This window comes from Kitasatospora mediocidica KCTC 9733 (assembly GCF_000744225.1).
Classification (GTDB): domain Bacteria; phylum Actinomycetota; class Actinomycetes; order Streptomycetales; family Streptomycetaceae; genus Kitasatospora; species Kitasatospora mediocidica.
In genome coordinates this window covers 573,300-803,985 of record NZ_JQLN01000005.1, presented here as the reverse complement: position 1 = coordinate 803,985, position 230,686 = coordinate 573,300, and the positions used below count along the sequence as shown (strand labels likewise).

Below are 230,686 nucleotides of genomic sequence, written 5' to 3'. Positions count from 1 at the left end.
CGCTGGGCCTGGCCGCCGTGCAGACTCCGGCCGGCAGTCCGTTGCCCGGCAAGGTGCTGGCCGACCTGGGGCCGGTCGGCCACACCGTCTCACTCGTGCTGCTGGTGCTGGGCGGCGCGGCCGTTGCGGTCCGGCTGGTGCTGCGTCCGCCGACCTCGGCCGTGGCGGCCGCCGACCTGCTGGCCGCCGGGCTCACGGTGGCCTTCATGCTCGCCCCGGCGGGCCGTTTCGGGTACCTCGCGCTGCCCGCGGTGCTGGCGATCTGGCCCCGGCTGGCCGCCCGGAGTTGGACCGGCCGCCGCGCGCCGACGGACCCCCAGGCATCGGACGAGAGCGTGGGGGTCGCCGTCTCGTCCTGAGTGATGATGGGTTAAGAAGTCTTGAGCCCGACCCCAGCAGCGACGAGGAGCCCAGCATGGCCGAGCAGCAGTCCTCCGGTGGCAGGCGCCCGGGTCGGCGCCGCTTCCTCGGACTGGCCGGGGCGGCCGCCGCGGGCGCGGGCCTGGCGGCCTGCGGACCGGGCGCGCGGACACCCTCCTCGGCGGCGGCCGACAAGAACGTCTCCGGCCCGGGCGACGCCTCGCCGTCGGCGAGCCCGACCGGCGAGGCGGCCCGCCCGGGCAACCCCGACTGGCGGATCACCAACGCGGGCCCCGACCGGGCGATCGAGGGCTGGGCCGACCGGGTGAGCGTGCTGCCGGGCGAGGGCGTCGCCCTGCACGTCTCCACCACCGCGCCCGGCTTCACCGTCTCCGCCTACCGCATGGGCTGGTACGGCGGCGCGCGCGCCCGCCTGGTCTGGAAGTCCGGCGCGCTGCCGGGTAGCAGGCAGCCGGCCGGGACGGTCGACAAGAAGACCCGGATGGTCTCCACCAGCTGGCCCAAGTCCACCACCGTCGACACCACGGGCTGGCCCGAGGGCAGTTACCTGTTCCGGCTGGACGCGGACGGCAACGCCGGGCAGCGCTACATCCCGCTCACCGTCCGCTCGGCCAGTACCGCCGGGAAGACCGTCATCGTCAACGCGGTCGCCACCTGGCAGGCGTACAACACCTGGGGCGGCTACAACCTCTACAACGGGCCGAGCGGCGGCTACCCGACCCGCTCGCTGGTGACCTCCTTCGACCGTCCGTACGAGGAGTACAGCGGCGCCGGGCTCTTCATGGTCTACGAGACCCCGCTGATCGCCCTGGCCGAGCGGCTCGGCCTGCCCCTCGCCTACACCACCAACATCGACCTGGCCGGCGACCCGAAGCTGCTGAGCGGCGCCGCCGCCGTGATCTCGCTCGGCCACGACGAGTACTGGTCGCCCGAGCAGCGTGCGAACGTCACCGCCGCCCGCGACGCCGGTACCAACCTCGCCATCCTCGGCGCCAACTGCTGCTTCCGGCGGGTCCGCTACGAGGCCTCGCCGATCGGTCCGGACCGGACGGTGGTCTGCTACAAGACCTCCTACAAGGACGACCCCGGCTTCACGGCCGGCCACCCGCCGACCAACGACTTCCGGGTCGCCCCGGGCGCCGACCCGGAGAGCTCGCTGCTCGGCGTGATCTACGACGGCTACCCCGTCGACGCGCCGTACGTGGTGACCAACCCCGGTCACTGGCTCTTCGAGGGCAGCGGCGTGCAGGCCGGTGACAGCTTCCCGCACCTGGTGGGCGTCGAGTACGACCGGGTGAACACCGGCTGGCCCACGCCCAAGCCGATCGAGATCCTGGCGCACTCCCCGGTCACCTGCGAGGGCCGCAAGAGCTTCAGCGACAGCGTGTACTACACCACCCCCAGCGGCTCCGGCGTCTTCGCCAGCGGGACCATGCGCTGGGTGGAGGCGCTGGACGCGACCGGCGACGGCTCGTCCGGCGACGACCACGCGATGGACGCCAAGGCCGGCGCGCTCACCCAGAAGGTCACCGAGACCCTGCTGCGGACCTTCGCCGCCGGGCCGGCCGGCAAGACCCACCCGGCCCAGGACAACATCGCCGCCGTCTACGGGAAGCAGTGACGGCGGCGGTCCCGCAGGGCGTCAGCCCTTGTTGCCGATCTTGAGCACCTCGGCCGCCGCCGGCGCCGCCGCGTCGGCGCCGAAGCCGCCGCCGATCACCTCGACGGAGACCGCCAGGTTGTCGCGGAACGCGGTGAACCAGCTGTTGGTGGGCTTGCCGGTGACCTCGGCGGTGCCGGTCTTGGCGCCGATGTCGCCGCTCAGCCCGGCCATCGCCTTGGCCGCGGTGCCGTCCAGGCTCGCCTGGGTGGTGCCGGCCATCAGGGTTCGCAGCTTGGTCAGCACGTCCGGGCTGAGCTGACGGGCGGCGGCGACCTGCGGGAGCCCGGGGACCAGGATCGGCTGCTTGAAGGTGCCGTTCTGCACGGTCGCCGCGACCGAGGCCATCGCCAGCGGGTTCATCAGCACGTTGCCCTGGCCGATGTACTCGACGGCCGTCTCGTCCTTGCTCTGGCCGGCCGGCGGGACCACGCCGTCGGCGCTGGGGAAGCCGGTCTTCCAGGCCGGGCCGATGCCGAAGACGTCCTGCGCGGTGGCGGCCAGGGTGCCGGACTTGAGGGACGTGGTCGCCTGCTTGATGAAGGCGGTGTTGCAGGAGATCGCGAAGTCGTGGGCGAAGGTGAAGTCCAGGTGGTCGCCGTCGAAGTCGTTCTTGATCGTCTGGCCGGTGGTCACGGTGGCCGGGCAGGGCATCGTGGCGTTCGGGTCCAGCCCGGCTTCCAGCAGGGCCGTGGCGGTGATCACCTTCATCGTCGAGCCCGGGGCGTTCTTGCCCTGGAAGGCGGTGTTGAAGCCGGTGGCGGGGGCGTTGGCGACGGCCAGCACGTTTCCGGTGCTCGGCTCGATGGCGACCGCCCCGGCCGGGGTGCCCTTGGCGTACTGCGCCTTGACGGCCTGTTCGGCCGCGGACTGCAGGGTGGCGTCGATGGTCAGCTTGAACGGCTTGCCGGGCTTCGGGGCGGCGATGGTGAAGAGCGGCTGGGGCGCCTTCTTGCCGCTGTCGTCGGTGATCACCACGCCGGTGCCGGCGTCGGCCGGGTCACCGACCGAGGTGCCCTGCTGGTACTTCGCCAGGATCTGGGAGAGCGAGGGGAAGGCCGCCAGGGACTTGCCGTTGCGGTCGACCACGCTGGTCGGCGGGGAGAAGACCGGCTGGGTGGTGATGGTCTCGCCCGGGCCCAGCTGCGGGTTGATCACCGTCGGCGCCCAGTGCACGGCGGCCGTGCCGTCGCTCATCTTCACCAGGCCCAGGTAGCCGGTGTACTGCCAGACGTTGGTGGTGTTGGCGAACTCGGCCTTGGAGCGGTAGCTCAGCAGCACCTGGTTGGCCGGGGCGGCCGAGGCGGCGGCGCTGGGGGAGGCGGCGGCGGAGGCGCTCGCGGGCGCCGCGGGGGAGGCGGAGGAGGACGGCGCGGCGGTGGCCGAGGCGAACGCGGCGGGCGTCGCGGGGCCGCCGGCGACCAGGGTCAGCGCGCTCGGCTTGACCTTGTCCTGGAAGGCGGTCAGCGCGGTCAGCGCGTTCTGCGGGTCGTCCGTGAGCTGGGAGGCGCCGGCCAGGTCGCCCTTGGCCCAGTCGGCCAGGAAGGCGGCCGCGCCGGAGGCTGCGAGGTCCGCGGAGGGTGCCTCGGCGACCACCGTGCGGGCCTTGGGGCCCTTGGCGGCGCTCTTGGAGTCCGTGCCGACCAGGCTGTACGCCCCGTACCCGCCGGCTCCGACCATCGCAACCAGTACGGAACTGACGATGGCGGTCTTGGCGCCGTTGCGCATGGTGGTGGTCCCCCTGGGTTGCCGGTCGGTCGAGCGTCAGACCAGCGTAAACGGGCGATTCCGCGCACCCGTCGAAGGGCACGCACTCGTGACAGAGCTGGTACACGTCCGATAGGGGGCCGACGTCAGATCCAGGTGGTGAACCACATCCGGTTGTTCCAGTCCTGCCAGGGGATGGTCTGGCCGGTGTAGAGGGGGAAGAAGTAGAGGAAGTTCCACATCACCGCGAGCACCAGGGCCCCGGCGGCCACGCCGCCCGCCGTGCGCCGTTCCCGGGTCGCCGTGGCGGGCCCGATCATCGCCCCGATCAGCATGGTCACGGCCAGCACCAGGAACGGCACGAAGGCGACCGCGTAGAAGAGGAAGATGGTCCGCTGCTGGTACTCGAACCAGGGCAGGTAGCCGGCGCCGAGCCCGCAGAGCACCGCGCCCGCCCGCCAGTCACGCCGCAGCGCCCACCGGTAGAGGCAGTAGAGCAGCGCGACGAGGCCGGCCCACCAGAGGATCGGGGTGCCGATCGCCAGCACCTCCGCGGCGCACTGGTTGGCCTTGCAGCCGCTGATCCCGAGCTTGGGCGACTCGTAGTAGAAGGAGACCGGCCGGCCGAGCAGCAGCCAACTCCACGGGTTGGACTGGTAGATGTGCGGGCTGTGCAGGTTGATATTGAAGTCGTACATCTGGCCGTGGTAGTGCCAGAGCGAGCGCAGCGCGGCCGGTACCCAGGTCATGTCCACCTGGAACGGCATCTTGACCTTGCCGAGCACCGGCAGCGAGACGAACTCCGGTGAGAGCCCGGCCCGGTGAGCCGCCCAGTCCCTGCCGTAGCCGCCCTTGCCGGGCACGTCGCTGCTGGCCAGCCAGCCGGCCCAGGAGGAGATGTAGACGACCACCGAGGCGACCACGATCGAGGCGAAGGCCGGCAGGCCGTCGCGCAGGGTCGCCGTCCAGTGCGGGCGCCGGGCGCCGGCCAGCCGCCGGGCCCCCGCGTCCCAGAAGACGGTCAGCAGGCCGAAGAAGGCCGCCACGTACATCCCGCTCCACTTGGTGGAGCAGGCCAGGCCCACGCAGACCCCGGCGGCCAGCCGGTACGGCCGCCAGCCGAGCCGCATCCGGTGGGCGCGCAGGGCGTCGGGGCCGTCCGGGAGCAAGCGGGCGATCTTCGCCCGGGTGTGGTCGCGGTCGATCAGCAGGAAGCCGAAAGCGGCCAGGATCCAGAACATGACGATCAGGTCGAGCAGCGAGGTCCTGCTCATCACGAAGTGCAGGCCGTCCACCGAGAGCAGCAGTCCGGCCACGCAGCCGAGCAGCGTGGAGCGGAACAGCCGACGGCCGATCCGGGCGATCATCAGGATCGACAGGGTCCCGAGGACGGCGACCATGAACCGCCAGCCGAACGGGTGCAGCCCGAAGAACTGCTCACCCAGCCCGATGATCCACTTGCCGACCGGCGGATGGACGATGAAGGACGGGTCGCTCTGGTACGGGATCGGCTGATGCGGCGTCAGCAGCTGGGAGTTGGCGGTCTCGGGCCAGTTGGTCTCGTAGCCGCCCTGCCAGAGCGCGTAGGCGTCCTTGGCGTAGTACGTCTCGTCGAAGATGATCGCGTGGGGGCTGCCCAGGTTGGTGAAGCGCAGCACGCCGCCGAACAGCGCCACCGCCAGCGGGCCCAGCCAGCCCGCCCAGCGGCAGAGCCAGTTCCACAGCCCGGCGGGCAGCCGCACGCCGAACCGGGCCAGCAGCAGCGAGGGCGCCACGACAGCGGGCGTCACCCCCGGGCCGTCCGGCATCGCGGGCACCAGCCGCTCGGCGAACGAGGCCCGCTCGGGGGCGCGGTAGCCGACGCCGGCCAGTCGCCCGGCCCAGCCCGGGCGCACGGGCCCGTCGGCCGCCTGCGCCGCCGGTCCTCCGGCGGGCTCTGACACGCCGTCCGGTCGCGGCACCGGCACGCCGGATGCCGCCGTGGTCGGATTGGTCTCCACCACCGCTGTCTCTGCTGCCGTCTCGCCGCTCACCCGCACATCGTAGGGGCGGGTCCTGAAAGCAGAAGCCCGCCCCGGGAAGCTGCCCGGTTCGCCACCTTTCTCCTGGCGGGTCCCGGCATCGCGTCGCCGGGCGAGCCCGGCAGCGCGCCGCGCGCCCGGCGGGAATGCCAGGACTCGCCCCGGCCCCTGCGAGGATGTCCGGGTGACAGGTGTACTGGTGTTGGCAGGAACTCCCATCGGCGACGTCTCGGACGCCCCGCCCCGACTGATCGCCGAGCTCGGCTCGGCGGACGTGATCGCGGCCGAGGACACCCGACGGCTGCGCCGACTCACCCAGGCGCTCGGGGTCACCCCCAGCGGCCGGGTGCTCTCCTACTTCGAGGGCAACGAGGTCGGCCGCACCCCCGAACTGGTCGAGGCGCTCACCGGCGGAGCCCGGGTGCTGCTGGTGACGGACGCCGGGATGCCCTCGGTCTCCGACCCCGGCTACCGGCTGGTGGCGGCCGCCGTCGCCGCCGACATCAAGGTCACCGCGGTGCCCGGCCCGTCGGCGGTGCTCACCGCGCTGGCCCTGTCCGGGCTGCCGGTGGACCGCTTCACCTTCGAGGGCTTCCTGCCGCGCAAGGCCGGCGACCGCGCCCGGCAACTCGCCGAGGTCGCCGCCGAGCCGCGCACCATGGTCTTCTTCGAGGCCCCGCACCGGATCGCCGAGGCGCTCGGCGCGATGGCCGAGGCGTTCGGCGCCGACCGCCCCGCCGCCGTCTGCCGGGAGCTGACCAAGACCTACGAGGAGATCAAGCGCGGCCCGATCGGCGAGCTGGCGGTCTGGGCCGCCGACGGTGTGCGCGGCGAGATCACCGTGGTGGTGGCCGGCGCCCCGCCGGCCGCTCCGCAGGAGCTGGGCCCCGCCGAGCTGGCCCGCCGGGTCGCGGTGCGGGAGGAGGCGGGGGAGAGCCGCAAGGAGGCCATCGCGGCGGTCGCGGCGGACCTGGGGCTGCCCAAGCGCGAGGTCTTCGACGCGGTGGTGGCGGCGAAGACCGGTCCGGCCAAGGGTGGTCCTGCGAAGAGCGCCGGCTGAGACGGTGCCTCCGGCGAGGGACGCGCGTACGGTGGGAGGGAGACGCCGCCCCGCGTACGCCGGTGCCGACCCGCAGCGACGTGCGCCGCGCGGCCCTGCGACAAGGTAAAGCGAAGCCCCCGTAAACCCCTGCTGAGCTGCGGTTTCGAGGGGTCTTCGTACAGGAATCCCCAACACCGGGCCAAGTCTCGGCAAGCCGGGCATCGCCGGACACCGCCTGGGCATTCCATCGGATGGAAAGACCCGCACCGGACGAACGTCCGGCGGGCGCTGGGAGACCGCGATGAGCGAGACAATCGGTAGCCCTCTGGGCGGCAGCCCGCTGACCGGCGTCAAGCCGGCCACGGATCCGGACCGTGCCCCCCGTCCTGGACCCGGCCCGACCGCCGCCAGGCCGACCATGGCCGCCATGGCCGAACGGTCGCGACCGGGGGTCGAGATGGTCCAGGAGGCCTACTCCTTCGCCTGTCTCAGCTGTGGCTACGGCTGGGAGCAGGCGTACGACATCGAGCACCACCGGGCGAGCGACGGCCACACGGTGATCCAGTACCACGCCAACGGCGTCCGGGTGCCCTCGCCGCTGCTCCAGCCGACCTGCCCGGGCTGTGGCGGTCACACCGTGCGGATCATGCGGGCCGGCCGGGTCGCCTCGGTCGCGGACTCCTCGCACCACGCCCCCGGCTACGCCTCCCACGGCGAACCGGCCGCACTCACCGACCAGGCACCGCCCGCGATGCGCGGGCACTGGTACCAGTTCTGGCTGCCCAAGCCGTAGCGCTCCCCGTCGCCGCCCTCGCACCGCGGTCGCGGTCCGAGGGCGGCGACGGGACGTTTAGGCTGGGTGACCATGGCTGCCAAGGACGTCGACCGCACCACCCCGCCCCCGCTGCCCGCACCGCTCGCGGTGGCGGTGGCCGACTCGCACACCCACCTGGACATGCAGTCCGGCACACCGGCCGAGAGCCTGGCCAAGGCGGCCTCGGTGGGTGTCGACACCGTCGTCCAGGTCGGCTGTGACCTGCCCAGCTCGCGCTGGGCCGCCGAGCTGGCCGCCGAGTACGAGCAGGTGCACGCGGCCGTCGCGCTGCACCCCAACGAGGCGCCGCGGCTGGTGCTGGGCGACGGCGACGGCTGGTCCGGTCAGCGCCGCACCCCCGGCGGGTCGTCGGCGCTGGACGAGGCGCTGGCCGAGATCGACCGGCTCGCCGCGCTGCCGCAGGTCCGCGCGGTCGGTGAGACCGGCCTCGACTACTTCCGCACCGGCCCGGAGGGCGTGGACATCCAGAAGGAGTCCTTCCGCCGGCACATCGAGATCGCCAAGCGGCACGGCAAGGCCCTGGTGATCCACGACCGGGACGCCCACGAGGACGTCATCGCGCTGCTGCTGGCCGAGGGCGCCCCCGAGCGCACCGTCTTCCACTGCTACTCCGGCGACGCCGAGATGGCCAAGACCTGCGCCGAGCACGGCTGGTACCTCTCCTTCGCCGGGCCGGTCACCTTCAAGGCCAACCAGCCGCTGCGCGACGCGCTGGCCGTCACCCCGCTCGACCGGGTGCTGGTCGAGACCGACGCGCCGTTCCTCACCCCGCACCCCTACCGCGGCCGCCCCAACGCCCCGTACCTGATCCCGGTCACCCTGCGTGCGATGGCGCTGTCGCTGGGACTGGGCGAGGACGAGCTCGCCACCGCCGTCGCCGCCAACACCGCGCGCGCCTTCGGCTACGGGCAGGTCTGATCGCCCCGCGCCCGTATCCTTACCCGGTGAGCACCACCGATCCCGCCCCCGCAGCCGACACCGTCCTCCTCGGCGCCTCCGACATCCGGGAGCTGGCCGCGGCCCTCGGGGTCCGGCCGACCAAGCAGCGCGGTCAGAACTTCGTGATCGACGGCAACACGGTCCGTCGTATCGTCCGCGCCGCCGAGGTGACCGCCGAGGACGCCGTGGTCGAGGTCGGCCCCGGGCTCGGCTCGCTGACCCTGGCGCTGCTGGACGTCGCCGCGCATGTCACCGCCGTGGAGATCGACGCGCTGCTCGCCCAGCACCTGCCGACCACCATCGCCTCCCGGCTGCCAGCGCGCGCCAAGGACTTCGACCTGGTCCTGAGCGACGCCATGGAGGTGACCGAGCTGCCCGGCCCCGCGCCGACCGCGCTGGTCGCCAACCTGCCCTACAACGTCGCCGTCCCGGTGCTGCTGCACATGCTGGCGACCTTCCCCACCATCGAGCGCTCGCTGGTGATGGTGCAGTCCGAGGTGGCCGACCGCCTCGCCGCCAAGCCGGGCAACAAGGTCTACGGCGTGCCGTCGGTCAAGGCCAACTGGTACGCGGAGGTCAAGCGCGCCGGGGCGATCGGCCGCAACGTCTTCTGGCCCGCACCGAACGTCGACTCGGGCCTGGTGTCGCTGGTCCGCCGCGATCCGCCGGTCACCACGGCCACCCGGCGCGAGGTCTTCGCCGTCGTGGACGCCGCCTTCGCCCAGCGCCGCAAGACGCTGCGCGCGGCGCTGTCCGGCTGGGCCGGTTCGCCGGCCGCCGCCGAGCAGGCCCTCGCGGACGCCGGGATCGACCACAAGCTGCGCGGCGAGATGCTCACCGTGGAGCAGTTCGCCGCGATCGCCGAACACAAGCCGAAGGCGCCGGTGCTGTGAGTACTCCTCGTCCGGCGGTCACGGTCCGGGTTCCCGCCAAGGTCAACGTGCAGCTCGCGGTCGGCGGCCGCCGGGCGGACGGGTTCCACGAGCTCGCCAACGTCTTCTTCGCGGTCGCCCTGGGTGATGTGGTGACCGCCGCGCCCGGGCCGTCCGGCAGCGGTGTGACGCTGACCTGCGCCGGTCCGGACGCCGCCCTCGTCCCGCTGGACGACAGCAACCTCGCCGCCCGGGCCGCTCACCTGCTGGCCGCCCACCACGGCATCGCGGCCGACGTCCGGCTGCACATCGCCAAGGAGATCCCGGTGGCCGGCGGGATGGCCGGCGGCAGTGCCGACGGCGCCGCCGCGCTGGTGGCCTGCGACGCGCTCTGGGGACTCGGCACGCCGCGGGCGGTGCTGCTGGAGATCGCGGCGGAACTCGGCTCGGACGTGCCGTTCGCGCTGGTCGGCGGCGTCGCCCTGGGCCGCGGCCGGGGCGAGCTGCTCACTCCCGTACCGGTCGCCGGGACCTTCCACTGGGTCTTCGCCGTCGCCGACGGCGGCCTCTCCACGCCCGCCGTCTTCCACGAGTGCGACCGCCTGCGCGACGAGGCCGGGACGGGCTCCGCCGACACCGACGTCCCCGCGCCCGAGGCGGACCCGGCGCTGCTGGCCGCGCTGGCCACCGGCGACGCCGTCGCGCTGGCCGCCGCGCTCGGCAACGACCTGCAGGCTGCCGCGCTCTCGCTGCGCCCGGCGCTGGCGGCCACCCTGCGGGTCGGCGCCGATGCCGGGGCGCTGGGGGTGCTGGTCTCCGGGTCCGGGCCGACCTGCGCGTTCCTGGCCAAGGACGCGGAGGCCGCCGAGGCCGTCGCGAGCGCGCTGCGGGCCTCCGGGACCTGCCGGGCCGCGCACAGCACCTACGGGCCGGTCGCCGGCGCGGGGGTTCTGGCGGAGGTGCCGGCGGAGGGCTGAGGAGCCCGGGGTGCGGGTGCGGAGGGCTGGTGCGGGTGCGGAGGGCTGTGCGGGCGGGGAGTTCATCGGCGCCGACTACTCTTGAGAGATCCAGTCCACCGATCCCAGGAGCGCAGCGCACGTGGCCGTGAACCTCGCCACCATCGAATCCGTGACGAAGGTCTACGGCACCCGGGCCCTTCTCGACGGGGTCACCCTCGGCGTCAGCGAAGGCGACCGGATCGGCGTCGTCGGCCGCAACGGCGACGGCAAGACCACCCTGATCCGGATGCTCGCCCTGCTGGAGGAGCCCGACGGCGGTCGGATCACCCACTCCGGCGGCATGCAGCTCGCCGTCCTCACCCAGCACGACTCGCTCGACCCCAAGGCCACCATCCGGCACGAGGTGATCGCCGACCGCGCCGACCACCAGTGGTTGGGCGACGCCCGGATCCGCGACATCATCCAGGGCCTGTTCGGAGGCCTCGACCTGCCCGGCTTCGCCGAGGGCCTGGACACCGTGATCGGCCCGCTCTCCGGCGGTGAGCGCCGCCGGATCGCGCTGGCCAAGCTGCTGCTCGGTGAGCACGACCTGATCGTCCTGGACGAGCCCACCAACCACCTCGACGTCGAGGGCATCGCCTGGCTGGCCCAGCACTTGCAGAACCGCCGCTCCGCGCTCGTCTGCGTCACCCACGACCGGTGGTTCCTGGACCAGGTCTGCACCCGGATGTGGGACGTCCAGCGCGGCGAGGTCCGCGAGTACGAGGGCGGCTACTCCGACTACGTCTTCGCCCGGGCCGAGCGCTCGCGGATCGAGGCGACCGAGGAGAGCAAGCGGCAGAACCTGGCGCGCAAGGAGCTCGCCTGGCTGCGCCGCGGCGCCCCCGCCCGTACCGCGAAGCCGCGCTACCGGATCGAGGCGGCCAATGCGCTGATCGCCGACGTCCCCGAGCCGCGCGACAAGAGCGAGCTGATGAAGTTCGCCAACGCCCGGCTCGGCCGCACGGTCTTCGAGCTGGAGGACGTCACCGTCAAGGCCGGCCCCAAGCTCCTGCTGGAGCAGCTGACCTGGAACCTCGGCCCCGGTGACCGGATCGGCCTGCTGGGTGTCAACGGCGCCGGCAAGACCTCGCTGCTGCGGGCCATGCAGGCCGCGTACAACTCGCAGGGCGATGTGCAGCCCGCGTCCGGCGTGATCAAGGTCGGCAAGACCGTGCGGCTCGCCTACCTCTCCCAGGAGATCGCCGAACTCGACCCCTCCGTCCGGGTGTTGCAGGCCGTCGAGCAGGTCCGCGGCCGGGTCGATCTCGGCAAGGGCCGGGAGATGAGTGCCGGTCAGCTCTGCGAGCAGTTCGGCTTCACCAAGGAGAAGCAGTGGACGCCGGTCGGCGACCTCTCCGGTGGTGAGCGCCGCCGACTCCAGCTGCTGCGCCTGCTGATGGACGAGCCGAACGTGCTCTTCCTCGACGAGCCCACCAACGACCTGGACATCGAGACCCTCAACCAGCTGGAAGACCTGCTCGACGGCTGGCCCGGCTCGATGATCGTGATCAGCCACGACCGGTTCTTCATCGAGCGGACCACCGACACCGTGCAGGCGCTGCTCGGCGACGGCCGGATGCGGATGCTGCCGAAGGGCGTCGACGAGTACCTGGAGCGCCGCGCGAAGATCGCCGCCGCTGCCGCGCCGGCCTCTCCCGTGGCTGCCGCCAAGCCGGTCGGGGACACCCGGGCGGCGAAGAAGGAGCTCCAGCGGATCGAGCGTCAGATCGTCAAGATCGACCAGCAGGAGCGCAAGCTGCACGACCAACTCGCGGAGCACGCCTCGGACTTCGCCAAGGTCGCGGAGCTGGACGGCAAGCTGCGCAAGGTCAAGGAGGAGAAGGAGGAGCTGGAGCTCGCCTGGATGGAGCTGGCCGAGGACGTCTGAGCGGGACCGCTCGCGTTTGCCGGGCTTACTCCGTGAGGAGTTGCTCCAATTCGGTGGCCGCCTGGGCGAGTGCGCTGCGGGCGGGGTCGTGCGGTCCGGTCGGCCGCTGGGTGTGGCCGGCCGGCGGACGGTGTGCGCGGGCGGCCGTGACCAGCCGTTCCAGAGCGGCCAACACCCGCTCCACCTCGGCCGGTTCGGCCTCCCGGCCGCCGTACCGCAGCTGTGCGGAGTAAGCCGCCACCGCGCCGCTGAGCCGTTCCAGCGCGGTGGTGGCCGGGAGCCACGCCTCCGCCTGGCGCCCGGCCGGGGGCGGCTCGGTGAGCCCCTGCTGCACCTCCTGGCGGGCGTCCGCCAGCGAGCGGTAGGCGGTCCGGCGGAGCCAGATCTGGGCCTGCTGCTGGTCCTGTCGCTGGTGTTGCTGGCGGACCACCGAACCCAGGTAGGCGCGCACCGCGGTGGCCGCCGCCACGATCCGTGGCTCGATCCGGTGCGGCGGCCGCTCGGGCCAGAGCAGGTACCCGAAGACCAGCACGATCACGCTGGCCAGCACGGTGTCCAGCACCCTTGGCCAGAACTCCGCCGCCCCGCTCTGCCCGCCCAACTGCACCAGGATCAGGGCCATCGGGGTCATCACCGCGGTGGTCAGCCCGTAGTGCGCGGCCGCCACGTACGGCAGCAGCGCCACGCAGAGCGCGGCGATCGTGGCCAGCAGCCACTTGTCGGTGCTGAGCGAGAGCACGGCGGCCGTCAGCGCCACACCGAGGAGCGTGCCGAGCGCACGGCTGACGGCGCGCAGGAAGACCGAGCCGAGATCCGGCTTGAGGACGAAGGCGACCGTCATCGGCACCCAGTAACTCCGGTTCAGCGGCAGCCCCGCGGTGACCGCCTCGGCGACCGCGATGCAGAGCGCCACCCGCAGTCCGTAGCGCACCGACCCGTGGGACAGCAGCCGGGCGCGCAGCCGCCACGGGTCCGGCGGGGGCGCGGAGGCGGTCCGGACGGCGGCGGTGGGGTGCGCCGGACGTCCGGCGACCGCGTCGGCGGCGGTGCGCAGGGCGGCGTCCAGTGCGCGCAGCGCCGGGGTGGCGGGCTGCCAGTCGGGGACCTGTGGGGGACCCGCCGCCGTTCCGTCCAAGGCGCGGGCCAGGGTGCCCGGGACCGCCGCGACCTGCGGCGGCACCGGGCGCTGGGCCCAGAGCAGTCCGCTGGCCGTCTCGGTGGCGGCGAGTGCCGCCTCGTACGCCCGGCGCAGCCGCTGGACCTGCGGCGACTCGGGGCGCGCGGTCGGTCGGGCGTGCGGCAGCAGGTCCTGCATCTGGTTCAGCCGCGCCGTCAGCACCCGTCGGGCGGCGGGCCCCGCGCGGTGCCCAGCGCGAGCAGCAGGTCGCCGAGCGCGTCGTAGACCGTCGCCAGTGCCCGGTTGCGCGGATCCGCCTGCGGCCGCCGCCAGCGGTACGGCAGGCCCAGGACGACCACCAGGGCGGCGCCCGCCAGCATCATCGGCCCGGCCACCCACCACGGGTCGGCGAGGTGCATCCCGCCGCCCAGCGAGGCCGACACGAGGAGCAGCATGCCGGCCGCCGACCCGCGCGGCCCGGTCGCGCTGAGCGCGCCGGAGACGAAGCCCACCACGATCAGTGCCAGGGCCGCCCACAGCGTGCCGACCTGGTACCGCTGCAGGGCCCCGCCGATCACCATGCCGACGCTGGAGGCCGCCAGCGCGCCGCCGATCCTGACCCGTCGGAGCCGGCCCGGTTCCACCCGGTCGTTCAGGGTCGCGTGCATCGCACCGAGCCCCGCGAACACCCCCAGTCCGAGCTGCCCGGTCGCCAGCCCCGCGAAGAGCGGCACCCCCATCCCGAGCGCCGCCCGGAGCATGAGCGTCCCCGGCAGTCCGGGACGGGCGGGCTTGGCTGCCCTGGCCCACCAGGCGGGGGTGGGGGTGGTGGTGGGGGTGCTGGTGGGGGTGGTGGTGGATGGAGGGGGTGAGGGTACGGGTTCCGGATCGGCGGGTGTGCTCGCCACGTCGGTCGGTCCTGTCGGGTGCGGTGGGGCGCTACGGGGCTCCCCCAACCTGTCACACCTGCCAGGGAATCCCCTCACCCCTGGGGGTGCGTGACAAGTCCGTACCGATAACGCGCTTACGCAGCAAGGCCCCTGCCGTTCCGACAGGGATGGTCGCTAAGATGGCCATGGCGGTTCCTGCCCGGCCTCCGGGCCGGTCGGGCAGCTGTCCGCAGTGCGAGTACGCGGGACTTCGTAGGCTTCGTAGGTGATGACGTGTGACGGCACGGGGGTGAGAGCCGCCTGTGCACGGGGGAGGTGTATTGCCGTGGAGATGATGATTGCCGATGCCGGTGGTCCCGTCGCAAGCGTGGCGTATTACCGGGCCGAGGCGGCGAAGAACGCCCAAGCCCTGAGCGTCGAGGTCGAGACGCTGACCGTGTTCAAGGGGAAGGTCGACGCGATGCTGCAGACCTTGGACGGGTCCGAGGCGTCCCATCCCAAGATCTCCCAGCAGCAGTTGACGGCCGCGCATCTCGGCACCGGCTTTGGCGAGTCGACGGCGCTGCTGGGCGCCTACGACATCGTCCACGCCAACCTGGAGACGCTGTCGCAGACGCTCGCCAACCAGATCGAGGCGATGAGCATCGCCATCGACATCTCGAACAAGGGCTACCAGAACGTCGACGACGCGCACCGCGTGGCGCTCTGGAAGATCCAGGCGCAGACCGACGCCCAGTACAAGACCCCGATCGGCCCGAGCCGCCTGGTGGCTCCCGTGAGCACGGACGTGACCACGACCGACACCTCGGTGACCACCGACGCCACCCCGGCCTCGACCACCACGAGCACGAGCACGGCTACGAGTACGAGCGGCAGCACGAGCGGGACCGGGACCGGCGTCGGATGAGTGCGCAGGTGTACGTAATCGACACGGGGAGCGGATGATGGCCCAGGAACCGGAGAACGACTTCTCGGGTTGCACCAACTTCGAAGCCATGAGCCACGAGCAGCTCCTGGCCATGGTGCAGAACGCCCAGCCCACGGTGATGACCGGGCGCGGCGCGGCGCTCACCGAGGCTGCCGCGACGCTGAAGTCGCTCAGCGATGAACTGCACTCCCACGTGGGGAACCTGGACTGGACCGGGCCGGCCAGCGACGCCTTCAAGACCTGGGCGAGCCAGGTCTCCACATCGACCCTTCTGCTCAGCGACTACGCGGCCACGGCGGGGACCAACATCACGGCCGCCGGGAACACCCTGGCAGGGGTCAAGGGGAGCGGGGGGATCCCGCCGCTGCCGACCGCCGACATCCAGACGGTCAACAAGCGGAACTCGCAGGACAACCTCCTCATGCCGGACAGCATGCAGGTCGCCAACCCCAACTGGGTCACCTCCTTCCAGGCGTCGGCCGCGCAGACGCGCATCGATAACGCGCACCAGGAGGCCATCCACCAGATGATCATCCTGGGGCAGTCGTACGACCAGTCGACGACGCTGATCAACGCGGCGACGCCGCCGTTGTTCCCGCCGACGCCGGTTTCGGTGATGGGGCCGCAGCCGAAGGGGCTCGGTAACGAGCAGGGCGTTTCGTTCGGAGGCTCGGGATCCGGCGACACCTCCAGCCGCACCGGCTCTGGTGGTAGCAGCAGCAGGGTGGCGCCGAGCTCTCCCGGAAAGACCGGTGTGCCGCCTGGCTCCCCGCCTCCGCCCAGCCGTGTCGACCCTGTCGTCCCCGAGCCAGTGCCTGTTCGAACGGGCCCCGGCCCGGTGACCCCGAACCCCGTCACGCCGCATCCGGTTGTGACTGTGCCGACCCCGCCGGTTGTTGTATCGCCCCCGAGCACGGGGATCGACAGTGGTCCGTCGACTCCGACGCTCCCGCCGGTGACCGGCCCGACCGGCGGTGGTCCTACGCCTGTTGGCCCTGGTGGCGGTCCTGGAGGTGGCGGTCCCTTCGGCGGCTACCCCGGCGGTGGATACCCGGGTGGGGGTCTACCCGCTAGCGGGCCGGCGGGCGGCGGCTTCACAGGTGGTGGTATCACCGGCAAGAGCACTTACGGCTCTGGCGGTTACACCGGTGGCGGTGCGTCCGGCCGGCCGATCGGCGGCACGGTTGCCGGTGAGGACGGTATCTCCGGGGGCGTCAGCCGTCCCGGGGCTACGACCGGACGCAGTCAGCTCGGCGCCAACGCATTTGGAGCCGACGAGGCCGCCGGCGGTGGTCGCGCGGGTGGCGGCGCTGCCGGTGGCGGTATGGGTGGGGGTGGCATGGGCGGCCATGCGCCTGGCGGCGCTGGTGGTCTGGGCGGGCGGGGCGCGGGCGGCGGTAGTGGCCGTGGTCGCGGCCTGACGTCCACTGCCGGCGGCGAGGTCGGCGGAAGTCGAAGCCCCGAGGCCGGCGGTGAGTTCACCCCCGGCGGTACCGGCCTGCGGGCTCGGGCCGGGGCTGATCCCGAGGGCGGCGAGGGCACTGCGGGCCAGCGCGGCTTCATGCCTGGTGGGACTCATGGCGCCAACAAGAAGAGCAAGGACCGGCGGAACCGTGCGGCCTACCTCCTTGAGGACGAGGAGACATGGACGGGTGGAACGCCGGAGAGCAATCCGAACGTGATTGAGTAAGCCCGGACTCTCTGCCCGGTCGCTGGGTGTCTCTCGGCGGCCGGGCAGACCTGTTCCAGTCCGAAGTCCGGTTCGGACAGCCCAGTGACGAGGAGAATGTTATGCGGCGAAACGGCACGCCAACCCTGGGGTTGCGGCATGCCGCAGCGTCGCTGGCAGTGGCTGCAGCCATGGTTGGCGGACTCAGTTGGCCCGCTCTAGCAGCAGACACACCTCGGGCGTCCGAGTGGCATTTGGATGCGTTGCACATGCCTGAGGTATGGCAGACGAGCACGGGCAAGGGCATCACCGTGGCGGTCATCGACAGCGGGGTCAGGGCAGATCTTCCTGACCTGGTTGGCCAGGTGCTGCCAGGAAAGGACTTTAGCGGTCTTCCCGGAGGCCCGACCACGGACACGGACGGCCACGGGACAGCTATGGCCAGTATGATCGCTGGATCTGGCAAGAGCTTCAACGGGCAGGGAGCCTACGGTCTTGCGCCAGGGGCAAAGATTCTCCCGTTGAAGGTGAACTCCACGGCGGATGCTCCAAGTCCGGAAACGCTGAAGCAAGTGGATGAAGCCATCGACTACGCAGTCGATCAGGGCGTCAAGGTAATAAGCATCTCACTGGGGGTTCGCTCCGCGGACATCAGTAGCGGAGATATCTCCGCCCTGCAGACTGCGGTCAATTACGCTATCGGCAAGGGGAGCCTTATCGTTGCCGGTGCCGGAAACAGCGCCCAGGAGGGCAATCCGGTTATGTACCCCGGAGCTGCTTCCGGGGTGGCTGCAATTGCTGGATTCGACCACAGTGGGGTAGTGACTCCCGAGTCGGAGTCAGGTCCTCAAATTGCTTTGACCGCTCCCGGGCTGGACATCTACAGTGCCTGCATCGACCCGACGGGTTACTGCAAGGGCCACGGAACTTCCGACGCCACCGCGCTCACCGCTGCCGCAGCTGCGATCGTGTGGTCAGTTCACCCGACCTGGACCGGAAACCAGGTCCTGCGCGTCCTGATCAACACGGCCAACAAGCCCAACGACGGCAGCAACCGCAACAACTTCGTCGGCTTCGGCTCCATCAGCCCCCGGACCGCCCTCAACACGCCCGGTGACCCCGGTCCCGCCGACGTGAACCCGCTCGTCGCCGCAGGCGTGGGCATCGCGGCCTCGGGTGCTCCTTCGGCTCCGACGTCCGCGTCCGCGTCCGGGGCCGGGTCCGCGAACAGTGCGCCCGCTTCGACGCCGGCTACCGTCCCGGCGTCCGGTGGCGGTGCCGCGAGTAGTTCGCCCACTCCGGCCGCATCCGCCGGCTCGTCCTCCGGGTCCAGCAGTTTGCCGCTCGTCGCAGGTGGGGTGGTTGCGGGGCTGGCGCTGCTCGGTGGCGTGTTCTTCCTCCTCCGCCGCAAGCGCCGTTCCCAGGCGCAGGCGCAAGCACCGGCGCAGCCCGCGCCCGGTGCGCCAGGGTACCCGCTGCCCCCGCAGGCGCCGTACGGTCAGCCGGGCTACGGGCAGTCGCCGTACGCTCAGCAGCCGCCGCCCCCCGGGTACCAGCCGCCGCCGGCGCCGCCGGTCAACCCGTACAAGTCGTAGGGCCGGTGCCTGGCCCCGGGCGCAGGCCCTCCGCATAGCCGGATCTGCGAACACGTGACCGAGCGTGTGCGGATCAGCTACATTGGGTGTCTTCCCGCGGGGCCCCGGCACGGGACTGCCACGTCGGTGAAGGGTCCGGGGGGACTGGGCCGCGAAGGCGACAGTGGGGGGACGCGTGCCGATTTCCGACGGGGGCGGTGGCTTCGAGGTGAGCCCGGACGAGTTGGAGGGGGCCGGGCACAGTGCGCAGGGGATAGCCGAGCAGATACCCGACCAGACCGGGAGCGTTCTCGCGCCGAGCGATCGGGCGTCGGGCGGTCTGGCCGGGTGGGCCACGGGCGGTGCGCTGCACGACTGCACGTACGACTGGAAGAAGCTGCTCGACGGGCTCGCCGCTGCCATGGACGGCTACGGCGCGAAGATGGTCCAGATGGCGCAGGGGTACCGGCAGAGCGACCAGGGTGCCGCCGCCAACCTGCAGTCCCTGCAGACGTCGAGCAGGCCGGCGGCGTACCAGGCGCGGGCGGGCGCTGCCGATCCGTTCGGGACGGTGCTCGCCGACGGGTCGCCCGGGTCCGCGCCGGTGCGTTCCCGCAGGCAGGTGGCGTAGCGGTGGACATCGCGACCCTGATGAACGCCGACACCAACGGTCTGGCGAGTGCTCAGGCGGCTTACGAGCAGCTGACCGCCGAGTTCGGCCAGCACGTCGGCGCCTGGCGGAGCACGGTGACGGACCGCTTGGACGACACGCGGTGGTCGGGCGCCACTGCCGTCCAGGTGCGGGCCGATCTCGCGGCGTTCACCGGCAAGATGCAGGCCGCTCACGACGAGCTGAGCCTCGTCGGCGGGACGTTGAGTGATGCGGCCAGGTCGTTCGCGCTGGCTCAGGCGCAGTTGGTGCAGGCGCTCGACGACGCCGCCGCCGCGCACCTCACCGTCAAGCCGGACGGAAGCATCACCTGGGACAACGACCCCAGCTCCGCGACCTACGCGGGTGCGTCCGCCCGCGCCAGGGCGACCGACGTCAGCACCCGGATCGCCGCCGCCCTCACCGAGGCGGACCAGGCCGACCAGTTGATCTCCGCGCGGCTGAAGCACTTCACGGACAACGCGACCAGCGGTACCGGTCTCGACAGCGCGACTGCGGGTGCTGACCAGCGGACCGAGGCGGCCCGCGAGAACATCCCCGCGCAGGGATCCACGCCGGCGCAGGTCAAGGCCTGGTGGGCGGGGCTCACCCCGGCCGAGCAGCAGGACCTGATCAACAACCACCCGGACCAGGTCGGCAACCTGGACGGGGTCCCCTCGCCGGCCCGCGACCAGGCCAACCGGCTGGGTCTGAGCCGGATCCGGACGGACCTCCAGGGGCAGATCGCCCAACTCGGCCCGGAGCCGCCACGGTTCGACGGGGTGGTCACGGACGGGTTCCCGGTGGAGACCATGGCGCACATGGAGTGGCGGGAGAAGCACGACGAGCTGCAGGGGCAGCTGGACGGTTTCAACAGCATCCAGGACCGGCTCGACATGGACGACCAACGGGTGGCCGCCGATCCGAGTCATCATCCCAAGGACTATCTGCTCGGCATCGGGACACAGGGGCAGGGCCGGGCGATCCTCGCCTTCGGCAACCCGGACACGGCGACCGACGTGAGCACGTACGTGCCCGGGATGACCACCACCCTGAGTTCGCTCGGTATGGATTCGATCAACGACCCCGGTGCGAACGAGGCCAACAACGCATTGAACCTCTACAACGCCGCGAACGAGGCGGAACTGGGCAACGGTTCGGCCGCCTCGGTCGTCTGGCTCGGCTATGACGCGCCTCCCGGACCGCCCTCCGTCGCCTCGCCGGACCGGGGCCAGGTCGGTGCTCCGGCCTACGCGAACTTCCTGACGGGTCTGCGGGCCACCAACACGGGCGCGCAGCCGCAGCACATCACCTCGATCGGCCACAGCTACGGCTCGTTTCTGGTCGGCCAGGCGACCATGTTGTCGACCCATCAGCCCAACGCCTACACCCCGCCGGACGACGTGGTCCTGATCGGCAGCCCCGGCACCGGGGCCGGCACTGCTGCTGACCTCGGCCTTCCAGGCCATGTCTGGGTCGGTGAGGCGGCGTTCGACCCGATTACCTACGCACCGGGCTGCAGCCCCAATTCGCGGTGGTTCGGCACGGATCCGGCCAGTAGCTCCTTCGGTGCGCATCGCTTCTCCGTGGCGGACGGGAGTCCCGTGCACTGGCTCCGGACACACACCGAATATCTGACGCCCCAGAACGGTGGTCCTTCGCTGGGCAATATCGCCAACATCGTCGTCGGTAGCCCCGACAAGGTGCGACCGGAGGCGGATCGATGGTGACTCGGAGCGCCAGGACGGAGACCTCGCGCGGCCGGGCCCTTCTGGTGTGTGCCACGGTCCTCGCGCTGCTGATGGTCGCCGCCTGGTGGTTCCTGGGGGACCACAAGCCCGGAATCGCGCCCGAGAAAGCCCGTCAGGAACTCGATGCCGCCGCTGACGGAACTTTCGGCTCGCTCAGTCCGGCGATCAAACCAGCGTTTTTCGGCTATGGATCCGAGCCTGATTACAGCAACTTCCATATCACCTACAAGCGCACCGGCCGGGCTACGTTCACGCGCGAGCAGGGGGTCCTGACGCCTATCGCCCAGGGGAAACTTGAGGGCTTCCGTGGAATGGTCAAGGACTACTGGGCAAAGAGTGGTTACGCACCCGTCCACGAGAAGTTCCTCGACGCCCCTGCCGGTCGCACGCGGGAATGGACGACAACTGCTCCTGGTGGTGTTTCGGTGAGGCTTGACATGGACGAATTCAGTCCATTTCAGATAAAAATGCTGGTCGCCGTCGGTGAAGTGAACTACAGCGGATCAGGGGATCCGTTCGAACCATTGACCTCGTCAGGCCCTCCGGCCCTGGCTGGTCCAGAGCCCTCCTGGTATCAGGGGCCCTGGCCGAATCCGGCGAATGCCGACCCCTACTGGTCGCACTGAATCCCTTCCGGGGGCGTGTACGAACTCTTTGCGCGCCCCCGTCACCCAAGTGGCGGTTTGTTGGGCCAGGGGGTGGGCGGCAGGGTCGGGGTATGGCGATTGACGTGGGGCCGGAGGGTGTGCGGCAGGCGGGGCTGGGGAGGGTGGCGGCTGCTGCCTTCGTCGGGACAGCGATCGAGTTCTACGACTTCTTTCTGTACGGGATGGCCGCCGCGCTGGTCTTCGGGCGGGAGTTCTTCCCTGCGCTCGGGGCGGCCAACGCGCTGCTGGCGGCGCTATCCGTGTACGCGGTGGCGTTCGCCGCCAGGCCCGTGGGGGCGGTGCTGTTCGGGCACTTCGGTGACCGGGTGGGGCGCAAGGCGGTGCTGGTGGCGTCGCTGTTGATGATGGGGCTCTCGACGGCGGCGGTGGGGGTGCTGCCGGGGTATGCGCACTGGGGGATCTGGTCGCCGGTCGCGCTGGTGGTGCTGCGGTTCTGCCAGGGGCTCGGGCTGGGCGGCGAGTGGGGTGGTGCCGCCCTGCTGTTGGCGGAGTACGCCCCGCCCGGGAGGCGCGGGCGGTATGCGGGGTTCCTGCAGCTGGGGCCGAGCGCCGGGTCGGTGCTGGCCACCGGGGTCTTCCTGGCGCTGTCCGCGGGGCTCAGCGAGGGCGCGTTCACGTCCTGGGGGTGGCGGGTGCCGTTCCTGGGGTCGTTGCTGCTGGTTGTGGTGGGCCTCTTCGTCCGGCTGCGGATCGCCGAGACGCCGGTGTTCGCCGCCTGTGCCGCGCAGCCGGAGGAGCGGCCGGAGGAGCGGCCGGAGGAGCGGCCGGAGGGGCGGCCGGAGGGGCGGCCGGAGGGGCGGCCGGAGGGGCGGGCGGTGGTGCCGGCGCTGGAGGTGTTGCGCGGGCACTGGCGGCCGGTGCTGCTCGGGGCGGGTGCGCTGTCGTTCGGCTATGCGCTCTTCTACCTCAGCAACACCTACGCGCTCGCCTACACCACGGGGGAGTTGGGCGTGGACCGGACGCTGATGCTCTCGCTCCAGCTGCTCGCCGCGCCGGGCGGGGCCCTGGCGGTCTGGTTCTCGGCGGGCGGGTCGGACCGCTGGGGGCGCCGGCGCACGGTGCTGGTGGGCACCGTGCTGGCGGCGGGGTGGTCGCTGACGGTGTTCCCGTTGCTGGAGAGTCTGCGCGCCTCGCTGATGCTGCTGGCGCTGGTCGGGTCGTCCGCGCTGCTGGGCGTGCTGCTCGGTCCGATGGGGGCGTTCCTGCCGGAGCTGTTCCCCACCCGGGTGCGGTACACCGGGGCCGCGCTGACCTACAACCTCGGGGGTGTGGTGGGCGGCGCGACCGCGCCGCTGCTGGCGACCAGGATCACCGCGACGTACGGCACGGCGACGCCGGTGGGGTGGTACCTGGCGGTGTTGGGAGTCGCCTCGGCCGCCTGCCTGTGCGCGCTGCCGGAGACCTGTGGCCGTGATCTGGCGGTGGATCGGCCGGTTGGTTCCGGGCGCCGCGCCAGCCCGGTCGAGAGCGGTGGCCCGGTCGGGAGCGGAGGTCCGGCGACGTCGTAGCCGCGCGGGCCCGAGGGGGAGCGGCGCAGCTCGCGCGGGCCGCCGCGCGGGCCGCCGCACGGGGAGGCGCGGGCGGGTTCGGGGGGCGTGCGCCGGGCGGCTGACATCGATTTCCCAATCCGGCCGATGACCATGTAATGTCTTCCTCGTTCGGCCAGTTCGCCCCTATAGCTCAGTCGGTAGAGCGTCTCCATGGTAAGGAGAAGGTCTGCGGTTCGATTCCGCATGGGGGCTCCACGGGAAGAGACCCTCGCCATCACGGCGAGGGTCTCTTTTTGTTATCCCCCAGCCGGGCGCAGAGGTAGCGGGGCAGGGGACTGATGCGCTGTGATGGTGCGTCAACACTGCTGTGGTGTAGGGCTGGTACGCGGCGTGCGGTCCGCGGCGCGCGGCGAGGTGCCGCGCCGGGTACGGGGGAGGACGCCGTGGGCGTGCGGCTCGTGGTGGTCGACGATCACCGGTTGCTGGCTGAGGCGCTGGCCGCCGCGCTGCAGGTGCGCGGCCACCGGGTGCTGGCGGTGGGCAGCCCGGCGGCTGCCGCGGCCGACCTGGTGGTGCAGCGGCGCCCGGAGGTCTGCCTGTTGGGCGTGGCCCGCCCCGGCGCCGCCGGGGTCTTCGCGCCGGTGCGCAGGCTGCGGCAGGAGCGACCCGAGGTCGCCGTCGTGGTGCTCGGGCCGGTGGACGATCTGCGCGGGGTGGCGAACGCCTTCGCGGCCGGGGCGGCCGGCTACGTCCGCAGCGACGAGCGCATCGAGGTGGTGGACCGGGCGATCGGCCGGGCGCGGGCCGGCGAGGCGGCGGTCGCGGTGGAGGTCCTGCAGGCCGCCTTCGAGCGGCTGCTGCACCCGGTGCGCGAGCCCGACGACGAGGCGCTGCGCCTGCTCGGCGCGCTCACCCGCCGCGAGGTCCAGGTGCTGGCCCGGATCGCCGACGGCCAGGACACCCAGGAGATCGCGACCGGAATGGGCATAGCGCCCAGCACGGCCCGGACGCACGTGCAGCGGGTGCTGATGAAGCTCGGTGCGCGGACCAGGCTGGAGGCGGCCGCAGTGGCGGCCCGGACCGGCCTGCTGGCCCGGCTGGCGCGCGAGTAGAGGGCTTCTCTCCCAGGAGGCCCAGGGGCCGGCCGGGGCCGGGTCCCAGCGGGGCGGAGAAGGCCGGCGAAGGGGGCGCCAGGCTGCCCCGACAGGCCACGAAGGGCGGGTGCGCACGCGCATCCGCCCTTTTTGCTGCCTATTTTCCTGCTCCCGAGCGTGCCAAACTGTTGACTGCTGGTGAGTAATGTTCGATTATGTCGGAAGCTGCCCCGGCGAACAGCAACGGCGGACAGTGGACGGTTTCACCGGAGGCGGAGACTGTGCGGAAGACCACGACCAAGCTGGCGGACGGTCGCGAGCTGATCTACTACGACCGTGACGAGGCGGTCCTGCGGGACGCGCCGGACCGGCGTCCGTTGGAGCCGGCCGCGAGCCTGGCCGAGATCCGCCGTGACCCGGTGCTCGGCGACTGGGTCACGGTGGCGGCGCACCGGCAGGGGCGGATCTACCACCCCCCTGCGGACGAGTGCCCGCTCTGCCCCTCGCGTGACGGTCGGCTCAGCGAGATCCCGGCCGCCGACTACGACGTGGTGGTCTTCGAGAACCGCTTCCCGTCGCTGGCCACCGACGCGGCCGCCCACGTCCCGGGCCTGGACGAGCCGCTGCACCTGGGCCGGCCGGGGGTGGGCCGCTGCGAGGTGGTCTGCTACACCTCCGAGCACGACGCCTCGTTCGCCGGCCTGAGCGAGGCCAAGGCCCGCTTGGTGCTGGACGCCTGGACGGACCGGACGGCCGAGTTGTCGGCCCTGCCGGACGTCCGGCAGGTCTTCTGCTTCGAGAACCGTGGCGTCGAGATCGGGGTGACGCTGGCACACCCGCACGGTCAGATCTACGCCTTCCCGTTCGTCACCCCGCGCACCGGCAAGATGATCGAGCAGGCGGACCGGCACCGCGCCGAGACCGGCCGCAACCTCTTCGAGGACCTGTTGATCGCCGAGCTGGCCGATCCCGTGCGGGTGGTGGCGGCCGGCGAGTACTGGACGGCGTTCGTCCCGTACGCCGCGCGCTGGCCCTACGAGGTGCACCTCTACCCGAACCGCCGGGTGGCCGACCTGACCGAGCTCACCGAGCCCGAGCGCGCCGAGTTCCCGGGGCTCTATCTCGACCTGTTGGGCCGCTTCGACCGCCTGTTCGGTGAGGAGGCTCCGCCGACCCCGTACATCGCGGCGTGGCACCAGGCTCCCCACCCGGGCGGGGCTGAGCTGGCACTGCATCTGGAGCTGTTCTCGATCCGTCGTACCGTAGGCAAGCTGAAGTTCCTCGCCGGGGTCGAATCCGGCATGGACGCGTTCGTCAACGATGTGTCGCCCGAAGCGGCGGCGCAGCGCCTGCGGGAGGTTGCACCATGAGCAAGTACCTGGTCACCGGCGGTGCCGGCTATGTCGGCAGTGTCGTCGCCGCCCACCTGTTGGAGGCGGGACACCAGGTCACCGTGCTGGACGACCTGAGCACGGGTTTCCGTGAGGGCGTCCCGGCGGGCGCCGAGTTCGTCCGCGGCCGGATCCAGGACGCGGCCGACGTGCTGGACGCCTCCTTCGACGGGGTGCTGCACTTCGCGGCCTCCTCGCAGGTCGGCGAGTCGGTCGCCGACCCGGAGAAGTACTGGCGCAACAACGTGGCCGGCTCGCTGGAGCTGATCACCGCGATGCGCAAGGCCGGCGTGCGCAAGCTGGTGTTCTCCTCCACCGCCGCCGTGTATGGCGAGCCGGAGTCGGTGCCGATCGCGGAGACCGCGCGCACCTCCCCGACCAACACCTACGGCGCCACCAAGCTGGCCGTCGACCACCTGATCACCAGCGAGGCCGTCGCGCACGGCCTGGCCGCGGTCAGCCTGCGCTACTTCAACGTGGCCGGCGCGTACGGCACTTACGGCGAGCGGCACGACCCCGAGTCGCACCTGATCCCGCTGGTCTTCCAGGCCGCGCTCGGGCAGCGTCCGCACATCTCCGTCTTCGGGGACGACTACCCGACCCCGGACGGCACCTGCATCCGCGACTACATCCACGTCGCCGACCTGGCCGACGCCCACCTGCTGGCGCTGGACGCCGCCAAGTCCGGCGAGCACCTGATCTGCAACCTGGGCAACGGCAGCGGCTTCTCGGTCCACGAGGTGATCGAGTCGGTCAAGCGGGTGACTGGCCGGGAGATCCCGGTGGTCCTCGCCGAGCGCCGGCCGGGTGACCCGGCGGTGCTGGTCGCCTCCGCGGACCGCGCCCACCAGGCGCTGGGCTGGACGCCCAAGCGCCCCGACCTGGACGCCATCGTCGCGGACGCCTGGGCGTTCGCCACGAGGGACAAGTAACCGGCGGCCAGCCAACTGGCGGCCAAGTAGCCACCGGCCGGGCCGAGTACGGCCCGGCGACATTGAAGAGGGCCACGTGACAACGGAGTTCGAGAAGGTCTTCGGCGCCGCCCCCACCGGGGTGTGGGCGGCGCCGGGTCGGGTCAACCTGATCGGTGAACACACCGACTACAACGACGGGTTCGTCCTCCCGATCGCACTCCGACAGGTGGTGCTGGCAACCGCCCGTCGCCGTGACGACGGGCGGTTGCGGCTGTACAGCGCGCAGGGCGACGGGCGGGTCACCGACGTCCTGGTGGCCGATCTGAAGCCCGGCGCGGTGGCCGGCTGGGCGGCCTACCCGGCCGCCGGGGTCTGGGCGTTGAACGAGTCGGGCCACCAGGTGGGCGGCGCCGACCTGTACTTCGACAGTGACGTGCCGAGCGGCGGCGGCCTCTCGTCCTCCGCCGCGCTGGAGTGCTCGGTCCTGGCCGCCTACCGTGACCTGTACGAACTCGACCTGGACCAGCGGCAGTCGGCGCTGATCGCGCAGCGCGGCGAGAACGACTTCGTCGGCGTCCCGTGCGGCTCGATGGACCAGATGGCCTCGGCCTGCTGCACCGAGGGCGCGGCGCTCTTCCTGGACACCAGGGACCTCGCGCAGCGCCAGGTGCCGTTCGACCTGGCGGCGCGCGGGCTGCGGCTGCTGGTGATCGACACCCGGGTCAAGCACGACCTCGGGGACGGCGCCTACGCCGCGCTGCGGGCCGGCTGCGAACGGGCCGCCGCCCTGCTCGACCTGCCCGCCCTGCGCGAGCTGACGGCCGACCGGCTGCCCGAGGCGCTGGACCGGCTCCCGGCCGAACTCGGCCCGCTGGTCCGGCACGTGGTGACCGAGAACGCCCGCGTCCTGCAGGCGGTGGCACTGCTGGACGCAGAGGACTTCGCGGCGCTCGGTCCGGTGCTGACGGCCGGCCACGCCTCGCTGCGCGACGACTACGGGGTCTCCTGCCCGGAGACCGACCTCGCCGTCGCGGTGGCCGTCGAGGCGGGCGCGCTCGGGGCGCGGATGACCGGTGGCGGCTTCGGCGGCTCGATCATCGCGCTGGTCCCGGAAGAGCGGACGTCCCCCGTGGCGGCGGCGGTGGAGGCCGCCTTCGCGGCCGCCGGCTACCTCGCACCGCGCAGCTTCACCGCGACCGCCTGCGCCGGGTCGCGCCGGGTGGGCTGACCCGCCGCCCCGGCCACCGGTCTGGTCCAACTTGGGCAAACCCCCGCCCCGCCGCTCTCCCGGCCCGTAGGCTGAGCCGGGTAGCGGTGGGGGCCCGCGCCGGAGCAGGGGGGACACCGCATGGGACGGATCCGCGTCCTGGTGGTCGACGACCACCGCATCTTCGCCGAGGCGCTCGCCACGGCGCTCTCCGCCGAGTCGGAGATCGACGTCGGAGCGGCCGGGAGCGTGTCCGCCGCCGAGTCGGCCCTGGAGCGCGCGGTCGCCGAGGGCCGCCCGTTCGACGTCCTGCTGGTCGACGCGGACCTCGGGTCCGGCGGCCCGGCCGCCGGTCCGGCGCGACGTCCCCGTCCGGCGGTGGAGGCCGAGGCCGCACCGGCCGCGCTGCGCCGCACCGCCGGCGTGGTCCCCGCGCCGCGCCGCCCCGGCAACCTGCTCGCGGCGCAACGGGCAGTCGCACCACCTTCGGTGACGAACCCTCAGGCCGCGCCGGCCCAGTCGGCCCGGCCGCCGTCCAAACCGTCCGCCGAACCGCGCGAGCCGGACGGCATCGCCCTGATCGGCCGTGCCTGTCACAGCTACCCCGGGCTGCGCGCCGTGGTGCTGGCGGTCGAGGATGATCCGCGCCGGGCCGTCCGCGCGCTGTACGCGGGGGCGGCGGGCTGGGTGGCCAAGGAGAGCTCGCTGACCCGGCTGCTGGCCGTGCTGCGCGGCGTGCTGCGCGGTGAGACCCATCTGCCGCCCGCGCTCCTCACCGGCGTGGTACGGGAGTTGACCACCGCCCGGCGGGACCGGACGGAGAGCGAGCGGCTGATCGAGACGCTCACCCCGCGCGAGAAACAGGTGCTGCGCTGCATGGTCGCCGGGTTGGGGCGGCAGGCGGTGGCCGAGCGGCTCTACCTGTCCCCGCACACCGTGCGGACCCACATGCAGAACGTCCTCGGGAAGCTGGGGGTGCACTCCACGCTGGCCGCCGTGGCGCTGGCCCGCCGGGCCGGCATCGGTCCGGCGGAGCCGGTGCCCGCACCCGCGGTGCCGGGTGGCTCGCCCCAGGAGCCGGCCGCCGACTGAGCGGGCGGTACGGCGCCCGGCAGGCGGGCCGTCAGCCCGGGATGTTGTCGAACGGTGCGACCAGCTGCCGCAGCAGCCCCGCGAGCTCGTTCTGCTGGCCGCCGGTGAGCTGGGAGAGCAGTTCCCGCTCGTGCGCGAGCAGCCCGGCCAGCGCCTGGTCGGCGCGTTCCTGCCCGGTCTCGGTGAGGCGGACCAGCACCCCGCGCCGGTCGTCCGGGTCGGGAAGCCGCTGGACGAGGTCCTTGCCGGCCAGGCGGTCGATCCGGTTGGTCATCGTGCCGGAGGTGACCAGCGTCTGGGTGAGCAGCTGCCCGGGGGAGAGCTGGTAGGGCTCACCGGCCCGCCGAAGGGCCGTCAGGACGTCGAACTCCCAGGGCTCCAGACCGTGCTCGGCGAAGGCGGTGCGGCGGGCCCGGTCCAGGTGGCGGGCGAGCCGGCTGACCCGGCTGAGCACCTGGAGCGGTTGCACGTCGAGGTCGGGGCGCTCGCGGCGCCATGCTGCGACCAGGCGGTCGACCTCATCCTCCATGTCGATCAGTGTATCGGTGGTTCTGTCGATATGAAGCCTCTTGACATCGAGAAAACTCTCGGAGAACGGATGACCGAATATCAGTTCTGCCGGTCGCCGACCAGCTTCGGATGCCGTTCCATGCCCTCCAGGCCGTGCCAGGCCAGGTTCACCAGGTGCGCCGCCACCTCGGACTTCTGCGGCTTGCGCACCTCCAGCCACCACTGGCCGGTCAGCGCCACCATGCCGACCAGCATCTGCGAGTACATCGGGGCGAGGCGCGCGTCGAAGCCCCTGGCCTTGAACTCCAGGCCGAGGATGTCCTCGACCTGGGTGGCGATGTCGCTGATCAGCGAGGCGAAGGTGCCGGTGGCCTGGGCGACCGGGCTGTCCCGGACGAGGATCTTGAAACCGTCGGTCGAGGTGTCGATGTAGTCCATCAGCGCGAAGGCGGCCTGCTCCAGCAGCTCGCGGGAGTGTCCGCCGGTGAGCGCGCCCGTCACCATGTCGAGCAGCAGCTGCATCTCGCGGTCGACCACCACCGCGTAGAGGCCCTCCTTGCCGCCGAAGTGCTCGTAGACCACCGGCTTGGAGACCCCGGCCCGTTCGGCGATCTCCTCCACCGAGGTGCCGTCGTAGCCCCGCTCGGCGAAGACCGAGCGTCCGATGTCCAGCAGCTGTTCGCGGCGCTGCTTGCCCGTCATCCGGACCCGGCCGGTGCGGCCGCGGGCCGGGGCGGCGGCCCCGGACGGGGAGGCGGGACCCGAGCCGGTCCGAGCGGCGCCGCTCGAACCCGTCCCGCCGGCCGAGGGCGGGCGATGGCCGTCTGCGGTGTCTCCGTTGCTCCCGTTCACCCCTCCATCATGCTGTAGTCGCCGGGTCATGCGGTGCGGCGGGCGTCGATGCGCTCGGCGTCGGGCCAGCGGACGTCCCGCGCCCAGCCGGCCTGCTCGAACCAGCGGATCAGCCGGGCCGAGGAGTCGACCTGCCCGCGCAGCACGCCGTGCCGGGCCGAGGTCGGGTCCGCGTGGTGCAGGTTGTGCCAGGACTCGCCGCAGGAGAGCACGGCCAGCCACCACACGTTGCCGGAGCGGTCACGCGACTTGAACGGGCGCGCGCCCACCGCGTGGCAGATCGAGTTGATCGACCAGGTCACGTGGTGCAGCAGCGAGACCCGCACCAGCGAGCCCCAGAAGAAGGCGGTCAGCGCACCGTGCCAGCTCATCCCGATCAGCCCGCCCACCAGCGGCGGCAGCAGCATCGAGATCGTCGTCCAGAGCCAGAAGAGCCGGGAGACGGCCCGGATGTCGGGGTCCTTCACCAGATCGGGTGCGTAGATGTGCTGCGGGGTCTGCTCCTCGTCGAAGAGCCACCCCATGTGCGCCCACCACAGGCCCTTGAGCAACGCGGGCAGCGTCTCGCCGTAGCGCCAGGGCGAGTGCGGGTCGCCGTCCTTGTCGGAGAACTTGTGGTGCCTGCGGTGGTCGGCCACCCAGCGCACCACCGGGCCCTCGATGGCCAGGCTGCCGGCCACCGCCATCGTGATCTTCAGCGCACGGTTGGTCTTGAAGGAGCGGTGCGTGAAGAAGCGGTGGAAGCCGACCGTGATGCCGTGGCAGGTGGCGAAGTACATGACCGTCGCGATCGCGACGTCGGTCCAGCCCAGCCCCCAGCCCCAGGCCACCGGGACGGCGGCGAGCAGGGCGACGAACGGCAGGGCGATGAAGAGGCCGAGGGCGATCCGCTCGGCGCGCCCCTGCTTCTCCCCGCCACGGGTGGCGGAGATCTGCGAGGCGGGGACAGGTGTGGCGTCGGGGCGCGCTTCACTGGCCTGCATGGTCATAAGGGTCCCTTGAGGGAGGAAACTGGACAGAGCGGACGGCCCTACGTCTGCGTAACCTACGGCATCGTAGGTTCAGTGCGACCCCCATGGGAAGTGCGACGCGGCCGCGTCGGCCGTCGGCGCACGCCTGGCGGCGCCGTCGGGTGAACAGCCGGAGGCCGTCGTGGGACCGGTGCGGGTCCTGTACCGGGCGCGGGAGTCAATACCCAGCCGGGGTGCGTCTCCGGTATGGTCTGAGCAGCTGTCCGCCGTGGGGTAATCGGCAGCCCGCAGGCCTTTGAAGCCTTGCAGTGTTGGTTCGAATCCAACCGGCGGAGCGTGTCACGTGGGGCCGGGGTCGTCAGGCCCCGGCTTTCCTCGCCCGGGCCCGTCCGGACGATCCCCCCCCGGAGCGACTTGGTGTCATCGCCCAGGTCGGTCACGGTTATTCTCTGAACTGGTCCGAGTGCGGGCGTGCGGAGCTGCGCACCGGACTTTCCCCGCCCTCCGGCCACCCCTCCCAAGGAGCCTCCCGCGTGAGTGCCAACTCCCCCGCCGCCGTTGTCGTACTCGCCGCCGGCGAGGGCTCCCGGATGAAGTCGAAGGCGCTGCCCAAGGTGCTGCACCCGGTCTGCGGGCGAAGCCTGCTGGGCCACGTGGTGAGCGCCGCCCAGGAGCTGGCGCCGCGTCGTCTGGTGGTCGTGGTCGGCCACCAGCGCGCGCTGGTGGAGGAGCACCTGGCGCAGTCGTACCCGGGCGTGCTGGCCGCCGTGCAGCGGGACCAGAACGGCACCGGCAGCGCCGCGCGCTCCGCGCTGGACGCGCTGGCCGCCGACGGGACGGCGCTGGACGGCACCGTCATCGTCACCACCGGGGACACCCCGCTGCTCACCGGTGCCACCCTGCGCGCGCTGGCCGAGCGGCACGCCGTCGAGGGCAACGGCGTCACCGTGCTGACCGCCGAGGTGCCGGACCCGACCGGTTACGGCCGGATCCTGCGCGACGCCGTCGGCGGCGCGGTCACCGCGATCGTCGAGCACAAGGACGCCGACGACGCCCAGCGCGCGATCACCGAGATCAACTCCGGCGTCTACGCCTTCGAGGGCAAGCTGCTGGCCGAGGCGCTGGGCCGGCTCGGCACCGACAACGCCCAGGGCGAGGAGTACCTCACCGACACCCTGGCGATCCTGCGCACCTCGGGCCACCGGGTCGGCGCCGTGGTCGCCGAGGACTTCCGCGACATCCTGGGCATCAACGACCGGGTCCAGCTGGCCGAGGCCCGCCGGCTGCTGAACGCCCGCCTGGTCGAGCGCGCGATGCGCGAGGGCGTCACCGTGGTGGACCCGGCGACCACCTGGTTCGACGTCGAGGTGACCTACCGGCCCGACGCGGTGGTGCTGCCGAACACCCAGCTGCACGGCGCCACCCATCTGGGCGAGGGCTGCGAGGTGGGCCCGAACTGCACGCTGACCGACACCGTGGTGGGCGCCGGCGCCCATGTGAGCAACACCACGGCCGACCGGGCGGAGATCGCCGAGGGCGCCACCGTCGGCCCGTACGCGTACCTGCGCGGCGGTGTGCGGGTGGGCGCCAAGGCCAAGGTCGGGACGTTCGTCGAGATCAAGAAGTCGCAGATCGGCGCCGGCGCCAAGGTGCCGCACCTGTCCTACCTGGGCGACGCCGAGGTCGGCGAGGGCGCGAACATCGGCGCCGCGACGGTGACGGCCAACTGGGACGGTGTGAACAAGAACCGCACGGTGATCGGTGCGCACGCCCGGATCGGCGTGGACAACATGCTGGTGGCACCAGTCACGGTGGGTGACGGTGCTTACACCGCCGGGGGCTCGGTGATCAGCCAGGACGTGCCCGCCGGCGCACTCGGCGTGAGCCGCGCGCCGCAGCGCAACATCGAGGGCTGGGTGGCGCGCAAGCGCCCCGGTACGGTGTCGGCGCAGGCCGCGGCCGATGCGCTCGGTGGGGCTGCGGAGGCCTGAGCCGACGGCCGGGGCACCCGAGCAGCGGTCCCGGGACGGACGCTTTCCGAGCGGGCGCGTAACCTGGAGTACATACGTGCGCCGTGGGGCTGTGGCCCGGACGAGGCGTACCCCCATTCCCTGTCGACCACCGACCCGGGCGGCCTCGCTGCCCGGGTGCGGCGCGCCGGGACCGTGCGGCAGTAATACGAGGAGACGGTGCAGTGAGCGGGATCACGACGTCGGGTGAGAAGAAACTGAAGCTCTTCTCCGGCCGTGCCCACCCCGAGCTGGCGAAGGAGGTTGCGGAGGCGCTGGGTACCGAACTGGTCCCGACCAAGGCTCTGGACTTCGCCAACGGCGAGATCTACGTCCGCTTCCTGGACTCCGCCCGTGGTGCGGACTGTTTCGTGATGCAGAGCCACACGGCTCCCATCAACCAGTGGATCATGGAACAGCTGATCATGATCGATGCTCTGAAGCGGGCCTCCGCGCGGAGCATCACGGCGATCCTGCCGTTCTACGGCTACGCCCGGCAGGACAAGAAGCACCTGGGCCGTGAGCCGATCTCGGCCCGCCTGATCGCCGACCTGCTGGCCAGCGCCGGCGCCGACCGGATCATGGCGGTGGACCTGCACACCGCGCAGATCCAGGGCTTCTTCTCCGGGCCGGTGGACCACCTGTTCGCACTGCCGATGCTCTGCGACTACGTGGGCGGCAAGGTCGACCGCTCCAAGCTGACCATCGTCTCGCCGGACGCCGGCCGGGTGAAGGTTGCCGACCAGTGGTGCGACCGGCTGGACGCCCCGCTGGCGATCATCCACAAGCGCCGGGACATGAGCCAGGCCAACACCATCCTCTCCGCCGAGGTGGTCGGTGACGTCAAGGGCCGGGTCTGCGTCCTGGTCGACGACATGATCGACACGGCCGGCACGATCTGCGCCGCCGCCGACGCGCTCTTCGAGAACGGCGCCGCGGACGTCATCGTGGCCGCCACCCACGGTGTGCTCTCCGGGCCCGCCGCGGACCGGCTGAAGAACTCCCGGGTCAGCGAGTTCGTCTTCACCAACACGCTGCCGACCCCCGCCGAGCTCCAGCTCGACAAGGTCACCACGCTCTCCATCGCCCCGTCGATCGCCGCCGCGATCCGCGAGGTCTTCGAAGAGGGTTCGGTCACCAGCCTCTTCGAGGGCGTGCACTGATCGCCTGACCCGTCGTCAGGTCGGCCCCGTTCCACGCCCTCTGCGGGGGGTGCGGAGCGGGGCCGATTTCACGGTTGACGACTGGTGCGGTTAGACTCGTGAGACTGCTCGGCGAGGGAAGCCGTGCGCCCATTCGGGTGCCCGCCTCCGTGATCGACGCGCTGCCGCGGCCGGTACGACCGGTTGTCGGCAGAGTCGTCCCGCCGCCGAGCGGACCCCCCAACATTCTTGAGGGTGTGGTCCCGGCGGCTTCTGGCTTTCCGGGCCTCGTATGACCACCGTACGAGTGCTGCACCCCCGCGTCAGTCCCACGAGGAGTGCAGTCGTGTCCGAGATCCGCCTTGCCGCCGAGCCCCGCAACGAGTTCGGCAAGGGTGCCGCCCGTCGTGCGCGTCGCGCCGGCTTCGTTCCCGGTGTCGTCTACGGTCACGGCCACGCTCCGGTTCACCTGAACCTGCCGAGCCACGCCCTGATGATGGCGCTCAAGACCCCGAACGCCCTGCTGGTCGTCCCGATCGAGGGCAAGGACGAGTTCGTCCTGCCGAAGGCCGTCCAGCGTGAGGCCATCAAGCGCTCGATCGAGCACGTCGACCTGCTGCTGGTGAAGCGCGGCGAGACCGTCTCGGTCGAGATCCCGGTGCTGACCGAGGGCGAGCTGGCCCCGGGCGGCAACCTGGTCGAGCACGTCCTGAACAACCTCCCGGTCGAGGCCGAGGCCACCCACCTGCCCGAGTCCGTCACGGTCTCGATCCAGGGCCTGGAGGCCGGTGCCTCCATCCTCGCCGGTGACATCGAGCTCCCCAAGGGCACCAAGCTGGGTGTCGAGGCCGACACCGTCGTGCTGCAGGTCATCGGCGCCCAGGCCTCGCAGGCCGACGCGGACGCCGAGGCCGCCGACGAGGCCGCGAGCGCCTGAGTCCCGGTGTGACCTGCCGCTGCCCCGGCTCCCCCCTCGTGGTGGGAGCCGGGGCAGCGGCACGTCCGGAATGATGTCGGTGAGCCGCAGGAGGAGGACACATGAGTGACGACGCGTACACAGGGCCCTGGCTGATCGCCGGTCTGGGAAACCCGGGGGAGGGCTACGCCCGCAACCGGCACAACATCGGGTTCATGGTCGTCGACCTGTTGGCCCAGCGGATCGGCGCGAAGTTCAAGGCGCACAAGAGCCGGGCCCAGATCGCCGAGGGCCGGCTGGCCGGGCAGCGGGTGGTGCTGGCCAAGCCGATGACCTTCATGAACCTCTCGGGCGGTCCGGTGACCGGGCTGCGCGACTTCTACAAGGCGCCCACCAGTGCGATCGTGGCGGTCCACGACGAGCTGGACATCGACTACGCGACCCTGCGGCTCAAGCTCGGCGGCGGCGACAACGGCCACAACGGCCTGAAGTCGATCACCAAGTCGCTCGGCCCCGGCTACTACCGGGTGCGCTGCGGCGTGGGGCGTCCGCCGGGGCGGATGGAGGTCGCGGACTTCGTCCTCAAGGACTTCTCCTCGACCGAGCGCAAGGAGCTCGACTGGTTCGTCGACCGGTCGGCCGACGCGGTGGAAGCGCTGCTGACGGAGGGTCTGGAACGGGCCCAGGGCACCTACAACACCTGACCCTCCGGGGCCCGTGTGACAGGTGTGACAACAGTCGTACAACTCTTCCCCGCAGCCCCTGATTCGGAGGCCGGCGGTCCGTGCCGATCGGGTACGGTCGAGCCGGACTTTGGGAGATGGGGGCGCTGGTGGGCGCAGGGCAGTTGCGGTGGCGTACGGCCTGGGCGGCCGGCGGTTGGTTGTTGACGATCAGTGGGACCCTGCTGGCGGGAGCGTCGCTCGCGGCCGCCGACCCGGTACCCTCCCCGAGCCCCTCGGTCACCGGCGTGGCCGGCCAGCCCTCGGCCACGGCCGCCGGGCCGCCGCCGTCGGCTCCGGCGCGGCAGAGCAACGCGCCGGCCGGCCCGGCCGGTGGCGCCTCGTCGCCGGCGACCCCGCCGCCGTCCGCCTCGGCCACCGCCTCGCCGTCCTGCCCGCCGCAGCCGACGGCCTCGCCCACTGAGGCGGCCTCGCCCTCGCACTCCGGCGAGCCGCAGGCGACACCGACCGCGTCCGCCGAGCCCGGCTCCGACGACTGCCCCGCGACGCCGACGCCCTCGCCGTCCGCCTCGGCCAGCACCACCCGGGTCGCGATGACGGGGACGGGCGGCTCGCGCGGCGTCGGCCGCGGCCACCAGGCGGCCCCCGAGGTGAGCACGGTCAGCGCACAGCTGGGTGACGCCCCGCAGCCCTCGCCCTCGGCCACCTCGGCCGGCGGCCCGACCGCCACCGTCCTGGCCGACAGCTTCATCGGCAACCTGGGCGACGACACGGGCCTGTTCGCGGTAGGCGGCGGCCTGCTGGTCGCCGGCGGCGGCGGCGCACTCTGGCTCAAGCGCCGCTTCCGGGGCAAGCCCGCCGAGGACTGACGCGCCCGCGCCCGCACGTACGACGGTGGCGGCCCACCCCGGGGAGGGGTGGGCCGCCACCGTCGTACCGCCGTCCGGTCAGCCGGTGTTGCGCAGGCCGGCGGCGATGCCGTTGACGGTCAGCAGCAGGGCCCGGGCGCGCAGCGGGTCCTCCGGCAGGCCCGCCGCGACGTCCTCGCGCTGACGGCGGAGCAGGGCGACCTGGAGGTAGGAGATCGGGTCCAGATAGGCGTCGCGGACCGTGAAGGTCTGCTTCAACACGTCGTTCGACTCCAGCAGTTCGCTCTCACCGGTGAGACGCAGGACCTCCTTCAGGGTGAGGTCGTGCTCGGCGGTGATCTGGTCGAACACGTGCTGGAGCTCGGCCGGGACCAGGGTCTCGACGTAGTGCCGGGCGATCCGCAGGTCGGTCTTGGCCAGCGTCATCGCGACGTTGGACAGGAAGTTCTGGAAGAAGTGCCAGTTGCCGTGCATCTCGTCCAGCACGTCGCCCAGCCCCGCCTCACGGGCGGCGGCGAGGCCTGAGCCGACGCCGAACCAGCCGGGGACGATCTGCCGCGACTGGGTCCAGCCGAAGACCCACGGGATGGCCCGCAGGCCGTCCAGGCCCGCGCCGGAGTCCGGGCGGCGGGACGGGCGCGAGCCCAGGTGCAGCGAGGCGAGCTGGTCGACCGGGGTGGCCGCGAAGAAGTACTTCGGCAGGTCCTCCTGCTCGACCAGCGCGCGGTAGGCGGTGTGCGCCGCTTCCGAGACCTGGTCCATCGCGGCGTCCCAGCGGGCCAGCTCCTCGGGGGCCTGGCGCGGCGAGGTGTGCAGCGCGGAGGCGGCCAGCGTGGCGGAGAGGGTCAGCTCCAGGTTCTCCCGGGCGAGCGAGGGGAGCAGGTACTTGTCGGAGATCACCTCGCCCTGCTCGGTCACCTTGATCTCGCCCTCCAGGGTGCCCCAGGGCTGGGCGAGGATCGCCTCGTGCGAGGGGCCGCCGCCGCGGCCGACGGTGCCGCCCCGGCCGTGGAAGAGCCGCAGCCGGATGCCGTAGCGGTGGGCGACGTCGCGCAGCCGGCGCTGGGCGCGGTGGATCTCCCACTGGGAGGTGGTGATGCCGCCGAACTTGGAGGAGTCCGAGTACCCGAGCATGACCTCCTGGATGTCCCCGCGCAGCGAGACCAGCAGGCGGTACGACGGGTCGGAGAGCATCTCGTCGAGGATCCGGTCGGCCTGCTGGAGCTCGTCGGTGGTCTCCAGCAGCGGCACGATGCCAATGGTGGCGATCCCGGCGTGCAGGTCGATCAGGCCGGCCTCACGGGCCAGCACGGTGGCGGCGAAGACGTCGTCGGCGCCCTGGCACATCGAGATGATGTAGCTCTCGACGATCTCGTCGCCGAACCGCTCGAAGCCCTCGCGGATCGTGTTGAAGACGCCCAGCGTCTTGGTGCCGGCCGCGTCCAGCGGGGCCGGGGTGGGCGCCAGCGGGCGGCGCGAGCGCAGCTCCTTGGCGAGGAGCTTCTGCCGGTACTCGCGCGGCATGTCGGCGTAGCGCCAGGCCTCCTCGCCGAGCCGGTCGAAGAGCTGGCCGAGCGCGTGGTGGTGCGCCTCGGCGTGCTCGCGGACGTCCATGGTCGCCAGCTGGAGGCCGAACGCCTCGACCGTGCGGATCGCCCGGGCGAGCCGGCCGTCGGCGATCAGCTCGCCGCGGTGGCCGCGCAGCGAGTCCTGGATCAGCTTGAGGTCGGAGATCAGCCCGCGGGTGCCCAGGTAGTCGCGGCCGGGGATGTGCGGGGTGCCGTTGGCCAGGCGCTCGCGGGTGTTCTCCAGCTTGAGCCGGACGCAGGTGGCCTTCAGGCGGTAGGGCTCCTCGGCGTTCATCCGCTTGTAGCGCGGGCTGAGCTCGGGGAGCAGCTTGAGGTCGGCGTCCAGCGACTCGAGCAGCTCGGCGGAGGCGCCGGCGAGGCGGACCGAGGTGGAGAGCGAGTTGCGCAGGTCGTCCACGGCCGCCAGGGCGTCCTTGATGCCGTACTCGTGCTGGAGGTTCAGCACGTCCCAGGTGACCTGCGGGGTGACGTTGGGATTGCCGTCCCGGTCGCCGCCGATCCAGCTGCCGAAGGTCAGCGGGCGGACGCCGTCGGGCAGCGTGAGACCGACCCGGGCCAGCTCCTCGTGCAGCTCCTCCAGCACCTCGGGGACGGCCTCGCGGTAGAGCTCGTCCAGGTAGTAGACGGCGTTGCGGGCCTCGTCGGTGGGCTCGGGACGGGCGATCCGCAGCTCGTCGGTCTGCCAGAGCAGGTCGATCACCTCGGCGAGCCGGCGGTCGGCGGAGCGCTTGGCGGAGCTGTGCCGGACCGGGTCGTGGGTGGACAGCCCGGAGGCGACGTGCTCGCGGTGGATGCGCTCCAGCAACTCGCCGATCCGGCGGAGCTTGTTGAGCACGCTGCGGCGGGCCGCCTCGGTGGGGTGCGCGGTGAAGACCGGACGGACCGCCAGATTGGCCAGGGTGTCCGCGAGGTGCTTGGGGTCCGCCTCGGCGAGCTGGTCGGCGGTCTGCGCCAGGAGCGAGCCCTCGCGGGCCCGGCGGGTGGCGAACTCGCGGCCGCGGTGCACCTGTTCGGTGACGTTGGCGAGGTGGAAGTAGGTGGAGAAGGCGCGGACGAGCTTGGCCGCGGTCTCCAGGTCGATCTCCGCGAGCAGCCGCGCGGCGGCCTCGCCGTCCGTGCGCGTCAGCTGACGTACCTGTTCGACCAGGTCGAGGAGCTCCTGGCCCTCCTGGCGTACCAGCGTCTCGCCGAGCAGGTCGCCGAGTCTGCGGATGTCGGCGCGCAGGGCGGCATTGTCGGCGGCCGGATCGGCACTCGGGTGGTCGGCCGGGGTGGGGACCTGAGCGGTCACGGCTGGCTCCCTGGGGTGGTGGGGTTCGGCAACGACGGACCGCGCTGTCCGACGGGACCAATATAGGTCGCACAGTGGTCTGGACCGTGGCAGTGGCCGGATGGCGGACAGAAGTCGGACGGGGGCCGGCTGCCGCCCGTCGGAAGAACTCGGTGGGGCGGGAGGGACGGCTCGCTTAGGCTGTCCCCTATGAGCATGTCGCCTGGGGAGGGCGCGTCGGCCCGCGGCTTGTGGTGGTGGGAGCAGCGGCGAAGCGCGCTCCTCGACGGATTTCTGGCCGCCCTGGCCGCGCTGGAGTGCGCGTTGGGCGGCTACTCGTTTTTCGGCGACCGGCTGCACCTGGGTGCCGCGGCGGTCGTGCCGGCCACCGTGATCGGTGCGCTGGGCGGTGCGTCGCTGCTGGTCAGGCGGCGCTGGCCGGCCGTGCCGGTGCTGGTGTCGATGGTGCTGGTGCCCGGGCTGTTCGGGATCATCCTGCTGGTGGTCTCGCTCTACACGCTGGCGGCCACCTGGACCTGGCCGTCCCGGCGCGGGCGGGTGCTGGTGCTCTCCTCGGTGGTCTTCGTGGAGACGCTCGGGATGGTGCTCTTCTCGCTGCTCACCATCGAGCCGAAACCGGGCGAGCCGCTGCCGGCGACCTGGGTCTTCGTGCTGATCGCGGTGCTGGTCTCGGTCGGTCTGACCGTGCCCCCGGTGGTCACCGGTCTCTACATCGGTGCCCGGCGCAGGCTGGTGGAGTCGCTGAAGGACCGCGCGCACGGCCTGGAGGCGGAGCTCGACCTGCTCGCGGAGCAGGCCCGCGAGCGCGCCCGCCGGGCCCGGCTGGAGGAGCGCACCCGGATCGCCCGGGAGATGCACGACGTGGTGGCGCACCGGGTGAGCCTGATGGTGGTGCACGCCGGCGCGCTGGAGCGGATCGTCGCCAAGGACCCGGAGAAGGCCGCGCAGAGCGCCAAGCTGATGGCCGACACCGGGCGGCAGGCGCTCAACGAGCTGCGCGAGATCCTCGGGGTGCTGCGGATGAACGAGGGCCCGGCGGTCGAGGCGCCGTCCGTCCTCGCCGAGCTGCCGCGGCTGGTGGACCAGTCGAAGGCGGCCGGGATGACGGTCACGCTCACCGTCAGCGGCTCCCGCCGGCCGTACAACGGCGAGGCCGAGCAGACCGCGTACCGGGTGGTCCAGGAGGGGCTGACCAACGCGCACAAGCACGCCGGTGGTGCCCGGGTCTCGGTGCTGCTGGCGTACCTGCCCAACGGTGTGCGGGTGGCGGTGCTGAACGACTGCCCGGGCGGCGGGGAGCAGGTGAAGCTGCCCAGCGGCGGCAACGGGCTGGTCGGGATGCGCGAACGGGTGCTCGCGCTGGGCGGCAGCTTCCTGGCCGGGCCCGAGCAGGACGGCGGCTACCGGGTCGAGGCGCTGCTGCCGTCCCGGCTGGCGGTCTCCACCGACCGGCTGGTCTGACCGGCCGGCCCGACCGGCGGATTGACCGCCCGTCAGACCGGATCGGCGACGGTGCGCAGGCGTTCGGGCAGGGTGCCGAGCACCAGAGTGCTGACCGCCTGGTCGATGTCCGCGCCGAGGAACCACTCGCCGGTGTGGTCCAGGCTGAAGACCCGGCCCGCCTCGTCGATGGCGAGCAGCGCCTGTCCGTAGAGCTCCTCGCCGAGCGGGGCGACCCTGCTGTCCAGCGCCCGGCCCAGGTCGGCCAGCGTGCGTGGCTGGTACAGCCCGCAGAGCGGGTCGAGCAGGAACGGCGTGCGGGCCACCTGGCGGCCGGCCCCGGTCAGGTCGAAGGAGAGCCCGCCGAACTCGGCCCAGGCCTCGATCGCCGAGGGGAAGACCGTGTGCTGGACGCCCGCCGGGGAGCCGTGCGCGACCAGCTGGTCGGCCCACTCCTCGGCCCGGCGGATCTCCCAGCGGCCGGGATGCCAGCCGGCCTGCTTGAGCGCGGCCGCCACGTCGGCGGAGAACCGCGGCTGGGAGCGCGGGGGAGCGGTGGTGGCGGTCGGGTTCAGGACGTACTCCGGGCTCGGGGAACGGGACACGAGCGGGCGCGCTCGGCGCTCGGTCGTTCGGCGCTGGTCGGTCGTCGGGTGAGGGTCGGTCGTTCGGCGCCGGTCAGGAGCGCTGGGCGACCGTGACGCTCTGCACGGTGAGGTGGTCGAGCAGCGGCACGCAGGAGCGGCACGGCGGTGCGTGCGTCCCGTGGGTCGGGTCGTCCTCCTCGCGGATCCGTACGGTCGTCAACTTGGCGCCCTTGAGGGCCTTGCGGGCGTCGTGCAGGGACAGCGGCTTCTTGGCGGCGCGCTTGGAGCGCCCGGCGTCCAGCGCCGTCAGGTACTTCGACAGCAGGACGGCCTCCGGGCAGCGGCCGGTGAAGCGCTCGCGCTGGGCGACCGGCAGCCGGTCCAGGAACTCGCCGATCAGCGGGTGCAGCTCGGGCTGCTCGTCGGCCTTGCGGCCGGCCAGCGTCTGGACGTCCCCGCCGCGCAGCGAGAGGGCGGCGGCCACCGCCGGCAGCAGGCTGTCCCGGTGGTGGCGCAGCAGCGGCGCGGCCAGCGGTGTGACCAGCGGCGTGGACGACGGGACCGGGGTGCCGGTCGGGACGGCCGGGGGCGGGGTCGGCTGACGGATGTCCACGGCTGCTCCTTCGGTCTCTGGGTTCGGGTCCTGGTCGGACTCCGGACGGGTCCGGGGCCAGCCTGCCAAACGACTCGGACAATGGGCGACCCGGGGTACCCGGGGGTGTACAGCAGGATTGCCGACTCCACACCTCGTACACAACTCCGGCCGACGGTTCGTCACTTCGCCATCCGAACGGGTGGCCGAAAGGGTGGCCGAACGGTGCTGGGCGGGACGCCGTCCGGGGCGCGCCGCCGGGCCGGATCCCGGTACCCGGTCAACCTCCGGGTGGGGGGACCACCGGCGGGCCCGACCACATACCCTGGTGCTAGCAATTCCGCTTCAGCCAGTGGGGGCTCCCAGATGACGACAGGTCGGCCCGGCGCCGCTGCCGCGCCCAACGCGGCCTACGCGGGCCAGGTGGTGCAGTTTCCCGACCCGGTGCGCGCGGCGATGTATCCGGAGGGCGTGCGGGTGGACGCACAGGGCCACCCGGACTTCGGCCCCTACGCCCGCGCCGCCGCCGAGGTCGCCGACCCGCCCGAGGGCTTCGGCGTGGACGAGCTGCGGCTCACCGACTACGTCTCGGCCAACGCCGCGCTGTTCAGTCACGGCCATGAGCTCTGGGCCGACCTGGAGTCCGCGGTGGCCACCCCGCCGGGGTGGACCTGGCACCACGCGGTCGGCGGCGCGGCCCCCGGCTGGCGCCGGATGGAGCTGGTGCCGGTCGAGGTCAAGGCACTGCTGCGGCACCACGGTGGCCTGGCCCGTTCCAGCGCCGACCACGCCCGGCGCGGCACCCGTCCGCTGCAGGACCGGCGGGCGGTGCACTTCTCGCTCTCCAAGGAGGGCGCTGAACCGGTCAGCGTCGGCGAGGAGCTGTTGCAGGCTGCGGAGGAGCGGCTCGGCTACCGGCTGCCCGGGCCGTACCGCGCCTTCCTCAAGCTGGCCGGCGGTCGCGGCCCGGTCGGCGTGGCGCTGGACACCGAGCTCGGACTGCTGCTCGACCAGCCGTTCCTGACGCTCAGCGAGGAGTACGGGGTCGACGACCTCGTCTACGCCAACAAGTGCCTGCGCGACCACCTGACCAAGGACTACCTCGGCATCGCGTACGCGCAGGGCGGCATCGTCGCGCTCAAGGTGCGCGGGGCGGACCTGGGCTCGGTCTGGTTCTGCCTCTACGACGACGCCCGGGACACCGGCGAGGCCGAGGAGCCGGCGGACCGGGTGCAGCGGTTGCTGCTGCGCTGCGGGAACGACTTCGACGACTTCCTGCTCCGGCTGGCCGGCAGCCCGCCGGAGCTGGAGACGGTGGCGGAGCTGATGGTCGAGGGCGGGTTCGCCCGTGCGGTGCCGGTGCCGTGACGGATTCGACGTGACGGGCATACAGGACGAGGACGGCTCAACGGTGGAGGCAGGCCGGGCATGGTGACGTACGCGCAGGCACAGGACCTGGCGACCGACTGGATCAACGGCGGGGTGCCGCCGTTCCAGCAGCGTGAGGTCCGGGTGCAGGAGTTCGACCTGGGGTTCGTCTGCTGGGCCGAGGACCGGGCCGGCGGACCGTCCTCGGACGGCGGGGCGGCCAAGCTGGTGATCGCCCGGGAGACCGGGGCCAGTACGCTCTGGCCGGCGCTGCCGGTCGACGAGGTGGTCGAGCGCTTCCAGGAGACGTACGGGCGGCCGGTCGAGGTGAAGCCGGCGCCGATGCCGGCCGAGGCGACCTCGTTCCTGCTCAGCCCGCCGCAGTGGCTCCAGGATGCGGGCGCCGCGGCGATCGCCGCCGAGGCGGCCCGGCTGGGCGAGCCCGCCGCCGGGCCGGCGCCCGTCGCGCCCGCTGCCGAGCCCGCGGTGCTCACCGCGCCGCCGGCCTCCGACCGCCCGGCCGGTGACCTGCCGACCATGCTCGCGCCGCCGCCCTCGGACTGGGAGCCGGCGGCCGCCTCCTGGCCGCCGCCCGGGCCGCAGGGCCCGCCGCCCGGGACGCCGGTGCCCCGGCGCCCGCGAACTGGCCGCCGCAGGAGCAGCCGCCCCTGGCGCCCGCGGTGGCCCCCGAGGGCGCCACGGTGGCGCTCCCCGAGGGCTACCACCTGTCCGACGAGTTCGCCGCGCCCACCCCGCCGCCCGCCCCGGCCGGCGGCTACGCGCCGACGATGCTGGCGCCGCCGGACGGCGTGCCCGGCCTGATGGGCCTGCCCGGCGCCCCGGACGCCCCGGTTCCGCCCGCCCCGGCGCCCGCCTCGACCCCGTCCATCGACTACGCGCCGACCATGCTGGCGCAGCCCGACGGCGTCCCGGGCCTGATGGGCCTGCCCGGCGCCCCGGCGACGCCGCCGGCGCCCGGGGTGGGCCTGGGCCGCAGCGCGGGCAGTGCCCCGCCGCCCCCGCCGCCGGCCGGTCTGCGTGGCGCGCCGGGCCAGCCCCCAGCGCCCCGGTCGGTGGCGGCCGTGGCGGCTCGGTCGCTCCGCCGCCCCCGCCCGGCGGACTGCTGCACGCGGGCAACAGCGCCGAGAACGCCCCGCAGCACGGCGTGGGCCTGGGCCGCAGCGCGGGCAGCGTCCCGCCGCCCCCGCCGCCGGCGGGTCTGCGCGGCCCGGCCGCGGCGCCGGCCGCGCCCGCCCCGGGCCAGGGCGCGGCGGACCTCGCCGACGCCGCGACCAGCCGGGCCGTGATCTCCCGCTCGGCCGCGCCGCAGAGCGCGCCGCCGGCCGCCGCCGGGGTCGCGCAGGCCGCGACCCAGCTCGCGTCCGCCGTCCCGCAGGGCCCGGGCCTGCCCGGCGCGGCCGCGCCGGTGCCCGGGCTGCCGCCGCAGGGCGCGCCCGTCCCGCCCGGGGTGCCGACCGTCGGCCCCGGCTACCTCGCGGTGCTCAGCTACCGCGCGCCGGACGGTTCCGAGCAGAAGGTGATGCAGCGCAGCGAGCCCGGCACCCCGCACCCGGAGTGGAAGATCCTCCAGGAGCTGCGCCGGCTGGGCGTGCCGCCCGAGCAGGTGTTGGAGCTGCACACCGAGCTGGAGTGCTGCGACCTGCCCGGCGGCTACTGCGAGCGCCTGGTCCGGGCCTCCTGGCCGAACGTCCGGGTGACCCACACGGCGCCGTACGGCCGGGAGCAGCACGCCCGGCAGGCCGGCATGGCCCAGCTGCTGAACCACCTGGACGAGCTGCACCAGCTGGCGGCCGGGCCGCAGCGCCCGCGCCCGGTCCGGGTGCCGCTGCCGCCGGCGGGTGCCGTCGCGCAGCTGCCGCCCGTCCCGCCGCAGCAGCTCGGCGCCGAGCTGGCGCAGTTCTTCGGGCCGGGCGTGTTCCGCTACGAGCAGCGCGCGGTGTCGCGCCAGGGCGTGCCGGAGGTGGTCGCTCAGACGCTGATCTGGGCGGGTCTGCCGGTCAGCTTCGGTCCGTTCTTCTGGGCGCAGGCCCAGGAGGGCCGGCCGATCCCGACGCTGGCCGAGCTGGCGGCCGAGCGCGGCCTGCCGGCGGGTCCGGACGCGGGCGGCTATCTCGTCCTCGGCAACGACTACGGCCGGCAGCTCTGTGTGCAGTACGGCACAGCCGCGGTGGTCGCGGTGGAACTCGACGGAACCGGGGAGCAGCCCCGCTTCGTCAACAGTGGTGTGCCGGAGTTCGTCCGGTCGCTCGCCCTGCTCGGTCGGATGTGGCCGCTGCGCTACGGACTGACCCCGGATCAGGCCGGGCGTTGGACCACCGACTTCCAGGCCGAGCTGGCCGCGATCGATCCGGCTGCCCTCCAGGGACCGGACACCTGGTGGGCGGTCCTCCTGGAGCAGTTCTGGGATGGCCTGCTGTAGCCGATGCCGACAATCCGGCGGCGCCGCGTCCGTCGACGCGGCGCCGCCGGGGGCGTCGGGCGGTGTCGCTTCCTTGGGCTTTCCAGATGATCTGCGCAAAATAGGTCAAGAGGACCATTCCGGGGAACGTCCGCGAGCCGTGTCCACGCGACCCGCACCGCCCGAGTCAGCCGCCCAGCCACTGAGGGGAAACACAGCCCATGAGCGACGCCGTCCCGTCGTACGGCTTCACCGCTGCCCGGCGCGGGTACGCGCCCGAGCAGGTCGACCACGCCCTGTTGTCCCTGACCGCACAGCGTGACGAGGCATGGCAGCGGCTGAGCACGCTGGGCGCGCACATCCGCGCGCTGGAGACCCAGCTCGCCGAGACCGTGCAGAGCGCCGCCGACGCGCCCGCCCCCGACTACGGGATCCTCAGCGAGCAGGCCCTCGCCCTGATGGCGATCGCCGAGAACGAGGCGCAGGCCGTCCGGGACAAGGTGGAGCGCTTCGCCGAGGACACCCGTGACAGCGTGTACGAGGCCGGGCAGGCGCTCGGCAAGGCCGCCACCGAGTACGCCGAGGCCACCCGCGCCGAGGCCGACCTGGCCGCCCGGCGCACCGAGGAGCGCACCCGCGCCGAGGCCGAGAAGCTGCGCGGCGAGGCCGACCGCGACGCCCGCGCGGTGCGCGACGCCGCCACCGGCGAGGCCGCCAAGACCCGGGTGGAGGCCGCCGAGGCCGGTGAGCGCGCCGAGGTGCGCCTTGCCGAGCTGCGCCGGGAGGCCGACGAGCGGTTCTCGGTGGAGGAGGCGGCGGCCGTCGCCGAGGAGACCAAGATCTCGACGGCTGCCGAGCGCCGGTTGCGCGAGGCCGAGCAGCACCGCGAGACCGTGCTGGGCCTGATCAAGCAGACCGACACCGACGCGCAGGCCAAGGCCGACCAGCTGCTGGACCAGGCCCGCCGCGAGGTCGAACGGATCAACGCGGAGATCGCCCGGGAGCGGGTCGAGTTCGAGAAGCGCCAGGAGACGGTGCAGACCCACCTGGACCACATCAAGGGAACGCTGGCCTCGCTCACCGGCAAGGCCGTCGGGATGATCGAGCCGGGTGTCGACGCCCCCGCCGCCGCGCCGAAGGTGTCCACCGACAAGGCCCCGGCCACCCCGGTGCCGGTCTCCTCGGAGGCCGACACCGGTGAGCTCCCGGTGCCGGGCAATCCGCAGGACGCCCCGACCACCGTGCTGCGCCTGCCGGCCGCTCTCCTGGAGGCGGCCGCCCAGGACGCCGAGGTGCAGGACGCCCGTCCGGCCGACCCGCGGACCGCGCTGCTCACCCCCGGCCCGGTGACCGCCGCCGCGCCGCCCGCCCCGCAGGTTCCGCCGCGCCCGGTGGCCCCGCCGCCCGCGCCGCCGCAGGACGCCCCGCGCGCGACGGCTCCCGAAGAGGCGACCACGATCATCCCGAAGATCGTGATCATCGACGACGGCACCGAGCTGGACAGCCTGCCCAACACGGTCGGCCGCCGCCGCACCTGAGTCCTGCCAGTAGCACGACGGCCGCCCCGGTCATCCGGTGGCGGCCGTTGCGCGTGGAGCGGGAGCTGTTCCGACCGGAGTGGGCACGGTCGCAGCGAGATGAAAAGGGGGCGCAGGACTCGTGGCGCCCTCCGCAAAAGGGCGCCACGACTCCCGACGCTTGGGCGGGCGCCCCCACCCAGGGTCGCCCGGCCTCGCACCCCGACCCCCATCGGAGCGCGATCGGCACACCAGTCCATCCCCCACGGTTGGAGCGGCGTGCACAAGAACCATGGTGCGCGCCGTCCATGGACGGGCAGTGACAGGAGTGTGTCCACTTCTTGACGATCGATCTTCCAGCTGCCGGCCACGACAGCGGCGCCGACGTGGCTGGCCGCGTGCGGGTCGGTCGCTCGGCGTACGCTGGGACCTTGACCCGGCCCCTCGCACCGCGTGCCGGGTCCATCACGCTGCCCGGCCGCCGCACGACCACCGGTGCCGGCGGCTCCGCCTGGAAGCAACGGGACGAAGAAGACTCCATGAGCCTGACCGGACTGCTCGATGTCGTCGCACGGGACGCCGCCCTCGCCGAGGCGATCGAGGCGGCGGCGACCGGCCACCGTCCGCACCTCGACCTGGTCGGGCCGCCCGCGGCCCGGCCGTTCGTCATCGCCGCGCTGGCCCGTTCGCTGGCGGCCGTCGGCGCCGAGCGCGGCCGCCCGGTGCTGGCCGTGACCGCCACCGGGCGGGAGGCCGAGGACCTGGCCGCCTCGCTGCGCTCGCTGCTGCCGCCGGACGCCGTCGCGGAGTACCCCGCCTGGGAGACGCTGCCGCACGAGCGCCTCTCGCCGCGCTCCGACACGGTGGGCCGCCGGCTCGCGGTGCTGCGCCGGATCGTCCACCCGCGGGCGGACGACCCGGCGGCGGGGCCGGTCCAGGTGATCGTGGCGCCGGTCCGCTCGGTGCTCCAGCCGCAGGTCAAGGGGCTCGCCGAGCTGGAGCCGGTGGCGTTGCAGCGCGGCGAGACGCACGATCTGGAGTCGGTCGCCCGGCGGCTCGCGGCAGCCGCCTACTCGCGGGTCGAACTGGTCGAGAAGCGCGGCGAGTTCGCGGTGCGCGGCGGCATCCTGGACGTCTTCCCGCCGACCGAGGAGCACCCGCTGCGGGTGGAGTTCTGGGGCGACGACGTCGAGGAGATCCGCTACTTCAAGGTGGCCGACCAGCGCTCGCTGGAGATCGCCCAGCACGGGCTGTGGGCGCCGCCCTGTCGTGAGCTGCTGCTGACCGACGAGGTCAGGGCACGGGCCGCCGAACTGGCCGCCGAGCACCCGGAGCTGGCCGAGATCCTGGACAAGATCGCCCAGGGCATCGCGGTCGAGGGCATGGAGTCGCTCGCCCCGGTGCTGGTGGACGACATGGAACTGCTGATGGACGTGCTGCCGTCCGGCAGCGTCGCGGTGGTCTGCGACCCCGAGCGGGTCCGCACCCGGGCCGCCGACCTGGTGGCGACCAGCCAGGAGTTCCTGCACGCCTCCTGGGTGGCGGCGGCCGCCGGCGGCGACCGTCCGATCGACGTCGAGCAGATCGACGTCTCGGCCGCCTCGCTGCGCTCGCTCGCCGACGTCCGCGAGCACGCGCAGGGCATCGGGCTGCCCTGGTGGTCGGTGAGCCCGTTCGCCACCAGTGACTCCGAGCTGACGCCGATCCTGGAGTTCGACGCCCACACGCTCACCCTGGGCATGCGCGCCGTCGAGGCCTACCGCGGTGACACCGCGCGGGCGATCGCGGACGCCAAGGAGCGGCTGGCCGCCGACTGGCGGGTCGTCATGGTGACGGAGGGCCAGGGTCCGGCCTCCCGGCTGGCCGAGGTGCTCGGCAACGAGGGCATCCCGGCCCGGCTGGTCACCGACCTGACCGAGCCGCCGACCCGGGACGTGGTCTACGTCTCCTGCGGATCGATCGAGCACGGCTTCGTCGACGAGACGAACCTGCTGACCGTGATCACCGAGACCGATCTCTCCGGCCAGAAGTCCTCCACCAAGGACATGCGCCGGATGCCCTCGCGGCGCCGCAACGCGATCGACCCGCTCGCGCTGGCGGCCGGCGACTTCGTCGTCCACGAGGCGCACGGTGTGGGCCGGTATGTGGAGATGGTGCAGCGCACCGTGCAGGGCGCCACCCGCGAGTACCTGGTGCTGGAGTACGCCCCCGCGAAGAAGGGGCACCCCGGCGACCGGCTCTTCGTGCCGACCGACCAGCTGGACCAGGTGACCAAGTACGTCGGCGGCGAGGCCCCGACGCTGCACCGGCTCGGCGGCGCGGACTGGGCGAAGACCAAGCAGCGCGCCAAGAAGGCGGTGCGCGAGATCGCCGCCGACCTGATCAAGCTCTACTCGGCCCGGATGGCCGCCCCCGGCCACACCTTCGGCGCCGACACCCCGTGGCAGCGCGAGCTGGAGGACGCCTTCCCGTACGCGGAGACTCCGGACCAGCTGACCACCATCGCCGAGGTCAAGGCGGACATGGAGAAGTCGGTCCCGATGGACCGGCTGATCTGCGGCGACGTCGGCTACGGCAAGACCGAGATCGCGGTGCGGGCGGCCTTCAAGGCGGTCCAGGACGGCAAGCAGGTGGCCGTCCTGGTGCCCACCACGCTGCTCGTGCAGCAGCACTTCTCGACCTTCGCCGAGCGGTACGCCAACTTCCCCGTGGTGGTGAAGGCGCTGTCCCGGTTCCAGAGCGACAGCGAGGCCAAGGCCGTCCTGGAGGGGCTGCGGGACGGCTCGGTGGACGTGGTGATCGGCACCCACCGGCTCTTCTCGTCGGAGACCAGGTTCAAGGACCTGGGCCTGGTCATCGTCGACGAGGAGCAGCGCTTCGGCGTCGAGCACAAGGAGCAGCTGAAGAAGCTGCGGGCCAACGTGGACGTGCTGACGATGTCCGCGACCCCGATCCCGCGCACCCTGGAGATGGCCGTCACCGGCATCCGGGAGATGTCCACCATCACCACCCCGCCGGAGGAGCGGCACCCGGTGCTGACCTTCGTCGGCCCGTACGACGAGAAGCAGATCTCGGCCGCGATCCGGCGTGAACTCCTGCGCGAGGGGCAGGTGTTCTACATCCACAACCGGGTCGAGTCGATCGACCGGGCGGCCGCCAAGCTCAAGGAGCTGGTCCCCGAGGCCCGGATCGCCACCGCGCACGGGCAGATGGGCGAGACGCTGTTGGAGAAGGTGGTGGTCGACTTCTGGGAGAAGGAGTTCGACGTCCTGGTCTCCACCACGATCGTCGAGTCGGGCATCGACATCTCCAACGCCAACACGCTCATCGTCGAGCGTGGCGACACCTTCGGCCTCTCCCAACTGCACCAGCTGCGCGGCCGGGTGGGCCGTGGCCGGGAGCGCGGCTACGCCTACATGCTCTACCCGCCGGAGAAGCCGCTCACCGAGACCGCCCACGAGCGGCTGGCCACCATCGCCCAGCACACCGAGATGGGTGCGGGCATGTACGTCGCGATGAAGGACCTGGAGATCCGCGGAGCGGGCAACCTGCTCGGCGGCGAGCAGTCCGGGCACATCGCCGGGGTCGGCTTCGACCTCTACATGCGGATGGTCGGCGAGGCGGTGGCCGAGTTCCGCGAGTCGCTCTCCGGCGACGGGCTGCCGGAGGAGGAGCCGCTGGAGGTCAAGATCGAGCTCCCGGTCGATGCCCACGTGCCGCACGACTACGCGCCGGGGGAGCGGCTGCGGCTGCAGGCCTACCGCTCGATCGCGGCGGTGAACTCGGAGACGGACATCGAGCAGGTCCGGGCCGAACTGGCGGACCGCTACGGCAAGTTGCCCGACCCGGTGGAGAACCTGCTGATGGTCGCCGCGCTGCGGCTGTTCGCTCGCCGCTGCGGGGTCTCGGACATCACCCTGCAGGGCGCCAACGTCCGCTTCGGGCCGGTGGACCTGCGCGAGTCGCAGCAGCTGCGGCTGAACCGGCTGTACCCGCGCAGCCAGGTGAAGGGCAACACCCAGCAGGTGCTGGTGCCCCGCCCGTCGACCGCGCGGATCGGCGGCAAGCCGGTGGTCGGGCGCGAACTCCTCGCCTGGTGCGGGACGTTCCTGGGCACGATGTTCGAGGAGCTGGCCGGCAGCGCGAAGAAGTAGGACCTGTCGGTGGTCCCGGGTGGGGAGTCCCCGGGACCACCGGTCAGGCGAGCGTCCACTGACCGGTCTGGTTGGCGAAGCCGCTGTCGAGGGTGAACTGCACCTTCTCGAGCTTGGTGTCCTTCGGGACCTCGAAGGTGATGAAGCCGAGCGCGCTGTCCCCGGTGGCGATGTTGGCGGGGACGGCGAAGCTCTGGCCGGCCGTGGTGTCGGCGACCACCGAGTTGTAGGACTGGCCCTGGCCGTCCAGGACGGTGGTGCCGTTCTCCGGGGCGTCGCTGTAGGCCGTGCTGCCGGTGTTCTTGATCCGGAACTGGACGGCGATCCAGCGCTTTCCGTCGGCCGGCTTGGAGTAGTCGTCCGAGCTCTGGGCGTTGTCGACCACCTTGACCACCGTGACGTCGGCCGACGAGCCGGCGTCCTGGCCCTTGAGTGCGATGGTGTCGCCGATCTTGGCGACGGTCGGGGTCTTGGCGGTCCCCCCGGCCGGCTTCGCGCTGCCCGGCGCGCCCGCCGCGGCCGACTGCTTGGGCTGGGTGGAGACCGAACTGGTGGCGGTCGGGCCGCAGGCCGTGGTGGCCAGGGCGATCAGCACGGCCGAGGCCAGCAGGGTTGCGGAGGTGCGGCGGCGGGTGGCGGTGATGCGCATGGCGGGATCCCTTGCTCTCTGGCGCTTCCCGGGGCGGCGGCTGCCGCCCGGTGCGATGGGTTCATCACATCAGCAGCTGTGAACGCTGTCAACAGGAAAATGCGAAACACGTCTGTTCACGTGTGAACGCCGATCGATAGGCGCCTGGCTATGCTGTGCGGTCACAGGCCGTTCACAGGAGGAGCCGTCCATGTCGGAGAGTCCCGAGGTGACCGCCGTCGAGATCGCCAGGCTCGCCGGAGTCGGGCGGGCGGCGGTCAGCAACTGGCGCCGCCGCCACCCCGACTTCCCGCAACCGGTCGGCGGCACCGAGGCCAGCCCGACCTTCCCGCTCGACCGGGTCGAGTCCTGGCTGCGCGGGCAGGGCAAGATCGTCGAACTCCCGCTGCTGGAAAGGGTCTGGCAGCAGCTGGAGGCGCTGCGCGACCCGGCCGGCCACCCGGCCGCGCTGCTGCTGCCCGCCGGCGCCTTCCTGCTCCTGCTGCACCGCGCGCCCGAGCGCTGGAACGCGCTGGAGCGCGAACCCGACACCCGGCTCGCGCTCGCGCTGCCGCAGGCCCTGGCCGAGCTGTCCACCGCGACCCTGGGCCCGCCGGGCACCGCCCTGCTCGCCCTGCCCACGCTCTACGGCAGCACCCAGCTGGAGCTGGCCCGGCTGCTCGCCCGGCTGGCCGCCGAGCACGGCGCCGCCGCCGGCTACGAGCAGCTGCTCACCCGTTACGCCGAGGCCAACTCCCGCCAGGTCAGCCCGACTCCACCGGACGCCGCCGCACTGCTGGCCGCTCTCGCCGCCGCCGAGCCGCACCTGCACGGCGAGCTGCGCAGCGTCCTGGACCCCGCCTGCGGCCTGGGCGCGCTGCTGCTGGCGCTGCCGACCGACGTGGTCCGCCACGGCCAGGAGCTGGACCCCGTGCCGGCCGCGGCCGCCCTGCTCCGGCTGGCCCTGCACACCCCCGCGGCCACCCCCGGGCCGCTCCCGCTGCATCTGGCCCCCGGCGACAGCCTGCGCGCCGACGCCCACCCCGGGCTGCTCGCCGACGCCGTACTCTGCCAGCCCCCGTACAACGAACGCGACTGGGGCCACGACGAGTTGCGCTACGACTCGCGCTGGCTCCTGGACCAGGTGCCGCCGCGCGCCGAGTCCGAACTCGCCTGGCTGCTGCACTGCCTGGCGCACACCCGCCCCGGCGGCCTGACCGCCCTGCTGCTGCCGCCCACGGTGGCCTCCCGGCGGGCCGGGCGACGGCTGCGCGCCGAGCTGCTGCGCTCGGGCGCGCTGCGCGCGGTGGTCGCGCTGCCGGCCGGCGTCGCGCCCCCGTACGGCGTGCCGCTGCACCTGTGGCTGCTGCGCCGCCCCGACCCGCAGGAGCCGACAGCGGTCCCGCGCCGCCTGCTGCTGCTCGACGCCACCGCCACCCAGCCCGCCGCCGCCGCGACCGGCGGCCGGGACCGGATCGGCTGGCCCGAACTGCGCCGGACCGTCCTGGAGACCTGGCACGCCTTCGACGGCGCCGCCCGCACGGGCGGCCCGGCTCCGGCCGACCGGCCCGGCGTGCACCGGGTGCTGGACGTCATCGACCTGCTGGACGACGAGACCGACCTCTCCCCGGCCCGCCACCTGCCGCCGGCCGCCCCGATCGGCGGCGCGGGCGCGCTGGAGCACCTGCACGGACGGCTGGCCGAGGTGCTGGCCGGACTGGCCGGACTGGACGAGGCGCTGCCCCCGGTCGTCGAGCCCGCCGAGCGGACCGCCGCTCCGATGATCACTATCGGCGAACTGGTCCGGGCCGGGGCGCTGGAGGTGCACTCCTCGGGCCAGGGCCCGGCGGTCACCCGGTCGGCCGCCGACGGCGGTCCGGGCGCGGCGGTGCTGACCGAGCAGGACCTGACGGCCGGTCACGCCCCCACGCAGCTGACGGACGCGTCGGCCGACCTCGTGCTGACCCGCCCCGGAGACGTGCTGACCCCCGCCCTGGGCGCTGGGGCAGCCGTGGTGGTCCGGGCCGGCGACCCGGCCGACGGCGTCGCGCTCGGCCGTCAGCTGCACCTGCTGCGACCCGACCCCGCCGTGCTGGACGCCGAGTTCGTGGCGGGCCGGCTGCGCTCGACGGCCGGTAGCCGCCGCGCCAGCAGCCACGCCTCCACGACCGCGCGGCTGGACGTGCGCCGGGTGCAGCTGCCCCGCCTGCCGATCGAGCGCCAGCGGGAGCTGGGAGAGGCGTTCCGGCGGGTCGCCGCGTTCGAGACGGAGCTGCGCCGGGCCGGCGAACTGGGCCGCCGACTGGCCCAGGGACTGACCGACGGCCTGGCCGAGGGGGATCTGACGCCGCGTTGACCCGGGTGGGGCGGGCCCGGTGGTGATCATCACGGTCCGGTCGCTTTTCATCCGAACGGACCCCGGCCGGCGGTACGGTCGTCACGTCCCATCACCACCCGCACGGGAGCACGCACCCATGGCAGGCCACTACCCGAGCCAGTTCGGGCCGCCGTCCCCTCCACCGCGGGTGCCGGGACCGTTCGGCGTCCCGGCCAAGGTGCTGCTCGCCCTGCTCCCGGTACTGACGGCCGGACTGCTCGGCTTCGTCCCCGCGCTGCTGCTCGCCCGGCGGCGCAGGCGCGGGGTGGACGTCGCGGGCGCGGTGGTCTTCGGGTGCCTCCTCGGGCTGATGGTGGTCTGCGGGGGGCTCGCGGGCGACAAGCGGCAGGTGGTGGCCAACGGGATCGGCATGGCCACGATGGTCGTGCTGATCTTCGTGCCACCGGTGCACTTCCTGCTGATGGACCGTCGGGCGGTCTGGGGTGTGCCGGTCGCACCGCAACCGGCGTACCCGCAGCCCTATGCGCAGGCGTACCCGCAGGCGTACCCGCAGTCGTACGCGCCGCAGCCGCCGCACCCGGCGCCGGGGTATCCGAGCCCGCAGCCGTCGCACCAGCCGCAGCCGTCGACGCAGGCGCCGGTGGACGAGCTCCAGCAACTCGGTGAGCTGCTGCGCCGGCAGGCCGAGGGCGGCGGCGGGCGATGACCGGCGCCCGGGTGATCGACGGGCGCTACCGGCTGGCCGAGAAGATCGGCCACGGCGGGATGGGCCAGGTCTGGGCCGGCTACGACGAACGGCTCGACCGCCGGGTCGCCGTCAAACTGCTGCGCACCGACCTGCTCGTCGCCGCCGAGGCCGGCGCCCACGCCAGGGCCTCCGTCGGCGCTACCGCGGACGGCCGGGAGGGCCGCGACGACCTGCGCCGCCGCTTCCTGCGCGAGTGCCGGATCACCGCCGCGATGGACCACCCGGGCCTGGTCACCGTCTTCGACGCGGGCGAGGACGCCGGGGAGCTCTACCTGGTCATGCAACGGGTCCCCGGGATCAGCCTCGGCGACCTGATCGCCGAGGAGAGCCCGTTCCCGATCGACTGGGCGGTCGCGGTGGCGGCCCAGATCTGCGCCGCGCTCTCGGTGGTGCACGCCGTCCCGGTGGTCCACCGCGACCTCAAGCCCAGCAATGTGATGGTCCGCCAGGACGGCCGGGTGGTGGTCCTGGACCTCGGCATCGCGACCGCGCTGGACCGCGAGCACACCCGGCTGACGATGACCGGCGTGCCGATCGGCAGCCCGTCCTACATGGCCCCCGAGCAGGCGCTCTCCGGCGTCGTCGACCCGCGCAGCGACCTCTACGCGCTCGGCTGCCTGCTGCACGAGATGCTCGCGGGCGAGGAGCCGTTCCGGGCCCCCACCGCGCTCGGCGTGCTGCGCCGCCAGGTGGACGAACCGCCGGTGCCGCTGCGGCAGTTGCGGGCCGAGGTGCCGGCCGTGCTGGAGGCGCTGGTGCTCGACCTGTTGGCCAAGCGGCCCGCCGACCGGCCCGCCGACGCCCAGGAGGTGCACCGGCGGCTGCTGCCGATGCTGCCCTCGCCGAGCGGCTCGGTCGCACCGCGTCCGGGCCCGCTGCCCGACCCGACGGCGCCCTACCGCCACCCGCACCACCCGCTGGCCGCCGACCGGCCTGCGCCGCCCCCGTACGCCGCCGTCCCCGCCCCGGCCGCCCCGGCCGCGCCGCCGAGCGTGCCGTCGGGTGCGTACCCCGCCGCGTCGCCCGCCGCGCCGTCCTTCCCGCTGACGCCCACCCCGCCGCCCGGGACCGCGCCGACCACCGACCTGGCGGCGGCCTGCGGCGCGGTCTCCGACCTGCTCGCGGCGCACCGCTACGCCGAGGTGATCGACCTGGCCGCCCGGCTGCTCCCGGTGGCCCGGGCCGAGCACGGCGACCGGGCCCCGCTGGTCCGCACGCTGCGCACCATCTACGCCCGCACCCTGCTCCAGGAGCGCCAGTACCGCGCCGCCCTGCCGGAGTACCAGCTGCTCGCCACAGTGGCCGCGGCCGACGGCGGCCCGCACGACCCGCAGGCGCTGGACCACCGGCGCAAGGCCGCCGGCTGCCTGGAGCAGCTCGGCCGCGGCCAGGAGGCGCTGGCCGAGTACCGCGCGCTGCTGGCCGGCCACACGGCCCGGCTGGAGGCGGGCCTGGACACCGACCCGGAGCGCTGCTTCGACCTGCGCGAGCGGATCGGACTGCTGCTGGCCGGCGCGGGCGACACCGAGGGCGCCTGGGAGTGGTTGCTGGCGCTGCTCTTCGACCGCGAGCCCCGGCTCGGCCCGCGCCACCCGGACGTCAGCCGGCTGCGGCAGCACCTGGACCAGCTCCAGCACCACCGCCGGACCGGCCCGCAGCCCCTGGACCCGCGCACCGGCAGCTGGCCGACGTACGGCCCGGCGCCCGGGAATCCCTACCGCACCGGCCGTTGACCCGCACCCACCCAGACCCGTACGGGTGACCCGTTCGGTCCTGGGTCTGGGCAACGACCCGTCAGCCTCCCTATCCTCAACTCCGTCAGGAGATACCCAGAGCAACGAGTCGTCACAGCGTTTGCGCCCCGGGAGGCCCCGCGTGATCCGCAGCAGCTCCGTCCTCCGTCGTACCGTCCCCGCCGTCGGCGCCCTGGTGGCGGCCGTCGTCCTCAGCGCCTGTGGGGTGTCGCATCCGGGCGCGGCGGCGGTGGTCGGGCAGGACAAGATCACCGTCTCCGCGGTGCAGGCCCGGATGGCCGCGGTCCGCAGCGAGGGCGCGGCGCAGTCCTCCGGCCAGCCGGCCGCCTCGTACCAGGAGCCGGCCGACCTGGCCCAGGCCACCGTCGCGCAGATGGTGATGAGCGCGGTGGTGGCGCACGCGCTCGCGACGAACGGCCTGTCGGTCTCCGACACCGAGATCGCCCGGACCCGCCAGGCGGAGGCCCAGGAGCTGGGCGGGGAGCCCGCCCTGGAGCAGATGCTGCTGGTCAAGCAGGCGGTGCCGACCGGGCAGATCGACGCGTTCTACCGGGAGTGGCTCGGCCTGCAGAAGCTGGCCGGGCTCAGTGGCCAGCAGATCGGCAGCCCCCAGGCCGCCACGGCGGTGCGCCAGTTGCTGGCGCAGTCCGCCACCGACCTCAAGGTCAGCGTCAACCCCCGCTACGGCAGCTGGGACGACCAGCAGGGCGTGCTGAACGGCCCCAGCGCCGCCTGGCTCCCGCCGGCCGCCCCGGCCGCCTGACCCGGCCGTCCTGCACTGGCCGACGCCCGCCCCGGCCGCCGTACGGTCCGTGAACCGCGCGGTAGGTGCTGCCCCCGGGGCGGTAGGTTCGATGCGTGGACACCTCCGGACTCACTCTGCTCACCACCACCCACCGCGTCGCCCCCGGCCTGCTGAGCTGGCCCGCCTGGGAGGCGCTGCGCGGCGCTCCGCTGGTGCTCGCCGCCGACCCCGGGCATCCGCAACTGCCCGCGCTGGAAAGGGCTGGGGTGCGGGTCGAGCTGGTCGAGCGCGGCACCGCCCCCGCGCTGGCCAGGCTGCTGGTCGAGCGCTCGCCGCTGGTCTGGCTGGGCAGCCCGGACGGTGACCCGGGGCTGACCGACGCGCTGGCCCGGCTCGCGGTGGAGCAGGCCGGCAGCGTCCCCGAGATCGAGCTGCTGCCCGGCTCCTACGACCTGCCGGGCGCCCGGCTGCTTGACCTGGTGGCGGTGATGGACCGGCTGCGCTCGCCCGGCGGCTGCCCGTGGGACGCCGAGCAGACGCACGCCTCACTGGTGAAGTACCTGGTGGAGGAGGCGTTCGAGCTGGTCGAGGCGATCGAGGAGGGCGACCGGGACACGCTGCGCGAGGAGCTCGGCGACGTGCTGCTCCAGGTGTTCTTCCACGCCCGGATCGCCGAGGAGCACCCGGAGGACCCGTTCACCATCGACGAGGTGGCCGGGGACATCGTGGAGAAGCTGATGTACCGCCACCCGCACGTCTTCGGCGACTCGGACGCGGACACCACCGCCGAGGTGGAGGCCAACTGGGAGACCCTCAAGGCGGCCGAGAAGCAGGACCGGGACTCGGTGCTGGACGGCGTCCCGGCCGGGCTGCCCGCCCTGGCGTACGCGGCCAAGCTGGTCTCGCGGGTGCGCCGGGCGGGCTTCGACGCCGTACCGGACGCCCCGTACGCGCTGCCCGCCGAGCTGGACGAGGCCGCCGCGGGCCGGCTGCTGCTGGCCGTCGTGCAGCGCGCGCACGACGCGGGGGTGGACCCGGACGCGGCGCTGCGCGCGGCCGCCCGCGGCTACCGCGATGCCGTCCGCGCGGCGGAGGGGCACCCGGCCTAGGAGGCCTTGCGCTCCACCACGGCCTGCGAGGACGCCTGCCGCTGCTGCGGGAGGACCTCGGCGATCGCCTGGCTGAGCGGGTCGAGCAGCTCGGCGAGCCGGTGCAGCTGGCCGGGCAGCTCGGCGAGGGCGACGATCCGCTCGCCGTCCGGGCCGGCCACGCAGAACAGGTCGATCGGCCCGAGGTGCTTCTCGGCGGTGTCCACCAGCGCGGCGATGTCGCTGGGCTGGTGGATGTCGCTGCTGACGCCGATCACCGGGCAACCGGGACGGTCCAGGGCGGTCGCCAGGTCCTCGGCCACCCCCGGGTGGGGATCGGCGACCAGCAGTCCGGCGGCGCCCGCGGCGACGAACCGGCGGGCCGGTCCCGTCCCGTCGCCGCCGGTCAGTACCGCGATGACCACCACTGCCCCGGCTACCCGCATGGCCCGCTCCTCCCTTGGACGCCACCGCACGGCGTCCGCGTATCGGAGGATCGTAGGCTGCCGCGACCCTCCGCAACAGGGATTACCCGTCAGGTGACCAGACTCACTCCTCGCGCGGACCGGATACGGTCGGGACATGCCGGACGAGCCCCAGACGACACACCAGCAGCCCCCCAGGCCCGACCTCTTCACCTGGGAGTTCGCCACCGATCCCTACCCGGCGTACGCCTGGTTGCGTGAGCACTCCCCGGTGCACCGCACCACGCTCCCGAGCGGGGTCGACGCCTGGTTGGTGACGCGGTACGCCGACGCACGCCAGGCGCTCGCGGACGGCCGGCTCTCCAAGAACCCCTCGCACCACAGCGGGCAGGCGCACCGCACCGGACGGGTGGGGGACCTGGCGGAGCTGATCCACCGCAAGCGGGCGGACCTGGGCGACGACCTGATCTCGGGTCTGATCCGGGCCGGCGAAAGGTCAGCCCTCGCTCGCAGCCCGAGCGAGGGCTGACCGTGATCATCAAGGTGATTCTGGCGTGAACTCGACCGGGAGTTCCCGCAGGCCACGCATGATCAGACCGCCGCGCCAGCGCAGCTCTGCCGGGTCCGCAGCGAGCTGGAGATCCGGCAGTCGGGTGAGCAGGCTGGCGAGCGCCACACGGCCCTCCAGACGGGCCAGCGGGGCGCCGATGCAGTAGTGGATCCCGTGGCCGAAACCGAGGTGCGGATTGTCGGCGCGCGCGAGGTCCAGGGTGTCCGGCTGACCGAACCTGGCCGGGTCGCGGTCGGCAGCGGCGAGGACGACGAGGACTGGGTCGCCCGCCGAAACAGCCTGGCCGCCGATTTCGAGCGGCTGGGTGGCGTAGCGCCAGGTGGCCAGCTCCACCGGCCCGTCGTAGCGCAGCAGTTCCTCGATCCCCGTATCGAGCAGTCGGGAATCTCCGTCCACAACGGCAGCTTGAAGGAGTGCTCGCTGGGGCGGATTCTGAAATAGCGCCAGCGCGCCATTGCCGATCAGATTAATGGTCGTCTCAAACCCTGCGAACAAAAGTACGAAGCACATCGCAACGGCCTCGTTCTCGGTGAGGTGCTCGCCGTGGTCACTGGCCCGGATCAGACCGGAGATCAGGTCGTCGCCGAGGTCCGCCCGCTTGCGATGAATGAGGTCTGCCAGGTACGCACGGATGCGCTTGACGGCTCGGCCCACCCCTCCGCGCGGGCCGCCGCCGTGGCGGATCATCATGCCGGCCCAGTCCCGGAAGTCCTCCTGGTCCTCTTTTGGAACGCCGAGGAGGTCGCAGATCGCGTAAATCGGCAAGGGGAAGGCGAACTCGTGGATCAGGTCCGCCGAACCGCGTGCGGAGAACTCCGAGAGCAGACGGTTCGCGATGCTCTGCACCTGGGGTTCAAACTCTGCAACTCGGGCCGGTGTGAACGCCTTGGAGACCAGCCGGCGCAGCCGGGTGTGGTCCGGCGGGTCGATGTTCAGCAGATGCGTCATCAGATTGGCGCTGCGCTCGCCCGGAATTCCGGTCTTCCCCTTGGCGTGCGCCGACTCGTCGTGGTGCACCGGGTTCTTCGAGAGCCGGCCGTCGGCGAGCGCCTGGCGTGCGTCGGCGTAACGCGTCACGAGCCAGGCTTCGACGCCGCTCGGTAGCTGGGCCTTGTACACAGGTGCATGCTCACGCAGCCACGCGTACGCCGGGTAGGGGTTGGAGGCGAACCCCCAGGTGAAGAGCTCAGGCCGATCAGACATACCTCGACGGTATCCCGCCGCCGATGTTCGGAGGCCATCAGCCCTCTGATACGCCGCGCCACCACGGTGTGAGGACGTGCCAGGTTGCCGGAGATCCTGTTCGGCCATTTCCCTATACCCGGCCGACCTGACGATCCGACAGATATACTTGCCCCGAACATGGATGACCCCGACGGTGCTGCGAACGCCCCGGGGTCCGTCCACTCAGGCAAGGAGTGACATGGCTAATTCGACCCTGCCTGGACAGCGTGTCGCAAGCCGGGTTGCGGCGCGCCAGAAGGCTGCACTGCCGGTTCGGATCGCCATCTACCTCCGCGTCTCCACCAGGAATCAGGTCGAAGGTTCCGGCCTGGATCAGCAGGAGAAGGATGCGAGGGCGTGGATCGAATTCTGGTTCCGCGACGTTCCTTTCGAGATCGTCGGAGTCTTCGTCGATGACGGAATCTCCGGGAAGATCGACAACCGTCGCGACCAGGTGAAGCTCAAGGCGGCGAATGCCGCAGGCAACGTCGACCTCGTCATATCCCAGAAGCTCGACCGGTTCGGGCGCACCATGCGCGACATCCAGCGCTGGGTGTGGGAGATGAACGACCAGGGGCTGCGGGTCGTCACGGCGGACGGGCGAATCGACTCGCAGAACGAGATGTTCGAGCTGGTGCTGGCGCTGCTGGCCTACATGGCGCAGCTGGAGCACGAGCTGATCTTCTCTCGGACCTTCAACGGGCGTGAGGCGAAGATCGACGCGGGCGGCTGGGCGGCCGGACCGCCGCCGTTCGGTTTCATGCTGGAGGGGATGGGCACGAAGGAGGGCTCCCGGACCGTCCTGTCCGAGGACGAGTGCCGGGTGCTGGCGATGGGCGCCGAGTGCATGATCGACCAGGGCATGAACTACTCCGAGACCGTCGATCTCCTCAACGAGAAGGAGATGTTCACCCGCAGCGGACGGCCGTGGACGGTGGGCAACTGGATCAAGCGCATCAGTCACGAGGCGATCCTGGAGTGTTGTGTCACCTACCGGAAGAACAACGGATGGAAGAACGGCACGAAGCAGGACGAGGACGGCAACGCTCTCTACGGAGAGGCCAAGCGCATTCCGATGCCGGAGGTCTTCACACCTGAGCGCCGTGAAGCGTTGAACGAAGTGATCGCCAAGCTCTCCTTCGAGTCGCGTCGCGCGAACTCGGAGTATCCGCTGTCCGGCCGTATCGACGGCCACTGCGGAAACGTCTACATCGGTGGCGGCGTCCGTGGCGAGGACACCCGTGTCTACCGGTGCAAGGGCGTCGATGACGGTTGCGACGACGTGTACCTCGATGCGACCGACACCGAGACGGCGGTGTGGGCGCAGCTGACGACTCTCCTGAACGATCCGAAGCGGATCGAGATGCTCGCCAAGGAGTGGGTGGAGTCCCTTCCCGGGACGAGGGAGAAGCACGACGAGCGTGTGATGACGCTGCGCGCTCAGGTGGAGGCGAAGGAGGACGAGATCGCCGACGTCCTCCTCATGTGTCACAAGAACAGGCTCCCGGACCGGGTGCGAGAGAAGTCCCTCGCCAAGCCCAACAGGGAGCTGATGGCTCTCCAGGCATCCCTTCAGGAGGCCGAGGCATGGCTGGAGGACTACGAGGCGACGCAGCAGGAGGCGAAGGAGATGGAGCAGTTCATCTCTTCGGCACGCCTGCGGGTGGGGGATCTGACTCTGGCGGAGAAGTCGGAGCTGTTCGCGATGTTCGATGTCCGGGTGTCAGCCGGGAACCACCGGTTCAAGAAGCGGTCGGGTAGGCCGTGCCCGGTGACGGAGTGGCACAAGGCGACGCGGCACCTGGTGCCGGCCGACATCGACGAGGACGACTGGGTGATGGTGAAGGAGATCCTCTCGGGCTACGTGGCGAAGTCGTCGTTCACGAAGACGACGATCGACCTGCGGCTGGCCTTCAACGGTATGTTCCACCGCCTGCGTACCGGGACGCCGTGGAACGAGATGACGGATGCGTTCGGCAACCCGCAGCGGATCCGTGAGCGGCAGCTGACCCTCTTCCAGCGTGGCGCATGGAAGGCGATCGTGGAGGTGCTGAACCAGCGCGGCGGCGGGACGCCGGTGTACGTGGCTCCGACGATTCCTCCGCTGAAGATCACGGGGCGCGTGGCGCGGTCCCTCTGGGCGGTGGTCGGTGAGGAGGGGCTGGTGGAGGCCCCGGAGGTGCCCCCGAGCGTCCGGCCGGAGGACGGCCCGCATCCTGTGCTCACCGCCGGTTTCGAGACGACGGTCAACCTGATCGGCAACGGCATGTACGCGCTGCTGCGCCACCCCGAGCAGCGGGCGCTGCTGCAGGAGTCGCTGGGCCGCGGCGAGAGCGGGCTGTTGGCCACGGCGGTCGAGGAACTGCTGCGCTACGACGGCCCGGTGGAGCTGGCCACCTGGCGGTTCGCGGTGGCGCCGCTGCGGATCGGCGGGGTGGACATCCCGGTCGGCGATCCGGTGCTGGTGGTGCTGGCGGCGGCCGACCGCGACCCGGCCCGGTTCGCCGCCGAGAACACCCTCGACCTGGCCCGGGCCGACAACCCGCACCTCGGTTTCGGCCACGGCATCCACTACTGCATCGGCGCCCCGCTGGCCCGGTTGGAGGGTCAGGCGGCGCTTGCCAGTCTGCTCACCCGGCTGCCGGACATCCAGCTCTCACCGAGTGTCGGGGAATTGCGCTGGCGCGGCGGTCTGATCATGCGTGGCCTGCGGGAACTCCCGGTCGAGTTCACTCCTGAAGGAGCGTCGGCAACCGGCTGAGGAATGCTGACGGCGTGTCGAATCGGCCGCCCGGGGGACGTCATGAAAGCCCATCAACTCGGACAAACAGGCCCAGTTGGTAGGCGATCCATGACGGACCGTAATTCTTGTGTGATGTACGCGATATGAGCTTGTGATTGGTGTTGCTATCTGCCTACCCTCCGTGGAGTTCGCAGCTGCGAACCCCAGGCGCGGAACGCCGAATCCTGCCCGCCGCGCACCGGGACGCCGAGTCAACCCTGGGCAGGGGCGGGGGACCCAGGTTTATCTGCCGTTCCCCACGGCTTGGGGTGAAGCCGCGCCCAGCGCGGCCGGGCCACCTCCCGGTCCGAACCCGACAGCTCACCTCGCAGGCGTGCGGAGAGGGACACCTTCATGCTGTTTGCAGGCACCGGCCGTCATCGTCGTCGCACCCAGACCGAGAAGGCCATCGCCGTCGCCGGCGTGGCCGGCGTCGGACTGGCGCTGCCGCTCCTGACCGCCACCGGCGCGCACGCCGCCTCCGCCTCCACCTGGGACAAGGTGGCCGACTGCGAGAGCACCGGCAACTGGTCCATCAACACCGGGAACGGCTTCTACGGCGGGCTGCAGTTCACCTCCTCCACCTGGAAGGCGTACGGCGGCACGCAGTACGCGGCCCAGGCCAACCAGGCCACCCGGGCGCAGCAGATCTCCGTCGCCGAGCAGGTGCTGGCCTCCCAGGGCCCGGGCGCCTGGCCGGTCTGCTCGGTCAAAGCCGGGCTGACCTCCGGTGGCGCGCCCGCGTCGGTCGACACCGGCAGCTCCGACGCGGACGCGGCGGCCAAGCCGAGCGCGCCGGGCAAGCCCAGCAAGCAGGGCAAGCCGGCGAAGCCGCAGGCGCAGTCGCAGAGTCAGCAGCAGTCCGCCACCCCGGGCTTCCCGGGCCGGGTCGGCTGGGACCCGGCCGGCCACGTGTACTGGTACCAGAACAACGGCGGTTGGTACTGGACCAGCCACCAGAGCGTCTACAACCAGTACGCCGCGCACACCGCCCCCGCCGCTCCGGTCGGCCCCGCCGCCGCCCCGGCGGCCGCGACCACCGGCGGCCAGGCCTACACCGTCCGCACCGGCGACACGCTCTCCACGATCGCCCAGGCCCAGCACGTCGCGGGCGGCTGGCGGTCGGTCTACGACGGCAACCACGCCACCGTCGGCGGGAACCCGGACCTGATCCTCCCCGGCCAGGTCCTGCACTTCGGCTGACGCACTGCCATCGCGGGCGGGGTGCCCCGGACACTGCTCCGGGCACCCCGCCCGCGATCGGCCCCGGCGCCCGGTCGAAGGTGAACTACCGGCGAGTACGCCGCCACGTGCTGAGACGCGGCCGAGGTCCGGGTGGCCCCGACCTCGGGTGCGGTTAGGCTCTGGTCGTAACGATCCCGTTTCCCACGTCCGCAGGACCGCTTCCGCCATAGGAGATGCCTCGTGCCGTCCATTGATGTCGTCGTAGCCCGCGAGATCCTCGACTCCCGTGGCAACCCCACGGTCGAGGTCGAGGTCGGCCTCGACGACGGCAGCACCGGCCGTGCCGCCGTTCCGTCGGGCGCCTCCACCGGCGCCTTCGAGGCGCTGGAGCTTCGCGACGGTGACAAGAGCCGCTACTTCGGCAAGGGCGTCGAGAAGGCCGTCCTCGCCGTCATCGAGCAGATCGGCCCGGAGCTGATCGGCTACGACGCGACCGAGCAGCGCCTGATCGACCAGGCGATGCTGGACCTGGACGCGACCCCGGACAAGTCCTCGCTGGGCGCCAACGCGATCCTGGGCGTCTCGCTCGCCGTCGCGCACGCCGCCTCCGAGGCCAGCGACCTGCCGCTGTTCCGCTACCTGGGCGGCCCGAACGCGCACGTGCTGCCCGTTCCGATGATGAACATCCTCAACGGTGGGTCGCACGCCGACTCCAACGTCGACATCCAGGAGTTCATGATCGCCCCGATCGGCGCGGAGTCCTTCTCCGAGGCCGTCCGCTGCGGCGCCGAGGTCTACCACACGCTCAAGGGCGTGCTGAAGGACCGCGGCCTCTCCACCGGCCTGGGCGACGAGGGCGGCTTCGCCCCGAGCCTGGACAGCAACCGCGAGGCGCTCGACCTCATCGTCGAGGCCATCAAGAAGGCCGGCTACACCCCGGGCAAGGACGTCGCGCTCGCGCTGGACGTCGCCGCCTCCGAGTTCTACAAGGACGGCGCCTACCAGTTCGAGGGCAAGGCGCTCTCCTCGGCCGAGCTGATCGCGTACTACGCCGACCTGGTCGCCTCGTACCCGCTGGTCTCCATCGAGGACCCGCTGGACGAGCAGGACTGGGACGGCTGGAAGGCCATGACGGACGAGCTGGGCGACAAGGTCCAGCTGGTCGGTGACGACCTGTTCGTCACCAACCCGGTCCGCCTGGCCCGGGGCATCGAGACCGGCACCGCCAACGCGCTGCTGGTGAAGGTGAACCAGATCGGCTCGCTGACCGAGACCCTGGACGCCGTCGAGCTGGCCCAGCGCAACGGTTTCCGCTGCATGATGTCGCACCGCTCCGGCGAGACCGAGGACGTCACCATCGCCGACCTCGCCGTCGCCACCAACTGCGGCCAGATCAAGGCCGGTGCGCCCGCCCGCACCGACCGCACCGCCAAGTACAACCAGCTGCTGCGCATCGAGGAGATCCTCGACGACGCCGCCGAGTACGCGGGCCGCGCGGCCTTCCCGCGCTTCCGCCACGAGGGCTGACCCCCTCGCGCGCACGCCTGACCGGTGCCCCGGCCTCCACCCCGTAGGGTGGAGGCCGGGGCACCGGCGCACTGCGGCGGACCACGGCCCCGCTCAGCTCGGCCGACCGGAGGGGAACCGACACGATGGCAGGCTGGAAGTTCCCGGGTCTGACCGTACGGCCGCGCTTCACCAGCCGGGCCACCGTGCTCGTCCTGGTGCTCTGCTCGCTGGTGGCGATCCTCGCCTACCCGACCCGTCAGTTCCTCTCCCAGCGCTCCGACATCGCCGACCAGCGGGTCAAGGCCGAACAGGTCCGGCAGCAGGTGGAGCAGCTGACCAGGGAGCGGGCCCGCTGGCAGGACCCCAGCTACGTCAAGGCGCAGGCCCGCGAGCGGCTGCACTACGCGCTCCCCGGCGAGACGCCGTTCGTCTCGGTCGACCCGGCTCCCTCGGCCGCCGGCAAGCCGCTCGCGGCGCCCGGTGGTTCGCAGCCCGCCAAGGCGGCCAAGCCCTGGTACTCGGTCGTCTGGGACTCCGTCGACGCGGCCGACACCGCGGCCCCCGTCGCCGGTCCCGCCCCTGCCTCCGCCCCCGCTCCTGCCCCCGCCCCCGCTCCCTGAGAAGACAGCACCCCGATGACCACTGACCCCACCCCGCCGGTCGCCGACCGCGACCTCGCCGCCGTCGCGGCCCAGCTCGGCCGCGTCCCGCGCGGCACCCGGGCCGTCGCCCACCGCTGCCCCTGCGGCAACCCGGACGTCGTGGAGACCGCGCCCCGGCTGCCCGACGGCACCCCGTTCCCGACCCTCTACTACCTGACCTGCCCCAAGGCCGCCTCGCTGATCGGCACCCTGGAGGCGGACGGGGTGATGAAGGACCAGACGGCCCGGCTCGCCGAGGATCCCGAACTGGCCGCCGGCTACCAGCGGGCGCACGAGGACTACATCGCCCGCCGGGACGCCATCGAGGTGCTGGAGGGCTTCCCCTCGGCCGGTGGGATGCCGGATCGGGTGAAGTGCCTGCACGTGCTGGTCGGCCACTCGCTGGCCGCCGGACCCGGCGTCAACCCGCTGGGTGACGAGGCGCTGGAGATGCTGCCGCAGTGGTGGCGCAAGGGGCCGTGCGTGAGTGAGGAGGAGGTCGCCGCCAGCGCCGAGGTGCTGGAGCGGCAGCGGGAGAAGGTCGTGGACCACGACGCCGTGATCGCCGCCAAGCAGCGCAAGGCGGACGAGCGGGCCGCCAAGCGACAGGCCGAGCAGGCCGAGCAGAGCGAGCAGGCCGCGCAGGCGGCGCAGACCCCTCAGGAGGACGAGAAGTGACGAGCACCCGGGTGGCCGCGGTCGACTGCGGCACCAACTCGATCCGTCTGCTGATCGCCGACCTGGACCCGGCCACCGGTGCCATCACGGACCTGGACCGGCGGATGCTGATCGTCCGCCTCGGCCAGGACGTCGACCGCACCGGCCGGCTGGCCCCCGAGGCGCTGGAGCGCACCTTCGCGGCCTGCCGCGAGTACGCCGCGGTCATCGCCGGGCACGGGATCGGCCCGGAGCGGATCCGCTTCGTCGCCACCAGTGCCTCCCGGGACGCCGAGAACAGCGCGGAGTTCACCCGGGGCGTCAAGGAGATCCTGGGCGTCGAGCCCGAGGTGGTGAGCGGCGACGAGGAGGCCCGGCTCTCCTTCACCGGCGCCACCAAGGAGCTGACCGGCGAGGCCTTCGCCGCGCCTTACCTGGTCTTCGACCTGGGCGGCGGCTCGACCGAGTTCGTGCTGGGCACCGACGAGGTGCGGGCCGCCCGCTCGGTGGACATCGGCTGCGTCCGGCTGACGGAACGGCACTTCGCCGGGACCGAGATCCCCACGCTCGGTCAGATCTCGGCCGCCAAGGCCGACATCAAGGCGGCGCTCAACCAGGCCGCCGAGGTGGTCCCGCTGACCGAGGCGGCCACGCTGGTCGGCCTGGCCGGCACGGCGACCACGGTGGCCGCCATCGCGCTGGAGCTGCCCGCGTACGACTCCGAGGCGGTCCACCACGCCCGGATCAGCCTGGCGCAGGTCCGCGAGGTCACCGGCCGGCTGCTGAGCTCCACGCACGCCGAGCGCGCGGCGATCCCGGTGATGCACCCCGGACGGGTCGACGTGATCGCGGCGGGCGCCCTGGTGCTGCTCTCGATCATGGAGCGGACCGGCGCCGCCGAGCTGGTCGTCAGCGAGCACGACATCCTCGACGGCATTGCCTGGAGTACAGCCGTCTGAGGCTCCAAGCCCCTTACCTGATCGGCCCCGAGAGGCGTTCCACGTCCTCGGGGCCGACTGCTCGGGCCGGTGTCGCGAGAAACTTCGTGAATTTCTTCACATGAAGTCGGGCCCTTTTGTCGCAGTCCGCTGTCCGGTCCGTCCGGATTGGGTGACCGAAGGCCACCGCGGCGCCCCGGCCGATGGATCCCAGGCCAGGCTCCGGCTCGGCCGGTGGAATCGAAATGGTGCGCGGGAACCCTGCCGCGCCAACGATCGTTGCTGCTCAGCAGGGGCGACGGAATCCAAACATCCGTATCGGTCGGCGAGCGACCCGCAGCGGCGTCCGCGTGCCCGGTTTCGGGGCCGCGTAGTGTAGCACGGGGTGTCCAGGCATCTGTGACGGGCCTCACGCAGGCTGCTCCGAAGGGTGCTGGATACTTTCGGATATGAGCACCACGGAGCGTCCTCGCATCCTCATTGTCGGCGGTGGTTACGTCGGCCTGTATGCCGCGATGCGCATCCTCAAGAAGATGCGTTACGGAGAGGCGACCGTCACGGTCGTCGACCCGCGGTCGTACATGACGTACCTGCCCTTCCTTCCCGAGGCGGCCGGCGGCAACGTCGCGCCTCGCAACCTCGTCGCGCCCCTGCGCAGCGCCCTGAAGAAGGCGGAGGTGCTCACCGGTCATGTGACCGGTGTGGACCACGCCCGCAAGGTCGCCACCATCGCGCCGCCGGCCGGCGACTCCTACGAGCTGCCCTTCGACTACCTGGTCGTCGCGACCGGCTCGGTCTCCCGCACCTTCCCGATCCCGGGTCTGGCGGAGCACGGCATCGGGATGAAGACCGTGGAGGAGGCCATCAGCCTCCGTAACCACGTCCTCGCCCAGCTGGACAAGGCCGAGTCCACCGCGGACCAGGACGTCCGTCGCAAGGCCCTCACCTTCGTGGTCATCGGCGGCGGCTTCGCCGGCGTCGAGACCATCGCCGAGGTCGAGGACATGGCGCGCGACGCCGCGAAGATCTACAAGACCGTCAGCCGGGATGACATGCGGTTCATCCTGGTCGAGGCGGCCAACCGGATCCTCCCGGAGATGGGCCCGGACCTCGGTCTGTGGACCAAGGAGAAGCTCGAAGAGCGCAACATCGAGATCTACATCGAGACCTCGATGGACTCCTGCGTCGACCAGCACGTCGTGCTGAAGAACGGCGTCGAGGCCGATGCCTCCACCATCGTGTGGACGGCGGGCGTCAAGCCCAACCCGGTGCTGAACCACTTCGGCCTGCCGCTGGGCCCGCGTGGCCACGTGGACACCTCGCCGACCCTTCAGGTCCAGGGCTTCGACTACGTCTGGGCCGCCGGCGACAACGCCCAGGTGCCCGACCTCGCCGTCGGCGAGGGCGCCTGGTGCCCGCCGAACGCCCAGCACGCGGTGCGTCAGGCGATCGTGCTCGGCGACAACGTGATCTCCGGCATGCGGGGCTTCCCGCAGGCCCAGTACAAGCACAAGAACCTCGGTGCGGTGGCCGGTCTCGGCCTGCACAAGGGCGTGGCGATCCTCTTCGGCAAGTACAAGCTGAAGGGCCGTCCGGCCTGGTGGTTCCACCGCCTGTACCACGGCAGCCGGGTGCCGACCATGAACCGCAAGGTCCGGGTCTTCACCGACTGGACGCTGGCGATGTTCCTCAAGCGCGAGGTCGTCGGCCTGTCGGAGATGGAGAAGCCGTTCGGCGCCTTCCAGGAGGCCGCTGCTCCCGCTCCGAAGCCGGTCGAGGCCAAGCCCGCGGCGGCCACCGCGGACAAGGAACTCGCCACCAGCAAGTAAGCGACTGATCCCGGCGCCGATCGCCGGGATGTGAGTCGGAGGCTCTCCGCCCGGCAGCGTTGCCGGACCACGACCTCCGTGGTGCTCAGCCGGCCGTGCGACCGGGCGGAGTACAGCAGCAGAAGAGGCCCCGGGCCCGATGGGAAGACCATCGGGCCCGGGGCCTTTTTTCGTTAATTGATGGTCCGTCATTACCGGTCAATCGAACGGTAATGTCGCCGCTGGCCGGATCTTGTCGAAGGGGTGGCCAAATCACGAACTGTTCGTCAGATGGCAAGGAAACATGACAACTTCCCTGCCTGGGAGCATGCGCAAGAGGGATCCGGACGACTAGGCTCGGGGGTAGCCCGCACAGGGGCGGAGCGGTTCACGCCCGGATGGTGGAACGCAGACACGGGCAGCTTAAAACTGCTTGGCCGCGAGGCCGTGCCGGTTCGAGTCCGGCTCCGGGCACCATGGTCCGTCAGGACCTCGTCACCTGAACAGTGCGACGTCACCTCGCGTGCCGCAGGCTCCCCTTCACCCTCTCCCGATCAGGCGCTTCGTGCTGCCCTGCGGGATCATCCTCGCGGCGTACGGGCTTTCCTTTGCCAACACATTACTGTTGGAGCGTGGGTGGTGACGTGCCGCCCTGGGAGGAAAGCGTCATGAGGAGCAGCAACCCGGTCTTCTCGCGGGACGGGTCGTTCACCCGCGGGACCGGCTACGCCGGCTTCGGCACACCGCAGCAGCAGGCCGCGCCGTACGGGCAGCAGCCCGGCGCGCAGAACCCGTACGGCAGCCGGCTCACCGCCGAGCAGCTGGAGCAGCTGTACAACGCCCCCTCGGCGGGCCCGGTCGACACCGGCCGGATGACCATGGACGACGTGGTCGCCCGGACCGGCCTGACCCTGCTCACGCTGGTGGCCACCGGCGCCGTCGCGTGGTTCGCCCTGCCGAACGCCGGCGTCGGCGTGGCCATGGGGGCCGCCCTGGCGGCTTTTGTGGTCGGCCTGGTGATCAGCTTCCGGCGGAGCGTCAGCCCGCCGCTGATCCTGCTTTACGCGGCCCTGGAGGGCTTTTTCCTGGGGGCCGTCACCCAGGTCTTCAACACCGTGTGGCCGGGCATCGCGATCCAGGCGGTGCTGGGCACCGCCGCGGTCTTCGCGGGGATGCTGGTCGCCTACCGCAGCGGCCGGATCCGGGTCACCGCCCGCTACACCCGGATCGGCATGGCCGTCGCCGTCGGCTTCCTGCTGCTGATGCTGGTCAACGTGGTGGCCTCGGTGTTCGGCGCCTCGATGGGGCTGAACTCGGGTCCGCTGGGCATCCTGGTCGGCATCGTCGGGGTCGGTCTCGGCGCGTTCTTCCTCTCGCTCGACTTCGCGTCGATCGAGGAGGCGATCCGGGGCGGCGCCCCGCAGCGCGAGTCCTGGCGGGCCGCGTTCGGGCTGACCCTGTCGCTGGTCTGGATCTACCTGGAGATGCTGCGGCTGATCGCGATCCTGCGCGGCGACGACTGACCCGTCCCGCCGCACGGACGGTGAAGGGCCCCGGAGACCGCTCCGGGGCCCTTCACCGTCCGCGGACCCCGGCTGGATACCCTCGCGGTATGCCCGAAGCCACCACCCTGCTGGAAGCCGTCGACCGACTGGCGGATCGTTTCCGCTCGATGTCGCAGAGCCGCCTGCTCGGCGCCGTCCCCGGACACGCCTCGCGGGCCGCCGCGGGCCTCGCGCTGGCCCGCGAACTGGCGGCCGCCGCGCAGCTGCTGGAGGAGGGCGCGGACGCCGTGCCGCGCGCCATGACCGCCGCGGGCCCGTTCGCGGTCGGCGACCAGCTCGCGGTGGCCGGCCACGACCTGGCGGCCGCGCTGGCCGTCCGGGCGGGCGACGAGCCGGTCCCCACGACGGACGGCGCCCGGTCCACCGCGGCCGGGCTCCTGGCGGGAGCGGTCGCGGCGGTGGGCGCCGTCGGGAAACTCTGCGGGTAGGGCGGGAAGGGCGGGTGCTGCGGGGGCTCGCTCAGATGCTGGCCACCACGCGGTCGGCCAGCACGTAGACGGCCTCCTCGTCGGTGGAGAAGGTCAGCGAGTACGAGCCGGAGAACCGCGAGCCGCCCAGCAGCCGGACGTCCTCGCCGGCCCGGACCGCGTCGATCAGCCGGTAGGCCGCCTCCCGGTCGCCGGGGGCCACGCACAGGGTGGTGCCGTCGGCGAAGGCGTAGACGTCCAGGGTGCCCAGCGGGCCCGGGCGGACGTCGGTGAGCGCGACGCCTTCCTCGGCCAGCGCGGTCAGCTTGGTGTCGGTCCAGTCGCGGGACGGGGTCTGGCTCGGCACGAAGTCGGGGTGCGAGGGGTGCCGGCGCGGGTCGGGAGCGGCGACCGGTGCGGCCTCCACGGCCGGCTCGGGGTCGAGCAGCCCGGCGTCCAGGCCGGTGGCCAGCAGGTCGGCCTCCCGGCGGGCACGCGCCTCGCCGGAGCCCGTCTCGCCCGGTGCCGAGCCGACCGGAGCCCCGCCGCCCGTCACCGGGTGGCCGCCGGCCGCGCCGAGCGGCCCGCTGTCGCTGATCAGGTCCTCCAGCGCCGACCGCAGCGCCTCGCCGAACTCCGGGTCCATGGTGCCGGCGCTGTCCGCGGCGTCGTGCGGACCGATCGGGCGCGGGAAGAAGACCGGCCAGCTCTCCACCGGCCCGAGCCCGTGCAGGCTGCCGAGGCCGCTCAGGTTGACGCCCGGCTCCTCGGGGCCGGCGCCGAACGGCGTGTCCAGCAGCGGCTCGTCCTCGGCCGCGCGGGCCTCCTGCTCCGCCCAGAACGCCCGCGCCTCGACGATCTCGCGCTCGCGGTCGGCGGCCAGCGCCTCGGTGACGGCGCGGCGTATCGCCGCCTCGTCCACGGCGGTGGCGGCGGCGGTGGTGGGGGCCGCGGCAGCGGTCCGGATTTCGTCGAACTGGCGGGAGAGACCGCGTACACGGACGAGGACGGCTGACGACACGGCGATCAGGACCAACAGCAGGGCGATGTACACGGCGCTCACGGAACGTACTCCTTGCGCGGAGTGGAACAGGGGAACATCTCCACCCTGCCCCATGGGGGCCTGTGACTGCAGTGGAAGATGTCTGAATTGTCCGTGATGTTCCTCATTGTCAGAAAATCTAACGGGTCTCCTGTTGTACGCTGCGGAGTTGGACGACAGCGCGGTGTGCAGAAAACCCGTCCTGAGGGACGGAATGAGGGCCGGATCGCCCAAGCGATGTGATCCGGCCCTCATTTACCCTCTGTCACGCCGAACGGGTGGCGGGGGAACGGGAGTTCAACCCACCGTGTCCGCCCGAATCCGCTCCGCTGCGATCAGCTCAGGCGTTCGATCACCATCGCCATGCCCTGGCCGCCGCCCACGCACATGGTCTCCAGGCCGAACTGCTTGTCGTGCCACTGAAGCGAGTTGATCAGCGTGGTGGTGATCCGCGCGCCGGTCATCCCGAAGGGGTGGCCGACCGCGATGGCGCCGCCGTTGACGTTCAGCTTGTCCAGGTCGACGCCCAGGTCGCGGTAGGACGGGATGACCTGGGCGGCGAACGCCTCGTTGATCTCGACCAGGTCGATGTCGCCGATGCTCAGCCCGGCCCGCTTGAGGGCCTGGCGGGAGGCCTCGACCGGCCCGTAGCCCATGATTTCGGGGGAGAGGCCGGAGACGCCGGTGGAGACCACCCGGGCCAGCGGCGTGATGCCCAGCTCGCGCGCCTTGGTGTCGGACATGATCACCAGGGCGGCCGCGCCGTCGTTCAGCGGGCAGCAGTTGCCGGCGGTCACCGTGCCGTCGGGGCGGAAGACCGGCTTGAGGCCGGAGACGGCCTCCAGGGTCACCCCGGCGCGCGGGCCGTCGTCGGTCGAGACGACCGTGCCGTCCGGCGTGGTCACCGGGGTGATCTCGCGCTCCCAGAAGCCGGCCTTGATGGCCGCCTCGGCCAGGTTCTGCGAGCGCACGCCGAACTCGTCCTGGTCGGCGCGGGTGACGCCCTTGAGCGCGGCCAGGTTCTCCGCGGTCTGGCCCATCGCGATGTAGGCGTCCGGAACCAGCCCGTCCGCGCGCGGGTCGTGCCACTCGCCCCCGCCCTCCTCGGCGCGCTTGGCGGTGCGCGCCACCGCGTCGCCGAAGAACGGGTTCTGGGTGCCCGGCATGCCGTCCGAGGTGCCGTTGACCGAGCGCGAGACGGTCTCGACACCGGCCGAGATGAAGACGTCGCCCTCGCCCGCCTTGATCGCGTGCAGCGCCATCCGCGTGGTCTGCAGCGAGGAGGAGCAGTAGCGGGTGACGGTGCAGCCCGGCAGGTGGTCCATGCCCATCTGGACGGCCACGATGCGGGCCAGGTTGTGCCCCTGCTCGCCGCCGGGCAGGCCGCAGCCCAGCATCAGGTCGTCGATGTCGCGCGGGTCGAGCTGCGGCACCTTGGCGAGTGCGGTGGCGATGATGTGGGCGGTCAGGTCGTCCGGGCGGACGTCCTTCAGCGAGCCCTTGAAGGCCCGGCCGATCGGCGAACGGGCGGCGCTGACGATGACGGCTTCGGGCATGACGGCTCCCTGGGTGTCGGGCGGTGGCGGTTGGCTACGGAGAGGAAAGTTACTCCCAAGTAGCCCGCGCGTCATCCGGCACCGCGTGTGAGTTCGCCGACGCGGACTCCCGGGCGGCCCCGGACCCGGGCGCGGGCCCGGGATCGGTGGCGTCGAAGGGCACGGGGTCGAGGCCGTCGGTGGGCACCGAGTCGATGCCGTCCGCGGGGACGGTGCGCAGGGCGTCGGCGGGCAGCGCGTCGGCGGTCTCGTTCGACGGCAGGGCGAGCCGCAGCCGGTGCTTGACCAGCGCCCACCGCCCGGTTCCGCCGGGGCTGGCCGAGGCCACCTCGGTGCCGGACTGCCCGGCGGCCCGGGCGGCTGCCATCGCCATCGGCAGCACCGCCTCGCGGGAGGCCGGCTCCGGCTCGGCCGCCTCCGGCCAGAGGTTCAGGGCGGCGCAGAGCGAGGGCAGCATGGCCATCGCCGCGGTCGCGTAGCCCTGGGCGGAGGGATGGAAGCGGTCGGAGGCGAACATCTCCGGGCGCGCGGCGAACTCCGGGCCGAGCAGCGAGCCCAGCGAGACCGTCCGGCCGCCGGCCTCCACGGTCGCGATGGTCTGCGCGGCCGCCAGCTGCCGGCTGACCCGCCGGGCCACCCAGCGCAGCGGCGGCCGGACCGGCTTGATCGTCCCCAGGTCCGGGCAGGTGCCGACCACCACCTCGCAGTCGATCGCCCGCAGCTCCTGGACCGCCTCGCGCAGCTGGCGCACCGACTGCGCGGCCGGGCTGTGCCGGGTGACGTCGTTGGCCCCGACCATGATCACGGCCACCGCCGGACGGGCCGCCAGGGCGAGTCGCACCTGCCGCTCAAGATCGTCCGAACGAGCGCCCGACAGCGCCACGTTGACGAGCCGCACCGGGCGCTCGGCGACCGAGGCGAGTCCGGCGGCGAGCAGGGCCCCCGGGGTCTCGCGGGCCCGCCGCGCGCCGAGCCCGGCCGCCGTGGAGTCGCCGAGGAAGGCCAGTACCAGGGGCTCCTGGCCCGCGGCCGGATCGGCGAAGTCCTCGCCGTACACCCCGTCCGCGCGCGGCGGACTGCCCTCCAGAATGCCCACCGCGCGGATCGCCAGCCGGCTCTCGGTGATCAGGACGCCGGCCAGCCCCACCCCCAGCAGCCCGAGCCCGCCGCCGCCGTACGCCGCCGCCGTGGCGATCCGCCGGGCGACCCGCGCCCTCGAATGCTGCGCCCCTGGCATCCGGCAACCCCCTTCGTAGCCGACCGGTCTCCCGCGCCGTGCGGGCCCGTCTCTCTGCGTGCATACCCGTTGACACCTGCACGCTATCGGGATGCATCGGCCATCCGGAGCCATAGGCTTGACTCACCGAAGGCTTGACCCTCTGAAAAAAGCCATGCATGGCCACAAACCGGGAGGACCCCCGTGCGGTACCAAGAATCGATCATCGACCTGGTCGGCAACACCCCGCTGGTGAAGCTCAACAAGGTCACCGAAGGGATCACCGCCACGGTGCTGGCCAAGGTTGAGTACTTCAACCCGGGCGGCTCGGCCAAGGACCGCATCGCGATGCGGATGATCGAGGCCGCCGAGGCGTCCGGCGCCCTCAAGCCCGGCGGCACCATCGTCGAGCCGACCTCCGGCAACACCGGCGTGGGCCTGGCGATCGTCGCGCAGCAGAAGGGCTACCGCTGCATCTTCGTCTGTCCGGACAAGGTCTCCACCGACAAGATCAACACGCTGCGGGCGTACGGCGCCGAGGTCGTGGTCTGCCCGACCGCGGTCGCCCCCGAGCACCCGGACTCGTACTACAACGTCTCCGACCGCCTGGTGAAGGAGACCCCGAACGCCTGGAAGCCGGACCAGTACTCCAACCCGGAGAACCCCGCCGCGCACTACGCCACCACCGGTCCCGAGCTCTGGGAGCAGACCGACGGCAAGATCACCCACTTCGTCGCGGGCGTCGGCACCGGCGGCACCATCTCCGGCACCGGCCGCTTCCTGAAGGACTCCTCGGGCGGCAAGGTGCAGGTCATCGGCGCCGACCCGGAGGGCTCGGTCTACTCCGGCGGCACCGGCCGCCCGTACCTGGTCGAGGGCGTCGGCGAGGACTTCTGGCCGACCGCGTACGACCGCACGGTGGCCGACGAGATCATCGCGGTCTCCGACAAGGACTCGTTCCAGATGACCCGCCGCCTCGCCCGTGAGGAGGGCCTGCTGGTCGGCGGCTCCTGCGGGATGGCCGTGGTGGCCGCGCTGGAGGTCGCCCGCCGGCTCGGCCCGGACGACATCGTCGTGGTGCTGCTCCCGGACGGTGGCCGCGGCTACCTGTCCAAGATCTTCAACGACGACTGGATGGCCGACTACGGCTTCCTGCCCGCCGTGGAGGACGTGGCGACCATCGGCGAGGTGCTGGCCCGCAAGGACGCCATCGCGCACGAGGGCACCCCGCAGTTCGTCCACATGCACCCCAACGAGACGGTCGGCGAGGCCGTGCAGGTGCTGCGCGACTTCGGCGTCTCGCAGATGCCGGTGGTCTCCCCGGGGGCCGGACACCCGGACATCATGGCGGGCGAGGTCATCGGCGCGGTGGCCGAGCGCGACCTCCTGGCCGGCCTGATCAGCGGCGGCGCCCAGCTGAGCGACGTGCTGGAGAAGCACATGTCCAAGCCGCTGCCGGTGGTCGGCTCGGGCGGCTCGGTGAGCGGCCTGGTGAGCGTGCTGGAGAAGGCCGACGCCGCGGTGGTGCTGGTCGACGGCAAGCCGCAGGGCATCGTCACCCGGCAGGACCTGCTCGCCTTCATGGCGGACCGCAGCACGCACTGATCCGCGCCCGGGCGTTGATCGGTTCGTCAGCTGACGAACTGGTACACCGGCGTCACCTGCTCGCATCACGTGGTTAACAAGGGTCGGGCATCGTAGGGGTCATCGGTGAGTAGCCGAACGTGACGGCGGCGGTGACCGGGGGCGGCTCCCCGGTCCGGCGGTCGCACGGACACACGGGCGCCGGCCCTGAACCGGCGGACTGTGTTCCCTCCAGGCCTTCTGACGCGCTGGAGGGGCCCCTCGTGGGGGTCGTCGTCGTCCCGCCCCTGTCGGCTCCGGCCGGGTTACAGGGTGCGACGGCCCGCACGGCACCTCGCGCCGCAAGGCGCGGCTCCGCGGTTCCCGGGTGGGGGAGCTGGGCGGAGCGGGCAGGGCCGGTTCCGGTTTCCGGGACCGGCCCTCGCCGTTGTCGGGGCCCTTGTCCGGGCCCTTGTCCGGGCCGGTCGGCGTCGGGTTGGGCAGTGGCCCGGTTCTCCCCTACGCTCGCCACATGACCAGCACCGAAGCTTCCGATGCCCCCCGCTACGTCCGCCTCAGCATCGAGCTGATCGCCGAGATCACCGACGAGGGTGCGCTCAAGGCGGCCGCTCTCGCCCAGGTCGACGCCGACGAGTACCTCGATGACGACGAGCGCGCGCAGTCCGTCGAGGCGATCGAGGTGGACCCCTCGGGTTCGCTCGCCCACTTCATCGACCCGGTGGCGTTGCTCGGCGACGTCCCCGGCATCGAGCTCACCCAGGCCACCTGGGAGTCCGCGCAGACCGAGTTCGACCCGGAGGACGACAGCTTCGAGTTCGAGGTCGAGTAGTCCTCGGGTCGCTCTCCCGCTTCTTCCGCATACCGCCCCGCCGTTCTGTCGGCTGGGCGGTATGTCCATTTTTGGCGCCATCTCTCATCATCTCGTACGATCTGAGCCTCTTTATGGAACCGGGTTCGTGCTGTATTGCGTCCCTCTGTCCGTAATGCCCCTTCGCGAGCTATCGGGAGACCACGACGTGACGGCACGGGATCAGCAGGAGCGCGGCGCGGTCGGGGGCTCCTGGAGCAGGCGTGGTGTGCTGGCCGGGCTGCTCGGCGCCCCGGTGCTGCTGCTGGCCGCGTGCAACGACGGCGCGAGGAGCGGCGGCGCCGGTGGCGCGGGTACCGCCGCCACCCCGAAGACCTCCGTCGCGAAGATCACCGTCACCCCGGCCGACGGCACCACCAACGCCGTCTTCACCGCGCCCGTCCAGGTCGCTGTGGAGTCCGGAACGCTCAGCTCGGTCCGGGTCGCCGACGCGACCGGCCAGGAGATAGCCGGCCGGCTCGCCCCCGACGGGACGAGCTGGGCCTCCACCGCACCGCTCGGCAGCGGCACCAGGTACACCGTCGCCGCCGTCGCGTCCGACCGGGACAAGCTCCAGGCGGACGCGAACACCAGCTTCACCACCGCCGCCCCCGCCAACACCTTCATCGGCTACTTCACGCCGGAGGACGGCAGTACGGTCGGCGTCGGGATGCCGGTCTCGATCACCTTCAACACCCCGGTCACCGACCGTCGGGCCGTCCAGCAGGCGATCACCGTCGTCGCGGACCCCGGTGTGGAGATCGTCGGCCACTGGTACTCCAGCACCCGGCTGGACTTCCGCCCCGAGCAGTACTGGGCAGCGGGTACGAAGGTCACCCTCAAGCTGCGGCTGAAGGACGTTCAGGGGGCCAGGGGCGTCTACGGCGTCCAGGCCAAGGACGTGAACTTCACCATCGGCCGCGCGCAGACCAGCATCGCCGACCTCAGCGCCGACACGCTCACCGTGACCACCGACGGCCAGGTCACCGCGACCTACCGCGTGATCGGCGGAGCGCCCGAACACCGCACCTGGGCCGGGAAGATGGTGATCTCCGAGCAGTACCAGCAGACCAAGATGGACTCCGCCACGGTCGGCCTCGGCGACGAGTACAACATCCCCGACGTCCCGCACGCCCAGCGGCTGACCGCCTCCGGCACCTTCATCCACGGCAACTACTGGTCCGCCGCCTCCGCCTTCGGCAACGCCAACACCAGCCACGGCTGCATAGCCCTGCGCGACGTCAAGGGCGCCGGCGACCCGGGCACCGACGGCGCGAAGTTCTACCGGAGCTCGATGGTCGGCGACGTGGTCGAGGTGCGCAACTCCGGTGACCGCACGGTCGATCCGGCCAACGGGCTGAGCGACTGGAACCTCACCTGGGCCGACTGGAAGGCCGGCAGCGCGGTGTAGTCCCGTAGTGGGCGGGGGTGCGTGCGAGGGCTCGAACGCGTTCGGGAATACTGCTGATCGCGTTGCGGAAGCTTCCCCTCCGAGGAGCCCGTACGCAGTGAACTCATCTGCACTGGGGGGCAGTACCGAGATGCGCCTGCGCACTTTCGCCGTTTCCACCGTGGCCTGCGCCACCGTTCTGGGAGTCGGCCTCCCCATGGTCCCCGCGGCAGCCGCGGACGCGACCACGCTCTACGTCGACAACGCCGTCACCTGCTCCGACACCGGGACAGGTACGGCCGACCTGCCGTACTGCACGATCTCCGCCGCGGCCGGTGCCGTGACGCCCGGTCAGACGGTCCTCATCCTGGACGGCTGGTACGGCGAGCACGTCAGCATCACCCGGTCGGGGACGCAGCAGCAACCGATCGTCTTCACCAGCGCCTACCCCGGGACGGACGAGGCGACGTCGGTCCTCCAGCCCCCGACCGGCACCGGCCCCGCGATCACGGTGAGCGGCGCTCACGATGTGGTGGTCCGCAACCTGGTCGTCTACGGGAGCGCCGACGGCCTTCAGGTCACTGACTCCTCGCGGATCAGCATCGACCATGACAGCCTCGTGCAGAACGGTACGGGCCCCGATCCCGCCGTCCGGCTCAGCGGCGCGACGTCCGGCGTCACGGTGAGCCGCAACAGCATCTACGACAGCGACTCGACCAGCGGGCCGGCGATCCAGGTGGACTCCGGTGTCCCGGGCACGGTCATCACCACCAACGAGATCGACACCCCGGCCCAGGGTGCGGTGCTCGCCACTGACGCGCCGGGCACCGTGGTCACCAGCAACACCGTCTCGAAGGGCTGCGATCTCGGGATCAGCCTGTTGGGGGCGTCCAGCGGGTCCACGGTGGAGAACAACGTCGCCGCCCCCGACGCCACCTGCGCGGCTGGGAGCCCCGTCGGCGTGACGGTCGCCGCCGCTGCCGTCTCCGGCACGACGGCCGACTACAACGTCTTCCACCCGCTCGCCGGGGGAGCCCCGTACCGCTGGAACAACGCGGTCTACCCGACCCAGGCCGCGTTCCAGCAGGCCACCGGCCAGGGCGCGCACGACAGCACCGCGGACCCGCTGAACCAGTCGGGCAGCTACCAGGCCGGCTCGCCGGCCATCGACTCCGCCGACGCCTCCGCGCCGGGCGAACTCGCCGGGGACATCGACGGCACGCCCGCTGTGGACGACCTCCAGCAGCCGAACACCGGCACCGGGATCGGCTACCGCGACCGGGGCGCGCACGAGCTGCAGGGTCTGACCAGTGTGGGGCTGGCCGTCGACCGGTCCCAGGGCGCCCACCCGATGACGGTCAACCTGACGGCTTCCGCCACCGACCAGTGGGCGCCGACATCGACGTCCTACGCGTACGACTTCGGGGACGGCACCCCGGTCGTCACCTCGTCCTCGCCGAAGGTCGCTCACGTCTACACCTCGCGTGGCACCTTCGAGCCGGTGGTGACCGTCACCGACAACTTCGGCAGCCGGATGGCGGCCGGGACCGACGCGCCCGTGGTGGTGGGCGACCCAGGCCCGCCGCACGCCGTGCTGTCCGTCACCCCGGCGTTCAGCGGCCTTCCGCTGACCTACACCGCCGACCCGTCAAAGTCGACCGGCCCGTGGCCGATCGTCTCCCAGCACGTCGACTTCGGTGACGGCAGCGCCCCGGCCACCTGCGCCAGTGCGTCCGACGCCTGCACCCACACCTACGCCGCTCCCGGCACGTACCAGGTCACCGCGACCGTGACGGACAGCGTGGGCGGCACCGGTACGGTCACGCAGTCCGTGACCGCCGCCTACCAGCCCAGCCGCTTCGCCGCCATGGCCCAGCGGATCCTGGACACCCGGAGCGGACTCGGTGCACCGGCCAAGCGGCTCGGCCCCGACAGCGAGATGACCCTCGACGTCTCCAACATCCTGATCAACGGCACGATCCCGACCAGGATCAACGCCACCGCCGTCGTGCTCAACCTCACCGCGGTGGGCCCGACCGATTCGAGCTTCCTGACGGTCTACCCGACCGGCCAGCCCCGGCCGGTGACCTCGAACAGCAACTTCGTCGCGGGGCAGGACACCGCGCACCTGGTCACCGTTCCGGTCGGCGTGGACGGCACGGTCAAGATCTACAACCACTCCGGCTCGCTCGACCTGGTCGCCGACCTGGTGGGCGACTACAACACCAGCGAACGCGACCGCTTCACGGCCGTCACCCCCACGCGCGTGCTGGACACCCGCACCGGGCAGGGCTCAGGGCAGGTGGGCAAGGTCGGCCCGAAGGGTTCCGTTTGCTTCCCCGTCCCAGTCCAACCGGGGCACCCGTCGGGAGTCGACACGGTGGCGCTGAACCTCACGGCCACCGACGGCGACCAGCAGAGTTTCCTCGCCGCCAATCCTGTCTCCGACGGCCCGAGCTCGAACCTCAACTTCGGCCCCGGCCAGACCGTCTCCAACCAGGCGATCGTGCTGACCGAGAACGGCAGCGTCTGCGTCCACAACGCCAACGGGAACACGAACGTCGTGGCTGACCTGATCGGCTACTACGACCCCACCGCCGACAGCGAGTTCACCCCGATCGTGCCCACCCGCCTGGTGGACACCCGCAACGGCGCGGGCACGCCGATCGGCCCGGACAGCGCGCTGCCCGTGCAGGTGGCCGGCACGGCCGGTATCCCGGCCTCGGCCACGGGTGCGGTTCTCAACGTGACGGCCACCGGTCCTGACCTGCCGGGCTTCCTCGCGGTCTACCCGGACGGCCGCGCCCGCCCGAACACGTCGAGCGTCAACTTCGCGACGGGGCAGACCGTTCCGAACCTGGTGACCACGGGCCTGGGCACCAACGGTCAGGTCGACGTCTACAACCACAGTGGCCACACCCAGGCCATCGTCGACGCCTTCGGCTACTTCGCGAAGCCGTAGCAACGAGACCCCCCGCAGGGGGCGGCGGCCGACCCACGGCCGCCGCCCCCTGCGGCGTTTCGGCAACCAGCCGTGGAGAGTGGCATAGAGGTGTCCGGGCTCATGAGGAGGGTTGTGTAGTTTGGCTCCGACGTGGTCGGTTCTGGCGTTGAGGAGTTGTGCTGATGGACCACCCGGACCTCCAGCACGCCGCACGCCTGGCCGCCTACGGGTCCGTTTCCACGCACCTGTCGCTGCTGAGTGACCACCGGCTCGGTGAGGTTGTGGCCGCGGCCACCCCGCTCGGGTCCGGCATCGGGGGCAGGTCGGCGGAGCTGGAGGTCGGTGGGCGGCGGGTCTTCGTCAAGCAGGTCCCGCTGACGGACCTTGAGATGCGGCCGGAGAACGTGCGGTCGACGGCGAACATCTTCGGGTTGCCGATGTTCTATCAGTACGGGGTGGGCTCAGCCGGCTTCGGGGGCTGGCGCGAGCTGGCCGTGCACACGATGACCACCAACTGGGTCCTCGGGGGCGACTACGCGGGCTTTCCGTTGATGTACCACTGGCGGGTCCTGCCCGGCTCACCTCCCGAGGCGTTTGCCGACGAGTTCGGGGGTGTCGACGGGGCGGTCGCGCACTGGGAGGGCTCGTCGGCCGTGCGGGAGCGGCTGGAGGCCATCGGCCGGTCCTCCTTCAGCCTGGTGCTCTTCCTGGAACACGTGCCACAGACGCTCGCCGCGTGGCTGGGCGACCGCCGGGAGGCCGCACCGGAGGGCGGAGACGGCTCGTCGTACGCGTGGGTCGAGGAGCTCCTGGCGCGCGGGACGGCCTTCATGAGCTCCCGCGGGCTCGTTCACTTCGATGCCCATTTCAACAACGTCCTGACCGACGGCCGGCTGATCTACTTTGCGGACTTCGGGCTCGCCCTGAGCTCCGGCTTCGAACTCTCCGCAGCAGAGGCCGCGTTCCTCTCCGACCATCTCGGGTACGACCGCTGTTACGCCCCGAGCCACTTGCTCCGCCACCACCTGCTCGACGGCGTGCACGGCGCTGCGGAGCACGCGGCGATGCTGCGCGACTGGATCGCCGGCAGGCGTCCCGAAGGCGTCCCGCCCGCGATCGCCGCGATCATCGACCGGCACGCCCGGGCTGCCGTCGTCCTGGACGGGTTCCACCACCGCCTGCTCACCGCGAGCAAGCGGACGCCGTATCCCGCCGCCGACATCGAGCGGGCCAGCACCGCAGCTAACGTCGTGGTCGCCGTTGATCCCCCTGCCGGAGCGTGACGTTGCGCCGGGTCGGTTGATCCGGTTCGACTCGGAGTGAGCGTCAGTTCTGACCCGACCGAAGCGGGCAGGGGATGTCGGGTGGGGGAGGGTGGGGTCTTCCTAGATTGGTGATCACCAGGGAAGGAGACCGGGGTGCTGGAACGGCTGAACACCGCCATGGAGCACATCGAGCGCAACCTCGACCAGCAGATCGAGGTGGCCGAGCTGGCCCGTATCGCCCTCACGTCCGAGTACCACCTGCGGCGGTTGTTCACGGCGCTGGCCGGGGTGCCGCTGTCGGAGTACATCCGGCGCAGGCGGCTTACGGTCGCCGGGGCCGAGGTGCTCGGGGGTGAGCGGACGCTGTTGGAGGTCGCGACGCGGTACGGCTACGGGTCGGGCGAGGCGTTCGCGCGGGCGTTTCGTGCGGTGCACGGGGTCGGGCCGGGTGAGGCCCGGCGGACGGGTGCGGCGTTGCGGTCGCAGCCCCGGATGTCCTTCCGTCTCGTCGTCGAGGGGAGTACCACCATGCAGTACCGGATCGTGGAGAAGGACGAGTTCCGCATCGTCGGGAAGAAGGCGACCGTCCCGCAGGTGCACGAAGGCGTGAACCCGGCCATCGCCGCGCACATCCAGAGCGTCGGACCGGAGACGGTGGGCCGCATCGCGCGGCTGACCGACCAGGAGCCGGAGGGCATCATCTCGGCGATCGTGTACCTCACCGACAGCCGTGAGGAGGGGGCCGAGCTCGACTACTGGCACGCGGTGGTGAGCAACGCCGAGGTCCCCGAGGACCTGGACAGTGTCACCGTACCGGCCGGCACCTGGGCGGTCTTCGAGAGCACCGGGCCGTACCCGCGTGCGCTGCAGGAGATGTGGCGGGACGTCTTCACGCAGTGGTTCCCGTCCAACCCGTACGCGACCCGCCCGGGGCCGGAGATCCTGCGCACCCGCCCGTCCAAGGACTGGTCGGAGTCGGACGCGCAGCTGTGGATCCCGGTGGAGCGCGCCGCGCTCTGATCCACCGGGATCCGTGCCGCGCTGGTCAGCCGTCCGTCTTGGCGACGCCGATCGGGCAGCTGGCGCCGGTGCCGCCGAGGCCGCAGTAGCCTCCGGGGTTCTTGGCGTCGGAGAGGTACTGCTGGTGGTACGGCTCGGCCGGGTGGAACGGGCCGGCCGGGGCGATCTCGGTGGTGATCGGGCCGAGGCCCAGCGCGGTGAGGGCCGGCTGGAAGGCGTCGCGGCTCGCTTCGGCGGCGGCCAGCTGGGCCGCGGAGTGGGTGTAGACGGCGGAGCGGTACTGGGTACCGACGTCGTTGCCCTGGCGGAAGCCCTGGGTGGGGTTGTGTGCCTCCCAGAAGGTCTTCAGCAGGGTCTCATAGCTGATCACGGCCGGGTCGTAGACCACCCGGACGGCCTCGGTGTGCCCGGTCCGGCCGCTGCACACCTCCTCGTACGTCGGGTTCTGCGAGTGGCCGCCCTGGTAGCCGACCAGGGTGGTCCACACGCCGGGGAGCTTCCAGAACGTCCGCTCGGCGCCCCAGAAGCAGCCGAGGCCGAAGTCGGCGATCTCCAGCCCGGCGGGGTACGGCCCGGTGAGCGGGGTACCGAGCACGGTGTGCGGCTCGGTCAGCGTGAAGGCGGGCGCCGTCCGGCCGGGCAGGGCCTGGTCGGCGGTGACGAGCTCGGTCTTGTGACGGTTGAACAGCATGGTTTGGTCAACACCGCACGCCGACCGGAGATTCCACGGCGCGCGGGGCGCCTTGTCGGACGACTCCGGCCCCGGGAATCGGCGCTGCCACTACGCTCAGGTGCCATGAGTGAGCACCAGCACCAGTCTCCCCAGGGCTTCGAGACCATCGCCATCCATGCGGGTCAGGAAGCAGACCCCCGGACCGGGGCCGTCGTCCCTCCGATCTACCAGGTATCCACCTACAAGCAGGACGGCGTCGGCGGCCTGCGCGACGGCTACGAGTACAGCCGTTCGGCCAACCCGACCCGCTCGGCGCTGGAGGAGTGCCTCGCGGCGCTGGAGGGCGGCCGGCGCGGCCTGGCCTTCGCCTCCGGGCTCGCCGCCGAGGACACCCTGCTGCGCACCGTCCTGCAGCCCGGTGACCACATCGTCATCCCGAACGACGCCTACGGCGGCACCTTCCGGCTCTTCGCCAAGGTGCTGACCCGCTGGGGCGTGGAGTTCTCGGTCGCCGACACCCAGCACCCGGCCAAGGTGCGCGAGGCGCTGCGCCCCAACACCAAGGCCGTCTGGGTGGAGACCCCGAGCAACCCGCTGCTCGGCATCACCGACATCGCCGCGGTCGCGCAGGTCGCGCACGACGCGAACGCGCTGCTGGTGGTCGACAACACCTTCGCCAGCCCGTACCTCCAGCAGCCGCTGGCGCTGGGCGCCGACGTGGTCGTGCACTCCACCACCAAGTACATGGGCGGGCACTCGGACGTGGTCGGCGGCGCCCTGGTGGCGGCCGACGCCGGTCTCGGCGAGGAGCTGGCCTACCACCAGAACGCGATGGGCGCGGTCTCCGGCCCGTTCGACGCCTGGCTGGTGCTGCGCGGGATCAAGACGCTGGGTGTCCGGATGGACCGTCACACCTCCAACGCCGAGGAGATCGTGGCGCTGCTGACCCGGCACCCGAAGGTCACCCAGGTGTTCTACCCGGGCCTGGCCGAGCACCCGAACCACGAGATCGCCGCCAAGCAGATGAAGGCCTTCGGCGGGATGGTCTCGTTCCGGGTGGCCGGTGGCGAGGCGGCGGCGGTGGAGGTCTGCAACCGCGCCAAGCTGTTCACGCTGGGTGAGTCGCTGGGCGGGGTGGAGTCGCTGATCGAGCACCCGGGCCGGATGACCCACGCCTCGGCGGCGGGCTCCCCGCTGGAGGTGCCGGCCGACCTGGTGCGGATCTCGGTGGGCATCGAGTCGGCCGCCGACCTGGTCGCCGACCTCGCGCAGGCGCTGGACTAGGACCTGTCCGGGGCGCCGCACAAGGTACCCGACCAGGTGCTGGACCGGCCGCGACGCTGGTGTGGCCCGCGCGGCGATCATCGCGCGGGCCACGGCCCTAGGCTGGCCGTATGCAGAGTTGGCCGATCACCATGGACGACGTCCGTGGTGCCCACAAGATGCTCGCCGGGGTCGCCCGGGTCACCCCGATGGAGAGCAGCCGCCACCTCTCCGCGCTGGTCGGCTCGCCCGTCCACCTGAAGTGCGAGAACCTGCAGCGCACCGGTTCGTTCAAGCTGCGCGGCGCGTATGTGCGGATCGCCGGGCTCTCGCCGGTCCAGCGGGCCGGCGGGGTGGTCGCGGCCAGCGCCGGGAACCACGCGCAGGGGGTCGCGCTGGCGGCCTCGCTGCTGGGGGTGCACTCCACCGTCTTCATGCCGCGCACCGCGCCGCTGCCCAAGGTGGCGGCGACGCGTGACTACGGCGCGGAGGTCCGGCTGCACGGGACGACGGTGGACGAGGCGCTGGACGCCGCGCAGCGGTACGCGGAGACCAGCGGGGCCGTCTTCATTCACCCGTTCGATCACCAGGACGTCATCACCGGTCAGGCCACCGTGGGTCTGGAGATCCTGGAGCAGTGCCCGGAGGTGCGCACCATCCTGGCCGGGGTGGGCGGCGGCGGGCTGCTGGCCGGGATCGCGGTGGCGGTCAAGGCGCTGCGCCCGGACGTCCGGGTGATCGGCGTGCAGGCGGCCGGCGCCGCCGCGTACCCGCCGTCGCTCGCGGTGGGCCGCCCGGTGACGCTGCCCTCGTTCCAGACGATGGCCGACGGGATCATGGTCGGCCGCCCGGGCGACATCCCGTTCGAGCTGGTCAACACGCTCGCGGACGGCGTCCGCACGGTCTCCGAGGAGGCGCTCTCGCGGGCGCTGCTGCTCGGCCTGGAGCGGCTGAAGCTGGTGGTCGAGCCGGCCGGGGCGAGTCCGATCGCGGCGCTGCTGGAGGAGCCGGACGCCTTCGAGGGCCCGGTGGTGGCGGTGCTCTCCGGCGGCAACATCGATCCGCAGCTGATGCAGCGGGTCCTGCGGCACGGACTGGCGGCGGCCGGGCGCTACCTCTCGCTGCGGGTCCGGCTGGCCGACCGGCCGGGCGCGCTGGCCACCCTGCTGGGCGTGCTCTCCTCGGTGGACGCCAACGTGCTGGACGTCGCGCACGTGCGCACCGACCCGCGCCTGGGCCTCGCCGAGGTGGAGGTCGACCTGCACCTGGAGACCAAGGGCGCGGAGCACTGCCTCGCGGTGGTGGGGGAGTTGGGTGACGCCGGGTACGTCGTGTCGCGCTGACGCCCCCCTGCGAGCTGCTGTGCTCTGCTGTGTTCTGCTGTGCGCCCCGGAGTGCGCGCCGGTGCGAGGGAGGGCGCCGGCCGACCGGAAATCGCTTGACGCGATATATCGCGTTTATCTAATCTTCGGGTCGCTGGGGCCCGGCTCCCGGGCCAGAGTGGACGTGTCCGCTTTCGACTCCGAGGGAGATGAGGCAGGCCCATGGCGCCAGCCATCCAAGCCGAGAACCTGGTCAAGACGTTCGGTGACGTACGGGCCCTCGACGGCGTCAGCCTCGACGTGCCGGAGGGGACGGTGCTCGGCCTGCTCGGCCCGAACGGCGCCGGCAAGACCACCACCGTCCGGATCCTGACGACCCTGCTGCGCCCCGACTCCGGCCATGCCGTGGTGGCCGGGGTGGATGTGCTCAAGCACCCGAACCGGGTCCGCAGCCTGATCGGCCTGTCCGGTCAGTACGCCGCCGTCGACGAGTACCTGACGGGTCGTGAGAATCTCCAAATGGTCGGCGAGCTCTACCAGATGAGCGTGCGGGACGCCAAGGCGCGGGCCCGCGAGCTGCTGGAGTGGTTCAACCTCGGCGAGGCCGCCGACCGGATCGCCAAGACGTACTCGGGCGGCATGCGGCGCCGGCTCGACCTGGCGGCCGCGCTGGTCGTCCGGCCGCCCGTGATGTTCCTGGACGAGCCGACCACCGGGCTCGACCCGCGCAACCGGCTGGGCCTGTGGGAGGTCATCGAGACGCTGGTCGAGCAGGGCACCACGCTGCTGCTGACCACCCAGTACCTGGAGGAGGCCGACCGCCTCGCGCACGACATCGCCGTGGTCGACCACGGCAAGGTGATCGCGCGCGGCACCGCCGACCAGCTCAAGGCGCAGATCGGCGGCGAGCGGGTGGAGGTCGTGGTGCACGACCGCGACCTGATCGCCACCGCCGTCGAGGCGCTCAAGGTCTACGCGGTGGGTGAGACCAGCGTGGAGAGGAACACCCGCAGGATCACCGTCCCGGTCACCGGCGGCGCCAAGGTGCTGGCCGACGTGATCCGCGAGCTGGACGGGCGCGACATCGAGATCGACGACATCGGCCTGCGCCGGCCCACCCTCGACGACGTCTTCCTCTCGCTGACCGGCCACGCCACCGCGGCCGGCACCGAGAACGGCGACGGCACCGAGAACGGCGACGGCGCCCCGCCCGCCGACCGGCGCGGCCACGGCCACGGCCACGGGCACGGCGACGGCCACGGTCACGGCGAAGGCCATGGCGCCGACAGGGACAAGGCGGCTGCCGCCGGCACCGGAACGGAGGCCTGAGATGACCACGTCCACTGCCACCGACCACGCCATCGGCGGCGCGGTGCCGCGCCAGCGCCACGGGATCGCGGCGATGCTGCACGACTCCTGGGTGGTCGCCAAGCGCAACCTGCGCCGGATGACCCGCATCCCGGAGATCGTGGTCTTCGGGCTGATGCAGCCGGTGATGTTCGTGCTGCTCTTCTCGTACGTGATGGGCGGCGCCATCCAGATCCCGATGGCCGGCGCCAGCTCGTCGATCTACACCCAGTTCCTGATGGCCGGCATCTTCGCGCAGACCGTCACGTTCGCCGTGGCCGGAGCCTCGGCGGGCATCGCGGAGGACATGACCAAGGGCTTGGTGGACCGGTTCCGGTCACTGCCGATGACCCGCTCGGCGGTGCTCGTCGGGCGGACCCTGGCGGACCTGGTGCAGACCGCCTTCACCTTGCTGGTGCTGGCGCTGGTCGCCCTCGCGGTGGGCTGGCGGATCCACAACGGGATCCCCCGGATGCTCGCGGCCTTCGCCCTGCTCCTGCTGCTGGGCTACGCGTTCTCGTGGATCGGCGCGCTGATCGGGCTCTCGGTGCGCAGCCCCGAGGCGGCCACCTCGGCCGGACTGATCTGGCTGTTCCCGCTGACCTTCATCTCCAACGCGTTCGTGCCGATCAGCAGCATGCCGCACTGGCTGCAGCCGATCGCGTACTGGAACCCGTTCAGCGCGACGGTGCAGGCCTGCCGCAACCTGTTCGGCAACCAGATCGGGCCGGTGGACTCGTCCTGGCCGATGCAGCACGCGATCGTCGTGTCGATCGGCTGGTCGCTGGTGATCCTCGCGGTGTTCTCCTGGCTGTCGGTGCGCAAGTACCGTTCCGCGGCCGGGTAGCCGGCCGGACGGCCAACGCGGCGCGGCCCCGGACCTCAGGGAGGTCCGGGGCCGCGCCGCGTTCAGTGGGTGGGTTCAGCCCGCGTGCGGCTTGACCTCGAGGATCCGCACGCCGGCCTTCTTGCCGTTCGGCAGCTCGTACGTCGCGTCGTCGCCGATCTTCTTGCCGTCGATCGCGCGGCCGAGCGGCGACTGCGGCGAGTAGACGTCCAGCTCGTCGACGCCGGCCACCTCGCGGGAGCCGAGCAGGAAGGACATCGTGTCGTCCGGGTCGCCGCCGAAGGCGACGGTGACGACCATGCCGGGGGCGACCACGCCGGAGTCCTCGGGGGCCTCGCCGACCTTGGCGCGCTCCAGCAGCTGGTTGAGCTGGCGGATGCGCAGCTCCTGCTTGCCCTGCTCCTCCTTGGCGGCGTGGTAGCCGGCGTTCTCCTTCAGGTCACCCTCTTCGCGCGCCGCCTCGATCTTCTGGGCGATCTCGACGCGCCAGGGACCCGTCAGGTACTCCAGCTCGGCCTTGAGCTTGTCGTAGCCGGACTGAGTGAGCCAGGTCACGTTTTCGCTGGTCTGGGTCACAGGTGCTCCTCGTCGGTACTGGGCGGTGCTGAGGGTTGTCGTCAGCGGAAGTGGTGCGGTGGGTGGAACGGGCGAAACCACGAGCCTAACAATCTCCGGTCACGGAGGGGAGGGCCGTTGACGTCGCGTTGTCGTTCCGTTTGCCGGCGTGTACCGCGCGGCGGCTCCCGGGATGGCTCGCCCGAGGGTTCGTCCGGGGCGCTGCGGTCCATCAGGACGGGTTACTTCGTCGGCGTACAACTCAGTAGCTCGCCCGTGGTGCCGCGGGCGGTGGTCCGGATCGTGACGACCTGCTCGAAGGTGCTGCCGTGGGACGGGACCGCCACGTCGGTCTGGCCGACCACGGTGCCGTCCGGGGACTGCGAGCGGATGGTGCAGATCCCGCTGGTGCCGGAGTCCTTGCTGACCGAGAGCTGGACCTGCACCTGGCTGTCCGAGACCACCTGGAAGGCGACCACGGTCCCGTTCAGCTTCGACTGCTGGATCACGTACGTGCTGCCCAGCCAGGCGATCAGGGCGATGGCCAGGACGCCGAGAGCCGTGCCGACGACCTTGAGCTTGCGGTCGGCCGCGCGGTTCCCAGTGCTGCCGTACCGGCCCTCGGGGACGCCGGCCGGGGCCGTCGTGGTGCCGTTCATGGCTGGAATCAGTCCTTCCCGGAAGGCCCTCGGGGTGGTGCGCGGGAATGCTCGGGTCCTCCAGTCCGTCACTATAGGGGGAACGATGCTGAGCCGGACATTCCCGGAAGGAACCAGGCGTTGACTGAGCAGTTGCGGCTGATGGCGGTGCACGCGCACCCGGACGACGAGTCCAGCAAGGGTGCGGCCACCATGGCCATGTATGTCGCCCAGGGCGTGGAGGTGCTGGTTGCGACCTGCACCGGCGGGGAGCGCGGCTCTGTGCTCAACCCCAAGCTTCAGGGGGACCCGTACATCGAGGAGAACATCCACGAGGTGCGGAGCAAGGAGATGGACGCGGCCCGCGAGATCCTCGGGGTCGAGCAGGCCTGGCTGGGATTCGTCGACTCGGGGCTGCCCGAGGGCGACCCGCTGCCGCCGCTCCCGGAGGGCTGCTTCGCCCTGCTGGACGTCGAGACGGCGGCCGAGCCACTGGTCAGGCTGATCCGTGAGTTCAAGCCCCAGGTGATCACCACCTACGACGAGAACGGTGGCTACCCGCACCCCGACCACATCATGACCCACAAGATCACCATGCGGGCTTTCGATGCCGCCGGTGACCCGGACGCCTACCCCGAGGCGGGTGAGCCCTGGCAGCCGCTGAAGCTGTACTACAACCACGGCTTCCCGATGGGGCGGATCCGGGCACTGCACGCCTACCTGACCGAACACGGCTTCGACTCGCCCTACGGCGAGTGGATCGCCGGCTGGGAGAAGAGCGGTCGCAAGGACCGCGAGATCACCACGCGGGTGCACGCCGCCGACTGGTTCGAGACCCGGGACCGGGCGCTGATCGCGCACGCCACCCAGATCGACCCGGACGGCCCGTGGTTCCGCGTGCCGCTGGACGTCCAGCGCGAGGTCTGGCCGACCGAGGACTACGAGCTCGCCCGCTCGCTGGTCGACACCGACCTGCCCGAGGACGACCTCTTCGCGGGCCTGCGTGCGAGCAGCCTGGCGGCCGAGTCCGCCAAGTAGTCCCTCGCGCAGCCCGCTGCGTGCCTGGTCGGCGCGTCTCGTGCGCGACACGCACCCCCCGGTGGCCCGGCTCGAATGGAGCCGGGTCACCATGGGGGGATGAGCACTTCCGCGAACCTGACCCATCTCGCCGCCACCGCGGTGCTGGACAACAACGACAAGGTGACGCCCGGCCTGCTGGGTTTCGTCGTCTTCGCCGCCCTCGGCGTGGCCACCTGGTTCCTGCTGAAGTCGATGAACCGCCAGATGAAGCGGGTCGACTTCGTCGAGGAGCCCGAAGCGCCGAAGGAGTAGTCCGAGCGGGACCGCCGGGTCAGGCGATCGAGCCGCCACCGTCGACGAAGAGCGTCGTGCCGGTGCTGTGCGCGTTGCCGGCCAGGTAGAGGATCGCCTCGGCGACGTCCTCGGGCAGGCCCACCCGCCCCACCGGCAGCTTCTGGACGGTGGCCGCGAACATGCTCTCCCGGCTCGCCTCGGGCAGCCCGTCCCACAGCGGGGTGTCCAGCAGGCCGGGCGAGATCGTGTTGACCCTGATCGGCGCGAACTCCAGGGCCAAGCCGCGACCCAGCGCCTCCAGGGCCGCGTTGATGGCGCTCTGCAGGGCGGAGGCCCGGCCCGGCCGCACCGAGAGGTAGCCCGAGACCAGGGTCAGCGAACCGCCCGGACGGATCGAGACCTGGCGGCTGATCCGGTAGGCGCCCCAGAACTTGCTGTCCATCGCCGCGTACGCGTCGGGCAGCGGCAGGGTGTCGGCGCGGCCGGTGGGGGTGACCCCGGCCGAGACCACGACGTGGTCGAACGCGCCCGCCGCTGCCAGGAACCGGTCGACCTGCTCGTCGTCGCGGATGTCCAGGGTGCGGCCGTGCGCCCGGTCGCCGAGCGACTTCAGCGCCTCGTCGACCTTCTCCCGGGAGCGCGAGACGACGGTGACCTCGGCACCCGCCGCGGCGAAGCCGGCGGCCGCCGCCAGGCCCACGCCGGAGGTTCCTCCGACCACCAGGACCTGCTGTCCTTCGAACGTCTGCACGGCACTCTCTCCTCAACTGTTCAACTGTCGCGTGTGGTCCCGGTTTCCGCGGGTCGGGGAGGTCGGGCACCTCGCGGACAGGGCCAGCGTAGGCGAGCAGCGGCGAGCATCCGGCCGGGCAGTGCTGCTGCGCTGTGGGGCGCCGGACCCCCCATGATCGTTGCGGTGTACCGCGTCGGCCGTCACACTGGACGCGCTCACGTCGAGGGGCGGGGCGAGGTAGCCGGGGCAGACGGCGAGAAGCGTCAACTGAGGCTTGATGAGGGGGAGTTCAGTTCGAGGCGTGGCGGATGGCCCGCTGCGGGGTAGGCTGTTCGATGAGTCGCGAACAGTTTGAGCGTATGGCAGTCGTCGAACATTTGGCACCGAAGATCGAGTAACCCGTCACCAGGGAGGCCGACATGACCATCGACCCACCCGCCGCGACGCCGCGGCACCGGACCCCGCCCGAGCACGCCGTGCTGGACGAGGTCACGCTGGAGGCGGCGCTGGCCGCGCTGGCCGACCCGGTCCGGCTGACCCTGATCCGCGAGGTGGCCTCGGCCCAGGAGTGGGAACGCTCCTGCGGCAGCTTCGACGTGCCGGTGCGCAAGGCCGCGCTGAGCCACCACTTCGCGGTGCTGCGCGCCGCGGGCCTGATCGAGCAGCGCGACGCCGGGCCGCGCAGGTTCAACCGGCTGCGCAGAGCGGAGTTCGACGCGCGGTTCCCCGGGCTGCTGGACGCCGTACTGCGGGCGCAGGCAGCCGAGTTGCAGAAGGTCTAGGGTCCGAGCGGGCCGGGCTGGGCCGCCCGCGCCGCACCGCCGTCGCTCAGCGCCCGGCGGTGCGGCGCGGGCGGGCGTGCTCAGGGCCGGCAGAACAGGGCCGGGAGCTGGAAGGCGGCCATCGGCCGGCGGCCCCAGGACATGATCCGGCCCTTCAGGATCTCCCGCCAGGTCGTGGCCCGGCCGTAGCCGATCAGCAGGAAGGCCACCGGGTCCGTCCAGATCACGCAGTTGACCCGTTCGCCGTCCACGGCCGGCCCGGCGGTCACCGTCCCGGCGTCGAGCCGCAGGACGAGGCCGGGCGTGCCGCGCTCCGCGCCGCGCCAACTGACCCGGAACGAGACGGTCGCGCCGCGGCCGGCGTCGGTCAGCATCAACGGCAGCATCCGGGCGAAGACCTCGCGCGCCACCACGGTGGCCTCGGTGCGCGGTATGGGCCAGCGGGTCCCGGTGGTGCGGGCGACGTCCAGGCCGTGCACCAGGATCTCGCCGAGCGCCAGCGCCGTGAGGGTGTCCGGCGTGCGGGTCACGCCCGGGCCGTACCAGGGGGTGGCCAGCGCGGCGTCCGGATCGAGTGTGGCGGTGGCGGCCAGGAAGGTGGCGATGCCCTGCTCGATCGTGTCGACGGCGACGGGTAGTTGCCGCTCGCCGGCGCTGTCGGCCAGCTCGCGGACGAGCGTCGCGTTGACGGCGGCCAGCCGCTCGTGGAAGTCCGGTTCGTCCGGCACGTAGTGCGCGAACTCGCCGCTGGTGCCGGCCGCGGCCGCGGTGAACCCCTGGAAGACGTAGGCGAGATGGGATGCCACGTCGGCCACCCGCCACTGCGAGTCGACGACCGCCGCCTGCGGGTCGCTCTGCCGGAGCATGGTCACCAGCCGGGCCCCGGCCTCGGCCACCGCCTGGCGCGCGGCGGTGCGATCTCTCTGGTCCATGCGGGTCTCCCAGGGGCTGCTGCCGGCGGCGTGGGCAGAGCCTAGAAGCGGTGGAGCGGCCTGTCTACCCACCGGTAACAGGTGATGTCGGGCGCCGGCCGAGGTCGGCGCCCGACAGTGGGATCCGGGTCTCAGCGCCCGTTGAGGCTCTGGCCCAGCGCGGCCGTCAGGCTGCCGTCCGCGGTGTCCTCGTCCATCGACCAGACGAAGGTGCCGCGCAGGCCCTGCCGGCGGATGTACTGGCCCTTGATCCAGACCGAGGCCGGGCTGTCGTAGGTGTAGAAGTCGCCGCTGGCGGCGTCGTACTTGTACGGCTCGGCGGCCAGCGGGTCCCAGTAGGTCTTGCCCGGGGCGGCGACCACCTGCTTGTAGTCCGGCGTGGTGGCAGCTCCCGCCGCCGCGCTCTGGAACAGCCCGTCGCCGTTCGGTCCGGCGGTGACGCCGGTCCACTCGTGGGCGTAGTACGGGATGGCCAGGCCGATCTGGCCGGCTCGCACGCCGTGGCTCTCGTAGTACCTGACCGCCTGGTCCACGCTGTACTGCTTGTCCGCCGGGTTCGGGTCGCGCGGGTCCTGGAACAGCGCGGAGGCGAAGTCGGTCGGACCGGCGGGCTCCCAACTGCCGTGGTAGTCGAAGGTCATGACGTTGAACCAGTCGACCACCCGGGCCAGCTTGGGCAGTTCGAGCTTGGCGGCGAAGTCCGGGTTGGCCGAGGTGTTGGCGGTGAGCAGGTAGTGCTTGCCGGCCGGGCGGCCCGCCTGGTCCAGCTGGTGGCGGAACTCCTGCATCAGCGCCGTGTAGTCCGGGGTGTCCTGCGGCCCGTACGGGTTGCCGTTGCCGGGCTCGCCCGGGTACTCCCAGTCGACCGCGAACCCGTCGAAGATGCCGGCCGCGGCGCCCGCCGGCAGGCCCGGCAGGTTGCCCGTGACGTACTGGTCCAGGCAGGAGGCGACGAACTTCTGCCGGCCGTCGGCGGTGGCCGCGAGCTGGGAGAAGTGTCCGGACCAGGACCATCCGCCGATCGACATCACGATCTTCAACTTGGGGTAGGCGGCCTTGAGTTCGCGCAGCTGGTTGAGGTTGCCCAGCAGTGCCTGGCCGGGCTGGTCGGCCTGGCCGTTGACCGACTCGGCCGCGCTGAACGGACGTTGGTAGTCGGCCCAGCTGTCACCGCTGCTGCACAGGCCGTCCGCCGAGACGGCGCTGAACCCGTAGTCGAGCTCGGTGAGGTGCTTCATCTCCCCACTGGTGACCAGGTTCTTCTCCATGAAGCCGGAGTAGATGCCCCATTGGGTGAAGTAGCCGGTCAACTCCTTCTGGCCGCCGCCCTGGCCGCCACCCGCGTGCTCGGGCGAGGCGGCGACGGCACCGGTGGGTGCGGCGCCCAGCAGGCTGAGGGCGCAGGCCGCAGCGGCGGCGGCGAGGCCGGCTCTGCGGGCGGAGGTACGACGGATCGCGGGCATGACTCTCCTCGGCGGGTGCCGCAAACAGCAGCGACGGTGGGGGATTTGGGTTCGCCAGGCGTGCGGAGGCGCGGGAGCTCGTCATTGGCATAGACCAATGAGAGGGAAGGTATAGTCCACCGCCCCCGGGGGTCAATGGCCCTTGCGGGTTTGGGTGCTGCCGGCTTCGGCGCTCAGGGGTGGCGACGGCTCGCGGGACGCGCTCGGCGCACGGGACGGACCCGGCGCACGGGACGGACGCGGCTCACGCGCCCGTTCACGCGCCCGGCGTCAACTGACGGCGGCCGGGGATCTGCTCGAAGATCAGGTTGGTCCGGGTCTGGGCCACCGCCGGGTGGGTGGTGAGGTGGTCGACCACGAAGTCGCGCAGGGCGTCCGGGTGGGCGAGGGCGACGTGCAGCAGGTAGTCGTCGGAGCCGGCCATGTGGAAGACGGCGACCACGCCGGGCAGGTCGGGGGCGGTGGCCCGGAAGCTCTCGTTCTGTTCCCGGGTGTGCGCCCGGAGCCGGACCGAGATCATCGCCTGCAGGGGCAGTCCGATCGCGGCGGGGGCTATCTCGGCGCGGAACGCCCTGATGACCCCGCGCTCGCGCAGCGCGCGCACCCGGGCCAGGCAGGTCGAGGGGGCGATCCCGACCGCGTCCGCGAGCGCGTTGTTCGGGATGCGGGCGTTGTCGGTGAGGATCCGCAGGATCGCCCGGTCCACATCGTCGAGGGGTGCTTGTCGGGTATGAGGATTATTCGGCACGAGGTCCAGGGTCGCCCCTCGGGTCGACGATGTGCAAGAAACCGGCGGCCGCCACCGAATCTTCTGCGGATTGCTTCCCCTCATGGCGTCACACGTTCCATTCTGGCTGCCATGATCCGAACCGAGACCCTGCCCGCCTTCGCGGCCCACGACGAGCCCGGCCGGCTGGAGCCGGACGCCCGCGAGTTCGCGATACCGGCGGGCGGGCTGGACGAGGATCAGCGGCTGCGCGCCCTCAACCGGATGGACGAGTACCTGACCAGGAAGCGTCGGCACCTGCTCGGGTTCCAGGCCACCCAGGAGATGGGCGGCAGCGCCTTCGACCTCGGCCGGTTCATGCAGCACAACATCAACAACCTCGGCGATCCGTTCCAGAGCGGCGGCTACAAGCCGAACACCAAGGCCGTCGAGCGCGCCGTGCTCGACTACTACGCCACCCTGTGGCACGCCGACGGCCCGCACCGGCCGGAGGACCCCGAGTCGTACTGGGGCTATGTGCTATCGATGGGCTCGACCGAGGGCAACATGTACGCGCTCTGGAACGCCCGGGACTACCTGAGCGGCAAGCCGCTGCTCCAGCCGTCGACTCCGCCTGAGCAGGGCGACCAGGGCGAGCAGCAGGGTGGGCGGGCAGCCGGGCCGGTCAGCCCCAACGCCCGCCGCCCGGTGGCCTTCTACTCCGAGGACACCCACTACTCCTTCGCCAAGGCCGTCTGCGTGCTGGGCGTCGAGACCTTCCACGCCGTGGGCACCGAGCAGTACCCCGGCGAGTGCCCGTTGGTCGGGCCCTCGGGGGAGCCGCGCGACTGGCCCACCGAGGTGCCCTCGCGCAGCGGCCCCTCCGGGCACTCCTGGGACGGCACCGGCGAGATCGACATCGACGCGCTGGCGGTACTGGTGGAGTTCTTCGCCGCGAAGGGGCACCCGGTCTTCGTCAGCCTCAACCTCGGCAGCACGTTCAAGGGCGCCCACGACGATGTGCGCGGGGTCTGCGAGCGGCTGTTGCCGATCTTCGAGGAGCACGGGCTGATCCAGGGCCCGGTGGTCCACGGCAAGGACCCGGTCACCCGTGAGCCGCTGGTAGACGTGCGTCGGCGCTTCTGGATCCACGTGGACGGAGCCCTCGGCGCCGGTTACGTGCCGTTCATGCGGATGGCCGGCCCGGACGACGACCCGGCCGGCGGCGACCCTGCGGGCTACGGCTGGACCCCCGACGCCGAGCTGCCGGAGTTCGACTTCGGCCTCACGCTGCCCACCCGGGAGTTCGGCGAGCTGGACATGGTCTCCTCGATCGCCATGAGCGGCCACAAGTGGCCCGGCGCGCCCTGGCCGTGCGGCATCTACATGACCAAGGTCAAGTACCAGGTCGCCCCACCGTCCCAGCCCGAGTACACCGGCGCCCCCGACACCACCTTCGCCGGCTCCCGCAACGGTTTCTCGCCGCTGGTGCTCTGGGACCACCTCTCCCGCCACTCGTACCGCGACCAGGTCAACCGGATCCGCCGCTCCCAGCAGCTGGCCGCCTACCTGGAGCAGCAACTCTTCCTGCTGGGGCTGGAGAAGGGCGTCGACCTCTGGCCGGCCCGCACCCCGGGCGCCATCACCGTCCGGTTCCGCAAGCCCAGCCCCGAGCTGGTGGCCAAGTGGTCCCTCTCCTCGCAGGACGTCCTGACCGTCCCGGGCGACGAGACCACCCGCCGCAGCTATGTGCACGTCTTCCTGATGTCCTCGGTCGACCGCGCCAAGCTGGACGCGCTGCTGGCGGATCTCGGCAACGACCCGGTCATCGTCGGCGCGTCGCTGTCGGCGTGAGAGGCGGCTCGTCCGGTCCGGTCAGTACGGGGTGTCGAAGCAGTAGGTCTGGGTCCATGCGGAGGCTCCGTGCTGGTTGGCCGCGCGCAGGGCGACGCAGATGTGGTCGCCGGAGACCGGGCCGTTGATCGTGTAGCTGGTGCCTGCGGTTGAGTAGACGGCGCTCGCGTTCGTGGTCTGGTCGCTGTACTGGATGTCATAGCGGGTCGCGTCCGGCTTCGCGGGCCAGGACAGGGTGAGCGGCATGTAGCAGGAGCCGAAGCAGGCGTTGTTGTAGTTCGCGTTGAAGCCCTGCATGGCCGAGGGCGGCGAGCCCTGCGGTGAGGGCGGGGGTGCGGGCGGGGGTGCGGGCGACGGTGGCGGCAGGGGCGCGGGTGAGGGCGGGGGCGGGGCGGGGGTCGTGGCGGAGCCGCCCCCGGTTGTGCCGCCTGACGTACCGCCGCTGGTACCCCCGGTGGTGCTCGCGGAGCCGCCCCCGGTGCCCCTGGAGCCGGTGGTGGTACCCCCTGACGTACCGCCGGTGGTGGAGCTGCCTCCGCCGCCGCCGCTCCCCGACGGCCCGGCGGCGGGCGCACTGGTCGCCGTCGCGGGTGCCGCCGTGGAGGGCGGCGCCGGCGAGGGCGGTGACGGGGGCGGGGAATTGCTCGGGGCGGCGGAACTCGCCGGCGCGGTGGGCGTTCCCGTCGCTGACGGACCGGCGGGGCTGCCGCTCGGGAGGCCCTGGCCCTGGGTGCTCGCGGGAGCGCCGCCGCCCAGGCCCAGGACGACGGTGATGACCATGCCGACGACGACCACAGCGGCCAGGGCGATCACCGCCGGGCGCCGCCGGGTCGGGCGGCCCGCGCTGTTCGGCTCCGTCGGGGTCGCGGTCGGCGTCGCGGTCGGCGTTGGCGTTGGCGTCGCGGTCGGGAGCGCGGTGTCGCCCGCGTGCCGGATCAGGGCGCCCAGGCCGGTCTGGTCGAGGGTCGCCTCACCCAGGCCCAGCGCCGTGACCAGCTCCTCGGGCGTCGGTCGCTCCTCGGGGTCCTTGGCCAGGCAGCGCCCGACCAGGTCGACCAGTTCGGCCGGGATGCCTTCGAGATTTGGCTCCTCGTAGACGATCCGGAAGCCGAAGCCGAAGGAGTCCGTCTGGCCGAACGGGTGCTTCCCGGTGGCCGCGAAGGCCAGCACCAACCCCAGCGCGAACACGTCGGCCGCCGGCCCGACCCGGCCCCGCGCCTGCAACTGCTCCGGGGCCATGAACTGGGGCGTGCCCAGCACCACCCCGGTCTGCGTCAGGGTGGTCACCGCCGCGCCCCGCGCGATCCCGAAGTCGATCAGCCTGGGCCCGTCCGGCCCCAACAGGATGTTGCCGGGCTTGACGTCCCGGTGCACCAGGCCGGCCGCGTGGATCGCCCCCAGGGCCTCGGCCAGGCGCACGCCCAACGCCCGCACCGGCACCGTGCCGAGGCAGCCGTGCTCGGCGACGACCGCGTTCAGCGTGGGCCCGGGCACGTACTCGGTCGCCAGCCAGGGCTGTTCGGCGTCCACGTCGTGGTCGACGACGGCGGCGACGTACGGTCCCGACACGGCCTGGGTCGCGGTCACCTCGCGACGGAACCGGGCGATGAACTCGGTGTTCTGCGTCAACTCCTCATTGATGACCTTGACGGCGACCACGAGCTCGTCGCGGCGCCCGAGGTAGACCCGGCCCATGCCACCCGCGCCGAGCACACCGAGCAGCTCGTACGGGCCGACCCGCCGCGGATCGCCGTCCTGGAGCGCCTTCACCGAGCCACCCCCGGCGCGGTCGCCGCAGGCATGAGCAGCCGGTCGGGCAGCACAGTCAGCATGTCTCTCTCACGTTCGACAGGAGGAGCGTTCGCGGGTGTGCGGTCCCGGGCGCATCGACGGTGTGAGGTCCTGCGGGCTCGCCATCGCGATGGTGCTGGCCCGGCCGCCCACAGTGCCAGGCCACGGGCACCGGCCATTCATGACCGGTCGCGCCGACGGGTACCGCCGCTGACGCGTCGGCAGGTCGGGGCGAAGTGCGGCCATCAGCCGGCTCATCGCGGCGCCCTGCACCTTCTGCGTCCGGTTCGCGGGTTGTCCCGGCTCGTCGGCCATCCCCCACGGCGCGGTCAGGATGCGCGTCGCCCGGGCGAAGTAGTCCGCGGCGACGTCGCGCCGGCCGGCCGCGAGCGTGTCGTGCACCGTGCGGGCCTCCAGTGCCGCCACCGTCAGGCCCTGCGCGTTGACTGGGCTCACCGAGCACAACGCGTCGCCGACGACGACCAGCCCGTCCGGAATGATCGTCACCCGGCGGCACTACCCATCGTCCAACAGCAGGTGCTGATGGCCCAGGTGGTGGCACTCGCCCCGGCCCGGCGGCTGCGCCCGTGCGCGCGGGGTAGCCGGCTACGAGGCGCCGCGCACGGTCAACGCGGTTCGGGCCAGTCCGCGCAGCCAGGTGTGGGCGTGGTCGGTGTCGTAGCGCTGATGCCACGACAGGTAAATGGGCGCAGAAGGCAGTTGCAGCGGCAGGGGGAGCACGACCAGGCCGAGGTCGGTCACTGCGGAGCGCGTGGTGGCTTCGGGGACGCTGATCACCAGGTCGGACTCGCGTGCGAACGCCAGCGCGGCCGCTTCGGTGGGCGCGGTCGCGACCACGCGGCGGGTGAGGCCGAGGCGGGCGAGGGCGTCATCGAGGGGGTTGCTGAGGTTTCCGCGTCGCGAGACGGTGACGTGCTCGGCGGCGGCGTACTGCTCTGCGGTGACGGCTTCGGCGCGGGTGAACGGGTGCTCCGGCCGCACGGCGATGACGAGGCGACTCTCGCCCACGTTCTCGGCGCGGATGTCCGGTGCGCTGGGACGGTTGGCGTTCGCCTCCAGGTCGACCTCACCGCGCCGCAACTCGGGGGTGTCGGTGCTCGATTCCGCGACGAAGCGCAGTCGCACCCCCGGTGCCTGTGCGCGCACGGCCGCGAGCAGTGCGGGGCCGCTCAGGGCGACCAGGGAGTCGTGCCAGCGGAGCGTGAAGGTACGCTCCAGCGTCGCCAGATCGAGTTCACGGCTCGGTGCCAACACCCCCTGGACCTGGTGCAGCAGCGCGTGCACCTGTTCCCGGACGGCGATCGCATAAGGCGTCGGCGTCATGGTGCGGCCGGTGCGTACCAGGATCTGGTCCCCGGTCGTGTGCCGGATCCGGCCCAGACTCCGGCTCATCGCGGGGGCGGTGACGTGCAGGCGCGCAGCCGCACCGGCCACGCTGCCCTCCTCCAGCAGCGCGTCGAGCGCTGCGAGCAAGTTCAAATCCAGTTGCATGAGAATCATCCTAGCCGTGCCTGACATGCACTTGAGGTTAATCGGCCTGCCTTCTAATCTTCGAGAGCGGGCGCAGGAGAACACGAACTCCCCCCGCAAGACCCCCTTTTGCTCAGATGGGAGTACCACCATGTCCGAAACGCTCCAGACCACCGATGCTGCGGTCTCCGACGCCGACCTGCTGACGCGGACCGTGATCGCCGTACGCGCGGCGGGCTCGGCGCTGCGCGAGCGCTTCGGCGAGGTGACCCCCTACCGGACCCGCGAGGAGCTGATGCGGGCGCTCGCCGCCAACGACGACACGGCCCTGGCCATCCTGCGCCCCGCCCTCACGGAGCTGCGCCCGCAGGCCGGTTGGGTGGAGGACGAGCTCGACGGCGGCGCGCTGCCGGCCGGCGAGTGGTGGGTCGTGGACCCGGTCGAAGGCAACGTCAACCACCTGCACGCGCTGCCGGAATGGGCGGTCACCGCCACCCTCGTGCGCGACAACCAGCCCGTCCTCACCGCCGTCCACCTGCCGCTGACCGGCGAGACCTACACCGCGCTCACCGGCGCGGGCGCCCACCTCGACGGCCGCCCGCTGCACGTCTCCCACACCGCCGACCTCGGCCTGAGCATCGTGGCCACCAGCCAGGCCCGCCCGGACGAGGACGAGACGGTGGTGCGACGCGTCGGCTCCTCGATCACCGCGATGCTCCGCGACGCGCTCGTCGTACGCACCGCCGTACCCGCCACCCTGCACCTGGTGAACGTCGCCGCCGGCAAGACCGACGCCTTCTGGCAGTTCGCCGGCGCCCGCGCCGATCTGCTCCCCGGCGCCCTGCTCGTCACCGAGGCCGGCGGACGGATCTCCGACGCCCAGGGCCTGCCCTGGACCCCGCAGAGCAGCAGCTTCCTGGCCGCCGCACCCGGCATCCACACCGAAGCCGCCTCGACCCTCTCGCGCTGACACCCCATCAGAACCTCCCCCGCCAGAACCTCCCCCCGCCAGAACCCCCCCACCAGAACCCCCCAGAGGAACGAATCCCATGAACGACATCGCCGTACTCGACATCGCCGTCCTCGGAAACGGCCGCGTCGGCGGCAACCTCGCCACCGCCCTTGCCCGGGCGGGACATCAGGTGACCGTCGCGGACCGCACGCCGGGCGCCGCCGCCCACGCCGCCCGCAGCGCCCGGATCGTCATCAACGCCACCCCGGGCGCCGGCTCACTGGAACGTCTCACCGCCCTGCGCGCCGAACTCCGGGGCAAGATCCTCGTCGACGTCTCCAACGCCACCACCGACGGACCGGACGGACTGCCCGCCGACCTGCTCTACCCCGGCTCCAGCCTCGCCGAACGGCTCCAGGAGGCCCTGCCCGACACCCGTGTCGTCAAGACGCTCAACACCATGCTCTTCCCGGTGATGACCGCACCGGCCACGCTCACCCAGCCGCCGACCGCGTTCCTCTCCGGCGAGGACCCGCAGGCCAAGCAGACCGTCCGCGAACTGCTCACCGGCCTCGGCTGGCGCACCGAGTGGATCGCCGACCTCGGCGGAATCCAGACCGCCCGCGCAACAGAAGCCGCGATCCTCTTCGTCCCCCACGTGATCCGCTCCAGCGGCTTCACCCCCTTCGCGATCTCGGTCGCCCGCTGATCACCACTCAGCACACCGCCCCGGACGGACCCGCAGGGTGGTGGCGCTGCCGGCCAGGTCCGCCGCGGTTACGCGATGACGTAGCTCTCGATGTGGTCGATCACCGCCGATACGGCATGCCGGTACGCGGTGGTCGACCGGCGGACCTGCGACAGCAGCATGCCGCCCTGGATGGCGGCCAGCAGGGCGGTGGCCAGCGCGGCGACGTCGGCGCGCTCGCTCAGCTCGCCGCGAGCCTGCATGCGGGCGAGGCCCGACCTGATGGGCAGTTCCCATCGGTCGAAGGAAACGGCGAGGTCGGTGCGGGCCGAGGGGTCGGTCTCGGCGAGTTCGCTGGCGAGCGATCCGATCTCGCAGCCGCCCACGCACCCCATGGCGTCCTGCCGGTCGGCCGCCGTGTCGCACCAGGCCCGCAGCGCGTCGATGCTGTCCAGGTTGTCCAGCAGGGGGCGCTGCTGGTCGAGTTTGGTGTCGGTCTGGAAGTCCACCACGGCCAGGACCAGGCCCCGCTTGTCGCCGAAGTAGTGGTAGATCTGCGACGCGCTGACCGCGGCCGCCGCTTGGACGTCCGGGATGCTCGTGCCCCCGACGCCGTGGTGGAACATCAGGTCCGCGGCGGCCTCGATGATGCGCTCGCGGGTCTTCCGGCCGGGCTTGGTGAGCCGACGCCGCTCTGGCTTCTCGACCTCTACGGACGCGTTCATGCCCGCACTCTAGCAAGATTGGAATTGCCATTCCAGATCTGGCGGACGTAGAACTTGGAGCGCTGATTCCAATCTGCCGCTCCGGCAGCCTCCAGGAAGGGTTCCCACCATGTCGCTCGACCCTCAGATCGACGCCCTGCTCCAGCAGTTGGCCGAAGCAGGCGGACCCGCACCGGAGAGCCTGACGGTCAGCCAGAACCGTGCCTTCGCGAGCAGCCTCGCCGCCCTCGCGGGCGACCCCGAACCGGTCGGCAGCGTGCACGACACCACGGCCGCCGCCGAAGGCATCGAGGTCCCGATCCGCATCTACGCCCCCGCCGACGTGTCGCGCTCCGGGCCGCTGCCCGTGACGGTCTTCTTCCACGGCGGTGGATGGGTCCTCGGGGACCTGGACAGCCAGGACCACATCGCCCGCATCATGGCCAACCGCTCCGGCACGATCGTGGTCTCCGTCGACTACCGGCTCGCCCCCGAGCACCGCTCCCCGGCGGCGATCGAGGACGCCTACGCCGCCGTCACCTGGGTCGCGGCCAACGCCCCCGGCTTCGGCGGCGACGGGCAGAACATCGCGGTGTTCGGCGAGAGCGCCGGCGGCAACCTCGCCGCCGCCCTCGTGCAGGAAGCCCAACGGCGTGGCGGCCCGCGGATCGCGCTCCAGGTCCTGGCGTATCCGGCGGTCGACCGGTTCGACGACAGCCCCTCGATGTACGAGAACATGGCCGGCCCGCTGCTGACCCGCTCATGGCTCGAATGGTTCTGGGGCCTCTACCTCACCACCCCCGACGACGGCGCCGACCCGCGCGTCTCGCCGGCCCGCACCGACGACCTCGCCGGGCTCCCTCCCGCCGTCATCGTCACCGCCGAACACGACCCGCTGCGGGACCAGGGCGACCGGTACGCGCAAAAGCTCGCCGACGCCGGCGTCCCGGTCACCCACCTCCCGGTCAAGGGCGCCACCCACGCCTTCTTCTCGTTCACCGGCTCGGTGCAACTCGCACGGGACGTCCTGAACCAGCTCGCAGACACCGTCGCCGCGGCGTTCACCGCCTGACACCCACCCGACGGCGACGAAGCAAGCTGGCTAACTTCGGACTTCACCACGGCACCACCACCTGGCAAATCCGAGCCACCGCCTGACGGCGGCAGCCCGGACCACACCGAGACCTTCATCGGCCCTCTAGGAGTACGTGTCCTGGTGCTGGGGCGCGGACCACTCGGACCGGGGCGGCGACTGCGGCGATCGCGGTGTGCCCGTGTGGTGCCGACCGGTGGGTGGGGTGGCCGTGCGTTCGGGGCGCACGGGCCACCACAGGCTTCGGCCGAGGATGGCGGCCAGGGCGGGCACCAGCACGATGGACAGCAGGAACGCGGAGAGCAGGATGCCGAGCGCGGTGGCGAAGCCGATCTGCTGGGTGGAGGGTTGCGGGGTCACCGCGAGGCTGCCGAAGGAGCCGGCCAGGACGAGGCCCGCCGTCGCGATGGCCGGGGCGGTGTGCCGCAGGGCGCGCGCGACCGCGGCGCGGGGTGGCCCGGGGTGTTCCATTTCCTCCCGGATCCGGTCGCTGATCAGGATGTTGTAGTCGGTGCCGAGCGCGACCACGAACAGGAACAGGACCAGCGGCAGCGTGAAGTTGACGCCCGGCTTGTCCATCGCGTGCTGGAACAGCAGGGCGGCCGCGCCGAGGGTGGCCGCGAAGCCGAGGCCGACGGAGAGGATCAGCACCACTGGTGCGAGCAGGCTGCGCAGCAGCAGGAGGAGGATCACCGCGATCAGTGCCGCCGCGACCGGGAACACCAGCCGGAGGTCGTGGCTGACGGCGGTGGAGACGTCGGCGAAGACGGCCGGGGTACCGCCGACGTGCACGGTCAGGTCGGCGGGTGTGTTCTGGGCGACGGCTGCGCGGATCGGGCCGGAGACCAGGTCGCGGGCCTGCTGGGACTGCGGGTCCGCGGTGAGGAACAGGTCGATCCGCGCGGCCTGCCGGTCCTCGCTCAGGACCGGCTTGGCCACCTGGCCGACCCCGGCGACCCTGGTGAGGTGCTGGCTCAGGCCGTCGATCGAGCCGGGGGAGAGCGGACCGGCGTTCTTGGTTTCGACGTAGACGCTGGTCGGGTCGGCCACGCCGGCGGGCAGGGCTCGGGAGATCTCGAGGGCGGTGCTCTGGGACGCGGTGCGGGGGCCGCCGCCCAGGCCGTAGTCCATCTTGATGCCGGCCAGCCCGCCGGCCAGGGCGCCCAGGAGGGCGAGCGAGGCGACGACCATGGTCAGCGGCCGGCGGGCCACCAGGTCGCCGAACCGGGCCGCAGCGCCCTCGCGGGGTTCGGCCTCGAGGGCGCGTGAGGGCCAGAAGAGTTTGCGTCCGCAGGCCGCGAGCACGGCGGGCATCAGGGTGAGACTGGCCAGCAGCATGACCAGGACCGAGACCGCGATGGCCGGGCCGAGCACCCGGAACTGGCCGAAACTGGCGATCCCGAGGGTGACGAAGGCGGCGACGATGGTCAGCGCGGCCGAGGTGACCGCGGTGCCGACCTTCTGACCGACCTCGGCGGCGGTGGTGCGGTGGTGGCGGTCGGGGTGGGCCCGCAGCTGCTCGCGGAAGCGGAACATCAGGAACAGGAAGTAGTCGATGCCGGTACCCAGGAGCACCACGCTGATGAGTTCCGGCACGGAGGAGTCGATCTTGATGCCGGTGAGCAGTGCGGTGCCCACGACCGCGCCGCTGGCCACGCCGCCGATGAGAGCCACCGAGATCAGCGGCAGCAGGGCGGCCAGGACGCTGCGGAACACGAGGACGTGGAGCAGCACGATCAGGCCGAGCATGCAGCCGGAGGCGATGGCCGCGAGGGTCTTCCCGTCGTCGCTGGAGTCGACCTGGTCGGCGAGTGCGCCGGTGAAGCCGGTTCGCAGGCCCTGGGCGGCGAACTCCGCTCGGGCGTTGTCCCGGAACGCCCGGAAGGTGTTCTCCAGGCCCGGGTCGGCGGAGTTCCCGGTGAGGTTGGCGGAGAGCAGCTCGAAGGTTCCGTCAGGTGCCGCCATGGCCGGGCTGACCTGGGGGATCTGCGAGTAGTCGTGCTGAAGGGGTGTCGCGTCCTTGGGCTTGGGCATGGTGACCTTGAGGCTGCTCAGCCGCTTCGCCCCGGCGTCGATCTGCTCCCGGTCGGCGGGGGTCAGCGCCCGGCCGTCGGTCCGCGCGACCAGGACGGTCACCGGGTTGGCGTCGGGCTTCGTCCCGAAGTGGTCGTGGGCGATCTGCATCGCGGCGGCCGAGTCGTAGCTCTTCGGCAGGAAGTCGGCCGTCTGCGTCTGGGTCACCCGGTAGATCAGGGTCTGGCTCAGGATGGTCAGGAGTATTCCCAGGACCGTCCATGTGGCGATGACCTTCCACGGATTCCTGGTGGAGAATCCGGTCAGGGCACGGATCACGATGTCCTCCGGCTGTGGTGCTGTAGCCGGCGATTTCCGGCACGTCTTCAGACCATCACGGCGTACCGGGCCTTCTCGTCCGAGCGGAGGAGGAGAACGCCGTCAGGATCTGGGCCCGGTCCACGGCCCTGACCAGGACCAGGGGCCTGGTCGGGGATCGGTCCGGGGTGCCTGCCCGGGGCCGGGAGCCGCTGCGAGAATGGACCGCGAAAGCATTCCCCCCCCGAGGATCGCAGGCGAAGGGCCTGTGTCGACCGGTCGCAGAAAGGACCAGCACCAGGATGTCGACGCATCACCGCCCACTGCCGGCATCGCCGAGAGCCGACGGCCTGCCCTGGACGGCCAGTGACGCGTTGGTGGCCGTCGGGGCGGCTGTCCTGGACCTCCTCGGCTACTCGGTCGGCACTCTGGACGGAAGCCAGCCGATCGCCCTGGCCGCGCTGGTCCTGCTCGTCCTGGCGGCCATGCCGCTGCTCACCAGGCGCCGCTACCCGCTGGCGTCGCTGGCGGGTGTGCTGGTCCTCGGACTGGCACTGAACCTGAGCGGGCCGGTGCCGCACCACTTCAACTGCACGCTGTGCGTCGCGCTGTTCGCCGTGGCCCGCTCCCGCGGCGTCGGGGTGGCGGCGCCGGCCGCCCTGCTGGCGGCCGGCGTGCCAGTGCTGGGACCGGGGCACCCGCTCCCCCCTCCGGTGGGGGAGGTGGCGGGCAATGTGCTCGCTGCGGTGCTGGTCATCGTCGCGGCCGAGGTCCTGACGCGTTGGCAGCACGAGGTGGAGGTCAGGCGCAGGCTGCTGGCCGACCGCGCGGTGGCGCAGGAAAGGCGCCGCATCGCACGGGAGTTGCACGACATCGTGGCCCACCACATCACCACCATGCAGCTGATGGCCGGCGGTGCCCGAGCGAACCTCGGGGGTGACACCGAGGTGGTGCGCGACGCCTTGGTCACGCTGGAGGGCTCCGGGCGGATGGCGCTGCGCGAGATGCGCCAGCTGCTCGACGTGCTCCGCGCCGACGACGTGCGGGAGGAGGCGGACGGTGCGCCGTCCGCGCCGCAGCCCGGTGTCGGGCACCTCGGGGGGCTCGTCGAGGAGTCCCGCAGGGCCGGTCTGCCCACGGAGTTCGCCGTCCTGGGGGAGGAGCGTCCGCTGCCGCCGAGCACCGGCCTGGCGGTGTTCCGGATCGTCCAGGAGTCCCTCACCAACACCCGTAAGCACGCCGGCCGGGCCGAGGCGCGGGTCCAGCTGACGTACCACCCAGACCGGGTCACCGTCGAGGTGTCCGACAACGGCGTCGCCGCCCCGGCCGACACCCTGGTGGGAGCCCTGACGGGGGCGGGCGGCGCGGCCGGATCGAGGGCGGGCCGCGCCGGGTACGGTCTGATCGGCATGCGCGAACGCGTCGCGCTGCAGGGCGGCAGCATGGTGGCCGGCGGCGTCGACGGTGGTGGCTTCCGGGTGATGGCCAGCCTGCCGGCGGCGCCGGCCGACGGAGAGGACCGGCTCGCATGACGGAGACCCCGGAGCGGATCAGGGTGCTGATCGCGGACGACCAGCCGCTGGTGCGACGGGGCCTGGCCCTGATCCTGGCACCGGACCCGGCGTTCGAGGTGGTGGCCGAGGCGGCCGACGGGCAGCGAGCGGTCGACCTCGCGCACCAGCACCGGCCGCACGTCGTGGTGATGGACATCCGGATGCCGGTTCTCGACGGGGTCCAGGCGACCGAGCGGATCGTGCGGGAGCTGCCCGCATGCCGGGTCCTGGCGCTGAGCACCTTCGACATGGACGAGTACGTAGTGGCTGCCCTGCGGGCCGGCGCCTCCGGGTTCCTGCCCAAGGACGTCTCCCCGGAGGAGCTCTCGGCGGCCGTGCGCACCGTGCACACCGGGGAGGCGGCGGTGGCGCCGCGCCTGCTCACCCGGTTGATCTCCACCTACGTCACCACGCCCCGCCTGCCGCAGTCGCCGGTGCCGGTGTCCGACCTGGGTGAACTGACACCCCGTGAGATCGAGGTGTGGCACCTGCTGGCCACCGGCCTCGACAACGCCGAGATCGCTGCGGCGATGGGCATCAGCGTCTCCACGGTCAAGAACTACATCACCAGCATCTTCGCCAAGCTGAGCGTCCGCGACCGTGCCCAGGCGGTGATCGCGGCCTACGAGACGGGCCTGGTGGAGCCCCGGAGTGCGAACCCGGCCGGCTGAAGCGACAGCGGTACGTCGCGGACGGCCCCACGGTCCCCGATCACGGAAGCCGCGGGGCCGTCCGCCCGGTGTCCGGCACCCCGAACGCGCCGGGGGCGGGTCAGCGGCAGAGGGCCGCGTCCAAGGCGTCCGCCATGTGCTGCGCGCCGGCGTCGCCGGGGATGGTGGTGACCGTGATGCTGGCGGCGCGGCCGTCGTCGGTGACCGCGTCGCGGGAGCGGTAGCCCGGAATGGTCCCGCCGTGGCCCCAGGCGAGGCCGCCGCAGGAGAGTGGCTTGCTCTGCAGGCCCAGCCCGTAGCGGACTCCGGGCCCGAGCAGCTCGGCGGGGACGGTGGTGCGCATCTCGGCCAGCTGCGTCGCGGGCAGGAGCCGGCCGCCGAGGAGTGCGCTGAAGAACGAGTTGAGGTCGGTGTTGGTGGAGACGATCGCCCCGGCCGCCCAGGCCATCGAGGGGTCCATCTCCGAGTAGTCGTGGAGTGAGCCGTCGGGCTCCTGGTTGTAACCCTCGGGGTGGGCCTCGTGGATGGTCATGTCGCCCGGGGTGGGGAAGTAGGTGTGGCGCAGGCCGATGCGGTCGATGACACGCTTGGTGATCTCCTCGCCGACGGGCCGTCCGGTGACTTTCTGGATCAGGAGTCCGGCGACGATGTAGTTGGTGTTGCTGTACTCCCAGCGCGTGCCCGGGGCGAAGCGGGCCTTCTGGGCGAGGGCGCTGTCGAGGAGCTCGCGGGGCTCGAAGTAGCGGTGCTGGATCGTGCTGAAGTCCGAGAGCGCGGGGGCGTCCGTGTAGTCGGGCAGGCCGCTGGTGTGCTGGAGCAGTTGACGGACGGTGATGTTGTGTCCGTCGATGCCGTCGCCGTGCAGCAGGCCGGGGAGGTAGGTGTCGACGGACGTGTCGAGGCCGATCTTTCCTTCGGCGACGAGTTGGAGGACGACGACGGCGGTGAAGGTCTTGGTGTTGCTGCCGATCCGGATCTGTCCGTCCGTGGGGACCTTGGCCTTGGTGGTGAGGTTGCCGACGCCGGCGGTGTAGGTGTGGGTGCGGCCGTCGCGGCCCTTGACGGTGGCCAGCGCGGCGGGCAGGCCGTCGTCCTTCACCAGCGCGTTCAGGCTCGATTGGACGCTGTCCGGCCGGCCGCCCGCGAACGCCGCGGTCGGTGCCAGCGCCCCGGCCGCCACGGCCAGCGCGGCCACGGCCACTGCCAACCCGCGCCGCTTGGTCCGATTGTGCTCCAGGTGCTCGTTAACGGTGTAACCCCTCTGCAAGATAGTGAAGTTGATGGACCGGCGGGTTCTGCGCACCTGCGCGCAGAACCCGCCGGCCGTACCGGTGCGGACGTTCACGCCCGATCGGGAAGGCTCAGTGGCACAGGGCGGAGTCCACTGCGGCCTCCACGTGCTGCGCGGCCGCGTCACCCGGGATCATGGTCACCGCGATGTTGGCGGCGCGGCCGTCATCGGTGGCGCCCCCGGCGGTGTTGTAGCCCGGAATGACCCCGCCGTGGCCCCAGTACAGGCCACCGCACGACAGCGGTCGGCTCATCAGGCCCAGCCCGTAGCGGACCCCCGGACCCAACTCGTCCGCGGGAACGGTGGTGCGCATCTGGGCGAGCTGGGCCGCCGGGAGGAGACGGCCGCCGAGCAGCGCCGTGTAGAAGCGGATGAGGTCGCTGTTGGTGGAGATGACGCCGCCCGCCGCCCAACCCCAGGACGGATCCAGCTCGGTGTAGTCGTGGAGCGAGCCGTCGGCGTCCTGGTTGTAGCCCTCGGGGTGGGCCTCGTGGATGGTCATGTCACCCGGGGTGGGGAAGTAGGTGTGGCGCAGGCCGATGCGGTCGGCGATGCGCTGGTTGACCTCCTCACCGAGCGGCCGCCCGGTGACCTTCTGGATGATCAGGCCCGCCACCAGGTAGTTGGTGTTGCTGTACTCCCAGCGCGTGCCCGGGGCGAAGTGAGCCTTCTGGGCGAGGGCCGCGTCGAGCAGTTCACGCGGCTCGTAGTACCGCTTCGGGTTGCCGAGGATCACGTCCTTGTCCACGTATTCGGGCAGGCCGCTGGTGTGCTGGAGCAGTTGACGGACGGTGATGTTGTGTCCGTCGATGCCGTCGCCGTGCAGCAGGCCGGGGAGGTAGGTGTCGACGGACGTGTCGAGGCCGATCTTTCCCTCGGCGACGAGTTGGAGGACGACGACGGCGGTGAAGGTCTTGGTGTTGCTGCCGATCCGGATCTGTCCGTCCGTGGGGACCTTGGCCTTGGTGGTGAGGTTGCCGACGCCGGCGGTGTAGGTGTGGGTGCGGCCGTCGCGGCCCTTGACGGTGGCCAGCGCGGCGGGCAGGCCGTCGTCCTTCACCAGCGCGTTCAGGCTCGATTGGACGCTGTCAGGCCGGCCGCCCGCGAACGCCGCGGTCGGTGCCAGCACCCCGACCGTCACGGCCACGGCGGCCACGGCGGTCACGACCGACGCCGCCCGGTGCCGGCTGCCGCGGCGGGAGAGCGGGAAGCGGCTGTGCGGTGCATGCTCGTACACGAAAGGACCCCTCCGATGAATGGCGCCGGTGCTTCCCGGCCTTGATCAAGAGGACCATTCGGGGACAGGGGAGTTCGTCCGTACCCAGGACGAAACCGCGCCTGGGAGCAGACTCCGGGAGCGGGCTCCGGCCAGGACCGTACTCCTGGCCACCGCTGCCGACCGGCCGGCTGCGTGGCATGCACCTTCCGGGGAAGGCATGACGAGGCCAGTGCGTTCCGCTCCGGCCACCCAGTGTCCCCGTGTCGGATGGCCGGGGCGCCGGCTACCCCGCCCGAGCGCACACCCTCGCTGCCGCACCCCGTCGGAGACCGTGGCCCCATATTCTGAGAGCCGACAGGACGGAGCCGTTGATGAGCGTCGACGCGGTCATGCACACCGAGTTCCCCGCTGGGTACGTGGTCTTCTTCGGTACTGATGGGAAGGTGGTCATGACTCCGCGGAGCCTCGAGCACTCCAGCACGATCAAGTCGATGCAGATCGACTCGCTCTCACTCGGCCGGCACGCGAAGACCGCATCCGACGTGTGCCTGGACTTCCCGGCTGACGAGAACTCGGCCCCGGACTTCGCGATCCTGCGGGAGGACGCTCACCGACAGGGCAAGCAGTCTCGCCAACTGAGCCAAGCCGCACGGCCGGTGGCCCGCCCCACTCGGGGCGGGCCACCGGTGCGGCCAGACCGCCGCGCGTCGGGTCAGAGCAGGAAGACGGCCTTCGTCGTGCCGAGGAGCAGCGTGGTGACGACGGGCCAGTAGAGCAGTCTGGCGGCCAGGTTGCCGTTCCAGTCGCCGGTTGGTCCGGGGGCAGCGTGCCCGGCTTGCCCGTGGTAGATCTGCGAGGTGCGGACCCATCCGCAGGCAGCCGTCGGTCGGGGGATCGTCAGGCGGCGGCGGGGGTGTCGGTGAGGCCGTCGATCAACTGGGTGGCGGTCTGCACCTGGTACCACACGTCGGTCGACGTACCGTCTGCCCAGTTCTCGGTGAGGACGAGCGTGGCGTGGCCGTCGGCTTCGCTCTTGGGGGTCACGGAGTAGGTCTGGGGCAGGTCATTGCTACGGAGGACCGGGTCCTTCATGTTCGCGGCGCCCCAGTCGGAGAGGGCCTTGTCGAGCTCGGGTGTGAGGAACTCCTCGCGGACCTGCGCGGTGTCGAGGCCCTTCGACTGCTCCCCGCGGGTGGCGTCCTCGTACTGCTGGAAGAAGTCGGCGACCGTCCGTTCCGACGGCGTCGACCTCAAGGAGCGAGCGGTGGCGGCCGCCTGGGTCTGTGCCCGCGCGGGAAGCGCGAGCAGGCCGGAGCCGGCGATCAGCGCCGTGGTGCACGCGCCGATCACCGCGCTGCGAAAGCGGGGGCGGTAGGACATGGGGACTCCCTGAGGTGTGGTCCGAGCGTGCACGCGCAGTCAAGCAACTTCCACGAGCGGGGGACATCAGCCATTCGAGGGCCACTCACCGGACGGACCCGCATCCGATGGCGGGCCTGGCCCAGCTGCCCCTGGGGAGAAACGTTTCGCGCAGCCCCTGTCCCCAGGGCCACCCGAGCTCATCAAGAACACCCGTACGGCCCGTGGTACACGGGATGCGCGTAGGGGCCCTACGCTCCAGCGCGGCGGGTGTCGGCAGGGTCGCCATCGGCAGCCTCGCGGAAGTGGCCGGCTTTGGCCGGTACCGGCTTGACTCGGGTACCGATGCCTTGGTGGCAGAGGGCCGATCTATGCTCGCAAGCTGGGCCGCTTCGAAGCGTCGGCGCAGGTTGTGAGGGGCAGACGCTCGGCGTGTTGAGAGGGCCGACCGCGTGGAGGGGGCGCCGGCTGGGATACTGCCCGCATGGTGAACCGCCTGGCCGATGCCACCTCTCCGTACCTGCTCCAGCACGCCGACAACCCTGTGGACTGGTGGCCCTGGGGGCCCGAGGCGTTCGCGGAGGCGGAGCGGCGCGGGGTGCCGGTGCTGCTGAGCGTCGGGTACGCGGCGTGTCACTGGTGTCATGTGATGGCTCATGAGTCGTTCGAGGACGAGGCGGTCGCCGAGTACCTGAACGGGCAGTTCGTCGCGGTGAAGGTGGACCGTGAGGAGCGGCCGGACGTCGACGCCGTGTACATGGAGGCGGTGCAGGCGGCGACCGGGCAGGGTGGGTGGCCGATGACGGTGTTCCTGACGCCGGACAAGGAGCCGTTCTACTTCGGGACGTACTTCCCGCCCGAGCCCCGGCACGGGATGCCGGGCTTCCGGCAGGTGCTGGAGGGGGTGACCGCGGCCTGGCGGGAGCGGCGGGACGAGGTCGGCGAGGTGGCGGGCCGGATCCGGGCTGATCTGGCGGAGCGGGCCTCGGTGTACGGCGCGGGGGCGGGGATGCACCCGCCGGGGGTGGCGGACCTGGACCAGGCGGTGGTGGCGCTCGGCCGCAGCTTCGACCCGGGGCGTGGCGGGTTCGGCGGGGCGCCCAAGTTCCCGCCGTCCATGGTGCTGGAGTTCCTGCTGCGCCACCACGCCCGGACGGGTGAGCGGAACGCGCTGGAGATGGTCCGCCGGACCTGCGATGCGATGGCTCGGGGCGGCATCTACGACCAGCTCGGCGGCGGCTTCGCCCGCTACTCGGTGGACGCCGAGTGGGTTGTGCCGCACTTCGAGAAGATGCTGTACGACAACGCGCTGCTGATCCGGGTCTACCTGCACCTGTGGCGGGCCACCGGGGACGAGCGGGCCCGCCGGATCGCGCTGGAGACCGCGGACTTCCTGCTGGCCGAACTGCGCACCGCCGAGGGCGGGTTCGCCTCCGCGCTGGACGCGGACAGCCTGGACGCGGCCACCGGCGCGTCGGCCGAGGGTGCCTACTACGCCTGGACGCCCGAGCAGTTGACCCAGGTGCTGGGTGAGAAGGACGGAGCGCTGGCCGCCGAGCTGTTCGCCGTCACCGAGTCCGGCACCTTCGAACACGGCTCCTCCGTCCTGCAGTTGCTCGACGACCCGCAGGACGAGCAGGCCTACGCCCGGATCCGGGCCCGGTTGCTCGACGCCCGCAGCCGGCGCCCCGCGCCCGCGCGCGACGACAAGGTGGTGGCCGCCTGGAACGGGCTGGCCGTCGCCGCGCTGGCGGAGACCGGCGCGCTGCTCGATCGCCCCGACCTGGTGGAGGCCGCCGCCCGCGCCGCCGACCTGCTGCTCTCCGTCCATCTGACGGCCGAGGGACGGCTGTTGCGCACCTCGCGGGACGGCCGTCCGGGCACCAACGCCGGGGTGCTGGAGGACTACGCGGATACCGCCGAGGGCTTCCTCGCGCTCTACGCGGTGACCGGCGACGACGCCTGGCTCGACCTGGCCGGCGGCCTGCTCGACACGGTGCTCGGCCACTTCACCGACGAGGCGTCCGGGGCGCTCTACGACACGGCGGACGACGCCGAGGAGTTGATCCGCCGGCCGCAGGACCCGACCGACAACGCGACCCCCTCCGGCTGGACGGCCGCCGCGCAGGCGCTGCTGACGTACGCCGCGTACACCGGCTCCGAGCGCCACCGCACGGCCGCCGAAAGGGCGTTGGGCGTGGTCGGCGCGCTGGCGGTGAAGGCGTCGCGGTTCGTCGGCTGGGGTCTGGCCGCCGCGGAGGCGCTGGTTGACGGGCCGCGCGAGGTGGCGGTGGTCGGCCCGGCGGGCGACCCCCGGACGGCCGCGCTGCACCGCACGGCGCTGCTCGCCACCGCCCCCGGCGCGGTGGTGGCGCTGGGCGAGGCGGCGGTCTCGGCGGGCGTGCCGCTGCTGGTGGACCGTCCGCTGCTGGGTGGCGCCCCGGCGGCGTACGTCTGCCGGCACTTCGCCTGCGATGCGCCGACGGCGGATCCCGACGAGCTGGCGAACCGACTGGGCGTGCGCACCCGCTGAATCGGCCTGGCGTGCACACCCGTTGAATATTGGGCTGCACGCCGGGCCGCGGGTGGGCCAGGATCGGCGCATGACCTGGATCGTGAGCGAGTCCCTGGACGAGTACACCGAGGCCGTCGGCGATTTCCTCGCCGCGCACCCGCTGCAGAACACGGTGCTGCTCACCATCGTCGACCGGCTGGCCCGCCGCGCCGCCGACACGGAGGCCGCCGACACGAAGGCCGCCGACACGGAGGTCGCCCCGCGCTTCGGCTGGTGGCGGCCCGCCGGGGGCGGGCCGGTCGAGGGGGCCTTCGTCCAGACGCGGCCGCAGCCGCTGCGGTTGGGCCGAATGACCCCAGCGGTGGCGGTCGAGCTGGCGGCCCTGCTGGCGGGGGAGCCGCTGACCGGGGTGTCCGGCGGCGCGCAGGACGCCGAGGCCTTCGCCGCCGCCTGGGTCGCGGCGGCGGGCGGCAGCGTGCGGACGCAGCAGCGGCTGGGCCTGTACCGGCTGGGTGCCCTGGCGGTGCCGCAGGTCCCCGGACGGATCCGCCCGGCCGAGGCGGCGGACCGTGCGCTGGTGGTGGACTGGTTCAGGGCGTTCGACGACGAGGTCGCCTCGGGGATGCCCGATCCGGTCCGGATGGCCGAGCGGCGGCTCGCGGAGGGCGTCCTCCACCTGTGGGAGGACGGCGGCCGGCCGGTCGCGCTGGGCGGGGTGTCGCCGGTGCTGGCGGGCATGGTCCGGATCGGCCCGATCTACACACCGCCGGAGCGGCGTGGCCGTGGCTACGGCGGCGCCGTCACCGCGGGGGTCTCGACCGAGGGGCTCGTGCGGGGCGCCGACGACGTGCTGCTCTACGCCGACCTCGCCAATCCGGTGTCCAACTCCGTGTACCGCAAGCTCGGTTACCGCCTCGTGGGGGAGAGCCTGGAGCTGGAGTTCACGGACTGACCCCTGACCCCCGTGGCCCCCTGCCCGGCCACCGACCCGTCACTCCCAGTCCCAGCCGACCCCCAGCAGGCACGGCGCCAGCCCCCCGGCGACCAGGTGCACGCAACCGTGGCCGTCCAGCGTGAGTTCCTCGCTCTCGAAGGGGATCGCGCCGGGCGCGCGACTGGCGAACCGGTGGCAGCGCACCGGCAGCGCGTCGGGGTGGAAGGTGACCTGTAGGACGTATTGCCCGGCACCGGAGTTGAAGCCGCGCACGTACTCGTGGGTGGGCGCGGGCGAGGGCGCGTCGTCGAAGCCGTAGCTGAGCAGATGGGTCTCCCCGGTGCGCAGCCGGCGGTCCAACAGCAGTTCGGCGACCACGAGTTGTGAAGCCTGGTCGCGCCGGATCCGCCCGGGCCGGCAGTTCTCCTCGGCGCGTATGGCGACCCGTTGCACGTCGCAGCCCGGGTCGCCCTGGTAGATGGCGAGGTAGCGGTCGATGCCGTCCCGGTGTGCGCGCAGCGCGTGTTGTGAGTCGCGGCGCAGCAGTTGACGGTCGGGGCCGAGCCGGATCCGCTCGATGTGGGTGACGGTGTGCAGGCCGGTGTCGCGTGGTCCGGGCAGTTCGGCGAGGAGTTCGTCCATGGCGCTGGCGGGGGAGATCAGGTCGCGGTAGGGGCGGGTCGCCACCGCGGCCGATCCGGCGGCCAGCGCCTGCCGGGGGCCTAGCAGCCGGGTGAGTGAGTGTGCGGGAAGGTCGAGCACCTCCTCCAACGCCCGTACCGCGCGCAGCGATTCGGGACGCTCCGGTCTGCGCCGGCCCTGTTGCCAGTAGCTGAGGCTGGTCACTCCGACGTGTATGCCGCGCTGGGCCAGGTGCTGCTGCACCCGGTGCAGCGCGAGACCGCGGGCCTGCAGGGCGGTGCGCAGTGCCAGATGGAAGGGGCCGGTGCGCAGGACCGTTGCCAGTTCGGGATGCGAACCGCGCTGCTGCATGGCGGCCTCCGTGCCAGGGGTAGTGGTGAATATTCACACGCGTACGGCCGCGTGTCACGCCTTTCGGAGGGTCAGCGGCGGTTGGCGTTCACATCTGGAGGGCCGCGTTCACATCGAACTCCGCTCGCTCCGGCGGCCGTTGACCAGCGCCGGTCAACGGGTCGATGCTTCCTCACACCCCGCCGCCGATCCGGACGGCGCCGGGGTTCGCGTGTCCCCCACTTCCCTTCCCTGCGGTCTGCAAGGAGGAAACGCCATGTTCCCTTCCGGTACCACCCGTCCCCGGACGCGGCTGCGCAGAGCGGTCGCCGTCCTCGCACTCGGCGTCCTGGCCCCGGCACTCACCGCGGCCACCAGCACCCCGGCCTCGGCGGCCGCGAACCCGGTCCCCACCCGGGTCCGCCCCGCCGGCGCGGCCGGCAGCCTCGCCACCGGCACCTCGAAGACGCTGAACATCAGCATGCAGGCGCAGTCCAACAGCAACTGGTGCTGGGCGGCCAGCGGCGACACCATCGCGAGCTGGTTCGGCTACAACTACACCCAGAACCAGTTCTGCGACGCGGCGTTCGGGCGCTCGCTCAGCTCCACCTGCCCCAACAACGAGGCCGCGCTGGACGACGTCCAGAACGCGCTGAGCTGGATCGGCATCAACCCGGGCAACTACGTCACCGGGTACCTCTACTACAGCACCGTGCAGAACGAGATCAACAACAACCGCCCGGTCGAGTCGCGGATCCAGTGGTCCTCCGGCGGTGGCCACATGGAGGTCCTGTACGGCTACGACACCAGCAGCAACTGGGTCTACTGGGGTGACCCCTGGCCGTCCGACTACCGCTACAACTGGGCGAGTTACAGCTACTACGTCAGCAACAGCTCGTTCTCCTGGACCCACTCCCTGTACCAGATCGGCGCGTGAGGAGGCAGCCATGACGACACCTCGGATGCACACCACCCCTGGCCGTGCGGTCGCGACGGCGGTCCTGGCGGCGGCCCTCGGCCTGCTGGCCGCGCCGCTCGCCCAGGCAGCCGGTTCGGACGCCACCGTCCCCACCACCCCCGCCGCGATCCCGCAGAGCGACCTGACGGCGGCCCGTGACGCGGTCCAGACCCCGGCGGTGCTGGACCAGTTGGGGCACTTCTTCGCCCGCAGAGGGGTGCCGCCGAACCAGACGGTGCAGCTCAGCGCGGCGGACGAGGCCAAGTCCGCCGCGCAGGCCGCACCGCGGCTCAGCGGTGCGACGGTGCCGGTCTACACCCTCGACCCGGGCTTCGTGGCGGGGACGAAGGGCGCGCCAGTGGCCCGGATGGACTTCGCGGCCACCGAGGCGGTCTCCGCGGACGGTCAGCGGGCGTCGGTCTGGACCGTCCCGCAGAACGGCGGTTGGCAGGTGGTCAACATCGCCTCCGGCAGCGACGAGACCGACTACGCGGCGCAGGGCGCGAGCAGCGGCGGCGGCACGGTCTTCCGTGAGCCGCAGGTCAACGCCTGGTACGTGCTGCGCGGCGGGCGGGTGCTGCCGCTGGACGCGGAGGCGCGCAGCGCGGTCGGCGCGGGCGGCGAGTCGCTCGCGGCGTACCAGCGGCTGGTGCACCAGCGGTACGGCGACAAGCTGCCGGGCTCGGCGTACGACAAGGCCGGCCTGGGCGGCGGCTTCTCGGCGGACGCCCCGTCGGCGCCCGCGGCCGGCGGGGGGTCGCTGCCCGTGCTGACGGCCGCGGCGGCACTCGGGGTGACGGCGCTGGCGGGCGTCGCGCTGGCCGCGCGTCGCCGCAGGACGGGTCCGGTCCGGTCGTAGCGTGCCCCCGTAGCACCACCCCGAGCGCCCCCGCGGCAACGAAGCCGCCGCGGGGGCGCTCGTCCGTGCGCACGACGATCGGCTGCCCGTTCGGGCAAGGCCCGCAGCGGCACCTGGAGTTGATGAAACATTGATGCGCCGTTCGCCCGTCGACGACTACGCCCTGTCACTGTCGGTAGATACCATGTGTCATTGGGTCAAAGCGGAAAGGGGTGGGGCGATGGCCGGAGGGGACGCGCGCGATCTGCAGCTCTGGGGCGGGGTGGCCGTGGTCGGCGCCGCGCTTGCTGTGGTCGCGGGGTATCTGGCCGACGGGGCGCCGCTGGTCCTGGCGGTCGCGTTGGTCGAGGTGCTGCTCGTGATGGTCTACGTCGGGCGCCGGTTCCGGTACCTGGTCAGGCGACGCGAGGCCGCCGAGCACGGCACGGCGGCGAACGCCGCGCACTGCGAGCGCTGCCACCGGGCCCGCGAACGGCACGGCGGGCTGGCCGAGCGCCGGGGTGCGCGCCCGGGCGCGGGCTCGTCGGACTGGCCGGGCCGGCCGCCGGTGGGGCAGCCGGTCGGGCAGCCGGTGGGTTCAGCTGATCGCGTTGTAGGCCACCAGTGAGACGCCGACGTACTGCACGATGAAGGCCCCCAGGGTCAGCGCGTGGAACACCTCGTGGAAGCCGAACAGGCGCGGTGACGGGTTCGGGCGCTTCAGTCCGTAGACCACGCCGCCGACGCTGTAGAGCAGGCCGCCGATGATCAGCAGGGTGACCACCGCGGCGCCGCCGGTGCGCAGGAAGTCCGGCAGGAAGAAGACCGCGGCCCAGCCGAGCGCGAGGTAGCACGGGGTGTACAGCCAGCGCGGGGCGCCGACCCAGAAGACCCGGAACGCTATGCCCGCCATCGCGCCGCCCCAGACCAGCCAGAGCAGCAGCTGCTGCCGGCCGCCGTGCAGCAGCAGGATGGTGAACGGCGTGTAGGACCCCGCGATGATCAGGAAGATGTTCGCGTGGTCCAGCCGGCGCAGGATCGCGTCGCCCCGCGGCCCCCAGGTGAACCGGTGGTAGACCGCGCTGACGCCGAACAGCAGCCAGGCGCTCGCCGAGTAGACGGCGCAGGCGATCCGCGCCTGAGGGGAGTCGGCCAGGCAGATCAGCACGATGCCGGCGGCCACCGAGGCCGGGAACATCCCGGCGTGCAGCCACCCGCGCCACACCGGTTTGGCGGGCAGTGGCGCACTGAGCGGCAGGGGTCGGGTGACGCTCGGCGTCTCGTCCGCAGTCATGGTGACATGCTAGCTACGGGTCCGTAGGTTACTGGTAAGTAGGTAGTGGCTCTCATCACTTTTAGCCGTTCTGGAGTGTTCGCCCCTGTGGCGGGAGGGGTTGGCCTCTGCCGGAACTGCCGGAAATACGGTGAGTTTATGGCCATGATGTAGCAAAACTTGCGGCAAAAACGCCATGACGCCATGTTGTCGCCCGAATGGCCGGGCTACGCTGCAAGAACCCTCAACCCCCCGGACGCCTGCTCAAGGACGAACAGGCGTGAAACGGAGCGATCGTGTCGTACGAGAACTCTGCCCTCAGCGCAGCCGCACCCACCCGTCACCAGCGCCTGCTGGCCTGGGTCGGCGAGATCGCGGAGCTCACCCAGCCGGACCGCGTCGAGTGGTGCGACGGCTCGGAGGAGGAGTACCAGCGGCTCGCCGAGCTGCTGGTCGCCCAGGGCACCTTCAAGAAGCTGAACCCCGAGAAGCGACCCAACTCCTTCTACGCGGCCTCCGACCCCACCGACGTGGCGCGTGTCGAGGACCGGACGTACATCTGCTCCGAGCAGGAGAAGGACGCCGGCCCGACCAACAACTGGAAGGCCCCCGCCGAGATGCGGGAGGTGTTCTCCGGTGCGAACGGCCTGTTCCGGGGCTCGATGAAGGGCCGCACGATGTACGTCGTGCCCTTCTCGATGGGCCCGGTCGGCTCTCCGCTGGCCGCTTACGGCGTCGAGATCACCGACTCCGCGTACGTCGCCGTGTCGATGCGCGTGATGACCCGGATGGGCCAGGCCGTCATCGACCAGCTCGGCGAGGACGGCGAGTTCGTCAAGGCCGTGCACACCGTCGGTGCGCCGCTGGCCGAGGGCGAGGCCGACGTTCCGTGGCCGTGCAACACCACCAAGTACATCTCGCACTTCCCGGAGACCCGCGAGATCTGGTCGTTCGGTTCGGGCTACGGCGGCAACGCCCTGCTCGGCAAGAAGTGCTACGCGCTGCGGATCGCCTCCACGATGGCCCGCGACGAGGGCTGGCTGGCCGAGCACATGCTCGTCCTCAAGCTCACCCCGCCGAGCGGCGAGGTCAAGTACGTCACGGCGGCCTTCCCGAGCGCCTGCGGCAAGACCAACCTGGCGATGCTCCAGCCGACCATCCCGGGCTGGAAGGTCGAGACCATCGGCGACGACATCGCCTGGATGCGCTTCGGCGCCGACGGGCGGCTCTACGCGATCAACCCGGAGGCCGGCTTCTTCGGCGTCGCGCCGGGCACCGGCGTGGACACCAACGCCAACGCCATCGAGACCCTGCACAGCAACACGGTCTTCACCAACGTCGCGCTGACCGACGACGGTGACGTCTGGTGGGAGGGCCTGACCGAGGAGGCCCCGGCGCACCTGACCGACTGGCGCGGCAACGACTGGACGCCGGAGAGCGGCACCCCCGCCGCCCACCCGAACGCCCGGTTCGCCGTCCCGGCCGCGCAGTGCCCGACCATCGCCCCCGAGTGGGAGGACCCGGCGGGTGTGCCGATCTCGGCCATCCTCTTCGGCGGCCGCCGCGCCACCGCGGTCCCGCTGGTCACCGAGTCCTTCGACTGGCAGCACGGCGTCTTCCTCGGCTCGAACATCGCCTCGGAGAAGACCGCGGCCGCCGAGGGCACCGTCGGCGAGCTGCGCCGCGACCCGTTCGCGATGCTGCCGTTCTGCGGCTACAACATGGGTGACTACTTCGGCCACTGGCTGAAGCTGGGCGCCCGGGCCGACGCCGCGAAGCTGCCGAAGATCTACTACGTCAACTGGTTCCGCAAGAACAACGACGGCCAGTTCGTCTGGCCCGGGTACGGCGAGAACAGCCGCGTGCTCAAGTGGATCGTCGACCGCCTGGAGGGCACCGCCGAGGGCGTCGAGACGCCGATCGGGGTGCTGCCCACGCAGTCCTCGCTCGACCTGGACGGCCTGGAGCTCGCGCAGGACGACCTCGACCTGCTGCTGACCGTCGACGCCGACATCTGGCGCCAGGAGGCCGGGCTGATCCCCGCCCACCTGGAGCTCTTCGGCGAGCACACGCCCACCGAGCTGTGGGACGAGTACCGGGCGCTGGTCAAGCGCCTGGGCTGATCCCCGTGGACACGGGTCGGCCGCCGCTGCGATGACGCAGCGGCGGCCGACCCGTTTCCACGTCACGGCTGCGTGTAGCCCTGGAGGAACTCGCCGATCCGGGTGACGGCGTCCTCGATGTCCTCCGCGCGCGGCAGCGTGACCAGCCGGAAGTGGTCCGGCTCGGGCCAGTTGAAGCCGGTGCCCTGGACGATCAGGATCCGCTGCGCGCGCAGCAGGTCGAGGACCATCTGCGCGTCGTCCTTGATCTTGTAGACCTGCGGGTCCAGCCGGGGGAAGGCGTACAGCGCGCCCTTCGGCTTGACGCAGCTGACCCCGGGGATCTCGTTGAGCAGCCGGTACGCCGCGTCCCGGGACTCCAGCAGCCGGCCGCCGGGCAGCAGCAGGTCCTTGATCGACTGCCGTCCGCCGAGCGCCGCCGCCACCGCGTGCTGGGCCGGCATATTGGCGCAGAGCCGCATGCTGGCCAGCACGTTGAGGCCCTCGATGTAGCTGCCGGCGCGCTGCCGGTCGCCGGAGAGCACCATCCAGCCGGAGCGGAAGCCCGCCACCCGGTAGGCCTTGGACAGCCCGTTGAAGGTGACGCAGAAGAGGTCCGGCGCCAGGGTGGCCAGCGGCACGTGCTCGGCGTCGTCGTAGAGGATCTTGTCGTAGATCTCGTCCGCGTAGACCACCAGCTTGTGGCGCCGGGCGAGTTCGGCGATCCCCTCCAGCACCTCGCGCGGGTAGACCGCGCCGGTGGGGTTGTTGGGGTTGATCACCACGATGGCCCGGGTGCGGTCGGTGACCTTGGACTCGATGTCGGCCAGGTCCGGGTACCACTCCGACTGCTCGTCGCAGCGGTAGTGCACGGCCGTTCCGCCGGCCAGGCTGACCGAGGCGGTCCAGAGCGGGTAGTCGGGCGCGGGGACGAGCACCTCGTCGCCGTCGTCCAGCAGCGCGGTCATCGCGAGCTGGATCAGCTCGGAGACGCCGTTGCCGAGGAAGACGTCCTCCACGGTCAGGCCGTGCAGGCCGCGCTCCTCGTAGTGCATGACCACCGCCCGGCGGGCGGAGAGCAGGCCCTTGGAGTCGCCGTAGCCGTGCGCGGTGGAGAGGTTGCGCAGGATGTCCTGCAGGATCTCCGGCGGGGCCTCGAAACCGAAGGCCGCCGGGTTGCCCGTGTTCAGCTTGAGGATGCGATGCCCCTGGTCCTCCAGTCGCATCGCCTCGTCGAGCACCGGGCCGCGGATGTCGTAGCAGACATTGGCGAGCTTGCTGGACTGGATCACCTGCATGCGGTCACTGTACGGCGCCCGATCCCGGTGCCGGGCGTGTTCTTGGCCACGCGCACCGGAACGGGTGCGGCGGCGGCCGGGGCGCGGATGTCGCGGTTCACCCGATACGGCGATCGCGCGGGTCCTAGGCTCGGGGACGTGAAGGGGGAGACGTGATCGGACTGCTGGCCGGGGTCGGCACGGGACTGCTCGCGGCACCCGTGCTGCGGGCCGCCGCGACCCGCAGCACGGTGCCCTTCGGTGAGCCGCCGGCGGGCTGCGACTGCGCGGCCCCGCGCCGCCTGCTACCGGCGACCGGGCGCTGCCCGGGCTGCGGCGTGCAGCGCGGACCTCGCCCGCTGACGGTGGAGCTGGTCGCGGCGGCGGTCGGCGCGGCGGTCGGTTCGGCGGCGTCCTGGCCGTTCGTGCTGGTGGCCGGCTGGGTCGCGCTGTTCGGCGTGGTCCTCGCCTTCGTCGACGTCGCCGTGCACCGCCTCCCGGACGCGCTCACCCTCCCGCTCGCCGTGGGCGTCGCCGTGCTGCTCCCGGTCGCGGCGCTGCTCGACCACCGCCCCGGCGTGCTGAGCCGCTGCCTGCTGGCCGCCGTACTGGTCGGTGCCGGCTACGGTGCGCTGGCGCTGCTGGGCCCGATGGGCCTGGGCGACGTCAAGCTCGCGCCGGTGCTGGGCGCGCTGCTCGCCTGGTACGGCTGGCGCACCGTCCTCAACGGTGTCTTCGAGGGCTTCCTGCTGGCCGCGGCGTGGGGACTCGCCCTGCTGCTGACCCGCCGCGCCAAAGCCCGCGACCCGCTGCCGTTCGGCCCCTGCATGCTGCTGGGCGCCCTGTTGGCGGTGCTGGCCGCGCGGTTGTAGGTTCCAGGTTCTGATGTCCCTTGCCAGGTAAGGGCGTTCCCTGCCCGAGAGGCCTTGCTCCAGACGCATCGCCAGGCCACAGAGGTGCGCACGAGCGTGGCTGTAACGGGCCGGTACCAGCTCCGAAACCGTAGCGGGGATCGGCCCGTTGGCCGTCCTGGGACGGGTGTAGCGTCGGAGTCCGGACAGTTCGCAAACAGGGGGATTCCATGCGTCACATCCGTACTCTCGCCGCTGCCGCCACAGCCCTGGCCGTGGCCGGACTGGCCGCGTGTGGCGGTTCCACGACCACCTCCAACGCCTCCGGCGCCGCGAGCGCCGTCTCCGTGCCGATGGTCACCGTGGCTGACGCCATGTCGCAGAGCACCAAGGCCACCGCGCGGTACACCTCGGTCAAGATCAAGATGTCTGAGAACATCCACGCCCGGGGCCAGGATGTCAGCACCACCGGCTCCGGCGCGATGTCCTGGCAGCCGATCGCGGTGGACATGACGATGACCATGCCGCAGTTCGCCGCGCAGCTCGGCGGCGACGGCTCGATGCGCATGCTGATGAGCGGCACCACCATGTACATGAACATGGGCGACGCCGCGGCCGCCAAGCTCGGTGGCAAGCACTGGATGAAGATGGACCTCTCCGCGCTCGGCGCCTCGGGCCAGGCGATGGCCGACCAGATGAACAGCAACTCCAGCAACGACCCGGCGACGCAGCTGAAGCTGTTCACCTCCTCCCCCGACATCAAGCGCGTGGGCCAGGAGACCGTGGACGGTGTCCAGGCGACGCACTACTCCGGCACGGTCGACATCACCAAGCTCGCTGCCACGCAGGACCCGTCGCTCAAGTCTCTGCTCTCGCAATCCACCAAGCTCGGCCTCACCACGATGAACGTCGACCTGTGGGTCAACGACCAGAGCCTCCCGGTCCGCATGCACGAGTCCACGGCGTCCACGGCCACCACGCAGCTCGACGTGACGGCCGACTACTCCGACTACGGCACCACCCCGGTCACCGTCACCGCGCCGCCGGCCGGCGACACCAAGGACCTCAGCGACATGTTGAAGGGTGCCACCGGCTCCATCGGCAGCACCACCTGACAACAGCTGAAGCGCCCCAGGAGCGGCGCTCTACGGACACCGCAAGTGCGCCAGGTCATGGTGGCCTTCAAGGGCCAGGAGGATCGGGAGCCTACAACCGCTGTCACGTCAGGTGATATCGGTCACGAACACGTCCCGTAACTGGCGAAACCTCTCCTGTCACGCTATCAACTCTGGTGGCAACAGTCGCGATTCGGCGACCCACGGCATCACGGGGGCTCAAAAAGCATGACCAGTTCCACTTCGACCAAGACCGCTCAGGCGATCATCGGCCTCGCCATCGGCGCACTCGCCCTGACCGCCTGCGGGCCCGACACCCCGGACCCCACGCCGACCAAGTCCGCCTCCTCCCAGCCGAGTTCGGCGAGCTCGGGCGGCTTCGGCGGCGGCTCCTCCGGCGGCGACACCAGCACGCCCAGCAGCGGCAGCAGCGCGCCGGCCTCCGCACCCGCGTCGGCGCCGGCCGGCGGCGGTGGCGGTGCGGTCGCCAAGGCCGGACAGAGCTTCAAGGTCGGCCAGGCGGCCCAGATCCCGTTCACCTACGGCAGCACCAGCGGGACGATCGCACTGACCGTCACCTCGATCCAGATGGGTGCTCCGTCCGACCTGGACGCGCTCAAGCTGGGCGACCAGGTGAAGGGGATGGTCCCCTACTACATCCACTACTCGGTGAAGAACGTCGGCACCACTGACCTCTCCTTCAGCACGGTGGACCACATGAAGGGGCTGCTGCCGGACGGCACCGAGGCGCAGGACCTGATGATGATCGGCACCTTCGACAAGTGCCCGAACGACTCGCTGCCGAGCGGCTTCACCAACGGCCAGACCGCCCAGGGCTGCGCGGTCTCGCTGGCGCCGTCGGCCGCGGTGAAGGTCGCGTCGGCCGAGTACTGGGGCGACCCCTTCACGCTGGGCAAGGGCATCACCTGGAAGTAGCGCGAAAGGGCGGGGCCCGCCACACCTGCCCGGTGTGACGGGCCCCGCCTCCTGGCCTGGTGTCAGATCAGGACGGGGAAGGCCCCCGGCGCCCAGTGGCCGAGCCAGAACGCTGCCGTGGACGGCTCCTCCAGGTCCTCCATCGACCCGTCGTGCGGCAGTACGTCCACTGCCTAGTGCCGCGTCAGGCAACCTTTGCCCGTCAAGGAGCGGCTCCCCCAGCCTTCGGCCGGGAGGTGCCCCCTGGTGCGTGCTATCGGCGTGCCGGCCGGAAGTCCTCGTACTGGACGTACTTGGGCTTTCGGCCGGTGCGGCGAGAGTGCGTGCCGGGCGTCGCGACGGGGCGAAGGTTGCCTGACGCGGCACTAGCCTTCAATGCCGCTGAGCGCATCGCCGTGCTGCTCGACATCGCCGTGATGCCGGTCTGGTACATCGGCTCGCTCGTCCTCGCCGCGGCCTGGGCGATCGCCGGGTGGCACCACGCCCACGCCGGGCTCGTCGTCACCGCCGGCGCGCTGCTGATCCTCAGTGTGGTCATGTCGGTCCTGCTGCTCGTCCCGATCGACAACCTGAGCAAGACCTGGACCGCCGACAACCGGCCCGCCGACTGGAAGCAGCAGCAGGGCCGCTGGGACCGCTTCCACTATGTCCGCGTCGCCGTCATCGTCGCCGCCTTCGCCCTGCTGGTCGCCGCCCTCGCCTGAACGCGTCAACGAACGGGCCCGCCGCACCTGCGCGGTGCGGCGGGCCCGTCCGGTTGCGCGTCTGCCTTCCCCTCAAGAGGCCGACAGCGCCGGAGAGTTACGGCATGGCGTGGGCGTGGGCGCCCACGTTGGTGGAGAAGTCGTTGCCGTTCTTGGCGTCCCAGTTGGTGGACCAGGCCATCGCGCCGCGGATGGTCGGCCACTTGGCCGGCGGGACGAAGGTGCCGCAGTTGGTGCCGGTGGCCAGGCAGTCCAACGCGTTGTTCACGACGGTGGAGTTGACGTAGCCGCCGCCCGCCGCCTGGCTGGAGGCCGGGACGCCGATGCCGACCTGGGACGGGTCGAGGCCGCCCTGGATGTGGGTGCAGACCTGGCTGGTGATGAAGTCCTCGGTGCCCTGGTTGTAGACCTTGCCGTCGCAGCCGGGCATCCCGCCGGAGTTGTAGAACTGGGTGTTGACGACGGTCAGGATGTCCTTGACGCTCAGCGCGAGCTGGAAGTAGCCGCTGCCGGTGGTGTACATGTCCAGCGTCTGCGGGGCCATGGTGAGGATGAAGCCGCTGCCGACCTTGCTCGCCAGGCTGTGCAGGCCCTGGGCCATGTAGGTCGGGGTGATGCCGTTCTCCAGGTCGATGTCGACGCCGTCGAACCCGTAGCTCTGGATCAGCGCGTAGGCGCTGTTCGCGAAGTTGGCCGCCGAGGTGGCGTCGCCGACCGTGATCGCGCCGTTCTGGCCGCCGATGGAGAGGACGACCTTCTTGCCGGCCGCGTGCTTGGCAGCGATGTCGGCGCGGAACTGTGCGTCGGTGTAGCCGCCGAGGGCGGTGGAGAGCGCCGGGTCGAGGGCGAAGGTGATGCCGCCGGCCTTGGCCGGGTCGGCATTGGCGAACGAGACCGCGATGATGTCGTAGGCGTTCTGGACCGCGGCGAGCTTCTGGTCGGTCGCGCCGTTGTCGAAGTCCTGCCAGTAGCCGGTCAGCACGTGCTTGGGCAGGCTGCCCGAGGACGGCGGCGGGGTGGTCGGCGGAGCGGTGGTGGGCGGCGCCGTGGTCGGCGGCGCGGTGGTCGGGGGGGCCGTGGTCGGCGGTGCCGTCGTGGGCGGCGCGGTGGTCGGGGCGCCGTCGTCGGGGGCGCCGTCGTCGGGGGCGCCGTGGTCGGCGGCGCGGTGGTGGGCGGCGGCGTCGGCTGGCCGGCGCCGGCCGGACCGGTCAGCGTCACATCGTCGGCCTGGTAGGCCCCCTGGCCGTACCAGCCGTGCAGGTACAGGGTCACGCTGGTGGTGCTCGCGCCCGTGGTGAAGCTGGTGCTCAGCTGGTTCCAGGAGGTCTGGCTCGACCAGGTGCTCGGGTCCGTCCCGCCGGTGCCGCTGGCGCCCAGGTAGACGTACGGCCCCTGCACCCAGCTGCTCAGCGTGTAGCTGGAGCTCGGCTGCACCGAGATGGTCTGGCTGCACTGGGCGCTGTCCGAGCTGCTCGGCGTGGCCTGCAGCGCGTACGAGCCGCTGTGCACCGGCGTGCTGACGGCGCTCGCGCTCGAGGTGCAGGTCCAGCCGGCCAGCGTGCCGGTCTCGAAGCCGCCGTTGGCCACCAGGTTGCCGACCGCGGCGCTGGCGCCGCCGGCGAAGAGCGCCAGCCCGGTGCCGGCCAGGGCGAGGGCGGTGGCGCCGGCCGTGACGGCGGGCAGGGCGCCTCGGCGGCGACGGTGGGTGGGGGAAACCGAACGGGCCATGACGAACTCTCCTGTGGGGAGGAGGGGAGAGCCGCCGCGGTGGGGGGCGCGGCGGCTCGTGTGGGGGAGGGAACAGCGCAAGACAGCTGTGAGGCCAAGCGGTTGAGTGCTCAACCGCTTGCGAACAAGCTGGACTAGACCATTGGCATGCGTCAAGGACCGGTTCGCCGTCTTACGCCTCCCTTAAGGATTCGGAGACCTCACCGTGTCCGGTCCGACTGTGACCGTCACCACATGCCCACCGTCGGTAGTCGGTCCCGCGAAAACGCATCCCACCTGCGGCTTTCCTCCTTGCCAGGGCGCGGGAGTAGGCTGCCTCCGGACCTTCGCAGTGGGAGCCTGGGTTCAGGGGGTACGAGCTCGGAGGGGCTGAACGTCATGGGTCTGCGCGACGTCGTCGACCGCACGCCGGGGCTGCGTACCCTGCTGGGCGGCATGTACAACCTGTACGGCCAGCGGGTCGAGGCACACCTGGCCCGCACCCCCCACCACATCGGCGTGATCCTGGACGGCAACCGCCGCTGGGCCAAGGCGGGTGGCAACTCCCCGGCCTACGGGCACCGGCGCGGCGCCGACAAGATCACCGAGTTCCTCGGCTGGTGCGACGAGACCAAGGTCGAGGTCGTCACCCTCTGGATGCTCTCCACCGACAACCTCTCCCGTCCACCTGAGCAGCTGATCCCGCTGCTGCGGATCATCGAGGACGCGGTGACCGGGCTCGCCGAGGCGAAGCGCTGGAAGGTCCGTCCGGTCGGCGCCCTGGACCTGCTGCCGCAGCAGACCGCCGAGATCCTCAAGAACGCCGCCCAGGCGACCGAGCACCTCGAAGGCATCACGGTCAACGTCGCGGTCGGCTACGGCGGGCGGCACGAGATCGCCGACGCCGTCCGCTCGCTGCTCCAGGAGCACGCCGAGCGCGGCACCTCGATCGAGGAGCTGGCCGAGATCCTGGACGTCGAGCACATCGCCGAGCACCTCTACACCAAGGGCCAGCCCGACCCCGACCTGGTGATCCGCACCTCGGGTGAGCAGCGGCTCTCCGGCTTCCTGCTCTGGCAGAGCGCGCACAGCGAGTTCTACTTCTGCGAGGCGCACTGGCCGGCCTTCCGCAAGGTCGACTTCCTCCGCGCGCTGCGCGACTACGGGGAGCGCAACCGCCGATTCGGAGGCTGACGTTCCGTCGGACCGTTGGTCCCTCCTACCCCACTGGCCGCTTGAGGCAAACGTTCATCCGCAGTGATCCGCGAGTTCGCTTTCGCGGGCATGCACCATGCCCCGTCAGGGAATACACATGCCAGACCGGCATCCTGACCATCGGGGTCGCGGGGGCCGGTGAGCCGCGGGTGACGCAGGGTCGCCCGCCCTGGAGGCCTAGTGGTCAGTTCCAAGAGCCGCCGGACACCAGACCGGCGCACGTACGTGCTCGACACCAGCGTGCTCCTCGCGGACCCGCTCGCCATGACCCGGTTCGAGGAGCACGAGGTTGTGCTCCCGGTGGTCGTGGTCACCGAGTTGGAAGCCAAACGGCACCATCCCGAACTGGGCTACTTCGCCCGCCAGGCCCTGCGCCTGCTCGACGACTACCGGGTCCGCTACGGCCGACTCGACGAGCCGATTCCGGTCGGGGAGACCGGCGGCTCGATCCGGGTGGAGCTGAACCACTCGGACACCTCGGTGCTGCCGGCCGGTTACCGGCTCGGTGGAGGCGAGGCGGACACCCGGATCCTCGCGGTCGCCCGCAACCTGCAGGCCGAGGGGTACGACGTCACCGTCGTCTCCAAGGACCTGCCGATGCGGATCAAGGCCAGCGCGGTCGGTCTGCTCGCCGAGGAGTACCGGGCCGAGCTGGCGATCACCTCCGGGTGGACCGGAATGTCCGAACTGCCGGTTTCCGGCGACCAGGTGGACGAACTCTTCGGCGCCCCGCACGACGCCGCGGTGGAGATCGACGGCGCCGAGGAGCTCCCGGTGCACACCGGCCTGGTGCTCACCTCGGAGCGTGGCCGGGCGCTCGGCCGGGTGGCCGGTGACGGCCGGGTCCGGCTGGTGCGCGGCGATCGCGAGGCGTTCGGGCTGCGCGGCCGCAGCGCCGAGCAGCGGGTCGCCCTCGACCTGCTGCTCGATCCGGACGTCGGCATCGTCTCGCTCGGCGGCCGGGCCGGCACGGGCAAGTCCGCGCTCGCGCTCTGTGCGGGTCTGGAGGCCGTGCTGGAGCGTCAGCAGCACCGCAAGGTGATGGTCTTCCGCCCGCTCTACGCGGTGGGGGGCCAGGAGCTGGGCTACCTGCCGGGCTCCGAGCACGAGAAGATGAGCCCCTGGGCCCAGGCGGTCTTCGACACGCTGTCGGCGGTCACCACGCCGGCCGTGATCGAGGAGGTGATCTCCCGCGGGATGCTGGAGGTGCTGCCGCTCACCCACATCCGCGGGCGTTCGCTGCACGACGCCTTCGTGATCGTGGACGAGGCGCAGTCGCTGGAGCGCAACGTGCTGCTCACCGTGCTCTCCCGGATCGGCTCGGGCTCGCGGGTGGTGCTCACCCACGACGTGGCCCAGCGGGACAACCTCCGGGTGGGGCGTTACGACGGAGTGGTCGCGGTGGTGGAGAAGCTGAAGGGGCATCCGCTCTTCGCGCACATCACCTTGACCCGCTCCGAGCGTTCGCCGATCGCGGCGCTGGTGACCGAGATGCTGGAGGACATCCAGCCGTAGGCCTGCGAGCACGAACGATCCGCCCGGCAGCCGGAATTCTCCCGGCGCCGGGCGGATCGTCATCACATCCGACCGCCTGCTGTCCACCGACCGGCCAAATCTTGTGCCGCCGAAGGATGTGAGCTTCGCCACGCAACCGGGAATTGCGCACCCGCGTCCCCTTGCGGCATGGTGAGGGTTCTGTCAGGCCCCGCGTACGGCCCACCTGTTGGGCGACAACTGAAAAGCGAAGGACCGTACGCCGCCCGAACTCCACGTCCGCACCGGTTTCTCACGGTGCGAGCGCCGGGCCAGCGCCTCCCGTGACCAGCACCGGTGGAGGCCCGTGACCAGGGGCATGTTGCGCCTTCACGGTCACGCGTGGGCGACGCTGGAAGGAAACCATGTGACTCGGATCTCGGTCCGGGGAGTTGCTGTGGCCTCCGCCACCGCCGTCACCGCAGTCGGTGCCGTCGTGGGTGTGGCCTCGGGCAGCGAGGCGACGACCGCGCAGGCGACCGAGGTCGCAGGCTCGACGTTGTTCTCCGACGTCCCCTCAGCAACCCAGGCGCAGGCCATCAGTGACAGCTTCGTCCGTCAGGCCACGGCACAGCAGGTCTCGGCAGACGCGGCCGCCCAGAAGGCGGCCGAGGAGGCCGCCCGGCTGAAGGCCGCCGCCGACGCGCAGGCCAAGGCCGACGCGGACAAGGCCGCCGCCGCTGCCGCCAAGGCCGCTGCGGACAAGGCCGCCGCCGACGCCGCTGCCGCCGCCAACCGTGCCAAGGCCACGTCCCAGCTCGCCGCCTCGAACGACTCCGCACCGGACGCGTCCTCGTACAGCCCCGGTTCGGTTCAGGCGATCGCGGCCGGGATAGTGGGCGACAGCACCCAGTTCCAGTGCTTCAGCAACATCGTGAAGCGCGAGAGCGGTTGGGATTACACGGCGATGAACCCGTCCGGCGCGTACGGACTGGTCCAGGCGCTGCCCGGTTCCAAGATGGCCTCGGTCGGCTCGGACTGGCGCACCAACCCGGCGACCCAGATCAAGTGGGGTCTCGGTTACATGAACGACCGCTACGGCAGCCCGTGCGGCGCGTGGTCCTTCTGGCAGGCCCACAGCTGGTACTAGAGCTTCACCCCGGACGCCCCCGACCCCCGTGGTCGGGGGCGTCCGGTGTTTTCCCACCCCGTGCCATGACCGGGCCCGCGCCCGGGTAGCGTCATGCCTGAGAACCGTGGTGCCGTCGGACGGATCGGCCACCGCGCGACCGGGAGGACGGACCGCAGATGGCACGGGGAGGGCAACGACGCCCCAAGGCGCTCAGAGCGATGGCCTGGGGAACGTCGGTGGCGACGCGCGCGGCCGCCGGTCTGGAACAGCGCCGGCGGGCCGCCGCCGAGGCGGCCGCACAGGAGAGCGCCGTCCCGGAGCGGATCCCGGCCCCGCGCGCCGCCGCACCGCACACGTACGTCCCGTACGGCCGCGCGCAGCACCTGGGCCGGCCGGCCACGCCCGCCGAGGCGGTGCCCTGGGGACTGCGGGTCGCCGCCGAGTCCACCTGGCGGCTGCTGCTGCTCGGCGCCGCGCTCTACGTGATCTTCTCGGTGGTCGACATGCTGCGGCTGGTCGCCTTCGCGATCCTGGCCGGCCTGCTGATCTCCGCGTTGCTGGAGCCCACCGTCTCCTGGCTGCGCCGGCACGGCGTGCCGCGCTCGCTGGCCGCGGCCGGCACCTTCCTCAGCGGTCTGGCCGGCATTGGCCTGGTCGGCTGGTTCGTGGTCTGGCAGGTGACCAGCAACCTGGACGACGTCTCGCACCGGGCCCAGCAGGGCATCGGCAAGCTGCGGGAGTGGATGATCAACGGCCCGATGCACGTGACGCAGGCCCAGATCACCCAGTTCACCCACCAGATACAGGACGCGATCGGGACCAACACCCAGCAGATCACCTCGCTCGGGTTCACCGGTGTCAGCATCGCGATCGAGGTGCTGACCGGCGTGCTGCTGGCGGCCTTCACCACCTTCTTCCTGCTCTACGACGGCGCGCAGATCTGGAGCTGGGTGCTGCGCGGGCTGCCGCAGCAGTCCCGGTACGCGATGGCCGGGGCCGGGCCGAAGGCCTGGGCCACGCTGACCGCGTACGTGCGCGGCACCGTCTTCGTGGCCTTCGTCGACGCGCTCTGCATCGGCATCGGGATCCAGGTGCTGGGCGTGCCGCTGGCGCTGCCGCTGGCGGTGATCATCTTCCTGGGGGCGTTCGTCCCGCTGGTCGGTGCGCTGGTCACCGGCACCCTGGCGGTGCTGATCGCGCTGGTCACCAAGGACGTCACCACGGCCGGCCTGGTGCTGGTGGTGCTGATCGCCGTCCAGCAGTTGGAGGGGCACCTGCTCCAGCCGCTGATCCTGGGCCGCGCGGTCCGGGTGCACCCGCTGGGCGTGGTGCTCGGGGTGGCGTCGGGCTCGATCATCGGCGGGATCGGCGGCGCGATCGTGGCGGTTCCGCTGATCGCCGTCACCAACACCGTGGTCGGCTACCTGCGCCAGCGCACCGCCGCGGGCCACGAGGTCTTCGAGGCCCTGGAGGCGGCCCAGGAAGCGGCGGCCCCGCACGACACCTCCCCAACGGAGCCCGCTGACTCCTAACATGGGGTCATGTATGTGACGAGGCTGGGCATCTCGGGCATCCGGGGTTTCACGCCGGCGCGCGAGGTGCGCCAGCTGGAGTTGCCGCAGGCGGGCTGGACGGTGCTGGCCGGGCGCAACGGCGCGGGCAAGACGACGCTGCTGCGCGCGCTGGCGCTGGCGCTGGGCGGGCCCTCGGTGGCCCGCAGCCTGGTCAGCGACTTCTCCGGATGGATCACGGCGGGCGAGAACACCGGCTGGGTGCAGGCCTTCGTCCGTCCGGACTGGGCGGTGGACCGGCTGGCCGGCAGCGGCAAGGCCCCCAAGTACGACCTGCGGCTCGGCCTGCGCTGGACCCTGCCGCCGGGCGGACCGCGCCCCGAGCTGACCTCCTTCGGCTCGCCCAACCCCGAGCGCGGCGCCTGGGCGGAGAACCCGCGCGGCTGGTTCTTCGCCGGCTACGGCCCGTTTCGCCGGCTGCTCGGCGGCGCCGGCGAGACCCAGCGGCTGATGCTCTCGGCCGGCCCGGTCGGCCGGCTCGCCACGCTCTTCCACGAGGAGGCCTCGCTCGCCGAGGGCGTCTCCTGGCTGGTCGACCAGCACGTCCGCCGGCTCGAAGGCCGCCCCGGCGCCCAGCAGGCGCTGGACGTGGTGACCGCGCTGCTCTCGGACGGCCTGCTGCCCGACGGGTACGCCGTCTCCAAGGTCGACTCCGACGGTCTCTGGGTCCGCAGAGTCGACGGGCCCGACTTCCCCCTCCGGGAGATGAGCGACGGCTACCGCACCGTCGCCGCCCTCGTGCTCGACCTGGTCCGGCAGTTCCAGTCCTCCTACGGCGTCCTCCCGCTGGACGAGGCCGGAGCCGTCGCGCTCCCCGGCATCGTGCTGATCGACGAGATCGACGCCCACCTGCACGTCAGCTGGCAGCAGCGGATCGGCCCGTGGCTCAAGGCGCACTTCCCGCTGGTGCAGTTCATCGTCTCCACCCACAGCCCGTACATCTGCCAGGCCGCCGACCCCGGCGGGCTGATCCGGATAGCGGGCGTGGACGAGGACTTCCCGCCGCAGCCGGTCAGCGAGGAGCTCTACCGCCGGATCGTCTACGGCAGCGGGGACGACGCGGTGCTCTCCGAACTCTTCGGCCTGGAGACGCCCTACTCGGACCGGGCCGAGGACGCCCGTCGCCGGCTCGGCGACATCGAGGGCCGGGTGCTGGCCGGCGACTCCACCGACGACGAGCTGGTGGAGTACCAGGAGCTGAGCGAGCGCCTGATGAGCTCGCTCTCGGCCCGGGTCGACGAGGTCGCGGCCCGGCTGGGGAGACGGGCGTGATCCCGCTCCAGCGGGGACCGTTACCCGAGGACCTGTCAGCCCGGCTGGTCGCCCGCACCGAGCGGCTGGCCGACCGCGGCGGCGGGGCCCGCGAGCTGTGGCGCGACAGCCGCACCGTCCGCCGGGACCTGAGCGCCCACCTGGTCGCGATGGCGGCCGGGCTCTCGCGCTGCATGTACTGCGGGGACAGCGAGGGCACCAGCATCGACCACTTCCAGCCGATCGCGCTGGCCCCGATGCGCGCCTTCGACTGGCTCAACCACCTGTGGGCCTGCGCCTTCTGCAACAGCAACCAGAAGCGCGACCGCTACCCGACCGACCGGCACGGCCTGGCGCTGCTGATCGACCCCACCACCGACGAGCCGGCCGACCACCTGAACCTGGTGCTCTCCACCGGCGCCTACCGGGCGCGCACGCCCAAGGGGCACGAGACCATCCTGATCTTCGGCCTGGACCGCCCGGTGCTGGAACGCGGCCGGGCCCAGGCGTACGTGCGCTGCCGGTCGATGTTGCGCGACCTGGCCCGGACCACCGCCCAGGGCGACCGCGCCGAGGCCGCCGCCGTCGCGCAGGCGCTGACCGTCCAGCCGTTCGCGGACGTGCTCTACGAGATGCTGCGGCTCAGCACCGCGCCGCGCGCTGCCCTGGTCTTCGGTGCCGAGGCGGTGGCGGGTCTGAACGTGCTGAGAGGGCCCCGCTCGGTGGAGCGGGGCCCTCTCAGAGGCTGAAGACGCTGAAGCCGGCTCAGGCCAGTGCGGCCTCGGCGTCCAGGACGGACGCCACGGCCTGCAGCACCGCGGCGATCCGCACGGCGGTCTGGATGACCTCGCGCTCCACGCCGGCCTTGCGCAGCACGCCCTCGTGCGAGTCGAGGCAGCGGCCGCAGCCGTTGATCGCGGAGACCGCGAACGACCAGAGCTCGAAGTCGACCTTCTCCACGCCCGGGTTGCCGATGATGTTCATCCGCAGACCCGTCCGCATGCTGCTGTACTCCTCGTCGGAGAGCAGGTGCATGGTGCGGTAGTAGACGTTGTTCATCGCCATCACCGCGGCGGCGGCCTTGGCGGCGGTGTACGCCTGCTCGGAGAGGATCTCCTTGGCCTGCGGCTCCAGCTCGGCCAGCACGGCCTTGCTGCCGGTGGCCATCGCGCAGGAGAGCACGGTGCCCCAGAGCTGCTGGGCCGGCAGCTCGGAGTTGCCGATGACCGCGCTCAGGTTGAGCTTGAGGTCCTTGGCGTAGTCCGGCAGCGCCGACTTCAGTTCGTCGAGAGCCATCGGATCAGCCGGCCAGCAGGGCGCCGGCGTCCAGGGTGGCCTCGCCCTTGGTCCAGTTGCACGGGCACAGCTCGTCGGTCTGCAGGGCGTCCAGCACCCGCAGGACCTCCTTCGGGTTCCGGCCGACGGAGCCCGCGGTCACCATGGTGAACTGGATCTCGTTGTTCGGGTCCACGATGAAGACGGCGCGCTGGGCGGTGCCGTCCTCGGCCTCGACGCCACAGGCCCGCATCAGCTCGTGCTTGATGTCGGCCAGCATCGGGAAGGGCAGGTCACGCAGGTCGGCGTGGTCCTTGCGCCAGGCGTGGTGGACGAACTCGGAGTCGCCGGAGATGCCCAGGATCTGCGCGTCGCGGTCCGCGAACTCCTCGTTCAGCTTGCCGAACGCGGCGATCTCGGTCGGGCAGACGAAGGTGAAGTCCATCGGCCAGAAGAAGACGATCTTCCACTTGCCCTCGTAGGACTTGTGGTTGATGTCGGCGAAGGCGCTCGCGGCGTCGAGGTCAACGCAGGCCTTGAGGTCGAACTCGGGGAACTTGTCACCGATCGTGAGCACGTTCGCTTCTCCTGAGCTTGGATGTGAGGGAGGAATGTCCGAATTGCCTATGGTTCGGCGGAATCCCGACGTGATCCACAGTGACACAGCGCGCACTGATCAGTGAAATAGCTAGACTCGTGACATCTGATCGGAGAGAGTTATCAGTACTCAGCACCCCAGGCCACGCGCGGATCGCGCCCGCAAACCCGAAGCTGGTGTGGCGAGCACCACAGCGGGCGGTTCGGCCCGCGCCGCCCGCACGCCCACCGTCGCCCAGCTGCGCGCTTTCGTCGCCGTCGCCGAGCACCGGCACTTCCGCGACGCCGCCTCGGCGATCGGAACCAGCCAGCCGGCGCTCTCCGGCGCGGTGGCCGCGCTGGAGGAGACGCTCGGCGCTCAGCTGGTCGAGCGTACGACCCGGAAGGTCATCATCACCTCCCTGGGGGAGCGCGTCGCCGTCCACGCGCGCCGGGTGCTTGCCTCGCTCCAGGACCTCACCGGCGAGGTCGAGGCCGCCCGCCGGCCGTTCACCGGCCCGCTGCACCTCGGGGTGATCCCCACCGTCGCGCCCTACCTGCTGCCCGCGGTGCTGCGGCTGGTCCGGGACAGCTACCCGGACCTCGAACTGCACGTCCACGAGGAGCGCACCCCCTCGCTCCTGGAGGGCCTGGCGGCCGGGCGGCTCGACCTGCTGCTGCTGGCGCTGCCGGCCGGGGGCGGGTCGCCGACCCGCGACATCCCGCTCTTCGACGAGGACTTCGTGCTGGTCACGCCGCCCGAACACGAGCTGGCGGGCCGCGTCGGCGTGCCCCGGGACGTTCTGCTGGACCTGGACGTCCTGCTGCTGGAGGAGGGACACTGCCTGCGCGACCAGGCGCTCGACCTCTGCCGCGAGGTCGGCGCCGAGGCCGGCGGCAGCACCACCAGGGCGGCCGGCCTGTCCACCCTCGTCCAGCTGGTGGCCGGCGGCCTGGGCGTCACCCTGCTGCCTGCCACGGCCCTGGAGGTCGAGGCGGGCCGCACCGACCGGCTGGCCGCCGTGCACTTCGCCGACCCCGCCCCCGGCCGCCGGATCGGCCTGGCCACCCGGCCCGGATCGGCCCGCAGCGCGGAGTACGACCGCTTCGCCGACTCGCTGCGCGAGGTGCTGGCCGAGCTTCCCGTACGGATCGTCAGCTCGTAGTACCGGGCCGTCGGCGCGGCGTCCGCCCGACGGAGTAACCCCGCCCGGTGCGCTGGCGGACCGTTGGCGAACTGCCGTACTACCAGCTGATGATCGGCCAACTCCTCTCCCGCAGAACCCGTTTGACCTCTGACGGACAGTCGCAGCCGACGTCCCGTCAGCCCGCCGGAGGCCGCCTTCCGGGGCGCCGCCGCCCCCGCGCTGCGTGGCCGACCTCGCGGATCGGCGTGACGCTGAGCAGGTCAGACAGTTCGCGGACTCCCCGACACGGGTGCACGAGGGCTTCCGGATTCCCGGGAGCCGTCGTTCGCCGTGCCGTCCGCCACGGCCGGTCGTGCGGCCGATCGTGCGGCCGGCTCCCCTGCGGGTGCGTCCGACATCGCAGCATCTCGCGCGCACCTGGGTGCCGCGGGAGGGAGAGAGTGGCGTGGCACCGTCGACCAGACCCGAAACCGACCAGCACGTCGAGGCCGGGGGCCCGCAACCCGTGCGGCGTCCGCCCGGCCGGCTGCGCCGGCTCTTCGCCAGACCGACGGTGCGGGTCGTGCTGGCCGTCTTCGCCGCCTTCCTGGCCTGGCTCAGCTGGTCGGTGGGCGGCGCGCTGCTGGCACCGGGCAACGACAGCACGGCCGCCCGGCTGGCCGAGTGGGGGCGTGAACACCATCTGGGCCCGGCCGTCACGATGCTGGAGACGGCCCAGTACAAGATGGACCCGCCGAAGGTGGGCGGCACGCCCGCCGCCATCAAGCTGCCGCCGGCGGCCCCGGTGACGGACCCGGCCAACCACGGGCCGGCCCCGGCACTGGCCCCGATCGTCCTCAAGCCGCTCGTCTCACCGGCCGGTGGCGACCCGCTGCCGGACGAGGGCGCCTGGCGGGTGCTCAGCAGCGTCCGCGGCACCCCGGCCGTGCAGGCCGCCGAGCTGCGCCCGGACGCCGAACACACCTCCTACCTGGCCGGCGTGGTCTCGATGGACCCGCGGCTGGTCCGGTTCCAGCTCCACCCCGGCACCGACGACCCCGGCTCGGACAACTGGGGAGTGCCGCCGAACATCCCGGAGGGGGAGCGCACCGGCCTGCTGGCCAGCTTCAACGGCGGCTTCAAGGTCAACGTGAACGAGGCCCGCGGCGGCTTCTTCCTCAACGGCGTCACGCACGGCACGCTCACCTCCGGCGCGGCCTCGCTGGTCTACTACAAGGACGGCCACGCCACGGTCGGCACCTGGGACGACGGGGTGAACATGACCCCGGACGTGGTGGGCGTGCGGCAGAACCTGCGGCTCATCGTCGACCAGTCCGCCGTCCCGGACGACGTCGACAGCCACATCGAGAGCGGCTGGGGCCTGACCATCGGTGGCGCGTACTTCGTCTGGCGCTCGGGCATCGGCGTCACGCCGGACGGCCGGCTGGTCTTCGCCTACGGTCCGGCGCTGTCGGTCCGCACGCTGGCGAACCTGCTCCAGCAGGCCGGCTGCGTGGAGGCGATGCAGCTGGACATCAACCCCGCCTGGATGTCGTTCAACTACTACCAGCCGGGTTCGGACCCGCAGAGCCCGACGCCGGTCAAGCTGCTCTCCGACCAGGAGCGCCCGGCCGACCGCTACTTCGAGCCGACCAGCCGCGACTTCACCGCGGTGTACGCCCGATGACCGCGCAACCCCCGGTCCTGCCGGCGGTGGATCTCGCCGATCCGGTCCAGGGCGTCGCCCGGCCGCTGCGGTTCGGCTGGCCACTGGCGGTGCTGCGCACCTCCCGGCCCCGCCAGTGGCCCAAGAACCTGCTGGTGTTCGCCGCCCCGGTGGCCGCCGCCGAGCGCGGCCGGACGGACGGACTGGGCTACACGCTGGTCGCGTTCGGGGTGTTCACGGCGGCGTCGTGCGCGGTGTACTTCGTCAACGACGTGGCCGACGTCGAGCGCGACCGCCACCACCCGCGCAAGCGGACCCGGCCGATCGCGGCCGGCCAACTCGCGGTGGGCCACGCGCTCGTCCTGGCGGCGGGCTTCGTGCTGCTGGCGGTGAGCGGCGCGCTGGCCATCGGCAGTCCGGGGCTGGCCGTGACGGTCACCGCGTACCTGGCCGTCTCGTTCCTCTACTCCTCCACTCTCAAGCACATCCCGGTGCTCGAACTGACCGTGGTGGCATCCGGGTTCGTGCTGCGGGCGCTCGGTGGCGCGGCGGCCGCCCGGGTGGCGCCGTCCGGCTGGTTCGTGCTGGTCTGCAGCCTGGGCGCGCTGCTGGTGGCGATCGCCAAGCGGTACACCGAACTCGCGGGCCTGGGCACGACCGCGGCCGGGCACCGGCCCTGCCTGCGCGGGTACACGCCGGTGGGGCTGCGGTTCGCCCAGCGCTTCGTCAGCGCCGCCATGGTCGGTGCCTACCTCGGCTGGGCGCTGCTCAACGGCTCGCCCTGGGCGGTAGGTTGGCACCTGGTCACGGCGGTCCCGCTGGCCGCGGCGCTGGCCCGGTTCGACTGGCTCACCGCGCGGGCCACCATGACCCGGGTCGAGGACCTGATCACCCGGGACGGGCCGATGCTCTGCTGTGAACTGCTGTGGCTGGCACTCTTCGTGGTGGGGATGCGCTGATGGGGACGGTACTTCGGGCCGCGGCGACGAACCGGCTGCTGCAGGGCTGGGGTCGCACCACGGGCAGTCACTCCCAGGTCCTCGGTCCGCTGGAGCCGGACAGGCTACGGGAGTTGATCGCCGAACGGCCGGAGCGCGGAGTGCTCGCGCGCGGCGCGGGGTGCAGCTACGGCGACGCCGCGCAGAACGCGGGCGGGCTGGTGCTGACGCCCGTGGTGCCCGCGCGGATCGACCTGGACGTGGCCGCCGCGCGGGTGCGGGTCTCCGGCTCGACCACCTTCGCCGAGTTGCTGGAGCGCGTCGTCCCGCACGGCCTGCTGCCACCGGTCCTGCCGGGCACCCGGCGCCTGACGGTCGGCGGGGCGGTGGCGGCCGACGTGCACGGCAAGAACCAGCGCGCCGACGGCTCACTGTTCCACTGGCTGGAGAGCATCGAACTGCTCTGTGGAGACGGTGAGTTGCGGACGCTGACGGCGGACCGGGACGGCCCCGCGTTCCGCGCCACGGTCGGTGGCATGGGCCTGACCGGCGTCATCCTCGCGGTCACCCTGCGGCTGATCCGGATCCGCAGCTCGCTGCTGCGGGTGACCGTCCGCCGGGCGCCGGACCTCGACGCGCTGATGGCCGAGCTGGAGGGGGCGACCAGCCGCTACGCGGTCGCCTGGATCGACACCACCGCCACCGGCCGCTCACTCGGCCGCGGCATCGTCGACCTCGGCGACCACCTCGCGGCGCCGGACCCCGGCGCCGAACCGGACGGCCTGCGCTACGGCCCGGCCCGCCCCCGGTCGGCCCCGCGGATGCCGCTGGGCGTCTTCAACCCGGTCACCGCCCGGGCCTTCAACGAGCTCTGGTACCGCCGGGCGCCGCGCGAGCGGCACGCCCTCCAGGGCTTCCCGGAGTTCTTCCACCGGCTGGACGCGGTGGACCGGTGGAACCTGGCGCTGGGCCCGCGCGGCTTCCTGCAGTACCAGTTCGCCGTCCCGCTGCGGGCCCGGCACGTGGTCACCGACGTGCTGGAGTCCCTGCAACGCGTCGGGGCGGCGCCCTTCCTGGGCACCCTGAAGCGCTTCGGCCCCTCCCGTGGCGGCCCGCTCTCCTTCCCGCTGCCCGGCTGGTCGCTGGCGGTCGACATGCCGCCGGGCGGCCCCCGGCTGGCCGAGCTGCTGCACGGGCTGGACCGCAAGGTGGCGAACGCCGGCGGCCGGGTCTACCTGGCCAAGGACGCCCGGCTCGGCCGCGGCGCGTTCGACGCGATGTACGGCCCGCTGGACGACTGGCGCGCCGCCCGAGCCCTGCTCGACCCCGCCGATACGATGCGATCCGACCTCGGACGGAGACTGGGACTGTGCCGATGAACGAGCGAATCCGGCGGCCCGGCCGCGTCCTGCTGCTGGGCGGGGGCAGCGAGATCGGCCGCGAGATCCTGCTCAAGCTCGACCCGCCGCCCGGCTCCGAGGTGATCCTGGCCGGGCGCGACCTGCAGCGGATGGCGCAGTGCGGCGAGAGCCTGCCGTTCCGGGTGCGGACCGCGTACTACGACGCCACCGCGCTGGAGACCCATCAGCGGTTCGTCGACGAGGTCTTCGCGGACGGACCGGTCGACCTGGTGATCTCGGCCGCCGGGGTGCTGACCGACCAGGAGCTGCTGGACCGGGACCCGCTGCGGGCCGGCCTGCTCGTCCAGACCAACCTGACCGGCCATGTGACGACCCTGCTGGCGGTGGCGCAGCACCTGCGGGCCCAGCGCCGGGGCATGATCGTGGTGCTCTCCTCGGTCGCGGCGGTGCGTCCGCGCAAGGCCAACTTCGTCTACGGCGCGACCAAGGCGGGCCTGGACGCGTTCGCCCGTGGGCTGGCGGACTCGCTGCACGGCAGCGGGGTGCGACTGCTGCTGGTCCGGCCGGGGTTCGTGATCGGCCGGATGACGGCCGGCATGGCGCCCGCCCCGGCGGCCACCACCGCGGCGGCCGTCGGCGCGGCGGTCGCGACGGCGCTGGCGGGCAGCGCGAGCGTGGTGTGGGTGCCGCGCCGGATGGGCGCACTGGCCACAGCGATGCGGCTGATCCCGCGCCCGCTCTGGCGCAAGCTGCCGCGCTGACGTACCGGCCTCAGGTGGGCAGTCGCTGTTCGAACCAGACGACCTTGCCGCCGCCGAGCCGGGTGGCACCCCAGCGCTCGGCGAACTTGGCCACCAGGTGCAGGCCGCGGCCCCGCTCGTCCTGCGGCCCGGCCGGGCGGCGGCGCGGCAGCTGCGGGCTGTCGTCGCCTACCTCGCAGCGCAGCAGCGAGGTCCGCACCAGCCGCAGGGTGACCGGGCGGGTGGCGTGCTGGATGGCGTTGGTGACCAGTTCGCTGACCATCAGTTCGGTGTTGTCGGCGAGTTCCTCCAAGCCCCACCGGCGCAGCGCGTGCCCGGCCAGCCGACGCGCCCGGCCGGGCGTCTCGTGCTTGGGCTGGAGGTACCAGTAGGCGACGTCCTCGGCCGGGATGCCGTCGAAGGAGGCGGCCAGCAGGGCGATGTCGTCGCCGCGGTCGCCGGGCGGCAGGATCTTCAGCGCCTCCTGGCAGAGCTGCTCGGGGGAGTGGTGGTGGGCGGTGGAGAGCCGGGCGCGCAGCAGTTCCAGGCCGCTGCTGATCGGGCGCCGACGGGTCTCCACCAGGCCGTCCGTGAACAGCAGCAGGGCGGAGCCGGGCAGCGCGGGCAGCTCCACCGAGGAGAAGTCGACCCCTCCGACGCCGATCGGCGCCCCGGCCGGGAGGTCGAGCAGTTCGGCCCGGCCGTCCGGATGGATCAGGGCGGGCGGCATGTGGCCGGCGTTGGCGACCACGATCCGGTTGGCGATCGGGTCGTAGACCGCGTAGACGCAGGTGGCCAGGTGCTGTTCGCGGCCCAGCCGCTGGGCCTGTTCGTCCAGGTGGTAGAGCACCTCGTGCGGGGGCAGGTCGAGGGCGGCCAGGGTCTGCGCGCTGGTCCGCAGCTGTCCCATCACGGCTGCCGAGGTCAGCGAGTGGCCCATCACGTCGCCGACGATCAGGGCGACCCGGTTGCCCGGCAGCGGGATGGCGTCGTACCAGTCGCCGCCGACCTGGGCGTCGCTCTCGCCGGGCAGGTAGCGGTGGGCGAGGCGCACGCCGTGCGGCTGCGGCAGGTGCGCGGGCAGCATGCTGCGCTGCAGCTGGTCGGCGATCTCCGACTCGCGGGTGTAGCGCAGCGCGGTGTCCACCGCCAGGCCGGCCAGGGTGGCGAGGTGGGCGGCGGTGTGGGTGTCGGCGCTGTCGAAGCGGGCCGGCTTGCCGTCGCCGGCGCGTGGGCGCCGGATCAGCACCAGCAGTCCGAGCACGGCCCCGCGTCCGTGCAGCGGCAGGGCCAGCAGCGCCGTGCCGCGGGCCAGCCGGGCCAGCGCGCGGGCGCCGTACAGCTCGGTGAAGAGCGGCTGGAGCCGTTCACTGCCGCGGCCGCCCAGCACCAGCGGCCCGACCAGCGACTGCTGGAGCAGCGCCTCGGCCAGCGCGCCGCCGGGCTGCGCGGTGACCGTCTCGCGGCGGCGGCCCAGCTTGGTCCCCTCGGCGCGGTGCAGCCGCAGCGCGGACGGCGGGCGGGTGCGCTCGCGTTCGCCGACCGGGATCGGCTCGCGCAGGTGGACCAGGGCGGCGTCGGCCAGGACCGGGACCAGCACCTTGACCAGACTGCGGACCGTGCCGACCGGATCCAGGGAGCTGTTGATCAGCCGGGTGGCGCAGTTGAGGTACTCCAGCCGCTCGTTGAGCGCCTGCCGGACCCGCAGGTTCAACGGCGGCGCCGGAGCTCCGGGCGTGGTGGGCGGGCGGCGCTGGGCCGGGACGGCGGGCGGCTGGCCGGCCTGGGGGGAGAGGTGGTCGCGCACGGCTGCCCGTTCTTACTGGTCGAGGGTGACGGCGGGTCGGACTCGGGTACGGCTGGTACGGCCACGGCTGGGGGAACGGGTCAGACGGTACGACGACAGTGCAGGAAGAGCTGCTCCTCCGGGGGGAGTGCGGTGCAGGCGGGGGCGTACGGGCGGTCGCTGCACGCCTCCACGGTGAAGCCGGCCTGGTGCAGCAGCTGGGCCAGCTCCTCGCGCAGGTAGCCGGTGATCCGGATCTCCTGGCCGAGGAACTCCAGCGGATAGTGGTCGAGATCCGCCTCAACCATGCCGAGCACCAGCAGGCCGCCCGGCCGCAACAGTGTCCGGATCCGGTCCAACATCAACGGGATCTCGTCCTGCGGCAGCAGGATCAGTGAGAAGAACGCGGTCACGGCGGCGAAGCTGCCGGCCCCGGCCGGCCCGAGCCGCGGCAGGCCCCAGGCCTGCTCGGCGCGCTCGGTGGCGAGGTCGTACATGTCCATCCGGTGGTACCGGGCGGTGTGCGGAAGGTGCCCGCGGGCCAGCGTCAGCATCCCGTCGGAGAGGTCGATCGCGGTGACGTCCAGGCCGCCGGCGGCCAGCTGCCAGGTGGTCGGATCACCGATCCCGCAGCCGATGTCGAGCACCGGCGACCCGGCCGGGAGCTCGGCCAACAATCGCCGCCCGGCCGCGAGTTGACCGGCCTTCGCGGGAAACGCCTCGCCGTACCGGGCGCCGATCGCGTCGAAGGCCACCGCCTGCAGGGCACGTTCGGCGCTGCGCCACCCCAGGGCACGCGGGTCGGCCGGCCCGCCCTGGGCAGGGTCCGCTATCTGTCCCGTCGTCACGATTGAGAGGCACCTTTCCACCGTGGCACCGACCGCCGCTACAGTCGTGGCCTTCCGCTCCCCGCGTTCCCCGTCCGCCCTGCCCGAACCGCGCGCCCGTGCCGCTCGCCCGCCGCACGTGCCACCTGGCCTCTGAGAATATGCGTGATCACTGCGGTATGGAGTCCGTTTCCAGCCAACTCATGCCTGTCAGGGCGAATACCCAGCAGGAGACGGAAGCACACTGAGGCGGACGGGGGTGGTGAGACCGCGCCCCGCACGCCGCGTGGCGCGAGGGGGTGGGTGAGTTTTGCCGGCGTTTATTGAACGTCAATCGCCCGGTGCCAGAGTCATCTCAGCGCCGGGGAAGCGCAGAGAGGTGCTCCCGCAGCCGGGGGGCTGCGGGGGTCACCACTGCTCCGGGGGGAGCAGGAGCGGGGGGGGAATCGGGGGTTGCACTTCCCAGACGGGGGACCGGGGATGACGGGGGTCACGGGGGCCCCGGTGGTCACGGCGCAGGGGTAGCCGGGGGCTCGGTGTGCTGATCGTCGATCAGGCTCTGCACGGGCAGGGCCTCGGGCACACCGAGCCGGGTGAAGATGCTCAGTGCGTTGCGCAGGTGGGTCAGCCCGCGCTCGGGCCGCTCCTGGCGCAGCAGCGCCTCGCCGAGGGCGGCGTTCGCCAGGCCCTGGCAGTACGCGTTGTCCACCTCCTCGGCGATGGTCAGGGCCTCCGCCGCCGCGGTCGCGGCCTCGGACACCTGTCCGTCCGTCAACAGGCAACCGGCCAGCCGGGCGAGTGAGAGCCCCTCCCAGAAGCGCTGCTGCTGCTCCTGATAGCGCTGGTACGCCTCGCGCAGGTGGGTGGCGGCCTGAGCCGGTGAACCGGCCGTGCCGAGGACGACGCCCAGTTGGTAGAGCGTGTCGGTCAGGCAGTAGGCGTTGTTCGACAGGCGTGCCGTGACCAGGGCCGATTCTGCGGAGCCGACGGCCCGTTCGCGCTGGCCCAGGGCGAGGTGGGCGCGCGCGATGTTGCCGAGGACCCGGGCCTCGCTGCTCTTGGCCTCCAGGCTCGCGAGCAGCTCGCGGGCCTGTTCGAAGAACGGCAGGGCCTGGGCGGGTCGGTTGGTGGTGCTCAGCACGGTGCCCAGGAGGCTGGCCGCAGTCGATCGCAGGATCGGCGTCTCGGTGGGGCTCAGCAGGTCCAGGCACTCCCGCAGCGAGTTCTCCGAGTCGGGGAAGTCGCCGGCCATGTAGCCGAGCACCCCCAGCGCGAAGCGGATCCGGGCCAGCGCACCCTCGTCGGCCCGGGACGCCGCGCTGCGGGCGGCGATGTCCAGGATGCGACGGATCCGCTCCCCGTGGATCCGCTCCTCCACGAGCGACCTCAGGATGATGAGCACGTCGACGGCCCGGCGCATCAGTTCGGACGAGTCCTCGACGACCCTCTCCATGGTCGCGAGGAGGAGCGCGAACTCGGCGCGGAGCCAGCCACGGGCCGTCGCCGTGGACTCGAACCTGATACCCGCCTGCTCGGGGTGGTGCAGTGCCTCGGCCAGCAGGTCGTCGGGCTCCAGGGTCTGCGCGGCGTTGCGCAGGGTGGCGAGCAGCAGGTCCAGGAGGCGCAGCAGGCCGGCCTGTTCTTCCTCCTGGGACTTCGTCTTCTCGGCCTGCTTCTGCGCGAAGAGCCGGAGCAGGTCGTGGTAGCGGTAGCGCCCTGGCGTGAAGCACTCCAGCATGTTGGCCTCGACCAGTGCCTCCGCCAGGTCCTCCGCCCGGTCCTCGGTCGTACCGAGCAGGGCGGCCACCGCGGCCAGCGGAAGGTCGGGGCTGTCGACCAGCGCGAGCATGCGGAACGCCCGGGCCTCGTCGGGCTGGAGCTGGCCGTAGCCGAGCCCGAGCGTGGTCTCGACGGCCAGGTTGCCCAGCTGGAGTTCGTCCAGCCGCCGGCGCTGGTCCGCTAACCGGTGCGCCAGGTCGGAGACGCTCCAGCGGGGCCGGCTGGCCAACCGGGCGGCCGCGATCCGGACGGCCAGCGGCAGGAAGCCGCAGGCCGTGACCACGGCGAGGGCGGCCTCGGGTTCGGCGTCGATCCGCTGGCGTCCGACGATCGCGGCGAAGAGCTCCAGCGCCTCCTGCGGGGTCAGCTCCTCGACGTCCACGAGATGGGCGCCGGGCAGTCCGGCCAGCCGGGAGCGGCTCGTGGCCATGACCGCGCAGCCGGCCACCCCGGGGATCAGCGGCGCGATCTGGGTGACGTCGTGCGCGTTGTCGAGCAGGATCAGCATCCGGCGGTCGGCCAGCAGCGAGCGGTAGAGGGCGACGCGCTGCTCGAAGGGCTCGGGGGCCTCGGCCACACCGAGCGCGAAGAGGAAGTCGCCGAGGACCACGGCCGGGTCGGCCGGCGTCGCCCCCGCCCCGCGCAGGTCCACGTACAGCTGGCCGTCCGGGAACTCGTGCCGGACACCGTGCGCGACATGGACGGCGAGCGTGGTCTTGCCCACGCCGCCGATTCCGGCCAGCGAGGTGACGACCACGGCCTGGCCGGAGGCGCTGCGCAGGGTGCCGCGCAACTCGGTGACCAGCGCCTCGCGGCCGCTGAAGTCCGAGACGTCGGCGGGAAGCTGGGCGGGAGGGGCGGTCGGGGCGCTGTGCGTGGTGTCGGGTGCCTGGGCCTGCGGCTCCGGCGGTGCGTACATCAGCGTCGGGTCGGCGGAGAGGATCCGGGAGTGCATGGCGGCCAGGCTGATCCCCGGCTCCACGCCGAGTTCGTCGATCAGCAGCTTGCGGGTGGCCGCGTACACGCTGAGCGCCTCGGCCTGTCGCCCGCACTGGTAGAGCGCCAGCATCAGGAGTTCGCGCAGGCGCTCGCGCAGCGGGTGCTCGGTCGCGAGCGAGTGCAACTCGGACGCCACGTTCGCGTGCAGGCCGATGTCGAGCGCCGCGGCGAACCGCTCCTCCCAGGCCGTCACCCGACGCTCGGTCAGCCGCAGGCGCTGGGAGTCGGCGTACGGACCGGGAATGCCGGCCAGCGGCTGGCCGCTCCAGAGCGCGAGTGCGGAGACGAGGAGTTGGTGGGCCCGCTCGGCCTCGCCGGCCTGCCGGGCCTGGTTGGCCTCGGCGAACCTCGCGTCGAAGAGTGCCAGGTCCAGCGCGTCCGCTGACACGCGTAGAACGTAGCCGTCGCGAACCGAGACCAACAGTTCCGCGGGCGCCCGCACCTCGCGGTTGGGTTCGATCACCGACCGCAGTCGCGAGACGTACGTGCGCAGGGCGGCAACGGCCTGCGGCGGCGGGCGATCGCCCCACAGGCCGTCGACCAGTTCCTGCGTGGTGACCGGGCGGCCCTGGTTCAGCAGCAGGGCCGTCAGGACCGCCTGCTGCTGCGGCGATCCGAGGGCCAGAGCCTGGTCGCCACGCCATGCCTGGACGGGTCCGAGCACCTGGAACCGCAGCACGGCGCCGTGCTGCGTTGCCTGAAGCTCCATGAGATCCCCCGAAGGCCGGTGGCAGTACACCTACAAAGCACTGCCCTCCCCGTTCAGTCGTGCATCGCACCACGTGAGGGTCGGTGCGGGCCGCGAGTTGAGCGAGTGGAGGGCTGTTTATAAGACATTTAACGATTCCTACAATACTGTCCCTACGCCTCGGCTGGTCCCGATCGGGGTGGAAGTGAAACTAACGACCAGAAAGGCCTTGCCATGGCCGAGAACGAGAGCTTGATCGCGACCCCCCAGGAGCCCGCCGTGGCCGCGACCGCCCTGCCCGTCCCGGGGGACGGCGACTGGCAGGTGCCGGCACAGGCCGAGGCCCCTGCCCTCGAGACGGACCCGCAGGCGTCCGCGGCGGCGGATTCCGTCAAGGACGGTGGAGTCAAGCCTCTCGGCCTGATTACCCCCACGCACTAATCCGAGCGACCGTCCCGCAGCTCCGCCCCGCACCAGATGTACCGGTGCGGGGCGTTTTCCGTGGTCCGCCGGGATTGGCCTGGTATGTCAATTTCCGGGGCTCCGGAAAGCATGGAGCAATGATGTCCGCCCGGATTTCCTGTGGTCCGCGACACATCCACGCAGCGGCAGCGCGTTGCAGGGCCTGACCGTTGTCGGACCCGAGGAACTGCTGACGGCCTGGCAGTAGGCAGCACAGTGCCCCGCGTGCCGGTCGCACGCGGGGCACGGGTGCCGGCTGTCGGCTACTGCGCCGAGCGGACCGGGATGCTGGCCACGAAGGTGGTGGACGGCTGCTCGGGGGCGAAGAAGTCGTTGCCCTTGTCGTCCACGACGACGAAGGCGGGGAAGTCCTCGACCTCGATCCGCCAGACCGCCTCCATGCCCAGCTCGGCGTACTCCAGCACCTCGACCTTCTTGATGCAGTCCTGGGCGAGTCGGGCCGCCGGGCCGCCGATCGAGCCGAGGTAGAAGCCGCCGTGCGCGGCGCAGGCGTCGGTGACCTGCTGGGAGCGGTTGCCCTTGGCGAGCATCACCATCGAGCCGCCGGCCGCCTGGAACTGGTCGACGTAGGAGTCCATCCGCCCGGCCGTGGTGGGGCCGAAGGAGCCGGAGGCGTAGCCCTCGGGGGTCTTGGCGGGGCCGGCGTAGTAGACCGGGTGGTCCTTGAGGTACTGCGGCATGCCCTCGCCCGCGTCCAGGCGCTCCTTGATCTTGGCGTGCGCGATGTCGCGCGCCACGACCAGGGTGCCGGTGAGTGAGAGGCGGGTCTTCACCGCGTGCTTGGAGAGCTCGGAGCGGATCTGCGCCATCGGCTGGTTGAGGTCGATCCGGACGACCTCGTCGTCGAGGTGCTCGTCGGTGGTCTCCGGCAGGTACTTGGCCGGGTCGGTCTCCAGCTGCTCCAGGAAGACGCCCTCGGCGGTGATCTTGCCGAGCGCCTGGCGGTCGGCCGAGCAGGAGACGGCCATCGCGACCGGCAGCGAGGCGCCGTGCCGCGGCAGGCGGATCACCCGGACGTCGTGGCAGAAGTACTTGCCGCCGAACTGGGCGCCGATGCCGATCTTCTGGGTCAGCTCGGTGACCTTGGCCTCCAGCTCCAGGTCGCGGAAGCCGTGGCCGGTCTTCGCGTCGCCGGAGGTCGGCAGCTGGTCCAGGTAGTGCGCCGAGGCGTACTTGGCGGTCTTGAGCGCGAACTCGGCGCTGGTGCCGCCGACCACGATGGCCAGGTGGTACGGCGGGCAGGCGGCGGTGCCCAGCGAGCGGATCTTCTGCTCCAGGAAGGCCAGCATGCTCTTCTCGTTGAGAATCGCCTTGGTCTCCTGGTACAGGTACGACTTGTTGGCGCTGCCGCCGCCCTTCGCCATGAAGAGGAACTTGTACGCGTCGCCGTCGGTCGCGTAGAGCTCGATCTGGGCGGGCAGGTTGTTGCCGGTGTTCTTCTCGTCCCACATGGTCAGCGGGGCCATCTGCGAGTAGCGCAGGTTGAGCTTGGTGTACGCGTCGAAGACGCCGCCGGCGATGGCGGCCTCGTCGCCGCCGGACGTCAGCACGTTCTGGCCGCGCTTGCCCATCACGATCGCGGTGCCGGTGTCCTGGCACATCGGCAGGATGCCGCCGGCCGAGATGTTGACGTTCTTCAGCAGGTCGAGCGCCACGAAGCGGTCGTTCGGGCTCGCCTCGGGGTCGTCCAGGATCCGCCGCAGCTGCGCCAGGTGCGCGGGCCGCAGGTAGTGCGAGATGTCGTGCATCGCCTCGGCGGTGAGCAGCCGCAGGGCCTCCGGCTCGACCTTCAGGAAGCGCCGGCCGTCGGCCTCGAAGGTGCTCACGCCCTCGGAGGTCAGCTTCCGGTACGGGGTGGGGTCGGCCCCGAGCGGGAGGAGGTCGGAGTAGGCGAAGTCTGGCGTGGCTGCCATGGGGCGGTCCTTCGTGGGGTCGATCCGGATCCGGCTGGGTCGTCTCCGGCTGCGTCGTTGAAGCGCCCTCCAGCGTAGGACCCGCGAGGCCGTCGGGCGTGCGCAGGTGAGCCTGCGTGACAGGGGTCACTTTCGGTCGGTGGAACGCTCGTTCGCACGGTGCCCCACTGGCTAGGCTGGGGAGGTGGACAACACCGCGGCACAGAACCCCGAGGGCCAGGCGCCCGTACCCATGACCAAGTCCGCCACCGACCCGGCGAGCAGGCTGTCGGCCGCCCCGGTTGCCGAGGCCGAGCTGCGTGCCTCGGACGCCGACCGCGAGCGCGTCGCGGAGCTGCTGCGGGACGCCTACGCCGACGGCCGGCTGACCGTCGACGAGCACTCCGAGCGGATCGAGGCGGCGTACGGCGCCAGGACGCTCGGCGAGTTGGCCCCGCTGACCCGGGACCTGCCGGCGCACCGCGCGATCTCCATGGACAAGCCCGCCGCGCAGGCCGGCCCCGCGCTGCCGCCGGCTCGCCAGGAGTCGTCGAGCATGGTCGCGGTCTTCGGCGGTTCGACCCGCAAGGGCCGCTGGCGGGTGGGCTCGCACCTCAAGGCGGTGGCGATCTTCGGCGGTGTGGAGATCGACCTGACGGACGCGGTCTTCGAGTCGCCGGAGGTGGTCATCGAGGTGACCGCGGTCTTCGGCGGGGTGGAGATCCGGGTGCCCGAGAACGTCAGCCTGCACGGCGGCGGGGTCGGCATCTTCGGGGCCTTCGACGTCCGCGAGCAGACCGCCGCCGACCCGTACGCGCCGGTGGTGCGGATCAAGGGCACGGCGGTCTTCGGCGGCTGTGACGCCAAGCCGAGCAGGGGCAAGAAGCTCAAGGAGTGGGTCCGCAGGCAGTTGGATCGCTGAGGCTCCCGGCGGCGGTGGCGGCGGAATCCGACATTCCGTCAACTCTGTCACCTGCACTCGTGGTTGGCTTGAGTGCACGCTGTGGTCGGGCGGGCACGGTGTGCATGAACCGGGAGTGCGCGGGGTAATTCCTCTCGCACATCGTTTCTTGAACGGCTGCGGTCAGATGGCAGCCGGTGAGCGACGCGAGCCTTCCCCGAGCTGTGTCAGGAGTCGCCGTGCTGCACCCGATCGAGCCCAGCGTTACCGGTGTCGTCCGCGCGGCGGCGGCCGCAGAACGGCGCGCGGCCGGGGGCGCTCCCGCGGTGGTGCGGCTCGACCACCTGGAGGACAACCCGTGGCACACCTGTGCGGCCTGCCGCCGGGACGAGGCCGGGCTGTTCTTCGCCCCGTCCAAGGAGCCGACGGCGGCCCGGCTGGCCCGGGAGGCGCAGGCCAAGCAGGTCTGTGCGCGCTGTCCGGTGCTGCTGGAGTGCCGGGAGCACGCGCTGGTCCAGCCCGAGCCGTACGGGGTCTGGGGCGGGCTGACGGCGGCCGAGCGCCGGGTGGTGCTGGCCAGGCGCCGTCGCCGTGAGGTCGAACTGCGCGCCGAGGCCCAGCTGGTGGCGGGTCAGCGCACCGCCGAGCGCGGGCGGATAGCGGGCTGAGGGCGGCGGGTGGTCGTACCACCCGCCGCCCTCAGCCGTCAGCTCGACTCGGCGCTCACTCGGTGCTCAGTTCGCGCGGTCGAAGTCGATCGCGCTGTAGGCCCGCAGCTTGGAGAGCTTGTGGGACGAGTGGATCTCGCGGATCGTGCCGCTCTTGGACCGCATCACCAGCGAGCTGGTGGTGGCGGTCTCCTTGCGGTAGTGGACGCCGCGCAGCAGCTCGCCGTCGGTGATGCCGGTGGCGACGAAGAAGACGTTCTCGCCGCTGACCAGGTCGTTGGTGCTGAGCACCCGGTCCAGGTCGTGGCCGGCGTCCAGCGCCTTCTGCTTCTCGGCCTCGTCCTTGGGCCACAGGCGGCCCTGGATGACGCCGCCCATGCACTTCATCGCGCAGGCGGCGATGATGCCCTCGGGGGTGCCGCCGATGCCGAGCAGCAGGTCGACGCCGGTGCCCTCGCGGGCGGTCATGATGGCGCCGGCGACGTCGCCGTCGGTGATGAACTTGATCCGGGCGCCGGCCTCGCGGACCTCCTGGACCAGCTTCGCGTGCCGGGGGCGGTCGAGGATCATCACGGTGACGTCCTCGACGGAGCTGCCCTTGGCCTTGGCGACCCGGCGGATGTTGACCGCGGCGGGGGCGGTGATGTCCACGTAGTCGGCGGCCTCGGGGCCGCAGACGAGCTTGTCCATGTAGAACACGGCGCTCGGGTCGAACATGGTGCCGCGGTCGGCGACCGCGAGGACGGCGACGGCGTTGGCCATCCCCTTGGCGGTCAGCGTGGTGCCGTCCACCGGGTCGACGGCGACGTCGCACTCGGCACCGGTGCCGTCACCGACCCGCTCGCCGTTGTAGAGCATCGGGGCCTCGTCCTTCTCGCCCTCCCCGATGACGACGATGCCGTTCATCGAGACGGTCGAGACGAGGGTGCGCATGGCCTTGACGGCCGCGCCGTCGGCGCCGTTCTTGTCGCCCTTGCCGACCCAGCGACCGGCCGCCATGGCCGCTGCCTCGGTGACCCGGACGAGTTCGAGCGCGAGGTTCCGGTCGGGCGCCTCGGGGGCGACCTCCAGGGCCTGCGGAAGTTGGGAGGAGCTGGTTTTCTTGACTGCGTGCGCGGTCATCGTCGATACCTCTCTGTACGCGACGGCCAGTGAGCGGTCGACTACTGCCTGGTCGAACGCTGCGGTGAGGGTTCCCCGATCGTATCTGTGTACGGGATGACTGTCTGTGGCGCGGGTCCCCGCCACCTGCGGCTCCTGGCCGATTTGCACCGGTTGGGCCGCTTGGGGGCACCCCGGGTGACGGGCCGCAGGACACGATGGGTCACCATGGGACGGTGGCAGCCAAGAGTGGTAGGAGCGGGCGGCAGAACGTACGGGACATGGTCCTGTCGATGGCCGCCGTGATCGGCGTGGGCCTGCTGGCCTATCTCTTCACCCCGCATTCCGGAGGTGACGGAGTTCACGTGGTGGACTACGGTTCCGCCGCGGCGTCGGCGAAGCGTGCGGCGCCGTACCCGCTGCTGGCGCCGGTGGGGCTGTCGGCGCAGTGGCGCGCCACCTCGGTGGAGTACAAGAAGGACGGCGAGGGCCACGCCGTCTGGCACCTGGGCTTCGTCACGCCCTCCGGCAAGTACGCCGCGGTCGAGCAGAGCGACGCCCCCAAGGCCACCCAGCTGACGACCGTGGTGGCCGGCTACCAGGCCGACGGCAGCTCGACCATCGACGGCCACGCCTGGGACCGCGTCCAGGGCGAGCCCTATCGCGGCCTGACCGAGGCGACCGGCTCGGCCACCACCGTGGTCGTCGGCACCGCCTCCTACGACGAGCTCGGCCAGCTGGCGCAGGCGCTGAAGTAGCGCCCACCCGCGACGGCACGCACGTGGGCCCCGGTTCCTTCGCGGAACCGGGGCCCACTGGCGTTCGGGGTGCGTCAGACGGTGGTGACGACCTCGTCGTAGGCCAGACGCGGGGAGCGCGGGAACCAGGCGTCGGCACCCGGCTTGCCGATGTTCACCACGGCCAGCACCGAGTGGTCACCGTCGGCGAAGAACTCCTTGTCGATGCCCTCGGCGTCGAAGCCGGTCATCGGGCCGGCGGCCAGGCCGGCCGCGCGCAGGCCGAGGATGAAGTAGGCGACCTGCAGCGTGCCGTTCATGCGGGCCGAGCCCTCGCGGACCGGGCGCTCGGAGAAGAAGACGTCCTTGGCGGCCGGGAAGTGCGGGAACTGGGTCGGCAGCTCCTCGTGGAACTCGTTGTCGGCGGCCAGAATGGCGACCAGCGGAGCGGTCGAGGTCTTCGCCTTGTTGCCGTCGGCCAGGTGGCTGACCAGGCGCTCGCGGGCCTCGGGGCTGCGGACCAGGACGACGCGCAGCGGCTGCTGGTTGAACGCGGTCGGGGCGAACTTGACCAGCTCGTAGACGGCCTGGATCTGCTCGTCGCTGACCGGCTCGTCGGTGAAGGTGTTGGCCGTGCGGGCCTCGCGGAAGAGCAGGTCCTGAGCGGCGGCGTCGAGGACGAGGGCGTCGTTGGCGGTGGTCATGCTGGCTGCACCTCATGCTGGGATCGGTAGGGCGGCTTGGTGCCGCTCATCCTCCCCAACGTGGATGAATTTTCAACCATTCCGGGGTGGCATGTGATCCGGATCACGACTGCGGGCTCACGGCTGGTCCCTTGGGGGCCGGTCAGGCGCTAGCCGTCGGTCGGCTCGGCGCCCTGCTCGGCCGCCAGCGCCGCGTCCAGCCGGGCCCGGGCGCCGTCCAGCCAGCGCTGGCACACCTTGGCCAGCTGCTCGCCGCGCTCCCACAGGGCCAGCGACTCCTCCAGCGACGTCCCGCCGGTCTCCAGCCGGCGCACCACGTCCATCAGGGCGTCCCGGGCCTGCTCGTATCCCAGCGCGTTGTCGCCCGCAGCGTCGTTGCCGGCGCTGCCCGCGGTCTCTGCCGTGTCTGCGGTGTCTGCCATGGCGTCAGCCTAGGCGTCGGCAGCGACAATCCCCGAGGCCGCGCCCGGGCCGGGGCCGCCGCCGTCGTCGTCCGCGGGCTCGTCCATGGGCTCGTCCGCGGCCTCGACCGTCACCGAGAGCCCGCCGCCCGCCACCCGGGCGTGCAGCCGGTCGCCCGTCGCCGCCTGCGCCGGATCGGTCAGCACCGTGCCGTCCGCGCGCTGCAGGACCGCGTAGCCGCGCTCCAGCGTCGCGGCGGGCGAGAGCGCCACCACCCGAGCCAGGGTGTGCCCGAGGTCCGACTCGGCCCGGTCCAGCCGGTGCCCCAGCGAGCGCCGCGAGCGGTCCAGCAGCGCGGTCAGCTCCTGCTCCCGCTCCGCCACCAGCCGCTGCGGCGCGGCCAGCACCGGACGGCTGCGCACCCCCGCCAGCCCGTGCTGCTCGCGCTCCACCAGGCCCAGCACCGTCCGGCGGGCCCGGTCGCGCAGGTGGCGCACCCGGGTCTGCTCCTCGCCGACGTCGGGCACGACGCGCTTGGCCGCGTCGGTCGGCGTGGAGGCCCGCAGGTCGGCCACGAAGTCCAGCAGCGGCTGGTCCGGCTCGTGGCCGATCGCGCTCACCACCGGCGTCGAGGCGGCGGCGACCGCGCGCAGCAGCTGCTCGTCCGAGAACGGCAGCAGGTCCTCCACGCTGCCGCCGCCGCGCGCCACGATGATCACGTCCACCTCGGGGTGCTCGTCCAGCTCCCGGACGGCGCCGGCCACCTGGGAGGCCGCCTGGGCGCCCTGCACCAGCACGTTGCGCACCTCGAAGCGGACGGCGGGCCAGCGCCGCCGGGCGTTCTCCAGCACGTCGCGCTCGGCCGCCGAGGCCCGGCCGGTGACCAGGCCGACGCACTGCGGCAGGAACGGCAGCGGCCTCTTGCGGTCCATCGCGAAGAGCCCCTCGCCGGCCAGCTTGTGCTTCAACTGCTCCAGCCTGGCCAGCAGTTCGCCGAGGCCGACCAATCGGATCTCGGTGGCGCGCAGTGAGAGGGTGCCGCGCGGGGTGTACCACTCGGGCTTGGCGTGTACCAGGATCCGCGAGCCCTCCTGGAGTACGTCGGCCACCGGATCGAAGACCGAGCGGTAGCAGGTGACGCCGAGCGAGATGTCCTTGTCGGGGTCACGCAGCGTCAGGAACTGCATGCCGGGTCGTCGGCTCAGCTGGGTGATCTGGCCCTCCACCCAGACCGCGCCCAGCCGGTCCACCCAGCCGCCGATCAGTGCGGAGACCTTGCCGACCGGGATCGGGGCTTCGGGGGAGCTGGAATTGGCCATGGGGACGAGGCTAGCGCCGTGCGCCGACACCGCACCGCCGGGCGACCCCGCGCGTCTACCATGGGAGCCATGTCCACCACCGCACAGCGCCGTGTCCTGCTCGCCGCCCCTCGGGGCTACTGCGCGGGCGTCGACCGCGCAGTCATCGCCGTGGAGAAGGCCCTCGAGCAGTACGGGGCTCCGATCTACGTCCGCAAGGAGATCGTCCACAACAAGTACGTGGTGCGGACCCTGGAGAAGCAGGGAGCCATCTTCGTCGACGAGACCGAGGAGGTGCCCGAGGGCTCCATCGTGGTCTTCTCCGCGCACGGGGTGGCCCCGGCCGTCCACGACGAGGCCAAGGCCGGCAAGCTCGCCACCATCGACGCCACCTGCCCCCTGGTGACCAAGGTCCACAAGGAGGCCGTCCGGTTCGCCGAGGAGGACTACGACATCCTGCTGGTGGGCCACGAGGGTCACGAGGAGGTCGTCGGCACGATGGGCGAGGCTCCGGACCGGATCCACCTGGTCGACGGCGCCGAGGACGTCGCGAACGTCAAGGTCCGCGACGAGAGCAAGGTCGTCTGGCTCTCCCAGACCACCCTTTCGGTCGACGAGACGATGGCTACCGTCGGCGAGCTGAAGAAGCGCTTCCCGCTGCTGGTCAGCCCCCCCAGCGACGACATCTGCTACGCCACCCAGAACCGCCAGGTGGTGGTCAAGCAGATCGCCCCCGAGACCGACCTGCTGATCGTCGTCGGCTCGAAGAACTCCTCCAACTCGGTACGCCTGGTCGAGGTCGGCCTGGAGTACGGCGCCAAGGCCGCGCACCTGGTGGACTTCGCCGAGGAGCTGGACGAGGCCTGGCTCGCGGGCGTCGGGACGATCGGCCTCACCAGCGGCGCCTCGGTCCCCGAGATCCTGGTGCAGGGCGTGCTGGAGTGGCTCGCCGCGCGCGGCTTCGAGGACGTCCAGGTCGTCAAGACGGCCGAGGAGACCCTGCAGTTCTCGCTCCCCAAGGAGCTGCGCCGCGACCTGCGCGCCGAGGCCGCCGGGAAGCTCTGACCCCCGCAACCGTTCGGCCCCGCCTGCTCCGGGTATCAGCAGGCGGGGCCGACCCGGCCCTCGTACGGTTGTGCACAGGCTGTGGACGGCGCGGAGGAGGCGGAGACGTGACGGCACTCTCGGTGTTCGGTGTGGACATCGGCGGCTCGGGGATCAAGGGCGCCCCGGTCGACCTGGAACGCGGCGCACTCGCCGAGCCCCGGCACAAGGTGCTCACCCCGCACCCCGCCTCGCCCGAGTCGGTGGTCGCCGTGGTGAAGGAGATCGTGGACCACTTCGGCCACCGAGGTCCGGTCGGCCTGACCTTCCCCGGCGTGGTGGTCGGCGGGCACACCCGCACCGCCGCCAACGTCAACGAGGGCTGGATCGACCTGGACGCCGAGGGGCTCTTCCGCGAGACCCTCGACCTGCCGAGCACGGTGCTCAACGACGCGGACGCGGCCGGCCTGGCCGAGGTCTCCTACGGCGCCGGACGCGACCAGGGCGGCGTGGTCCTGATGCTGACCTTCGGCACCGGCATCGGCAGCGCGCTCTTCGTCGACGGCACGCTCGTCCCCAACACCGAGCTCGGCCACCTGGAACTGCGCGGCAAGGACGCCGAGCGGCGCGCCTCGGCCGCCGCGCGCGAGCGGCACGAGTTGAGCTGGGCCGACTGGTCGGTGCGGGTCGACGAGTACCTGGACCTGGTGGAGCGGCTCTTCTCGCCGCAGCTGGTGATCATCGGTGGCGGCGTCAGCCGTAAGCACGAGAAGTTCCTGCCGCTGCTGAAGGACCGGCCGGCCCGGGTCGTCCCGGCGGAACTGCGCAACGACGCGGGCATCGTCGGCGCCGCGATGGCTGCGGCGAAGGGCGCCTCCTGACGCCTGAGCCCCTGAGCCCCTGAGCCCCTGAGTCCCTGAGGCCCTGAGCCCCGCAGCCCCTGGGCTTCGCTCAGCGGCCGCGGCGGATCCGGCGCTGCGCGACGAACCGGGCCGTGACGATCAGCGCGGCCAGGCCCGTCCCCGCGAACAGCCAGTCGGCCCGCAGCGCCAGGCCGGTGGCCAGCGCCACCACCTGCCCGACCACCCCGGGACTGGCCACCGGGCCGAGCAGCAGCAGCGCCAGCGCGAACGCGATCGGCCCGCTGATCGGCGCCGCCAGCAGGTCCGCCGAGCGGACCCGGACGGCGGCCTGGAAGCAGACCGCCACGAAGCCGAGCCCGAAGACCACCCCGAGGCCGTCGAAGAGCAACTGGTCGACGCCCGCCGCGGCCACCGTGCCCGCCAGCGTCAGCACCCCGGTGCCGATCGCCGTCAGCCGGGCCGGCCGGCCGCTGCGCGCCTGCTGACCCGAACGGCCCAGCGGCAGCTTCAGCTTCCACCGCAGCCGCGCCACGCCCGCACCGCCGGAGGCCGTCCGCAGCCGGGACGGTCTGCCGCCGGGCGGCCCGCCGCCGGCCCCCGCACCCGCGGCATCGCGGGGCGTGGCCGGCCCCGGAACGGCGGCCTCAGCAGCCCCGCCGCCGGCTGGCGGGCGGGGCCGCGGCCCGGGCGGCTGGGTACGGATGCTCTGCTCCACCTGCCCAACGTAAGGTCCGATCATCGCGACACTGTGTAATGGATACAAAACTGGCCCGTCCGTGTCTCCCGGCAGTCGGCCCGGAAGCCCGCCCGGAAGCCCGCCCGGAAGCCCACCCGGGCGGCTCGCCTCCGGGCCCCTCCCCGACGCCCCGTAGACTGGGCGACCGGCCCGTACGGTGCCGCTCCACGCCCTCCAAGCCCACGGGATCTCGCTTCATGTCGCTCACGATCGGAATCGTCGGCCTGCCGAACGTCGGCAAGTCGACCCTGTTCAACGCCCTGACCAAGAACGACGTCCTGGCGGCCAACTACCCGTTCGCCACCATCGAGCCGAACGTCGGCGTGGTCGGCGTCCCGGACCCGCGACTGACCGTGCTCGCCGAGATCTTCGGCTCGCAGCGCCTCCTCCCGGCCACCGTCGACTTCGTCGACATCGCCGGCATCGTCCGCGGCGCCTCGGTGGGCGAGGGCCTGGGCAACAAGTTCCTCGCGAACATCCGCGAGTCCGACGCGATCTGCCAGGTCATCCGCGCCTTCGTCGACCCCGACGTCGTGCACGTGGACGGCAAGGTCTCGCCGAAGGACGACATCGAGACCATCAACACCGAGCTGATCCTCGCCGACCTCCAGTCGATCGAGAAGGTGATCCCCCGCCTCGAGAAGGAGTCCCGCCTCAAGAAGGAGTCGGCGGCCACCCTCGCCGCCGCCAAGGCCGCCCAGACGATCCTGGAGTCCGGCAAGACCCTCTTCGAGGCCGGCTTCGACTCCGCCTCGGTGCGCGAGCTCCACCTGCTCACCGCCAAGCCCTTCCTCTACGTCTTCAACGTGGACGAGGACGAGCTCACCGACGAGGCCTTCAAGGACGCCCAGCGCGCCCTGGTCGCCCCCGCCGAGGCGATCTTCCTCAATGCGAAGATCGAGTCCGAGCTGATCGGCATGGACGACGACGAGGCCCTCGAACTCCTCCAGTCCATGGGCCAGGAGGAGGCCGGCATGGCCACCCTCGGCCGCGTCGGCTTCGAGACCCTCGGCCTGCAGACCTACCTGACGGCCGGCCCCAAGGAGGTCCGCGCCTGGACCATCAAGAAGGGCGCGACCGCCCCCGAGGCCGCCGGTGTGATCCACACCGACTTCCAGAAGGGCTTCATCAAGGCCGAAATCGTCTCCTACGACGACCTCGTCGTCTGCGGCTCCATCCCCGAGGCCCGCGCCAAGGGCAAGTCGCGCATCGAGGGCAAGGAGTACGTCATGCAGGACGGCGACGTGGTGGAGTTCCGCTTCAACGTCTGAGGCTGCGCAGAAAGGCCGCCTGACCTGCGAGGTGTAGCAGGTCGGGCGGCCTAGCTGTCCGCAACAGTCCGCAGGACTTCGACGTTCTTCTCCCGGTGTACTGGGGTTAGGTGTCGTACACGGTGGAGCGGTGTGCGACGTGGACGACCCACACCACCAGTTCCCCGTTGTCGATCGTGTAGATGACGCGGTAGTCGCCCACCCGGAGGCGTCGGCGGTCGGGCTGCGACACGAGAGCCGTCGTGTTGAACCCGAACGGGTCGCTCTCCAGTTCCGTCAGCTTGGCGAGGATGCGGAGGGCCATGTCCCGGGGAATCTTCCGAAGTTCAGCCTGAGCCTCCGGCCGGAAGAGGGTGCGGTACTCACTCACTGCGCGCCAGTGTCTCCCTCATGACGTCCTCGATCGGGACACCGGCTGCCGGAGTTGCCATGCGCTCGTCGATGATCCGGTTGATCTCGCGCTCTTCCCATTCCTGGTACTTGCGCAGGATCTCGATGGAGACGACGGCGGCGACCTGCTTGCCGCGGCGTGTGATGACGGTGGGTACGTCGTCATGGTTGGCCCGCTCGACGACCTCGGCCAGGTGTGCGCGGACATCGCGGATGGACTCTATGGGCATCTGGCTCATGAGCCCAAGTGTACCAAGTGGCCCATGTGTACACAATGAATGCCTTGAAATGCCTGGCCACGGGTGCGATTGGCGCCCCGTCGCAGGCCAGGTCCGGTCTGCACCCGTTCCGTTTCAACGTCTGACGTGACATCAGATCTTGTGCCTGGCCTGCTTGCGGGTAGGCCAGGCGTCGGCACTCCGCACCGCACTGGCGTAACACGGCGGCGGCTCCCCGGGTACCAGTCTGGGGAGCCGTTACTTGCCACCACCGGTAGTCCTCCATGGCCCGGGAGGCAAAGGTGATCTTCACTCGAGATTCGCCGGCTCCCGTACGGTCCCGCCGCCGGTCTCCAGTTTCAAGGACGTGCTGAGCGTAGTGAAGGAAGCACTGGCTGCGGGGCCCGCTGCCGGTACTCCGCTGTTCGGTCCGCTCACCGGAAGCGTCGCGGCAGGACGGAGGCAGCAAGTCGTCGACGATTTCGCCGGCGTCTCGGGACCAGCGGTGCTTCTGGGACAGATCCAGGCGGCTGGTGTCGGCCTCAATATGCAGGCTGCCTCAGTCGTCATTATCTGCGAACCGCAGATCAAGCCGACCATCGAGCACCAGGCAGTTGCCCGAGCCCACCGCATGGGCCAGGTCAGACCGGTTCGCGTGCATCGCCTCCTCGCCACCGGGGGAGTGGACGAACGCATGGTGAAGATGCTGGAACAGAAGACCCGCCTGTTCGACGCCTACGCCCGCCGCAGCGCCGTGGCCGAAGCCACCCCAGATGCGGTCGACGTGTCGGACAGCGAGCTGGCGCGCCAGATCGTCGAGGAGGAACAGGTGCGTCTGGGCATGACGGCCGGGAGCCGCACCACACCTGAGTGAGTGACGGTCCTTGGGGGCTCCCCGTCGTCCCGCCGGGCGGGCTCGGCCCCGAGGTGGGGGCGGGGTGTCGTCGGGTGGACTCCGGGCGTTGTTCCGCTGGACAGCTGGGTCCGTTATCAATAGCCCGTTCGTGACGGTTGTTCATACAACTCAGACAACGGGATGAGGCTACGGACATGCGACTGCTCTGGAGAGCACTCGGCAGCGTCTTCGCACTGACAGCTGCGCTGCTGGTGGTGGCGCCGACCGCGACGGGTGCCGCCACCAGCGGGAACCTGATCGTGAACGGTGACGCCGAGGCCGGATACTGCACCTCCGACTGGACAGCGGCCAGCACCATGCCGGGCTGGTCCGTCCAGTCGGGCAGCCCGGCCGTGAACTGCTATGCGGCCGGGAGCTTCGGCCACCCGTCCAGCCCGGCGCCGGGTAAGGCGTTCTTCGGGCCCGGCGACCAGGGCGACGGGTCGATGACCCAGAGCGTGGACGTCTCCTCCGCGGCCGGCGCGATCGACGGCGGCGGCATCACCTACAACCTGTCGGGCTGGCTCGGCGGTTGGACCACCTACGCGGGCTACGTGGCGGTCTCGCTCCAGTTCCAGGACGGCTCGGGCCACCAGGTCGGTTCGACGGTCAACCTGCCGACGGTCTCCGCCGCCGACCGGTCGAACACCACGTCGTTCCTGGCCCGCAGCAGCACCGGCGCGGTCCCGGCCGGTACCCGCTCGATCCTGGTCCAGGCGCAGTTCCTGCAGAGCTCGGGCGAGTCCGGCTACCTGGACAACCTCTCGCTGACGCTGTCGACGCCCGTCGCGGCCGCTCCGCTGGCGCCCCCGGCGTCCAAGGTGCCGGGCTACGACCACGTCTTCCAGGTCATGATGGAGAACACCGACTACAACGAGGTGATGGGCGACCCCACGGACACGCCCTACATCCACAGCCTGATGGCGCAGGGCGCCAGCATGACCAACTACCACGCGGTGTACCACCCGAGCGACGAGAACTACCTGGCGATCGCCGGTGGTGACACCTACGCGGGCGGGGCGACGTACTGGCCCAACATCAAGGACCCGGGGACCAACCTGGGCGACCAGCTGGAGGCCAAGGGCAAGAGCTGGAAGGCCTACGAGCAGGGCATGGGCACGCCCTGCAACACCACTACGCAGTACGACAAGTACTACGAGCCGGACGACGCGCCGTTCATCAACTACACGGACATCAGCGGCAACCCGACCCGCTGCCAGGCGCACCTGTTCGACACCACCCAGCTGACCACCGACCTGGCCAGCGCCGCCACCACGCCGAACTTCTCCTGGATCGCGGCGGACGACTACTACGACGGTGAGGCCTCCGGCAACGGCAGCGCGACCAGCCTGCAGACCCAGGACGGCTGGCTGAAGCAGACCCTGGCCCCGGTGCTCAGCTCCCCGGCCTGGACCTCGCAGAAGTCCCTGCTGATCGTCACCTGGGACGAGGACAGCAGTGAGGCGGGCAACCACGTCGCCTCGATCGTGCTCGGCTCCCAGGGCACCGTCCCGGCGGGCACCACCAGCGCGAGCCGCTACGACCACTACAGCACCGCCCGCACCATCGACGCGGCGCTCGGTCTGCCCGGCATGACCGCCAACGACACCTACGCCACGCCGCTCAACGACGCGTTCTCGCCCGTCGTGGCCCCGGTCCCGACCAACACGCTGACCACCGGCACGCCGTCGGTGGCCAACGGCGCGAACGTCACCTTCCAGTACACGACCCCGGCGGCCACCGCGGGCTCGACCAACTGGATCGGCATCTACCCGGTCGGCGTGACGCCGGGCAAGCAGTCGTCCCTCACCTGGCAGTACGCCCCGGGCACCAGCGGCAGCCTGACCTTCAGCACGAGCAAGCTGAGCGGCGCGGGCTCGTACGCGGTCTGGTACCTGTACAACGACGGCTACACGGCCCTGGCCGGACCGCTCACCCTGACAGTGAACTAGCGAGCCGGTCCACGACGGGTCCCTGGGCGGCGGTGCGGCCGCTCAGGGACCCGTCAGCAGTTCCAGCAGCAGGGCGGCGTGACTGTGCGTCGCGTCCTTGGTCGCCGTGAGCAGGGTCAGCGGCGCCCGGGCGCGCAATGCGGCCAGCCGGTCCTGCTGCTCGGGGGCGGCGAGCTCGGCGCGGTAGCGGTCGGCGAACTCGGCGGCGTGCTCCTGCGGGGCCGCGTGGTACCACCGGCGCAGCTCGTCGGAGGGGGCCAGCTCCTTGGCCCACTCGTCCAGCTCGGCGCGCTCCTTGCTGACGCCGCGCGGCCAGAGCCGGTCGACCAGCACGCGCCGGCCGTCGTCCGGCGAGGGCGGGTCGTAGATCCGGCGGACCCGGATGTCGGCCGTGCCGCCGGGTGTTGCACGGGGCGTGTCGCGCTTCTCCATACGGCCAGTCTGGTCCGGCACGGGCGCCGGTGCGCGACAACCCGCAGTGGTCGGCGGTCGGCGGTCAGGCGATGTGCACCGTCAGCGTGCCGTCGCCTGCGGGGACGACCCGGACCTGCTCCAGCGACCGCACGTGCACCGTCGGCGCGTGCGCGGCGGCACGTGCGCCGACGCCCACCACCCGCATCCCGGCCGCCCGGCCCGCCGCTATGCCGGCCTCGGAGTCCTCGAAGACGAGGCAGTCGGCCGGGTCGACGCCCAGTTCGGCGGCGGCCTTGAGGAAGCCCTCCGGGTCGGGCTTGCTGGCTCCCACCGACTCGGCGGTGATCGCCAGGTCGGGCATCGGCAGTCCGGCGGCGGCCATCCTGGTGCCGGCCAGGGCGCGGTCCGCCGAGGTGACCAGGGCGTGCGGGTGGCCGGTCAGCGAGGCCAGGAACGCGGCGGCGCCGGGGATCTCGACGACGCCCTCGACGTCGGCGGTCTCCTCGGCGAGCATCGTCCGGTTCTCGGCGAGGTTCTGCTCCATCGGGCGGTCCGGCAGCAGGATCGCCATGCTCAGGTGCCCCTGGCGGCCGTGCACGACCCGCATGACGGTGTCCCCGTCAAGGCCCTGCGCGGCCGCCCAGCGGCGCCAGCAGCGCTCGACGACGGTGTCGGAGTTGACCAGCGTCCCGTCCATGTCGAGCAGCAGGGCGCGGACGGACAGCTCGGTGGGGGCGTGCATGTCGGCTCCTGGGGGGCCTCGGCAGTATTTGTTCCCCAAGGATACAAAGGAACGCCGAGCCTCAGCCGAGCAGGTGCGCGTTGACCTCCCGGGCCGCCGCCGCCAGCTCGGGCAGTTCCACGACCGTCACCCCGGCCGCCGTCAGCAGCCCGACGCCCTCGCAGCCCGTGACGAACAGGTCCGGCTCCCGCCAGGCCACCACCACCCGCGGGATCCCGGCGGCGATCACCAGCCGGGCGCACGGCAGGGGACGCGAGGCCCGCCGGCTGCACGGTTCGAGCGAGCTGTAGAGCGTCGCCGTCCGCAGCCGGGGGTCGTCGGCGGCCAGCTTGCCGAGCGCGGCCTCCTCGGCGTGGCAGACCGGGTCGGTCTCCCGGCTGTGGCCCTCGCTGAGCACCTCGCCGTCGGCGCCGACGATCACCGCGCCGACCGAGAACGCGGTCTCCGAGGCGGGGCAGAGCCTGGACAGCTCGATCGCCCGGGTGAGGAAGCGCAGGTCGGTGGTGTTCATCGGGTGGATTCCTTCGGGGCGTACCGGAGCAGGACGACGTCCCCGACGGTACGGGCTTCCAGCAGCCGCAGCCGCCGGGTGCTCCCGCCGGGGAAGTCGGCCGGGTTGACGAAGCGGGGTGCCGCGGCCTGCCCGACCAGCAGCGGCGCGACCGCGAGCTGCACCTCGTCGGCGAGCCCCTCGGCGAGGAACTGGGTGTGCACCGACCCGCCGCCCTCCACCATGAGCCGTCGCACGCCGCGCCGGCCCAGATCGTCCAGCAGCGCGCCGAGCCGCACGGTGTCGCCGAGCCCGACCACGTCGGTCTGCGGAACCCCGGTCAGCGCGGACCGCAGCACGGGCGCCGCGGTGTCCGTGGTGTAGGCGACCTTCGCGTCGCCGGTGTGCCAGAACCGCAGGTCGGCGGGGAGTTCACCGCTCGCGCTGAGAGTCACCTTGAGCGGGTACGCGCTCTGGCCGCCGAGCGTCCGGGCGGCCCGCCGCGCGGGGTCGTTGACCAGCAGGCGCGGGTTGTCGCGGCGCAGCGTGGTGGAGCCGACCAGGATCGCGTCGCAGCCCGCCCGCAGCTCGTCCACCCGGTCGAAGTCGGCGGCGTTGGAGAGCAGCAGCCGCTCGGCCGAGGCGTCGTCCAGGTAGCCGTCGATCGACATCGCCGCGCTCAGCAGCACGTACGGGCGCGGGGGGATGCTCGGGCGCTGGGCCATCGGTACTCCGTTCGGTCGGGACTGCCTACCGTACGACCCGGGCGGCGGTCCCCGGCCTCACCGCGGGCGCGGTGGCAGCGGGAGCGGCAGGGCCGGCAGGCCGTCCACGCTCACGCCGACGAGCTCCTTGCCGGCGCAGTAGGCGGCGAACTCGTCCTCGTTCTTGCGGCCGAAGTATTCGGCGTGCAGCGTCCGTTCCTCGCGGTACTCCATGAACGGGACGGCGAACCCGCAGGAGTCGCTGATCCGGTCGGCGGTGACCAGGACGACCGCGCGCAGCCCCGCGCCGTCCGCCTCCTCGCTGAAGCGGGCCAGCAGGTCGGCGAAGCGCGGGTCGTCCCGGAACACCGCCTCGCCGGTGCCGTGCACCCGCACGACCGTGGGCGGGCCGGTGAAGGCGCACCACATCAGCGTGATCCTGCCGTTCTCGCGCAGGTGGGCGATGGTCTCGGCGGTGCTGCCACCGAAGTCCAGGTAGGCGAGGGTCCGCTCGTCCAGTACCACGAGGGTGCCGGCCCGGCCTTTGGGGGAGAGGTTGACGTGACCGTCACCGGCCAGTGGCGCGGTCGCGGTGAAGAAGACGGGTTGGGCCTCGATGAACGTGCGCAACCGGCCGTCGATTCGCTCATAAGTCTTTCCCATGGTCCGAGTATCCGCGGCGGTGGGTCCGGGCGGGAAGGGCTTTTCCCGTTGTCTCGCAATCTGGAACAGATCTTCTTACAGGCTGAGACGCGAGCTAGGGTCGCACTGCTGCACAAGGGCTGTCGAACCTTTGAGGAGAAGCGTCATGACAGAGCATCAGACTGTCTACACCCACGGCCACCGGGACTCCGTCCTGCGCTCGCACCGCAGCCGGACGGCGGCCAACTCCGCCGCCTACCTGCTGGCCGAAGTACGTCCGGGGGCCGCCGTGCTGGACGTCGGCTGCGGACCCGGCACGATCACCGCGGACCTGGCCGAACTGGTCGGCCCGGCCGGCCGGGTGGTGGCGATGGACACCTCGGAGCAGGTCCTGGAGCAGGCCGCCGCGTACGTCGCGGGCCGCGGCATCGACAACGTCGAGTTCGTCGTCGCCGACGTCCACGCGCTGCCCGGTCCGAGCGGCGAGTTCGACGTGGTGCACGCCCACCAGGTGCTGCAGCACGTCGGCGACCCGGTGGCCGCGCTGCGCGAGATGCGCCGGGTGTGCGCGCCCGGCGGCCTGGTCGCGGCCCGCGACGCCGACTACGCGGCGATGACCTGGTATCCCGAACTGCCGGAACTGGAGAGCTGGTTGAGCCTGTACCGGCAGGCGGCCCGGGCCAACGGCGGCGAGCCGGACGCCGGGCGGCGGCTGCTGGCCTGGGCGCGGGCGGCCGGCTTCACCGAGGTGCGTGCCTCGTCCTCCAGCTGGACGTACGCGACGGCGGGCGAGCGGCTGTGGTGGGGCGAGTCCTGGGCGGACCGGGTGGTCGGCTCGGGGATGGCCACGACCGCGTTGGAGCACGGGCTGGCCGACGAGCCGGAGCTGGCCCGGATCGCGGACGGCTGGCGCCGCTGGTCGATGGACCCGGACGGCTGGTTCGGCGTGCTGCACGGGGAGATCCTGGCCCGCGGCTGAGCGGGGTCGGACGGGTCGGCTAGAGTCGCGGCTTCATCGAACAGGCGCACGCGCGTGCGGGGGGACGTCATGACGGCAGAGGGCAGTACCGGGGACAGCACCGAGCCCCCGCACCCGGTGGACCCCTGGGTGCCACCGGCTCCACCCGCGCCACCCGCGCCGCCGGAGCCGGCCGAGTTCGTCCCCACCACCTACACGCCCGACCCGTACACCGCCGACCCGTACACCTCCACCCCCTACGGCGCTCCCGCCCACCCGGCCGCCGACCCGTTCGCCGCCTGGGGTGCCGGCGCTCCGCCCAAGATGCAGGCGCCGATCAACGGCTTCGCGGTCGCCGCCCTGGTCAGCGCGCTGACCTGCTTCCTCTGGCCGCTGGCCATCGGCTTCGGCATCACCGGCCTGGTCCAGATCCCGCGCCGCCACCAACGTGGCGCGGGCCTGGCGGTGTCGGGTCTGGTGCTGTCGCTGCTGGGCCTGCTGACGACCGTGGCGCTGGTCGTCATGCCCGGCGGCACCCTCCAGGACCTCGGCGCCAGCCGTACGTCCGCCTCGCAGCTGACGGCGGGCCAGTGCTTCAACCGCGCCTCGCACGGCGTCAGCGTGATCGGCTGCGACCGCGCCCACGACGGCGAGGCGATCGGCACCACCGTGATCGCGGGCGACGAGTACCCGGACAAGCCGGATCGCGAGCAGCAGGTCGCCGACGCCTGCGGGCAGCTGGCCAACGACTACTCCATGGACAACTGGGCCGTCCCGGACGCCGTGCTGGTGCACTACTACTACCCGCAGCGGGCCGACTGGGACAGCGGTGAGCGGACGATCACCTGCTTCCTGACCGAGGCGGACGCCAAGCTGACCGGCTCCCTGCGCAAGGACTCCGGCAACACCACCGCGGCGCAGTACGAGTACCTGCTGGCGATGGACGCGATCGACCAGGAGGCCGGCAAGCGCCCGAGCGGCGCGGTCAGCGCCGCCCCGGCGGACTTCCGCGCCTGGGCGGAGCAGATGACCACCGTGCTGGAGGTGCAGACCGCGCAGCTGTCCAGGGACGCCTGGGACCCGGGGGTCAAGGAGGCGGTCGCCGCCCAGGTCGCCGAGTTGCAGCTGCGGATCCCGGCGCTCAAGGGGGCCGCGGCGTCGACCGGGCTCGACGATCTGAGGTTCCAGCTCGCCGAGGCCGACCAGCACCGGGCCTATGACCAGCAGAAGGCGGTCCGCAAGCTGCTGAACCTCTCCACCGACGACTCCTGGCTCACCTCCTCGACTCCCGGCTCGAGCGCCCCGCAGAGCGTCTGAGCCGGGCCCGCCCGGCCGGTCCGGCGACCGCCGGGCCGAGGTGCGGTGCGCAGTCGGCGTGAGCTGGAGGTGAAGGACCCCGCTAGCACCTTGCGCCGACGCGATAGCCGGTCCACCCTTGCGATAGTCGTACGTGAGGTGTCCACGTCGGTATCATCCGGTCGGACTCCGTCGTCGTGCGCGCTCTCGATGCTGCGGTCGTTCTCGACACCGGCCCCGGTGGCGCCGGACGCGGACGTCGCAGTGGCTCCGCATGCGCGCTGATTCGGACGGGGGCACGCGGAGGCAGGGTACGAACGCGGCGGGGGCGGGCCGGTGCGAGTGGCGCACCGCCGGCGTCGGCCGTGCGCACACCAGTGGGGCAGGGGCGTCGGACGGTACCCCGAGCGACCTTCGGCCACCTCGGCTTACGCGCTGTTAACCAGGCCACCAGCTGCCTAACAGCGCGGAAACCTCGTCCGTACGCCCCGTTAGCGGGCCGCTCCTACGCTTCGGCACCGGGGCGGCCGGTGCCGTGCCGAGGCCCGACTCGACCCCCACCGAGCCGGGCCCGGCACGGCACGACCGAACGCACCCCGCCGCGCCGCCGGCCGGGCTGCGTAGGCTGCGGCCATGACCGATCCCGCCGCACCCTGTTGGCGCGTGCTGCGCCAGGACGACAACGGCAACCGTTTCCTGGTCGCCCGTGACCTGACCCGCGAGGCGGCCGAGGCGCTGGCCGCCGAGTTCGAGGCCCGCGGCCACAAGCAGCTGTACTGGGTGGCGGCGGCCGAGTCCGCGAGCTGATCCGTCGTCGCCCCTGGTCAGGCTCTATGGTCGAGCCATGGAGAACCGGATCGTCGTCGGTGGGGCCCTGATCCATCGGGGCCGGGTGCTGGCCGCCCGGCGCAGTGCGCCGGCCGAGGTGGCGGGCCGTTGGGAGTTCCCGGGCGGCAAGGCCGAGCCCGGCGAGAGCGAGTGCCAGGCGCTGGAGCGCGAGCTGTACGAGGAGCTGGGCGTCCGGGCCCGGGCGCTGGACCGGCTGGCGGGGGAGTGGACGGTGCGGACCGGCCTGGTCCTGCGGATCTGGGCGGCCGAGCTGCTCTCCGGCGATCCGCGGCCGTTGCAGGACCACTCCGAGCTGCGCTGGCTGGGCCCGGCCGAGCTGTCCGGCCTGGACTGGCTGGAGCACGACCGCGAGGTGCTCCCCGAGGTCGCCCGGCTGCTCACCGCGGGCGGCAGCGGCGCGGAGCAACCGGCGCCAGAGGTGGGCCAATCGGAAAAGATGACCCAATCGCTGGGGTAGCGAAGGTTTCAGCTGGGTATGTCACATTTCGGCATGGTTCGTCACGCTTGGTGAGTCGTGCCCATCGCGCCCCGGCGACCGGCCGCGGCGCGCCGCCCGAGAGCCCGGAGGCCCCGTCGGTGACGAGTACGGGTAGCGGCGCAGGAGAGCGGCGCCCCCAGGCCGGCCTCCCCCGGCGAACGGGAGGGGCCGCGGCCCGGGCCCGGCTGCGCGCCCGCCGCCTCCCCAGGGAGGCCGCGCCCGGTCCCGGTGACGGGCCCGGCCCGCACGGCGACTCCGCCGCCGGGCGCCGTCGCCCGGCGACCCCGGGCCCCGACACCCCGGGGATCCTCCCGGACGGCGTGCTGCCGGCCCCCGGCGTCCCCACCGTCCGCAGCTCCCCGTCCGTGCCCTACCCGGGCGCGGCCGGCGAGGAGAGCTTGGTCGACCGCACCCAGGGCAGCCTCTTCGACGTCGTCCGGGTCGCCATCGCGATGCTCGACACCTCCGGCCGGGTGGTGCTCTGGAGCCCGGCCGCCGAGGACCTGCTCGGCTGGCCCAGCGAGCTCCTGGTGGGCCGCCGGATCGAGGAGCTGATGGTGGACGAGCAGCGGGTCGAGGCGACCCGTGAGGCGTTCCGGACCGCGGTGCGCACCGGCAGCTGGAAGGGCCTGGCCCAGCTGCGCAACCGCGACAACGCCATGGTCACGGTCGAGGCCAGGATCTCCCTCCTGGTGGACGGCGACGGCACCCCGTTCCTGCTGGCCGCCCTCGCCGAGGCCCGCACGCTGCAGGCGGTCGAGCGCGACCTCGCGGTCCGCGACGCGCTCTTCGAGCAGTCGCCGCTCGGCATCGCGGTGCTCGACGCCGAGCTGCGCTACACCGCCGTCAACCAGACCCTGGCCGACATGAACGGCGTCATGGCCGAGGACCACGTCGGCCGCACCACCGGCGAGACGCTGCCCGAACGCGCCGCCGACGAGATCACGGTGATCCAGCGCCAGGTGCTGGCCACCGGCGAGCCGGTCATCGACGTCACGCTGGCTTCGCCGGTGACCGCCCGGGCCGGCGGCTACCGCTCGGTCTCCTACAGCCGGCTCACCGACCGGGCCGGCAAGGTGCTGGGCATCTCGGGCACCGTGATGGACGTCACCGACCGCTACCGCGCGGTCGCCAAGGTCGAGCACGCCCGGCGCCGCCTCGCCCTGCTGAACGAGTTCGGCTCGCGGGTCGGCGACCTGCTGGACGCCTCGCGGATCGCCCAGGAGCTGGCCAGCGCCGTGGTCCCGCAGCTGGCCGACTTCGCGGCGGCGATCCTGCTCCAGGCGGTGGCGCACGGCGACGACCTGCCACGGCACGGCCACGACCGCCGGACCTCGCTGCTGCAACTGGGCGTGGCCGCCGTGCAGGACGGTGAGGAGGTCGAGGTGATGCTCCGCCGCGGCGCCCGGATCACCTTCGCCGAGGAGTCCTGCTACGGCCGGGTGCTGCGTACGGGTGTTCCCGAACTCCTCTCCGGTGCAGACGAGTTGGAGGATGCCACCTACCCCGGGGACCCCAAGGTCCGGGCCGCGCTGGAGCTGGGCACGCACTCCATGCTGGTCGTCCCGCTGCGCGCCCGGGGCCTGGTGATCGGGCTGCTCGTGGTCAGCCGGGCCGGTCGCCGCGAGGGGTTCGACCGGGACGACCTGGCGTTCTCCGTGGAGCTGGCCGACCGGGCCGGCAGCTCGCTCGACAACGCCCGCCTCTACGCCCGCGAGCGGACCGCCGCGCTGACCCTCCAGCGCACCCTGCTCCCGCAGCAGGTCCCGCAGCCGACCGGCGTCGAGGTCGCCTACCGCTACGTCCCGGGCAGCAGCGGCACCGAGGTGGGCGGCGACTGGTTCGACGTCATCCCGCTGCCGGGCGACCGCACCGCGCTGGTGGTCGGCGACGTGATGGGCCACGGCCTGCGCGCCGCCGCCACGATGGGCCGGCTGCGTACCGCAGTCCGCGTGCTGGCCGCCCTCGACCTGCCCCCGGACGTGCTGCTGCGGCACGTCCACGAGCTGACCGACGACCTGGCCCAGGGCCCGGACGAGGCGCTGCTGGCCACCTGCGTCTACGCCGTGTACGACCCGGCGACCGGCCGTCTGGTGGTGGCCAAGGCCGGGCACATCCCGCCGGTCCTGGTGGTGCCGCCGATCATCGGCCCGGCCCGCAGCGGCAGCCCGCTGCCCGGCGGCGTGGGCCAGGTGCTGGACCTGCCCTCGGGCGCCCCGCTGGGGGTCGGCGGCGTCGCGTTCGAATCGGTCGAACTGCAGATTCCCGAGGGCAGCATTCTGGCGCTCTGCACCGACGGCCTGGTGGAGTCCCGGGACAAGGATCTGGACGTCGGCCTCGGCCGGCTGCAGTCCGTGCTGGAGAAGCCGTATGTGTCCATTCAGCACGCGTGCGAGGCGGTCCTCGACACCATGGAACAGGGGCGCGAGCCGGACGACGTCGCGTTGCTGCTGGCCCGGCTCGGACGGGGTGAGGAGGGGGCGCGCACAGTCGGCTGGACGCTCCCGGCGGAGCCCACCGCGGTCTCCCGGGCCCGCCGCCTGGTCCGCGGAGCGCTCACCGACTGGGGCATCGAGGAGCTGACCGACACCGCGGAACTCCTGGTCAGCGAGCTGGTCACGAACTCCGTCCGGTATGCCAGTGCCCCCATCGGGGTACGGCTGACCTTCGGTGACACCCTGCTGGTGGAGATCTCCGACCCGCTGCCCGACCCGCCGAAGGAGCGGCACGCCGAGGAGGCCGACGAGGGCGGCCGGGGCCTGGAGCTGGTGCGCCGGCTGGCCCTGCGCTGGGGTGCCAGGGCGGAGGGAATGGGCAAGGTGGTCTGGTTCGAGCAGGAATTGCCGGGGAAGGAACCGAATCAGGAATGATCCGGAGGGGCTGATCGCGCGGAACAGCGAAAATGGAGTGTCTGTTCATGACAAACTTGGGGTGGGCGTGCGGCAGCGAACCGGGGGCGCGCGCGTGGCAGGGGGGTAGCGCGCGCCTGGGAACAAAATCCTTCCCCCGATTTGATGTTGTGATGTTGAGGGCGTGTGCGGGTGCCCCTGGATGATGAATACTCGGTCTTCTCGACATCCGGATGGGCGCGGGTTGGAGGGGTCGGTCCTTGAACAGCATGCCGGCGCGGGAAGCGCTGACTGGCGGTGGCCATGCCGCCGTACCCGGGCAACCGGGAACACCGGTCGGCGGTCCCGCACCATCGACCCCAGTGCCGGACTCCGGCCGCTGGGGCCACAGTGATCCGGGCTCGATCTACGAGTACATCCGGGTCGCCACCTTCGCGATCGGTCCGGACGGACGGATCAGCCAGTGGAGCGAACGCGCGGCGGACTTCTTCGCGCTGCCCGCCTCCGAGGCGGTCGGCGCGGACCCGGTGACCACGCTCGTCCCGCGCGAGCTGTGGCGGCGCGGACGCGACCGGCTGGAGCGCGCGCTGGCCGGCGAGGAGTGGATCGGCACCGCGCCCTACCGGGACCGCGGCGGCGCCGAGGGCCTGGCCGAGGTCTACCTGATGCCGGCCGCCGCCGGTGCGGAGGAGGGCGGCACGGCCGCCGGTGCGCTCTGCCTGGCGGTCGACCTGGGCAAGCTGCGTCGGATCGAGACCGATCTGGCCGCCTCCGAGGCGGTCTTCGGCCAGACCCCGAGCGGTTTCTTCCTCTTCGACCAGCAGTTGAAGCTGCAGCGGGTGAACCGCTCCTTCGCCGAGGCGGTCGGAGTCGAACCGGAGGCCCTGACCGGCCTGACCGCCCACGACCTCTTCTCGGCCACCGAGGCCGAGCGGCTGCAGGCCGCCCTGCGCCAGGTGCTGGCCAGCGGCGACCCGGTGGTCGACCTGCGCTTCAGCGGCGCGGTGCCGACCCGCGGCGGCAACCGCCGCTGGGCGATCTCGCTCTACCGGCTGACCGGCCCTGGCGACCGCTCGATGGGCGTGGCCGGCCAGGTGCACGACGTCACCAGCCGGCACGTCGCCGAGCGCGAGGCGGCCGGGGTCCGGCGCAACCTCGCGCTGGTCAACGAGGCCAGCGCGCACATCGGTTCGACCCTCGACCTGGAGACCACCGCCAAGGAGCTGCTGGACGTCGTCGTCCCGCAGTTCTGCGACCTGGCCACCGTCGACCTGTACTCGGCGCTGCTCTCCGGTGAGAGCGGCCCGTCCCTCGGCGGTGGCGCCGGCGGCGGCCCGTACGACGGCAGCGGCGAGCTGCGCCGGGTAGCCGTCTCCAGCGTGGTCGGCGACGCCTCCTCGGTGCTCGGCGGCGATCCCTCGCCGACCGACGCCCGGCTGCCCAGCGCCGAGCCCGGCGGGACGCTCTGCTACCCCCCGCGCTCCCCGCACGCCCGCGCCCTGCGCACCGGCCGCAGCGCCATCCCCGAGCCCGGTCCCGACCCGCTGCTGCGCAGCACCCTGGTCGTGCCGCTGGTGGCCCGGGACGTCGTGCTCGGCCTGATCCAGCTCTCCCGCGCGATCGGCAGCGAGCCCTTCGATGCCCGGGACGTGGCGATCGCCGAGGAGATCGCCGCCCGCGCGGCCGTCTGCGTCGACAACGCCCGGCTCTACCGCCGCGAGCACGAACGTGCGCTGATCCTGCAGCGCAGCCTGCTCCCCCCGGGCAACCCGGAGGCCAGCGGCCTGGAGATCGCCTGCCGCTACCGGCCCAGCAACAACAACACCGAGGTGGGCGGCGACTGGTTCGACGTCATCGCGCTGCCCGGCAACCGCACCGCACTGGTGATCGGCGACGTGATGGGCCGCGGCCTGCGCGCGGCCGTGGCGATGGGTCAGCTCCGCACGGCCGTACGGACGTTGGCGATGCTCGACCTGGAGCCGGCCGAGGTGCTGACCGCGCTGGACGAGATCGCCCGCGGTCTCGGCGTCCCCGACTCGGGCGACGAGGAGGCCGTCGAGGTCTACCTCGCGACCTGCGTGTACGCCGTCTTCGACGCGGTGACCCGGCGCTGCGTCTTCGCCAACGCCGGCCACCTGCCGCCGGTGCTGCTGAGCCCCGGCGAGGACGCCCGGATGCTCGACGTGCCGCCCGGCCTCCCGCTGGGCGTCGGCGGCGAGCCGTTCGAGGAGGTCACCCTGACCCTCCCCGACGGCGCGCTGCTCGGCCTCTACACCGACGGCCTGGTGGAGTCCCGCAAGCACCAGCTGGACGAGGGCCTGCTGGCCTTCCGCACCGCGCTGCAGAACGGCTCACCCGGCCTGGAGAAGCTCTGCGACCAGGTGCTCAGCGAGCTGGACCCGCACCACGGCGAGGACGACATCGCCCTGCTGATGGCCCGGGTCCGAGCCTTCCCGGAGGACGCGGTCGGCGACTGGCGGCTGCCGCCGGAGCCGACCTCGGTCTCCAAGGCCCGCGAACTGGCCTGCGGCTGGCTGCTGGTGCGCGGCCTGGACGAGCTGGTGGACACCACCGAACTGCTGGTCAGCGAGCTGGTGACGAACGCGCTGCGGCACGGCCGGGGCGACATCCGGCTGCGCCTGCTGCGCGACACCAACCTGGTCTGCGAGGTCTGGGACGACGGGTACGCCCAGCCCCGCCAGCGCCGCGCCCAGGAGACCGACGAGGGCGGCCGGGGCCTGCAACTCGTCAGTCTGCTGGCGGAGCGCTGGGGGAGCCGGCGGACCCCGCACGGCAAGATCGTCTGGTTCGAGCTGGGTATCTAGCTCTATCCCGCACTGTCCAGCTCTGTCTAGCTCTTCGGTCGCAGGCCGATCTTCGAGCCGAGCCAGACCAGCGGGTCGTACTTGCGGTCGGCGACCCGCTCCTTCAGCGGGATCAGCGCGTTGTCGGTGATCCGGATGTGCTCGGGGCAGACCTCGGTGCAGCACTTGGTGATGTTGCAGTAGCCGAGGCCGTGCACGTCCTGGGCATCGGCCTTGCGGTCCAGGCCGGCCTGCGCGGCGGCGTCCAGCGGGTGCATGTCCAGTTCGGCGACCCGCATCAGGAACCGCGGGCCGGCGAACGCGGCCTTGTTCTCCTCGTGGTCGCGCACCGCGTGGCAGGTGTCCTGGCACAGGAAGCACTCGATGCACTTGCGGAACTCCTGCGAGCGGTTCACGTCCTCCTGCCGCATCCGGTACTCGCCGGGCTTCAGCTCCGCGGGCGGCACGAAGGACGGCACCTCGCGCGCCTTGACGTAGTTGAACGACACGTCGGTGACCAGGTCGCGGACGGACGGGAAGGCCCGCAGCGGGGTGAGCACCACCGGCTCGCCGGCCGGCAGCGCGGACATCCGGGTCATGCAGAGCAGCCGCGGCCGCCCGTTGATCTCGGCGCTGCACGAACCGCACTTGCCGGCCTTGCAGTTCCACCGCACCGCCAGGTCCGGTGCCTGGGTGGCCTGCAGGCGGTGCACCAGGTCGAGCACCACCTCGCCCTCGTTGACCTCCACCCGGTAGCTCGCGAAATCTCCCTGCCCGCCCTCGCCCCGCCAGATCCGGAACTCAACGTCCTTGCTCATCGGCCAGCTCCTCAGGGGTGAAGTACTTCGCCAGTTCGTCGCGTTCGAAGAGCGCCAGCAGATCGGAGCGGACCGGCGGATTCGCCTGCCGGCGCACCTGCACGTCCTGTTCGCCCAGCGTGCAGACCAGGTTGACCCGGCGCCAGTCCCGGTCCATCCCCGGCCAGTCCTCCCGGGTGTGCCCGCCCCGGCTCTCCCGGCGCAGCAGTCCCGCCCGCGCGACGCACTCCGAGGCGAGCAGCATGTTGCGCAGGTCCAGGGCCAGGTGCCAGCCCGGGTTGAACTGCCGGTGGCCCTCCACCACGACCCGGGCCGCCCGCCGGCGCAGCACCGCGAGGCGGTCCAGCGCCTGCTTCATCTCGCCGGCCCGCCGGATGATCCCGACCAGGTCGTTCATGGTCTGCTGGAGCTCCTGGTGCAGCGTGTACGGGTTCTCGCCGTCCTCGCTGTCTTCGCCGAACGGGGCGAGGGCCTCGGCGGCCGCCGCGTCCAGCTGGGCCTGGTCGACGACCGGACGGGTGGCCAGTGCGGCCGTGTAGCGAGCCGCGTGCAGCCCGGCGCGGCGGCCGAAGACCAGCAGGTCGGAGAGCGAGTTGCCGCCCAGCCGGTTGGAGCCGTGCATCCCGCCGGCCACCTCGCCCGCCGCGTACAGGCCGGCCACGGCCGGGCTGGCGGCGGTCTCCGGATCCACCTCCACGCCGCCCATCACGTAGTGGCAGGTCGGGCCGACCTCCATCGGCTCGCGGGTGATGTCGACATCCGCCAGCTCCTTGAACTGGTGGTACATCGAGGGCAGTCGCCGGATGATCTCCTCGGCCGGCAGCCGGCTGGAGACGTCCAGTTCGACGCCGCCGTGCGCGGTGCCGCGCCCGGCCTTGACCTCGGAGTTGATCGCCCGGGCCACCTCGTCGCGCGGGAGCAGCTCGGGCGGCCGGCGGTTGTGCTCCGGGTCGGCGTACCAGCGGTCCGCCTCCTCCTCGGACTGGGCGTACTGGCCCTTGAAGACCTCGGGGACGTAGTCGAACATGAAGCGCCGGCCCTCGCTGTTGCGCAGCACCCCGCCGTCGCCGCGCACCGACTCGGTGACCAGGATCCCCTTCACCGAGGGCGGCCAGACCATGCCGGTGGGGTGGAACTGGACGAACTCCATGTTCAGCAGCGCGGCCCCGGCCAGCAGCGCCAGCGCGTGGCCGTCCCCGGTGTACTCCCAGGAGTTGGACGTCACCTTGAACGACTTCCCGATCCCGCCGGTGGCCAGCACCACGGCCGGCGCGGCGATGGTGAAGAACTGCCCGCTCTCCCGCAGGTACCCGAAGACCCCGGCGACGCGGTCGGCCTCCTTCAACACCCGCGTGACGGTGTACTCCTGAAAGACCTTCAGGCGGGCCTCGTGGTCGCCGAACTCCCGGAAGTCCTGCTGCTGGAGCGAGACGATCTTCTGCTGGAGGGTGCGGATCAGCTCCAGCCCGGTCCGGTCGCCGACGTGCGCCAGCCGCGGGTACTCGTGGCCGCCGAAGTTGCGCTGCGAGATCCGGCCGTCCGCCGTCCGGTCGAAGAGCGCGCCCCAGGTCTCCAGTTCCCAGACCCGCTCGGGCGCCTCGGTGGCGTGCAGCTCGGCCATCCGCCAGTGGTTGAGGAACTTGCCGCCGCGCATGGTGTCGCGGAAGTGCACCTGCCAGCTGTCGCCGCTGTTGACGTTGCCCATCGCCGCGGCGATCCCGCCCTCGGCCATCACCGTGTGGGCCTTGCCGAAGAGCGACTTGCAGATCACCGCGACCCGCATGCCCTGCTCGCGCGCCTCGATCGCCGCCCGCAGCCCGGCCCCGCCCGCGCCGACCACCACCACGTCGTAGCTGTCCATGCAGGGTTCCCTCTCAGAAGAACTTCGGGTCGGCGAAGACGCCCGACGAGACCAGGTACACGTACAGGTCGGCCAGCCCGACCGAGGCCAGCGAGAGCCAGGCCAACTGCATGTGGCGGGCGTTGAGCCGGCCGACCAGCTGCCAGGCTCGGTAGCGCACCGGGTGCTTGGAGAAGTGCTTCAGCCGGCCGCCGACGATGTGCCGGCAGGAGTGGCAGGAGAGCGTGTAGGCCCAGATCAGCCCGACGTTGACGACCAGCACCAGGGTGCCCAGCCCGGCGTGCCCCCAGGCCCCGTCGGCGTTGCGGAAGCCCAGCACCGCGTCGTAGCTGAGGATCCCGGCGACCGGGATCGCCAGGTAGAAGAAGTACCGGTGCAGGTTCTGCAGGATCAGCGGGAAGCGCGTCTCGCCGCTGTACGTGGCGTGCGGCTCGGCCACCGCGCAGGCCGGCGGCGAGGACCAGAAGGCCCGGTAGTAGGCCTTGCGGTAGTAGTAGCAGGTCAGTCGGAACCCGAGCGGGAAGACCAGCACCAGCAGAGCGGGCGAGAGCCGCCACCAGTCGCCCACCAGCGCCCAGTCCGCCCCGCCGCGCATGGTGGCGCAGTTCGCCGCCAGGCAGGGGGAGTAGAAGGGGGAGACGTAGGGCGCCGCGTAGTAGTGGGCGCCCTCGAAGGCCCGCCAGGTCGAGTAGGCGATGAAGGCCAGCAGCCCGGCCGCCGTCGCGAGCTGTGGCAGCCACCAGCGGTCGGTACGGAGTGTGCGTTCCGGGATCGCTATGGTCATCCTGCGAGTGTGACCTTGATCACAATGAACGGGAACCCCTCGGACAGGATTCGCTCACCCAACCGGGTGTCCGGCTGTCGTGCCGTCAGCTCCCTTCGGCATGAGTGCAGTTGAGTGGACGGTATGACCAACACCTCGGTCCTGCGCAGAGTTGTCGCCGCCGCCGTGGTGCTCGGCGCCCTGGCGGGCTGTTCCTCGGCCCCGCGTCCGGCCCCCGCGGCCCCGCCGCCGCAGCCCGCGTCCGACCTGACGCCCGGGGACCGTACGTCGGTCCGCGACGGCGGCACGGTCCGCTGGGCGGTGGACGAGGTGCCCGCCTCGCTGGACGTCTACCGGCCCACCGCCACCGCCGACACCGAGCTGATCGCGCACGCCCTGCTGCCCAGCCTCTTCCGGCCGGACGACCGGGCCCGCCCGACCGCGGACCCGGACTTCCTGGCCGGCGCCGACGCCGACGCGACGAGTCGCACGGTCGTCTACCGGCTCAACCCGAAGGCCGTCTGGAGCGACGGAAAGCCGCTGGCGGCCGCCGACTTCACCGCCCAGTGGACCGAGCTGCGCGGCTCGCTGCCCGGCTACGCGGCGATCGAGTCGATCGCCCCCGGCGCCGATCCGCACCAGGTCAAGGTCGTCTTCAAGCAGCCGTACGCGCAGTGGCGCGCGCTCTTCAGCCCGCTCTACCCGGCGGCCGGACTGCCCGTGACGGCCGGCCCGCTGGTGCTGAAGTCGCTGGACGCCAAGGCCGGCAGGGCCTCGCTGGTCCGCAACCCGCAGTGGTGGGGTGACCCGGTGAAAGTCGACGGGATCGACTTCCTGGCCACGCCGAACCGCCTGGACGCCCTCGACCAGGGCACCGTCGACGTCGCCGCGCTGGACGGCGCGGTGGACTCCTCCCTCCAGGCGGTCAAGCGCGCCGAGTCGCTCCCGGGCCTGACCCTGCACCGGGCGGCCGCGCCCTCCTTCACCCAGCTGACCCTGAACGGCGCCCGCGGCCCGCTCGCCGAGCCCGCCGTCCGCCGGGCGGTGGCCGCCTGCGTGGACCGTCAGGCGGTCGCCGAGGCGGCGCTCGGCCCGCTCGGCCTGCCCGCCGTCCCGCTCGGCAACCACCTGCTGATGGCCGACCAGGACGGCTACCAGGACGACAGCGGCACGATCGCCGCCACCGCCAGGAACCTGCACCTGGACCTCACCCTGCTGTTGCCCGATGGCTCGGCCACCGCCCGCCGCGCCGCCGACGCCCTGGTGGCCCAGCTCGCCCCGGACGGGATCACCGTGCACCCGCAGGCCGTCCCGGCCGACGGCTTCGTCCGGGACCACCTGACCGGCGGCGACTGGGACCTCGCGCTCTTCTCCTGGCCGGCCACCGCCTTCCCCGCCGCCGACGAGCGCCCGCTCTACGCCAAGCCCCGGCCCGGCGCCGACGGCAGACCGGTCACCGGGCAGAACTACGGCGGCTCGGGGACGGACGAGATCGACCTGCTCTTCGACCGGGCCACCGCCGAGCCCGACCCGGCGGCGCAGGCCGAGCTGCTGCACCAGGCCGACGTCCGGATCTGGCAGCTGGGCCACTCGGTGCCGCTCTACCAGCGCCCCGAGCTGGTCGCCGTCCGCACGGGTGTGGCCGGTGCGGGGGCCTTCGGATTCACCTGGCCGCGCTGGCAGGACCTCGGTTTCCTACGGCGTTGACCGCTGTGAGCTGCCCGAATCTGCCGCGCTGGATGGTTCCACGTACCATAGGAGGAGCCGTGGCATGTCGTGCCCGGCGGGTGGACCGGTCAAGGGATTCGCAGCCGGGGCGCCACAACCCACGACTCCGGGAGAGTTCGCTCCGCATGCCCACGCGCAATGACATCCGCAATGTAGCCATCGTCGCCCACGTCGACCACGGCAAGACGACCCTGGTTGACGCGATGCTCAAGCAGGCCGGTGCCTTCGCGGCTCACCAGCATCTCGACGACCGCATGATGGACTCGAACGACCTGGAGCGCGAGAAGGGCATCACCATTCTCGCGAAGAACACCGCGGTCAAGTACCACCCGAAGGAGGGTGGCGCGCCGATCACGATCAACATCATCGACACCCCGGGCCACGCCGACTTCGGTGGCGAGGTCGAGCGCGGCCTCTCCATGGTCGACGCGGTCGTTCTGCTGGTCGACGCCTCCGAGGGCCCGCTGCCGCAGACCCGCTTCGTGCTCCGCAAGGCGCTGACCGCCAAGCTGCCGGTCATCCTCTGCATCAACAAGACCGACCGTCCGGACTCCCGGATCGACGAGGTCATCAACGAGACCTACGACCTCTTCCTCGACCTGGACGCCACCGAGGAGCAGATCGAGTTCCCGATCGTCTACGCCTGCGCGCGTGACGGTGTGGCCTCGCTGACCAAGCCGGAGAACGGCACCGTGCCGGCCGACAGCGACTCGCTGGAGCCGTTCTTCTCCACCATCCTGGGCAGCGTCCCGGCGCCGGAGTACGACGAGAACGCTCCGCTGCAGGCGCACGTCACCAACCTGGACGCCGACAACTTCCTCGGCCGTATCGCGCTCTGCCGCGTCGAGCAGGGCGAGCTGCGCAAGGGCCAGCAGGTCGCGTGGATGAAGCGTGACGGCTCGATCCAGCAGGTCAAGATCACCGAGCTGCTGATGACCGAGGCGCTCACCCGCAAGCCGGCCGAGGTGGCCGGTCCCGGCGACATCTGCGCCGTCGCGGGTATCCCCGACATCATGATCGGCGAGACCCTGGCCGACCTGGAGAACCCGATCGCGCTGCCGCTGATCACGGTGGACGAGCCGGCCATCTCGATGGTCATCGGCACCAACACCTCGCCGCTCGTCGGCAAGGGCGGCAAGGGCCACAAGGTCACCGCCCGCATGGTGAAGGACCGTCTGGACAAGGAGCTGATCGGTAACGTCTCGCTGCGCGTCCTGCCGACCGAGCGTCCGGACGCCTGGGAGGTGCAGGGCCGCGGTGAGCTGGCGCTGGCCATCCTCGTCGAGACCATGCGCCGGGAGCTCTTCGAGCTGACCGTGGGCAAGCCGCAGGTGGTCACCAAGATCGTCAACGGCAAGACCCACGAGCCGGTCGAGCGCATGACGATCGACAGCCCCGAGGAGTACCTCGGCGCGATCACCCAGCTGATGGCCGTCCGCAAGGGCCGCATGGAGACCATGACGAACCACGGCTCCGGCTGGGTCCGCATGGAGTTCATCGTCCCGTCGCGTGGTCTGATCGGGTTCCGTACCCAGTTCCTGACCGACACCCGCGGCACCGGCATCGCGCACAGCATCTTCGAGGGCCACGAGCCGTGGTTCGGCGAGCTGCGGATGCGCAACAACGGTTCGCTGGTGGCCGACCGGGCCGGCGTCGTGACGCCGTTCGCGATGATGGGCATCCAGGAGCGCGGCACGCTCTTCGTCGAGCCCACCACCGAGGTGTACGAGGGCATGATCGTCGGCGAGAACTCGCGCCAGGACGACATGGACATCAACATCACCAAGGAGAAGAAGCTCACCAACATGCGTGCGGCCTCCTCCGACACCACCGAGAACCTGGTGCCGCCGCGCAAGCTCTCGCTGGAGCAGTCCCTGGAATTCTGCCGCGAGGACGAGTGCATCGAGGTGACCCCGGAGACCGTGCGTATCCGCAAGGTCGTCCTGGACCAGAAGGAGCGCGGGCGTACCGCCTCGCGCGCCAAGAAGAACTGACCCACCCTGTTCAAAAGCCGCCGGCCGGACCCCTTCACGGGGTCCGGCCGGCGGCTTTTCACGATGACGCCCTCTCGGTCTGACCCGTCATCACATCGGGGGACCCCGCCGAGCCGTGGGTCCCTCATCCGGCCCTACTGCGGGTGCGCCACCGCAGGACCTGCCTTCTGATGGGGTGTGATGCGACACACACGTCGAGGAGGAACCTTCATGCCGGCAGCAACCCGAGCGCGCTGGGCCGTCATCGCAGCGACATCCCTGGCCCTGGTGGTCACGGGATGCAGCAGCAGTAAGAGCAGCGGCGGCGGGACGAACTCCGCCGGTGTCGTCACGGCGTGGTGGGGTGACCCGCAGAATCCGCTGGAGCCGGCCAACACGAACGAGGTGAACGGCGGCGCCGTTCTCAACATGATCTTCACGGGTCTGATCACCTACGACCCGAAGACGAGCGCGGCCAACAACGCCAACGCCGACTCGATCACCTCGACGGACCAGCAGAACTGGACGGTCAAGCTCAAGCCCGGGTGGAAGTTCAGCGACGGCACACCGGTGACCGCCAGTTCGTACGTCGACGCCTGGAACTACGGCGCGCTGGTCACCAACAAGCAGGTCAACGCGAGCTTCTTCGGCTACATCGACGGCTTCAACGACGTGGCGCCGACCAGCGGGGCGCCGAAGGCGCAGACCATGTCCGGCCTCAAGGTGATCGACGACAACACCTTCACGGTCGCCCTCAGCCAGAAGTTCTCCACCTGGCCGCAGACCCTGGGCTACTCGGCGTACTACCCGCTGCCCAAGACCTTCTTCTCCAACCACGCGGGCTACCTCAACCAGCCGATCGGCAACGGCCCGTACGAGATCTCCTCGTGGACGCGCAGCCAGAAGATGCAGCTGCGGCCCAATCCGCAGTACAGCGGCACCATCAAGCCGCAGAACGGCGGGATCGACCTCAAGGTCTACACCGACACCAACGCGGCCTACGCCGACCTCCAGTCGGGCAACCTGGACGTCGACAACGGGGTGCCGAACTCCGCGCTGAAGACCATCCAGGGTGACCTCAACGGCCGCTACATCAACCAGCCGGCCGGCATCATCCAGACCATCTCGTTCCCGCTCTACCAGGCTGACTGGAACACTGACAACGCCAAGCTGGTGCGCCAGGGCATCTCGATGGCGATCGACCGGGCCACCATCACCAAGGTGGTGTTCACGTCCACCCGTACGCCGGCGACCGAGTGGACCTCCCCGGTGCTCGGCGCGGCGGGCGGCTACCAGGCCGGCATCTGCGGCGACGCCTGCAACTACGACCCGGCCAAGGCCAAGGCGCTGATCCAGCAGGGCGGTGGGATCCCCGGTGGTCAGCTGACCATCAGCTACAACGCCGACGGCCCGCACAAGGAGTGGGTCGACGCGACCTGCAACAGCATCAACAACGCGCTGGGCAACACCACCGCGTGCGTCGGTCGGCCGGTCGGCACCTTCGCGGACTTCCGCAACCAGATCACCAGCAAGCAGATGACCGGCGCCTTCCGGACCGGCTGGCAGATGGACTACCCGCTGATCCAGGACTTCCTGCAGCCGGTCTACACCACCGACGGCTCCTCGAACGACTCGCACTACAGCAACCAGCAGTTCGACGCGCTGGTGAGCCAGGCCAACGCCCAGCCGAACCCGACGGACTCGGTCAAGGACTTCCAGACCGCGGAGAAGATGCTGGCCACCGACATGCCGGCCATCCCGCTCTGGTACCAGAACGGCACGGCCGGCTGGTCGGACAAGGTCAGCAACGTGATGCTCGACCCGTTCAGCGTCCCGGTCTACACCTCGATCACCGTCAAGTAGTCGGCAGCCGCGGCGGGTTCCGGCGACCTCGGGTCGCCTGGGCCGGCCGCGGCGGTGCCGACGGCTCAGAGGAGGAACGCATGGGACGCTACGTCCTCAGACGGCTGCTCCAAATGATCCCGGTCTTCATCGGGACCACCTTCCTGATCTTCGTGATGGTCCACGCCCTGGGCGACCCGGTCAACGCGCTCTTCGGGGACAAGGCGCCGGACCCGGCCATCGCGGCGCAGATCCGGGCCCAGTACAACCTGAACGACCCGCTCTGGCTTCAGTACGTCAAGTACATGGGCAACCTGTTCCGCTGGAACTTCGGGACCACGTTCAGCGGGCAGTCCGTCACCTCACTGCTGGCCACCGCCTACCCGGCGACGCTCAAGCTCACCGCGGTGGCGTTCACCATCGAGGTGGTCTTCGGCATCGGGTTCGGCCTGATCAGCGGCCTGCGGCGGGGCGGGATGGCGGACAACAGCGTGCTGATCCTGACCCTGGTGGTCATCTCGATCCCGACCTTCGTCACGGGCTACGTGCTGCAGTACCTGATCGGCGTGAAGTGGGGGATCCTGCCGGCGACCGCCGGTGATCCGCTGACCCTGCAGTCGCTGCTGCTGCCCGGCATCGTGCTGGCCTCGGTCTCCCTCGCCTACGTCGCCCGGCTCACCCGGACCACCGTCGCCGAGAACTCCAAGGCCGACTACGTGCGGACCGCGACGGCCAAGGGCCTGCCGCGGCGGCGCGTGGTGATCAACCACCTGCTGCGCAACTCGCTGATCCCGGTGGTCACCTTCCTGGGTACCGACCTCGGTGCGCTGATGGGTGGTGCGCTGGTCACCGAGCGCATCTTCAACATCCACGGCGTGGGTTTCTACCTCTACCAGGGGATCGTCCGTCAGAACAGCAACACCGTGGTGGGCTTCGTGACCATCCTGGTCATCGTCTTCCTGGCGGCCAACCTGCTCGTCGACCTGCTCTACGCGGTTCTGGACCCGAGGATCCGTTATGCCTGATCAGGACAAGTACAACGAAGCGGACCCGCTCGCCGAGGCCGGGACCGGCGAGGAGGAGATGCCGAGTGCGGTGGAGAGCCGCACCTTCGACCTCGGCACCATGGAGGGCCAGAGCTTAATCAAGGCCGAACGGCTGGCGGACCACCCGGAGACTCCCGCGCTGGAGGACCGGGTCGTGGCGCGCAGCCTCTGGCAGGACGCCTGGCGCGACCTGCGGCGCAACCCGATCTTCATCATCTCCGGGCTGCTGATCATCTTCCTGGTGATCATGGCGATCTGGCCCACCCTGTTTACCTCGACCGACCCGCTCAAGTGCGACCTCTCGAAGTCCCAGGCCGGGGCCGAGTCCGGACACCCGTTCGGCTTCGACAACCAGGGCTGCGACGTCTACGCCCGTACGGTGCACGGCGCCCGTGCCTCCATCACGGTGGGCGTCTGCGCCACCGCCGGCGCCGCACTGACCGGCACCCTGCTGGGCGGCCTGGCCGGGTTCTTCGGCGGCTGGCTCGACTCGGTCGTCTCGCGGATCGCCGACATCTTCTTCGGCATCCCGATCCTGCTCGGCGGCCTGGTCTTCCTCTCCGTGATCCCCAGTCAGTCGATCTGGATCGTGGTGGCGTTCATCGTGGTCCTCGGCTGGCCGCAGCTGGCACGCATCGCCCGAGGCGCGGTGATCACGGCCAAACAGCAGGACTACGTCACGGCGGCCAGGGCGCTGGGCGCCGGGAACTCCCGGCTGATGCTGCGGCACATCCTGCCGAACGCCGTCGCCCCGATCATCGTCGTGGCCACGATCGCCCTGGGTACCTACATCTCCCTGGAGGCCACCCTGAGCTTCCTGGGCGTCGGGCTCAAGCCGCCCACGGTCTCCTGGGGCATCGACATCTCCTCGGCCGCGGACACCTTCCGCAACGCGCCGCACATCCTGCTCTACCCGGCCGGGGCGCTCAGCCTCACTGTGCTGGCGTTCATCATGCTCGGCGACGCGGTCCGCGACGCTCTCGACCCCAAGCTGCGCTGAGAGAGGTCCCCACCAGCCATGAGTAGCAGCATGAGCAGCAGCACCAGCGCGAGCAGCAGGTCGGCCGAAGCCGGTCAGGACACCGTCGACAGCCACGACGCGCCCCTTCTGGAGGTCCGTGGCCTCCACGTCGAGTTCCACACCAGGGAGGGCGTGGCCAAGGCGGTCAACGGGGTCGACTACGCGGTCCGGGCCGGCGAGACCCTGGCGATCCTGGGTGAGTCCGGATCCGGCAAGTCGGTCTCCGCGCAGGCCGTGATGGGCATCCTGGACAGCCCGCCGGGCAAGATCGCCTCGGGCGAGATCCTCTTCAAGGGCCGCGACCTGCTCAAGCTCGGCTCCGAGGAGCGCCGCAAGATCCGTGGCGCGCAGATGGCGATGGTCTTCCAGGACGCGCTCTCCTCGCTCAACCCCGTGCACACCGTCGGCATGCAGCTCGGCGAGATGTACCGGGTGCACCGGGGCCTGAGCCGCAAGGACGCCAAGGCCAAGGCGATCGAGATGATGGACCGGGTGCGGATTCCGGCCGCCGCGCAGCGCGTCGGCGATTACCCGCACCAGTTCTCCGGCGGTATGCGCCAGCGGATCATGATCGCGATGGCGCTCGCCCTGGAGCCGGCCCTGATCATCGCCGACGAGCCCACTACGGCCCTGGACGTGACCGTGCAGGCCCAGGTGATGGACCTGCTGGCGGAGCTCCAGGCCGAGTACCACATGGGGCTGATCCTGATCACCCACGACCTCGGCGTGGTCGCCGACGTCGCGGACAAGATCGCCGTGATGTACGCCGGACGGATCGTCGAGACCGCCCCTGTCCACGAGCTCTACGCCCACCCCGCGCACCCGTACACCCGCGGCCTGCTCGACTCGATCCCGCGGTTGGACCAGAAGGGGCAGGAGCTCTACGCGATCAAGGGCCTGCCGCCGAACCTGCTGCGGATCCCGCCGGGCTGCGCCTTCAACCCGCGCTGCCCGCGCGCGCAGGACATCTGCCGGACCACGGTGCCGCCGCTCTTCGAGGTGACGGACGACGCGGGCGTCACCGCGCCCGGGCGGGCCAGTGCCTGCCACTTCTGGAAGGAGACCCTCCATGACTGACGGCGCCACCGCGCTCGGCGCGGCCAAGCCGGGGGAGACGGCCTTCACGCCCCCCGTCCAGCAGGGCGAGGCGATCCTCGAAGTCCGGGACCTGGTCAAGCACTTCCCGCTGACCAAGGGCGTCATCATCAAGAAGCCGGTCGGGGCGGTCAAGGCCGTCGACGGGGTCTCCTTCGACCTGGTCAAGGGCGAGACGCTCGGCATCGTGGGGGAGTCGGGCTGCGGAAAGTCCACGCTGGCCAAGGTGTTGATGAACCTGGAGCCGGCCACCGCAGGCTCGGTCCGGTACAAGGGCGAGGAGATCTCCACGCTCTCGGGACCGGCGCTGAAGGCGGTGCGCCGCAACATCCAGATGGTGTTCCAGGACCCGTACACCTCGCTGAACCCGCGGATGACGGTCGGCGACATCATCGGCGAGCCGTTCCAGATCCACCCCGAGGTGGCGCCGAAGGGCGACCGTCGCAAGGCAGTTCAGGATCTGCTGGACGTGGTCGGGCTCAACCCCGAGTACATCAACCGGTATCCGCACCAGTTCTCCGGCGGGCAGCGCCAACGCATCGGCATCGCACGGGGACTGGCGCTGCGTCCGGAGATCATCATCTGCGACGAGCCGGTCTCGGCCCTGGACGTCTCGGTGCAGGCACAGGTGATCAACCTGCTGGACCAGCTCCAGAAGGAGTTCAACCTCTCGTACATGTTCATCGCGCACGACCTCTCGATCGTCCGGCACATCTCGGACCGGGTCGGCGTGATGTACCTGGGCAGGTTGGTCGAGATCGGCAGCGACCTGGAGATCTACGAGCACGCCACGCACCCGTACACCCAGGCGCTGCTCTCCGCGGTGCCGCTGCCGGACCCGGCGGCGCGTGAGGCGCGGGACCGGATCGTGCTGGTCGGCGATGTGCCCTCACCGGCCAACCCGCCCTCCGGCTGCCGCTTCCGCACCCGCTGCTGGAAGGCCCAGGACCGCTGCGCGACCGAGGTCCCGTTGCTGGTCTCCCCGAGCTGGCTGGGCGGGCTCGCCGGGCACGACTCGGCTTGTCATTTCGCTGCGGAGCGCGAGAGTGGGCCCAGTGCTGCGGAGCGCGGAGCCGAGGGCGGAGCCGAGCCGGGGAACGGCGTGGACGGCGGGAGTGCGGCGCCACCCGAGGAGGGGCAGGGCTGAGTCAGCCCGCCCACCCGGGCTTGTTGTGGGCAGGCTGCGGATGGAATGATGAGAACTTGTGTCTGTCATCTCATCAGTTCGCGACTGCCCCAACTGCTCCCGGTCGATCGACTCGGATCCCCGCTTCAGCGACTGGTGCCAGTCCTGCGACTGGAACCTCGGCCCCGACAAGCAGTTGAGCGGCCGGGCCGCGTCCCGCCGCGCGCGGGACCTGGCCCGGGTCGAGCAGCTGTACGGGCGGTTGGTCGAGCAGCCGGCCGGTTCCCGGTGGAGCGTGGCCCGGTGCGCGGCGCTCGGCCTCGCCACGGTGGTCCACCTCGCCACCCTGGCGGTCGCGGGCGGCTCGCTCTGGTTGCTGGTCGAGGGCTATCCGTTGCTCAAGGTCGTCGGTGCGCTCGGCCTCGGGCTGACCTACCTGCTCCGCCCGCGGCTCGGCCGCTGGCGTGCCGAGAGCGGGGTGGTGGACCGCGAGCGGGCCCCGCAGCTGTACGCGCTGGTCGATCGGATCGCCGACGAGCTCGGCACCCGCAGGCCGGACCGGATCAAGGTCTCGACCGATTTCCAGGCCTCCTACGTCCATCTCGGGGTCCGCCGCCGGGTCCAGCTCACGCTGGGACTGCCGCTCTGGACGGTGCTGACGCCCGAGGAGCGGGTCGCCCTGCTCGGTCACGAGCTCGGTCACGGCGTCAACGGTGACGAACGTCGCGGCTTCTGGCTGAGCCTGGCGGCGGACACCCTGGAGGCCTGGCAGCGGCTGCTGGTGCCGACCAGCGGAGACCTCTACATGCTGAGGGTCAACCAGCGGGGAAGGGCCAGGACGGTCCGCGGCGCCAGAACCCAGAAGACCGCGCTCGACGAGTTCGCCAACTGGCTGCTGCAGGTTGTGGCGCTGCCCGTCCGGGGCGCCCACCGGCTGCTCCACCGGCTCACCCGGGCCGGCAGCCAGCGGGCCGAGTACCTGGCCGACGAGCTGGCTGCCGGGATCGGCTCCTCGCAGGCGGCCGCGTCGATGCTCGGCAAGCTCTACTTGCGGGAGAGCGTCATGGCCCGCCTGCGCCAGCAGCGGGCCGGCGGCCCGTCGGGCGGCGGCGCGCGCGGTGCGGAGGCCGAGGAGGGGCTCTGGACCGGTCTGCGCGACTACCTCGACTCCATCCCGCCGAGCGAGCTGGAGCGCCGCAGCAGGCTCTCCGCCCGCACCATGACCTCGATCGACGCCTCGCACCCGCCGACCCACCTGCGGGTCCGGCTGCGCGCCGAGCGCCCCGAGCAGCCGGCCGCCGTGGTGCTCGACGCCGCCGAGTGGGCCGTGATCGACACCGAGCTGGGCGACCTGCGGCGCGCTGCCGCCCGTGCCCTGCTGGGGCACTGAGAGACGCGTGAGGGCCCCAGGAGCAGCTCCTGGGGCCCTCACGCGTTGCGGGTGATGCGCGCTCAGTCCTCGGTGGTCCGTGCCGCGGGAACGGCGGCGGCGGCGCGCTTGGCGGCGGCGTCACCGTCCTCCGGGAAGTGGCAGGCGGTGAGGTGGCCGGCGTCGTTGCCGCCGATCTGGAGCAGCGGCGGCTCCTCGGTGGCGCACTTCTCCTGGGCCTTCCAGCAGCGGGTGCGGAACCGGCAGCCGGACGGCGGGTTGAGCGGCGACGGGACGTCACCGGTCAGCCGGATGCGCTCGATGGAGTTGTTGTCCGGGTCGGCGTCCGGCGCGGCCGACAGCAGCGCGTGGGTGTACGGGTGGCGGGGGCGCGTGTAGAGGGCGTCCCGGTCCGCGATCTCGACGATCTTGCCCAGGTACATCACCGCGACGCGCTGCGAGAAGTGCCGGACGATCGACAGGTCGTGCGCGATGAAGACGAAGGCGATGCCGAGCTCGCGCTGCAGGCCCTGGAGCAGGTTGACGACCTGGGCCTGGATCGACACGTCGAGCGCGGAGACCGGCTCGTCCGCGATGATCAGCTTCGGGTTGAGCGCGAGCGCGCGGGCCACGCCGATGCGCTGACGCTGGCCGCCGGAGAACTCGTGCGGGAAGCGGTTGAAGTGCTCCGGGTTGAGACCGACGATCTCCAGGAGCTCCTTCACCCTGTTCGCGCGGCCACCGGCCGGGTTGATGTTGTTGATCTCCATCGGGCCCGAGATGATCGTGCCGACCGTGTGCCGCGGGTTCAGCGACGAGTACGGGTCCTGGAAGATCATCTGGATCTCGGACCGGATCGGCGCGATCTCCTTGCGGGAGGCGTGCGTGATGTCCTGGCCGAGGTACTTCACCGTCCCGCCGGTGGGCTCCAGCAGCCGGGTGAGCAGTCGGCCGGTGGTCGACTTGCCGCAGCCGGACTCACCGACCAGGCCCAGGCTCTCGCCCTTGTGGACGTCGAAGGTCACGCCGTCGACCGCCTGGACGGCACCGACCTGGCGCTTGAACGGGAAACCGCCCATCACGGGGAAGTGCTTGGTGAGGCCGTTGACCTCCAGCAGGGTCTCGCCGGAGGTGGGGGCCGCGTCGGCCGGCTCGGTCAGAGTCTTTGCGCTCATGGGATTTCCTTGGCTCCTTTACCGAGCTCAGCTGCTCAGCCGGGGCAGGATCTGCTCGGTGAGGATGGACTGCTTCTGCGCGGGGGTGAGGTGGCAGGCGGAGAGGTGGCCGTTGGCCAGCTCCAGCGGCGGGCGCTCGGTCACGCACTTGTCGCCGTCCACCAGCTCACGGTACGCGCACCGGGGGTTGAAGGCGCAGCCCGTCGGCGGGTTCAGCAGCGACGGCGGGGTGCCCGGGATCGGCTCCAGCGGGACGTCGACCGAGCTGTTGATCCGCGGGATCGAGCTCAGCAGACCCCAGCCGTAGGGGTGCTGGGAGGTCTTCAGGACCTCGCGCATGGTGCCGCGCTCCACGGCCCGGCCCGCGTACATCACCAGGACGTCGTCGGCGATCTCACGGATCACGCCGAGGTCGTGGGTGATGAAGACGATCGAGGTGCCGCTCTCCTGCTGGAGGTCCTTCAGCAGGTCGACGATCTGGGCCTGCACCGTCACGTCGAGCGCGGTGGTCGGCTCGTCGGCGATCAGCAGCTGCGGGTCGCAGACCAGGGCCATCGCGATCATCGCGCGCTGGCGCATACCGCCGGAGAACTGGTGCGGGAAGTCGTCGACACGGGTCTGCGGCTGCGGGATGCCGACCCGGCGGAGCATCTCGATCGCGCGCTCGCGACCTTCCTTCTTGTTCGCCCCCGTGTGCTTCATGAACGGCTCGGCGATCTGCCGGCCGATCGTGTAGTACGGCGAGAGCGCGGCCAGCGCGTCCTGGAAGATCATCGCCATCTTGTTGCCGCGGAGCTTCTCCAGCTCACGCTGGGAGGCGGTGAGCAGCTCCTGGCCATCGAGCGTCACCGTCCCCTCGATGGTGGTGTTCCTCGGGTTGTGCAGGCCCATCACGGCCAGGTTGGACACCGACTTGCCGGACCCCGACTCACCGACGATGCCCAGGGTCTTGCCCTGCTCGAGGTCGAAGGTCAGGTTGTTGACGGCGTTGACGATGCCGTCTTCGGTGCGGAAGCGGACGCGCAGGTCGCGCACCGAGAGGAAGGCGTTGCCGGCCTGGGGTGCGTCGACGGCCTCGGACTTGGTGAGGGTGCTCACGGTCGGGTCTCCTCGGGGGCGGGGTGGTACGGAACAGTCACGAGCGGGGCGGAGGTCATCCCAGCCGGACCCGGGGGTCGAGGAGAGCGTAAGCGGCGTCGACGATGATGTTGAAGAGCAGGATGGAGACCGAGCTGAAGATCAGCACGCCCAGCTCCAGGTAGAGGTCCTCCTGGTGGACGGCCTGCACGGCGAGGTAGCCGAGGCCGTGCACACCGAAGGTGTACTCGGTGATGATCGCGCCGGAGAAGACGGCGCCGAGGTCGATACCGAAGATCGTGACGATCGGGGCCATCGCGCCGCGCAGCGCGTAGCGCCACCAGACGTAGCTGTTCGACATGCCCTTGGCGCGGGCGGCCCGGATGTGGTCCTCGGAGAGCTGCTCCAGCATCAGCGAGCGGACCTGGCGGGTGTAGTTCGACCAGAAGATCACCGACATGACCAGCCAGGGAAGGATCATGCCCTGGAAGCAGGCCCACGGGTCCTGGGTGAACGGGGTGTAGTTCGGCTGGACGAGCCACTTCAGGTTCACGACGAACAGGGCCATCGCCAGCGGGCCGAGGAAGTAGATCTGGGTCGACTGGCCGACCAGCGAGATGGAGCTGGCCGCCTTGTCCCAGAACGAGCCCTGCTTCCACGCCGAGATCATGCCCAGGCCCACGCCGATGCTGAGGAAGCAGGCGGCGCCGCCGACGGCGAGCGTGAAGGTGGCGGGGTAGTTGGCCGCGATGCGGTCCCAGACGAACTGCTGGCTGTTGTACGAGTAACCGAAGCAGGGGGCCGCGCAGTGGCCGAGGTTGCCGAAGTCCTGGCCGACGAACAGGCCGCTGAAGTAGTGCCAGAACTGCACGACGATCGGCTGGTTCAGGTGCATGTTCTCGCGGATCTGCGCGAGCAGCTGCGGGGAGCAGCCCTTCGGGCAGGAGAGCGACGCGGGGTCGGTCGGAAGCGAGAAGAACGCGAAGTAGGTGAGTGCGATCAGCAGGACGATGATGACCGCAGCGCCGAGCGCCCGGCGGATGAGAAATCGGAGCATGGGATGAGCTCTTCCGAGAGAGGGCGCCCTAGGCGGCCACGTCGTGGAGAGTGCGACCCCCGGGTCACGGGTGGTCGGCACGTGGCCCGGGCAGGGCCACCATCAGGTGGCCCTGCCCGGGGGAGCGGGCCCGGAGGCCTGCTCCGGATCCGGTGCTTACTTGATGAAGATGTTCGACAGGTCGACCGCGCCCAGGACCGGGTTGTAGGCGACGCCGCCGAGGCCCGCACCGTAGACCTGGAAGTACTTGTCGTAGGTGGTCGGGATCATCGGGACATCATTGGCGAGGATGGTGTCCGACAGCTTCATCCACTCGGCAGCCTGCTCCTTGACGTCCGTGATCTTGTTGATCCGGTCCATCTCGGCGTTGCTGGTGGCGCTGTTGTAGTGCGAGTAGTTCGGCGCACCGTCACCGATGGTGCGGCCGTCCAGGGTCGGCGGGACGACGGTCGAGCCGACCGGCCAGTCGGCACCCCAGCCACTGCGGTACAGGTCGAAGCCGTTGTCGGGCTTGCCGATCTGCGTGTAGTAGCTGGTCGGGTCCAGCTCCTTGCGCTGCACGTTGAAGCCGGCTGCGTTCAGCTGGTCGGCGATCGCGGCGGTGGTGGTCTGCCAGCGGGTCGTGTTGGAGTACGCCAGCACGATCGTGTAGCCGACCTTGCCGGCGGCGGTCAGCATGGCCTTGGCCTTGACCGGGTCACCGTTCGGCGTGGCCTTGACGCCCAGCGGGTCGGTGTTCTGCCAGCCGCCCACGGTCGGGCTCATCAGGTTGCCCGCGACGTCGCCGGTGGCCGAGCCGCCGAGCAGCTTCTGGACCGTGGCGGTCGGGAACGCGACGGCCAGCGCCTTGCGGACGTTGACGTCGGTGACCCGGGTCGTGTTGATGTTGAACACGTCGACGTAGGGCTCGTACTGGTTGATCGTGCGGCTCGCGTACTGCGCGTCGCTCTGGATCGTCTTGATGCTCGCGTTGTCGGCGTTCGCGGCGATGGTGACCGCGTCCTTGTCGTTGCCCGAGCCGGCCATCAGACGCTGGGTCAGCAGCGCCTGGTCGATGCCGAGCTCGAACGACCACGAGTCCACGTTCGCGGCGCGGATCGGGTCGGTGCTCGGGTCCCACTCGGGGTTGCGCTCGAACACGAGGGACTTGTCGGGCTCGTACGACTTGATCTTGTAGGGACCAATCGAGACCGGGTGGTTGTTGTACTTCTCCTTGTCGTCCTTCGACCGCTCGATGGCCGTGATGTTCGGCATCTGGGCGGCGTAGGGCGCGTCGGCGTGCGGAGCCTGGAAGTGGAAGACGATGGTCTGCGCGTCGGGGGTCGCGATGACGCTGTCCGGCAGCTCACCCGCGTCCGGACCGGCGTAGACCTTGCGGTAGTCCGCGCCGGAGAGCCAGGTCTGGAAGTACGTCGCACCCTGGGTCTGGTACGGGGAGTACAGACGCTCGACCGCGTACTTGACGTCCTTCGAGGTGATCGGCGTGCCGTCCTCGAACTTCAGACCCTTCTTCAAGGTCCAGGTCCAGGTCTTGCCGCCGTCGCTCTGCGTGCCGGTGTCGGTCGCCATGTCGCCGACCAGGATGACCTTGCCGGTGGCCGGGTCCGTCTTGTAGCCGGTCAGCTGACGGCTGTAGAGGCTGCCGACGACCTGGTACGTGTTGACGTACTGCTGGCTCGGGTCCAGGTAGTCGAAGCCGGCCGGCTCGATGTCGTACGCCGTGCCGCCCTTCTTGGCACCAGCAGCGCCCTTGACCGGGCCCTGCGAGTCGGCAGCGGTGCCGAGGCCGAAGTTCGCCACCTCGGCGGTGGCCTTCTTGGCGTCGCCGCTCGAGGAAGAGCTACCCCCGCCACAGGCGGTCAGCGTCAGAGCGCTGACGGCCACGAGCGCCGGCATGATGGCTGCCTTGCGAAGTCTCATTGGTTCCTACCTGTCACTGGTCATCTAGGACTGGCCAGCGCGGACCGGCGGGGCGGCACTGCCCCGGGGTGGCCGGACTGGGGTGGAGCGGGGGTAGAACGTTGGTACCGAAAGCGGCGCGGCTCAGCGAATGGTCTTCGGGTCGAGCGCGTCTCGGACGGCGTCCCCGAACAGGCTGAACGCGACGGAGAAGATCGTCAGCGAGAGGCCGGGGAAGAGCAGGTAGGTCAGGTCGTTCTGGTAGTTGTTCACCGAGTCCAGGAACATCAGTCCCCAGTCGGGAGTGGGCTCGGTCATGCCGACGCCCAGGAACGAGAGACCGGCCTCGGCGGTCACGGTGAGCGGCAGCAGCAGCGTCACCTGGACCAGGATCGTGGTGGCCAGGTTGGGCATCAGTTCCTTGAAGATGATCCGCAGGGAGGAAGCACCTGCGATCTTCGCGGCCTCGATGTACTCGCGCTCGCGCAGGCTCAGCGCGAGACCGCGCAGCAGGCGGGAGGTGGCCATCCAGCCGAGGAGGGTCTGCACCAGGACGATCGCGATGACCCGGATGTGGATCGGGGTCTCCTCGTCGGGGCGGACGAAGAGGTTCAGCACGATCGGCGTGAAGGCGATGAAGAACAGCTGGCTCGGCAGGCCGAGCAGCAGGTCCGTGAAGCGCCCGACGAAGTAGTCGAAGCGGCCGCCCAGGTAACCCTGCGCAACACCGATGACGATGCCCAGGAGGCTGGACACGATCGTCACGATGATGCCGATGCCCATCGAGGTGCGGATCCCGTAGATCAGCTTGATGAAGATGTCGTAGCCGGTGTTCGGCGTGATGCCGAACCAGTGCTCGGCACTCATCCCGTAGCCGGCGCCCATCGGCACGCCGTAGTCGTCCAGCAGGTTCGGGTTACGGAGCCCGTAGGCGATGTAGGGCGACTGGCCGTACAGCGCGCTGATCACCGGAGCGAAGATGGCGAGCAGGAAGAAGAAGATCACGATACCGGCGCAGAGCACACCGATGCGGTTGCGCTTGAAGCGGCTCCAGGCAATCTGGCCCGGGGTGCGCCCAAGGAACTCGCCCGGCTTGTTGCCGGTGAGGTCCGTAGCGGACGCGACGAGGACCGGTTCGGTCTCTGTCGTGTCCTCAGTTGGCGTCGTCATGGTGCGAAAGCTCCCGCCGGTGGTCTGTGCAGCAGCAACGAGGAAAGAAGTTGGTCGAACGGACTCTCGCAACTCGTTTATCGAACGTCAAGAGTTTCTGAGTGCCTGAGCGTGCAGTTTTGGCTTCGTTCTGGAATGTCCACCAGGTTGTAGCTTTCAGCTACTTGACAAGCATCAGGCGAGACGCCATAAAACGGACATTCTCTCCCATATCTCGTTCATGAGTTCGTAACGAGGACTTAGTAACACCGGTATGTGAACGCGACACTCCGGGCTCCAGGGGGTCGACGCGCGTAGATGGTGACGTCCGGTTTGCCCGGTTCTGTGGGCATTACTCGCCGGTTTTCTGCGTCCGGTTATCGGACGGATTTGGCGGGATACCGCCAGCGGCGACTATTCGTCAGCCATTTGAGCGCCCTCTGGAATCCATCCGGAGAGGTGCTGCCCCCGTACTGTGTCAGTTACACGCCAGTGGCGGGATGTCGCCGGGAAACACGTCGGAGCCCCGAAGAGAGAAGCTCTTCGGGGCTCCGACGGTGATTCTTGACATGTCACGAACGGAACTTGAAGGTGCGCTCCGTATCTCCGTTGTTGGCGAAGACGGAGGCGATTCCGTCCGCGACATCCTGCGGGGTGATGAGGGCCGTCGTGCCGTCGGCCTTGCGGAACTTGATCCGGTCGAAGACGCCTCCCATGGCGCTGTTCAACTGGTCCAGATTCCACTGCGGGCCGATGGTTCCGGAGGCGTCCGGGCCGAGCGTCAGGGTCTTGCTCGCGATCGTCCTGGTGAAGACGAACCGCCTGCTGCCCGCCACGACCGTCACCTTGGCACTGACGATCTGCTTGCCGAGCCCGTCGGCCGCCTGCTGCAGGGCCTGCTGGGAGACCTTCGGCTGAGCGGCCGTCACGGCGAGGGAGATCGGCGGGTCGCTCTTGCCGGCGGCGCGGTCCTGGTAGCTCTGCTGGACCTGGTTGACAGCCGCGTTGCCGTCCACCGCCTGGCCGGCCTGGCCGGGCACCACGCTCGGGTCGCCCGGGTCGTTGAACTGGACGAAGCCCTCCTTGAGCCCCTGCGCGGACTGGCCGGCCAGCTGGTCCAGGGCCACCTTGAGCTTGGCCTGGTCCACCCGGACCTGCGGCGGCACGGCCTTGCTGTCGCCGGTCAGTGAACTGATCACGTCGACCGGGCTGTAGCTGTGCTTGGTCAGGCTGTCCACGGTGGCGGTGGTGTCGAAGCTGAGACCGGCGGTGGCCGGGTCGAGGGTCAACGCCTGGCCACCGATCTTCAGCTGTATCGGCTGCTGGCCGATCTTGCCGACGGTGGCGTCGAGCTGGTGGATCGCTTGGTCGCGACTGTCGCCACCGATGTCGGTGCCGAGCACCGTGATGCCGCGCGGGACGTCGGCCTGGTTGAGCATCAACCCGGTGCCGTAGGCGGCCGAACCCACGAAGAGGGCGCCGCCGACGGCGTAGACCAGCAGCTTCTGGGCACGCGGGCGGGGCTTGGGCTTGGCGGCCGAAGCCGGCTTCGGCTTCGCGGCCGGGCCGGGAGCGGCGGGCGCCTCGGGGGTCGGCCCCTCGGGCGGTCCGGCGTGCGCGCCGTGACCGGACGGGCCGGCGGGACCGGCGGCGAGTGGACCGGGCGGGGGCGGCGGACCGGCCGGGCGGGCACCGGCGGGCGCCGGGGGCATGGCGGTACCGGCGAGCCGGGGCGCGCCCTGGGGGCCGCCGCCGTACATGCCGTTCACGGGCAGCCCCGGTATGGCGCCGCCCTGCTGGATGTCGTCGCTGATCGGGCGGAAGCCGCCGATCTGAGTGTCCTCCGCGTCGCTGTTCTGCTCGGTGGCGAACCGGCCCTCGGCGAAGCCCTGCTGCGCCGGCTGCACCGGGGGCGCCGCCGCTGCCGGGGGGAACGGCCCGGCCGGGGGCTGCGAGCGGGCGAACCGGCCGGGCGCGCCTTGGCCCTGGGGCCGGCGCGGGGCCGCGGGGCCGGTGCCGAACGGGTCGGCCGCGGGTGCGGGCGTCTCGGCCGGGCGGGCGAAGGGGTCCCGGGGAGTAAAGGGGTCGCGTGCCGCACCATTCTGGTACGGCTCCGCCGCCGGGCCGCCCGCGTACGGATCGGCCGGGTAGCCGCCCTGCGGCTTACCGAACTGCTGACCGCCGCCGGTGGGGAACCCCTGGTCGGCGACCGGCGCGGGCTCGTTGCCGGTGCCGAACGCGGGCGCGAACGGCGAGGCCGGTGCCCCGGTCGGCCGCGGGGCCGGGATCTGCTGGGTGCTCTCGGCGGAGAACTGCGGAGTCGGCTGCCACCGCTCGTTGGACTCGTACGGCGAACCCGCGGCCGGCCCGGAGGCCGCCGGGTTCTGCGCCTGCGCCTGCGCCTGCGCCTGGACGGGAGCGGGAGCGGGAGTCGGCGTGGGGGCGGGAGCCGCCGCCGGCTCGGGTCGGCTCTTCTGCCGGGGCCGGAACCACTCGCCCGTGGACTCGGACTCGGCGGGCTCCGGAGCGTTCGGCGGAGTCTGCCACTCGGGCGGCAGGTTCAGCGGCGCACCACCGCGCGCGCCCGTCTCCATCACGCCGATCACCGGCGAGGCCGGCGAGCCGGAGCGGTGCCGCGGGCCGGTCGGCCCGGGCTGCTCGGCGGGCGCGGCCTCGGGCTCCTCGGGCTTGACGGTGCTGCGCATCACGACCGGCGGGATCGGCCGCGAGCCCGGGATGTTGATCGAGATCCGGGTGGTCAGCGTGGTCTCGGTCTTCGGAACGTCCGGCTCCGCCGCCCCCGCGGCGCCGTCCGTCGCCGGTCCCGGCCGACTGAAGGGGTCGCCACCAGGCAGCGGCGCCCCCGCGCCGTAGCCGTTCGCGACACCGGGCGTGCCGTAGGGCGGGGTGCCGGACGGGTAGGCGTCGGGACCCTCCCCCGGCCGCCGGCTCGGGGTACCCCCGCGGCGGGGCGGCGGGTAGGCGTTGTCAGATTCGCGGCTGCTCAATGCTGCTCTGCTCCGGGTTCGCGGTCGTGGCTGTCGGGCCACAGGCCGCGGGTTGCTGGGGCGTCCGGCCGGCCGGGCGGCCCGTCCGACGATGCTGCGGCACCACCATACTGGGAACAACTGAGTGCGGAACCGCTTCCGTTACCAGGTGATACGTCCGGTTCCGCACCGACGACACTACGGGCGAGCGGCCCTGACTGCCCGTCGTGCGCGGACAGCCGGACCTGAACTCAGTCCCGCTGGCGGGGGATGCCGAAGGCGAACGCCGAGCGGGTGGGCAGGGTGGCGCAGATCACCCCGGTCAGTGCGCCGATCAGCAGGTATGCGTACGAGTCAAAGCCGGCCGCGAGCACGAAGTCGCCCTCCGGCCGAGGCGCCATCAGGACCATCAGCATCAGGAACCAGCCGATCAGCGGGACGCCCGCGCCCAGCTTGGTCCCGGTCAGCCGCACGCCGCCGTAGAAGAGCGCGAGGTTGGCGACCAGAGCGATCAGAAGTCCCCATGGACTCCACAGGGTCTGCACAAAACACCCACAGAGTGCGACCAGAACTCCCAGCAGGAAAAGCACCGCGTAGCCGACGACCCGGCCGCGACGCGACGGCATCGGCTCGGCCAGCCGCTGTGAGCGGGTGCCGAACAGGACGTGCAGGGGAGTGCTCATCAGACCTCGATTCCGGCGAACAGGTCGGTCTCCGGGCGCTCGGGGCCCGGCTCGCCGTGGACCAGCTGGTAGCACTCGGTGGCCGACAACGGCTGGCCGAGGTTGTTGCTGAGGGCGAAGAACGCTCCCGAGACGGTGATCTGGGTGGCGTGCGCGGCCATCGCGGCGGCCTTGCGGTCGGCGTACTTCGCGCCGTCCAGCACGGTGGTGATCAGCTCGTCGTCGACCACGCCGGGGACGTCCGAGGGGGTGGCGACCGCGGGGTAGTGCGCGGCGGCCTCGCGCAGGCCGGCCAGCAGGGCGGAGCGCGGCACCCGGTTCCAGTAGACCTTGACGATCTGCCAGGCCGGGCCGAGTTCGGGATGGAAGGCCGGGTCGGCGGCCAGCTCGCGGGCCAGCGTCGCGACCCGGTGCGCCTGGATGTGGTCCGGGTGCCCGTAGCCGCCGTTCTCGTCGTAGCAGACCAGGACCTGCGGCCGGGTCTCGCGGATCACCGCGACCAGGTGGCCGGCGGCCTCGCGCAGGTCGGCCTGCCAGAAGCAGTCCGGCCGGTCGTTGTCGGGCACGCCCATCATCCCGGAGTCGCGGTAGCGGCCGGGGCCGCCCAGGAACCGGAAGTCGGCCACGCCGACTTCCCGCATCGCGGCCGTCAGCTCGCCGATCCGGAAGTCACCCAGGGTGTCCTCCCGATCCGCCGTCAACCGGGCCAGCTCGGGCGGGATCACTTCGCCGCCCTCGCCGAGGGTGCAGGTCACCAGGGTGACCTGGGCGCCCTCGGCGGCGTAGCGGGCCATCGTCGCGCCGTTCCCGATCGACTCGTCGTCGGGGTGGGCGTGCACCAGCAGCAGCCGGCGGTCGGGGGCAGTGGTCATGGGGAGCAGCCTAACGACCGCGCCCGCGCTCAGAGCTTCAGGCCATTGATCATCCCGGCGAGGTTGCTGGTCACCTGCGTGATGGACGGCGCGATGGAGCTGGAGGCCAGGTAGAAACCCAGCAGCGCACAGATGATCGCGTGGGCCATCTTCAGCCCGGATCGGCGGATCAGCACCACCACGATGACGAGCATCAGCATGGCTGCGGAGATGGACAAAGCCATGACGGCTCACACCCCTCTCGGGTGCGCCGCCCTGGACGGGCGGCGGTCGGGACCGTGGGACAGGCAGCGAACCGGACAGCCCTCGTCCGGATCCGCTGATCTAGGAATACCCGATCAGTGAGGATTGCATTACTTTCAGTGAGCCCGGATGTGTCGGGTCGCGGAGGCGTTGAGGGGGCGCATGCGCCGGTCGGAGGGGGTGCGGGGGGCCGTTCGGGGCAGTTCTGAGGTGTACGCCGAACGAGTGATCACGGGCGGGGTGAGGCCGTAGGGTTCGGTGCCATGACCACTGAAGCCGCCGCCGCCACCCCCGCGGACACCTTCCCCCGGCAGTACGCGCGGACCCTGCGCTACACCGTCGGCATGCCCCGATCCTTCGCCGTGGCATCCGACGGCTCCCGGGTCGTCTTCCTGCGCTCGCGATCGGGCACCGACCGGGCCAACCTGCTCTGGACCCTCGACCCGGCCACCGGCGCGGAGCAGATCGCCGCGGACCCGGCGGCGCTGCTCGGCGGCGGCGAGGAGGACCTCTCGCCGGCCGAGCGGGCCCGGCGCGAGCGCAGCCGCGAGGGGTCGGCGGGCATCGTCGGCTACGGCCTGGACGGCGCCGCCGAGCTGGCCGCCTTCGCGCTCTCCGGCCGGCTCTTCGCCGCGGACCTGACGGCCCTCGGCACGGTCCGCGAGCTGCCCGCCGCCGGCCCGCTGCTCGACCCGCGCCCCTCGCCGGACGGCCGGCACGTCGCCTACCCGACCACCTCCGGGCAGCTGCGTCTGATCGCCGCGGACGGCAGCGGCGACCGCCCGCTCGCCGAGCCGGAGCGCGCCGGGGTGACCTGGGGTCAGGCGGAGTTCATCGCGCAGGAGGAGATGAGCCGGGACCGCGGCTTCTGGTGGTCCCCCGACAGCGACCGGCTGCTCGCCGCCCGCGCCGACGACGCGCCCGTCCAGCGCTGGTGGATCGCCGACCCGGCCAACCCCGACAGCGTCCCCGCCGAGATCGCCTACCCCGCCGCCGGCACCCCCAACGCCGACGTCACGCTCTGGGTGCTGGGCCTGGACGGCTCGCGCGTCGAGGCCCGTTGGGACCGCGCGGCCCACCCGTACCTGGCCCGCGTGCACTGGTCGGCGGGCGGTCCGCCGCTGCTGCTCGTGCAGGCCCGGGACCAGCGCAGCCAGCTGCTGCTCACCCTCGACCCCGCGACCGGCCAGACCAGCACGCTGGTCGCCGAGCAGGACGCCGTCTGGCTGGAGCTCTTCAGCGGCGCGCCGGCCTGGACGCCGGACGGCCGCCTGGTGCGGATCAGCGACGAGCCGGGCCACCGCGCGCTGCTGGTCGGGGAGCGGAAGCTGACCGACGACACGCTGCACGTGCGCGCGGTGCTCTCGGTCGACGCGCGGACCGTCCTCTTCACGGCTGCCGCCGGTGAGGGCGACACCGAGGCCGCCCCGGGCCTGGTCGGCCTCTACCGGGCCGACCTGGACGGTTCGCAGACGGTCCTGCTGCGCCGGGCCGGCGCCCTGGACGCCGTCCGCGGCGGCGAGCTGACGCTGCTCTCCAGCTCCACGCTGGACCGGCCGGGCCGACGGGCCGAGCTGCTGCGCGGCGAGGAGACGGTCGCGGTCGTCACCTCGTACGCCCACACGCCGGTGCTGACCACCCGTCCGGAGTTCCGGCTGGCCGGCGCCCGCCGGATCCCGTCCGCCGTCATCCTGCCGACCGGCTACGAGCGGGAGCGCGACGGGCTGCTGCCGGTCCTGATGGACCCCTACGGCGGCCCGCACGGGCAGCTGGTGGTGCAGGCGCACAACGCCCACCTCTCCTCGCAGTGGTTCGCCGACCAGGGCTTCGCCGTCGTCGTCGCGGACGGGCGGGGCACCCCCGGCCGCAGTCCGGCGTGGGAGAAGGCGGTCGCCTTCGACTTCGCCGGCAGCACCCTGGACGACCAGGTCGAGGCGCTGCACGCGCTGGCCGAGGAGTTCCCGCTGGACCTCGGCAAGGTCGCCATCCGCGGCTGGTCCTACGGCGGCTACCTCTCCGCACTCGCCGTGCTGCGCCGCCCGGACGTCTTCCACGCGGCGGTGGCCGGCGCGCCGGTGACGGACTGGCAGCTCTACGACACGCACTACACCGAGCGCTACCTCGGCCACCCGGCCGAGCGGCCCGAGGTGTACGAGGCCAACTCGCTGATCGCGGACGCGCCGAAGCTGGAGCGCCCGCTGATGATCATCCACGGGCTGGCCGACGACAACGTGGTGGCCGCGCACACCCTGCGGCTCTCCTCCGCGCTGCTCGCGGCCGGCCGCCCGCACACCGTGCTGCCGCTGTCCGGCGTCACCCACATGACGCCGCAGGAGCAGGTGGCGGAGAACCTGCTGCTGCTCCAGGTGGACTTCCTGAAGGCCTCGCTGGGTCTGTGAACCCTCGTGCTCTCGGCATGACGGATGTCATGCCGAGAGCACGAGTCCGCACACTGCCGCCGGTACCCCGGCTCGCGGGAATCTTGAGGCGTCAGGACGCGAGAGAGGACCGGGGATGAGCAGCGGCGAAGAGGTTGCGGCCTTCAGGCAGGTGAGCAAGAGCTATGGGCGGGTCAAGGCGGTGAGCGGCCTCGACCTGGTGCTGCGGCCGGGCGAGACGGTGGCGCTGCTCGGACCCAACGGCGCAGGCAAGTCCAGCAGTCTGGACCTGCTGCTCGGGCTGCGTGAGCCCGACCAGGGCAGTGTGACGCTCTTCGGTGGCGCGCCGCGGGCCGCCATCGAGGCCGGCCGGGTCGGCGCGATGCTGCAGAGCGGCGGGCTGATGACCGACGTCAAGGTGCGCGAGCTGGTCCAGCTGGCCTGCGACGTCCACCCGCGCGGCCACCGCCTTGCCGACGTGCTGCGGGACGCCGGGATCGAGGAGATCGCCGACCGCCGGGTCGACAAGCTGTCCGGCGGCCAGGAGCAGCGGGTGCGCTTCGCGCTCGCCGTCGCCGGGGCCAACGACCTGATCGTCCTGGACGAGCCGACCACCGGCATGGACGTCTCGGTCCGCCGGCAGTTCTGGGCGACGATGCGCGCCCAGGCGGACGCCGGCCGGACCGTGCTCTTCGCCACCCACTACCTGGAGGAGGCGGACTCCGTCGCCGACCGGGTGCTGGTGCTGCACCGCGGGCGGTTGATCGCCGACGGCAGTTCGGCCGAGATCAAGGCCAAGGCCGGTGCCCGCCGGATCAGCTTCGAACTGCACTCCTCGGACGGCCCGTTCGAGGAGGCGATGCTGCGCGCGCTGCCCGGCCTGGTGTCACTGGAGGTCGGCGGCCACGCGGCGGGCGTGCGGTCGGTGCGGATCCGCAGCACCGACGCCGACGCCGACGTGGCCGGCCTCTACAAGGCCGGGCTCTATCCGCGCGGCCTGGAGGTCGGCAGTCTGGGCCTGGAGCAGGCCTTCCTGACCATCACGGGGGAGCAGGACGCCGAGGACGGCGTCCTGGAGACCGAGGAGAGCGCGCGATGATCACCCTGATCCGGCTGGAGATCCTGCGCAGCCTGCGCAACCGGCGGTACCTGTTCTTCACGATCCTCTACCCCGCGCTGATGTACTTCTTCTTCGTCAGCGTCTACAAGGGCGGTAGCGTCGCCGGCGGGGTCAGCGCCAAGTCGTACTTCATGGTCTCGATGGCCACCTTCGGCGCGGTCGGCGCGGTGCTCACCGGCAGCGCGCAGCGGATCTCGCTGGAGCGCAAGAGCGGCTGGGTCCGCCAGTTGCGGCTCACCGCGCTGCCCGGGCGGGCGTACACGCTGGCCAAGATCGCCTCCTGTGCGGCGACCACGCTGCCCGCGATCGTCGTGGTCTTCGCGCTCGGCGCGGTCGAGGGCGTCCGCCTGGGCGCCGGGCAGTGGCTCGGCCTGGTGGCGGTGCTCTGGCTGGGCAGCTTCGTCTTCGCGGCGCTCGGTGTGGCGCTGGGCTACGCGGCGGAGCCGAGCGCGGTGCAGCCGATCGTGATGATCGTCTACATGCTGATGGCGGCCTTCGGCGGTACCTGGTACCCGATCAGCGGCTCGATGCGGAACTTCGCCCGGTTCAACCCGGTGTACCTGTACAACCAGCTGGCCGGTTTCATCCACCCCGGCAACACGCTGGACGCCGCCGCCGCGGCCGGACTGGCCGGGTTCCTGCTGGTCTTCGTCGCCGCCGCGGCCTTCCTGTACCGCAGGGACACCAAGCAGGCATGATGGCCGTCATGCCCGAGACGCCGCTGGACCACCGCCCCGACGAGTCGCGGGAGGAGGGCCGGGGGCGTCTCAGCTTGCGGATGCAGCCCGGTGAGCCGGTGGAGAACCGCCGCCAACTGCTGGTCAAGCTCTGCTGGATGAGCGTGTGGATGGTCTACCTGGCCTATCCGATCGGGAACCTGCTGCACAGCGGGTACTCGACGGGCAAGACGGTCGTCGGCTGGTTGGCGATGGCCGCGTTCCTGGCCGGCTACCTGCTGCTGGTGGCCTACCGCTCGATGCGCGGGACGCTCTGGCGGGGCACCTACCCCCTGGTGGCGCTCCTGGTCGTGGTCGCCACGGCCACCTCGTTCGCCTACGGCCCGGCCTGGATCGTGCTCTTCACCTACACCTCGGTGGTCATCGGCGCGGTGCTGCCGACCAAGTACGCCGTGCGCGGGGTGCTGGCGACGGGTGTGCTGACCACGGCGGTCGCCCTGCTGACCCACACCGAACGCGCCGCGCTGCCCAGCCTGCTGCTGCCGGCCTTCCTGAGCGGTCTGGCGATGACCGCGCTGCAGCGACTGATGTCCACCATGCGGGAGTTGCGCGAGGCCCGGGAGACCGTGGCGCACCTGGCGGCCGCCGAGGAGCGGCTGCGCCTGGCCCGCGACCTGCACGACCTGCTCGGTCACTCGCTCTCGCTGATCACCTTGAAGAGCGAGCTGGCGGGCCGTTTCATGGACCAGGACAGGGCCGAACAGGCGCGCGCCCAGGTGGCCGACATCGAACAGGTCGCCCGGCAGTCGCTGATCGACGTGCGGGAGGCCGTCAGCGGCTTTCGCCGCCCCACCCTGCCGGTCGAACTGGCGGCCGCCCGCAGCGCGTTGGCGACCGTCGGGGTCACCCTGGAGGTCGCGCCGACGGCGGCCGAGGCCAGGCCAGGGCTCGGCCCGACGGAGGCCGGCGCGCTGGCCTGGGCGCTGCGCGAGGCCGTCACCAACATCGTCCGGCATGCCGAGGGCGCCACCCTGTGCACGGTGGGGATGGACGAGACCTGGGACGGCGACGGCAGCCGGTTCGCCGTGCTGGACATCGCGGACAACGGGCGCGGAGCGGGCAAGTCCGGCCCGGGGAACGGTCTTTCCGGGCTGGACGAGCGGCTGGGCCTGGTCGGCGGCCGGCTGGAGCACGGCCCGGGTGCGTCCGGCCGGGGTTTTCGGCTGCGCGCCCTGGTCCCGCTCGCCGCGACCGCCTCGGAAACCGCCGGGGAGCGGGCACTATCGTCGGACGCATGACCGATGATCAGAGTTCGACCGCCATCCGCGTGCTGCTCGCCGAGGACCAGGGCATGGTCCGCGAGGCGCTGGCCGCATTGCTCGGCCTGGAGGGCGACATCGACGTGGTCGCCCAGGTCGCCCGCGGCGACGAGGTGGTGGCGGCGGCGCTGGCCCACGACGTCCAGGTCGCCGTGCTCGACATCGAGATGCCGGGGATGACCGGGATCGAGGCGGCCGCGGCACTGCACCGGGAGAGCCCGCAGACGAAGATCGTCATCGCCACGACCTTCGGCCGCCCCGGCTACCTGCGCCGGGCGATGGAGGCCGGCGCGGACGCGTTCCTGGTCAAGGACGCCCCGGCCGCCGAACTCGCCGAGGCGGTACGGCGGGTGCTGCGCGGCGAGCGGGTGATCGACCCGGTCCTGGCGGCCGCCGCCCTGGCCGAGGGCGCCAACCCGCTGACCGGGCGCGAGCGGGACGTGCTGGCGGCGGCCTCGGACGGCGCGCTCAACGCCGAGATCGCGCGTCGGCTGCACCTGTCGGAGGGGACGGTGCGCAACTACCTCTCGATGGCGATCCAGAAGACCTCGGCGCGCAACCGCACCGAGGCGGTTCGGGTCGCCCGGGAGAAGGGCTGGCTCTGAACGTACGGCGGTTTTCGGTCAGTTGAGTCGGTGCCGGGCCGCCTTGGCCTCCTGGCGGACCCGGGTGGCGGACTCGGGGTCGAAGACGTCCAGGATCTCGGCGTAGGCGTCCATCTCGGCCGCGCCGGCCAGGAAGTCAGCGGTGCGCACCAGCAGTTCGGCACGTTCCAGGCGCAGTTGGGCGGGGTGCCGGGGGAGCAGGAGTGAGAGCTCGGTGGCCCACAGCTGCGTCCTGGCGTGCTCGGGCCGGTCCGCCGCCCAGCTGCGGATGTTCCCCAGCACCCGCAGCACGATGTCCAACGGCTGCGCGGGGGTCAGGAGTTCGGCGGAGAACGGGTGGCCGGAGGCGGTCACCAGGGCGGCCGCGTCCTGCGCCGAGAGCAGCCGCCCACCGTGGAACGGGTCGGCCAGCACGTACTGGTCGGGGCGGTCCGGACTGCCGACCGCGACGATGAAGTGGCCCGGCAGCGCCACCCCGTGGACCGTCAGCCCGGCCCGGGCGGCGACCGCCGTCCAGACCAGCGACAGCATGATGGGCAGCCCGCGCCGGCGCCGCAGCACGTCCGGCAGCAGCGAGGACTCCAACCGGCGGTAGTCGGACGGCTGTCCGTGGAACCGCTCGCGCCCGCCCAGGACGGCCGCCAGCAGCGCGGCGGTCTCCTCCGGCGTGCCGGGGCGGCGCTCGGCGACCGCCAGCCGGACCGCGGTCGCATGCCGGTCCAGGGCGGCCTGGCAGGCCGCCGACAGCGCGTCCAGGGTCGGGGCGGGCTCCAACCGGCCGTCCTCGGTGTAGGCGGAGTCGGCCAGGGTGTGTTCGGCGGCCGCGAGCAGGCAGAGCAGCACCGGATCGGGGTGCTCTGACCTGGCCTCGGTACGGAAACGGGCTCTGCTCTGCTCGGTCACGGTGGCTGTGGCGGCTTTCGTGCGTGCGGGCTCTGAACCTACGGCGGGGAACCTAGCCGGGATGCTACGGCCGGGGAAGCCGGGCGTAGTGGTAAGTGTGACTGGTCGTGAAGCCGAGTCCGTCATAGAGCGCGATCGCCGCCGCATTATCGGCCTCCACCTGGAGGTAGCCGCCGGTCGCGCCCTCCTCGGCGGCACGGGCTGCCAGCACGGCCATCACGGTGCGGGCCAGCCCCTGGCGGCGGGCCGCCGGCCGCACCTCGATCGCGCCGAAGCAGGCCCAGGCGCCGTCCACGACGCACCGGCCGATCGCCGTCGGGGGCTCCTGCGGGTCCGCGGCCGGGACGGTGGCGAACCAGACCGAGGGACCGCCGTGCAGCACCTTCAGCGCGGCGGCGTCGCGCGCCGGGTCGCCGCCGGCCCGCCGGTAGGCGGACAGCCACTGCGCTCCGGCGGTGCGGGAGAGCCGGACCCGCTCGGGAGCGTGCCCGACTCTGGTCAGCGGGGCGATCGGTGCGGTGCGGACCAGGGTGGGGCTGAGTCCGGCGCCGAGCTTCGCCAGTTCGCCGGCGAGGTCGTCGGGCGAGCCGGGCGAGCTGACCTCGACCAGGGCCGGCAGGTCGCGGGCGGCGTACCACTGCCGGACCCGGGCCAGCGCCTCGGGCAGCGGCAGGCCGGGGTCGCCCAGCGCCTGGACGGAGTTGGCACGCTGGGTGAAGCCGGACGAGGCGCGCAGGGTCCACTCGCCGAGCGCCTCCTGCTCGACGGCGGGCCAGCCACGGGCGGCGATCCGCTGGAGCTCGACGGAGCCGGCCTCGGGCAGCGGTGCCCGCCGGGCCGGGAAGAGCGGTACGACCTTGCCGGCGACCAGCGCGGCGTCCGCGATCTCGGCGACCGTGTTGTCGCGGCGGACCACGGAAAGGCCATGATCGTCCCAGGATGTGAGCAAGCCGATCACATCGCGGAACACCGGCCGCCCGGTGGTGTCGTCGCGCAGGGCGTCCAACACCCTGACGGACACCCGTCGTCCCACGTCAGAGCGGTCTATCCGGACCTCCGGACGAGTCTCCGCAGCGGGTCCCAGGTTCCTCAAGCCAACCTCCTGTGCATTTGTCGCCCCTGACCCGCGATACTAGGTGCGGGCATCGACTACGCCGCGCTCACCCGCGCATGCAGGAAATACTTTGGGCAGCCAGCCCTTCCGAGGAGGAACGACAGCGTGACCTACGTCATCGCGCAGCCTTGTGTGGACGTCAAGGACAAGGCATGCATCGAAGAGTGCCCGGTCGACTGCATCTACGAGGGGCAGCGCTCCCTCTACATCCACCCGGATGAGTGCGTCGACTGCGGTGCTTGTGAGCCGGTTTGCCCGGTTGAGGCCATCTTCTACGAGGATGACACTCCGGAGGAGTGGAAGGACTACTACAAGGCGAACGTCGAGTTCTTCGACGAGCTCGGCTCGCCCGGTGGTGCCTCGAAGCTCGGTCTGATCGAGCGGGACCACCCCTTCATCGAGGCACTCTCGCCGCAGAACCAGGGCGACCACTGACGATCGGCGGCAGCTGAGCTGTGAGCACCAAAGATGCCGTGCGCGCGCCGTTCCCGGGACACCCGGGGGCGGCGCGCCGCGTATCCGACCTTCTTCCCACCTTCCCCTGGGACAAGCTGGAGCCCTACAAGGCGACCGCGCTGGCCCACCCCGACGGGATCTGCGACTTCTCGGTCGGGACCCCGGTGGACCCGGTCCCGGATCTGATCCAGCAGGCGCTGGCCGGCTCCAGCGACACGCCCGGGTACCCCACCGTCTGGGGCCCGCTGGCGCTGCGCCAGGCCGCCGCCGACTGGCTGCGCCGTCGCATGGGCGCCGACATCGGCCCGCAGGCCGTCCTGCCGACGGTCGGCTCCAAGGAGCTGGTGGCCTGGCTTCCCGGACAGCTGGGCCTGGGCCCCGGTGACCAGGTGGCCTTCCCCCGGCTCGCCTACCCGACGTACGAGGTCGGCGCGCGGCTCTGCGGCGCCGAGCCGGTGGCCTACGAGGACGTCGACGAGCTCGACCCCGCGCGGGTGCGGCTGCTCTGGCTGAACTCGCCGTCCAACCCGACCGGTCGGGTCCTGACGGCGGCCCAGCTGCGCCGCGCCGTGGAGTGGGCCCGGGAGCACCGGGTGCTGCTGGTCAGCGACGAGTGCTACCTGGAGCTCGGCTGGGAGGCCGAGCCGGTCTCCGTGCTGCACCCGGACGTCTGCGGCGACTCGCACGAGGGCCTGCTGGCCGTGCACTCGCTCTCCAAGCGCTCCAACCTGGCCGGCTACCGGGCCTCCTTCGTGGCCGGCGACCCGGTGGTGGTGCGCGAGCTGCTGGAGATCCGCAAGCACGGCGGGATGATCGTGCCCGCCCCGGTGCAGGCGGCGACCGTCGTCGCGCTCGGCGACGACGCGCACGTGGCCGAGCAGCGCGCGCGGTACGCGGCGCGCCGGGCGGCGCTGCGGGAGGCGCTGGAGGGCTACGGGTTCCGGATCGAGCACTCGCAGGCCAGCCTCTACCTCTGGGCGACCCGGGACGAGCCCTGCTGGGACACCGTGGCCGAACTGGCGCGGCTGGGCATCCTGGTGGCGCCCGGCGACTTCTACGGACCGGCGGGCGACCGCTTCGTCCGGGTCGCCTTCACCGCCACCGACGAGCGGGTGGCCGCAGCGGTGGCCCGCCTGCGGGGCTGAGCCGCGGATACGACGAGGGGCTGGAGGAGCGCGGCGTGCGCTCCTCCAGCCCCTCGTCAGATGTGTCAGCTGACGGCCGGCGGGTGCTGCAGCGAGCCGGTCAGGCCGCCCAGCAGGGCGCCGAGCGGGTTGTTGTTGGCGCCGCCCAGGTCGGGCAGGGCGCTCAGCCGGTGGGTGCCGTCGGCCGCGTGGCCGGCCAGCTGGTCGGTGCCGGGCAGCGCGCCGGTGCTCGGCAGGCCGTGCGAGAGGCCACCGACCACCGGCAGCGAGCCGAGCGTGTCACCGGTCGGCAGCGCGCCGCCGAGCCGGTTGGTGGCGGGCAGCGCGCCGCTCAGCCGGCTGGTGGCCGGGACGGAGTCGGTCAGGTGCGTGGCGGCGGCCAGCGGGTTGCTCACGGTGTCGGCGTTGACCACCTTGTCCACCCCGCTCACGGTGGGCAGGCCGGGCATGTTGCTCATCGCGCCGGCCGGCATCGCGCGGTGCACGGCACTGGGCGCCAGCAGGCCGGCGAACGTGGTCGCCGGGGTGGTGAGCAGGCCCGCGACGCCGGTGGCGTTGGTGGTGGTGTTCTGCGGGGTGAGGTCGCCCAGGCTCTTGTCGCTCTGCGGCAGGGCGGTGGCGGCGGCGGTACCCGTCGTGTCGGCGGCGGCGGGCACGACGGTGCCGACCGCGATCGCGCCCGTCTTGCCGAGCGCCTGGCCCACCTGGTGGGTCTCGGTCTTCAGGTTCGAGTCCGAGGTGACACCGTCCAGCTTGCTGACCCCCGAGGCGAGGTCGGTGTGCTGCGGGACCAGCTCGGCGGCCGAGGCCGAACCGGCGACGAGCAGCGGTGTCGCACCGGCCGCGACGAGCAAGGCGGCCTGGGCGATCCGACGCGTGAGGGGGAGAGACATGGTGCTCCAATGAGGTGAGGACAGGTCGGTCCGACTGGCGAACGTCGTGTTTACCGCTTGAGGAGCGAGAAGGTTTCGGCCGCTTCGGGCAAAGACTCCCTAAAGATCGCATGATCCTTTTTCTGACATTCCCGACATTTCGCCACCTGATCGGCGCTCTGCGGAAACGTCACTTCCCTTGCCGCGCAAAGGACCGACGGGTTGACGCCGGGGTCGCCCGGGCTGTGCGCGGGCGACCCCGAAGGGGGCGTGGCAGGTCTCGTCGGCTTGACGCGGTTCACCCACCTGGAGGGGTGTCGGGCGCGCGTTCGTCAATCTGAGGTGACGGCTGCTCAGTGCTTGGACGTCGGCATGCCGAGGGTCAGCAGGACCCGGTCCGTCACCGTCGCGGTGGCGGCCGGCAGGGCCTTCCAGCCGTCCGCCGAGCGGTCCACCCGCCAGGCCTTGCCGTCGAAGGCCACCGAGCCGATGCCCAGCTCCTGGGCGTGCGCCACCGACCACTGGGCCACCGCCCAGCCGCTCTGCAGCTGCGCGTCGGCCCCGGCGTCCGTATTGGCGGTCGGGTCGGGCGTGAGCGCCAGGGTGTCGGCGGCCGTCGCCCCCGGGTCCGCCGAAGGCGTCGCGGATCCCGTCGCGGTGACCGGCGCGACCGTCACCGCATGGCCGAACTCACGGCGCACCCGGTCGCTGACCAGCTGGGCCGGGTTGGCGGCCGGCGACGCGGCGGGCGAGGGCGAGACGGCGTCGGCGGCCGGCACCCCGATCCCGTCCTGCGGGGTCAGCTGGTGCACCGTGCAGGTGAACGAGGCCGGGGCGCGCCCGGTCAGCGCCAGGGCGAGCATGTCGGCGTTGGCCTCGTGCTTGGCGTACGCGCTGGGGTAGCCGCTCTTCTGCACCGCCTGGGCGGCGTCGGTGAGCGGCAGCCGCGCGTACCCCGGCACCTTCACCAGGGCGTCCAGGAACTTGTTGGTGGAGTACACCGGGTCCTGGATCTGCTGGGCGGTGCCCCAGCCCTGCGAGGGCCGCTGCTGGAAGAGCCCGAGCGAGTCCCGGTCGCCGCCCTCCAGGTTGCGCAGCTTGGACTCCTGGAGCGAGGTGGCGAGTGCGATGGTCAGGGCCCGTTCGGGCAGCCCGCGGGAGATGGTGACCGCCGCTATGGTCGCGGCGTTGGAGCCCTGCTCGATGTCCATCGTCACCGGCTTGCCGCCTGCCGGGGTCACGGCGCAGCCCTCCGGCGCGACGGCCGCCTGGTGCCGGTTCCAGATCAGCAGACCCGCCATCACCGCCGTGGCCAGCAGCAACACCGTCAGCACCCAGCGGATCGGCCGTCGCCGGCCACCGGCCGCTTCCTCGTCGATGGCCACCACGGCCCCTCTCACCTCGGGTTGTTACCGCACACCGTACTCATTCACCACGAACTCGGACGACTGTGCGGTGCCCACCGGTTGCGCTGCGGATCCCGCTCGGCCCGGGCGCCCGGCGATCGCCCTCCGGTCACCGGAGCGGGGAGCGGCGCTACGCTTGGCGACCATGACGAGCCCGAACAGCGCCCTGGCCGCCCTCGACCTCTCCCTGGACGGCGGCGCGCTCACCGCGCAGCTCGTCGACTTCCCCTCGGTCAGCGGGGACGAGCAGGCACTCGCCGACGCCGTGGAGGCCGCCCTGCGCGGCTACCCGCACCTGACCGTCGACCGCTACGGCAACAACGTGGTGGCTCGCACCCGGCTCGGCCGCGCCGAGCGGGTCCTGCTCGCGGGCCACCTGGACACCGTGCCGATCGCCGACAACCTGCCCTCCCGCGTCGACGGCGACCTGCTCTACGGCTGCGGCACCTCCGACATGAAGTCCGGTGTCGCCGTCCAGCTGCGCCTCGCCGCGACGCTGACCGAGCCCAACCACGACCTCACCTTCGTCTTCTACGACTGCGAGGAGATCGAGGCCGCCCGCAACGGCCTGGGCCACCTGGCCCGGGAGCGGCCCGACTGGCTGGCGGCCGACTTCGCGGTGCTCATGGAGCCCAGCGGCGCGATGGTGGAGGGCGGTTGCCAGGGCACCCTGCGGGTGAAGGTCACGCTGACCGGGACCCGCGCCCACGCGGCCCGCAGCTGGCTCGGCGACAACGCCATCCACCGCGCCGCCGAGGTGCTCGGCCGACTCGACGCCTACCAGCCGCGCCGGGTCGAGATCGACGGCCTGGAGTACCGCGAGGGCCTCAATGCGGTCGACATCCGCGGCGGGGTGGCCGGGAACGTGATCCCGGACGAGTGCGTGGTGACCGTCAACTTCCGCTACGCGCCGGACCGCAGCGAGGCCGAGGCCGAGGAGCACGTGCGCGACGTGTTCAAGGGCTTCGCGGTCGAGGTGACCGACTCCGCCCCCGGCGCGCTGCCCGGCCTGGCGCAGCCGGCCGCCCAGGCCTTCCTGGCCGCCACCGGCGGCGCCGCCCGCGCCAAGTTCGGCTGGACCGACGTCGCACGGTTCAGCGCGCTCGGCGTCCCCGCCGTCAACTACGGCCCCGGCGACCCGAACCTCGCCCACAAGCGCGAGGAGCACTGCTCGTTGGCGGCGATCGCCGAGTGCGAGCAGCGCCTGCGCGACTGGCTCACCGCCGAGTGACCGCCGGCCACTGACCGCCGTTCGCCTGCCGGTCACCGGACCGCCCGCCCGCCGTTCCCCCCGATACGGGTGCGGCGGGCGTACTGTTTCGTCATGACAGGGACATCAGCGCACGACGGCGCAGACGGACGGCACTTCGGCCACGGGCCGGAGTTGGTGGAGAGCCCCGAGTTCGGTTCGGAGCCGGCGAAGAAGAGCGTGCCGGAGAAGCAGAAGGGTCCGGTGCTGCTGCGCCGCGACCAGGTCGGCACCAGCACCACGGACCAGCGCCTGCTGGACACCACCGGACCCACCGACTGGTTGCACACCGATCCCTGGCGGGTCTGGCGGATCACCTCGGAGTTCGTCGAGGGTTTCGGCGCCCTCGCCGAACTCCCGCCCGCGGTCAGCGTGTTCGGCTCGGCGCGGACGGCCGTCGACTCGCCCGAGTACGCGGCGGGGGTGGCGATCGGCCGGGCCCTGGTGGAGGCCGGCTTCGCGGTGATCACCGGCGGCGGCCCCGGTGCGATGGAGGCCGCCAACCGCGGCGCCTCGGAGGCCGGTGGGCTGAGCGTCGGCCTCGGCATCGAGCTCCCCTTCGAGCAGGGGCTCAACGAGTTCGTCGACCTCGGCCTGAACTTCCGCTACTTCTTCGTCCGCAAGACGATGTTCGTGAAGTACGCGCAGGGCTTCGTGGTGCTGCCCGGCGGCCTCGGCACGCTGGACGAGCTCTTCGAGGCGCTCACCCTCGTGCAGACCAAGAAGGTCACCCGGTTCCCGGTGATCCTCTTCGGCACCGCCTACTGGGGCGGCCTGGTGGACTGGCTGCGCACCACCCTGGTCGCCCAGGGCAAGGCCTCGCCCGCCGACCTCGACCTGTTCCACGTCACCGACGACCTGGACGAGGTGCTGAAGATCCTGGCCGAGTGCCGCCGCCCGAACGGCGAGATCTGACGGCTCAGGCCAGTCCCCGGCGGGCCACCGCCGGGGGGCGGGTGCCGCGGATCGACGCCACCATGTCGAGCACCTGCCGGGTCTCGGCCACCTGGTGCGCACGGTAGATCCGGGCGCCCAGCCAGGCCGAGACGGCGGTGGTGGCGAGCGTGCCGAGCAGCCGTTCGTCCACCGGCTTGTCGAGCGTCTCCCCGACGAAGTCCTTGTTGGAGAGCGAGACCAGCACCGGGAAGCCGGTCGCCGTCATCTCGGGCAGCCGGCGGGTGGCCTCCAGCGAGTGCCGGGTGTTCTTGCCGAAGTCGTGGCCCGGGTCGATGATCAGCGCGTCCCGCCGCACCCCCAGCGCGGCGGCCCGCTCGGCCAGGCCGACCGTGACGTCCAGGATGTCGGCCATCACGTCCGCGTAGCCGACCCGGTGCGGCCGGGTGCGCGGCTCGGCGCGGCCCGCGTGGGTGCAGACCAGGCCGACGTCGTGGCGGGCGGCGACCTCGGCGAGCCTGGGGTCCGCGCCGCCCCAGGCGTCGTTGAGCAGGTCGGCGCCGGCCTCGCAGACCGCCTCGCCGACCTCGTGCCGCCAGGTGTCCACGCTGATCACGGCGCCCGGGTGGCGCCCGCGCAGTTCGGCGACGAAGGGGACGGTCCGGCGCAGCTCCTCCTCGACCGTCACCTCCTCGCCCGGCCCGGCCTTGACCCCGCCGATGTCCAGGATCGCCGCGCCCTCGGCCATCGCGCGGTCCGCGGCGGCGAAGGCGGCCTCGTCGGCGAAGGTCGCACCACGGTCGAAGAACGAGTCGGGGGTGCGGTTGACGATGGCCATGATGACCAGCTCGTCGTCGCCGAACTCACGTGGTCCCAGCCGAAGTGCCACCCGTCGCTCCTTCAGGTATCGATCCGCGGGAGCCCTGGTGCGATGATGGGGCCCCGGCCTTCCCAGGGACACCATGATCCCTCACGCGGCCGCATTCTCAGTGTCGGGAGGACAGCTCGTGTTCTGGGTGATCGTGGTGGCGATGGCCGTGGTGGTCGGCGGTGCCGCGTTGGTGGCGCTCGGCGGCGGTGGCTCGTTGCCGGAGGCCGTGCAGGACCGGATCGCCGCCCGGCTGCCGCAGGAGCGGCCGCTGAGCCGGCACGACGTGGACGAGATCAGGCTGCCGATGGCGGTCCGCGGCTACCGGATGGAGGAGGTCGACGACGTCCTGGACCGGCTCGGCGCCGAGCTGGCCTACCGGGACCAGCGGATCTCCGAGTTGGAGGCGGCGGTCGCCGGGCAGGACGGGGAGCAGGCGGGGGAGACGGCGCTGCCGGGCTCCGAGCCGCTGCCGGGTCTGGAGGCCTTCGCAGGCGTGGTCGAGGCCGTCTCGGCCCCGGCCGGCGCTGCGGGCGAGCCGGGTGGCGTGGCCGCTCCCGCCGACCCGCGGGCCGGGGAGAAGTGACCGGCCTTCAGCCCGGCCCCGACGGCCTGCTGCGCTGCCCCTGGGGCAACTCGTCGGACGACTACCGGGAGTACCACGACACCGAGTGGGGCCGCCCGGTGCACGGCGAGGACCCGTTGTTCGAGCGGATCTGTCTGGAAGCCTTCCAGTCCGGGCTGTCCTGGATCACCATCCTGCGCCGCCGGGAGGGCTTCCGGGCGGCCTTCGCGGGCTTCGCGATCGACGAGGTCGCGGAATTCGGCCCGGCCGACGCCGAGCGGTTGCTGCAGGACACCGGCATCATCCGCAACCGGCTGAAGATCGAGGCGGCGATCGCCAACGCCCGCGCCGCGCAGGCGTTGGACGGCGGCCTGGACGCGCTGGTCTGGCAGTTCGCCGGCGACCCGCGGCGCCCGGCGCCCAAGACCCTGGCGGACGTCCCGGCGGTCACCCCGGAGTCCACCGCGCTGGCCAAGGAGCTGAAGCGCAACGGCTTCCGCTTCGTCGGCCCGACCACCGCCTACGCCCTGATGCAGGCCTGCGGCCTGGTCAACGACCATCTGGCGGACTGCCACGCGCGTTGACCGCGCGGCAGCCCGCCGGGTCCTGTCAGGAGGTCAGCGGCCGACGTAGTTCGGCCGCTCCTTGGCGACGAAGGCGCGCACCGCGATCCGGTGGTCCTCGCTGGCGCCGGCCAGGGTCTGCAACTCGTCCTCCTTGTCCAGCGTCTCGCTCAGCGAGTGCGAGGCCCCGAAGTCCAGTGCGGCCTTGATCGCGCCGTAGGCGACGGTCGGACCCTCGGCCAGCTGCCGGGCGAACTCGCGGGCAGTGTCGGCCAGTTCGGCGGACGGGACGACCCGGGTGGCGAGCCCGAGGGCGAGCGCCTCGGCGGCCTTGACGGTCCGCGGGAGCATCAGCAGCTCGGTGGCCCGGGCGTGTCCGACCAACCGGGGCAGCGTCCACGACGCGCCCGAGTCCGCGGTGAGCGCCACGCCCGCGAACGAGGTGTTGAAGCCGGCCGTGTCCGCGACGATCCGGAAGTCGCAGGCGAACGCGAGCGAGGCGCCGGCGCCGGCCGCCACCCCGCCGACCGCGGCCACCGTCGGCTTGCGCATCCCGGTCAGCGCCCGCACCAGCGGGTTGTAGTGCTCGGAGACGGTCTTCAGCGGCGCCTCGCCCGTCTCGTCGGCACGCTTGAGCAGCCCCAGGTGCTCCTTGAGGTCCTGGCCGACGCAGAACGCCCGGTCGCCCGCGCCGGCGAGCAGCACCGCTCGGACGGCCGGGTCGCCGGCGGCCTGGACCACCGCGTCCCGCAGCGCCACCTTGGTGGGCACGTCCAGCGCGTTCATCGCGTCGGCGCGGTTGATGGTGATGACGGCGAGGCCGCCGTCGAGCTCGTACAGCACGGAGTCGGACATCTGGTGGGCTCCCGTTTCGGTCGAGGGTCGGACCCGAGTCAGCATGCCGGAGCGCGGGAGGCTGCGGGAGTGCGAGGTGGCGGGAGTGTGAGGTAGCGCACCTTTGGCCGCGTTGCTCCCCAGGCGCCCCGAAGCGGCCGTACGGCCCCGCGCCACCCGGCCCGGGCAGGCTGGGTGCGGCATCTGATGCCGCTTCGTCCCTCCCGGTGGCGGGGATTCTGAGCGGTAATCAGCCGGTCTGGGAGGGTGTGGCCCGTGGTGCGGAGAGAGTGACGTTGGTCATCGGGGCGATGAATGCGGGATAATGGCTTCCGATCAATGCGTTCGATACCTGCGGTGGACGGACTGCTGGTACGTAGCTGCGCGGTTGCAGGAAGGGGAACGAGCATGGCGGCCATGAAGCCGCGGACGGGTGACGGCCCGCTCGAGGTCACCAAAGAGGGGCGGGGCATCATCATGCGCGTCCCGCTCGAAGGCGGCGGGCGCCTGGTGGTGGAGCTCACTCCGGACGAGGCAAGCGCCCTTGGTGAGGCTCTGAAGCAGGCCTGCGGCTGACTCCCGCGAGGCTTGGCATCTCCTGAGATGCGTGCGGGGCCCGGCTCCGGATCGATGCGACATCGACCGGGACGGGCCCCGTTCCCATGCCCGGGCCGACCGGCGGCCGGCTCAGCGTCGCACCGCGCAGAGCAGCCCGTCGCTGACCGGCAGCAGGGCCGGCAGCAGCAGGTCGCTCTCGCGGACCGCCTGCACCAGCTCGCGCACCGCGCGGGTGCGCGGGTCGTCCAGCGCCGGGTCGGTCAGCCGGCCCTCCTGGAAGACCCCCTCGAAGCAGACCATCCCGCCCGGCCGCAGCAGCCGCAACGATTCTGCAAGATACGCCTGGGATTCGGCGGCGTCGGCATCGCAGAAAACCAGGTCGTACTGGCCGTCGGCGAGCCGGGGCAGCACCTCCAGGGCGCGCCCGGGGATGAATCGCGCCCGATTGGCCGCGAAACCCGCCGCGAGGTACGCCTCGCGCGCGAAGTCCTGCCGGACCGGCTCCGGATCGACGGTGGTCAGGATGCCGTCCGGCCGCATCCCGCGCAGCAGGTAGATCCCGGAGACACCGGTCCCGGTGCCGATCTCCGCCACCGCCTTGGCCCCCAGGGCGGCGGCCAGCAGCCGCAGACAGGCCCCGCCGCTCGGCCCGATGGCCCGCACGCCGGTCCGGGCGGACTGCGCCCGGGCGTAGGTCAGCACGGCGTCCTCGTCGACGTAGGTGTCGGCGAGGGTCGCGGCCGTGGGCCCGAAGTCGATGATGTGGTCCCTCAGGGAGGAGTAGGGGGTTGAGCTGGGCGGTTGTACCCGGCGGGCCCGGTGGTCCCGGTGTACTGCCGAGGGATGTCGATATTTCCAGCCACAGATTACTGGCCGGGCGGGAACCGCGTCCGGTGGCGGGCCGTTCTCCCGGTGAGAGTGGTCGCGGAAGTGGTCGGGGGATGTCGACTGGAGGTCGCGCGCGGTCCGGCCGACAAATGAGCACACTTTTATCCAGAACTGACGGGTGAGGTGGATATGGTGGTGGCCCTGCTGGGCAGAAGAGCCAACCGAGGAGGTGTGGCCGAGGGCGACGTCCCTGTGCGGCGGCATCTCCGCGGCACCTCGTCGGCCCGTACGCCGAAGCCCGTGATGAACCAGTCTGCGCACACCCCCCTGGACCAGTCGTCCGACGGCACCGCCGCCGAGCCCTCGGCCCCCGCCGCGCTGGCGACCTTCGCCGAGGGGCCCGACGCGCAGGGCTGGACGCCCCCCAGCTGGGAGGAGATCGTCGAGGCGCACAGCGCCCGGGTCTACCGCCTGGCCTACCGCCTGACGGGCAATCAGCACGACGCCGAGGATCTCACCCAGGAGGTCTTCGTCCGGGTCTTCCGCTCGCTGTCCACCTACACCCCCGGCACCTTCGAGGGCTGGCTGCACCGGATCACCACCAACCTCTTCCTGGACATGGTCCGGCGCCGGCAGCGGATCCGCTTCGACTCGCTGGCCGACGACGCCGCCGAGCGGCTGCCCAGCCGTGAGCCGAACCCGGCGCAGCACTTCAGCGACACCCACTTCGACGCCGACGTCCAGCAGGCGCTGGACACGCTGGCCCCCGAGTTCCGGGCCGCCGTCGTGCTCTGTGACATCGAGGGCCTCTCCTACGAGGAGATCGCCGCCACCCTGGGCGTCAAGCTCGGCACCGTCCGCAGCCGGATCCACCGCGGCCGCTCGCACCTGCGCGCCGCACTCAAGCACCGTGCCCCCGGCACCGCCCCCGGGCGGATCCGGCGTGGCGGTTCGGAGCAGTTGGAGCCGGTGGCCGCGGTCGCGGTCGTCGGCGAGCCCGGCACCGGCGCGCCGGGTGGGAGCGGACGGAGGCGATCGTGAGCGGCTCGGGCCGGTCAGCTTCCGGGCGCTCCGCGTCCGGGCATCGTTCGGTGTCCCAGCCCCCTGTGGAGCCACTGCCCGCAGGGGACGAGAGCACCTGTCAGGAGGTTCCCGTGCTGCGCCCGATCAGCGTGCGCCAGCCCGAACCGTCGGCAGCCGCCGACGAGCACCATCTCGGCGAGCGGCTCACGGCGTATCTGGACGGCGAACTCGGGCACGACGCTCGCGAGCGGGTCCAGGCGCACCTGGCGACCTGTGCCCAGTGCCTGGCCGAGGCGGACGAGGGCCGCTCGGTCAAGCAGTTGCTCACCGCGACCGAGGTGGTCGGCCCGTCCGCGTTGCTGATGTCCCGCCTGATGGCGGTGGCCGCCCTGCCGGACGGCGAGGTGGACGGCCCGGGTGGCGGTCCCGGCGGCGGCCCGTCGGTGCCCGCGGTCACCCTGGGCGGCAGCCGGCTCACCGGCGGGCTGTTCGGCCGCGGCGCGGGCTCCACGTTCGGCGGCGGCGCCCTGGGGGCGGACACGCCCGTACCGGGAGTCGACCCACGGGCCGGCCGCGGACCGGACACCCGGCTCTGGACGGGCCGTCGCGGCCCCGCCCGCTCGGTCACGGCCCCCAGCAGGCCGCCGGTCGCGCAGCCGATCTCACGGCCCCCCGCACCGCGCGGACGGCGGCTCGTCTTCGCCGCGGCCGGTGCCTTCTCGGTCGCCGCGGTGGCGCTGGGCGGATTCGGCAGCCTGGGCCTGGCCGCCGTCGCCGGTGACACCCCGATCGACGACCCGCACGGCAGCGCAGCGGTCCCCGCGGTGCCGGGCGGTCAGCAGGCGGTTCCGCTGACCACGCCGCAGCTCCCGGTGGACTTCCCGGTCCGTTCGGGCTCGGTGCAGTTGTTCAGCCTGGTGCCGCCCGCGCCGCCGGGCGGTGCGATCAGCCCCGTGCTGAACGGCCACCGGCTGCTCCCGTAGCCCTGCGGTCACCCGTTCGCGGGGCTACGAATCACCCGTACGAGGCGTTGCTTCCCGGCTACCGGCTGGTCTTTACCACGGCTTCATTCCCTGGTGGGCCACAGACTTGCTGGTGGCCATTACGCTGTACGGAACCGGTGTCGCGGGCCGCGCCGGGTCTGTCCTTCAGGATCTGGGAGCTTACGTGTTCTTCGACATAGGCCCACTCGAAATGGTCACCCTGGTCGTGATGGCGATCGTGATCTTCGGGCCGGACAAGCTTCCCAAGCTGATCCAGGACACCATGGGCTTCATCCGCAAGGTGCGCTCGTTCGCGGACAGTGCCAAGGACGACATCCGCAGCGAGCTGGGTCCGAACTTCAAGGACTTCGAGTTCGAGGACCTCAACCCGAAGACCTTCGTGCGCAAGAGCCTGCTCGGCGGCGACGACGACCCGCTGGGCTTCAAGGAGCTCCGCGACACGACGATGGACCTCAAGTCCAGCATGGATCTCAAGTCGGCCCTGGACGACAAGGCCCCGACCGGCACGGTCGCCACGACCAAGACGCCGGCGGCGGCCACCGTCAACATGGTCAAGACGGACACCGGCGAGCCGCTGGCCTCCGGCGAGCGCCCGCCGTACGACCTCGACGCGACCTGACCGGCGTCCTGCGACACCCGACACCCCGCCCGGCGCCTCGCCGGACGGGGTGCCGTCGTCTGCGCGGCTATTGTGCTGACAGCCTCCCGGGCCTGTTTCCCAGGCCCGCACGGGGGTGCCGCAGGGGCGACAGGTGTCTTGAGGAGGCCCGGGATGGACGCGACGAGCAGTGGTGCGGTGGGAGCCGCCACCGCACAGGCGGGGGGCCAGGCGGAGGTGCCGGCCCGGCGGACGGCGCCGCCGGCCGACCCGCTGGCGCCGTACCTGACGGCCGACTTCCCCTGGTACGGCCTGGACGACGGCTGGACGGGCCGTCGCTGGCTGCTCCAGGCCGGTGCGAGCGGCGGCCGGCCCGGAGCGCAGCCGCGCGCCATCGACTACGGCTCGGTGGGCCACGGCGAGGAGCTGCCGATGCAGCACCAGGCCAGGAACGGCGGCCGGTTCGCCGTCGTGGTCACGGTGGCCCGCCGCCCCGGCCGCCGCAGCGCGGACGGCACCGGCATGCTGGAGGCCACCTCGGCCTCCTCGGCCGCCTGGCTGGCCGGCTCCGGCCTGCTCGCGGCCGCCTGGCCGGGGCAGCTGGACCGCGCGCTGCGCCAGGACTGGATGGACCAGCAGAGCGCACTCGCCTGGGACCTCGCGGACGACCTGGACGGTCCCGGCTGGTCGCCGCTCACGCTGCCGGTCAACGGCCTGCCGCAGCCGTTCCGCTACCGCGAGTCCGTGTACGGCTGGGTGCTGGCCGGCGAGGCACCCGGCGTGCTGATCGGCGCCTACGGCCGCAGCGTCAGCGCGTACGGCATCGGCTTCGCCACGATCCCGGACCTGACGGCCTACGCCGGGCGCTGAGCCGCGAAAAGGAGGGGCGCCGTGGGCGCCCCTCCTTCGCGTCGTGCCGGAGTCAGAACTTGTTGCGCGGCGTGAGCCCCAGCGAGAGCCCGGAGAGCCCGCGCTGACGGCCGCCCAGCTTGCCCGCCACCGCGCGCAGCGCGGCTCCGGCGGGGGAGTCCGGCGCGGCCAGCACCACGGGGGTGCCGTCGTCGCCGCCCTCGCGCAGGCGGATGTCGATCGGGATGTTGCCGAGCACCGGCACGTTGGCGCCGGTCGCCCGGGTCAGCGCGTCGGCCACGGTCTGGCCGCCGCCGGTGCCGAACACGTCGACCATCTCGTCGCAGTGCGGGCACGGCATGCCGGACATGTTCTCGATCACGCCGACGATCTTCTGGTGGGTCTGCAGCGCGATCGTGCCGGCCCGCTCGGCCACCTCGGCGGCGGCCATCTGCGGGGTGGTGACGATCAGGATCTCGGCGTTCGGGACCAGCTGGGCGACCGAGATCGCGATGTCGCCGGTGCCCGGCGGCAGGTCGAGCAGCAGCACGTCCAGGTCGCCCCAGTAGACGTCGGCGAGGAACTGCTGGAGCGCGCGGTGCAGCATCGGGCCGCGCCACACCACGGGCGCGTTGCCCGGGGTGAACATGCCGATCGAGATCACCTTCACGCCGTGCGCGGACGGCGGCATGATCATGTCCTGGACCTGGGTGGGCCGGCCCTCGACGCCCAGCATCCGCGGCACGCTGTGGCCGTAGATGTCGGCGTCCACGACCGCGACCTTGAGGCCGTCGGCGGCCATCGCGGCGGCCAGGTTGACGGTGACCGAGGACTTGCCGACGCCGCCCTTGCCGGAGGCGACCGCGTAGACCCGGGTCAGCGTGCCGGGCTTGGCGAACGGGATCTCCCGCTCGGGCGCGCCGCCGCGCAGCAGCGTGGAGAGCTCCTTGCGCTGCTCGTCGCTCATCACGTCGAGTTCGACCTCGACCGCGGTGACACCCGGGATCGCGCCGACCGCGTCCTGCACCCGGCTGGTGATCGTCTCGCGCATCGGGCACCCGGAGACGGTCAGGTAGACCGCGACGTGCACCGCACCGTCGTCGGCGATCCGCACCGATTTCACCATGCCGAGATCGGTGATCGGACGGTTGATCTCCGGGTCCTGCACGGTCGACAGCGCCTGGCGGACGGAATCCTCCGTCACACCGGTCGCGACCTCTGTCTCATTGGCCATGTCTTGATGGTACGGCGCGCCGAGAGGCACGTTGACTGGCCGGTAGCGTGCCGCGGGTCACAACAGCTCGGCCGAGTCCCGGCGTTCGTCGAGTTCCTTGAGCAGGCTGTGCAGGTCGGAGCGGATCCCGGCCAGCTCGCCGGAGATGAAGGCCCTCGTGGCGACCTCGCCGAGCCCGTTGCGCAGGGCGGCGACCTCGCGGGTGAGGTACTCGGTGTCGGCGATGTTGCGGTCGCTGCGGGCCCGGTCCTGCTCCATGTTGACGCGGTCGCGGTCGTCCTGGCGGTTCTGGGCGAGCAGGATCAGCGGCGCGGCGTAGGAGGCCTGCAGCGACAGGACCAGGGTGAGGAAGATGAACGGGTATTCGTCGAAGCGGACCTTGGGCGGCAGCAGGGTGTTCCAGCCGATCCAGATGACCACCACCACCGTCATCCAGACGATGAACCGCCCGGTGCCGAGGAAGCGGGCGATCCGCTCGGAGAACCGGCCGAACGCCTCGGGGTCGTAGGTGGGCAGCGAGAAGAGGCCGGGCCGGGTGGTGCGCGGCTGGTCGAGCCGGGAGCGCACGACGGTGCCGTGCGCCGTCTCGACCCGTACCGTACGGCTGCTGCCCTCCCGCACCCGCAGCTCGCGCAGCTGCCTCAGCTGGCGCAACTCCCCGTGCAGCCGCTGACGTTGACGGGGAGCTTCGTCGCGTCCCTCGCGCCGGCCCTTGCGCTCACCGTCCATGGGTCGCCTCGCTCTCGTATGCGTCGTGCGGGGTGGAGTGAGCCTCGCCGTCGTGCAGGGACGCCTCGCGCCAGTCCTCCGGCAGCAGGTGGTCGAGGACGTCGTCGACGGTGACGGCGCCCAGCAGGTGGTCCGCGTCGTCGACCACGGGGGCGGCCACCATGTTGTAGGTGGCCAGGTAGCTGGTGATCAGCGAGAGCGGGGTGTCCGGCGGCAGCGGGTCCAGGTCGCCGTCGACGATCGAGCCGACCAGGGTGTACGGGGGCTCGCGCAGCAGCCGCTGGAAGTGGATGGTGCCCAGGTACTTGCCGGTCGGGGTCTCGTTCGGGGGGCGGCAGACGTAGACCTGGGCGGCCAGCGCGGGCTTGTGGTCGGAGACCCGGACCCGGGCCAGCGCCTCGGCGACCGTGGCGTTCGGCTCCAGGACGATCGGCTCGGTGGTCATCAGACCGCCCGCGGTGTCCTCCTGGTAGGCGAGCAGCCGGCGCACGGGGGCGGCCTCGTCCGGCTCCATCAGCTGGAGCAGCCGCTCGGCCTCGTCGCCGGGCAGCTCGGAGAGCAGGTCGGCGGCGTCGTCCGGGTCCATCGCCTCCAGGACGTCGGCCGCGCGCTCGTCCTTCAGCTTGCCGATGATCTCGACCTGGTCGTCCTCGGGCAGCTCCTCCAGGACGTCGGCCAGCCGCTCGTCGTCCAGCGCGGCCGCCACCTCGGCGCGGCGCTTGGCGGACAGGTGGTGCATCACGTTGGCCAGGTCGGCGGGGCGCAGCTGGTCGAAGGTGGCCAGCAGGTTGGCGGCGCCCTGGCCCTCCTCGGCCAGCGAGAAGCCGGTCACCGCGGACCAGTCGAGGGTGACCGCCTCGCCCTTGCTCTTGCGCAGCCTGGTCGGCTTGCCGCGCTGGACGAAGACCTTGCTGATCTCCCACTCGCGCAGCCGGGTCTGCACCATGGCGACGTCCAGCACGGTGACCTCGGAGTCGGTGCCGGTCTCGGTGACCCGCCGGTCCAGCAGCTCGGCCAGCACCAGGGTCTCGGCGGCGCGCTGCTCGAAGCGGCGCATGTTGATCACACCGGTGGTGAGCACCTGGCCCGACTCCAGGCTCGTCACCCGGGTCATCGGCAGGAAGATCCGGCGCCGGCCGACCACCTCGACCACCAGTCCGAGCACGCGCGGCGGCCGACCGCCGATCCGCAGCGAGACGACGACGTCGCGGACCCGGCCGACCTGATCGCCGTTCGGGTCGAAGACGGCGATGCCTGCAAGGTGGGAGATAAAGACCCGGGTACCTGCCCCTGCCATGGACTTCCTTCCAGACGTCGTCGCGCTCAGGCTACCGAAGTGCGCAAGGCCGAAGCGCCGCGGCGGGTGGCGCCCCGCCGCCGTACGAAGTGATCCGGTACCCGCCCGCCCGCCGGTCGCGCCCCGTACGCTGTGCGGCATGGACGGTATGACCGCAACTGCTGACGATTTCCTCGACCGGGCGCTGGTCGAGGAGTCCGCCAAGAAGTCCGGCCTGCTCTGGGTCCAGGCCCCCGGGGCGGACCAGAGCCGACCCGTCTGGCACGCCTGGTACGACGGGGCTGTGGTGGTCGTCGGCGACGCCGGAGA

Annotated in this window: 195 protein-coding genes, 3 tRNA genes, 8 pseudogenes and 1 riboswitch (2 of these 207 only partly in view); of the genes and pseudogenes, 131 read left to right on the top strand and 75 right to left on the bottom strand. The window is 71.9% G+C overall.

Annotated features, from left to right (window positions below; all coding sequences use genetic code 11):
- A protein-coding gene (locus BS80_RS17625; protein WP_083974842.1) for a glycosyltransferase family 87 protein crosses the window boundary here: on the top strand, positions 1-359 show its 3' portion. The gene continues 1,105 nt to the left of window position 1, outside the view; 359 of the gene's 1,464 nt are visible here — the last part of the coding sequence; the start codon falls outside the window, past its left edge; its stop codon occupies positions 357-359.
- A 56-nt stretch (positions 360-415) separates the two neighbouring features.
- Positions 416-2,002: a N,N-dimethylformamidase beta subunit family domain-containing protein gene (locus tag BS80_RS17620; RefSeq protein ID WP_035798507.1), complete on the top strand. Its 1,587-nt coding sequence runs from the start codon at positions 416-418 to the stop codon at positions 2,000-2,002.
- A 21-nt stretch (positions 2,003-2,023) separates the two neighbouring features.
- Here the strand turns inward: BS80_RS17620 and BS80_RS17615 are convergent, their stop codons facing one another.
- Positions 2,024-3,769 carry a penicillin-binding transpeptidase domain-containing protein gene (locus tag BS80_RS17615; protein ID WP_035798505.1) on the bottom strand — a complete coding sequence of 582 codons (1,746 nt, stop codon included), beginning with the start codon at positions 3,767-3,769 and terminating at the stop codon, positions 2,024-2,026.
- Between the two features lie 125 nt (positions 3,770-3,894).
- Positions 3,895-5,691, bottom strand: coding sequence for a dolichyl-phosphate-mannose--protein mannosyltransferase (locus BS80_RS17610; RefSeq protein ID WP_408607427.1), 1,797 nt, complete (start codon positions 5,689-5,691; stop codon positions 3,895-3,897).
- Positions 5,692-5,953: 262 nt separating this feature from the next.
- Here BS80_RS17610 and rsmI point away from each other — a divergent pair, with 262 nt between their 5' ends.
- The 6 genes from rsmI to BS80_RS17580 all read left to right on the top strand — a co-directional run bounded on the left by rsmI (position 5,954) and on the right by BS80_RS17580 (position 12,346).
- Positions 5,954-6,829 (top strand): 16S rRNA (cytidine(1402)-2'-O)-methyltransferase, encoded by an 876-nt coding sequence (gene rsmI, locus BS80_RS17605; protein WP_083974838.1) that lies wholly within the window; start codon positions 5,954-5,956, stop codon positions 6,827-6,829.
- Positions 6,830-7,112: 283 nt separating this feature from the next.
- Positions 7,113-7,604 carry a hypothetical protein gene (locus tag BS80_RS43855; RefSeq protein WP_157536343.1) on the top strand — a complete coding sequence of 164 codons (492 nt, stop codon included), beginning with the start codon at positions 7,113-7,115 and terminating at the stop codon, positions 7,602-7,604.
- A gap of 72 nt (positions 7,605-7,676) precedes the next feature.
- Positions 7,677-8,564, top strand: a complete 888-nt coding sequence (locus tag BS80_RS17595) for a TatD family hydrolase (RefSeq protein WP_035801640.1) — start codon at positions 7,677-7,679, stop codon at positions 8,562-8,564.
- 26 nt (positions 8,565-8,590) lie between these two features.
- Positions 8,591-9,478: a 16S rRNA (adenine(1518)-N(6)/adenine(1519)-N(6))-dimethyltransferase RsmA gene (gene rsmA / locus BS80_RS17590; RefSeq protein ID WP_035798501.1), complete on the top strand. Its 888-nt coding sequence runs from the start codon at positions 8,591-8,593 to the stop codon at positions 9,476-9,478.
- Positions 9,475-10,434 carry a 4-(cytidine 5'-diphospho)-2-C-methyl-D-erythritol kinase gene (locus tag BS80_RS17585; RefSeq protein WP_035798499.1) on the top strand — a complete coding sequence of 320 codons (960 nt, stop codon included), beginning with the start codon at positions 9,475-9,477 and terminating at the stop codon, positions 10,432-10,434. The genes rsmA and BS80_RS17585 overlap by 4 nt, the downstream gene beginning before the upstream one ends.
- A 121-nt stretch (positions 10,435-10,555) precedes the next feature.
- Positions 10,556-12,346: an ABC-F family ATP-binding cassette domain-containing protein gene (locus BS80_RS17580; RefSeq protein WP_035798497.1), complete on the top strand. Its 1,791-nt coding sequence runs from the start codon at positions 10,556-10,558 to the stop codon at positions 12,344-12,346.
- A gap of 25 nt (positions 12,347-12,371) precedes the next feature.
- On the opposite strand, the gene BS80_RS17575 is transcribed toward BS80_RS17580, so the two are convergent.
- Together BS80_RS17575 and BS80_RS37800 are read right to left on the bottom strand one after the other, a co-directional pair.
- Positions 12,372-13,661: an FUSC family protein gene (locus BS80_RS17575; protein ID WP_157536341.1), complete on the bottom strand. Its 1,290-nt coding sequence runs from the start codon at positions 13,659-13,661 to the stop codon at positions 12,372-12,374.
- A gap of 17 nt (positions 13,662-13,678) precedes the next feature.
- On the bottom strand, positions 13,679-14,371 hold the full coding sequence (locus BS80_RS37800; protein WP_198045551.1) for a hypothetical protein: 693 nt from the start codon (positions 14,369-14,371) through the stop codon (positions 13,679-13,681).
- 349 nt (positions 14,372-14,720) lie between these two features.
- Between BS80_RS37800 and BS80_RS37795 the strand changes: the two genes are divergently transcribed.
- From BS80_RS37795 to BS80_RS17515, 13 genes are all read left to right on the top strand, one after another.
- Positions 14,721-15,260, top strand: a complete 540-nt coding sequence (locus BS80_RS37795) for a hypothetical protein (RefSeq protein ID WP_157536337.1) — start codon at positions 14,721-14,723, stop codon at positions 15,258-15,260.
- A gap of 34 nt (positions 15,261-15,294) precedes the next feature.
- A complete protein-coding gene (locus BS80_RS40825; RefSeq protein WP_157536335.1) occupies positions 15,295-16,971 on the top strand; it encodes a hypothetical protein in 1,677 nt (558 codons plus the stop codon).
- Positions 16,972-17,219: 248 nt separating this feature from the next.
- Positions 17,220-18,545 (top strand): S8 family serine peptidase, encoded by a 1,326-nt coding sequence (locus BS80_RS38615; protein ID WP_198045550.1) that lies wholly within the window; start codon positions 17,220-17,222, stop codon positions 18,543-18,545.
- A gap of 175 nt (positions 18,546-18,720) precedes the next feature.
- Entirely contained in the window at positions 18,721-19,155 is a 435-nt protein-coding gene (locus BS80_RS17555) for a hypothetical protein (protein ID WP_035798491.1), read from the top strand.
- A gap of 2 nt (positions 19,156-19,157) precedes the next feature.
- On the top strand, positions 19,158-20,903 hold the full coding sequence (locus tag BS80_RS17550) for an alpha/beta hydrolase (RefSeq protein ID WP_035798489.1): 1,746 nt from the start codon (positions 19,158-19,160) through the stop codon (positions 20,901-20,903).
- Positions 20,897-21,550 carry a hypothetical protein gene (locus BS80_RS40820; RefSeq protein ID WP_157536333.1) on the top strand — a complete coding sequence of 218 codons (654 nt, stop codon included), beginning with the start codon at positions 20,897-20,899 and terminating at the stop codon, positions 21,548-21,550. The genes BS80_RS17550 and BS80_RS40820 overlap by 7 nt, the downstream gene beginning before the upstream one ends.
- A 92-nt stretch (positions 21,551-21,642) precedes the next feature.
- Positions 21,643-23,100 (top strand): MFS transporter, encoded by a 1,458-nt coding sequence (locus tag BS80_RS17545; RefSeq protein ID WP_051966729.1) that lies wholly within the window; start codon positions 21,643-21,645, stop codon positions 23,098-23,100.
- A 161-nt stretch (positions 23,101-23,261) separates the two neighbouring features.
- Positions 23,262-23,337, top strand: a tRNA-Thr gene (locus BS80_RS17540).
- A 188-nt stretch (positions 23,338-23,525) separates the two neighbouring features.
- Positions 23,526-24,194: a response regulator transcription factor gene (locus tag BS80_RS17535; RefSeq protein WP_035798487.1), complete on the top strand. Its 669-nt coding sequence runs from the start codon at positions 23,526-23,528 to the stop codon at positions 24,192-24,194.
- A gap of 263 nt (positions 24,195-24,457) precedes the next feature.
- Positions 24,458-25,546, top strand: a complete 1,089-nt coding sequence (gene galT / locus BS80_RS17530; protein WP_035798484.1) for a galactose-1-phosphate uridylyltransferase — start codon at positions 24,458-24,460, stop codon at positions 25,544-25,546.
- The gene (gene galE / locus BS80_RS17525; RefSeq protein ID WP_035798481.1) at positions 25,543-26,499 is read left to right on the top strand and encodes a UDP-glucose 4-epimerase GalE; all 957 of its coding nucleotides are present in this window, start codon (positions 25,543-25,545) and stop codon (positions 26,497-26,499) included. Before galT ends, galE begins: the two co-directional genes overlap by 4 nt.
- 76 nt (positions 26,500-26,575) lie before the next feature.
- On the top strand, positions 26,576-27,709 hold the full coding sequence (gene galK / locus BS80_RS17520) for a galactokinase (RefSeq protein WP_035798470.1): 1,134 nt from the start codon (positions 26,576-26,578) through the stop codon (positions 27,707-27,709).
- 120 nt (positions 27,710-27,829) lie between these two features.
- On the top strand, positions 27,830-28,780 hold the full coding sequence (locus BS80_RS17515) for a response regulator transcription factor (RefSeq protein WP_035798467.1): 951 nt from the start codon (positions 27,830-27,832) through the stop codon (positions 28,778-28,780).
- Positions 28,781-28,811: 31 nt separating this feature from the next.
- On the opposite strand, the gene BS80_RS17510 is transcribed toward BS80_RS17515, so the two are convergent.
- The 3 genes from BS80_RS17510 to BS80_RS17500 all read right to left on the bottom strand — a co-directional run bounded on the left by BS80_RS17510 (position 28,812) and on the right by BS80_RS17500 (position 31,125).
- Complete coding sequence (locus BS80_RS17510) at positions 28,812-29,309, bottom strand: MarR family winged helix-turn-helix transcriptional regulator (RefSeq protein ID WP_035798465.1); 498 nt, start codon at positions 29,307-29,309, stop codon at positions 28,812-28,814.
- Positions 29,310-29,389: 80 nt separating this feature from the next.
- A complete protein-coding gene (locus BS80_RS17505) occupies positions 29,390-30,142 on the bottom strand; it encodes a TetR/AcrR family transcriptional regulator (protein ID WP_035798462.1) in 753 nt (250 codons plus the stop codon).
- A 26-nt stretch (positions 30,143-30,168) separates the two neighbouring features.
- On the bottom strand, positions 30,169-31,125 hold the full coding sequence (locus BS80_RS17500; RefSeq protein WP_232246514.1) for an acyl-CoA desaturase: 957 nt from the start codon (positions 31,123-31,125) through the stop codon (positions 30,169-30,171).
- Between the two features lie 250 nt (positions 31,126-31,375).
- Here BS80_RS17500 and BS80_RS17495 point away from each other — a divergent pair.
- From BS80_RS17495 to BS80_RS40815, 6 genes are all read left to right on the top strand, one after another.
- Positions 31,376-31,448 (top strand) — tRNA-Gln (locus BS80_RS17495).
- A 198-nt stretch (positions 31,449-31,646) separates the two neighbouring features.
- The gene (glmU, locus tag BS80_RS17490) at positions 31,647-33,104 is read left to right on the top strand and encodes a bifunctional UDP-N-acetylglucosamine diphosphorylase/glucosamine-1-phosphate N-acetyltransferase GlmU (protein WP_035798456.1); all 1,458 of its coding nucleotides are present in this window, start codon (positions 31,647-31,649) and stop codon (positions 33,102-33,104) included.
- 203 nt (positions 33,105-33,307) lie between these two features.
- Positions 33,308-34,285 carry a ribose-phosphate diphosphokinase gene (locus tag BS80_RS17485; RefSeq protein WP_035798453.1) on the top strand — a complete coding sequence of 326 codons (978 nt, stop codon included), beginning with the start codon at positions 33,308-33,310 and terminating at the stop codon, positions 34,283-34,285.
- Positions 34,286-34,610: 325 nt separating this feature from the next.
- Positions 34,611-35,201 carry a 50S ribosomal protein L25/general stress protein Ctc gene (locus BS80_RS17480; protein WP_035798451.1) on the top strand — a complete coding sequence of 197 codons (591 nt, stop codon included), beginning with the start codon at positions 34,611-34,613 and terminating at the stop codon, positions 35,199-35,201.
- A 101-nt stretch (positions 35,202-35,302) separates the two neighbouring features.
- Entirely contained in the window at positions 35,303-35,884 is a 582-nt protein-coding gene (gene pth, locus BS80_RS17475; protein ID WP_035798447.1) for an aminoacyl-tRNA hydrolase, read from the top strand.
- Positions 35,885-36,066: 182 nt separating this feature from the next.
- A complete protein-coding gene (locus BS80_RS40815) occupies positions 36,067-36,732 on the top strand; it encodes a hypothetical protein (protein ID WP_157536330.1) in 666 nt (221 codons plus the stop codon).
- A 78-nt stretch (positions 36,733-36,810) separates the two neighbouring features.
- Here the strand turns inward: BS80_RS40815 and ppc are convergent, their stop codons facing one another.
- Positions 36,811-39,612, bottom strand: a complete 2,802-nt coding sequence (gene ppc, locus BS80_RS17465; protein WP_051966728.1) for a phosphoenolpyruvate carboxylase — start codon at positions 39,610-39,612, stop codon at positions 36,811-36,813.
- Between the two features lie 189 nt (positions 39,613-39,801).
- Between ppc and BS80_RS17460 the strand changes: the two genes are divergently transcribed.
- Positions 39,802-41,073, top strand: a complete 1,272-nt coding sequence (locus BS80_RS17460) for a sensor histidine kinase (protein ID WP_035798443.1) — start codon at positions 39,802-39,804, stop codon at positions 41,071-41,073.
- A 32-nt stretch (positions 41,074-41,105) separates the two neighbouring features.
- On the opposite strand, the gene BS80_RS17455 is transcribed toward BS80_RS17460, so the two are convergent.
- Both BS80_RS17455 and BS80_RS17450 read right to left on the bottom strand, forming a co-directional pair.
- Positions 41,106-41,627 (bottom strand): SUKH-3 domain-containing protein, encoded by a 522-nt coding sequence (locus BS80_RS17455; RefSeq protein ID WP_035801626.1) that lies wholly within the window; start codon positions 41,625-41,627, stop codon positions 41,106-41,108.
- Between the two features lie 103 nt (positions 41,628-41,730).
- Complete coding sequence (locus tag BS80_RS17450; RefSeq protein ID WP_408607387.1) at positions 41,731-42,252, bottom strand: YwqJ-related putative deaminase; 522 nt, start codon at positions 42,250-42,252, stop codon at positions 41,731-41,733.
- A gap of 345 nt (positions 42,253-42,597) precedes the next feature.
- Between BS80_RS17450 and BS80_RS17445 the strand changes: the two genes are divergently transcribed.
- From BS80_RS17445 to mfd, 5 genes and pseudogenes are all read left to right on the top strand, one after another.
- The gene (locus BS80_RS17445; RefSeq protein ID WP_035798441.1) at positions 42,598-43,599 is read left to right on the top strand and encodes an SMI1/KNR4 family protein; all 1,002 of its coding nucleotides are present in this window, start codon (positions 42,598-42,600) and stop codon (positions 43,597-43,599) included.
- 60 nt (positions 43,600-43,659) lie between these two features.
- Complete coding sequence (locus BS80_RS42835; protein WP_035798439.1) at positions 43,660-44,421, top strand: hypothetical protein; 762 nt, start codon at positions 43,660-43,662, stop codon at positions 44,419-44,421.
- Positions 44,422-44,986: 565 nt separating this feature from the next.
- Positions 44,987-46,039: pseudogene (locus BS80_RS42830) on the top strand (SUKH-4 family immunity protein); the annotation flags it as partial.
- A gap of 200 nt (positions 46,040-46,239) precedes the next feature.
- Positions 46,240-47,556, top strand: coding sequence for a hypothetical protein (locus BS80_RS17430; protein WP_035798435.1), 1,317 nt, complete (start codon positions 46,240-46,242; stop codon positions 47,554-47,556).
- 518 nt (positions 47,557-48,074) lie between these two features.
- Positions 48,075-51,689, top strand: a complete 3,615-nt coding sequence (mfd, locus tag BS80_RS17420; RefSeq protein ID WP_035801618.1) for a transcription-repair coupling factor — start codon at positions 48,075-48,077, stop codon at positions 51,687-51,689.
- Positions 51,690-51,732: 43 nt separating this feature from the next.
- Here mfd and BS80_RS17415 read toward each other — a convergent pair whose 3' ends face one another.
- Positions 51,733-52,338, bottom strand: coding sequence for a DUF4352 domain-containing protein (locus BS80_RS17415; protein ID WP_035798432.1), 606 nt, complete (start codon positions 52,336-52,338; stop codon positions 51,733-51,735).
- Positions 52,339-52,528: 190 nt separating this feature from the next.
- Here BS80_RS17415 and BS80_RS17410 point away from each other — a divergent pair, with 190 nt between their 5' ends.
- The 5 genes from BS80_RS17410 (at position 52,529) to BS80_RS17390 (ending at position 59,011) form a co-directional block, all read left to right on the top strand.
- Positions 52,529-54,673, top strand: a complete 2,145-nt coding sequence (locus BS80_RS17410; protein WP_035798429.1) for an N-6 DNA methylase — start codon at positions 52,529-52,531, stop codon at positions 54,671-54,673.
- A gap of 118 nt (positions 54,674-54,791) precedes the next feature.
- Positions 54,792-55,361 (top strand): hypothetical protein, encoded by a 570-nt coding sequence (locus tag BS80_RS37785; protein ID WP_051966727.1) that lies wholly within the window; start codon positions 54,792-54,794, stop codon positions 55,359-55,361.
- Positions 55,358-57,136, top strand: a complete 1,779-nt coding sequence (locus BS80_RS17400; protein ID WP_063771999.1) for a serine/threonine-protein kinase — start codon at positions 55,358-55,360, stop codon at positions 57,134-57,136. The genes BS80_RS37785 and BS80_RS17400 overlap by 4 nt, the downstream gene beginning before the upstream one ends.
- Before the next feature lie 142 nt (positions 57,137-57,278).
- Positions 57,279-57,920 carry a SurA N-terminal domain-containing protein gene (locus BS80_RS17395; protein ID WP_051966726.1) on the top strand — a complete coding sequence of 214 codons (642 nt, stop codon included), beginning with the start codon at positions 57,279-57,281 and terminating at the stop codon, positions 57,918-57,920.
- Positions 57,921-58,015: 95 nt separating this feature from the next.
- Complete coding sequence (locus BS80_RS17390; protein WP_035798427.1) at positions 58,016-59,011, top strand: MazG family protein; 996 nt, start codon at positions 58,016-58,018, stop codon at positions 59,009-59,011.
- Here BS80_RS17390 and BS80_RS37780 read toward each other — a convergent pair.
- Positions 59,008-59,436 (bottom strand): SDR family NAD(P)-dependent oxidoreductase, encoded by a 429-nt coding sequence (locus tag BS80_RS37780; protein WP_157536326.1) that lies wholly within the window; start codon positions 59,434-59,436, stop codon positions 59,008-59,010. The genes BS80_RS17390 and BS80_RS37780 overlap by 4 nt on opposite strands.
- Positions 59,437-59,572: 136 nt before the next feature.
- Between BS80_RS37780 and BS80_RS17380 the strand changes: the two are divergent.
- A pseudogene (locus BS80_RS17380) lies at positions 59,573-59,830 on the top strand (cytochrome P450); the annotation flags it as partial.
- 123 nt (positions 59,831-59,953) lie between these two features.
- Here BS80_RS17380 and BS80_RS17375 read toward each other — a convergent pair.
- Positions 59,954-61,189, bottom strand: a complete 1,236-nt coding sequence (locus BS80_RS17375) for a cytochrome P450 family protein (RefSeq protein WP_035798423.1) — start codon at positions 61,187-61,189, stop codon at positions 59,954-59,956.
- A gap of 163 nt (positions 61,190-61,352) precedes the next feature.
- On the opposite strand from BS80_RS17375, the pseudogene BS80_RS42825 reads away from it, so the two are divergent.
- The 11 genes and pseudogenes from BS80_RS42825 to BS80_RS17325 all read left to right on the top strand — a co-directional run.
- Positions 61,353-61,931 (top strand): annotated as a pseudogene (locus BS80_RS42825) (recombinase family protein); the annotation flags it as partial.
- Positions 61,932-63,428: 1,497 nt separating this feature from the next.
- Positions 63,429-63,971, top strand: a pseudogene (locus BS80_RS42820) (cytochrome P450); the annotation flags it as partial.
- 216 nt (positions 63,972-64,187) lie between these two features.
- A riboswitch (cyclic di-AMP (ydaO/yuaA leader) is annotated at positions 64,188-64,341 on the top strand.
- A gap of 5 nt (positions 64,342-64,346) precedes the next feature.
- A complete protein-coding gene (locus BS80_RS43550) occupies positions 64,347-65,195 on the top strand; it encodes a LysM peptidoglycan-binding domain-containing protein (protein WP_035798420.1) in 849 nt (282 codons plus the stop codon).
- A 222-nt stretch (positions 65,196-65,417) separates the two neighbouring features.
- Positions 65,418-66,704, top strand: coding sequence for a phosphopyruvate hydratase (gene eno, locus BS80_RS17360; RefSeq protein ID WP_035798418.1), 1,287 nt, complete (start codon positions 65,418-65,420; stop codon positions 66,702-66,704).
- A gap of 125 nt (positions 66,705-66,829) precedes the next feature.
- On the top strand, positions 66,830-67,306 hold the full coding sequence (locus BS80_RS17355) for an FtsB family cell division protein (protein ID WP_051966724.1): 477 nt from the start codon (positions 66,830-66,832) through the stop codon (positions 67,304-67,306).
- A 15-nt stretch (positions 67,307-67,321) separates the two neighbouring features.
- Positions 67,322-67,816 (top strand): annotated as a pseudogene (locus BS80_RS17350) (DUF501 domain-containing protein); the annotation flags it as partial.
- Between the two features lie 185 nt (positions 67,817-68,001).
- Complete coding sequence (locus BS80_RS17345; RefSeq protein WP_035798416.1) at positions 68,002-68,943, top strand: Ppx/GppA phosphatase family protein; 942 nt, start codon at positions 68,002-68,004, stop codon at positions 68,941-68,943.
- A gap of 428 nt (positions 68,944-69,371) precedes the next feature.
- Positions 69,372-70,751, top strand: a complete 1,380-nt coding sequence (locus BS80_RS17340) for an NAD(P)/FAD-dependent oxidoreductase (protein WP_035798414.1) — start codon at positions 69,372-69,374, stop codon at positions 70,749-70,751.
- A 371-nt stretch (positions 70,752-71,122) separates the two neighbouring features.
- A tRNA-Leu gene (locus tag BS80_RS17335) sits at positions 71,123-71,207 on the top strand.
- A 191-nt stretch (positions 71,208-71,398) separates the two neighbouring features.
- Positions 71,399-72,253, top strand: coding sequence for a Bax inhibitor-1/YccA family protein (locus BS80_RS17330; protein WP_035798412.1), 855 nt, complete (start codon positions 71,399-71,401; stop codon positions 72,251-72,253).
- An 89-nt stretch (positions 72,254-72,342) separates the two neighbouring features.
- Positions 72,343-72,723 (top strand): hypothetical protein, encoded by a 381-nt coding sequence (locus tag BS80_RS17325; protein WP_035798410.1) that lies wholly within the window; start codon positions 72,343-72,345, stop codon positions 72,721-72,723.
- A gap of 31 nt (positions 72,724-72,754) precedes the next feature.
- On the opposite strand, the gene BS80_RS17320 is transcribed toward BS80_RS17325, so the two are convergent.
- The 3 genes from BS80_RS17320 to BS80_RS17310 all read right to left on the bottom strand — a co-directional run bounded on the left by BS80_RS17320 (position 72,755) and on the right by BS80_RS17310 (position 76,537).
- Entirely contained in the window at positions 72,755-73,765 is a 1,011-nt protein-coding gene (locus BS80_RS17320; RefSeq protein ID WP_035798408.1) for a hypothetical protein, read from the bottom strand.
- 314 nt (positions 73,766-74,079) lie between these two features.
- Positions 74,080-75,300, bottom strand: coding sequence for an acetyl-CoA C-acetyltransferase (locus tag BS80_RS17315; protein ID WP_035798406.1), 1,221 nt, complete (start codon positions 75,298-75,300; stop codon positions 74,080-74,082).
- 49 nt (positions 75,301-75,349) lie between these two features.
- Entirely contained in the window at positions 75,350-76,537 is a 1,188-nt protein-coding gene (locus tag BS80_RS17310) for an SGNH/GDSL hydrolase family protein (RefSeq protein WP_083974830.1), read from the bottom strand.
- 183 nt (positions 76,538-76,720) lie between these two features.
- Between BS80_RS17310 and BS80_RS17305 the strand changes: the two genes are divergently transcribed.
- From BS80_RS17305 to BS80_RS17280, 6 genes are all read left to right on the top strand, one after another.
- Positions 76,721-78,121, top strand: coding sequence for a cystathionine beta-synthase (locus tag BS80_RS17305; RefSeq protein WP_035798403.1), 1,401 nt, complete (start codon positions 76,721-76,723; stop codon positions 78,119-78,121).
- A gap of 490 nt (positions 78,122-78,611) precedes the next feature.
- Entirely contained in the window at positions 78,612-78,929 is a 318-nt protein-coding gene (locus tag BS80_RS17300; RefSeq protein ID WP_035798402.1) for a hypothetical protein, read from the top strand.
- A 187-nt stretch (positions 78,930-79,116) separates the two neighbouring features.
- On the top strand, positions 79,117-80,358 hold the full coding sequence (locus BS80_RS17295) for a L,D-transpeptidase (RefSeq protein ID WP_051966722.1): 1,242 nt from the start codon (positions 79,117-79,119) through the stop codon (positions 80,356-80,358).
- A gap of 130 nt (positions 80,359-80,488) precedes the next feature.
- Positions 80,489-83,299: a right-handed parallel beta-helix repeat-containing protein gene (locus tag BS80_RS17290; RefSeq protein WP_083974828.1), complete on the top strand. Its 2,811-nt coding sequence runs from the start codon at positions 80,489-80,491 to the stop codon at positions 83,297-83,299.
- Between the two features lie 164 nt (positions 83,300-83,463).
- Positions 83,464-84,564 (top strand): protein kinase family protein, encoded by a 1,101-nt coding sequence (locus BS80_RS17285; protein ID WP_051966721.1) that lies wholly within the window; start codon positions 83,464-83,466, stop codon positions 84,562-84,564.
- Positions 84,565-84,699: 135 nt separating this feature from the next.
- Entirely contained in the window at positions 84,700-85,566 is an 867-nt protein-coding gene (locus BS80_RS17280) for an AraC family transcriptional regulator (RefSeq protein ID WP_035798397.1), read from the top strand.
- A gap of 25 nt (positions 85,567-85,591) precedes the next feature.
- Here the strand turns inward: BS80_RS17280 and msrA are convergent, their stop codons facing one another.
- Complete coding sequence (msrA, locus tag BS80_RS17275) at positions 85,592-86,257, bottom strand: peptide-methionine (S)-S-oxide reductase MsrA (RefSeq protein ID WP_035798396.1); 666 nt, start codon at positions 86,255-86,257, stop codon at positions 85,592-85,594.
- 105 nt (positions 86,258-86,362) lie between these two features.
- Here msrA and BS80_RS17270 point away from each other — a divergent pair, with 105 nt between their 5' ends.
- The 4 genes from BS80_RS17270 (at position 86,363) to BS80_RS17255 (ending at position 91,018) form a co-directional block, all read left to right on the top strand.
- Entirely contained in the window at positions 86,363-87,523 is a 1,161-nt protein-coding gene (locus BS80_RS17270; protein WP_035798394.1) for a cystathionine gamma-synthase, read from the top strand.
- 110 nt (positions 87,524-87,633) lie between these two features.
- The gene (gene ilvA / locus BS80_RS17265) at positions 87,634-88,845 is read left to right on the top strand and encodes a threonine ammonia-lyase (RefSeq protein WP_035798391.1); all 1,212 of its coding nucleotides are present in this window, start codon (positions 87,634-87,636) and stop codon (positions 88,843-88,845) included.
- 201 nt (positions 88,846-89,046) lie between these two features.
- Entirely contained in the window at positions 89,047-90,153 is a 1,107-nt protein-coding gene (locus BS80_RS17260) for an ATP-binding cassette domain-containing protein (RefSeq protein WP_083974826.1), read from the top strand.
- A gap of 1 nt (position 90,154) precedes the next feature.
- Positions 90,155-91,018 (top strand): ABC transporter permease, encoded by an 864-nt coding sequence (locus BS80_RS17255; RefSeq protein ID WP_051966720.1) that lies wholly within the window; start codon positions 90,155-90,157, stop codon positions 91,016-91,018.
- A gap of 75 nt (positions 91,019-91,093) precedes the next feature.
- On the opposite strand, the gene greA is transcribed toward BS80_RS17255, so the two are convergent.
- Positions 91,094-91,594 carry a transcription elongation factor GreA gene (gene greA / locus BS80_RS17250; protein ID WP_035798388.1) on the bottom strand — a complete coding sequence of 167 codons (501 nt, stop codon included), beginning with the start codon at positions 91,592-91,594 and terminating at the stop codon, positions 91,094-91,096.
- 221 nt (positions 91,595-91,815) lie between these two features.
- Positions 91,816-92,232 carry a DUF4307 domain-containing protein gene (locus BS80_RS17245; RefSeq protein WP_035798385.1) on the bottom strand — a complete coding sequence of 139 codons (417 nt, stop codon included), beginning with the start codon at positions 92,230-92,232 and terminating at the stop codon, positions 91,816-91,818.
- A 120-nt stretch (positions 92,233-92,352) separates the two neighbouring features.
- Here BS80_RS17245 and mca point away from each other — a divergent pair, with 120 nt between their 5' ends.
- Both mca and BS80_RS17235 read left to right on the top strand, forming a co-directional pair.
- On the top strand, positions 92,353-93,249 hold the full coding sequence (mca, locus tag BS80_RS17240; protein WP_035798382.1) for a mycothiol conjugate amidase Mca: 897 nt from the start codon (positions 92,353-92,355) through the stop codon (positions 93,247-93,249).
- 99 nt (positions 93,250-93,348) lie between these two features.
- On the top strand, positions 93,349-93,543 hold the full coding sequence (locus BS80_RS17235; RefSeq protein ID WP_035798381.1) for a hypothetical protein: 195 nt from the start codon (positions 93,349-93,351) through the stop codon (positions 93,541-93,543).
- Positions 93,544-93,562: 19 nt separating this feature from the next.
- On the opposite strand, the gene BS80_RS17230 is transcribed toward BS80_RS17235, so the two are convergent.
- Entirely contained in the window at positions 93,563-94,276 is a 714-nt protein-coding gene (locus BS80_RS17230; RefSeq protein ID WP_035798378.1) for an SDR family oxidoreductase, read from the bottom strand.
- A gap of 401 nt (positions 94,277-94,677) precedes the next feature.
- Between BS80_RS17230 and BS80_RS17225 the strand changes: the two genes are divergently transcribed.
- On the top strand, positions 94,678-95,040 hold the full coding sequence (locus BS80_RS17225; RefSeq protein WP_035798375.1) for an ArsR/SmtB family transcription factor: 363 nt from the start codon (positions 94,678-94,680) through the stop codon (positions 95,038-95,040).
- An 80-nt stretch (positions 95,041-95,120) separates the two neighbouring features.
- On the opposite strand, the gene BS80_RS39430 is transcribed toward BS80_RS17225, so the two are convergent.
- The 3 genes from BS80_RS39430 to BS80_RS17210 form a co-directional block, all read right to left on the bottom strand.
- On the bottom strand, positions 95,121-95,972 hold the full coding sequence (locus BS80_RS39430; protein WP_051966718.1) for a maleylpyruvate isomerase N-terminal domain-containing protein: 852 nt from the start codon (positions 95,970-95,972) through the stop codon (positions 95,121-95,123).
- A gap of 131 nt (positions 95,973-96,103) precedes the next feature.
- The gene (locus BS80_RS17215) at positions 96,104-97,435 is read right to left on the bottom strand and encodes a glycoside hydrolase family 18 protein (RefSeq protein ID WP_051966717.1); all 1,332 of its coding nucleotides are present in this window, start codon (positions 97,433-97,435) and stop codon (positions 96,104-96,106) included.
- A gap of 256 nt (positions 97,436-97,691) precedes the next feature.
- Positions 97,692-98,141 (bottom strand): Lrp/AsnC family transcriptional regulator, encoded by a 450-nt coding sequence (locus tag BS80_RS17210; protein ID WP_232246512.1) that lies wholly within the window; start codon positions 98,139-98,141, stop codon positions 97,692-97,694.
- 153 nt (positions 98,142-98,294) lie between these two features.
- Here BS80_RS17210 and BS80_RS17205 point away from each other — a divergent pair, with 153 nt between their 5' ends.
- Positions 98,295-99,995 carry a PLP-dependent aminotransferase family protein gene (locus tag BS80_RS17205; protein ID WP_051966716.1) on the top strand — a complete coding sequence of 567 codons (1,701 nt, stop codon included), beginning with the start codon at positions 98,295-98,297 and terminating at the stop codon, positions 99,993-99,995.
- A 21-nt stretch (positions 99,996-100,016) separates the two neighbouring features.
- Here BS80_RS17205 and BS80_RS41890 read toward each other — a convergent pair whose 3' ends face one another.
- From BS80_RS41890 to BS80_RS17190, 3 genes are all read right to left on the bottom strand, one after another.
- Positions 100,017-101,765: a serine/threonine-protein kinase gene (locus BS80_RS41890; protein WP_051966715.1), complete on the bottom strand. Its 1,749-nt coding sequence runs from the start codon at positions 101,763-101,765 to the stop codon at positions 100,017-100,019.
- Between the two features lie 69 nt (positions 101,766-101,834).
- Positions 101,835-102,293: an FAD-dependent monooxygenase family protein gene (locus BS80_RS17195; protein ID WP_035798370.1), complete on the bottom strand. Its 459-nt coding sequence runs from the start codon at positions 102,291-102,293 to the stop codon at positions 101,835-101,837.
- 99 nt (positions 102,294-102,392) lie between these two features.
- Positions 102,393-103,298 (bottom strand): LysR family transcriptional regulator, encoded by a 906-nt coding sequence (locus BS80_RS17190; RefSeq protein ID WP_035798367.1) that lies wholly within the window; start codon positions 103,296-103,298, stop codon positions 102,393-102,395.
- 130 nt (positions 103,299-103,428) lie between these two features.
- Here BS80_RS17190 and BS80_RS17185 point away from each other — a divergent pair, with 130 nt between their 5' ends.
- Complete coding sequence (locus BS80_RS17185; RefSeq protein WP_035798365.1) at positions 103,429-104,247, top strand: inositol monophosphatase family protein; 819 nt, start codon at positions 103,429-103,431, stop codon at positions 104,245-104,247.
- A gap of 79 nt (positions 104,248-104,326) precedes the next feature.
- Positions 104,327-104,938, top strand: a complete 612-nt coding sequence (locus BS80_RS17180; RefSeq protein ID WP_035798364.1) for an NADPH-dependent F420 reductase — start codon at positions 104,327-104,329, stop codon at positions 104,936-104,938.
- 68 nt (positions 104,939-105,006) lie between these two features.
- Here BS80_RS17180 and BS80_RS17175 read toward each other — a convergent pair whose 3' ends face one another.
- Positions 105,007-105,642 (bottom strand): TetR/AcrR family transcriptional regulator, encoded by a 636-nt coding sequence (locus BS80_RS17175; RefSeq protein ID WP_035798361.1) that lies wholly within the window; start codon positions 105,640-105,642, stop codon positions 105,007-105,009.
- 109 nt (positions 105,643-105,751) lie between these two features.
- Between BS80_RS17175 and BS80_RS17170 the strand changes: the two genes are divergently transcribed.
- On the top strand, positions 105,752-106,693 hold the full coding sequence (locus tag BS80_RS17170) for an alpha/beta hydrolase (RefSeq protein ID WP_035798359.1): 942 nt from the start codon (positions 105,752-105,754) through the stop codon (positions 106,691-106,693).
- 126 nt (positions 106,694-106,819) lie between these two features.
- On the opposite strand, the gene BS80_RS17165 is transcribed toward BS80_RS17170, so the two are convergent.
- On the bottom strand, positions 106,820-109,066 hold the full coding sequence (locus tag BS80_RS17165; protein WP_063771998.1) for an MMPL family transporter: 2,247 nt from the start codon (positions 109,064-109,066) through the stop codon (positions 106,820-106,822).
- Between the two features lie 281 nt (positions 109,067-109,347).
- Here BS80_RS17165 and BS80_RS17160 point away from each other — a divergent pair, with 281 nt between their 5' ends.
- Together BS80_RS17160 and BS80_RS17155 are read left to right on the top strand one after the other, a co-directional pair.
- Positions 109,348-110,577, top strand: a complete 1,230-nt coding sequence (locus BS80_RS17160) for a sensor histidine kinase (RefSeq protein ID WP_051966714.1) — start codon at positions 109,348-109,350, stop codon at positions 110,575-110,577.
- Positions 110,574-111,269 carry a response regulator transcription factor gene (locus BS80_RS17155; RefSeq protein ID WP_035798357.1) on the top strand — a complete coding sequence of 232 codons (696 nt, stop codon included), beginning with the start codon at positions 110,574-110,576 and terminating at the stop codon, positions 111,267-111,269. The genes BS80_RS17160 and BS80_RS17155 overlap by 4 nt, the downstream gene beginning before the upstream one ends.
- A 100-nt stretch (positions 111,270-111,369) precedes the next feature.
- Here BS80_RS17155 and BS80_RS17150 read toward each other — a convergent pair whose 3' ends face one another.
- Both BS80_RS17150 and BS80_RS17145 read right to left on the bottom strand, forming a co-directional pair.
- Complete coding sequence (locus BS80_RS17150; protein WP_232246511.1) at positions 111,370-112,476, bottom strand: serine hydrolase domain-containing protein; 1,107 nt, start codon at positions 112,474-112,476, stop codon at positions 111,370-111,372.
- 154 nt (positions 112,477-112,630) lie between these two features.
- Complete coding sequence (locus tag BS80_RS17145) at positions 112,631-113,797, bottom strand: serine hydrolase domain-containing protein (RefSeq protein WP_408607386.1); 1,167 nt, start codon at positions 113,795-113,797, stop codon at positions 112,631-112,633.
- A 353-nt stretch (positions 113,798-114,150) separates the two neighbouring features.
- Between BS80_RS17145 and BS80_RS42815 the strand changes: the two genes are divergently transcribed.
- On the top strand, positions 114,151-114,552 hold the full coding sequence (locus BS80_RS42815) for a hypothetical protein (protein ID WP_232246510.1): 402 nt from the start codon (positions 114,151-114,153) through the stop codon (positions 114,550-114,552).
- 124 nt (positions 114,553-114,676) lie between these two features.
- Here BS80_RS42815 and BS80_RS17135 read toward each other — a convergent pair whose 3' ends face one another.
- Complete coding sequence (locus tag BS80_RS17135) at positions 114,677-115,159, bottom strand: hypothetical protein (RefSeq protein WP_035798348.1); 483 nt, start codon at positions 115,157-115,159, stop codon at positions 114,677-114,679.
- A gap of 463 nt (positions 115,160-115,622) precedes the next feature.
- Between BS80_RS17135 and BS80_RS17130 the strand changes: the two genes are divergently transcribed.
- Together BS80_RS17130 and BS80_RS17125 are read left to right on the top strand one after the other, a co-directional pair.
- Entirely contained in the window at positions 115,623-117,671 is a 2,049-nt protein-coding gene (locus BS80_RS17130; RefSeq protein ID WP_035798345.1) for a thioredoxin domain-containing protein, read from the top strand.
- 70 nt (positions 117,672-117,741) lie between these two features.
- Positions 117,742-118,605 (top strand): GNAT family N-acetyltransferase, encoded by an 864-nt coding sequence (locus tag BS80_RS17125; protein ID WP_035798343.1) that lies wholly within the window; start codon positions 117,742-117,744, stop codon positions 118,603-118,605.
- A gap of 39 nt (positions 118,606-118,644) precedes the next feature.
- Here BS80_RS17125 and BS80_RS17120 read toward each other — a convergent pair whose 3' ends face one another.
- Positions 118,645-119,580 (bottom strand): helix-turn-helix domain-containing protein, encoded by a 936-nt coding sequence (locus tag BS80_RS17120; RefSeq protein WP_035798340.1) that lies wholly within the window; start codon positions 119,578-119,580, stop codon positions 118,645-118,647.
- A 256-nt stretch (positions 119,581-119,836) separates the two neighbouring features.
- Here BS80_RS17120 and BS80_RS17115 point away from each other — a divergent pair, with 256 nt between their 5' ends.
- The 3 genes from BS80_RS17115 (at position 119,837) to BS80_RS17105 (ending at position 121,983) form a co-directional block, all read left to right on the top strand.
- Positions 119,837-120,496 carry a papain-like cysteine protease family protein gene (locus BS80_RS17115; protein WP_035798338.1) on the top strand — a complete coding sequence of 220 codons (660 nt, stop codon included), beginning with the start codon at positions 119,837-119,839 and terminating at the stop codon, positions 120,494-120,496.
- Between the two features lie 10 nt (positions 120,497-120,506).
- Positions 120,507-121,376 carry a hypothetical protein gene (locus BS80_RS17110; RefSeq protein WP_063771997.1) on the top strand — a complete coding sequence of 290 codons (870 nt, stop codon included), beginning with the start codon at positions 120,507-120,509 and terminating at the stop codon, positions 121,374-121,376.
- Positions 121,377-121,596: 220 nt separating this feature from the next.
- Positions 121,597-121,983 (top strand): hypothetical protein, encoded by a 387-nt coding sequence (locus tag BS80_RS17105; RefSeq protein ID WP_035798334.1) that lies wholly within the window; start codon positions 121,597-121,599, stop codon positions 121,981-121,983.
- Here BS80_RS17105 and trhA read toward each other — a convergent pair.
- Positions 121,954-122,649, bottom strand: coding sequence for a PAQR family membrane homeostasis protein TrhA (gene trhA, locus BS80_RS17100; RefSeq protein ID WP_035798332.1), 696 nt, complete (start codon positions 122,647-122,649; stop codon positions 121,954-121,956). The two genes, BS80_RS17105 and trhA, sit on opposite strands and share 30 nt — an antisense overlap.
- A 275-nt stretch (positions 122,650-122,924) precedes the next feature.
- Here trhA and BS80_RS17095 point away from each other — a divergent pair, with 275 nt between their 5' ends.
- Entirely contained in the window at positions 122,925-124,751 is a 1,827-nt protein-coding gene (locus tag BS80_RS17095) for a phosphoenolpyruvate carboxykinase (GTP) (protein ID WP_035798330.1), read from the top strand.
- A gap of 62 nt (positions 124,752-124,813) precedes the next feature.
- Here BS80_RS17095 and BS80_RS17090 read toward each other — a convergent pair whose 3' ends face one another.
- Positions 124,814-126,028 carry a pyridoxal phosphate-dependent aminotransferase gene (locus BS80_RS17090; protein ID WP_035798328.1) on the bottom strand — a complete coding sequence of 405 codons (1,215 nt, stop codon included), beginning with the start codon at positions 126,026-126,028 and terminating at the stop codon, positions 124,814-124,816.
- Positions 126,029-126,180: 152 nt separating this feature from the next.
- On the opposite strand from BS80_RS17090, the gene BS80_RS17085 reads away from it, so the two are divergent.
- The 4 genes and pseudogenes from BS80_RS17085 to BS80_RS17070 form a co-directional block, all read left to right on the top strand.
- Entirely contained in the window at positions 126,181-126,879 is a 699-nt protein-coding gene (locus BS80_RS17085) for a prepilin peptidase (protein ID WP_035798327.1), read from the top strand.
- A gap of 209 nt (positions 126,880-127,088) precedes the next feature.
- A complete protein-coding gene (locus BS80_RS17080; RefSeq protein WP_051966713.1) occupies positions 127,089-127,973 on the top strand; it encodes a hypothetical protein in 885 nt (294 codons plus the stop codon).
- A gap of 228 nt (positions 127,974-128,201) precedes the next feature.
- A complete protein-coding gene (locus BS80_RS17075; RefSeq protein ID WP_051966712.1) occupies positions 128,202-128,909 on the top strand; it encodes a hypothetical protein in 708 nt (235 codons plus the stop codon).
- 410 nt (positions 128,910-129,319) lie between these two features.
- Positions 129,320-129,613: pseudogene (locus BS80_RS17070) on the top strand (anthrone oxygenase family protein); the annotation flags it as partial.
- Between the two features lie 97 nt (positions 129,614-129,710).
- Here BS80_RS17070 and BS80_RS44265 read toward each other — a convergent pair.
- Positions 129,711-131,341: pseudogene (locus BS80_RS44265) on the bottom strand (chitinase).
- Between the two features lie 378 nt (positions 131,342-131,719).
- Here BS80_RS44265 and BS80_RS17060 point away from each other — a divergent pair.
- The 6 genes from BS80_RS17060 (at position 131,720) to BS80_RS17035 (ending at position 138,711) form a co-directional block, all read left to right on the top strand.
- On the top strand, positions 131,720-132,514 hold the full coding sequence (locus tag BS80_RS17060) for an isoprenyl transferase (protein ID WP_198045549.1): 795 nt from the start codon (positions 131,720-131,722) through the stop codon (positions 132,512-132,514).
- 201 nt (positions 132,515-132,715) lie between these two features.
- Positions 132,716-134,050, top strand: a complete 1,335-nt coding sequence (locus BS80_RS17055; protein ID WP_035798325.1) for a PhoH family protein — start codon at positions 132,716-132,718, stop codon at positions 134,048-134,050.
- Positions 134,051-134,435: 385 nt separating this feature from the next.
- Positions 134,436-135,158 carry an aggregation-promoting factor C-terminal-like domain-containing protein gene (locus BS80_RS17050; RefSeq protein ID WP_035798324.1) on the top strand — a complete coding sequence of 241 codons (723 nt, stop codon included), beginning with the start codon at positions 134,436-134,438 and terminating at the stop codon, positions 135,156-135,158.
- Positions 135,159-135,358: 200 nt separating this feature from the next.
- A complete protein-coding gene (locus tag BS80_RS17045) occupies positions 135,359-136,672 on the top strand; it encodes an AI-2E family transporter (RefSeq protein WP_083974822.1) in 1,314 nt (437 codons plus the stop codon).
- 9 nt (positions 136,673-136,681) lie between these two features.
- Positions 136,682-137,983 carry an AAA family ATPase gene (locus BS80_RS17040; RefSeq protein WP_035798322.1) on the top strand — a complete coding sequence of 434 codons (1,302 nt, stop codon included), beginning with the start codon at positions 136,682-136,684 and terminating at the stop codon, positions 137,981-137,983.
- Entirely contained in the window at positions 137,980-138,711 is a 732-nt protein-coding gene (locus tag BS80_RS17035) for an HNH endonuclease family protein (RefSeq protein ID WP_035798320.1), read from the top strand. Before BS80_RS17040 ends, BS80_RS17035 begins: the two co-directional genes overlap by 4 nt.
- Before the next feature lie 16 nt (positions 138,712-138,727).
- Here BS80_RS17035 and BS80_RS17030 read toward each other — a convergent pair whose 3' ends face one another.
- Positions 138,728-139,258, bottom strand: a complete 531-nt coding sequence (locus BS80_RS17030; RefSeq protein ID WP_035798319.1) for a carboxymuconolactone decarboxylase family protein — start codon at positions 139,256-139,258, stop codon at positions 138,728-138,730.
- A 4-nt stretch (positions 139,259-139,262) separates the two neighbouring features.
- Complete coding sequence (locus BS80_RS17025) at positions 139,263-139,814, bottom strand: peroxiredoxin (RefSeq protein ID WP_035798317.1); 552 nt, start codon at positions 139,812-139,814, stop codon at positions 139,263-139,265.
- A 199-nt stretch (positions 139,815-140,013) separates the two neighbouring features.
- Here BS80_RS17025 and BS80_RS17020 point away from each other — a divergent pair, with 199 nt between their 5' ends.
- The 5 genes from BS80_RS17020 (at position 140,014) to BS80_RS17000 (ending at position 145,666) form a co-directional block, all read left to right on the top strand.
- Positions 140,014-140,979: a LysR substrate-binding domain-containing protein gene (locus tag BS80_RS17020; protein ID WP_051966711.1), complete on the top strand. Its 966-nt coding sequence runs from the start codon at positions 140,014-140,016 to the stop codon at positions 140,977-140,979.
- A 427-nt stretch (positions 140,980-141,406) separates the two neighbouring features.
- A complete protein-coding gene (locus BS80_RS17015) occupies positions 141,407-142,627 on the top strand; it encodes a phosphodiester glycosidase family protein (protein WP_035798316.1) in 1,221 nt (406 codons plus the stop codon).
- Positions 142,624-143,565: a decaprenyl-phosphate phosphoribosyltransferase gene (locus BS80_RS37770; protein WP_051966710.1), complete on the top strand. Its 942-nt coding sequence runs from the start codon at positions 142,624-142,626 to the stop codon at positions 143,563-143,565. The genes BS80_RS17015 and BS80_RS37770 overlap by 4 nt, the downstream gene beginning before the upstream one ends.
- Positions 143,565-144,923 (top strand): FAD-binding oxidoreductase, encoded by a 1,359-nt coding sequence (locus tag BS80_RS17005; RefSeq protein ID WP_035798315.1) that lies wholly within the window; start codon positions 143,565-143,567, stop codon positions 144,921-144,923. The genes BS80_RS37770 and BS80_RS17005 overlap by 1 nt, the downstream gene beginning before the upstream one ends.
- A complete protein-coding gene (locus BS80_RS17000; RefSeq protein ID WP_035801555.1) occupies positions 144,920-145,666 on the top strand; it encodes an SDR family NAD(P)-dependent oxidoreductase in 747 nt (248 codons plus the stop codon). Before BS80_RS17005 ends, BS80_RS17000 begins: the two co-directional genes overlap by 4 nt.
- Positions 145,667-145,676: 10 nt before the next feature.
- Here BS80_RS17000 and BS80_RS16995 read toward each other — a convergent pair whose 3' ends face one another.
- The 3 genes from BS80_RS16995 to BS80_RS16985 all read right to left on the bottom strand — a co-directional run bounded on the left by BS80_RS16995 (position 145,677) and on the right by BS80_RS16985 (position 151,745).
- Positions 145,677-147,452: an ATP-binding SpoIIE family protein phosphatase gene (locus BS80_RS16995; protein WP_051966709.1), complete on the bottom strand. Its 1,776-nt coding sequence runs from the start codon at positions 147,450-147,452 to the stop codon at positions 145,677-145,679.
- 80 nt (positions 147,453-147,532) lie between these two features.
- Positions 147,533-148,279 carry a class I SAM-dependent methyltransferase gene (locus tag BS80_RS16990; RefSeq protein ID WP_456298578.1) on the bottom strand — a complete coding sequence of 249 codons (747 nt, stop codon included), beginning with the start codon at positions 148,277-148,279 and terminating at the stop codon, positions 147,533-147,535.
- A 487-nt stretch (positions 148,280-148,766) separates the two neighbouring features.
- Positions 148,767-151,745 (bottom strand): AfsR/SARP family transcriptional regulator, encoded by a 2,979-nt coding sequence (locus BS80_RS16985; protein WP_035798313.1) that lies wholly within the window; start codon positions 151,743-151,745, stop codon positions 148,767-148,769.
- Positions 151,746-151,958: 213 nt separating this feature from the next.
- Between BS80_RS16985 and BS80_RS16980 the strand changes: the two genes are divergently transcribed.
- The gene (locus BS80_RS16980; protein WP_035798312.1) at positions 151,959-152,165 is read left to right on the top strand and encodes a hypothetical protein; all 207 of its coding nucleotides are present in this window, start codon (positions 151,959-151,961) and stop codon (positions 152,163-152,165) included.
- Positions 152,166-152,449: 284 nt separating this feature from the next.
- On the opposite strand, the gene BS80_RS16975 is transcribed toward BS80_RS16980, so the two are convergent.
- Positions 152,450-154,120, bottom strand: coding sequence for a fumarate hydratase (locus tag BS80_RS16975; protein ID WP_035798310.1), 1,671 nt, complete (start codon positions 154,118-154,120; stop codon positions 152,450-152,452).
- A gap of 232 nt (positions 154,121-154,352) precedes the next feature.
- On the opposite strand from BS80_RS16975, the gene BS80_RS16970 reads away from it, so the two are divergent.
- Both BS80_RS16970 and BS80_RS16965 read left to right on the top strand, forming a co-directional pair.
- The gene (locus tag BS80_RS16970; protein ID WP_035801547.1) at positions 154,353-155,021 is read left to right on the top strand and encodes a DUF1707 SHOCT-like domain-containing protein; all 669 of its coding nucleotides are present in this window, start codon (positions 154,353-154,355) and stop codon (positions 155,019-155,021) included.
- Between the two features lie 305 nt (positions 155,022-155,326).
- Positions 155,327-155,668, top strand: coding sequence for a WhiB family transcriptional regulator (locus tag BS80_RS16965; protein ID WP_051967124.1), 342 nt, complete (start codon positions 155,327-155,329; stop codon positions 155,666-155,668).
- 66 nt (positions 155,669-155,734) lie between these two features.
- Here BS80_RS16965 and glpX read toward each other — a convergent pair whose 3' ends face one another.
- Complete coding sequence (gene glpX / locus BS80_RS16960) at positions 155,735-156,790, bottom strand: class II fructose-bisphosphatase (RefSeq protein WP_051966708.1); 1,056 nt, start codon at positions 156,788-156,790, stop codon at positions 155,735-155,737.
- A gap of 215 nt (positions 156,791-157,005) precedes the next feature.
- Between glpX and BS80_RS16955 the strand changes: the two genes are divergently transcribed.
- Positions 157,006-157,527, top strand: coding sequence for a DUF4245 domain-containing protein (locus BS80_RS16955; protein ID WP_198045547.1), 522 nt, complete (start codon positions 157,006-157,008; stop codon positions 157,525-157,527).
- Between the two features lie 74 nt (positions 157,528-157,601).
- Here BS80_RS16955 and BS80_RS16950 read toward each other — a convergent pair whose 3' ends face one another.
- The 3 genes from BS80_RS16950 to xseA form a co-directional block, all read right to left on the bottom strand.
- The gene (locus tag BS80_RS16950; protein WP_035798307.1) at positions 157,602-158,210 is read right to left on the bottom strand and encodes a malonic semialdehyde reductase; all 609 of its coding nucleotides are present in this window, start codon (positions 158,208-158,210) and stop codon (positions 157,602-157,604) included.
- A gap of 149 nt (positions 158,211-158,359) precedes the next feature.
- The gene (locus BS80_RS16945; RefSeq protein ID WP_051966706.1) at positions 158,360-158,632 is read right to left on the bottom strand and encodes an exodeoxyribonuclease VII small subunit; all 273 of its coding nucleotides are present in this window, start codon (positions 158,630-158,632) and stop codon (positions 158,360-158,362) included.
- A 9-nt stretch (positions 158,633-158,641) separates the two neighbouring features.
- Positions 158,642-159,931, bottom strand: a complete 1,290-nt coding sequence (gene xseA / locus BS80_RS16940) for an exodeoxyribonuclease VII large subunit (protein WP_051966705.1) — start codon at positions 159,929-159,931, stop codon at positions 158,642-158,644.
- Positions 159,932-159,991: 60 nt separating this feature from the next.
- Between xseA and BS80_RS16935 the strand changes: the two genes are divergently transcribed.
- The gene (locus tag BS80_RS16935; protein ID WP_035798306.1) at positions 159,992-160,975 is read left to right on the top strand and encodes a 4-hydroxy-3-methylbut-2-enyl diphosphate reductase; all 984 of its coding nucleotides are present in this window, start codon (positions 159,992-159,994) and stop codon (positions 160,973-160,975) included.
- A 107-nt stretch (positions 160,976-161,082) separates the two neighbouring features.
- Positions 161,083-161,835, top strand: coding sequence for a polyphosphate--glucose phosphotransferase (gene ppgK / locus BS80_RS16930; protein WP_035798304.1), 753 nt, complete (start codon positions 161,083-161,085; stop codon positions 161,833-161,835).
- 70 nt (positions 161,836-161,905) lie between these two features.
- Here ppgK and BS80_RS16925 read toward each other — a convergent pair whose 3' ends face one another.
- Entirely contained in the window at positions 161,906-162,532 is a 627-nt protein-coding gene (locus BS80_RS16925; protein ID WP_157536322.1) for a DUF6542 domain-containing protein, read from the bottom strand.
- A gap of 218 nt (positions 162,533-162,750) precedes the next feature.
- Between BS80_RS16925 and ychF the strand changes: the two genes are divergently transcribed.
- Entirely contained in the window at positions 162,751-163,824 is a 1,074-nt protein-coding gene (gene ychF / locus BS80_RS16920) for a redox-regulated ATPase YchF (protein WP_035798302.1), read from the top strand.
- A gap of 106 nt (positions 163,825-163,930) precedes the next feature.
- On the opposite strand, the gene BS80_RS16915 is transcribed toward ychF, so the two are convergent.
- Together BS80_RS16915 and BS80_RS16910 are read right to left on the bottom strand one after the other, a co-directional pair.
- Positions 163,931-164,194, bottom strand: coding sequence for a type II toxin-antitoxin system RelE family toxin (locus BS80_RS16915; RefSeq protein WP_035798300.1), 264 nt, complete (start codon positions 164,192-164,194; stop codon positions 163,931-163,933).
- A complete protein-coding gene (locus tag BS80_RS16910; RefSeq protein ID WP_035798299.1) occupies positions 164,187-164,453 on the bottom strand; it encodes a type II toxin-antitoxin system Phd/YefM family antitoxin in 267 nt (88 codons plus the stop codon). The genes BS80_RS16915 and BS80_RS16910 overlap by 8 nt, the downstream gene beginning before the upstream one ends.
- Before the next feature lie 331 nt (positions 164,454-164,784).
- Between BS80_RS16910 and BS80_RS16905 the strand changes: the two are divergent.
- Positions 164,785-165,306, top strand: a pseudogene (locus tag BS80_RS16905) (helicase-related protein); the annotation flags it as partial.
- Positions 165,307-165,482: 176 nt separating this feature from the next.
- Entirely contained in the window at positions 165,483-167,279 is a 1,797-nt protein-coding gene (locus BS80_RS16900; protein WP_035798297.1) for an alkaline phosphatase family protein, read from the top strand.
- A 42-nt stretch (positions 167,280-167,321) separates the two neighbouring features.
- On the opposite strand, the gene BS80_RS16895 is transcribed toward BS80_RS16900, so the two are convergent.
- From BS80_RS16895 to BS80_RS16875, 5 genes are all read right to left on the bottom strand, one after another.
- The gene (locus BS80_RS16895) at positions 167,322-167,711 is read right to left on the bottom strand and encodes a DUF488 domain-containing protein (protein ID WP_051966703.1); all 390 of its coding nucleotides are present in this window, start codon (positions 167,709-167,711) and stop codon (positions 167,322-167,324) included.
- 64 nt (positions 167,712-167,775) lie between these two features.
- Entirely contained in the window at positions 167,776-168,435 is a 660-nt protein-coding gene (locus tag BS80_RS16890) for an HAD-IA family hydrolase (protein WP_035798296.1), read from the bottom strand.
- Positions 168,436-168,496: 61 nt separating this feature from the next.
- Positions 168,497-168,946, bottom strand: a complete 450-nt coding sequence (locus BS80_RS43850) for a deaminase (protein ID WP_035798295.1) — start codon at positions 168,944-168,946, stop codon at positions 168,497-168,499.
- Complete coding sequence (locus BS80_RS43845) at positions 168,943-169,650, bottom strand: RibD family protein (RefSeq protein ID WP_035798294.1); 708 nt, start codon at positions 169,648-169,650, stop codon at positions 168,943-168,945. Before BS80_RS43845 ends, BS80_RS43850 begins: the two co-directional genes overlap by 4 nt.
- 57 nt (positions 169,651-169,707) lie before the next feature.
- Positions 169,708-170,292 carry a pyridoxamine 5'-phosphate oxidase family protein gene (locus BS80_RS16875; RefSeq protein WP_035798293.1) on the bottom strand — a complete coding sequence of 195 codons (585 nt, stop codon included), beginning with the start codon at positions 170,290-170,292 and terminating at the stop codon, positions 169,708-169,710.
- 145 nt (positions 170,293-170,437) lie between these two features.
- Here BS80_RS16875 and BS80_RS16870 point away from each other — a divergent pair, with 145 nt between their 5' ends.
- The 6 genes from BS80_RS16870 (at position 170,438) to BS80_RS16850 (ending at position 179,526) form a co-directional block, all read left to right on the top strand.
- Positions 170,438-171,250 carry a methyltransferase domain-containing protein gene (locus BS80_RS16870; RefSeq protein ID WP_035798292.1) on the top strand — a complete coding sequence of 271 codons (813 nt, stop codon included), beginning with the start codon at positions 170,438-170,440 and terminating at the stop codon, positions 171,248-171,250.
- Positions 171,251-171,319: 69 nt separating this feature from the next.
- Positions 171,320-172,546, top strand: a complete 1,227-nt coding sequence (locus tag BS80_RS16865; protein WP_035798291.1) for a DUF4190 domain-containing protein — start codon at positions 171,320-171,322, stop codon at positions 172,544-172,546.
- A 612-nt stretch (positions 172,547-173,158) separates the two neighbouring features.
- Entirely contained in the window at positions 173,159-173,332 is a 174-nt protein-coding gene (locus tag BS80_RS41885) for an SPOR domain-containing protein (protein ID WP_198045546.1), read from the top strand.
- A 37-nt stretch (positions 173,333-173,369) separates the two neighbouring features.
- Positions 173,370-173,831: a (deoxy)nucleoside triphosphate pyrophosphohydrolase gene (locus BS80_RS16860; protein WP_035798290.1), complete on the top strand. Its 462-nt coding sequence runs from the start codon at positions 173,370-173,372 to the stop codon at positions 173,829-173,831.
- 119 nt (positions 173,832-173,950) lie between these two features.
- Positions 173,951-176,722, top strand: coding sequence for a SpoIIE family protein phosphatase (locus BS80_RS16855; RefSeq protein WP_083974820.1), 2,772 nt, complete (start codon positions 173,951-173,953; stop codon positions 176,720-176,722).
- A 248-nt stretch (positions 176,723-176,970) separates the two neighbouring features.
- Positions 176,971-179,526, top strand: coding sequence for a SpoIIE family protein phosphatase (locus BS80_RS16850; protein WP_083974818.1), 2,556 nt, complete (start codon positions 176,971-176,973; stop codon positions 179,524-179,526).
- A 26-nt stretch (positions 179,527-179,552) separates the two neighbouring features.
- Here the strand turns inward: BS80_RS16850 and BS80_RS16845 are convergent, their stop codons facing one another.
- From BS80_RS16845 to BS80_RS16835, 3 genes are read right to left on the bottom strand one after another with little or no spacing between them, the layout of a single operon-like run.
- Complete coding sequence (locus BS80_RS16845) at positions 179,553-180,323, bottom strand: succinate dehydrogenase/fumarate reductase iron-sulfur subunit (protein ID WP_035798289.1); 771 nt, start codon at positions 180,321-180,323, stop codon at positions 179,553-179,555.
- The gene (locus BS80_RS16840) at positions 180,307-182,184 is read right to left on the bottom strand and encodes a fumarate reductase/succinate dehydrogenase flavoprotein subunit (protein ID WP_035798287.1); all 1,878 of its coding nucleotides are present in this window, start codon (positions 182,182-182,184) and stop codon (positions 180,307-180,309) included. Before BS80_RS16840 ends, BS80_RS16845 begins: the two co-directional genes overlap by 17 nt.
- Positions 182,185-182,197: 13 nt before the next feature.
- Positions 182,198-182,968 carry a hypothetical protein gene (locus tag BS80_RS16835; protein WP_035798285.1) on the bottom strand — a complete coding sequence of 257 codons (771 nt, stop codon included), beginning with the start codon at positions 182,966-182,968 and terminating at the stop codon, positions 182,198-182,200.
- Positions 182,969-183,091: 123 nt separating this feature from the next.
- Here BS80_RS16835 and BS80_RS16830 point away from each other — a divergent pair, with 123 nt between their 5' ends.
- From BS80_RS16830 to BS80_RS16795, 8 genes are all read left to right on the top strand, one after another.
- On the top strand, positions 183,092-184,654 hold the full coding sequence (locus tag BS80_RS16830) for an ABC transporter family substrate-binding protein (protein ID WP_035798283.1): 1,563 nt from the start codon (positions 183,092-183,094) through the stop codon (positions 184,652-184,654).
- 146 nt (positions 184,655-184,800) lie between these two features.
- Positions 184,801-186,669: a translational GTPase TypA gene (gene typA, locus BS80_RS16825; RefSeq protein ID WP_035798281.1), complete on the top strand. Its 1,869-nt coding sequence runs from the start codon at positions 184,801-184,803 to the stop codon at positions 186,667-186,669.
- Between the two features lie 210 nt (positions 186,670-186,879).
- Positions 186,880-188,511: a peptide ABC transporter substrate-binding protein gene (locus tag BS80_RS16820; RefSeq protein WP_157536320.1), complete on the top strand. Its 1,632-nt coding sequence runs from the start codon at positions 186,880-186,882 to the stop codon at positions 188,509-188,511.
- A gap of 80 nt (positions 188,512-188,591) precedes the next feature.
- Entirely contained in the window at positions 188,592-189,515 is a 924-nt protein-coding gene (locus BS80_RS16815) for an ABC transporter permease (protein ID WP_035798277.1), read from the top strand.
- Positions 189,508-190,536 (top strand): ABC transporter permease, encoded by a 1,029-nt coding sequence (locus BS80_RS16810; protein ID WP_035798275.1) that lies wholly within the window; start codon positions 189,508-189,510, stop codon positions 190,534-190,536. Before BS80_RS16815 ends, BS80_RS16810 begins: the two co-directional genes overlap by 8 nt.
- A gap of 30 nt (positions 190,537-190,566) precedes the next feature.
- Complete coding sequence (locus tag BS80_RS16805; RefSeq protein WP_083974816.1) at positions 190,567-191,634, top strand: ABC transporter ATP-binding protein; 1,068 nt, start codon at positions 190,567-190,569, stop codon at positions 191,632-191,634.
- Positions 191,627-192,799: an ABC transporter ATP-binding protein gene (locus BS80_RS16800; protein WP_083974814.1), complete on the top strand. Its 1,173-nt coding sequence runs from the start codon at positions 191,627-191,629 to the stop codon at positions 192,797-192,799. Before BS80_RS16805 ends, BS80_RS16800 begins: the two co-directional genes overlap by 8 nt.
- 58 nt (positions 192,800-192,857) lie before the next feature.
- Positions 192,858-194,168 (top strand): M48 family metallopeptidase, encoded by a 1,311-nt coding sequence (locus tag BS80_RS16795; protein WP_051966702.1) that lies wholly within the window; start codon positions 192,858-192,860, stop codon positions 194,166-194,168.
- Positions 194,169-194,230: 62 nt separating this feature from the next.
- Here BS80_RS16795 and BS80_RS16790 read toward each other — a convergent pair whose 3' ends face one another.
- The 9 genes from BS80_RS16790 to BS80_RS16750 form a co-directional block, all read right to left on the bottom strand.
- Positions 194,231-195,322 carry an ABC transporter ATP-binding protein gene (locus tag BS80_RS16790; RefSeq protein WP_035798271.1) on the bottom strand — a complete coding sequence of 364 codons (1,092 nt, stop codon included), beginning with the start codon at positions 195,320-195,322 and terminating at the stop codon, positions 194,231-194,233.
- Between the two features lie 27 nt (positions 195,323-195,349).
- Positions 195,350-196,420 (bottom strand): ABC transporter ATP-binding protein, encoded by a 1,071-nt coding sequence (locus tag BS80_RS16785; RefSeq protein WP_035798268.1) that lies wholly within the window; start codon positions 196,418-196,420, stop codon positions 195,350-195,352.
- 55 nt (positions 196,421-196,475) lie between these two features.
- Positions 196,476-197,456, bottom strand: a complete 981-nt coding sequence (locus tag BS80_RS16780; RefSeq protein ID WP_035798266.1) for an ABC transporter permease — start codon at positions 197,454-197,456, stop codon at positions 196,476-196,478.
- A 156-nt stretch (positions 197,457-197,612) separates the two neighbouring features.
- The gene (locus BS80_RS16775) at positions 197,613-199,352 is read right to left on the bottom strand and encodes an ABC transporter substrate-binding protein (RefSeq protein WP_232246509.1); all 1,740 of its coding nucleotides are present in this window, start codon (positions 199,350-199,352) and stop codon (positions 197,613-197,615) included.
- 147 nt (positions 199,353-199,499) lie between these two features.
- Positions 199,500-200,525: an ABC transporter permease gene (locus BS80_RS16770; protein ID WP_035798262.1), complete on the bottom strand. Its 1,026-nt coding sequence runs from the start codon at positions 200,523-200,525 to the stop codon at positions 199,500-199,502.
- Positions 200,526-201,076: 551 nt separating this feature from the next.
- Positions 201,077-203,512, bottom strand: coding sequence for a peptidoglycan binding domain-containing protein (locus BS80_RS16765; RefSeq protein WP_035798260.1), 2,436 nt, complete (start codon positions 203,510-203,512; stop codon positions 201,077-201,079).
- A 230-nt stretch (positions 203,513-203,742) separates the two neighbouring features.
- Complete coding sequence (locus BS80_RS16760; RefSeq protein ID WP_232246508.1) at positions 203,743-204,174, bottom strand: DUF6113 family protein; 432 nt, start codon at positions 204,172-204,174, stop codon at positions 203,743-203,745.
- Positions 204,174-205,046: an N-acetyl-1-D-myo-inositol-2-amino-2-deoxy-alpha-D-glucopyranoside deacetylase gene (gene mshB / locus BS80_RS16755; RefSeq protein ID WP_035798258.1), complete on the bottom strand. Its 873-nt coding sequence runs from the start codon at positions 205,044-205,046 to the stop codon at positions 204,174-204,176. The genes BS80_RS16760 and mshB overlap by 1 nt, the downstream gene beginning before the upstream one ends.
- A gap of 29 nt (positions 205,047-205,075) precedes the next feature.
- Complete coding sequence (locus tag BS80_RS16750; RefSeq protein ID WP_035798256.1) at positions 205,076-205,270, bottom strand: DUF2304 family protein; 195 nt, start codon at positions 205,268-205,270, stop codon at positions 205,076-205,078.
- Positions 205,271-205,552: 282 nt separating this feature from the next.
- On the opposite strand from BS80_RS16750, the gene BS80_RS16745 reads away from it, so the two are divergent.
- From BS80_RS16745 to BS80_RS16725, 5 genes are all read left to right on the top strand, one after another.
- Positions 205,553-207,688 (top strand): S9 family peptidase, encoded by a 2,136-nt coding sequence (locus tag BS80_RS16745; RefSeq protein WP_035798253.1) that lies wholly within the window; start codon positions 205,553-205,555, stop codon positions 207,686-207,688.
- Positions 207,689-207,803: 115 nt separating this feature from the next.
- Complete coding sequence (locus tag BS80_RS16740; protein ID WP_051966701.1) at positions 207,804-208,766, top strand: ABC transporter ATP-binding protein; 963 nt, start codon at positions 207,804-207,806, stop codon at positions 208,764-208,766.
- Positions 208,763-209,485, top strand: a complete 723-nt coding sequence (locus BS80_RS16735; protein WP_035798252.1) for an ABC transporter permease — start codon at positions 208,763-208,765, stop codon at positions 209,483-209,485. The genes BS80_RS16740 and BS80_RS16735 overlap by 4 nt, the downstream gene beginning before the upstream one ends.
- 8 nt (positions 209,486-209,493) lie before the next feature.
- On the top strand, positions 209,494-210,762 hold the full coding sequence (locus BS80_RS16730; protein ID WP_232246507.1) for a sensor histidine kinase: 1,269 nt from the start codon (positions 209,494-209,496) through the stop codon (positions 210,760-210,762).
- Positions 210,759-211,388, top strand: a complete 630-nt coding sequence (locus BS80_RS16725; RefSeq protein ID WP_035798250.1) for a response regulator transcription factor — start codon at positions 210,759-210,761, stop codon at positions 211,386-211,388. The genes BS80_RS16730 and BS80_RS16725 overlap by 4 nt, the downstream gene beginning before the upstream one ends.
- 18 nt (positions 211,389-211,406) lie before the next feature.
- On the opposite strand, the gene BS80_RS16720 is transcribed toward BS80_RS16725, so the two are convergent.
- Entirely contained in the window at positions 211,407-212,291 is an 885-nt protein-coding gene (locus tag BS80_RS16720) for a transglutaminase family protein (protein WP_035798248.1), read from the bottom strand.
- Between the two features lie 64 nt (positions 212,292-212,355).
- Positions 212,356-213,375: a GNAT family N-acetyltransferase gene (locus BS80_RS16715; RefSeq protein WP_157536581.1), complete on the bottom strand. Its 1,020-nt coding sequence runs from the start codon at positions 213,373-213,375 to the stop codon at positions 212,356-212,358.
- Positions 213,376-213,510: 135 nt separating this feature from the next.
- Between BS80_RS16715 and fdxA the strand changes: the two genes are divergently transcribed.
- Both fdxA and dapC read left to right on the top strand, forming a co-directional pair.
- Positions 213,511-213,840 carry a ferredoxin gene (gene fdxA / locus BS80_RS16710; protein WP_035798246.1) on the top strand — a complete coding sequence of 110 codons (330 nt, stop codon included), beginning with the start codon at positions 213,511-213,513 and terminating at the stop codon, positions 213,838-213,840.
- 20 nt (positions 213,841-213,860) lie between these two features.
- Entirely contained in the window at positions 213,861-215,006 is a 1,146-nt protein-coding gene (gene dapC / locus BS80_RS16705; RefSeq protein WP_035798244.1) for a succinyldiaminopimelate transaminase, read from the top strand.
- A gap of 65 nt (positions 215,007-215,071) precedes the next feature.
- Here dapC and BS80_RS37765 read toward each other — a convergent pair whose 3' ends face one another.
- Positions 215,072-215,899: a hypothetical protein gene (locus tag BS80_RS37765; RefSeq protein ID WP_051966698.1), complete on the bottom strand. Its 828-nt coding sequence runs from the start codon at positions 215,897-215,899 to the stop codon at positions 215,072-215,074.
- A 332-nt stretch (positions 215,900-216,231) separates the two neighbouring features.
- Positions 216,232-217,266 (bottom strand): hypothetical protein, encoded by a 1,035-nt coding sequence (locus BS80_RS16695; RefSeq protein WP_232246505.1) that lies wholly within the window; start codon positions 217,264-217,266, stop codon positions 216,232-216,234.
- Between the two features lie 163 nt (positions 217,267-217,429).
- On the opposite strand from BS80_RS16695, the gene dapE reads away from it, so the two are divergent.
- The gene (gene dapE, locus BS80_RS16690; RefSeq protein WP_035798242.1) at positions 217,430-218,515 is read left to right on the top strand and encodes a succinyl-diaminopimelate desuccinylase; all 1,086 of its coding nucleotides are present in this window, start codon (positions 217,430-217,432) and stop codon (positions 218,513-218,515) included.
- Positions 218,516-218,608: 93 nt separating this feature from the next.
- The gene (locus BS80_RS16685; RefSeq protein ID WP_083974806.1) at positions 218,609-219,448 is read left to right on the top strand and encodes an LOG family protein; all 840 of its coding nucleotides are present in this window, start codon (positions 218,609-218,611) and stop codon (positions 219,446-219,448) included.
- 4 nt (positions 219,449-219,452) lie between these two features.
- On the opposite strand, the gene folP is transcribed toward BS80_RS16685, so the two are convergent.
- On the bottom strand, positions 219,453-220,265 hold the full coding sequence (gene folP / locus BS80_RS16680) for a dihydropteroate synthase (protein ID WP_051967123.1): 813 nt from the start codon (positions 220,263-220,265) through the stop codon (positions 219,453-219,455).
- A gap of 169 nt (positions 220,266-220,434) precedes the next feature.
- Here folP and BS80_RS42805 point away from each other — a divergent pair, with 169 nt between their 5' ends.
- On the top strand, positions 220,435-220,881 hold the full coding sequence (locus BS80_RS42805; RefSeq protein ID WP_063771996.1) for a DivIVA domain-containing protein: 447 nt from the start codon (positions 220,435-220,437) through the stop codon (positions 220,879-220,881).
- Complete coding sequence (locus BS80_RS42800) at positions 220,878-221,444, top strand: DNA-3-methyladenine glycosylase I (RefSeq protein WP_035798236.1); 567 nt, start codon at positions 220,878-220,880, stop codon at positions 221,442-221,444. Before BS80_RS42805 ends, BS80_RS42800 begins: the two co-directional genes overlap by 4 nt.
- Positions 221,445-221,477: 33 nt before the next feature.
- On the opposite strand, the gene BS80_RS16665 is transcribed toward BS80_RS42800, so the two are convergent.
- Entirely contained in the window at positions 221,478-222,278 is an 801-nt protein-coding gene (locus BS80_RS16665; protein WP_035798234.1) for an enoyl-CoA hydratase-related protein, read from the bottom strand.
- Positions 222,279-222,665: 387 nt separating this feature from the next.
- On the opposite strand from BS80_RS16665, the gene BS80_RS39415 reads away from it, so the two are divergent.
- Entirely contained in the window at positions 222,666-222,833 is a 168-nt protein-coding gene (locus tag BS80_RS39415; protein ID WP_083976644.1) for a DUF3117 domain-containing protein, read from the top strand.
- 111 nt (positions 222,834-222,944) lie between these two features.
- Here BS80_RS39415 and BS80_RS16660 read toward each other — a convergent pair whose 3' ends face one another.
- Entirely contained in the window at positions 222,945-223,589 is a 645-nt protein-coding gene (locus BS80_RS16660) for an O-methyltransferase (protein ID WP_035801512.1), read from the bottom strand.
- 357 nt (positions 223,590-223,946) lie between these two features.
- Here BS80_RS16660 and sigE point away from each other — a divergent pair, with 357 nt between their 5' ends.
- The 4 genes from sigE to BS80_RS16640 all read left to right on the top strand — a co-directional run bounded on the left by sigE (position 223,947) and on the right by BS80_RS16640 (position 227,138).
- Positions 223,947-224,684: an RNA polymerase sigma factor SigE gene (gene sigE, locus BS80_RS16655; RefSeq protein ID WP_051967122.1), complete on the top strand. Its 738-nt coding sequence runs from the start codon at positions 223,947-223,949 to the stop codon at positions 224,682-224,684.
- A gap of 113 nt (positions 224,685-224,797) precedes the next feature.
- Positions 224,798-225,649: a zf-HC2 domain-containing protein gene (locus tag BS80_RS16650; protein ID WP_051966696.1), complete on the top strand. Its 852-nt coding sequence runs from the start codon at positions 224,798-224,800 to the stop codon at positions 225,647-225,649.
- A gap of 184 nt (positions 225,650-225,833) precedes the next feature.
- Entirely contained in the window at positions 225,834-226,289 is a 456-nt protein-coding gene (locus BS80_RS16645; protein WP_035798233.1) for a sec-independent translocase, read from the top strand.
- Between the two features lie 153 nt (positions 226,290-226,442).
- Positions 226,443-227,138 (top strand): hypothetical protein, encoded by a 696-nt coding sequence (locus BS80_RS16640; protein ID WP_035798231.1) that lies wholly within the window; start codon positions 226,443-226,445, stop codon positions 227,136-227,138.
- Positions 227,139-227,190: 52 nt separating this feature from the next.
- Here the strand turns inward: BS80_RS16640 and BS80_RS16635 are convergent, their stop codons facing one another.
- Genes BS80_RS16635 through BS80_RS16625 form a run of 3 tightly spaced genes read right to left on the bottom strand, consistent with a single transcriptional unit; the run spans position 227,191 to position 230,377 of the window.
- Positions 227,191-228,351, bottom strand: coding sequence for an Mrp/NBP35 family ATP-binding protein (locus BS80_RS16635; RefSeq protein WP_035798229.1), 1,161 nt, complete (start codon positions 228,349-228,351; stop codon positions 227,191-227,193).
- A 57-nt stretch (positions 228,352-228,408) separates the two neighbouring features.
- Positions 228,409-229,080, bottom strand: a complete 672-nt coding sequence (locus BS80_RS16630; RefSeq protein WP_035798227.1) for a DUF1003 domain-containing protein — start codon at positions 229,078-229,080, stop codon at positions 228,409-228,411.
- Complete coding sequence (locus BS80_RS16625; protein WP_035798225.1) at positions 229,070-230,377, bottom strand: magnesium transporter MgtE N-terminal domain-containing protein; 1,308 nt, start codon at positions 230,375-230,377, stop codon at positions 229,070-229,072. The genes BS80_RS16630 and BS80_RS16625 overlap by 11 nt, the downstream gene beginning before the upstream one ends.
- A 148-nt stretch (positions 230,378-230,525) precedes the next feature.
- On the opposite strand from BS80_RS16625, the gene BS80_RS16620 reads away from it, so the two are divergent.
- Positions 230,526-230,686 carry the beginning of a hypothetical protein gene (locus tag BS80_RS16620; protein ID WP_035798223.1) on the top strand. It continues 376 nt past the right edge of the window, so the window shows 161 of its 537 coding nt (coding positions 1-161); it begins with the start codon at positions 230,526-230,528; its stop codon lies beyond the right edge, outside the window.

Bases quoted from the DNA above. Each gene is read 5' to 3' on its own strand.
- BS80_RS17620 (WP_035798507.1), top strand. From the start codon at position 416: ATGGCCGAGCAGCAGTCCTCCGGTGGCAGGCGCCCGGGTCGGCGCCGC.
- BS80_RS17615 (WP_035798505.1), bottom strand. From the start codon at position 3,769: ATGCGCAACGGCGCCAAGACCGCCATCGTCAGTTCCGTACTGGTTGCG.
- BS80_RS43855 (WP_157536343.1), top strand. From the start codon at position 7,113: ATGAGCGAGACAATCGGTAGCCCTCTGGGCGGCAGCCCGCTGACCGGC.
- BS80_RS17595 (WP_035801640.1), top strand. From the start codon at position 7,677: ATGGCTGCCAAGGACGTCGACCGCACCACCCCGCCCCCGCTGCCCGCA.
- BS80_RS17575 (WP_157536341.1), bottom strand. From the start codon at position 13,661: ATGCAGGACCTGCTGCCGCACGCCCGACCGACCGCGCGCCCCGAGTCG.
- BS80_RS40825 (WP_157536335.1), top strand. From the start codon at position 15,295: ATGATGGCCCAGGAACCGGAGAACGACTTCTCGGGTTGCACCAACTTC.
- BS80_RS38615 (WP_198045550.1), top strand. From the start codon at position 17,220: ATGCCTGAGGTATGGCAGACGAGCACGGGCAAGGGCATCACCGTGGCG.
- BS80_RS40820 (WP_157536333.1), top strand. From the start codon at position 20,897: ATGGTGACTCGGAGCGCCAGGACGGAGACCTCGCGCGGCCGGGCCCTT.
- BS80_RS17545 (WP_051966729.1), top strand. From the start codon at position 21,643: ATGGCGATTGACGTGGGGCCGGAGGGTGTGCGGCAGGCGGGGCTGGGG.
- galE (WP_035798481.1), top strand. From the start codon at position 25,543: ATGAGCAAGTACCTGGTCACCGGCGGTGCCGGCTATGTCGGCAGTGTC.
- BS80_RS17515 (WP_035798467.1), top strand. From the start codon at position 27,830: ATGGGACGGATCCGCGTCCTGGTGGTCGACGACCACCGCATCTTCGCC.
- BS80_RS17510 (WP_035798465.1), bottom strand. From the start codon at position 29,309: ATGGAGGATGAGGTCGACCGCCTGGTCGCAGCATGGCGCCGCGAGCGC.
- BS80_RS17500 (WP_232246514.1), bottom strand. From the start codon at position 31,125: ATGCAGGCCAGTGAAGCGCGCCCCGACGCCACACCTGTCCCCGCCTCG.
- pth (WP_035798447.1), top strand. From the start codon at position 35,303: ATGAGTGACGACGCGTACACAGGGCCCTGGCTGATCGCCGGTCTGGGA.
- BS80_RS17460 (WP_035798443.1), top strand. From the start codon at position 39,802: ATGAGCATGTCGCCTGGGGAGGGCGCGTCGGCCCGCGGCTTGTGGTGG.
- BS80_RS17445 (WP_035798441.1), top strand. From the start codon at position 42,598: ATGACGACAGGTCGGCCCGGCGCCGCTGCCGCGCCCAACGCGGCCTAC.
- BS80_RS42835 (WP_035798439.1), top strand. From the start codon at position 43,660: ATGGTGACGTACGCGCAGGCACAGGACCTGGCGACCGACTGGATCAAC.
- BS80_RS17430 (WP_035798435.1), top strand. From the start codon at position 46,240: ATGAGCGACGCCGTCCCGTCGTACGGCTTCACCGCTGCCCGGCGCGGG.
- mfd (WP_035801618.1), top strand. From the start codon at position 48,075: ATGAGCCTGACCGGACTGCTCGATGTCGTCGCACGGGACGCCGCCCTC.
- BS80_RS17415 (WP_035798432.1), bottom strand. From the start codon at position 52,338: ATGCGCATCACCGCCACCCGCCGCCGCACCTCCGCAACCCTGCTGGCC.
- BS80_RS17410 (WP_035798429.1), top strand. From the start codon at position 52,529: ATGTCGGAGAGTCCCGAGGTGACCGCCGTCGAGATCGCCAGGCTCGCC.
- BS80_RS37785 (WP_051966727.1), top strand. From the start codon at position 54,792: ATGGCAGGCCACTACCCGAGCCAGTTCGGGCCGCCGTCCCCTCCACCG.
- BS80_RS17400 (WP_063771999.1), top strand. From the start codon at position 55,358: ATGACCGGCGCCCGGGTGATCGACGGGCGCTACCGGCTGGCCGAGAAG.
- BS80_RS37780 (WP_157536326.1), bottom strand. From the start codon at position 59,436: ATGCGGGTAGCCGGGGCAGTGGTGGTCATCGCGGTACTGACCGGCGGC.
- BS80_RS17375 (WP_035798423.1), bottom strand. From the start codon at position 61,189: ATGTCTGATCGGCCTGAGCTCTTCACCTGGGGGTTCGCCTCCAACCCC.
- BS80_RS43550 (WP_035798420.1), top strand. From the start codon at position 64,347: ATGCTGTTTGCAGGCACCGGCCGTCATCGTCGTCGCACCCAGACCGAG.
- BS80_RS17355 (WP_051966724.1), top strand. From the start codon at position 66,830: ATGGCAGGCTGGAAGTTCCCGGGTCTGACCGTACGGCCGCGCTTCACC.
- BS80_RS17340 (WP_035798414.1), top strand. From the start codon at position 69,372: ATGAGCACCACGGAGCGTCCTCGCATCCTCATTGTCGGCGGTGGTTAC.
- BS80_RS17330 (WP_035798412.1), top strand. From the start codon at position 71,399: ATGAGGAGCAGCAACCCGGTCTTCTCGCGGGACGGGTCGTTCACCCGC.
- BS80_RS17325 (WP_035798410.1), top strand. From the start codon at position 72,343: ATGCCCGAAGCCACCACCCTGCTGGAAGCCGTCGACCGACTGGCGGAT.
- BS80_RS17315 (WP_035798406.1), bottom strand. From the start codon at position 75,300: ATGCCCGAAGCCGTCATCGTCAGCGCCGCCCGTTCGCCGATCGGCCGG.
- BS80_RS17310 (WP_083974830.1), bottom strand. From the start codon at position 76,537: ATGCCAGGGGCGCAGCATTCGAGGGCGCGGGTCGCCCGGCGGATCGCC.
- BS80_RS17300 (WP_035798402.1), top strand. From the start codon at position 78,612: ATGACCAGCACCGAAGCTTCCGATGCCCCCCGCTACGTCCGCCTCAGC.
- BS80_RS17290 (WP_083974828.1), top strand. From the start codon at position 80,489: ATGCGCCTGCGCACTTTCGCCGTTTCCACCGTGGCCTGCGCCACCGTT.
- BS80_RS17285 (WP_051966721.1), top strand. From the start codon at position 83,464: ATGGACCACCCGGACCTCCAGCACGCCGCACGCCTGGCCGCCTACGGG.
- msrA (WP_035798396.1), bottom strand. From the start codon at position 86,257: ATGCTGTTCAACCGTCACAAGACCGAGCTCGTCACCGCCGACCAGGCC.
- BS80_RS17270 (WP_035798394.1), top strand. From the start codon at position 86,363: ATGAGTGAGCACCAGCACCAGTCTCCCCAGGGCTTCGAGACCATCGCC.
- ilvA (WP_035798391.1), top strand. From the start codon at position 87,634: ATGCAGAGTTGGCCGATCACCATGGACGACGTCCGTGGTGCCCACAAG.
- BS80_RS17260 (WP_083974826.1), top strand. From the start codon at position 89,047: ATGGCGCCAGCCATCCAAGCCGAGAACCTGGTCAAGACGTTCGGTGAC.
- BS80_RS17255 (WP_051966720.1), top strand. From the start codon at position 90,155: ATGACCACGTCCACTGCCACCGACCACGCCATCGGCGGCGCGGTGCCG.
- BS80_RS17245 (WP_035798385.1), bottom strand. From the start codon at position 92,232: ATGAACGGCACCACGACGGCCCCGGCCGGCGTCCCCGAGGGCCGGTAC.
- BS80_RS17235 (WP_035798381.1), top strand. From the start codon at position 93,349: ATGAGCACTTCCGCGAACCTGACCCATCTCGCCGCCACCGCGGTGCTG.
- BS80_RS17225 (WP_035798375.1), top strand. From the start codon at position 94,678: ATGACCATCGACCCACCCGCCGCGACGCCGCGGCACCGGACCCCGCCC.
- BS80_RS39430 (WP_051966718.1), bottom strand. From the start codon at position 95,972: ATGGACCAGAGAGATCGCACCGCCGCGCGCCAGGCGGTGGCCGAGGCC.
- BS80_RS17215 (WP_051966717.1), bottom strand. From the start codon at position 97,435: ATGCCCGCGATCCGTCGTACCTCCGCCCGCAGAGCCGGCCTCGCCGCC.
- BS80_RS17205 (WP_051966716.1), top strand. From the start codon at position 98,295: ATGATCCGAACCGAGACCCTGCCCGCCTTCGCGGCCCACGACGAGCCC.
- BS80_RS17190 (WP_035798367.1), bottom strand. From the start codon at position 103,298: ATGCAACTGGATTTGAACTTGCTCGCAGCGCTCGACGCGCTGCTGGAG.
- BS80_RS17185 (WP_035798365.1), top strand. From the start codon at position 103,429: ATGTCCGAAACGCTCCAGACCACCGATGCTGCGGTCTCCGACGCCGAC.
- BS80_RS17180 (WP_035798364.1), top strand. From the start codon at position 104,327: ATGAACGACATCGCCGTACTCGACATCGCCGTCCTCGGAAACGGCCGC.
- BS80_RS17175 (WP_035798361.1), bottom strand. From the start codon at position 105,642: ATGAACGCGTCCGTAGAGGTCGAGAAGCCAGAGCGGCGTCGGCTCACC.
- BS80_RS17170 (WP_035798359.1), top strand. From the start codon at position 105,752: ATGTCGCTCGACCCTCAGATCGACGCCCTGCTCCAGCAGTTGGCCGAA.
- BS80_RS17160 (WP_051966714.1), top strand. From the start codon at position 109,348: ATGTCGACGCATCACCGCCCACTGCCGGCATCGCCGAGAGCCGACGGC.
- BS80_RS17155 (WP_035798357.1), top strand. From the start codon at position 110,574: ATGACGGAGACCCCGGAGCGGATCAGGGTGCTGATCGCGGACGACCAG.
- BS80_RS42815 (WP_232246510.1), top strand. From the start codon at position 114,151: ATGAGCGTCGACGCGGTCATGCACACCGAGTTCCCCGCTGGGTACGTG.
- BS80_RS17135 (WP_035798348.1), bottom strand. From the start codon at position 115,159: ATGTCCTACCGCCCCCGCTTTCGCAGCGCGGTGATCGGCGCGTGCACC.
- BS80_RS17130 (WP_035798345.1), top strand. From the start codon at position 115,623: ATGGTGAACCGCCTGGCCGATGCCACCTCTCCGTACCTGCTCCAGCAC.
- BS80_RS17125 (WP_035798343.1), top strand. From the start codon at position 117,742: ATGACCTGGATCGTGAGCGAGTCCCTGGACGAGTACACCGAGGCCGTC.
- BS80_RS17120 (WP_035798340.1), bottom strand. From the start codon at position 119,580: ATGCAGCAGCGCGGTTCGCATCCCGAACTGGCAACGGTCCTGCGCACC.
- BS80_RS17115 (WP_035798338.1), top strand. From the start codon at position 119,837: ATGTTCCCTTCCGGTACCACCCGTCCCCGGACGCGGCTGCGCAGAGCG.
- BS80_RS17110 (WP_063771997.1), top strand. From the start codon at position 120,507: ATGACGACACCTCGGATGCACACCACCCCTGGCCGTGCGGTCGCGACG.
- BS80_RS17105 (WP_035798334.1), top strand. From the start codon at position 121,597: ATGGCCGGAGGGGACGCGCGCGATCTGCAGCTCTGGGGCGGGGTGGCC.
- trhA (WP_035798332.1), bottom strand. From the start codon at position 122,649: ATGACTGCGGACGAGACGCCGAGCGTCACCCGACCCCTGCCGCTCAGT.
- BS80_RS17090 (WP_035798328.1), bottom strand. From the start codon at position 126,028: ATGCAGGTGATCCAGTCCAGCAAGCTCGCCAATGTCTGCTACGACATC.
- BS80_RS17080 (WP_051966713.1), top strand. From the start codon at position 127,089: ATGCGTCACATCCGTACTCTCGCCGCTGCCGCCACAGCCCTGGCCGTG.
- BS80_RS17075 (WP_051966712.1), top strand. From the start codon at position 128,202: ATGACCAGTTCCACTTCGACCAAGACCGCTCAGGCGATCATCGGCCTC.
- BS80_RS17060 (WP_198045549.1), top strand. From the start codon at position 131,720: ATGGGTCTGCGCGACGTCGTCGACCGCACGCCGGGGCTGCGTACCCTG.
- BS80_RS17045 (WP_083974822.1), top strand. From the start codon at position 135,359: ATGGCCTGGGGAACGTCGGTGGCGACGCGCGCGGCCGCCGGTCTGGAA.
- BS80_RS17040 (WP_035798322.1), top strand. From the start codon at position 136,682: ATGTATGTGACGAGGCTGGGCATCTCGGGCATCCGGGGTTTCACGCCG.
- BS80_RS17030 (WP_035798319.1), bottom strand. From the start codon at position 139,258: ATGGCTCTCGACGAACTGAAGTCGGCGCTGCCGGACTACGCCAAGGAC.
- BS80_RS37770 (WP_051966710.1), top strand. From the start codon at position 142,624: ATGACCGCGCAACCCCCGGTCCTGCCGGCGGTGGATCTCGCCGATCCG.
- BS80_RS17005 (WP_035798315.1), top strand. From the start codon at position 143,565: ATGGGGACGGTACTTCGGGCCGCGGCGACGAACCGGCTGCTGCAGGGC.
- BS80_RS17000 (WP_035801555.1), top strand. From the start codon at position 144,920: ATGAACGAGCGAATCCGGCGGCCCGGCCGCGTCCTGCTGCTGGGCGGG.
- BS80_RS16985 (WP_035798313.1), bottom strand. From the start codon at position 151,745: ATGGAGCTTCAGGCAACGCAGCACGGCGCCGTGCTGCGGTTCCAGGTG.
- BS80_RS16980 (WP_035798312.1), top strand. From the start codon at position 151,959: ATGGCCGAGAACGAGAGCTTGATCGCGACCCCCCAGGAGCCCGCCGTG.
- BS80_RS16975 (WP_035798310.1), bottom strand. From the start codon at position 154,120: ATGGCAGCCACGCCAGACTTCGCCTACTCCGACCTCCTCCCGCTCGGG.
- BS80_RS16970 (WP_035801547.1), top strand. From the start codon at position 154,353: ATGACCAAGTCCGCCACCGACCCGGCGAGCAGGCTGTCGGCCGCCCCG.
- glpX (WP_051966708.1), bottom strand. From the start codon at position 156,790: ATGACCGCGCACGCAGTCAAGAAAACCAGCTCCTCCCAACTTCCGCAG.
- BS80_RS16950 (WP_035798307.1), bottom strand. From the start codon at position 158,210: ATGACCACCGCCAACGACGCCCTCGTCCTCGACGCCGCCGCTCAGGAC.
- BS80_RS16945 (WP_051966706.1), bottom strand. From the start codon at position 158,632: ATGGCAGACACCGCAGACACGGCAGAGACCGCGGGCAGCGCCGGCAAC.
- xseA (WP_051966705.1), bottom strand. From the start codon at position 159,931: ATGGCCAATTCCAGCTCCCCCGAAGCCCCGATCCCGGTCGGCAAGGTC.
- BS80_RS16935 (WP_035798306.1), top strand. From the start codon at position 159,992: ATGGGAGCCATGTCCACCACCGCACAGCGCCGTGTCCTGCTCGCCGCC.
- ychF (WP_035798302.1), top strand. From the start codon at position 162,751: ATGTCGCTCACGATCGGAATCGTCGGCCTGCCGAACGTCGGCAAGTCG.
- BS80_RS16910 (WP_035798299.1), bottom strand. From the start codon at position 164,453: ATGAGCCAGATGCCCATAGAGTCCATCCGCGATGTCCGCGCACACCTG.
- BS80_RS16900 (WP_035798297.1), top strand. From the start codon at position 165,483: ATGCGACTGCTCTGGAGAGCACTCGGCAGCGTCTTCGCACTGACAGCT.
- BS80_RS16895 (WP_051966703.1), bottom strand. From the start codon at position 167,711: ATGGAGAAGCGCGACACGCCCCGTGCAACACCCGGCGGCACGGCCGAC.
- BS80_RS16890 (WP_035798296.1), bottom strand. From the start codon at position 168,435: ATGCACGCCCCCACCGAGCTGTCCGTCCGCGCCCTGCTGCTCGACATG.
- BS80_RS43850 (WP_035798295.1), bottom strand. From the start codon at position 168,946: ATGAACACCACCGACCTGCGCTTCCTCACCCGGGCGATCGAGCTGTCC.
- BS80_RS43845 (WP_035798294.1), bottom strand. From the start codon at position 169,650: ATGGCCCAGCGCCCGAGCATCCCCCCGCGCCCGTACGTGCTGCTGAGC.
- BS80_RS16875 (WP_035798293.1), bottom strand. From the start codon at position 170,292: ATGGGAAAGACTTATGAGCGAATCGACGGCCGGTTGCGCACGTTCATC.
- BS80_RS16870 (WP_035798292.1), top strand. From the start codon at position 170,438: ATGACAGAGCATCAGACTGTCTACACCCACGGCCACCGGGACTCCGTC.
- BS80_RS16865 (WP_035798291.1), top strand. From the start codon at position 171,320: ATGACGGCAGAGGGCAGTACCGGGGACAGCACCGAGCCCCCGCACCCG.
- BS80_RS41885 (WP_198045546.1), top strand. From the start codon at position 173,159: ATGACCGATCCCGCCGCACCCTGTTGGCGCGTGCTGCGCCAGGACGAC.
- BS80_RS16860 (WP_035798290.1), top strand. From the start codon at position 173,370: ATGGAGAACCGGATCGTCGTCGGTGGGGCCCTGATCCATCGGGGCCGG.
- BS80_RS16850 (WP_083974818.1), top strand. From the start codon at position 176,971: ATGCCGGCGCGGGAAGCGCTGACTGGCGGTGGCCATGCCGCCGTACCC.
- BS80_RS16845 (WP_035798289.1), bottom strand. From the start codon at position 180,323: ATGAGCAAGGACGTTGAGTTCCGGATCTGGCGGGGCGAGGGCGGGCAG.
- BS80_RS16840 (WP_035798287.1), bottom strand. From the start codon at position 182,184: ATGGACAGCTACGACGTGGTGGTGGTCGGCGCGGGCGGGGCCGGGCTG.
- BS80_RS16835 (WP_035798285.1), bottom strand. From the start codon at position 182,968: ATGACCATAGCGATCCCGGAACGCACACTCCGTACCGACCGCTGGTGG.
- BS80_RS16830 (WP_035798283.1), top strand. From the start codon at position 183,092: ATGACCAACACCTCGGTCCTGCGCAGAGTTGTCGCCGCCGCCGTGGTG.
- typA (WP_035798281.1), top strand. From the start codon at position 184,801: ATGCCCACGCGCAATGACATCCGCAATGTAGCCATCGTCGCCCACGTC.
- BS80_RS16820 (WP_157536320.1), top strand. From the start codon at position 186,880: ATGCCGGCAGCAACCCGAGCGCGCTGGGCCGTCATCGCAGCGACATCC.
- BS80_RS16815 (WP_035798277.1), top strand. From the start codon at position 188,592: ATGGGACGCTACGTCCTCAGACGGCTGCTCCAAATGATCCCGGTCTTC.
- BS80_RS16810 (WP_035798275.1), top strand. From the start codon at position 189,508: ATGCCTGATCAGGACAAGTACAACGAAGCGGACCCGCTCGCCGAGGCC.
- BS80_RS16805 (WP_083974816.1), top strand. From the start codon at position 190,567: ATGAGCAGCAGCACCAGCGCGAGCAGCAGGTCGGCCGAAGCCGGTCAG.
- BS80_RS16800 (WP_083974814.1), top strand. From the start codon at position 191,627: ATGACTGACGGCGCCACCGCGCTCGGCGCGGCCAAGCCGGGGGAGACG.
- BS80_RS16790 (WP_035798271.1), bottom strand. From the start codon at position 195,322: ATGAGCGCAAAGACTCTGACCGAGCCGGCCGACGCGGCCCCCACCTCC.
- BS80_RS16780 (WP_035798266.1), bottom strand. From the start codon at position 197,456: ATGCTCCGATTTCTCATCCGCCGGGCGCTCGGCGCTGCGGTCATCATC.
- BS80_RS16775 (WP_232246509.1), bottom strand. From the start codon at position 199,352: ATGCCGGCGCTCGTGGCCGTCAGCGCTCTGACGCTGACCGCCTGTGGC.
- BS80_RS16770 (WP_035798262.1), bottom strand. From the start codon at position 200,525: ATGACGACGCCAACTGAGGACACGACAGAGACCGAACCGGTCCTCGTC.
- BS80_RS16760 (WP_232246508.1), bottom strand. From the start codon at position 204,174: ATGAGCACTCCCCTGCACGTCCTGTTCGGCACCCGCTCACAGCGGCTG.
- mshB (WP_035798258.1), bottom strand. From the start codon at position 205,046: ATGACCACTGCCCCCGACCGCCGGCTGCTGCTGGTGCACGCCCACCCC.
- BS80_RS16750 (WP_035798256.1), bottom strand. From the start codon at position 205,270: ATGGCTTTGTCCATCTCCGCAGCCATGCTGATGCTCGTCATCGTGGTG.
- BS80_RS16745 (WP_035798253.1), top strand. From the start codon at position 205,553: ATGACCACTGAAGCCGCCGCCGCCACCCCCGCGGACACCTTCCCCCGG.
- BS80_RS16740 (WP_051966701.1), top strand. From the start codon at position 207,804: ATGAGCAGCGGCGAAGAGGTTGCGGCCTTCAGGCAGGTGAGCAAGAGC.
- BS80_RS16735 (WP_035798252.1), top strand. From the start codon at position 208,763: ATGATCACCCTGATCCGGCTGGAGATCCTGCGCAGCCTGCGCAACCGG.
- BS80_RS16730 (WP_232246507.1), top strand. From the start codon at position 209,494: ATGCCCGAGACGCCGCTGGACCACCGCCCCGACGAGTCGCGGGAGGAG.
- BS80_RS16725 (WP_035798250.1), top strand. From the start codon at position 210,759: ATGACCGATGATCAGAGTTCGACCGCCATCCGCGTGCTGCTCGCCGAG.
- BS80_RS37765 (WP_051966698.1), bottom strand. From the start codon at position 215,899: ATGTCTCTCCCCCTCACGCGTCGGATCGCCCAGGCCGCCTTGCTCGTC.
- dapE (WP_035798242.1), top strand. From the start codon at position 217,430: ATGACGAGCCCGAACAGCGCCCTGGCCGCCCTCGACCTCTCCCTGGAC.
- BS80_RS16685 (WP_083974806.1), top strand. From the start codon at position 218,609: ATGACAGGGACATCAGCGCACGACGGCGCAGACGGACGGCACTTCGGC.
- folP (WP_051967123.1), bottom strand. From the start codon at position 220,265: ATGGCCATCGTCAACCGCACCCCCGACTCGTTCTTCGACCGTGGTGCG.
- BS80_RS16665 (WP_035798234.1), bottom strand. From the start codon at position 222,278: ATGTCCGACTCCGTGCTGTACGAGCTCGACGGCGGCCTCGCCGTCATC.
- BS80_RS39415 (WP_083976644.1), top strand. From the start codon at position 222,666: ATGGCGGCCATGAAGCCGCGGACGGGTGACGGCCCGCTCGAGGTCACC.
- sigE (WP_051967122.1), top strand. From the start codon at position 223,947: ATGAACCAGTCTGCGCACACCCCCCTGGACCAGTCGTCCGACGGCACC.
- BS80_RS16640 (WP_035798231.1), top strand. From the start codon at position 226,443: ATGGACGCGACGAGCAGTGGTGCGGTGGGAGCCGCCACCGCACAGGCG.
- BS80_RS16635 (WP_035798229.1), bottom strand. From the start codon at position 228,351: ATGGCCAATGAGACAGAGGTCGCGACCGGTGTGACGGAGGATTCCGTC.
- BS80_RS16630 (WP_035798227.1), bottom strand. From the start codon at position 229,080: ATGGACGGTGAGCGCAAGGGCCGGCGCGAGGGACGCGACGAAGCTCCC.
- BS80_RS16625 (WP_035798225.1), bottom strand. From the start codon at position 230,377: ATGGCAGGGGCAGGTACCCGGGTCTTTATCTCCCACCTTGCAGGCATC.